This is a genomic window from Haemophilus haemolyticus (genome assembly GCF_003490595.1).
Lineage (GTDB): Bacteria > Pseudomonadota > Gammaproteobacteria > Enterobacterales > Pasteurellaceae > Haemophilus > Haemophilus haemolyticus_L.
The window spans coordinates 1-179,622 of the sequence record NZ_QQGY01000004.1 but is presented as its reverse complement, the minus strand read 5'-3'; the positions used below and the strand labels follow the sequence as shown (position 1 = coordinate 179,622).

The window sequence follows — 179,622 nt, the reverse complement described above, 5'->3', positions numbered from 1 at the left end:
ATGCGATTAAGACCTTAATTCAAGAAGGCAATTTTACTAAAGCAATGAAACAATCCTATGCGAATAGAATTGATAAGATGATTGTTGAGTATGAGAAAGCGGGTGCAGAAGGGGCTTTCAAGGCTGGCTTAGAGGCAGGTCAATTACTGCAAGAGACGGTGGGAATACTTGCCGGTGGTTTGGGTTTGGCTAAAGTTGGTACAAAATTCACAAAAGCAGTAGTAACTTTTGCGAAAGGAGAAAAAACAGCAGTAGCGGTTGTGAAAGGAAGTGCATCCAGTACAGCGTCCGATATTGCATCAAACGCTTTGGAAACGGTCAAAAATTCTAGAGTAAAAGCGTTAACTTGTTCTTTCCGTGGTGACATGGAAGTGAAAACCGAACAGGGGTATAAACCGATTCAATCCATTAAAGTGGGCGACAAAGTTTATGCGAAAAACGAACTGACAGGACAAATGACCTATCAGCGCGTACAAGCTCACTACAACAACCCGTATGATTTTACGGTATATGTAGAAGTGATTGATGAACAAGGCAAACATCAAACTATTGTTTCAAATAAAATTCATCCATTCTTTACCCAGGTAAATCAAGGTGAGCTAGTACCGAGTTCTGAGGGGCATCACTACAACGGAGAAATCCAAAATGCTCAGTGGGTAGATGCACAAAATTTGAAAGCGGGTTATAAACTGTTATCAGAAAATAATCACTGGCAAACGGTGAAAGGTGTCACTATCAAGGCTGAGAAGTTAAGTGCATATAACCTGACAGTTGAGACTGACCACACTTACTTTATCAAAGGAGCGAATTCTGACCTTGATGGCGTTTGGGTGCATAATGATTGTTTCCTTGATATGCCAAAACAAAAGGTCAACAGTGCAAGCGTAGGGGATATTGTAAGAACACCAACAACACATCCGGACGATTTCATTAAATTAAAAGGAGGTAAAAATTTTAAAAATAAATATACTGGTGAAATTTGGTCAGAAAGTCATACCTCTCACTCAGATAAAAATGGTGAGTGGAAAGTTGGATTAAAAGGGAATGCTCCAGAAGTAAGAAGAAAGATTACAATAGGTAAAAGTGATGGAAAAATCATTAAATTCGACAACAAATAGCGTTATATCTTTTAATAAAATAAATTTTAATAGTTTTAGTAGTAGCCCAGGTTGGGTTGGCTACTTTTATGCAAGAGATCTTACTATGCAATCAGTAATACAAATGTCATCTAAAATGATAGAGTCCTTTTTTAAAGACTCTATCAATGACTTTTTTCTACTAACTGCATTAGCATATGACGATAGTGCTTCTATCCCTGAGTTTTCTGATTTAGAGGTTTCTTATTATGAAAGTATTTATAATAAGGCTAAAGAGATGGGAGTGTTAATTCCATATAATGGACTTATTGAAGATTTTTATGAAGATAATAAATATCCATTTCCAGCTAATATAATGTCATTGAGTTTTGATAAAAAGGATATATTGAGTTTTTGTGAATTATCTATGGCGTATAAATATAATAAGGTGGTAGGAGATCATTGTTTTCTAATTAATCCAACATTAAAAATAGCATTATACCCGCATGAAGATATTGGGTATGGTTGTATTTCTTTAAGTGATGACTGTAGTAAGGCTATAGAATTCTTAAATTTTTGCTCAAAAGATGATAAGTTTGAGGTGGTTTTTTCTGAGAATATTAACCACTTGGCAGCTTCGAAAACTATGCTCAAAGAATGTTAAGTTCGACTAAGATACCAGCGCTGTTTGATACTTAAGATGCATACAGTTTGAATTGGGATATAAAGTGCGGTCAATTTTCAAAGAGTTTTAAAACCTCTCAAAAATTGACCGCATTTTTGTATTTTCAACGACTTATGTTAAGTAAGTTTTATAATTTCACATTCAACTTCGCGTAAGTTCGTTCTACTTTTTCCAATGCTTTTCCCACGGAAACATCACGAGCGAGTAATAGGCGGAAGCACTGGCAAGGAAGATGGTGAAAGTAAAACTTACCAAGCGAGCCACTTAGATGCGCAAACCGTGACCCTAAATAGCCAAAGTGATACCAACCTACTGGGGAGTCAAGTCAAAGGTAACACCGTTAATGCCAATGTGGGTGGCAAGCTCAACATTGAAAGTTTACAAGACGAAGAACGCTTTAAAACTAAATCAAGCGGAGGCGGTTTAGAAGTGGAATTTGGTTTTGGCAACAACTGGAGTGTGAGTGGTTATGGCAATGCTTCCAAAGGCACGACTCACCGTAAACAAGTGAATGAACAAGCTGGTATTTTTGCTGAAGAAGGGGGGTATCACATTGATGCGGAAAATGTTCATTTGAAAGGTGGCGCCATTGCAAGCAGCAATGCGAAAAACAGCATTCTCCAAACCAACACACTGACCTTTGAAGATATTCAAAATGAATCGAGCAGCAGTGCAGCGAGCGCAAGTATTAGCGGAAGTCTCAAAGAGTCAAAAGAAAAATGGGTGGATAACGAAACGGGCAGAGCGGTTAAACCGAACACAGAAAATAGTACCAAACTAGACGGTCAGCGTAGTGGGGGGATAAGCCCGGGCTTGCCGATGTTACAACAAAGCAGCGACAGCTCAACGACGAAAGCGACATTGACGGAAGGGACGGTTATCTTGAATAAAGATACGAGCCTGACACAGACCACAGCAGCCCAACTAGGCATTAACACAGACCTTGCCCAAGCTAACAATCAAGTGGCACAGACGAAGGATGTGAAAGCGCAAATTCAAGAGCAGCAACAGATTGCAACGGCAATAGGACATGTACAAAAGGCGGTGGAGACCTACACGGCGAATCAACAGGAAGCAGCTGAGCAAGAGGTGAGACGTTTAAAATCTCGCTTAGAAAAAGCTAAACAACAAGGTAATCAAGAGGCAGTTAATCAGCTTAAAAAAGATATTCTTCAAGCCGAAATACAAGCAGAAAATTGGGGAACGGGTGGCAGCACCAAGCGTGCAGTTGATGCTATTACTCACGCAGGTTTAATTGCGTTAAGTGGAGGCTCAAGTCAAAGTATCGCGACGGCAGCCGCTTCATCTTATGTGAACCAATTAATCAAGAAAGCAACGGAAGATTATCCGGCATTAAATATCCCAACGCATATTTTATGGGGGGCGGTAGAAGCGGAGCTAATGGGTGGAAAAGCATCAACCGGTGCGATTTCCACTGCAGCAGGTGAATTAGGTGCGAAATATTTAACGGAGCATCTTTATAATAAAAAAGCGAAAGACCTTACTGAAACTGAACGTAGCCAAGTGAAAGAAATAGCGAAGGCACTTGCTGGTGTGGCAGGTGGTTTAGCCGCTGCTGGTCAAGGGTCAAGTGCGGTCAAAATTTTGAGTGAATCATCGATAGGGACAACGGTGGCGAATAATGCAGTTGAGCATAATGCTATTACTCCTGAAACAGCATGGGATGTAGTTAATCTTACAATAGGAGGAGCTTCTTTAGCTTATAATATTGAAGAGGGTAATTATGGGATGGCTGCTCTTGATGGAGTAGGGCTTATTTATGATGGCTTTGCTACAGCGGTGCCATTTTTACCTGCAGGGGCATCTGCTGGGCTTAAAGCATATCGTGCTAGTAACTCAGTTAAACAGTCAGTTGCTATTGGTAGTGATGTAGCAAAAACAGCGAATGCTGCTCATCAAGCAGCGAAGAATTCACAAAATTTAGTTGGTAACGCAAGAGCTGTGGGGAGTAAAATTCATAGAGACACAGGGCGTCGTATTGGAGAAGTGTCTGGAAAACCTTCGAAACTATCTAATAATGCAAATAGTTATTTTATAAGTGCAAATAAGGCAACAGGCAAACAGCCAGATTTAAGTTGGAAAGGGACGAATACATGGGGGGATTTAACCACTTCTGGACAATGGAATGCTCACGTAAAAAAATATGAGTCCAGGTTTGGTAGTACGTCTATCCCTATTATTTATGAGAGAGGAAAAGGCGTGGTTAATTATAATCCAATTCGACCATTTGCAGGAGCTTCTATATCGGCACCAACTACAATTATAAATAGTAATAACAGTAAAAAAGAGGATAAATGATGGCTTATCATGTTTCGTTAGTTAATACGGATAAAAAAGATATTTCTTCTAAACTAATCATGAATAAAGAAAAGTTTAGAGAGTTTTTATTTAGAGAATTCAATATGAAGGAAGAGTTAAATGAAAATGGAGTTTTGGAATTCTATTATGATAAAAATGATCCTTCTTTTACTATTTTTTATACTGAAGGTATTGAAGGTGAATATTACATTAATACCACGGATGATAAGCATATAGAAAAGTTAATTTCTATTGCTGAAAAGTTAAATGATGGTACTAGAGTTAGAGGAGATGAAGGGGAGACATATAACTCTTTAGAGGATACATATATCCATTCTGATGATGAATATTTATTTAAAAATACAACAAAGGAAAAATGGTTTTATTTTTTTAGAAATCCTTCTATAAAAATAGGTATTGTTATAGGGATTATTGTTTGTCTTATACAAATTTTATTTTTTAAATAGTAGCTCTTATAACTAGTTTGATTTAAACCTGCCCCTAGATAGTGCGCGTTTCCTGACGCACTCTTGTATCTATCTAACAATAAACAAACTGAAGTTGTTAATAAAAATAGTGAAAATTTGAATCAAACGAAATTGATGTTTTGGGCACGCGTTAGGAAACGCGCGCCATCGTGGGCGAGAATGGCAGTCTCACGGTTGCGGCAGAAAACATTGCGTTAAATGCCGTCAATCTTATCAATGATGGCAAAGGGAAAATACAACTTCATGCCACGCAAAATATTGATTTAGGTACATAAAGGCAAGAGGAAATAAATATGAAATTTTCTTTATCAAAAGAAAAAGAAGAAAAATGTCTTTTTTATAAACAATCAAGAGAGCATGTAAGAACTGTTTTAGCTTCTAATTATGTAGAGTTTAGAAAAAGCCAATTTTCATCAAATACTGCAGATAATTTCAATAAGTTGGGTGTTCATTGTTTTTATGATGAATATAACCTCTTGCAAGAAATTGAAATTTTTAGACCTAGTTTTGTATCTATCCTAGATATTGATTTTTTAGGTAAGAGAAAGGATGAACTTGAAAAAATTTTATCTGATTTAAATATACAATATGATATCTGATGATATGGGTGTTATTATTGAGGAGTTAGGTGTTAGTACCGTTTCTGATAAGATGAATATAACGGAGTGTATATATTTTAATTTACTTGACTCTCAGTATATAAATTTATCTTTATAATAAGGTGGTATCTATTTAAATAATTTATTTTATTAATAATAAGTTATTAAATAATCGCAAAAATCCTTATACAGGAAATCAAAAATGAAAGAACAAGAAATTTACCAGAAAATTGGGGAGTTATTGTGGTCAATAATGCCTGACGAAGCCGTAAGGATTGATTTTATTGGTTCTATTTATCCTGAACATTATTCTGGTGGAGCTGAATGGGTTGTTGCGAATGGTGATATTCATTACTTTCCATTAGGTCAAAGACCTGATGAAATTGAAGGTGAAATTATAAATTTAATGAAGCAATTGAGAGCAACCTTATCTCAAGAATGGACTCAATATAAGTTTTCCCTATTTGATAATATGGAATTTAATATTAAATTTGCATATGTTCCAGATGAAGATAGTTGGCCAATGCTCTATCTTCGAGGCGTTAGTGATCTTGAAGAAAATGAGATAAAGGAATATGGGATTCCTAGAGAGATTTGGGAAGAGCGAATAAAAGCGAAGGAAGAAATAGCAAGATAGCTAATCTTTGCATGAAAAGTGCGGTTAATTTTGGAGAGATTTTAAAACTCCTTAAAAATTGACCGCACTTTTGTATTTTCAATGATGCTTATGTTAAGCAAACCTTATAATTTTACATTTAACTTATCGTAAGCTAGTTCTACTTTTTCCACCAAAATATCACGAGTGAGTAACACACTTAAACGGCGATGGCTATTGATTTCGCCTTTGCTGTACGCAAAATATCATTATTAAAGATGAAGCAGAGCAATTAAAACGTACAGGCAAAACGCTGCAAGAAGAGATTTCAGATATCACTACAGAGAGTGCGCCAAGTCAAAGTGGCAAATTAGAGAATCGTTTAATAGAGACGAGTTGGGTAACTATTCCGCTGGAGTGCGGTAAATTTTTAAGATGTTTTTTTATGTGAGATTTTTCGTGATCCCTATCACAATATCTTGTAAAACCACTTAAAAACGTTACCTATTTTCATTCAATCAATGATACAGTTGTATCCGTTTGACTTTTTGTCATTTTAACGATGAATAGCCGAAAGTTTATTCATTAATCTCATCAATCCAATCATCAATCAGAGGGAAACAGTATGTTAATTGGTGTACCTAGAGAGCTGCTTGAGAATGAGAGCCGTGTGGCGGCAACGCCGAAAACGGTTCAGCAAATATTGAAATTGGGCTTTGACGTGATCGTGGAACACGATGCAGGTTTTAAAGCTAGTTTTGAAGATCAAGCATTTTTAGAGGCAGGCGCGAAGATCGGTACGTCGGCTGAAATTTGGCAATCGGATATTATCTTCAAAGTAAATGCACCGACAGATGAAGAAATCGCTCAAATGAAGGATGGGGCAACGCTTGTGAGCTTTATTTGGCGTATGCAAAATCCTGAGTTAATGAAAAAACTCACCGCGAAGAAAATTAACGTGTTAGCAATGGATGCGGTGCCTCGTATTTCTCGTGCGCAAGCATTGGATGCGCTTTCTTCTATGGCGAATATTTCTGGTTATCGTGCTGTCATTGAAGCTGCGCATGAATTTGGTAGTTTCTTTACAGGGCAAATTACTGCTGCAGGTAAAGTTCCACCAGCAAAAGTGTTGGTGATTGGTGCGGGTGTGGCTGGTTTGGCGGCAATTGGTGCAGCAAATAGCCTTGGGGCGATTGTTCGTGCTTTTGACTCTCGTCCTGAAGTGAAAGAGCAAGTTCAAAGTATGGGTGCAAGCTTCTTAGAAATTGATTTTAAAGAAGAAGGCGGCAGTGGTGATGGTTATGCGAAAGTAATGTCGGAAGAATTTAACCGTCGTGCGATGGAGCTTTACGCAGAACAAGCTAAAGAAGTCGATATTATTATTACTACGGCAGCCATTCCAGGTAAACCAGCACCTCGTTTGATTACTAAAGAAATGGTGGATTCAATGAAACCAGGTTCAGTGATTGTGGATTTAGCGGCTGCAACTGGCGGTAACTGTGAATATACGCAAGCAGGGAAAGTTGTTACAACTGAAAATCAAGTGAAAGTGATTGGTTATACGGATTTCCCAAGCCGCTTACCAACGCAATCTTCCCAACTTTACGGCACAAACTTAGTCAATTTATTAAAACTTTTGTGCAAAGAGAAAGATGGCAATATCAATATTGATTTTGAAGATGTGGTTCTTCGTGGTGTAACCGTTGTTCGTGATGGGGAAGAAATTCCTCCTGCACAAATTCAAGTGTCTGCACAACCAAAACAAGAAACCAAAGCTGCACCAGTGGCAGAGAAAAAAGAAGCTAAACCAACAGATCCTCGTGTGAAATACGGTGTGATGGCAGGTGTAGGTGTGTTATTCCTTTGGTTAGCTTCTGTTGCGCCCGCTGCATTTTTATCACATTTCACCGTATTTGTTTTAGCTTGCGTGGTGGGTTATTACGTGGTTTGGAATGTTAGCCATGCACTTCACACACCATTAATGGCAGTAACAAATGCAATTTCAGGCATTATTATTGTAGGCGCGTTATTACAAATTCGTCAGCCAACAGGCAATCTATTTATCGATGCGTTAGCTTTTGTGGCGATTTTGGTGGCAAGCATCAATATTTTTGGTGGTTTCCGTGTCACACAACGTATGTTAGCAATGTTTAGAAAAGGTTAAGGAGCGCACAATGTCTGAAGGTTTAGTACAGGCTGCGTATATTTTAGCAGCATTACTTTTCATTATGAGCTTGGCAGGACTTTCTAAACATGAAACTGCTAAAGCGGGTTGTTGGTTCGGTATTGTTGGCATGACAATTGCCCTTATCGCAACCATTTTTGGACCTCATTCTGAAGGAACATTTTGGATCATTATTGCGATGATCATTGGTGGAGCAATCGGTGTTCAACGTGCATTAAAAGTAGAAATGACTGAAATGCCAGAACTTGTGGCGATTCTTCACAGTTTCGTCGGTTTAGCGGCTGTGCTCGTAGGCTTTAATAGCTATGGTTTACACCATGAGGCATTAATGCCAGAAGGATTAGATGCAGCAGCACAAGCCGCATTTGTAGCAGAGCAAGCGGTATTAACAAATATTCATAATGTCGAAGTATTTTTAGGTATCTTTATCGGTGCCGTAACTTTCACTGGTTCTGTTGTCGCATTTGGTAAATTAAGCGGAAAAATTAATTCAAAAGCATTAATGCTACCGCATCGCCATAAATTAAATTTAGCCGCACTTGTGGTATCTGCATTATTGATGGTTGCATTCTTGAATAATCCAGAAAGCATTTTTCCTGTGTTATTAATGACAGCGATTGCGCTTGCATTCGGCTGGCACTTAGTGGCTTCAATCGGTGGGGCTGATATGCCAGTTGTGGTATCAATGCTTAACTCTTATTCAGGTTGGGCAGCGGCCGCAGCAGGTTTTATGTTGAATAATGACTTGCTTATCGTAACTGGCGCACTTGTTGGTTCTTCTGGTGCAATTCTTTCTTACATCATGTGTAAAGCAATGAACCGTTCATTTGTGAGCGTAATTGCAGGTGGTTTTGGTAACGATGTTCAAGTTTCTTCAAGCGAAGAACAAGGCGAGCACCGTGAAACTACAGCGGAAGAAGTGGCTGAATTGTTGAAAAATGCAAGTTCTGTAATTATCACTCCGGGATATGGTATGGCTGTAGCACAAGCACAATATCCAGTCGCTGATATTACGGCAAAATTGCGTGAACGTGGTGTGAACGTTCGTTTTGGTATTCACCCTGTTGCAGGACGTTTACCAGGCCATATGAACGTGCTTTTAGCTGAAGCGAAAGTGCCTTACGATGTCGTACTTGAAATGGATGAAATCAACGATGATTTCGCTGATACCGATGTGGTATTGGTTATCGGTGCGAACGATACGGTAAACCCAGCTGCGATGGAGGATCCAAATAGTCCAATCGCAGGAATGCCAGTGTTAGAAGTATGGAAAGCACAAAATGTAATTGTTTTCAAACGTTCAATGGCTGTGGGATATGCAGGTGTACAAAACCCATTATTCTTCAAAGAGAATACGCAAATGCTCTTTGGTGATGCAAAAGATCGTGTTGAAGACATCTTAAAAGCATTATAAAAAATACGCATAAAAATAACCGCACTTGGGGTTGCCTAAGTGCGGTATTTTTTTATGGCGTTTAGTGACTATCTTCAGGATTTTCCAAAATTTCTGAACACAAGCCTAAGCCAGATAAAAATTCAATAAATGCCCGCACTTTTATTGGTAAATGTCTTCTGTTTGGATAGACCACATGAATTTCTAATTTTTGTTGTTTATATTCTGGCAATACTTCGATGAGTTCCCCTTTTTCGAGAGATTGACCAATAATAAATCTAGGTAAATTCACAATGCCTAGTCCTGCTTTTGCCATTTCTAATAAGGCTAAACCACTATTGCTCACAACCTTTGATTGGATTTTGAAACGTTGTGTTTGATTTATGCGTGAGCCAACCCAATTTACTTGATTCATTGCATTTTTATAAAGTAAGCCATTGTGATGCTCTAAATCATCAGGCGTTTGTGGAATACCATTTGCTTCAAGATAGCTTGGTGATGCCACAAAGTGTAGCGTATTTGTACTGATTTTGCGTGATACAAGAGAACTGTCCGCCATATGGCCGATACGTAATGCAAGATCATAGCCTTCTGCCACAAGGTCAATTTTTTTGTCATTAAACTCAATTTCAACATGTAGATTAGGATGTTCAGCAATAAATAGCGGTAAATTCGGTACGATGAAAAGCAAACCAAAATCACGAGGAACAGAAATAAGTAAATTTCCTTGTAATGAACTGGTGAGGTGAGTGATGCTAGAATCAGCCTCATCTAAATCAAGCAAAATTCCTTGACAGCGTTGGTAATACATCATTCCCGCTTCAGTAGGCATAATTTTTCTGGTGGTACGTTGTAACAATCGTGTTTTTAAATGTTCTTCTAACTGTGAAACTAATTTGCTTGCCATTGCCACAGAAATATTTTGTTGCTTTGCTGCCAATGTAAAACTTTGGGTTTCAATGACTTTGCAGAAAATAGAAATCGCGTTGAGTTTATCCATTTATAGACCTTTTTTGAAAAAATGCTTGATTTTGCCTACATAACTTTGCACTATACCCCCAATTTTACAAAATTCTAGTGATATTAGGTAATCAAATGAGTAAATCCTTGGTGATTGTGGAGTCGCCAGCAAAAGCAAAAACTATTAATAAGTATTTAGGCAGCCAATATGTGGTGAAATCAAGTGTTGGACATATTCGTGATTTGCCGACGGTTGGTTCTAGTACAGGTGAAAAAGCTAAACCAATTTCAACCAAAGGTATGGATGCCGAAGAAAAAGCAAAAATTAAGGCTGAGAAGGAACGTAACGCCTTAGTTAAACGTATGGGGATTGATCCTTATCACGATTGGAAAGCAAATTATCAGATTTTGCCTGGTAAAGAAAAAGTGGTTTCTGAATTAAAATCGCTTGCTAAAAAAGCAGATCACATTTATCTCGCAACCGACTTGGATAGAGAAGGGGAAGCGATTGCATGGCATTTACGTGAAGTGATTGGTGGCGATAATGATCGCTTTAGCCGAGTAGTGTTTAACGAAATCACTAAAAATGCAATTAAACAAGCTTTTGAAAAGCCTGAACAATTAAATATGGATCGTGTTAATGCCCAACAAACTCGTCGCTTTTTAGATAGAGTAGTGGGCTTTATGGTGTCACCATTACTTTGGAAAAAAGTCGCTCGCGGGCTTTCTGCTGGTCGAGTTCAATCGGTTGCGGTTAAATTATTAGTAGAACGCGAGCGTGAAATTAAAGCCTTCCAGCCTGAAGAATATTGGGAAGTTGCCGTCCTTACGAATAATCAAAATAAACAAGCTATACGTTTGGATGTCACGGATTATAAAGGCAAGAAATTCGATCCAAAAAATCAAAAAGAAGCGCAAAGTGCGGTAGATTTTCTGAATGTTTCCGATTACGTTGTCACAGATTTAGAAACTAAACCAACAAGTTCTCGCCCTAGAGCGCCATTTATTACATCAACGCTTCAACAAACGGCAAGTACTCGCTTGGGATTTGGCGTTAAAAAAACAATGATGCTAGCCCAACGTTTATATGAAGCGGGTTACATTACTTATATGCGTACGGATTCAACCAATTTGAGTCAAGATGCGCTGAATATGGTGCGTAGCTATATTGAAAATCATTTTGGTGCACAATATTTACCAGAAAAACCAAATTTCTATTCTAGTAAAGAAAATGCGCAAGAGGCGCATGAGGCTATTCGTCCATCGGACATTAGAGCATTGCCTGAATCCTTAGAGGGAATGGAAAAAGATGCGGTGCGCCTTTATGATTTAATTTGGCGTCAATTCTTAGCATGTCAAATGCCACCAGCGCAATATGATAGCAGTACATTGACTGTTTCAGCCGGCGATTATACCTTGAAAGCAAAAGGCCGAATTTTACGTTTTGATGGTTGGACAAAAGTATTGCCACAGATAGGCAAAAATCCTGAAGATCAAGAATTGCCTTTAGTTGCTGTTTCAGAAAAACTTGCTTTAAAAGAAGTGCAACCAACTCAACACTTTACTAAACCACCCGCTCGTTTTACTGAAGCGGCTTTGGTAAAAGAATTGGAAAAACGTGGTATTGGCCGTCCTTCCACTTATGCTGCAATTATTTCCACCATTCAAGAACGTGGTTATGTTCGTACTGAAAATCGTCGTTTCTATGCAGAAAAAATGGGCGAAATTGTGACTGATCGCCTTAATGAGTCTTTTGGTGAATTAATGAATTACGATTTCACCGCGAATATGGAAGATACCCTAGATAAAATTGCCTCTGGTTCAGTGAATTGGAAAACTGAATTGAATCAATTCTTCAAGGATTTTTCTAGCCAGCTTTCTAAAGCTGAATTGGATGAACTTGAAGGCGGTATGCGCCCAAATAGCCTTGTTGAAACCGATATTAAATGCCCAACCTGTGGCAGAAAAATGGCCATTCGTACGGCAAGTACGGGGGTATTTTTAGGATGTACAGGTTATGCATTGCCGCCAAAAGAGCGGTGCAAAACAACGATTAATTTAATTCCTGAAGCAGAATTATTGAACGTTTTAGATGAATCTTCAGAAACCAAAGCATTAATGGATCGTAAACGTTGTACAAAATGTGGAACGGCAATGGACAGCTATGTAATCGATGCCCATCGTAAAATCCATATTTGCGGTAATAATCCAAATTGTGATGGATATTTAATTGAAGAAGGCTCATTCAAAATTAAAGGTTATGATGGTCCTGTTGTTGAGTGTGATAAATGCGGTGCGGATATGCATTTAAAACTTGGTCGTTTTGGCAAGTATATGGGATGTACAAATTGCGATAACACACGCAAAATTTTGAAAAATGGCGAAGTCGCACCACCGAAAGAAGAGCCTGTACATTTCCCTGAGTTAAAATGCGAAAAATCTGATGCATATTTTGTATTGCGTGACGGTGCGAGTGGTGTATTTATGTCAGCACATAACTTCCCGAAATCACGCGAAACACGTCCAGTTAAAATCGCTGAACTTGTGCAATATCGCGAGCGTTTACCTGAAAAATTAGCTTATTTAGCCGATGCACCACAAAAAGACCCTGAAGGGAATGAAGCGATTGTTCGTTTTAGTCGTAAAGAGAAGAAACAATATGTGACTTCTGAAAAAGATGGGAAAGCGACTAAATGGATTGTTGATTTCACTAATGGAAAATGGGTTGAACGGAAAAAATAAGAAGAAAAGTGCGGTAAATCACCGCACTTTTTTTGTAATAAATCTTCTTATGTTTTGTAGGTTATCTGAGAATCAAAGGGCGGTTACAATTTCATTAATTTTATTTTTTGCAGACGCTTGGGCTTTTTCAATTGCTTCTGGTCCGAATCCAATGCCTTGCGCATAAACAAATTGCACATCTGTGATACCGATAAAACCTAAAATTGACTTCATATATTGTGTCACTAGATTTTCTTCATCATACAATCCACCAAATGCACATAACACAATCGCTTTCTTACCTTTTAATAACCCTTCTGGTCCATTTGCCGTATATTGAAAAGTGACGCGTGGGCGTGCGATAAAATCAAAATAAGTTTTTAATTGCGTTGGGATGCTAAGATTATACATTGGTGCACCAATAACCAGAATCTCTGCATTTTTTAATTCAGAGACTAATTCATCGGAAAGTGCAAGAAGTTGTTTTTCTTCATCGTTTTTAGGTTCACCACGCACAGCCGTTGCTGCTGTTGCATCAAAATATGGAAGTGGTTGTTGGGCTAGATCGCGTACGATAATGTTATTACCGTGTAATTTTTCGATAACATAATCAGCCAATTGATTGGTCTGGGCGTTATTTCCTGAAATGCTAGATTTTAATACTAATACGTTGCTCATTTTTATTCCTTAACTGGGTATTTAAAAGTGCGGTTATTCTAGCCTTTATTTTTAGGATATAAAGCCCCTAGCCAGAAAAACATTATTTCCTTTCTGTAAAATATGTGCATTTATTTAACAATGCCTTAAGAAAGTGATAGAATTTGCCACGCATTTTTTGCCTAATTTTGCTCGTTCAATGGTAGGAATGAAGCCAAGTAGGGCAAAAGTGCGGTTAATTTTTATAGAATTTTAAACGAACACGTCACCTTTCGTATGGGTGACCACTGTATAAGGAAAAAACAATGCCAATTATTACTTTACCTGACGGTTCCCAACGTCAATTCGATCATCCTGTTTCTGTTCTTGAAGTCGCACAAGATATTGGTGCAGGTCTTGCTAAAGCCACTATCGCAGGCCGTGTAAATGGTGAGCGTCGTGATGCATGCGATGTTATCGACCAAGATGCAACGTTAGAAATTATTACTGCAAAAGATGAAGACGGTTTAGAGATTATCCGCCATTCTTGCGCTCACTTGCTCGGACACGCTATTAAACAATTATTCCCAGATGTAAAAATGGCAATAGGTCCAACCATTGAAAATGGTTTCTACTATGACATTGATTTAGACCGCTCTTTAACGCAAGAAGATTTAGATGCAATCGAAAAACGTATGTTGGAATTGGCAAAAACCAATTATGACGTCGTGAAAAAACGTGTTACTTGGCAAGAAGCGCGTGATACCTTTGAAAAACGCGGCGAGCCATACAAAATGGCTATTTTAGATGAAAATATCGAACGTACTGCAACGCCCGCTTTATATCATCATTTAGAATATATTGATATGTGTCGTGGTCCACACGTGCCAAATATGCGTTTCTGTCAGCATTTCAAATTACAAAAAGTCGCTGGCGCATATTGGCGTGGTGACAGCAAAAACAAAATGTTACAACGTATCTATGGTACGGCTTGGGCGGATAAAAAACAACTTGCTGAATACTTAACGCGCTTAGAAGAAGCAGCAAAACGTGACCACCGTAAAATTGGTAAAGCATTAGATTTATATCATATGCAAGAAGAAGCACCAGGTATGGTTTTCTGGCATAACGATGGTTGGACAATTTTCCGTGAATTAGAAACGTTCGTGCGCACTAAATTAAAACAATACGATTATCAAGAAGTAAAAGGTCCATTTATGATGGATCGCGTATTGTGGGAAAAAACAGGCCACTGGCAAAATTACGCAGATTTAATGTTCACGACTCAATCTGAAAACCGTGAATATGCAATCAAACCGATGAACTGTCCAGGACACGTTCAAATTTTTAATCAAGGTTTAAAATCTTACCGTGATTTACCAATCCGTATGGCGGAATTTGGTTCTTGCCATCGTAATGAGCCATCGGGTTCTTTACACGGTTTAATGCGTGTTCGAGGCTTTACTCAAGATGATGCACACATTTTCTGTACTGAAGATCAAATTGAGAGCGAAGTAACTAGCTGTATCAAAATGGTGTACGACATTTATAGCACCTTTGGTTTCACTAATATTGCAGTAAAACTTTCTACTCGCCCTGAAAATCGTATCGGTTCAGATGAAATGTGGGATCGTGCGGAAGCAGGTCTTGCAGCTGCATTAGCACATAACGGCTTGGAATATGAAATCCAAGAAGGCGAAGGCGCATTCTATGGTCCAAAAATTGAGTTTGCACTACGAGATTGTCTAGGTCGTGAATGGCAATGTGGTACAGTGCAATTAGACTTCGCATTACCAGGTCGTTTAGATGCAACTTATGTAGCAGAAGACAATAGCCGTAAAACCCCTGTAATGATTCACCGTGCGATTTTAGGTTCTATTGAGCGCTTTATTGGTATCATTACCGAAGAATATGCAGGTTTCTTCCCTGCATGGTTAGCTCCAACCCAAGCGGTTGTTATGAATATCACTGATAGCCAAGCAGACTACGTACAAAAAGTCGCAAAACAGCTTTCCGATGTAGGTTTACGCGTGAAAACTGATTTACGTAACGAAAAAGTGGGCTTCAAAATCCGCGAACATACTTTACGTCGTGTGCCTTATATGCTTGTTTGTGGTGATAAAGAAATCGCAGAAGGCAAAGTGGCTGTACGTACCCGTAAAGGTGCTGATTTAGGTACATTTACTGTGGAAGAATTTGCGGAAATCTTGAAAAATCAAGTAAGAAGTCGAGAATTAAAGTTATTGAATGAAGAGTAATACTTTTCGAAAATAACCAATATAATTTATTGTTTCAACAGTGAGTTCAATTTAACGGTGATCGTTTAAGCGATCACCGTTATTTTTATCTGTTTCAGATCTATTGAGATTTCATTTATTTTTTAATAAGTAGTTGCTTTTAATATACTGACAAATCTGCCTGATTTTTTTAGGGCTTTTTGCGCCAACGCATCTATTGTGGCTTTTGTCGCTAACTGATCTAAATGTTGATAGGTATAAATGGCATCTGGATTATCTTGTTGCCAGTAACTTTCTTCAATAATTGAAGCAATTGAAACTAAAGAATCAAATTCACGTCGAATCTGAGTATGTTGTTCCGCTAGTTTTTTACGTAATAAATTTTCATCAATGCCATTTTTTACAATATCATCTAGTACCTGATTTGTAAGATGCGTAAGTTCCTCTACGCGCTTAGGGTCGCAACTAAATTCAATTTTTCCCTCAATTTGTGGTGCATGAACATCTTGCATAAACCAACTATTTACAGAATAAATACCAGAAACTTTTTCACGTAGAATTAAGCGTAATTTTTCTTGCACAATATCCGCAAGAATATTGAATAAATATTTTTGTTCCGCTCGCCAAGTATTATCTGCGGTAAGGTATATTTCTACATCAGCTCTCGGTTCTTTCAAGCCATTCATCATAAATGATTGAGTTGGTGTATGAATAATAGTTGGGACAAGATGGCGTATCTGAGTTTTCGATTTAACAGAAGCTAAATAATGTTCTGCCAATTTCTTTACTTGATTAGGTTCAATATCACCAATAATAAAATAGGTAAAATCTGTTTTATCTAAAATATAACGTTGATAAGCGTTACTTAATTGGTTTTTATCAAATGCTAATTGCTGTGCTTGTTTTTGAGTATAGACAGTTTCAATATTTGGAAAACGTAGTTTTGAAACGGCTTGCATAAATTGTGTTTCTAAATCAATCTGTTTGAAATAATCACGGGTTTCACGTCGATATTTTTCTAAGGCAAGATCGGATATAGGAGAAGAACGTAATTTTAAGCGGAACAATGTCAGTAAATTTTCCAAATCCTTAGGTTTAGATACACCAGTAAAACCTTGTTTATCATCATCAATCACAGTTGCAATTACCAATGGATCGCGCGAAAAAATTTGATTAACCGCAGAAAGAGAAAGTTCTCCAACACCTGTTTCATCAACTACACTAACGGCAGCACGCAATAAGTGATAGTCCTTATCTGGGATAGAACGTAAACCACCTTGAGTAACAGCACGAAAATGTACTTGATTTGGAGTTTTGTCACTATAGTGATAGATCAATTTACTTCCATTACTTAAACGAAATTCATAAATATCGCCACGATCCCAATATTTTTCTTGAGAAAGTGAGCCTGTGTTAAATGTTAAGTGCGGTAATTTTTCGATTTGTTTTTTTTCATCCCATTGGTGTTGTTGCATTTCCATTGCATTGTTCCAACGAGTTTCTATTTCTGCTACATCAAAAGGCAAGGCTTTTTGTGGCAAAGGTTGAGTGATTAATAATAATTTTGCTTTTAATGCTAAGGTTTGATTTAACGTGCGTTGTAAATCAGCTAATGTAATTTGAGATAAAAAACGTTTATTGAGTTCATAACGATCATTCACGCTCAATACCACTTGATTATTTGCCACAGACGTAATGAGATCATCGGCAATTTTTAAGCTACCAGAACGAATATTTAATTGTTTTTCATTGAGTTGAGTTAAGCGTTTAATCTCGCCGCTTAATTCATTTTGAGTAAAACCTTGTTGTTTTATACTGGCAATAAAGGCAAATAATTTATCTATCGTTTTTGAATATTGTGTATCTATAAGCTGGAGAGAAAAAATGCTTTGTAGTGTTTCTTTACCTAAATGAGTACGATAAAAATTTGCAGAATCTACGCCATTTTCTGTTTCCTTTTCCCATTGCTGTAAACGTAAGTTAAGTAATCGAGTGGTAATTTGCTGAATTAATTCTTGTTTATAACTCGCTAATGTATTGGTTTCAATTGTATTTTCAAAAAAACTTAATTCAATACTCGGAATTGTTGTGCCTTGTTCAGAAATAGAATCTAATCGCCATTTGTTGATAAGAGGAATATTAAAATCAATTTTTTCCAATGTTGTTTTAGTAATTGGGTTTTCTTGGGATAGGTTTTGTTTTAATAGTTTTACTATTTGTTTTGTATCAATATCGCCTACAATAATCACTGACATATTATCTGGTCGATACCATTTGTGATAAAAATCAGCGACGCGTTTAGCTGAAATTGTTTTAATAATATCCATATCTCCAATAGGATCACGCAACACATAACGAGAACCCGCCATTTCAATAGCACTTTTCTTATTACCAATACGTAGCATTGGGCTTAAACGTCTCCGCCATTCTTCTTGTACTACGCCACGTTCGCCATCTACATCTTTAGGTAAAAAAGTAATATTATTCATCCATTCATTGATAACATCAAAAGCCAATTCTAATTTTTGCTGATTGTTGCTATCTAAATTTAAAGTATAGACTGTATTTTCAAAATCGGTGAAAGCATTAATATCTCGTGCAAACTTCATTCCAAGTTTTTCTAACGCATTAATAATTTGATTTTCTGGATATTTCTTTGAGCCATTAAATGCCATATGCTCAACTAAATGAGCAATGCCTTTTTGATCGTCATCTTCGTGCATTGACCCAGCATTGATCACTAATCGAATATAAACGCGTTCTTTGGGTTCAGTATTTTTTAATACAAAGTATTGCAGACCATTTGATAGTTTACCGTGCTGAATATTTGGATCAAAAGGTAAATCACTATTGGGTGATAGATTCAGTGATTGACAAGCAATTAGTGAAAAGATAAGTAAAAAAAGTGCGGTTGTTTTTTTCATTATTTTTACCTAGAAAAAGAAAACTCTACGCTAAGTAAAACTAGCGTAGAGTAGGGCTGGTGGATATTTCAAAAGCCCATAAGCCCTATACATTGAAGAATATTAGAATTGATAGCCAACTTCTAGCCAAAATTCACGCCCAGGCGTATAGACACCATATTCATCGCTAGTAGAAATAGTAGCGACTTTATTTTTACGTGTTTTATTGAGTACATTTAAAATATCTACTTGCATATAAACACTATGTTTACCTCGAATGGTTGGTTGCCAACGAATGCTACTATCCCATTGCGTATGTCTGCCATAGTGATAGCTACGGAAGCGTGAAATGCCATTATTATCGCTCTCAAGTTCCTCATAGCTACGAATTGGGGCTTTCATATACACTTTATTAGACCAAGTGATATTGTAATCTGGCATCTCCATATCAATACCTAAACGAGCAATCCAATCTTCTGTACTACTATTAACTTGTTGTAGCATTTGACTACGAGTCATTAATTTTCCGTCTAAATAGACGGGTTCATTTGGATTAAATTCATTACTTACATCTGCTCGTTTTGTATTTAGCCAATCAAAACCGAGTGATGTTGTCCAATAAGTTTTACCTAATTTCCAGGGTTCAATATTGTTAAGTTGGAAAGTATAAACATCAACACCAAAGTTATGACCATTAATATAAAAACTTTTTGTCGCTTCTTTCTTCAACATAATACGATTCTTATTATCGCGATGAATATAACCGAGTTTAAGTGCTAAATTACCCATATTCTGATCAAAACTTAAGCTTAATTCATCTGCATAAGGCGTTTTAAGGGACGAAAAGTTCTGATGCTGACGTGTTGAATCATCGTTAATCTTTAAGATTCTATTGGCTAATTTTAAAGAAGCAAAAGAACGACCGTAATAACGATTTAAACCTAGTGTAAATCCTGTATCATCCCAAGGGTGATAACGTGCAACAAAGCGCGGGGCAATATTATTGTTTTTTAAATAATCATCACGTTCAATACGAATACCAGGACGCAATTCAAATTTATTCCATTTTATTAGATCTTCAGCATAAGCCACAATATTCTGATAGGTGGTTTTAACGCGACCTTTTGATGTTGTGCTATCTGACAATATCATTTCTGTTGGATTACTTCCATTTGCATCTAAAATCACTTGAACCACTTTTGAATGAACATCTTGTGGACGATAGAATTGATATTCTGTTGCCTGATAAATACTTCCAATAGAAATGGAATGCTCGGTAGAACCTAAATGAAAAGGCTCCATTGCATATTCAGTAGAAAAATGTAAATTATCCTGAATTAATTGACTATTGCCGTATCCACCTTTTTCGTAATCATAAAGTTGATCATAATTTTCATCTAATACAGATGTTATTTCTACATAATTTGTAGATGATTTACGCTTATCTTTAAAACGATCGAATGCCAAGGTATTTGTCCAAACGCCAGAGTCAAATGAATGTACCCAAGCAAGCGTTGCCCCCAATGCTTGATGATAATCGCTCACATTGTTATCTATATTTTCCTTGAAATATTTCAATTCTTTATAATTTGAATAACGTAAACCGAGTTCAATACGCTCTTTTTCTTGCGGTGTCCAATTGAAATTTAATAAAAGATTATCGGAAAGTCGTTGATGATTTTGCTTATCTAGTTGTGCTTCTGTGGTTGCTGTTTTGTAACCAATCAAACGATTTTGTTCAATAGACGATGTTCTACGACTATAGCCTAAAACCATCCCCATATTGTCACCTAGACTTTTTTCAGCTACAACACTGAACGTTTGTTTATCATATTTAGGTTGTAACTCTGCCACTCCGACATCATCTGGACGTACCAACTTCAGTATTTTTTGCGCTGCGCTATCTGCTTTCATTTTTGCCCAAGATGAACGCGTAGTGCGATATTTAAGTTTTATGCTATCAGTGCCACTATATTGTTTGGTTTTAGCGATAACGGCACCACCCATAAAGCCCCCTAAGCTCGCAGAAATATTACTATCTTGTACTTCCACTTTAGAAAGCATAGTCGCATCAAAAAAATAAGCTTGAGTGTGACTAATTCCGGGCACAACTTGCATAGCACCGTCAAAAATACTGCTATCAATAGCAAGATCATTATTTATATTGACATTATCAACAAAGTAGGCGGTTTGATTTGGATCGGCGCCGTTAATTGAAATATTTTCAGGCTTGATTTCACCACGTTGAAAACCATTTTGGTCGCTATTTTCATAACGAATATGGGGATTGGAACGAAGATAATCAGTGATGTTACCGTTTGATGTTGGTGTTTTACTTATCTCATCAGAAGAAAGGGTTTTAACAGAAGAAAGCGATTTATTATTGTCACCATACACAACAATTTCGGGCAATATATTTTTGTTGGTTGTTGGTTGTTGGTTGTTGGTTGTTTCAACAGTTTGCCCCATAATAAATGGACTGACAAATGTTGAGCAGAATAATAACATTAATGGTTTTTTTTGATGCATAGTATACTCCCTTACTAAATAAAATATAAATGATAACTATTATCATTATAGTTTTAAGTGCTATCAAATGCAAGGTGAGCTTCAAAATAGATGTGAGTGAAAGAGAAAGTATAAAAAAACCGCACTTTTAAAAGTGCGGTTATATTCAATTCTGTTTTTATGGAAGAAATTATTCTACCCCAACCATTACAGAAGTTGCTTTGATGATTGCGTATGCTTCTTTGCCAACTTCTAAGTTTAATTCTTTAACTGCTGCTAAAGATACAGTAGAAGAAAGCACGTTACCGCCACCGATATCAATGTGAACGATTGCATTTACCGAACCGTTTTCGATTGAAACAACTTTACCTTTTAATTGGTTTCTTGCACTAATTTTCATAACATTTCCTTGTTAGTTAGGGTTTAAAAGAGCCTGTATTTTATCTTACAAAAAATAAGTCGTAAATAAACCCAGCGTTTAAAACTTTCAAAAAATTGACCGCACTTTTATAGGCATTTTGCAGGTTTCGGCAATCCTGCTAATTTTGTGGCTTGTTTTGCCGGGCCTTCAGGAAATAAGCGTTGCAAATAGCGGCTGTTACCTTTATCTGCACCAAGCTTTTCCGCCATGGCTTTTACCAACATACGGATGGCAGGGGAGGTGTTATATTCTTGATAAAAGTCTCGCACAAAGTAAATTACTTCCCAATGGGCATCTGTTAATTCAATACTTTCTAACTGCGCAATAGAGCGAGCAACATCTTCGTTCCATTGTTGGCTATGGAGCAAATAACCGTCTTTGTCAGTTTCAACTTTAATTCCATTGATATTCAACATATTAATTTACTTCTTTAAAGTTAATCATTTCGTTGTTTGAAAAATCGGTTTGATCTTCGTCCTCAAATTGCATTGGCGTGATTCGTTCTTCATCAAATGCGGTATCGCCTTCAATGCCATCAATTAGTTGGCCATGTTTGATTCCTTTGAAATCAAATAATTTTGGATCACTCATATGTGACAATGTAATGTTTTGCATTGCGCTGAACATAGTTTCTAAGCGTCCCGGATATTGGCGATCCCAAGTATTGAGCATTTCTTTCACCACTTGGCGTTGAAGATTTGGTTGTGAGCCACATAGATTACAAGGAATAATCGGAAATTCCTTCGCGATGGCATATTTTTCAATGTCTTTTTCTTTGCAGTAAGCAAGCGGACGAATCACAATTTGTTTACCATCGTCAGAAATTAATTTAGGTGGCATGGATTTCATTTTGCCGCCATAAAACATATTTAAAAATAGCGTCGCTAACATATCGTCTCGGTGATGTCCTAAAGCGATTTTGGTTGCACCAAGTTCTGTGGCAGTACGGTATAAAATTCCACGGCGTAGGCGAGAGCAGAGTGAACAAGTGGTTTTTCCCTCAGGAATTTTTTCTTTCACAATTCCGTAAGTATTTTCTTGTACAATTTTATAATCGACGCCAATACTTTCCAAATATTCAGGCAATACGTGCTCAGGGAAACCTGGTTGTTTTTGATCGAGGTTTACTGCCACAATATCAAATTTAATCGGCGCGCTTTGCTGTAAATTTAACAAAATATCGAGAAGCGTGTAACTGTCTTTGCCTCCGGATAAACACACCATGACTTTATCGCCATCTTCGATCATACCAAAATCCGCAATGGCGTTGCCTACGTTACGGCGAAGACGTTTTTGTAATTTATTGAAATTATAGGTTTGTTTTTTTTCTTGTTGGGCTAATTGGGTTAATTCGCTCATTCTATTATCTTTAGTTACTCATGAAAGGCGCACATTATACGTGAAAAATAGGAAAAGTGCGGTCAATTCAAAAGAAGATTTTTAAGATCCGTAAAAAATCCTGTATAATCTTTCCAATTTTTTGTTCAATTTTAACGCTTTGCAATTCAATGATTGAAACATCCCAAACTATTCCTGAACTCGTCTCTTGGGCAAAAGATCGCGAGTTTTCTTTGAATTTACCTACTGAGCGCTTGGTTTTCCTGCTGGCGATTGCAATTTATAACAACGAACGTTTAGACGGCGAAATGTTAGAAGCCGATCTTGTGGATATTTTTCGCCACACGATGAATGCTTTTGAGCAATCCACGGATGCCATTGCAACACGAGCGAATAATGCAATTAATGAATTAGTGAAACAACGTTTGTTAAACCGTTTTAGTAGCGAATTTACTGAAGGCTTGGCGATTTATCGTTTAACGCCATTAGGTGTTGGCGTGTCTGATTATTACATTCGTCAGCGTGAATTTTCCGCATTGCGTCTTTCAGTGCAACTTTCCATTGTGGCAGATGAAATTCAACGCGCTTCTGATTCAGCAGAAGAGGGCGTGGAGAATAACGAAAGCGAACATTTTTGGCGTCGTAATGTGTTTGCACCATTAAAATATTCCGTTGCGGAGATTTTTGATAGTATCGATCTTTCACAACGCATTATGGATGAAAACCAGCAAAGCATTAAAGATGAAATTGCAGAGCTTCTCACTAAAGATTGGCAAGCTGCGATTTCAAGCTGTGAACGTTTATTAGATGAAACATCTGGGAATTTGCGCGAATTGCAAGATACGCTAAATGCGGCAGGGGATAAACTTCAGGCGCAATTATTGCGTATTCAAGATTGTGTGATCGGGCGTGATGATTTGTATTTTATCGATCAATTAATTACCGATTTACAATCTAAACTTGACCGAATTATTAGTTGGGGACAACAAGCCATCGATTTATGGATTGGTTATGACCGCCATGTGCATAAATTTATCCGTACCGCCATTGATATGGATAAAAATCGCGTGTTCTCACAACGTTTACGTAATTCTATTCATCATTATTTTGATCATCCTTGGTTCTTATGGACAGCGCAAGCCGAGCGTTTAGTCGATCTGCGCGATGAAGAAATGGTGTTGCGTGAAGATGATGCTTTAGGTGAATTGCCGGAAGAATTGCAATACGAATCCCTTTCTGATTTACACGATCAAATTGTAGAGCATATGCAAGGCTTACTGATTGCTTATCGTGAAAATAACCGTCCGATTGATTTGAGTTTAGTGTTAAAAGAACAACTGGAAAATTATCCACTTTCTCGTCATTTTGATGTGGCGCGAATCATTGTTGATCAAGCAGTGCGCCTTGGTATGGCAAATGATGATTTATCGGGTATTTATCCAGATTGGCAAGCAATTAATAAACGTGGCGCAGAAGTGCAAGCGCATGTGATTGATAAGTATTGATTTCGTGGCTTATTAAAAAACGAATTTATAAAATGAGAAATTAACCATGACAGATATTCAAGATGTAATTTCCCCAAAACTCGCTGTGGCGATTGCAAATCCAATATTTCCAGCGGTAGATAGTCTATTGCGCTCAGGTCGCCATATCAGCACGGAGCATTTAGATAATCACGCATTTTTAATGGATTTCCAAAATGAATTAGACGGATTTTATCGCCGCTATAACGTGGAACTAATTCGTGCTCCAGAAGGATTTTTCTATCTTCGTCCGAAAGCAACGACATTAATTGCGCGTTCTGTGCTTTCTGAGTTGGAAATGCTTGTTGGTAAAGTGCTTTGTTATCTTTATTTAAGCCCAGAACGTTTAGCTCAACAGGGCATTTTTAGCACGCAAGAAGTGTATGATGAATTATTAAATCTTGCCGATGAAGGAAAATTATTAAAAGCAGTTAATCAGCGTTCAAGTGGTTCTGACTTAGATAAACAAAAATTGGCAGAAAAAGTGCGAGCTGCAATTGGTCGTTTACGTCGTCTAGGTATGATTCAAACTGTTGGCGAACAAAATAGTGGGAAATTTACGATTTCTGAATCTGTATTTCGTTTTGGTGCAGAAGTGCGTAGCGGAGATGATCCATTAGAGGCGCAAGCTCGACTCATTCGTGATGGGGAAGCGGCAACACCAGAATCCTTAGCGTTAGAAAAACAAGCGCAATTAATGGAAAACGATACGGAAAGTGCGGATGAAATTGACGAAGAATTTGACGGAGAACAAGAATAATGTCTGATGTTTTTGAATTAGAAAATGAAATCGAATTAGAGAGCGATGAAGTCATTATGGAAAATGAAAACGTCGAAGAAATCGTTGACGCACCTATGCCTTTTAGCATGACGACAAATAATGGTGTAGAGCGTGGTAAATTCCGTTCTTTAACCTTAATTAACTGGAATGGTTTTTTTGCCCGTACTTTCGATTTAGATGAATTAGTTACCACGCTTTCTGGTGGTAACGGTGCAGGTAAATCAACCACAATGGCTGGATTTGTGACCGCATTAATTCCAGATTTAACCCTTTTACATTTCCGTAATACAACAGAGGCTGGCTCTACAGGCGGTTCGCGCGATAAAGGTTTACATGGTAAATTGCGTCCGGGTGTTTGTTACGCGGTATTAGATACCATTAACTCACGTCATCAACGTATTCTTGTTGGTGTGCGTCTGCAACAAATTGCGGGGCGTGATAAAAAGGTTGATTTAAAAACTTTCTCAATTCAAGGTGTCGAATTATCTCAAAATCCAACCGCACTTTTCACTGAAACAGTGGGCGAACGTCAAGCACGCGTCCTTAATTTAAACGAACTCAAAGATAAAATTGAAAATATCGGTGCGCAATTTAAACAATATCATTCCATCACCGATTATCACGGCATGATGTTCGATTTAGGTATTATTCCGAAACGTTTACGTTCAGCATCAGACCGAAGCAAATTCTATAAACTTATCGAAGCGTCTTTATACGGTGGTATTTCCAGCGCAATTACACGTTCTTTACGTGACTATTTATTGCCAGAAAATTTAGGTGTGCGCAAAGCTTTCCAAGATATGGAAAGTGCATTGCGTGAGAACCGTATGACTTTAGAAGCGATTAAGGTCACGCAATCAGATCGCGATTTATTCAAACATTTAATTACTGAAACCACCAACTATGTTGCTTCGGATTATATGCGTAATGCGAATGAACGCCGTGGCAATATTGAGGCTGCATTAGAATCTCGTCGCGAGTGGTATAAAGCAAAAGCAGAGCAGAATTTATCTCAACATCGTTTAGTTGATTTAAGTCGAGAAGCGGCTGAATTAGCAGAAAGTGAACGTACTTTAGAAGTTGATCACCAAAGTGCGGTTGATCATCTTAACTTAGTGTTAAACGCTTTGCGTCACCAAGAAAAAATTACGCGTTATCAAGAAGATATTGCGGAACTCACCGAGCGTTTAGAAGAACAAAAAATGGTGGTTGAAGATGCGAATGATGCATTAGAAGAAAGCCAAGCCCAATTTGAGCAAACCGAAATAGAAATTGATGCGGTGCGTGCCCAATTAGCTGACTATCAACAAGCATTAGATGCTCAACAAACTCGCGCACTTCAATATCAACAAGCTATTGCTGCTCTTGAAAAAGCGAAAACATTATGTGGTTTAGCGGATTTAAGTGTTAAAAATGTAGAAGATTATCATGCAGAATTTGAAGCTCATGCAGAAAGTTTGACGGAAACCGTACTTGAGCTTGAGCACAAAATGTCTATTTCTGAAGCAGCGAAATCTCAGTTCGATAAAGCGTACCAATTAGTATGTAAAATTGCGGGTGAAATGCCTCGTTCTGCGGCGTGGGAAAGTGCTAAAGAATTATTACGTGAATATCCAAGCCAAAAATTGCAGGCACAACAAACGTCACAACTTCGCACAAAATTACATGAACTTGAGCAACGTTATGCACAACAACAAAGTGCGGTCAAATTACTTAATGATTTTAATCAACGTGCTAATTTAAGTTTACAAACAGCAGAAGAATTAGAGGATTATCACGCAGAGCAAGAAGCGTTAATTGAAGATATTTCTGCTGAACTTTCAGAACAAGTTGAAAACCGCTCTACGCTTCGTCAAAAACGTGAAAATTTAACCGCACTTTATGATGAAAATGCGCGTAAAGCGCCAGCATGGCTGACAGCTCAAGCTGCATTAGAACGTTTAGAGCAGCAAAGCGGTGAAACGTTTGAACATAGCCAAGATGTGATGAACTTTATGCAATCACAACTGGTGAAAGAGCGTGAACTCACGATGCAACGTGATCAACTTGAACAAAAACGTTTGCATTTAGATGAACAAATTTCTCGTTTAAGTCAGCCAGATGGTTCAGAAGATCCTCGTTTAAATATGCTGGCAGAACGCTTTGGTGGGGTGTTGCTTTCAGAGCTTTACGATGATGTAACCATTGAAGATGCGCCTTATTTCTCCGCACTTTACGGACCTGCGCGTCATGCTATTGTTGTGCGTGATCTCAATGCTGTGCGTGAACAACTTGCACAATTAGAAGATTGCCCTGATGATTTGTATTTAATTGAAGGTGATCCTACCGCATTTGACGACAGCGTATTATCCGCACAAGAACTTGAGCTGGGTGTTGTCGTGCAAGTTTCAGATCGTGAATTACGCTATTCAAGATTCCCTGAAATCCCGTTATTTGGGCGTGCAGCACGTGAAAAACGTTTAGAAGAATTGCAAATTGAACGTGATGAAGTGGCCGAACAACATGCCCAAATTGCGTTTGATGTACAAAAATGCCAACGTTTACACGAACATTTCAGCCAATTTGTTGGGTTGCATTTGGCGCTGGCGTTCCAGCCAAATCCAGAAGAGTTAATGTCTGAAATTAATCGCGAACGCAATGAAATTGATCGTGAATTAAACCAATTTAATAGCGGCGAACAACAATTACGCATTCAATTAGATAATGCAAAAGAAAAGCTGCAATTACTCAACAAGTTGATTCCACAACTCAATGTATTAGCTGATGAAGATTTAATTGATCGTATTGAAGAATGTCGCGAGCAATTAGATATTGCAGAGCAAGATGAATATTTTATTCGTCAGCATGGCGTAACGTTGTCACAATTAGAGCCTATAGCTAATAGTTTACAAAGTGATCCGGAAAATTACGAAGGCTTAAAAAATGAATTAACTCAAGCGATTGAGCGTCAAAAACAAGTTCAACAACGTGTATTTGCGTTAGCTGATGTTGTACAACGTAAACAGCATTTTGGTTATGAAGATGCAGGGCAGGCTGAAACTTCTGAACTCAACGAAAAACTTCGCCAACGTTTAGAACAAATGCAGGCACAGCGAGATAAGCAACGTGAGCAAGTTCGTCAAAAACAAAGTCAATTTGCTGAATATAATCGCGTATTGATTCAGTTACAAAGTTCTTACGACAGTAAATATCAGCTCTTAAATGAGTTGATTGGTGAAATTAGCGATCTTGGCGTGAGAGCTGATGATGGCGCCGAAGAGCGTGCACGTATCCGTCGTGATGAATTACATCAACAACTTTCAACGAGCCGTCAGCGTCGTTCTTATGTGGAAAAACAACTGACATTAATTGAAAGCGAAGCGGACAACTTAAATCGTCTAATCCGCAAAACTGAACGTGATTACAAAACTCAACGTGAATTAGTTGTGGCTGCTAAAGTGAGTTGGTGTGTGGTTTTACGTTTATCACGAAATTCCGATATGGAAAAACGCCTCAATCGTCGAGAGCTCGCTTATTTATCTGCAGATGAGTTACGTTCAATGTCGGATAAAGCATTAGGTGCGTTGCGTACAGCAGTGGCGGATAATGAATATCTACGTGATAGTCTAAGAGTGTCGGAAGATAGTCGCAAACCTGAAAATAAAGTGCGGTTCTTTATTGCGGTGTATCAGCATCTACGTGAACGTATTCGCCAAGATATTATTAAAACGGATGATCCAATTGATGCCATTGAACAAATGGAAATTGAGCTTTCTCGTTTAACGGCTGAATTAACTGGCCGTGAGAAAAAATTGGCGATTAGTTCTGAAAGTGTGGCAAATATTATGCGTAAAACCATTCAGCGTGAACAAAACCGTATTCGTATGCTCAATCAAGGCTTACAAAACATTGCGTTTGGTCAGGTAAAATCTGTTCGTTTAGTCGTGAATATTCGTGATACTCATGCCATGTTGTTAGACGCACTTTCTGGTCAGCAAGATGAATATCAAGATTTATTCAACGATAACCGCATCACCTTCTCGGAAGCAATGGCGAAGCTCTATCAACGCATCAATCCACATATTGATATGGGGCAACGCACAGCGCAAACAATTGGTGAAGAATTGTTAGATTACCGTAATTATCTTGAGCTTGAAGTGGAAGTATTCCGTGGTGCTGATGGTTGGTTACGTGCCGAAAGTGGCGCACTTTCTACAGGTGAAGCTATCGGTACAGGTATGTCAATTCTCTTAATGGTTGTTCAAAGTTGGGAAGAAGAAAGCCGCCGAATTCGTGGTAAAGATATTGTGCCTTGTCGCTTGTTGTTCTTAGATGAAGCTGCGCGTTTAGACGGTAAATCTATTTCTACCTTATTCGAACTTTGTGAACGTTTGGATATGCAGTTACTTATCGCTGCGCCAGAAAACATTAGCCCGGAAAAAGGTACAACCTATAAACTCGTACGTAAAATCGCAGGTAATCAAGAGCACGTACACGTTGTTGGTTTACGCGGATTTGGTGCGACAGATTAAAAAATAGAAGGGAAGTGCGGTTAAAATTTTAAGATTTTTTACCGCACTTGAATTATATAAGGAATTTAAATGCACAATCTTATTTTTGCTATTCTTTGCAGCGTAGCGGTTTCAGTTTTACTTAAAATCGCACGTAAAAAAAATATTATTATTGAACAAGCTATCGCATTCAACTACATCACAGCCATCACTTTCAGTTATTTCTTACTCAAACCTGATTTTAAAGGTTTAGAATTTACTGATTACATTGCACAAAGCGAAAACTCACCCATTTTTTTAGCGCTAGGTTTATTGCTACCTAGCGTGTTTATTATTATGTCAAAATCGGTGGAGTTTGCTGGAATTGTACGTTCAGATGCAGCACAACGTCTTTCGTTGTTTCTTCCCATTTTAGCGGCATTTTTAATTTTTCATGAAACATTAAGCCAATCTAAAATCATTGGCGTTGTATTAGCCTTTATTGGTTTATTTTGTTTATTAACTAAGCCAAATCAAGGGCAAAGTGCGGTCAATTTTAAAGGTGTTTTAGGATTAATCGGCGTTTGGTTTGGGTATGGCATTATTGATATTTTATTCAAACAAGTGGCGAAAAGCGGCGGTGCATTTCCTGCAACATTGTTTATTTCCTTCTCGCTTGCAGCTTGTGTCATGTTTATCTATTTATTCTTAAAACGTGTCCAATGGACATCATCAAGTGTAATTGGCGGCATCGCTTTAGGTGTATTGAATTTCTTTAATATTTTATTCTATATAAAAGCACATCAAAGTTTTGCTGGAAATCCGACGCTTGTTTTCGCGGGAATGAATATTGGCGTAATTTGCTTAGGTATGCTAACTGGCGCATTAGTTTTTAAAGAAAAAATCAGTAAGCTAAATTGGCTAGGTATTATTTTTAGTTTATCAGCTATTTTCTGCCTATATTATTTAGATAAAATCATCGTGTAAAAGAGAGTAGTCATGGCAAAAGATTTCAGCTTTTTTATTTACGATTATGAAAGTTTTGGTGTAAATCCAGCAACAGATCGTCCTGCGCAATTTGCGGGTATTCGTACAGATGCTGATTTTAATATCATTGGTGAACCAATAATGTTTTATTGTAAACAAACCAACGATTATTTACCGGCTCCTGACGCCGTAATGGTCACAGGAATTACACCACAAGAATGTAATGAAAAGGGGCTTTCTGAGCCTGAATTTGCCACAAACATCTTAGCCGAATTTTCCCAACCAAATACTTGTGTCATGGGCTATAACAATATTCGCTACGATGATGAAATGACGCGTTATACGTTTTATCGTAATTTCATTGATCCTTATGAATACAGCTGGAAAAACGGAAATTCACGCTGGGATTTGTTAGATTTAGTACGAGCCTGTTATGCCTTGCGTCCAGAAGGGATTAATTGGGCTTATGACGATGATGGAATGCCAAGTTTCCGTTTAGAAAAACTCACTAAAGCAAATGGTATTGAGCATGAAAATGCTCACGATGCCATGGCGGATGTATATGCAACTATTGCTATGGCGAAATTAATTAAAGAAAAACAGCCTAAATTATTCCAATATTTCTTTGAAAACCGAGGTAAAAAAGAAATCGAAAAATTGGTTGATACAGGCTCAATGGCACCTTTAGTGCATGTTTCTGGGATGCTAGGAAATTATCGTGGAAATTGCACTTGGGTTGCACCTTTAGCTTGGCATCCGACAAATCAAAATGCATTAATTGTGTGTGATTTAACTGGCGATATCGATAATTTATTAGCTAAAAGTGCGGACGAATTACGGGCAGATTTATATACCAAAAAATTGGAATTAGAAGAAAGGGGAGTTTCATCCGTTCCGTTAAAGCTTGTGCATATCAATAAATGTCCTATTTTAGCGCCAGCTAAAACCTTGTTGCCAGAAAAAGCAAATCGCTTGGGTATTGATCGACAATTATGCTTGGATAATCTTGCAAAATTACGAGCATCTTTTGATATTCGAGAAAAAGTGGTGGATATTTTTAATGAAGAACGTCAATTTGAATCGAATGATAATGTAGAAACTCAGCTATACAATGGCTTTTTCAGTAATGCTGATAAAAACAATATGTCTATTTTACGTAGTTTACCTGCAGAAAAATTAGCTGAACATGGTTTAGCTTTTGAAGATAAACGTATTCCTGAATTATTATTCCATTATCGAGCGCGCCATTTTTATAAAACCCTCACACGCGCTGAACAAATTAAATGGCAGAAATATCGACAGAATAAACTTGAAAAAAGTGCGGTAGATTTTGAATCAAGTTTGCAACGTTTAGCAGAGGAACATTCAGATAACCCTGAAAAACTATCTTTATTACAACAAGTATATGAATACGGCATAAAATTACTAGGTTAGTCGATACGTTGTCACATTTTGTCAAAAGCACGTTTTAAGAAAAACGTGCTTTTTTTGAGTTTTTTTCTGGGAAGAATTATCCCCAAAATTATTCAGATTTTACGTAGCGTAATCACATAGATTTAGTTTATTTTACCTTTACATTGTCTTTACATTTAAATTCATCCATTCAATAACTCTATAAAATAACACGTTACAACGTGTTACTCAGCCTTATTTTGTCTTGTTTTTCTAGTATCCGTGACTTGTGCATAACTGTGTGATTTATTTAATTCGTAGTTTTCGATAACCTGATAACTAATTTCGCATAATGTTTTTCGGATTATGTTACAATTTGCAGTGCGGTATAATGGCGCAGCACCGCACAAAAATTTACACATAATCCGCCATTATGCGAAATTTTAAGTTATTGAATTTATGTCAAATATTACCATTCAGCATATCACGCCAAGACATTTTTATGAGGCAGTAAAACTTCTCAAACAAACCGAGCATAATATAAGATTTAGCTATGACACGGTTGAAATTCGTTTTGTTTTTGACAGATTGGAAACTGCAAAACAGACTCAAGCCAGATTTGAGAAGATGGAACACTTGGGGGAGTTTTTAAAGGAACTGACAAATTCATCAGTTCCTGTTGATTTAGAAGAATTTATAAAACAATATAGATATCAATCAGGGAAGAAATTTTTCAGATAGCTAATATTTATCTCTATTTATATAAAAATATCCTATAAAAATAAGAAATATCGCTATTCCAAAAATCCATTGCCATAAGTTTTCTCCATACCATGCATACATTCCTTCACGACAAAAATCCAATCCGCCACGGGTTGTCTTTTCTCCTTGTGCAATACATTTATAAGCTCCAGATTTCCAATTTAAAATAGGAACTATCACTCCTATATAAAAGCTAATGGTAGCAGTCAGCCTGGATAATCTTTTCCAATTTTTATCATATGATTTTAACAAGACACAGACTGAACCTATGAGTAATATCCAAAATAGAAATTTGCTAGAAATTAATTGTAGTATAAAGCTTAGTATGTTGTTGGTATTTTGTAGAATATCCATATGAATTTCCTTATATTCCAATGGTTGTTTTTTGTTCAAAAAAGTTCGGGAGTTCTGTAACACCCGAACTTTGGTATCAAATTTGATACTTTTATCGTGTTGGATCTCTTTCTAAAGAATTCATTTCAGCCTCTACTTGTGCTTCTTGTTCATACCTGATTAGAAGAACATCACAAGCGTCTTTATAAAATTCATCTATTAATGTTTCCATTATCTCAGTCCATTTGATTTGTTTTCCTAGCTTGACGCTTAAGTCTATCGCAGCTCGTTCTAATTTTAGCTTTTTTTCAGCTTTTATATTGTATGTAGATCTCATATTTCGAATTTTTGACTTCGTTATTTTTCTTGAGTTTATCAATTTTTGAGTTAAAGTTCAAGTAACTCTTGAACTCAAAAGTTATTTGTGATAAAAATAAATTATTGAGTTTTGGAGTTCAATAGTTATTTCAATGGATTACTTTATTGACTGGTTAGAAATAGAACAAGACTTTGGAATTGATATTCCTGATGAAGTCTTACTTTCTATTTTTGACTTTGGTTTAGTGGGAATTCATTTAGACACTGGTGAAATGCAAAGTGGTATTAAGACGGGAACATATCATCATAAAGGCAGTTATTGCGATGAAGTAAGTTTAAAAATTTCAGGTTCAGTTATTCGCATGGCTGGCAATCCAAGTAGATGGGGACGAGTAGAAAATGTTTTTGGGTTTGATACTGTAGATAGTTGCGTTTCCTGTTTCAATTCAATTCTTTCTTCTCTTAAATTACCAATCTTTACTCGTTGTACTGAAATTTTTTATCGTCAAAGTGAAGATGGCTCTAAAGTTTCTAAATTCTCTAATGGAGCAATTATTAAACGTCTTGATATTACTACAAATAAAGCGGTTGGTAAGGGGAATGAGCGTACTTTTCTAAAAGCCTTATCACAGATGCGTTATAGAAATTCTATTGGCAGACTTCATACAAATGGTTGCACAACTGATTGGCTTAGTGAAAAAGGAAATGCCAATTTAATTTATCCAAGTTGTTATATAAAACATGAAGAAATGCGAGTTCATTCTTATGACAAGATTAAGCGTAAATTTGGTGAAGAATCAAAAGAGTTTAGATATTACAGAAATGTTTATGACTATTGCAGGGAAAATGGCGTAGTCCGTTTTGAGCAAAAATTAAAATCAAGATATTTGCAACGTGAAAATTTATGTTATTGGGGTATTAGTGATTTTTCCAGGCTAGAAAACATACATCAAGGATTTATTGATATGTATAAAAAATTAAATGTTAGCGAAATTAAATTAGAGACCATAGCAGAGCAATTAGTATCGAATGGTGTTGTTGATTCTTTAAGAAAAGCTAACACTTCAGCTTTTTATGCTATGCGTTGGTCTTCTGGTGAAGATTTGAGTAATTTGTCTTCCGCAACATTTAAGCGGCATCGAGCAAATCTTAGAAAAATTGGAATTGATATTGCAACTCCATGTGACATTGAGAAATTCCAGGCCGTTAGAGTTATATCTTGTGAAAACATTATTGTTCGCCCATTTAAAGCACCCGATTTTTATCAGTTCCCAAGTAATGCGCCGAATTTGCGTTTTGCTGTTTAGATTTTGTTTGGTTAGTAGATTAATAAAAATCAATTAGGAGAAAATTATGCGTACTGGTTTTTATATTGTAGGCACTTTAAAAGGTTATAAATCCTTATCTTTTACGAATCGGGAAACTGGAGAAGTAAAAGAGCGCCATAATATGGGGATTCAACTTCAAGAGCCTGATGGTTATGGCGGTTATAACACATCAATTCAAGAAGTTAAGATTGATGATCGTTCTATGAATGATGCGTTAAGAAATACGATTAACCGTTTAAAAGATAAGTTAGTCATGATTCTAGTTTATCCGCGTGAATGGGCTATGGAAAATGGCCGTAAGGGGATTACATATAATTTTGATGAAAGTTCAATTATTGAAGAATTGAAACAATAAACTATTTTGGTTTCTCATTTATGGGCAATGAAATAGAGATTACAACACAATTATGCCAGTCTCAAATAGGCTTAGGTTGTAATAATGTAATTTTGAAAATACCACAGAACGAGGCTATGAAACTTCAATCTGTGGCATTTTCAAGCAATGGAAATCAAAGTTTTTCAACAAAAGATTTTATTCATCATGTTGATAGCTTTGGATTTTCATTTGGTCTAGTGCTTATTTTTTATTTGATAGCTAAATCTGTTGGGGCAGTTTTAGCTATTTTTAAATAAGCGCGTAATTTTAACTCAATATAAGGAGTTTTTTATGTCAAACCTTAAAAAATATCTTGTTTCAGCAGTTGTTTTGGGTTCTTCATTAAGTGCTTTTGCTCAAGGTGAAGCAGCTCAAAAGGTACAAATTGATGTAAATAGTATGCTTGGACAAGTGGATTTTTCTACTGTAATTGCAGGTATTCTTGCTGCCGGTGGTGTTCTTATTGGCCCTCGAATTGCCAAAATTGGTATTAGATTTGTTTTGGGTCTTTTTGGCAAATAATAATAAGGGGATTAACATCCCCTTATATATTTGAGGTGCGTATGTTATGGGATTTAATGTATTTTTTCTTGGAATCATTTGTGGGTTAGTCGTCGTTCTTGGCTTGAACAACTTATAATTATTCTGTTTTTTTCCTTCTTTTGTTGCTCTGCTTTTTCTGTAGATGAGACATTTTCTAACGAAAATAAAACTAAAATAATAGTTAAAGATTTATTAGAGAAGGCTTATAACAGAACCTATAAATTACCGGCAACTACGACACCTTCAAATGTATCAACAATTCAAGAAATCCGTAGAGCAAATGTTTTACGTAGTATCGCCCAAAAAGCTACCAGGGCATCAGGTCTTTTATATTCAAAGCATCCAATCACTGGTTTAGCTGTGACTTTTGGTTTGGGATATTTTACAGATCAGTTAATTGATACAGCTTTTCAGAAATTTACATCGTCATCTAAAGATTCTTTAGGTTTTTATGTTATGGCTAAAAATTCTAAAACAGGAGAACTACAAAAAGTTTATTTAGAAGAAGAGCCATCTTTATTTAATCCAGTATTTGTAAATATTCAAGATAATCAGGTTTTTACTTATGAAGATGCTTATGGTGCTTGTCAATCATCTTCTTATGATGAAACTCTTAATTGTGCGATTAATAAGGTTTTTGATGAAAAATCTAAGAAGGGAAATGTTAGTGAGTTTAAAGTTGTTTCCAAAGATAAATCGCCAATTTATGCTGATGGATTATTAATTAATTATAGCTATAAAGAATGTTTTAGAAATTCATCTAACTGCGTTGCACAAAGATCATTTTTTACAGTTAGGATACTAAAAAAAGGTACAACAATCGTCATCCTCTAAACCTCAAGTTATTTGGTCTGAACAAGTTGTTTCAGAAGACCAAGTTGTTTTACAAGATGATACTAAGATTGCTAATTTTGCAAAAAATGCAGTTTCATTAAATAGCGATGAGTTTACAGATGAAGAAAGAAAAGTAATTTCGAATATAAATCCTAACGATGTAAGAAGTTCTTTTTCTGATCCTTCTCTGAAAGTTAAGGATTTAAACGGTTTTAGATACTCGGAAGATATGTTTGATAATGTTGGCAGAACAAGCAATTCCTTATCGGGAAATAAGTTACAGACAGAATCTAGCGCTACATTAAACAATATTGATTTATCTTCTCCGTCGGTAGATATGCCAGATATAAACCCTCCTACAGCTTATCAGATACTTTCACCTTTCAATGATTTTTTCCCAAGTTTAAAAAATTTTGAAATTCAGGAAAGAGAGATTCAATGTCCTGTTTGGAGTGGATATATTCCATATATTGAATCTAATGTCACTTTAGATGGGCATTGTGACTACATAGAAAAAAATAAAAATATTATCTCTTCCTTAATGTTGTTGATTTGGGGAATTGTTGCTTTAAGAGTTTTATTGAGTGCCTAAGGAGAATTGTTTATGTATGGGGTTATATTTGCTGCTTTATCTTCATTAATGAAATTTTTGGTTAGGGGAGTGATTGTAAAATTCTTTATATTTTTTGCTTTATTCTATGTTACAACAGAATTTGTTCCTGTAATTATAGAACTCTTTTTGCCTAAAAATATTCCAAATATTAAAGAATTATTCAATGCATTGCCTAATTCTATTCTTTATTTTTTATACATTCTTAAAGTTCCAACTGGAATAAGCCTGTTTATTTCGGCTTTACTTTCTCGTTTCATCATACGCAGATTGCCAATTATTGGTTAAGGGGATTATATGGCTATTTCTGCTTATGTTGGATTACCTGGGCATGGTAAATCTTATGAAGTGGTGAAATCTGTGATTATTCCGTCAATTTCATCAAGTCGTAGAGTTGTATCAAATATTTATGGTTTAAATAAGAAATTAATAGAAGAATTTTGTTTATCAAAAAATAAAAAGTTATCTCCTGAAAATTTAGGGGAATTAGTTGTAGTAGATAATGATGCTTGCTTAAGTGAGAATTTTTATCCTTATAAAAATGCGATAGATAACAATATTGAAACGTTCTGTAAACCAGGTGATTTAATTATCATTGATGAGGCTTGGCGCTTTTTCCCTAAAAAAGAAAAGATTAGCGATAATCACTTTTCCTTTTTATCTGAACACCGTCATTTTACTGATGATAAGGGTATTTCTTGTGATTTTGTCATTCTTAATCAAGACTTAACCAATTTACAAAATTTACAAAAAGAACTGGTAGAGCGTATTGAAACCACGTTTAAGATGACAAAACTTGTCGCTGCTGGATTAAAAAGCCGTTATAGAGTAGATGTATTTTCAGGTAATAAATGTTGGAAAACATCAAAGACAGCAAGTTATCAGGAAAAATATGATAAAGATATTTTTCCTCTTTATAAAAGTTATGAAACCGAGAATGGTCGAGAATTAGTTACAGATAAAAGACAGAATGCATTAAACAAATCTAGCATTAAGTATTTTGCCATTCTTTCTGTGCTTATTTTTGGTTTTTCAGTATATAAATTGATTAATTTTTTTCATCCATCAGATTCGAATACCTCTCAAACGGAACAAACAATACAAGAAAATAGTGAAGTAAATTCAGTATCGCAACCTAGTAATCAGTTGCCGATTCAAATAGTACCGCCTTTATCAACACAATGGCGAATTACTAGTGAGCTGCAAAAGTCAGGAAAAAATTTTGTGGTCTTAGCTGATAACCAGGGAAATTTGCGTTTAGAGCCTCGTTCTAGCTTTAATTTTACTGGCCGAATGTTAGAAGGAATTATTGATAATCAGCGCGTTAATTATTATTCAGGAGTTAAACAATGAAATTACAACGTAACATTTTATATCTGTTTTCTTTATTTGTTTTTGGATATGCACAAGCAAAAAATGTAGATTTTAAATTGGAATCAGTGCCATTACCTAAAGCGGTAGGAATGATTTATGACGAGGTTCTAGAAAAGCCTTATATGCTTGATCCCAAATTGGCGGCTGATACACGATTAATTAGTTTTCATACCACTGAAAATCAGGATTTTAATCAGTTTATTATACGTTATTTTGAAAATATGAATGTAAAAGTATATGAGAAGAATGGAGTAGTTTATCTTGCTCATATTGAGCCAAAACCTGCAAAAATTATTAAAAAAAGTTTTGTTTATAATCCAATTCATAGAGATACAGAGTATCTTGCACAATTTCTTCAAGGTGAAGGGCAGGTGTCTGCAAGTGGAGATAAACTTGTTTATTATGGAACGGTTGAGGATATTTCAAGAATAAAATCAGTTTTGCAATCTGTTGATACACCAAGTCGGGAAGTGGCTGTGACTGGTTATGTTTTTGAAGTACAAGATGTTGCTAAGGAAGGTAGCGGCATTAATTTGTTAGCTAAATTACTTTCAGGAAAGCTTGGAATTGACATTGGATATAAACAAAATTATGAAAATTTTATTACAGTAAATGCGGGCAACCTAGATGCTATGATTGAGTTGTTTCGCACAGATGAACGTTTTCAAGTTGTGAGCTCTCCAACGTTACGAGTTAAATCAGGGTCAAAAGGTAATTTTTCAGTTGGTTCAGATGTTCCTGTATTGTCAAATGTTACTTATCAAGATGGGCGTCCAGTGCAGTCTATAGAGTATCGTTCTTCAGGTGTTATTTTTGATATTCAACCAACAATAAAAAGCAACGCAATAGATTTAAAAATTAATCAGCAGCTCTCTAATTTTGTGAAAACAGATACGGGCGTAAATCAATCTCCAACATTGATAAAACGAGATATTGTGACGGATGTAACCGTTAAAAGTGGTGATGTAATTGTTTTAGGAGGATTAGCCGAGAATAAATTGACGGAAGGAGAAACAGGTTTTTCATTTTTGCCTAAAGGTATCTTAACTGGAAAATCTAAATCGAATATAAAAACTGATATAGTTATTTTGTTACAAGTGAAGATGATTTGATGTAAAGGCCGCAAAGGGTAAAGGCGTTATACGCCTGCGCTTTGCGGCTTTTACATATACATAACAATGGGAGATTTAATATGTCTATATCTGTTGGATTAGATAGAAATTTTGTAAGGTTTTTACCATTTATAAATGGTTTATCAAAAGATGAATATAGAAACTCATTAATTGAGAATGATAGCGTCACACCTGAGATTTTAGAGAAGGAATTATCAATATATGATTATATTGATAAAAGGTATTCTAATGCCTTAAAACAAGCTAGGGAAGATGATGTATTATTTGAATTTGTTAGACCTATGCAAATTTTTTTAGGATTTGAATATTGTTTTAGGTGAAACTGATGAGGCGACTATAATACAGATATCTAAGCGTTTAGATAGAATTGAAAAAGAAGAAGAAAATCGGCTTAAAAATGAAAAACTGCGTAAGAAACAGAAAAAAATGAAAAGAAAACTTAAAGTAAAAAATAGACGAAAGTAAGTCTTTTCTGATATGGTTCATCAGCACTATAGTTTTATGTAATTTATTTTTGGCTTGCCAAAAATGCAGGGCGAAGGCTTGCAGCCCGGTAAACAATGCTCGATGTTATTCGGGCATTTTTAATTTTTGCGCGCGGTTAATTTTAAGCGAGTGATGAAAATAACTCGCCCCTGCAGAAACAATAGCGATATAAAACTACGCACAAAACGCAATGAAAAATGCGTTAATCATCTTTACATTTCCTTGACACTTCAACTAAACCATTCAATAAAACGATAAAGTGTCGCGTTACAACGTGTTATCTAGCCTTATTTTGTCTTGTTTTGCTAGTACCTGTGACTTGTGCATAACTGTGTGATTTATTTAATCAGTAGTCTTCGCTAACCTGATAACTAATTTCGCATAATGTATATTATGTTAAATTAAATGGATGAGAAAGTAACTTTCGTGGGGTGATCAAAAAGGGATACTCCGCTTCTTCTCCATTTAAAAGTTAAAGCAATAATATTTAATTCTGGATTTTGATTACGCTAGGTGAAATCTGAATAAATTGACAGAAGATTTGCTAGTAGATTTAACATCTTTAGTTTTAATTGTGACATTGTAATTATTTTATGCACCTAGATTATTCAAATGAGAATAATTGTTTTTAATTTTTCTTTTTAAAATTAATTGGTTATATGAGTTTTATTTTAATAAAAAACTTGCAATTCTCATTTGTGAGTTTAAAATGAGAATTGCAAGTCAAGTTTTATTGCACTTTATCAATCAAATGGAAAGGAATTAGTTATGCTTAATCAAATCATCACAAACAAGCTGAATGACCAAATAAATTTAGAGTTCTACTCTTCTAATGTATATTTACAAATGAGTGCATGGTGCTCAATTCATGGCTATGAAGGTGCTGCGGCATTTTTACTTCGTCATGCAGATGAAGAATTAGAACATATGCAAAAATTGTTCAATTATGTAAGTGAAACTAGCGGTATGCCGCTTCTAGGAAAAATCGATGCACCTAAACATGATTATTCTTCATTAAGAGAAGTATTTGAAACAACTTTAGAACATGAAAAATTAGTAACTTCCAAAATCAATGAATTAGTTGAAGTTACTTTTGAAAATAAAGACTACTCTACTTTTAACTTCTTACAATGGTATGTAGCAGAACAGCATGAAGAAGAAAAATTATTTAGTGGAATTATTGACAGATTTAACCTTGTTGGCGAAGACGGTAAAGCGTTGTTCTTTATTGATCGTGAGTTAGCAACTTTATAATAGATAGGAGAAATAAAATGTTATCAGCAAATGTAGTGAAACTATTAAACGACCAAATGAACTTGGAATTTTATTCTTCTAATTTATATCTACAAATGAGTGCTTGGTGCGAGCAAAAAGGTTTTGAAGGGGCTGCAAAATTTTTATCAGCTCACGCAGCTGAAGAAATGCAACATATGCGTAAATTATTCACTTATTTAAATGAGACAGGCTCAGTTGCTCTAATTTCTGCAATTGAAGCCCCATCACACGAATATAAATCATTAAAAGAAGTGATTGAAATTACCTATGAACATGAGAAATTGATTACCAGTAAAATAAATGAATTAGTAGGTAAAACTTTTGAAGAGAAAGACTACTCTGCATTTAATTTCCTACAATGGTATGTAGCAGAACAACATGAAGAAGAAAAATTATTCAGTGGTATCTTGGATAAATTAAATCTTCTTGGCGAAGATGGTAAAGGTTTATTCTTAGTTGATAAAGATTTAGGTAATCTTGCTACTGAAGCTTAGTCTAAGAGCATAAAGTATTTATAAGCCTAGTATTACACTAGGCTTATTTTTTATTTGAGATATGGATTTTATAAAGAAAAACCCTGTATAAAATTATGCGGGGTTAAAATTATTGTGGTGCCTAGAAGAGTGTTGGTTAAAGCTACGAAATCTCCTCGTAGCTTTTCTTTTTCAATACAGCAGGGATAAACAACAAATCAATTTTTAAAAAAATTAAAGATAATATTTTACTTGTACGCCACCATTTTCTTTTCTATTTCATGATTGCAACAATTGCATTTTTACCAAGTCAGCTATCAACTCACCAAAGGATATTTAACTTCTATGAAGTAAATATAATGTTTGATGCCGCTTTATTTTCCATTTTATATTCTCTTATGAGCATCATATATTTTGTGATTAACTTCCTCGCCATACAAAAACTAAATTTTGATATTGCTGAACGAATAATGAAAGAAAACAATTAGTTTAAACCGCCCTAGTGGCGGTTTTCTTTTATATCGATGAAACGAATTTCGTCGACATTCAAATAAAAATCAGAAAGTAAAAGCCATACTATACAGTACGGCTTATTTTTACTAGAAATGTTTCCACTCTAAACCTTGAGTATCAAAGGTAAATTGAGCTGATCCATAATCATAAATTGAAAACTCAACAACCATTTTGTTAGCACTTTTTAGTTTATTCATAAATTTCTTCATATTTTCCTTTCCGCTAAGAAATAATAGATCATTAGGGCCAGTTTCTGATTCGCTCACTGCATACTTCTCTATATTTCCATCATTAAATTTTACTGAAATATTACAACCTCTAATTCGGCAAGAAAACTGCCCCTTAGATAAGAAAAACATCACATCATTCCCATACTCACTATGCTTACGTAACATTAGAGTAACTATTGTTCCTCCCTCATAAGGAAATGGTAGATCAATAGTATTATTAGATTGTTTAGACGCAAAATAAGATGTTTTATCTCTCATCTCATCTTTGGTTTCTCTGTATTGCCAAGATAAAAGTTCAGCTTTTAGCTTAGCCGATTCATCATCTAATTTTTGCTGTACCTCTTTCTCGGTTTGAGAAGGCGATTTTAGAAATAATGCATCATAACATTCAAGGCGTTTAGCATTATCTTCTATCTTAGAACAGCTTTCTCCTGTTTCAGTCGCAAAAGCAAAAGTAGGCAAACAACATAAAATAAAGAGCGATTTTTTCATATAACCTCCATAGGAATTTTATCTATTCTCCCTTAAAAAGAATTTTTAATCAGTGATCAAACTCACAAATCTTAACATGAAATGATCAAAAAATAAGCAATTGAGTGAGTATCTTAAAGTTGAACTTCATTGCAAATTATATATTTGTAAAGATTTCTTTATTTCTTTATTTCTTTATTTCTTTATTTCTTTATTTCTTTATAAATTATTCTTTAAAAACACTTTACTAAATATAAAGTTTTATTTGCTATCTCCCCATTAAAACTAGATACACAAGGCTGCAAAGAATTGGGCTGACGCTAAACGCCATACCGCAGTACAAAAGAATAGGTCGATCAACAAAATTCTCGTCCGCGCTATATCGCAGGCGAAGTTGTTCGTTGGGGGCGGATCAATGCTAAACGTATTAACTAGTCAAGTAATTCAGCTACCTCCGCCATATCAGGCGGCATAATAGACATTTTGTAAAATCGAAATATCTTTTGCCCAGATATTTTGGCTAACGTCATCACATCTACTTTTTTAGATAGTCTAGTCAATGCCTCGCGCCGTGTGTCGTGAAAATGCAGATATTCTCGCTCGGCAAGTTTTTTGAGTTTTCGGAATGTTGCATCAAGCACACTAGACTTAATATCAAAACACAATCCCTCATCCCCTATCTCACCTTTTAACCGCTCTAAAATAGCGATTGCATTTTTAGTCAATGGCACGGTTCTTGATGTACCGTTTTTTGTCATAGGCAAAAATGCAGTACGCTTCTCAAAATTTACATTATCCCAACTAAGACCACAAATCTCCCCTGCTCTCATTGCGGTTTCAACAGCAAACAACATTGCCGCAGCCGTTCTCGCCTTGGCTGTTTTGAGCGTATCAGTGTATCCACTGATAGCAACAATGGCATTAATATCTTCTTCCGTTACTCGTTGAGTACGTGGCTTTCCCTTTTCTGGTAATTGTATGCCGACCATTGGGCTTTTTTGTATATACCCCCATCGCTCAAGAGCAATTTTGAATATATGACCTATCGTAGATAATTCGCGGCGCACACTTTCACTTTTTACCGACTCCAATCGCTCCGCAATCCAATCCTCAATATCCCTCCGACTCACATCAGATATATATTTATCCGTAACTGGATGGCGCAAAAAGCGATTTAGTCGATTAAATTCGTGCTTTTCGCCACGTTTTGTTGGCGTAATTTCGCTAAGATACCGCTTAATGACATCGGAAAATAATGTATCAGGTTGCAATCCTTGCGACTGCAATTCCATTTTCTTTTCTTCCTCTGCGCCCCATAATGTGGCCTCTGCTTTTGTTGCGCAGGTTTTGGATTTGCGCACACCGTTTTTATAGATTTCTACCCGCCATTTATCACCACGCTTGCGAATTGTTGCCATTTTTTTGCTCCTATTTTTGCTAGGGTACGTCAAAATTTAAAGGTTAGTTGGCGTAATTTTGGCGTAATCGATGCATAAAAATATATAAAAATACTTAAAAAATGGCAATATTTGAGGTTGGAATTGCTGAGGGGTTTATGGTGGATGTGAGCGTAAAGTATTGATTTTACTGGTTGAAATGCATAAAAGAAAAACCCCTGACCAATGGTCAAGGGTTTGTATGTGGTGCCTAGGGTCGGACTCGAACCGACACGTTTATTCAACGGCGGATTTTGAATCCGCTGCGTCTACCAATTTCGCCACCCAGGCTTAATGGTGTTGAATTATACGTATATATAAATGTGTGACAAGTAAAATTTTTTAGAAATAATCCATTTGTTTTAAAAATAATCAAAGGATTTTCTGTTTTTTAAAAATATCGCCAAACAAATGCAATAACTAAGATACATAACATGATTAAAATCTGAATCAGTCGTTTTTTTGTTAATTTTTCTGCTGCCATAATGCTTTACTCTTCTTAAAATGACTATTTAGTGGTATAATTATTGAGTTAGATCAATTTTACACTAATTTTTCGAAATATTTGAGGCTTACATGAAAAATTTCGTTGCAGAAACCAAGGCAGGACGCCGGGTTCAATCGGGAGGTTGTGCTATTCATTGCCAGGATTGCAGTATTAGTCAACTTTGTATTCCTTTTACGCTGAACGAACATGAATTAGATCAGCTTGATAATATTATCGAACGAAAGAAACCTATCCAAAAATCACAAGTTCTTTTTAAAGCAGGTGATTCCCTCAATTCAATTTATGCAATTCGCTCTGGTACGATTAAAAGCTACACCATTAGCGAATCTGGCGAAGAACAAATCACTTCATTTCATTTACCTGGTGATTTAGTTGGCTTTGATGCCATTACTCAAATGCAACATCCTAGTTTTGCTCAAGCTTTAGAAACCGCAATGGTATGTGAAATTCCCTATGATATTTTGGATGACTTAGCTGGTAAAATGCCAAAATTACGCCAACAAATTTTGCGTTTAATGAGTAATGAAATTAAAAGTGATCAAGAAATGATTTTGTTACTGTCTAAAATGAATGCTGAAGAACGTTTGGCTGCTTTTATTCATAATCTTTCGAAACGATACTCTGCTCGTGGTTTTTCAGCTAAAGAATTCCGCTTAACGATGACGCGTGGTGATATCGGTAACTATCTAGGTTTAACAGTTGAAACTATCAGTCGATTATTGGGACGCTTTCAAAAACTAGGCGTTCTTACAGTGCAAGGAAAATATATTACAATTAATGATCTCAATGCGTTAATTGAATTAACTGGCACGAATAAAACCAAAATAACATTAGTTGAATAATTTTTAAGGTGTGAATTTCACGCCTTTTTTGTATTCATTAAAAATAAATTTTGCACTAGATCACCTTTTTGAAAATCGAACCTTGCCATTCAAAAGATTCTTTCTTATTCTATGGTGAATTTTGGAGGTTGTTATGAAATTTAAAAATATCCTGGTTGTTCTCAATCCTGAAAATGAAAAACAATATGCTATTGCGCGTGCCGTGCGTTTGGTGAAAGAACAAAAAAATGAAACTAAGGTAAAAATCACCGCACTTTTGTCTGTATATGATTTATCTTATGAAATGTCGGCTTTACTTTCTTCTGAAGAACGTTCAGAAATGCATCAACAAGTAATCGAAAAACATCGACACGCGGTTCAATATTACTTAGATAAATATGCAGATCCTGAAATTGAATTGCAATCTCACATTGTTTGGAATAGCAACGAAGCTGAGGCGATTAAAGAAGAAGTCGAAGGCAATAGTTATGATCTTGTGGTGAAATATACTAAAGATGAAGAAAGTTTTACTTCACTTATTTTTACGCCAGTGGATTGGCAGCTTCTTCGTAAATGCCCAGTTCCTGTTTTGATGGTTCGCGATGGCGATTGGAAACATCAGCGCCGTATTCTTGTAGCAGTAAATGTTTCTGGTGAGCAAGACTATCAAGATGAATTTAATCAAGAACTAGTGGAAACAGGCATGTCACTCGCTGAAAATTTAAATCGTGGTAATGTTCACTTAGTTGCAGCCTACCCTTCTGCTCCAATCAATATGGCGATTGATTTACCAGAATTTAATACTTCAGGCTACGAAAACGGTATTCGTGGCCAACATCTCATTAATATGAAAGCATTGCGTCAAAAATTTGGTATTAGTGAAGACCATACTCATGTGCGTGAAGGTTTCCCTGAAGAAGTGATTCCTGAAGTCGCAAAAGAAATTGAAGCTGAGTTAGTAATTTTAGGTACAGTTGGCCGTACAGGTTTATCTGCTGCATTATTGGGCAATACAGCGGAACATGTGATCAGTAAATTAAGTTGTAATTTATTAGGCATTAAGCCATCTAAAAAAGACGATTAATAACAGCCATCTACATTTAGAAATTCCCTAAGTACTAAGTATTTAGGGAATTTTTTATGTACTTTATATAGATTTTTTGTGATCTAGATCACAAATATTAAATTTTCTCTAAATCACCATTTAAATGATAGTTATTTTCATTTAATATTCGTGCTCATTTTATAAATGCTCACTCTATTTTTTATTAAAGAAAGGTATGAAAAAAACATTAATTGCAAGTTTATTGGTTTTAGCTGGTGCAGCGCAAGCTCATGAAGTTTGGGTTCAAGCGCCTGCAAAATTGGCATCTGGTTCTGTATTAAAAGCAGAATTAGCTTATGGAGACTACCCTTACGTAGAAAAAATTCCTGAAGCGCGTTTAAAAATTTTTGCACCAATGGAAATTATTCGTCAAGATGGTGAAAAACAAACCTTAGTTCAAAAAGGGGAAAACTATCAATATCAATCAGAGAAAGCATTGTCTGATGGTTCTTATTGGGTGACAGCGACTTATAAACCAACTTTTTGGTCACAAAATGCTGAAGGTTGGAAAATGGATAATCTGAAAGGATTAGAAAATCCAACTTATTGCGAACAAACTCAAATGTTTGGTAAAAGTCTTGTTACAGTTGGTAAAAAACCATTAAATGCAGAAATGGCAATGACAAGAGTAGGTTTACCGCTTGAAATTGTTCCTTTGCGTGATCCAAGCAAAGTGAAATCAGGCGAACCTTTCCCTGTTCAAATTTTCTATCAAGATCAGCCATTAGCGGGAGAAACTGTAATTGCAACTGCTGATACTATTGTCGTGAAAGATCTTGAAGCAAGTACAAGCCATCGTGAACCACAAGGTTTTTCAGGTAAAACAGATAGTCAAGGACGCGTGAATATCATTCCATTAATTGATGGTATTTGGAAAATTAAAGTTATTCATAAAACACCATTTGCAGATCAACAAATTTGTCAGCAATCTGCAAGCTATAGCACATTAATTTTACCTGTTGGTAAAGTATTAGCTAAATTACCACCAAAACCAGAACACCATCATCATTAATGTTGAAAGTGCGGTGGAATTTCACCGCACTTTTTGCTTTTATTTTCCATTCTTTTTCTTCAAATTTCTTCATAAACTCCTATATTTTTTTGTACTAGTGTAGTAGTATAAAAATATCGTAAATAAAAAGGAGAGAATGATGTCTAAAATTGCCCTTATTACTGGTGCTACTGCAGGATTTGGTACTGCAATCTGTAGAACGCTTATTCAAGCTGGATATTTTGTAATTGGTACTGGCCGTCGTACCGAACGTTTAACTTCACTGAAAGCTGAATTGGGTGAGAAATTTCTGCCTCTTGCTTTCGATATATCTGATCGACTAGCCACTCAAGAAGCAATCAAATCTTTGCCTACACAATGGAAAAATATTGATTTACTCGTTAATAACGCAGGATTGGCTCTTGGCTTAGAATCTGCCGATAAAGCGAATCTTGATGATTGGGAACAAATGATTGATACCAATATTAAAGGATTGGTGAATATTACTCGATTTGTTTTACCTCAAATGGTTGAAAGAAATACGGGCCATATTATTAATTTAAGTTCAATTGCAGGCACCTACCCTTACCCAGGCGGTAACGTATATGGCGGTACAAAGGCTTTTGTGACACAGTTCAGCTTAAATTTACGTGCAGATTTGGCGGGTAAAAATATCCGTGTTACTAGCGTAGAACCTGGGCTTTGTGGCGGTACAGAATTTTCTAATGTGCGCTTTAAAGGTGATAATGAACGAGCAGAAAAACTCTATGAAAATGTGCAATACGTTACGCCACAAGATATTGCGAATATGGTTTTATGGCTCAATCAGCAACCAGAACACGTTAATATTAATCGCATTGAAGTGATGCCAACAGCACAAACTTTTGCACCACTGAATGTGGCAAGAAATTCAAATTAAAATAATAAGGAAACACAATGTCAGAAACTCTTTTAAATCCCTATTTTGGCGAGTTTGGTGGTATGTATGTACCAGAAATACTTGTTCCAGTGCTTAAACAGCTTGAGAAAGCCTTTGTAGAAGCGAAAGACGATCCTGAATTCCAACGTGAATTTCAAGATTTACTCAAAAATTATGCGGGAAGACCGACCGCACTTACCCTTTGTCGAAACTTAACAAAAGGTACTAAAGCGAAAATTTATCTTAAACGTGAAGATTTATTACACGGTGGCGCTCATAAAACCAATCAAGTTTTAGGACAAATTTTATTAGCTAAACGTATGGGCAAAACGCGTATTATTGCCGAAACTGGTGCGGGTCAGCATGGTGTTGCGACAGCCCTTGCTTGTGCTATGTTAGATATGCCATGCCGTATTTATATGGGCGCAAAAGATGTTGAGCGTCAATCGCCGAATGTATTTCGTATGCGTTTAATGGGTGTGGAAGTGATTCCTGTACAAAAAGGCTCTTGCTCTTTAAAAGACGCTTGTTGTGAAGCTATGCGTGATTGGTCAGCAAACTATGAAACTACCCATTATTTACTTGGAACCGCTGCAGGCCCTCACCCCTTCCCGACGATTGTGAGAGAATTTCAAAAGATGATTGGGATTGAGACGAAACGTCAAATTCTCGAACGAGAAGGTCGTTTACCTGATGCAGTTATTGCTGCTGTTGGCGGTGGTTCTAACGCAATTGGTATGTTTACTGATTTTATTGATGAACCAAATGTGCGTTTGATTGGTGTTGAACCAGCGGGTAAAGGTATTGAAAGCGGTGAACATGGCGCACCATTAGGTCATGCAAAAGTTGGTATTTATTTCGGGATGAAATCCCCTTTAATGCAGACTAAAGATGGCCAAGTAGAAGAATCCTACTCTGTTTCAGCCGGATTAGACTTCCCTTCTGTTGGGCCTCAACATGCTTATTTACAAAGTATTGGACGAGCAGAATATCCAAGTATTACCGATAATGAAGCATTGAATGCTTTCCAAGAGTTAGCTAAACATGAAGGCATTATTCCAGCATTAGAAAGCTCACACGCTCTTGCTCAAGCCTTAAAAATGATTCATCAAGAACCTAACAAAGAACAAATTTTAGTTGTGAATCTATCTGGTCGTGGCGATAAAGATATTTTCACCGTAGATAAAATTTTGACAGAAAAAGGAATGAAATAATGAGCCGTTTTGAAACTCAATTTGCTGCGCTTAAAGCAAAAAATGAAGGGGCGTTTGTTCCTTTCGTCACCTTATGTGACCCTACTTTTGACCACTCTTTTGACATTATTTGTACGCTTGTGGATAACGGTGCGGATGCTTTAGAGCTTGGTTTTCCTTTTTCCGATCCGCTACTTGATGGCCCTGTGATCCAAGCTGCGAATAATCGTGCTTTAACTGCGGGCCATAGTACTGAAGATAGCTTTAAGTTATTAGAAAAAGTGCGGTCAAAATATCCAGAGATTCCGATTAGCTTATTACTTTGTGCCAATTTAATTTTTGCCAAAGGTCTAGATGTTTTTTATCAACGTTGTGCAGAAGTCGGTGTTGATGCAGTGCTTGTAGCAGATATTCCGTTACTCGAAAAAGAAGATTATGTACAAGCGGCTAAAAAACATGGCATTCAACCGGTATTTATTTGCCCGCCAAATGCGGACGAGAAAACGATCCAAGGTGTAGCACAAAATAGCGAAGGATATACCTATTTAGTTTCACGCGCAGGCGTAACCAGTGCTGAAAATCAAGCCCACGCAGCGAATTTAGATACCCTTGTAGAACAGCTTAAGGCTCATAATGCTCCACCAATTTTACAAGGCTTCGGCATTGCTCAACCAGAGCAAGTTAAAGAAGCGTTGTCTTTGGGGGCTGCGGGTGCAATTTCAGGTTCGGCAACGGTGAAAATTATTGAGCGAAATTTAGATAATCACGAGCAATGTTTAACTGAATTAGCTGAATTTGTTCAAGCAATGAAAGCAGCAACAAAATAAGCAAAAAAGAACCCGCACTTGTGGCGGGTTTCTTTTATCGGGAAAATTAAAAATTTAATACTTTGTCAGCTTCCATAGTCCAATCTGCCAGCTCTGCTAACGTGCCGATTTCCACACCCTCCGCCAACGGTAATTCAGTGATACCACGAGCATTTGTACAGGTTTTACAAAGTTTAATTGTTGCCCCTTGTGCTGTTAAAATTTCCAACATTTGTTGTAAATGATACCCTTCTGCTGGATTTTGTTTTGCTAAACCGCCAGTTACCGCATCAGACATTAAAAATACTTTTAAATTAACCGCACTTTTATGCTGCTCTTGCAACTGTAACGCCAAACGTAATGCACTAAAAAAATGCTCATCACCATAAGGGGATGAATGGATAATAAATAGAATATTTTGCATACTCTTCTCCTTAATTTCCTGGGTATTAATAACCTTGCTGATAAATTCCTTCCAACAATTTCACTGAAAGTAAGGCGAGATTAAACCGTTGTTCATCTGCCACAGACCAAAATTCTACGCCATTTTCTACCGCACTTATTTGACTTAAATGAAGTTTTACTGATTCTTCGCCATTTTCTTGTTCTCCATTAAGCACAGGCGTAATTAATGTTTCTTCTAAAGCGACAAGCTCGCTATTTTGAGGCTGATAGTCGAAATCATAATCTGAAAGTGCGGTGACTTTTTGCGCCAATCCATAAAATACAGGCACTTGGATTGCGTGGAATGTAGCACGATCTAATTGCGGAAAAATTCCTTGTAATTGAGTCGATAAACTAGGTGTTTGATGCGGATAGACATCAAATGCTAAGCGAGTTTCTTCTTCATCCAATGGAATACCATTTAATAAACGGGCTGTTTGTCCGGCAAGTTTAGTCACGGTTTCTGCATCCGTATAAGAAGCCGGTAATAAAGAGGTGACAAACACTTGATTAAGATTCGTTTCTTGTAAAATTGGGGCAAGCGTTAAAGCTAGTTGGCTTACTTGTGGATCAGGCAAGCTAACAATGTTACGTTGTCTCAGTTCCAATAATTGTGATTCATTTACCGTTGGGACAACAACGGGCACATCCGAAAGTGCACTACAAACGCCTAACATATCAATGACAATACAACCCTGCTCTGCTGCTTGCGCAATATGGGAAACTTGCTCGAGTTTTCCTGCAAAAAAGACATAATTAAAATCAGCCCATTCAACTTCATTTGGCGAAAGTTGTTCAACGCCTTTATTACGAAAACGAATATTTTGTTCTTCTTCAAAAGGTGTTATTTCAACAATAGAAGCGTTACTAATATCAAGCGCACTTTGTTCTAAACGCTCTACAATTTTTTCACTTAATTCAAATTCTGCTGCTATCGCAATATTTAAGGTTGCGTCCATTTTTCTCTCCGCTGTAAAATAATCGACATTATTTTACACCAAAACCAGGAACGAAATAATGACACCTGCAATTGATTTACTTAAAAAACAAAAAATTCCATTTATCTTGCACACTTATGATCATGATCCGACCAATCAACATTTTGGTGATGAAGCTGCGGAGAAATTAGGTATTGATCCTAACCGCTCTTTTAAAACGTTACTTGTGGCGGAAAATGGCGATCAGAAAAAACTCGCTTGCTTTGTGCTTGCAACGGCCAATATGCTGAATTTAAAGAAAGCGGCAAAATCTATCGGTGTTAAAAAAGTAGAAATGGCGGATAAAGATGTGGCGCAAAAAAGCACAGGTTATCTTGTAGGGGGAATTAGCCCGCTCGGTCAAAAGAAACGCGTGAAAACGGTGATAAATTCCACCGCACTTGAGTTTGAAACGATTTATGTTTCAGGCGGAAAACGTGGGCTAAGCGTAGAAATTGCGCCACAAGATTTAGCAAAAGTATTAAGTGCAGAATTTACTGATATTGTTGATGAATAACTGATGGATTTATAAATTTAAAGGCGGATTCATTCCGCCTTTTGACTACTTTAACTCTTCCAATAATTTACCCAATCCACTCTGGCGTCTCACTGTTTGGCGAATTGCTGTTTTCCATATTTTTTCATCGGCAAATACAGTGAGTTCTTTTTTCGCACGAGTTACGCCCGTGAAAACTAATTCTCGCGACAATACTGGATTCACTTCTGTTGGAAGCACCATGACGGTGTGTTCAAATTCGGAACCTTGAGATTTATGAATCGTCATCATAAAAGCGAGTTCATGTGCTGGAATTCGGCTTGTCAGCACTTCTCGATTGCCAAACCATACTTTACCATTTGCCAAGCACAATCCAATATCGCCGTTATAAAGGCGAACGTTATGATCATTTTCAGTAATCATAATTGGCTTGCCGATATACCAATCTTGTTCATTACGGAACCAGAGAAATTTTTCCTCTCGCAACGCTAACGCGATTTCTTTATTGAGATTTTCAACACCTAAATCGTTATTACGAAGTGCGGTTAAAAATCTCACAGAATTAAACTGCGCTTGAATAGCCTCGGCATAGGAAATGCCTTGTTCATTTTTAGCGTTAGGATCAATTTTTTGTTTGCGTAAATCATCCAACATTTTTAAGAAAGTGCGGTAATTTTCCACCGCACTTTTCACCACTTGATTGACCGCATCGCCTTCATCATTTAAGGCATTAAAGTGCACTTCTTGCGGATAATGTTGAAATAACCCAAGGCTATCGTCTGCTCTGCCTTTTTGAATGAATTCAGCCAACTTGCCAATGCCTGAATCTTTATCAAAACGGCGGCTTTCTGTTAGATGGCATAAACAATCACGTATTGGATTTGAACAATCAGCACCTTTTACTTCGTAGCCTGTTGTTGCTTGTAAATACGCAGCTTGTTCATGACTATAAGGTTGATTAACAAATTGAGCCAATTCCCCCAACACAGCCCCTGCCTCAACAGAGGCTAATTGCGCCTGATCGCCTAATAAAATTAATCGGGTTTCAGGCTTTAAGGCATTGATCAGTTTTGCCATCATTGGCAAATCAATCATTGATGTTTCATCGACAACTAACACATCTAACTGCAAAGGATTATGACTGTTATAGCGCGTGTAATCATTAAAGGCATTCACGCCCAGTAAACTATGCAAGGTACTGGCTTTTTGTGGAATCGCATTGAAAAGTGAATCGGATAAATTCATTTTTTCTTGCATAAAACCTAACGCATTTTTAATTGATTCTTCCAAACGAGAGGCGGCCTTGCCAGTCGGCGCAACCAATTTGATATGTAATTTACAATCAAATAATTCTTGTAGAACAAGCAATAAACGCGTAACTGTGGTGGTTTTTCCTGTTCCTGGGCCGCCTGTAATAATCGAAAATGGACTTTTAATCGCTGTTGCCACAGCCACTTTTTGCCAATCTGTTTTTTCCTGTTTTTCAGGGAAATATTTATCCAATTTTTGACGAATTTCATCATAAGAAAAGGCTAAAGTGCGGTTATTTTTTAAGGTGTTTTTTATATATTGTGCGATGCGATATTCATCTTGCCAAGCGCGATAAAAATACAACGCGCCAAATTGAAATGCCATTGGCGCAATTTGATTGAGGGGATCTTGCGTAAATGCCATATGCCCGCACAACGCACATTGCCAATCTTCCACAGGTAAATAACCAATCTTTTCAAGGATTTCTGCTAAATAGTTTTCTTCTGTGGTGCGATAAGCCAAACCAAATAAATTATGTTCTAAATAGCGATCTAATTGGCTGCAAGTATTTCCCTGCGTATAACGCCAACTACAAAGTGCGGCTAATAATATAGCTAAATTTTTGACTGGTTCTGCATAATCCGTATGGCATTGTTTATCAGCTATCAACTTAGCAAAATAATAATCACCTTGAGAAAGAATGCCCTGCTCTTTAAGTTTTTGTAATACGGATAACATTAAAACACCCCATCTAATTCTGTGATTAATTCAACGCTTGGACGATCATAAAATACGCCAGATTCTGGTTCCCCATTCATTCCACGTAAGAAAAGATAAAATACCCCACCGAAATCTCGCGCATAATCATAATCAGGCACAACGCTTTGTAAATAACGATGTAATGCCAGCGTATAAATTAAATATTGCCAATCATAGTGACTGTGTAACATTTCTTTTTTCAATGCATTCTCGTTGTAATCAGCGAGACTTGAACCTAAGAAATTAGATTTATAATCGACAATATAATATTTCCCATTATGGCGGAAAACTAAGTCAATCGAACCTCGCACCATGCCTTGAATTTGCTCAAATTGAAGTGGCTCGCTTGGTAAATGATGATAGGCATTCAACGCGTGATTAAACGCTGCAACATCAAAATGTTCCCGAATAGCCAGATAAAATGGCATTTCTTTAATGCAATCTTTATTTGCCAAATCAGCTAATGCTATTCCTATTTCATTAGAAAGTGGTGTATGTGAAATCTGTTGTAGCCAATTTTGTAGAGGTTCTGTAAAGGTTTCATCTAATTGTAGGGATTGTCTTAATGTGTCAATTTCTTCGGTATTTGCTAAATCAGAAAAATAGCAATTTTCAAAATGGCGATGCAATGCCGTCCCGACTTGTTTACCTCTTGGCAAATCTAAAATGTTTGATTCATTTTCGTTTAAAAGTGCGGTCGAAATTTCAATAGCATTTTGGCTGTCATAATCTTTTGCGTCATCAAAAACAGCGTGTTTTTTACCCACACTTTCAGTGAAATAATGCTGGCGGCGATGTGCTTGTTCAATTGAAGTAAAACTGGTTATTCGCCAATCTTGCTCAATATTGCCCGTAAATTCTGCGGCTTTAAGCTCATCATTTTTTGTATTGATTGATAAAGCCGGAAAAGCCTCTAGATTTGGCTTAGTGCAGATTTCCACATTATCTTGCATTTTTTCTTTGAAGGTTTGCAACAATGTTTCTGTATCTTTAGGCGCTGATAAGGCTATTTCCTTGCCTATTTCACCTTGGCTTAGTACATAATGCAAGGCATTCCATTTTTTATCAAATTGCGCAGGCAAAGCGAATGCCATTTGATATTTGGCACGCGTTAAAGCCACATAAAGTAAACGTAACTCTTCCGCAAAAGTTTCTTCATAAAGTGCGTTTAAATTACGATTTTCCATATCCCATAAGGTTTCATCTCGTTCTTTAGAATAATAAACATTCATGTCACCAGCCGTTGGAATTTTACTTGGTACAGCTAAAAATGGTAGCCAAACTAAATCGTATTCTAAGCCTTTGGATTTATGGATACTCACGATTTTTACCAACTGGCGTTCGCTTTCTAAACGAATTTGAGCCTCTTGCCGACCTTCGCCTTGAATTTGTTTTTCAAACCAACTGAGCAATGCCGCTTCACTTTCGTGTAGCGTGGCAGCTTGTTGTAAAATTTCTGCCAAATGTAGGAAATCCGTTAAATCTCGCTCGCCCGTTGCTTGGCTTAATAAGCGTTCTGAAATGCCTTGTTCCAATAAAATTTGGTGTAGCATGGCCAATATTCCTTGGCGTTGCCAAGTTTGTTGGTATTGAGCAAAGCTATCTGCCCAACGTTGCCAGTCAGCCTCATTTTGCTGAATTTGATGAATATCCGCTGCATTTAAACCGAAAAGTGCGGTCGCAATCGCATTCAAAATTGGACGCTCAGCAACATTTAGGCAAGCTTTTAAAATTCTTAGTAATTCCACTGCCACATGGCTATCAAAAACACTACTTTGCTCTGAAAGATAAACGGAGGCAATACCAAGTTTTTGTAACTCTTGAATAACATCAGCAGCTTCGTAACGATTTTTTACAAGAACAGCAATATTTGCCGGTTGCAATGTTTTACAGGTATCTTCGTTTTGAAAAACTGCCTGATTTTCTGCCGCACTTTTTAGCCAATGTTGAATAGAAATAGCACATATTTTTGCCATTTCAGTTTTATTCACTTTGTCACTTTCGGTTAGATAAAAACGATAAGCTGGTTCGGCTTTGCCATTTAAATAAAATCGCAGATGATCATCACGAGAATCAACAGCAGTAAAGTTAATATTTTGATAAATAAATGGCGATTGAGGAAAATCAAACAACGCATTGACGCCATCAACCAAATGCTTCTCTGAACGATAATTTTTAGTGAGTTCAAAGCGAGATTGGGCTTCGTCTGAGGCTTTTAGATAAGTAAAAATATCTGCTCCACGAAAACGATAAATCGCCTGCTTCGGATCACCAATCATAATAAAACCAGTATTTTTTTCGGGATTATCACGATAAATTTTTGAAAAAATAGCGTATTGTTGTGAATCCGTATCCTGAAATTCATCAATCATCGCAAAAGGATATTGGAAACGAATCATTTCCGCTAATTCATCCCCTTGCGCGCCTTGCAAGGCTTCACAAAGCAAACGTAATAAATCATCAAAGGATTTTTCTTGATGATTAAGTTTATAGTCTAAAAGTTTTTGTTGTAGGCCTTGGCGATAATGATAAAGAGTGAGTTTGCTTAGTAAATCTGGTGTCATTAAGACATTAACGCGCTTTTCAAGCTCTGCAAAAATCGGGGAATAAAAAGGCGTTGCTGGTTTTTTATCTTTATTTTTATCTGTTGATTCTTCGCAATTTTTCTCAATAGATGATTGTAGGAAATAGTCTTTCAATGTGGTATTAATTTGATAATCTCTAGGATTATTTGACCATTGATTGATTTTATTAATCCAATCCTCTAAACGCTTTACTTGGTACTTTTTACGATTTAACGATTTCAACTGATCTTTTGGATAATCTTTCTCCAGTTCATTGGTAATAATCGCTGAAATTTCATCCGCACTTTCTAACCAAAATGCCTTTAATTCATTCAACGCCTTTAGATAACCACCAAGATATTGCGGTAAAAAGATTTGTATTGGTGCAGATAACGCCTGTTTATTTTCAATCTCCACCTGCAAATCTTTACCTAAATCCGCTTTCAACAAAGACAACACATTTGCTGGTGATACTAATTCTGTCGCGATAAAATTCGCAGATTCAAAATCCAACGGATAAAAATGTTCTCGCCAAAATTCATTAGCAAAACGAACTAATAAATCAGATTGATCTTTAATTAATTCTAAATTGAAGTGAATGCCGGAATGGAAAGCATATTGCATCAACATACGGCGACAAAAGCCATGAATGGTATAAATCGCTGTTAAATCCATATTTTGTTCAGCTAACTTTAAGCGATGAATTGCCTCAAAAATATCTAAATCATGACAAAGTGCGGTAAGAAATTCATCATTTTTAAATGCGGATTTATCTTGGGTTTCTGCAAAGGCTGTGAGTTTATCAATCGCATCTGTTATACGCTCACGAATTTTTTTCTTAAGTTCTTCTGTCGCCATTTCCGTAAAGGTTACCACCAGAATTTCTTCCACATTTAACGGACGAGAAAAGTTATTTTCTCCCGCCTCTAATAAAAGTCGTAGATATAAAGAACCAATAGTATAGGTTTTCCCCGTACCAGCAGATGCTTCGATTAAGCTAATTTGATTTAAAGGCAACGTGATAGGATTTAATGGGATTGTTTCGGCCATAGATTTTAACAGATGAGAACTAATGGCATTATTTTACAAAATTTAAAGTCATAAATGCAAAAAAGGACGCTTTTCAGCGTCCTAATTTAAAAACTATTTCTCTAATTCCCTTAAAGCATTACAAGCATCTTGACCACCGTTATCACAAGCCTTACGGAACCATTCTTTAGCTTTAGAAAGGTCTCGTTCTACAACGTTAATAAAGTATTTCCCTTCATAGAATGCACCCAAGATAGTCTGAGCCCCCACATCGCCTTGTTCAGCTGCTTTAGAAAAGAATTTTACCGCTTTTGCATTATCTTGTTTTACGCCTATTCCATCAAGATAGGCCTCCCCCATTCTAACTTGAGCTTTAGCCATTCCTTGTTCAGCCGCTTTGGTATACCATTTTGTCGCTTCAGAATGATCTTTTTTTACGCCTTTTCCAAGGCTATATATCAAACCCAAACGATATTGAGCCTCTGTATTGCCTTGTTCAGCCACTTTGCGATACCATTTAGCAGCTTTGGCATAATCTTCTTTTACGCCATCTCCACTGAAATACATAGTCCCCAAATTATATTGAGCCGATGCAGAGCCTTGTTCAGCCGCTTTGGTATACCATTTCACCGCTTTAGCATAATCTTGTTTTACGCCTTCCCCTTGAAAATACATTACCCCCAAAGCATATTGAGCCTCTGCATAGCCATTTTCAGCTAAAGGCTGCCAAAGCTTGAGGCTAGTTTGATAATCACCGTTACTGTAATATAGAGCGCCAAGTTCAAATGTCTCTTTTGGTACATCTGCCCAAGCAGTAGATTGAAAAGAAAAAATTGAAGTAGCTAATAATGTGCTAGTGAGAAGTGTTTTTGTTAATTTCATATAATAATCTCTAAATTGATTTATAAAAGAAGATAAATTTTTGTCCAGTAAGATATTTTCTTTGTACAGAGGTATTCATACCCAGTACAGATAAAAAACTCGGAGACAAAAACAAATTTTATTCAGCACGATTTTCTTGTTGATTTTCAGACAAAGTAAATCCACTAAATCCCAATCCTTTTAATAAAAAATGAGTCACGTCTTTAGACAATGACTCCTTGCGACCTTTAAACCCACGCATATCACCAAAAGGCTCAAAACTTGCAATGTTTTTTATTTCTTCATTAACTAATTTGGCATATATTAAACAATCAGTAATAGCTTGTCGTAATTGATCTTCTTTTACTTGTTTTCCGTGTACTACTTTATCACGTGTTTTTTCAGCTTCTTTTAATTGTTTTATAATCCTATCTGGTAACGATTTATTAAAAATATTCTTATAAATTTGTTTAAATCCATCACGTGTTAAATGATGATAATTCACGATATTTCTTGCAACTTCTATATCTGCAGCAAATAACTTTACAGCACCGCCATAAAGTAATCTATTTTGTCCTTGTTCGATTTTAAAAAACAAATAAGCAATAGCAATTTCGTAGTCACCTTTGATAAGTTCAGGAAGATATTCAAAATATTTTTGAATATTTTCTGGCAACGATTGGTATTCAGTCAGAATTCCTTTATAGCTTTTGATTATTTTTTTCATTTCTTCAGTTTTCATAACATAATCTCCATTATTTGCTTAATTTGTAAAAAATCTCACAACTCTTTGCTATACGACCATTAACACAAGCCTTACGGAACCATTCTTTAGCTTCAGAAAGATTACGTTTCACGCCTTGCCCATTGCCATACATCAACCCTAAATTATATTGAGCCTCTGTATAACCTTGTTCAGCCAAAGAATGAAAAAGTTTGAAGGCTTTTTGATAATCGCGTTTATTATAGGATTCAACGGCTTGTTGAAACTGCTGTTCTGGCGTATCTGCCCAAGCAGTAGATTGAAAAGAAAAAATTGAAGTAGCTAACAATGCGCTAGTGAGAAGTGTTTTTGTCAGTTTCATAACATACCTATTAATTAACCTTAATTGAAATACCAAACTTTTTTTGTTTAGCAAGATGTTTTGTTGTTATCTCTGTAAAGAGATAACAACACCCAGTATACTGGGTGCGAAAAGGTTAAAAATTAAACTTTAAATAACTAACAAAAATGCTTTTTTCTTATTTATATTTAATCATTTAAAAAATAGAAATAGGCTAAAAAACACACACTGGTTTTAGGAGGACAATTTAGCGAAATTATCAATTTAGAATGTATAGAAAAGATAGACTTATCTATCATAATAATGAAAAAAGGACGCTTTTCAGCGTCCTAATTCTTCTTTATCTAAACTTTAAATAATTAAAGTGCAGATTTTGCTTTTTCAACTAATGCAGCGAACGCTACTTTGTCGAATACAGCGATATCAGCAAGAATCTTACGGTCGATTTCAACAGATGCTTTTTTCAAGCCGTTGATGAATTTGCTGTAAGATAAACCATTTTGACGCGCTGCAGCGTTGATACGTGCAATCCATAATTGACGGAATTGACGTTTACGTTGACGACGGTCACGATATGCGTATTGACCAGCTTTGATCACCGCTTGGAAAGCAACGCGATACACGCGTGAACGTGCACCATAATAACCTTTAGCAGCCTTAAGAACTTTCTTATGGCGTGCTCTTGCAATAACACCACGTTTTACACGAGCCATTATTTAATCTCCTATGTAATATTTTTCTAAAATGAACTAATCGTACGTTTTGCTTAAATAACGGCTTATGCGTATGGTAAGCAAGCTACTACTAAAACTTGGTCTGCTTTCGCAACCATTGATTTATGACGTAAATGACGTTTACGTTTAGTTGTTTTTTTAGTCAAAATATGACGTAAGTGAGATTGTTTACGCTTGAAACCACCAGAAGCAGTTTTTTTGAAGCGCTTCGCTGCGCCGCGTACTGTTTTGATTTTAGGCATTGTTAAAATAACTCCGCATTTTTCGTTTAAAACAACATAATCAGGCGAACTTAAAAAGTTACTTGGAAGCACTGATCATTTCCATCATAAGGCAAATTAAATTGCCTTTTCAAAAGCAGTTAGGCTGCGTAGTGTGCCCAACATGCAGTTGTCTTTTCATTTAAGTCAAACTTAAACAAAAAGATTTGCTGAGAAATCTCAGCAAAATTCTTATTTTTTCTTCGGTGCTAACACCATTACAGCCTGACGGCCTTCTAATTTACCCGGTGCAGATTCAACGACAGAAATTTCAGCTAAATCATTTTTTACGCGCTCTAACACATCAAAACCAATGTCTTGGTGAGCCATTTCACGACCACGGAAACGCACGGTAATTTTCGCTTTGTCACCGTCTTCTAAGAAACGGATTAAGCTGCGTAATTTAACTTGATAGTCACCTTCGTCTGTGCCTGGGCGGAATTTAATTTCCTTAACTTGCACAACTTTTTGTTTTTTCTTTTGTTCTTTAGCGGTTTTACTTTTTTCGTAAAGGAATTTACCGTAGTTCATAATGCGGCAAACTGGCGGCTCTGCATTTGGGCTAATTTCAACAAGATCAAGCTCTGCTTGCTCTGCCATTTCTAGGGCTTGTTGAATAGAAACAATCCCTGCCTGTTCACCATCTTGGTTAATTAAACGAACTTCTTTTACACGAATCTCTTCATTGATACGGTTTGGGCGATTTACTGCCGGCACTTTTTTTACGGTTTTAATAATCGTATTCCTTCTATTGGTTAATAGTAAAAATCTTTTCGCTAAAAATAAAAGATTTCAAATTTGTTGCCCGTAAGGAACGAGCAAAATCTCGCGAATTCTATAGTATTCACGCCACTTATGCAACAAAATTTAGCCTTTAAGGGTAATTTCTACGCTTAAACTTTCGCCAAATTCAAGCAAGTGATGAATGCGAGCAGTTTCTAGGCACAACATCGTTTGATAGCCTGTTTCACTCATTCCACTCGTTTTCTTATGCCAAGGATTCCAAAGGACAAATTGGCTAGCATTATGATGATTCAGTGCAATCGTACGATTGAAACTTTTATCTACGATTTGATTCTGCATTTTTTCTGCGGAATAAATGCAATCAACATTTTCAGAAATGTGACGCGGTGACGGAATGTTTTCTTGTTGTTGGTTTAAGCTATTAAAACAAGTTTCAGGTAAACCTTGTACTTCCACTTGATTAATATCCCCAATATTGAAATAGGTATGCAATGCTGCTTGTGCAGGTTCTTCGCCATAATGCGTGAAAGTTAAATGACATTTGTCTGTAAATACCATTACAATTTTAGCTTCGATAATATTTAAATCAGAAAACAACTCAAATTCTAACCGCACTTTATGTGATGAAATATCGTAATGACTCAACTGCCATAAACGAATGCGAGCTGTACCGTGCGCAGGTTGTTTTACGCCACCAAACCAAGGATAACAAATAGGTATACCACCACGAATAGCATTGCCATTTTTGAATGGCTCTACTTCACTTAGCCATAATACATCTTGAGCCACTCCTTGTGGTTGCCAGCTAAGAAGTTGTGCGCCTTGTAAAGCGATTTTTGCTGTGCCAACAGCGTGTTTTAAATGAAGAACTGGAATATCATTATGTTGAACAAGATGAAGTTCTGGTGTCAGTGTTTTTAGTAATGTTGTTTTCATATTTATTCCTATAATTTTAAAAGTTCAGAGATAAAACAAAGGGCGTATCAGATACGCCCTTAATCTACGACTTTGGTTAAATTTCGTCAATAATTCGATAAACCCAATTTTCCAGTGGATCATTCAGACGTTTCATCTCTGCGCGCATTTCTTCCAACATCTCTTTTTTGATGCTGTTATATTGTGAATCATAGAATAAATTATGCATTTCTTCTGGATCGTTACGGATGTTGTAAAGTTCACAAACATCAGTCGCATTAAATACGAGTTTATAATCTTTACGACGCCACATACGTTGTTCAAAATACACAAAATGCCCCGCAAGTTGACCAAGTACACCTTTTCTTTGGTTATCTTGGTGTTGGCGCATAATCGGGAGAATACTCTGTCCTTCAAAACTTTCAGGTACTTTTTGATTAGCTAAATCAAACACTGTCGAAGTTAAGTCGTGAAGATAGACAAAGTTATCATCTTCTTGATTGACTCGGTCTGAATTTGGGTCTTTGATAATCATCGGAATGTTGTAGGTGGCATCAAACATAAATTCACCTTTTTCAATCATTCGATGCGCCCCCATTGCATCACCATGGTCTGCGGTTGCTACCAAGAAAGTGCGGTCATAAAGACCGTTTCTTTCTAAGTATTCGAATAATTCACCGATTGCATCATCAATTAAGGTAATATAACCCCAAAATTTTGTGATGACTTCTTTCCAATGATCTTCGCTCGCCTCCCACATTCCCCACATTTTTGAAATGGTGCGGAAATGACCTGGTTTACCCTCTAACGGTTTAAAGAAACTTTTATCAAGCACCACATCTTCTTTTCGATACATGGAATAATAAGGTTCTGGCACGATACAAGGCGTGTGTGGCCCCCAGAAGTTTATCCATGCAAAGAATGGTTTGCCTTCATCTAATGATTCTTGAATATATTTTTTCGCTTCATCAATGATGAAATAAGGGATAGTTTGATCTTTTGTGCCTGAGAGTAAACCGCAGAGTTCTTGTACTCTTAAATGTGGGTTATCACCAAAGTAGGCGCGGCTTACTTCTGGGATTTCATACCCCTTTTCTTCTAACCATTCTTTATAACGATTGGAATGTGTTGGCGGTTGGTTGAAGACTAAATTTTTATATACTCCACTGCCGGGATAGCCATAACCATCAAAGTTATGGCCTTTAATCCCGTAATCTTCGGGGACAGATTTAGTACCTACGTGCCATTTCCCTACAACATAAGTGTTATAGCCAGCCAATTTACCAATATTCGGTTTTTCTTGGCTAATTTCACCTATACCGCCTTTTTCCCCATTCTTAATAATGCCGTGAGACGACGGCATTAATCCGGTAAAAAGTGAAGTGCGTGCAGGACCGCAAACAGACGCTGGAGTAAAGGCGTTATTAAAGCGAACGCCATCTTTTGCCAAACGATCTAAATTCGGGGTTTTCACAATTTGGTGACCATAAGGCCCCAACATATCTTTACGAATTTGATCCAGTAGAATATAAATAATGTTCATTATTTAGCCTCTTTATCTCGTACAACAAATAACACGATAATTTGTAACACCGCCCATACGCCAAGCACCATTGATGGATTGCCAGATTCTGATGCCATACCAAGTGGTGAAAGGAAAGTGTAAAGCGCAAGTAAACCTAAGATTAAAGATACGCTGGTTACTTTTAAGTATTTCCAGTTAGTTAAATCTACGTTACCTAAGTTTTCTTTGTTTTCAATGTAAGGTTCGCGGCGTAAGAATTGTCCTAAGATGAGCATTAATACGACATCAAATACAAATAATCCGCCCATAACATACACAAAGTTGATTTTGACATTAAACACCCAAACGATGCAGAAGTACAAGATAACGTGAGCAAGTAAAGCGATTCGTGCCGCTTTGCCAGATACCGTTTTGTTAAACATACCTACGGCAAATAAAGCAACGATTGGAATATTCACAAATCCTGCGAAACGTTTAGTGATTAAGAAGATACCATCTGTACCAAACATGAGTAACGGAGCGAAAATCATAGTGACAATGGCCATAATGGTAGAAACTTTTTTCGCATAAGAAATTAATTCTTCTTCTGACCGCACTTTTTTGCTGATAGAAGGCAATAAGTCTTTACAGTAAATGGTTGCTGCTGAATTTAAGAATGAGTTAAAGGTACTTAAAATTGCGCCAAATAGTGCAGCAATAAAGAAACCTTGTAACCAAGTTGGTAATACTTTGTTTACTAATAATGGATAAGAGGCATCAATTGGATTTATGCCTTCCCCTAAAATATGGAAACTCAATAAACCAGGAAGGTTTAAAATGATCGGTAAAGTTAATAAAAATAATGCCGCGATCAAAATACCTTTTTGACCTGATTGTAAATCTTTCGCACCTAAGCAACGTTGTACGATAGCTTGGTTAGTTGTCCAATAGAAAAAGTGAACAACCATAATCCCCGTGAAAATAGTTGGCCAAGGTGTGGCATCGGTTTCGCTACCAATCGCATTCCATTTTTCAATATGCGTTGTTGTGATTGTGTGTAAACCTTCAGAGAAACTGCCATCGCCTAAATACATCAAGGCAAAGAATGGGACAAGCAATGCGCCAATGACTAAAATCACCGCATTGATCGTGTCTGATACCGCTACTGCTTTCAAACCACCAAAAATCGCATAAATAGCCCCAACAACACCAATGGCAATGACCGTGTAAGTTATGGCTGCCCCATAGCTTAAGCCAAATGCGGTTTCTAAGTTGAAGATTTTATTGAAGGCGATTGCACCAGTGTAAAGTGCGGTTGGAATTACGATGAAAAGATAAAAGACTAAGAAAAGCGTGGACATAATCAAACGTGTTTGACGGTCAAAACGGCTTTCAAAAAACTCTGGCACTGTTGTGTAACCATTACGCAAATATTTCGGCAACATATAAAGCGCCAAGAAACAAAGTGGAATAACCGTTGGAACGGTCCATGCGATAATGGAAAAGTTTCCTTTATAAGAGACCGCATTTACACCGATCAGTTGTTCTGTTGAGAGTGAAGTTAATACCATTGAGCACCCTATCACTAACCCACCTAAACCACGGCCAGCTAAGAAATACCCTTTGGATGTACTTAAATCATCCCCTTTTGTTTTTAACCAAGAAATATAAGCAACCACACCAGTTACAATGAGAAAGCTGAGTATCGTCATGAGCATATGTTGTCCTCCCTATATCGATCAACATAGCGTAAAGATAATATAACGCTCTCTAAAGGGTTATGATAATTGTCATATTAAGATTGTGAGATGGATCACAGAAATGATAATTGAAGATAAATTCAATGGTTTTTATTTTCTGGCTGTTGAAACTGCCGCCAAAAAGTTGGACAGGTTAGTTAACTTAAATATTGAGCTCGGTATTGCACCGGGCTCAATCCTTTTAAACCAAGTTTAATTCGGTTTTGGTTGTAATACACTAAATATTCTTCAATTTCAGCCTGTAATTCAGCAATTGAATGATAAGTCCGAGAATAAAAGCACTCTGATTTTAATATTGCAAAAAAACTTTCAATCACCGCATTATCGTAGCAATTTCCTCGGCGACTCATACTTTGCAGCGCTTTCCCCTCCAACATCTTTACCCATTCCGTCTAGCCATACAATACCGCCTTGGTCACTATGAATAATCGGGCATTCTGTCGCTTTAAGCCGACTAAGCCCTTATTCTAACATCTTTTTTACCAATGAAAACTTCGGGCGTGTCGCAAAGTTATAGGCAATAATTTCTCGGTTAGCCAAGTCCATCAACGGTGAAAAATAAAGCTTTTCTTGCCCAACCTGAAATTCTGTTACATCCGTTACCCATTTTTGATTGAGTGCCGTTGCAAGTCTGTAGTTTCTGGAATTTCAATGTCTTTCTTTTTCATCTTTGGCTTCACTATTTTCGGTGTTTGAAGGTTTGTATGAGGCGATTTTACGCCATCAAGCCCTCTTTCCCGAAATGCTTTTAGCCAATAAATGACGAGAGCGTGGGAAATTTGATGAAGTTTAGCCACCTCACGGATACCATAATCCTGTTCAGTGACGAGTTTGATAATTTTCAAACGAAATTGATAAGGGTAGGACATAATCTGCACCTCAAATTAGGTGCCCAGGTTTTGGGGTGCAGATCAAAGAGCGGTCAAAAATAAGGAGTTTTCACTTCCCCTGTGGGGAAATTATAGGGGAAGTGAATTGGGTTAAATTATTTATATTCAACCACGATATCGCTTTCGCTGACGGTATCACCATAAACTGGCAATAAAGTTTTTTCGTAAGCTTGTTTTAAACGACCATCTTTGCCTAAGGTTTGGATTTCGTTGTTTAACCAATTTAACAATTCAGGTGCATCTTTGCGAACAGCTGGCGCAATAACATCTTGATCACCAAAGTTTTTTACGCCCACGGTATAACCTGGATTTTGTTTTGCCCAAGCGAATAAGAAGGTATTGTCGTTAGATAATGCATCACCACGACCATCACGTAAAGCTTCAAAGGTTTCGGTATTTTGTTCAAATTTCAATAACTTCACATCTGGATAGTTTTTGGTGAAGAAAATATCAGCAGTAGTGCCTTTATCTACAATTAAAGTTTTGCCTTTTAATTGTGCAAGATCCGTAATCACTGAGCCATCTTTTGAAACGACACCGAGTGCTACTTTCATATATGGATTAGCAAAATCTACCACTTCTTTACGAGCTGGTGTCACAGTAAAGTTAGCTAAGATAATATCAACTTTCTTAGAAAGTAAGTATTCAGCACGGTTTGCGGCATCCACTAAAACAAACTCTACTTTGTTTTCGTCACCTAATAAGTCTTTACCGATCGCTTTACCAATTTCGACATCAAAGCCTTGGCTTTTACCTTGCGCATCCACATAACCAAATGGTGGTTTATCGCTAAATACACCAATGCGCACTTTGCCATCTTTTTGTATTTGCTCAAGGCTTGAGATTGTTTTTGCTCCGTCTTTAGCAGGTTCTTTATCATTACACGAGGTTAAGCCAAATGCTAAGGTGGCAGTGGCTAAAAGTGCGGTCAATGTTTTAAATGTTTTCTTCATAGTTTGTCCCTCTCGGTTCATAATTTAAGATATTTAAGAATGTTTTCGCACGATCCGTGGTTGGATTCGTGAAGAAATCTTCCGGTTTTGCCTGTTCAATGATTTGCCCTTTATCCATAAACACAATGCGGTTAGCTACTTGACGGGCGAAGTTCATTTCATGGGTAACGATGAGCATCGTCATACCATCTTTGGCAAGTCCTAAAATCACATCAAGTACTTCGCGTACCATTTCAGGGTCAAGGGCAGCAGTGACTTCATCGAACAGAATAATTTCAGGGTTCATGCAAAGTGAACGCACAATAGCAATTCGCTGTTTTTGCCCACCTGATAATTCACGCGGATAGGCATTTTTTCGGTCATATAGACCTACACGTTTAAGTAACTCATCGGCTTGTTTTTCAGCTTCTGCACGATCACGTTTTTGTACTTTTAAAGGGCCGAGTAAAATATTGTCAATTACTGATAAATGAGCGAAGAGTTCATAACTTTGGAATACCATCCCAATGCGTTGACGCGCTTTAACCCAAGGAATGTCTTTACCTAACTCTCCAGCATTTTGCAGCAAAATCTGACCGCGCTTTATTTCTTCTAATCCATTTAGGCAGCGTAAAAAAGTACTTTTACCACAACCCGATGGACCTAAAATAACGACAACTTCTCCTTTTTCTATGGAAAGATTGATGCCTTTGAGGGCTTCTACATCACCGTAATTCTTGACGAGGTTTTTAATTTCTAATAACGCCATGTGTTTTCCTAATTAAAATTAACTTTCCCAACGGGTTTCTAAATAACGGGAAAATAAGGATAGCGGGTAACAAATCACAAAATATAAACCGAAGATGACACCGTAAATCCAAAGCGCCGCCGATTGATTACTAAATAATGAATGCTCGATAATTTGTTGACCGACTTTTATCACTTCTACTACACCGATTAACATTGCCAAGGAACTGGTTTTTACCATGCGGGTAAAGAGGTTAATAGCACTTGGTGTTACACGTTTTAAACTTTGCGGAAGTAAAATGTACACAAAGGTTTGAAACGGCGTTAAACCTAAAGCGTAGGCTGATTCCATTTGATGTTTTTCAATGGAAGTTAATGCACCACGCACTAAATCTCCCATTTCTGCTGTTCCCCAGAAAATAAACACCAAAATACATACAGAAATGCCATCTAAGTGAATATCAAACCATTTTGCCAAACCAAAATACGCGAGAAAAAGTAAGGCTAATAATGGAATAATACGTACAAATTCTAAATAAAAGCGGCAAATGGCTTTGATAATGGGATTTTTGCTTGTCATGATTACGCCAAAAATCACACCTAAAATACAGGCGAAGAAGACGGAAACGAATGCAATTTCAGCTGTTACCCATAAACCGTTGAGCAGGCGTTCAATGTTGCTACCTTGGAATAATAACTCAAGCCCCATATTTTGCTCTCCGAGTACGGCGTTCTAAATGACTGATGAACAGAGACATCGGTAATAGAATGATCAAATAAAACACCACTAATAAAAATAAGGCTTCATTGGTTTTGTAATCGAGCCCGATGACTTCTTTCGCTACAAACATCAGTTCGGCTACGGCAACGGCACTGATCACTGAGGTTTCTTTCATTAAGAACAAGCAATTTGCGCCGATTGCAGGTGTCGCAATCGCAAAGGCTTGCGGGAAAATCACATAACGAAAAGCTTGAAAAGGGGTTAGACCAATACTTAAGGCTGATTCAATTTGTCCTTTTGATACTGCTTCCAAACCACCACGAAAGGCTTCTGCCATATAGCTTCCACCTAAAAATGCCAGGCCGATAATGCCGCAAGTAAACCCATCTAATTTCAGGCCGATTTTAGACAGCCCAAAATAGAGAAAAAATACTTGAATTAATAAAGGCGTATTACGAGAAAGTTCAATATAGCCTTTTACTAACCAAGTTAATGATTTGACTTTGTAGGTGGTAATCACCGCACAAATCACACCAATCACTAGCGACAATAAAATGCCCCAAAAGGCAAGATGAAGCGTCATCAGCGTGGCATGAATAAAACGTGGGGTGACGCTTAAAATATAATCCCAATTCATTTTTTATAATTTGATCGTTTACGTAACGATATAGTAAAAAATTTTGAATCAGTGAGAAAAGAATGGAAATGCATTATTTATAATGAAATGTAATAAGAGATACGTTTCAAATAAGATCTGCAAGAGAGAAAGAATAAAAAACGGAGCTTTATTCAGCCCCGTCTTTGTTTATTTTAATCACGTTTCGCAATAAGTGCGGTTGGTTCTTTGTCTGTTTTTGCTTCAGTTTGTGTTTCAGCGGGTTTGTCCTGAATAGACATGGCTGATTTTAAACTGTCTTGACGAATTTTTCCGCTGCTGCTTTGTCGCCAGCTTGTTCGAACACATAAGATGCCTCCGATGGCGCAAGCGTCCACGCTTGTGCCTGTAACTAAAATGAAAAAAGCACAAGCGTGGACGCTTGCGCTATCGTAGGGGAAGAGCTTGAAAGTTTATGTAGAACAGTTTGAATTCGAACAGGCGGTTCGGTTTTCGATGGCAGATTATTGGGAACAGGGGTAGGTGGTGAATGTATCATTGTATGGAATACAATTTTTCTGATGTCAACTTGAAATATATTTTTTAAATGACCATATTAACATAATTACCAACTGTTATAGGGGCATAAAATGAAACTTACTGGCGTTACTGTTCACAAATATAAATCTTATGATCAACAACAATCATTTCCCATTGATGATGACATTACAATTATTGTCGGAAAAAATGAATCTGGAAAAACAGCAATCTTAGAAGCAATCGCAAAAACAAATTACTTTTCTGATGATAGTGATTTTAAATTTAATCCAACGCATGATTATCCAAGAAAAGAAAAAAAGAAATACGACAAATCTGGTGAAATTGGAAAAGCCATTTCTTGCACTTACCTACTTGAACAAGAAGAAATCTGTGAGATTGAAAAATATTTAGGGTGTGGTGTTATTAGCAAATGGGAGTTTACTATTACTACTAAGTATAACAATAGTATAACGGTTACTCATCCAGAAGTTAATACAAATAAATTTCTAGAGTTTATTGGTAACAAATATAATTTAAGCTCTGAAAATCTAAATATTCTTAAAACATTAACAAGTAAAGAGGAAATTCTTGATGCTATTGATGGACATAAATCAGAAGAAGATGACTCTGAGAAAGAAAAACTTTCTAAAGCATTAATTCATATTAAAGATAATTATTTTACAGATTTAAATTGGGATAACTGGTTGGCGGCATACCTTTGGCAAAAATACCTTAAACCAATCATGCCTAAGTTTATGTATTTTGATGAATATTACGAATTACCATCCGAAATAAATTTGGAGACTATTAGCAAGTCCACTACTCAGGATGCTAAAACAGCTAAAGCATTATTAGAATTGGCTGATGTTGATTTAGATGATTTAAATAGTCCAGATTCTTATGAAGACTTTAAAGCAGAACTTGAAGCTACATCAAGTGAAATTACTCAACATATTTTTAAATATTGGAAAAATAATACCGGACTAAGATTTCAATTTGATATTGAAAACAAAATAAACCGTAACTATCCAAATACTAGTGAAAAATATCTTAATATTCGTATTTGGAGTGATAAACATCATATTAGCCTGCCATTGTCTAATCGCAGTAAAGGATTTAATTGGTTCTTTTCATTCATCGTTTGGTTTAGCAGAATTCAAGAGGATAAATCAAATCAATATATCTTATTATTAGATGAGCCAGGTCTGAATCTTCATGCTGCAGCACAAACTGATCTATTGAATTTTTTAGATGATTTATCTAAAGAATATCAAATTATATATACAACACACTCACCATTTATGGTTCCACATAATAGTTTAGAAAGAGTTAGGACTGTATATGAATCAAAAGATGGGACAACAATAAAAGATGCCATTGAAGAAAAAGATTCGGATACTTTATTCCCATTACAGGCTGCTCTTGGATATGATATAGCTCAAAATCTTTTTATTAATAAAAATAATCTATTGGTTGAAGGAGTGTCAGATTTAATCTATTTAACAATGATGTCTTCTATATTAGAAGAATCTGGTCTACAAGGTATAAGGGACGATATAACAATTGTTCCTGTTGGTGGGTTAGATAAAGTTACATCATTTATTTCTTTGCTAAAAGGTCAAAATTTAAATATTGTTTGTGCATTAGATACATTTACTGATCAGAAAGGGAAGGCAAGGCTCAATAGTCTTATTGAGCAGAAGATCATTAAAGACAAAAGCATACTTTTCTTCAATGAATTTTCTAGAAATGTTGGTAATATAGCTGATTTAGAGGATCTATTTAGTATTGAAGAGTATTTGAAGTTCTTTAATTCAGCTTTTGATGAATATGACGATATAGCTGCATCAGTTATAGATGCTAATAAACCAGTAATTCAACAAATAAATAAAATCATTGGAAAATCTCGATATAATCATTACAGACCGTCAATGACTGCAAGCAAACTAGGTTTATCAAAGGGTGATTTTAGTCAAGAAACGATTGAACGTTTTGAAAACCTATTTAAGAAAATAAACTCATTATTTTAGAATGCTATACGTATAGTACGCTAAATCCCCTCCGATGGCGCAAGCGTCCACGCTTGTGCTAATTTTCCTAAGGATTAATCAATGAACAAACGCCTTACAAAACCCTCTTACGTTGGAAATGTCGTCGTATCCGGTGATGGCGTAATTACATCCTAAAATTCTCTATTTTTTTATCACTTTGATCTGCCCCCCAAAAGTTGGACAGGTTAGTTAACTTAAATATTGAGCTCGGTATTGCACTGGGCTCAATCCTTTGAAAGCAAGTTTAATGCGTTTTTGGTTGTAATACACTAAATATTCTTCAATTCCAGCCTGGAATTCAGCGATTGAATGATAAGTCCGAGAGTAAAAACACTCTGATTTTAGTATCGCAAAAAAACTTTCAATCACCGCATTATCGTAGCAATTTCCTCGGCGGCTCATACTTTGAACTGCTTTACCTTCCAACATCTTTACCCATTCCGACGTGCCATACAATACGCCTTGGTCGCTATGAATAATAGGGCATTCTGTCGGTTTAAGCCGACTAAGCCCTTGTTCTAACATCTTTTTTACCAATGAAAACTTCGGGCGTTTTAGCCACACGAAGTAAATCATTTAATGCGTGGTTTGGCTTAAATCTTTCAATGAGTTTTCTTTTTTCTGTCGTTGTTTTTGACGGTCGAGCGCCTCCAACTCCTTTAGATAAGCAATCTCCGCTCGAGCCAAGGTGAGCTCTCGTTGTAACTTTTTAAACGCTTTAGGTGAAAAGTCTGTGGTTTCCGGGATTTCAATGTCTTTCTTTTTCATTTTTGACTTCACTATTTTTAGTGTTTGAAAGTTTGTATGAGGCGATTTTACGCCATCAAGCCCTCTTTCACGAAATGCTTTTAGCCAATAGATGACGGCAGAATGGGGAATGTTATGAAGTTTAGCCACCTCACGGATACCATAATCCTGTTCGGTGACGAGTTTGATAATTTTCAAACGAAATTGATAAGAGTAGGACATAATCTGGACCTCAAATTAGGTGTCCAGGTTTTGGGGTGCAGTTCAAAATGCGGTCAATTTTCAAAGCGTTTTAAAATCTCTTAAAATTTGACCGCACTTAAGACGATTATTTATCTAATTGAACGGGAAGAAATAAGCTCAATGGCCGTTTTTTCACAATTTGGCAAACTTCATGCCAAATTGGCCACCAACTCTCAATTTCCGCATTCAAAGAACGCAGTGCAATCCGAAGCGTTAATGAAAAGCTGACAATTAAATTCACTAAACCAATCAACAATACAAAACCAATGCATTGTAAAAGCAATGAATAGGTGAATTGTCCGCTCACAGCAATATAGCCTACATTCGCAGATGAAAATGCTACATGGCGAATATCTAACGGAAGGTGCGTTAAATAACCTACCACACCGGTAATACCAAGCAGCATACCAAAGCAAAGGTTACCGATAAGCGAGCCATAATTCTCATGCATATAATTAGCAAATTTAACGCGAGATTTCTCAGACATTAATTTTTTCAATAACGGATGTTGCGTTAAACGCATACGCATATTCAAATAATTGCTGCGGTTATCAAAATAACCCGAAATAATCCCGGAACAGAATAACCATACACCCGCAATGGCTGCAAACCATAAGGTTCCCGCAAAAGGATCAATGCTATGCAACTGATAAGCGATTTGATCAGCATTCATCAATGGCTCACCTGTTTTATATTGGTAACCAAACGCAATCAATGCAGCCAATCCCATCGCAATAAGTACATTGCCTAGCACAGCAATACTTTGAGAGCGAAATACATCCACTAATAATTGGGCTAATTTCATATTGACGCTTTTGCCTTGAGGCGTTTTCTCAACAGCCTCAGCAAAACGGGCTGCAGTCATGGCAGGCTGTTTTGTTGCTACCGTAAAATGCAACATAAAGATCACCATAAAACCTAAGCCGTAATTTAAGCCTTCGGCAATCCCTTTCCAAACTTTGTCATCAATAATACTACCTAGATAGATTTTGAATAGCGCCATCAGTGCAATTAATACACCACCACCTGCCGCAGAATAAAACATTGCCCAGTACTCTTTTTTATCTCGCGTAATGTAATGCTCGCCATGATCGCCCGCATTTTGGGTAATGCTGCGTGAAATTAATCTTGAACTTTGTTTCCATAATCGGGTGATGCTATGTTTTTCTGCTGCTGCGCGGGCAAAACAGCCGGTTAATAACAATATTCGGCGTGGTAAATAGCGATTTGAAACAAAAATCGCCATCAAGGTTTCTAATCGTTCTAAGGTCTGAGAAAGACGCTCCAATAAATAAGCCGTATTTAAAGAAGAGCCCACCACTGCTCCACGTTTTTGCAAACGCTCAACCAATTTTTTACATTGGCTAAACATTACCTGCAAATGACTATCATCAAAAACGGTTGATTGGCGGCGCGCCTGTAACCAATTCTGTACTTCATGGTGCAATGCCACAAAAGGTGAATCAGCATTCAACAGAGAGGGTTCCATTCGCATCAGTTCAGGATCCATATCTTCAGCCGCAATCCAAATTGAAAGCATCTCAATGGCAAATACCCCTTCACTTTCAATATGATTTTTTAAACGTTCCCGATCTTTTTGTTCTGTATAACGGGTTAAAACGCCAAATACGCCTCGCCACGTTTTTAATGGGACGGCATCAATCCAGCGCGCGTCATTTTTATCGCTAAACAATAAATAAAAAATATCGCGTAAATCATTAACATCTTTAAAAGAGGGGTTAAAACGCTCATAAATACGCGTTTTCATTTCCTGTCCAAAACCACCACGCGTAAGAATACCACTACTAATAAACAACGGGTAAAGGCGTAAACCACATAACCAACCACATAATAATTTCGAAACAGAACAGCCTAATTCTTTATCGTTCTTTAAGATAAACTTAAACAAATGTAAGGTTGGAGTAATTTTTTCTGTAGGGCTACTACGTAATAATTGACACAGCCCTTCCACAAGACCAAAGGCATCATTTTCCTCGACTTTATTACGCAAAAATTGCGGTAAAATATCTGGTTTTATCATGCTTTCCTCCTGTAATCGTTTATATTCAAAGGGTAAATATTATACAGATCTGTTAGGGAAAATAAAAATGAAAGGAAAAGTGCGGTCGGTTTTCAAGGCGTTTTTCAGCCGTTTTGAGTTTATATTGAAACACCGCCTCGCCATTAAAAAGGGCATCTTGGTTGTGTCGCTTGTTGCTGCCAATTTGTTGGCAGAAGGTAATTTCGCAAAAATTTTCCATTATTCAACCGCTTGTTGAGAAGGGTTTAGAAGGCAATCAATCGCTTTTAGTGCATCTAATGCTTTCATTTCTAGACTTTAAAAGTGCATTTTCGGCACACCTGCATCTTGCTGGTTAATACGAATAAATCCGCCTTTTTTTGCTTTCGCCGTACTTAAAACCCAACATAAATCTGCGTTGAATCATTGAGCAAGATGCGAATTTTTGTTGTTGCACATATTTTTTTACATCCTCAAAAAGTGGATCTCTTGCCATAATTACTTTCATTGCCATTATTTGCTCCTTTTATTAATTAAAGGCTTGATAGATATGTAAGAAGTAAAAAATCTTCCTTTATGGAAAAATTATATGAAAGGAAGCGACAACTTGTGCCGTTTGTGAATATTGAAAGCGGTTATTTTTAGAAGATTTTTTGCAAATAAGATAATCTGTATTACAATATGCATATTTATCTGGTTATATATACATATGACTTATTAAGGAAAAGAATATGAATAACCAAAACCCGATTGAAATTTACCAAGCTCAAGATGGCACAACGCAAGTGGAAGTGAGATTTGAAAATGACACCGTTTGGCTTTCCCAAGCGCAGATGGCTATGTTATTTGGTAAAGATATTCGCACCATTAATGAGCACATTACCAATATATTTGATGACGAAGAACTTGAGAAAGAATCAACTATCCGGAAATTCCGGATAGTTCGCCAAGAAGGTAAACGCCAAGTCAATCGTGAAATTGAGCATTATGATTTAGATATGATTATCTCTGTTGGTTATAGAGTAAAATCTAAACAAGGCATTAGTTTCCGCCGTTGGGCAACTGCACGTTTAAAAGAATATCTGACTCAAGGCTATACCATTAACCAAAAACATTTACAGCAAAATGCTCACGAATTAGAACAAGCACTTGCGCTTATTCAAAAAACAGCAAATTCATCAGAATTAACGCTAGAAAGTGGCCGTGGATTAGTGGATATTATCAGCCGTTATACACATACGTTTTTATGGCTACAACAATATGATGAAGGTTTACTTGCCGAACCACAAACACAGCAAGGCGGTACATTACCGACTTATGCTGAGGCTTGTTCTGCACTAGCAGAGTTAAAATCACAGCTGATGGCAAAAGGTGAAGCAAGTGATCTCTTTGGACGTGAACGAGATAACGGCTTATCTGCGATTCTAGGCAATTTAGATCAAAGCGTATTTGGTGAACCTGCTTATCCAAGCATTGAAGCAAAAGCAGCGCATTTACTTTATTTTGTCGTCAAGAACCATCCTTTTTCAGATGGTAATAAACGTAGCGGTGCATTTTTATTTGTAGATTTCTTACATAGAAATGGGCATTTGTTTGATCATAATGGACATCTAGTTATCAATGATACTGGCCTTGCAGCACTTACTTTGTTAGTTGCAGAATCTGATCCGAAACAAAAAGAAACACTTATTAGGCTTATTATGCATATGCTTAAGCAAGAGAAAAAATGATAAATAGCGACCGAAGTCGCTATTTGTTTAAAAAGTGCGGTTGTTTTTCTATGATTTTTTAATTTTCTCCAATAACTCAGCGACCACTTTCGGAACGCCCTCACCCGCTTTTTCTTTTATTGCAATCACTTTCTTACGAACAAATCCTGTATTGGGATTAGGATCGATCAAATAGATAAGTGAACCATATGGAGCGAGATTTACCAATCCATTAGCTGGATAAACTTGTAATGAAGTGCCAATAACAATCACAATATCTGCCTTTTTCACTAACTTTTCTGCTTTAGGAAACATGGGTACATTTTCCCCAAAAAAGACTATATGTGGACGCATTGGATGACCGTGATTATCCTTGTCCTCTAATAGTTGATCACCCAAACATGGAACAATGTAATCGGTATTAAAACTGCTGCGAGCTTTATTCAATTCACCATGTAAATGGAGTACGTTAGTACTTCCCGCTCGCTCATGTAAATCATCCACGTTTTGAGTGATTATATGAACTTCATAAAACTCTTCCAATTCAACCAAAGCTAAGTGTGCAGCATTTGGCTCTGCAGTTTGTGCATTACGACGTCGTTCATTATAAAACGCCAATACTTTTGCACGGTTTTTCTTTAAGGCTTCAGGCGTGCAAACTTCTTCTACTTTATGCCCAGCCCACAATCCATCTTCCGCTCTAAAAGTAGGAATACCACTTTCAGCACTAATTCCTGCTCCCGTTAATACCACGCAAATTGGTTTCTTTTCCAAAGTCATTTTTCAGGCTCCTTTTGTTCTAAAATTTCATCAATCTGTCTATCTCTAGCCATCATGCCAAATATATTCCCTGCTTTATAAAGAGGTTGATAAGCATAGCTTTCAATATGTAAGAATGGCTTATCTGAAAGGCGTTGGAAATATTGTTTTAGCTGTGATTTTGAGCGTAATAACACGTCATATTCGGCTTGAATATGGGCACTCATTGCTTCAATACGCATTTTAAATTCATCACTGAGATAAGGACTGATAATTAAATAGACCGTTTTCTGTTCGGTTGCTGTTTCATCCGCATAAACACATGCCAAATTAAACACTTGCCATTTATAACGATCTGCAAAAGCACCAATGACTCGGCTTTGCTCCTCACTTTCAACTTGCACAAGTGCGGCTGATTTTTTTAAACAATCTTGTAAAATATCACTTGGTGTAAAAGGCCCACAGCCTAAGTAAGATAAGACACAATTCCAATTAGCAAACTGTTCTGTACCAAAATGAACATGTTCGCCTTGAAATTTGCCAGCACCATTTTTAGTACGATCATCAATTAAATAATCACCTTGGTTGAGATTTTTATGATGGGATAAAATCAATCGTTTGTATAAGGCTGAACCTTTTTCTTCGCCGAAATAATGTTGAATCCATTTTACTTTATCACTCCAAGCGGAAGGATTATGCCAAGGCGCAGTAGAAAGCACATAAATATGATATTTTTTCATCAATTTATGCACCGCAGAAATCGCGTTCGGCATGGGTTCCATTAAGCTAAAAATACCCTCTACTTCATCATATCGACCTTCATATTCTTGCTTGGTTTTATCATCTAGTTTTGCAATACCCGATGGAAAATCTACCATCACATTATCCATATCAATGTACACAATTTGTTTCATTTGAATGTCCTCTCTTCAGATAGATTTATCATAAAGCGCAAAGCGACAATTTATGTCGTTATACTGTTTCTTCTAAATATACACGCTCAATTTCTTGATAATTTTCACCAAAGTGAGCTATCCACCACTCCAGCATTTGACTTTCGATCACTGTTGCTGAAATTTCATAATCATCCCCAGAATCTTTTACTGTTTGATCTGTTGATAATGGTGTTTCTGTTAAAAATCCACCAATATCTTTATTAATGCGGAAAGTTAATCGAATTTTTCGACCATAGGTAAAACCAAACTTTTGGCTTTCTACATAAGATTTCAAATTAAAATCAGGGCGTTCAAATATCATTGTACTCACTGTTACCTTAAGCAAGCGATGCAAAGCAAGGTGTAAAATATCACCATTCTCATATTGTGCGACTAAATAGCTACTTGGTCCTTGTTGTACCAAAGCCAATGGCTTGACCTGTGCCTTATGTTCTTTACCGTGAATACTCCGATAATGCACCTGTAAAAATCTATTTTGATAAAGTGCGGTACTAATTTGAGAAAAAATTTCTGGATTGATTTTGGCAGGTAATAACGGCTGACTAGTTGGCGCAATAGCAACTTTATTAAGCCATTCAGCCCCTGATTTTTTATGGCTGTCATAAACCAAATTATATTCGGCCTGTTGAAAGAACGCTTCCATTGAGCTCATAATGCTAGAAGGCAAAATGCCATTGAGATATTGTTTAGCAAGCATAAGCACAAGTGATTGCTGTTCATTTAGAATCGGTAAATCTAATCCTTTAGCATTTGATTTCCATCGGTAGCCATAAGGTTTATCACGCATATCACGTTCAATTTCAAACTGTTGAGATAAGCTTTCTAGCTGGCGTTGGATTGAACGAATATCACGTTGAACGCCAATATCAGCAAGTTTTTGTAAGATTTCTTCTGCAGTGATAAAACGTGTTTTCGGAATAAGGCGTAAAATTTCAAGTTGAATTTGAAGTGCGGTTAAGTTTGAGGACATTTTATCTCCCAAATTTGAAAAAAATCATGATAAAAAAATGCTGGAAAATTCCAGCATTATACTTTCTAAATTCGTCTGACTTGCCAGAAGGCTTTCGACCAATAAGGGTTATTCATTGAAGAATAAACAACGCCCCCTCTGGTGGAAGCATGAAGGAATTTGTCTTCTTTTACATAAATTCCTACATGATAACCATTAGGACCTCGGCCAGTTTTAAAGAAAATTAAATCACCCGTTTGAATATCTTCTTTGCGGACATGTTTACCATAATTAGCTTGTTCAGTTGTACTTCTTGGCAAACGAAGATTAAAACGATCGAAGAAAGTTTTCTGCACAAAACCGGAACAATCTACGCCACGACGTGAAACACCGCCGAGCACATAAGGTGTACCCGCCCATTCATGTTGTTGTTCGCTCAACATGGCTATGGCCATAATAGGATCGCCGATTTGGCCTTTATAGTTCATCGCATAATCATCGTTTTGAAAACTAGAACAAGCGAATAAAAACAACGAGGTAGTAGCGATTAAAAATGATTTATATACTTTCATACCTTTTCATATGAAAAGTGCGGTAGAAATTCACCGCACTTTTTGTTACTTACTATTTAGTTTTTTCTACACGAGCACGTAACTTTTGCCCAGGTTTAAATGTCACCACTCGGCGAGCAGAAACCGGCACAATATCACCAGTTTTCGGGTTACGCCCCGGGCGAGATGACTTATCACGTAGTTCAAAATTACCAAATCCTGATAATTTCACATCATGACCAGATTCTAGCGATGAACGAATCTCTTCTAAAAAGTTCTCCACCACATTTTTCGTATCGTGTTTAGATAACTGATATTTATTACTTAAATATTCAATAATATCAATTTTGGTTATCGTAGCCATATTAATCCCTTAATTCAGCATTAAAGCGTTGTTTTACCTCCGCCAATACTGCTGAAATCACTGCATTAATTTCTTCATCTTCAAGTGTTTTTTCATTATCTTGGACAGTCAAGCTAATCGCTAAACTCTTACAGCCTTCAGCGACGCCGACACCTTGATATACATCGAACAAGTTCACTTGCACCAATTTTTCGCCGCCTGCTTGTTTACAGGCTGCGATTAATTCCCCTGCTGGTACGTTATCTGCTACGACTAAAGCTAAATCACGACGGTTTGCTGGGAATTTAGAAATTTCTTTTGCTTGGACCACATTACGTGCCGCAATTGCATTCCAAAGAATTTCAAATACAAAAGTTTTGCCATTTAAACCAAGTTTTTGGCTAATAGATGGATGAATTGCACCAATAAAACCAATTTCTTGACCATCTAATTCAATAGCAGCAGATTGGCCAGGATGTAATGCATCAAATTGTTTTGCAACAAAACGAACTCTATTACCACCTTCTGTTAAAGAAAGTACTGATTCTAAATCGCCTTTAAGATCAAAGAAATCAACAGACTCTGCTTTACCAGCCCAATGTTCAGATTTTGCCGTTCCAGTAATTACCGCACTTAAAACAAATTCTTGACGCACACCAAATTCAGCATTTGCATCTGGTACAAAACGTAATCCTGTTTCAAATAAACGAACGCGTGATTGTTGGCGATTTTGGTTATAAAGCACAGCACCTAATAAACCACTCATTAAAGACACACGCATTGCGGACATTTCCACAGAAATAGGATTTGGCAATACAAGTGCTTCTTGATGTGGATGTAATAAACTTTGAATTTTTGGATCCACAAAGCTATAAGTAATGGCTTCTTGATAATCTGCATCCACAAGTGCAGTCTTAATTCGAGCTAAATCTAAATCAGATTCTTTGTGCTCACGCATGCGGAGATGCGCTAATGGTGCATTGTTTGGAATGCTGTTATAACCATAAATACGCGCCACTTCCTCAATTAAATCTTCTTCAATTTCAATATCAAAACGCCAGCTTGCAGAAGTTACCGTCCAAATATCATTTGCATAAGTAACATCGAAACCAAGACGATGGAAAATTTCTGTTACGCTTTCTGTTTCAATATGATGACCTAAAAGTGCATCTAATTTACTACGGCGAAGTTGAACTGTATTGACTTTAGGAAGATGAGCTTCACTGCTTGCTTCACAAATCTCACCCGCTTCACCACCACAGATTTCAAGCAATAATGTGGTTGCTCGTTCCATAGCTTTACGGGCTAATTCAAAATCCACACCACGTTCAAAACGGTGCGATGCATCAGTATGTAAACCATATTGTCTCGCTCGCCCTGCAATCGCTAATGGAGCGAAAAATGCGGATTCTAAAATCACATCTTTCGTTTCACTATTCACGCCACTTGCAGCACCACCAAAAATCCCAGCCATTGCTAAAGGCCCATTTTGGTCGGCGATTAATAAAGTATTAGATTGAAGTTTTGCCGTTGAACCATCTAATAATACTAATTCTTCACCCTCTTTCGCTAAGCGAACTTGAACCGGTTGTGCAACTTTAGCCGCATCAAACGCATGCATTGGCTGACCAAGCTCAAGCAAAATATAGTTAGTAATATCAACAATAGGATCAATAGAACGAATGCCACAACGACGCAATTTTTCTTGCATCCACATTGGCGATTGCGCCTTCACATTAACGTTTTTCACCACACGTAATAAATAACGTGGGCACGCTTCTGGCGCTTGTAAATCAATTTGAACTTTATCAGAAATTGTTGCTGGCACCGCTTCAAAGTGCGGTTGATTTACCGGCTGTTTATTTACCACGCCAATTTCACGCGCAATACCCGCAATGCTCAAACAATCCGCACGGTTTGGCGTTAAGCTAATTTCGATGGCATTATCATTTAAACCTAAATATTCACGTAAATCAGTACCGATTGGTGCATCAAGTGGCAATTCAATAATACCATCCGTTTCAACATCAATACCTAATTCAGAAAATGAACAAAGCATCCCTTCTGATGGTTGACCACGTAATTTCGTTTTCTTAATTTTGAAATCGCCAGGTAATACAGCACCTTCTGTTGCGCAAGCCACTTTTAAGCCTTGACGACAATTTGGTGCGCCACACACGATATCCAATAAACGATCACCGCCTACGTTCACTTTAGTTACACGTAATTTATCTGCATCTGGATGTTGTGCACATTCCACCACTTCACCAACAACGACTCCATTAAATGTACCCGCAACGGCTTCTACACCATCCACTTCTAAGCCAAGCATGGTAATTTGCTCGCATAATTGCTCGGTTGAAACGGATGGATTCACCCATTCTCTTACCCACTGTTCACTAAATTTCATTTGTTGTTATCCTTTTAATTCAAATCCGAGAAATTACTTAAATTGTTTTAAGAAACGTAAGTCATTTTCAAAGAACGAACGTAAATCTGTTACGTTATAACGTAACATTGTTAAACGCTCAACGCCCATTCCCACTGCAAAACCAGAATATTCATTTGGATCAATACCAACGTTACGCAACACATTTGGGTGCACCATACCGCAGCCCAACACTTCTAACCATTTACCGTTTTTACCCATCACATCCACTTCGGCTGAAGGTTCGGTGAATGGGAAATAAGATGGACGAAAACGAACTTGTAAATCTTCTTCAAAGAAAGCGCGTAAGAAATCGTGTAATAAGCCTTTCAATTCTGTAAAATTTGCTTTTTTATCCACATAAAGCAATTCAATTTGGTGGAACATTGGCGTGTGCGTTTGATCGTAGTCATTACGATATACACGTCCTGGAGCCATAATGCGAATTGGTGGCTGCATTTTTTCCATAGTACGAATTTGCACGCCAGAAGTTTGAGTGCGAAGTAATAATTCTGGATTAAACCAAAAAGTATCGTGATCGGCACGCGCGGGGTGATGTTTAGGAATATTTAAAGCATCGAAGTTGTAATAATCACTTTCAATTTCAGGACCATTTTCAACTGAAAAGCCAAGTTCTGAGAAAAATTTTGTTACACGATTAATCGTCATGGTAACTGGGTGTAAGCCACCTGTTTCAACTTTGCGACCAGGTAAACTGACATCTACACGTTCTTTTTCTAATTTTGCGTTAAGTTCAGCCTGTTCCCACTCCGCTTTTTTTGCATTTAAAAATTCTAACGCAGCTTGTTTTGCTTCGTTAATTTTTGCACCCATAGCCGGACGTTCTTCTGCTGACACATTACGCAATTCTTGCATTAATTGAGTAAAATGCCCTTTCTTACCAAAATATTCGACACGGATTTCATCCAAAGCCGTTAAACTTTTATCCTGAATGGATTCAATCGCTAATTTCGCTTTCTCAACAAGCTCGTTCAGATGTTGCATAGTTTCCCCTGCTTCTCTTTTCTCTATAAAATAAAAAACCGAGTAATGATAATACCAAGTACTTAAAAAGTAAAAGAATAATATGAAAAATCATTGGTTTATCGCAGTAACCGAGCAAATGTTGCCCTGAGGAAATTTTGCTTTTGATTATACCTTCTAGGATCTGCTAAGTCATTGAAAAAAGCAAAAGCTATTCATACTTCCTCAAAATACAGTATTAGGTGGAATTAATGGGAGCTTGCCCTAGATTTCTGATAAGGAGGAATGGAAAAAAGCGGTGAATTTCACCGCTTAGATTACAAGATTGTGACGATTTACTCGGGTTTTTAGCTCGAATGATTAAAACTCAAATTTCAAGCCCATTTGACCTTGTTTATTTTTGTCACGATGTTTGCCTGATTGCGTAGCGAATGAAGCCCAGAGTTTAACCTTATCTTCCAGTTTAACATCGGCACCCATTTCAAACTCAAACGCTTTCTTATTATTATCAATCAATCGTTTTTCGCCGTCCATTGATACGCCAAAACCTTTGTTTTGGTAGAGGCTATTTATCGCCACAAAAGGCGCAACTTCGATATGATTCATAAATTTAGCGTCTAAATACGCTTTAATCCCAGCCCGACTTTGTAAATTATCTTGTCCGAGTGGTTTTATTTGCGTACCGTTTTGCTCGACATGCTGACCTTTTACTGCCATATAGCGCGTTTGCAATTGAGGCTGAATATAAACGCGATATTGGTTACCGTTTGTCGCACTTTTATCTAACACTAAGAAATTATAGCCTGCTTCAATAGAGGCAGTAAGACCGCGGCTACCATATTCTTCGCGGAATTTATTGCCCGAAACACGGTTTTTAAACCAATTGTAGTTTAACCAGCTATCGACATAAGCGCCCGTGTGGTTTTCGTTATTCTGATACCAAGTGCCATATACACCAAGACTATAACCTTTCACTTGACCGTTTGCCACGATATCGGTTTCATGATTAACTGCCGTTGATTGATATTTGGCATAGCCTGCCATTAATCCCGCTAACACATTGCCGTGAGGCGTTTGTTTGTGGTAGAGATTGCCACCAAGTTGCACGCCATTGCGCGTGCCTTGAAGCGTACTTTCTCCACCGATGAGTTGTTGGTTATGGGTTGAGCGAATTGTACGAAGCCAGACTGCTTGGGTTTTATTAGGTTGCATAAACACATTGCCGAGACGGTCATGTAAACGCAGAGTAAACATGTTATTTGCTGCCTCTGAATTTGCCGCATAAACCACACTTTCTGTACGTGGTTTTACGTAAGTACACCACCCTGTTGTACATTTACGCAATACTAATTCCTCAACGCCTTTTAAGTGGCGACGATAGAAAGTGGCATGGGCATCATTGTTTTGAGGGATATTGATAAGTTGTTTGCCATGTGCTTTTTTAAAGGAGCCATCGCCCACATCATAGATTTCAACTTCAAAATTCCCCTCCCAGCCCTCTTGAAATGTAAGGGTGTTTTTGGCTAGATTAATATCATCCGTGCTTAAATCTGCATAAAGCCCAAATATTCCATTGCCACTGACTTTCTCCCGAACTTTTAATACTGTGTCTTTTTCTGCAAAGTAAACTTTACCCTCATCTAGGGTTAATTTTCTCAAAGTATTACTCCAATCATATATCCCTTTGACTTTCCATTCCGAATGAGATTTTAAGGTCAAGCGATTAATATAATCCATATAGTTGCTGAAAGCACCCGATAATTTACTGTTATTTTTAGCAATAATATCTACTGGAATATTATCATGTTGAGACACAGCTCCGATATCACCGTCAATAAGATATTCTACTCGATTAGTCATTATGGTATTGTTCAGTTCAACCGTCCTAGGAGTATTCTCATCGTAAAAAGGAACATATATACCAAATCCAAATGCTGATCCAGTATCAATAATAGAATCATTAATAAAGACTTTTGTTGGCTTATTTTGTCCATTTTTATCTTGACCTGCAGTAACGATACCAACAGCTACAATTTTATTCCCCCCTATTATTGTAGAACGATTAATGGTTAATGTCGTATTATGCTCAAGCAATCGTATAGCTGAGTATGCATCATCCTCTCTTTCTCCATCTTCTTCTGATAGCTTTATTATCGAATCATTAATTGTTAGCTTACCTCCTACCGTATAATTTCTTGCATAATCATTATCATATTTGTCGTACATGCCAATAGAAGAAAGAGAAGAACGCAGCTCTGCATTATTAATAGTAAAATCTATATTTTTCTCAGCTTGAATTACTACCTTATCACCTATATAAGTCCCACCATTAATTTCACCTTTATTGGCGTAAATTAATCCAAATCCTTTCGTTTCAACTTCATGCGCTTTATCGTTTTTAATAAACACTTTCGCATTTGGATTATAACGATAGTCAATTAAACGGTTTTTTAGCTTAGTGGAAACGTTATTTAAGTGTAGTTCATGAGATTCATGACCATTTGTTGCTGAAAAAATGGTTTTGGTTGGAGTCCTACCTTCGCTTTGTTCTTCACTGCTCAAGTGATAGTTTTCAATTTTAACGATGGATTTATTATCACCGAAACTCACTTGGTTTGAACCATCAGCAAAGTTGATACGACCGGGTGCTGTTTTTTCTGCCTTTAATTCCAGCGTACCCCCATTTAAGCGGGCTAAATGCTCATTTGCGCCTAAATCTATATCAGACGCGCCATGAACAACCGCTGATTTTCCACTTTCTATCTTGAAAAGAGGATCATCTGCAACGTTATCTTGTTTTGATTTATGAATTGCCGCATGCTCACCTTCAGTAATTTGAGGGATTTGCGATGCGCAAGAATAATTGTGGGATATTGCAAGAAAAGCCATTGCAACAGGTGAAAGTTTAGTTAAAATTTGCTTGCTTGCTTGCTTGCTTGCTTGCTTGCTTGCTTGCTTGCTTGCTTGCTTGCTTGCTTGCTTGCTTGCTTGCTGTCAAATTGTCTCATTTTTTCTTCTTTTGTCTAGTGTTAAAAGGGACTTAATTCTAATCCTATTTTACACGGAATGCAAATACTTATGACTGCCGGTAAAGGGGTAATCTGTACATAAGCATTTCTTTTTTGTTTAGATTAATTTTGACATGCCTATTCTAAGTGAGAATCTCTCACTTTTTATTATAATTTGTCAGATTAGATCTGATCTTCTACATAAGCTCTATAACCAACAAAATCGTTCATTCACAAAATTTTCCGACCGCTCTTTTTGCCATTTTTCTTTATTTTTTGGATTAGCAAAAAAACGTGCTTGTTCCTGTAAACGTTGAACTAATTTTTCTTCTGCTTCTTTTAACGCTTTTTGACGATCTGCAAATTTTGCGGGTAATGCTGGTAAGAAAATGACTTCATAAGGATGTGTAATTGTCCATTTCACCGCATTTTCGGCTGCAAGACTCTGTTTATCAAAATTGCAAAACGCATAAGCATTAACAAACTGCTCTACAACATGACTGAACCCTGTATTATCCTGCACCGTTTGTTTTGGTAGATCCAACACATAAAGTGCGGTGATCAAGCGATTTTGCCCACGATAAAACCAAGTAACAGCTTCATCTCTTAAGCCAAAATCGTAAGCCCGAGCGGCTAACGTGAACATCGTAATTGGTGAAATACGAGCCGGATTTTCTTCTACAAATTTCACCGCACTTTCATAACCTTTTATCGTATTTTCACGTAGCATAGGATCAATTTCTTTATGTACAAATACATTTCCTGCTTTTCCATTTTCCGCAGAATAATAAGGTTTGATATAAACATCCACCGTCTTCACTGGTTCTTTGCTAATAGAACTACAAGCCGTAATAAAAAGTGCGATTATAAAACACAGTATTTTTAACATATGGATTTTCCTTATATAATGCCCAGCAAATTTCACTGCATTGTTATTATGAAAATTCATCTAATCTACAGTAAAACCACATTAGAATTCAATAATGAAACAAGTTTACTTGATCATCTCGAGAAAAATAATATTCACCATGAATATCAATGCCGTAGTGGCTATTGTGGTTCTTGTCGTGTGAAAATCAAAAAAGGCAAGGTATCCTATAAAGATACGCCCCTTGCCTTTATTCAACCTGATGAAATTTTATTATGCTGTTGTCACGTAGAAAGTGACATTGAAATTGATTTATAAATTATTTAAATCTAATACATCGGTCATATCAAATAAGCCATTCGCCTTATTTTCTAACCATTTACCAGCACGCACTGCACCATTAGCGAAAGTCATACGACTTGATGCTTTATGGGAAATTTCTACACGTTCGCCAATATCTGCAAACCAAACCGTGTGTTCCCCTACTACATCCGAAGCACGAATAGTTGAAAAACCAATTTCATCGCGTTTACGTTCGCCTGTGATTCCTTCACGGCAGAAGACCCCATGAGTTTTTAAATCGCGACCTAAGGTTTTCGCGATATGTTCCCCCATAGAAAGTGCGGTGCCAGATGGCGCATCGACTTTATGACGGTGATGTGCTTCGATCACTTCAATGTCGCAATAATCCCCCATCACTTTTGCCGCTTTTTCTAAAAGCTTGAAGACTAAATTCACGCCAACACTGAAATTTGATGCAAACACAATAGAAATTTTATCTGAAGCTGCTTTAATCGCTGCTTTACCATTTTCATCAAAACCTGTTGTACCGATCACCATTTTTTTATTATTCGCTACGCAAAATGCAATATGTTCAAGAGTGCCTTCTGGTCGAGTGAAATCGATTAATAAATCGAATTTATCTTTTTGGCTTTCAAGATCGCCCGAAACTGTTACACCAATTTGTCCAATTCCTGCCAATTCTCCCGCATCCGTCCCGACCAAAGATGATCCTTTGCGTTCAAACGCCGCACCTAGCTCTATGTCTTCCGCTGAATGAACCGCTTGAATTAATTGCCGCCCCATTCTTCCGCCAGCACCCGCGATTGCAATTTTTAATGTCATGTTACTTCCTTTTTTATTAATGAATTATTTCGTTGATGCCGTTATAAACAAGCACACAACCAAAAAATAAAAATACAATGCCTGCCATATTATCAATATAGCGGCTGTATTGACTGTATAAACGCTTGGCAATATTACGTGAAAAAATCAATGAAATCACATAAAAATAACAAAATGTTTCTACCACAATCACCATAAAAGCCAATATAATTTGCCACATTTCAGTGATATTTACCAAGACAAGCGACATCACGCTACTAAAATACACCACGACTTTTGCATTGGATAAATTCACTAAAAGCCCTTTCATAATTTCTTTTTTAATCGTGGTTTGTTGATTAAATTCAGTATCAGCGTGCGGTTCAAATTGAGCGTGTTTTTTGCTGCGGGCCATTAAAAAACCGATATATGCTAGGTAACTACCGCCTAGCAACATAATAACGCCATGTAATGCTGGGATAGTGACAAATAACACCGCTAATCCCAACATAGAAAGCATTCCCCAAAAGGCGATGCCAAGCGTTATACCTAAAATGCCACAAACTGTATTACGACGAGAGTTACTTGCCGCCATTCGGCTTACATAGAAGAAATCAGGCCCAGGCGTCATTAAGCCAAATAAATGCACAATGATTAAATTCAGCATCACAACATCCAATACTGAATAGCAAATATGACAATCACTGCATAAATTGCCGCTAATACATCATCGACCATAATGCCAAAACCACTTTCTAGTTTTTCGTCAAAATAACGAATTGGGAACGGTTTTAAAATATCGAAAAAGCGAAATAACGCAAAAGCAGCCAAAATCCATTGCCAAGATAATGACGGTATCGCCGATAATACAATAAATACACCGACAAATTCATCCCAGACGATAGAACCATGATCGTGCACGCCCATATCTGCTGTGGTTTTTTGACAAAGATAGCAACCGAGTAAAAAACAAAGTGCGGTAAAAATCAAAAAGGTTTTTACACCTAACAAAGAAAGCAAAATCACGCCTAACATTGTTCCAGCCAAACTCCCCCAAGTACCGGGAGCAGGATGAATTAAGCCCGATCCAAAACCAACGGCAAGCAAATGAATAGGATTTAAAAGAGAGATTTTTTTAAGAGGATTATTTTCTGTCATTTTGATTCCTTAAAATGATCGAAACCGCTTGAAAATGTAATATTCACAGGTTTTCCATCCCGTAAAAAACGAGGAGAAAAGTCGCCGCACTTTTCATTAATTTTACCAATACAAGTGCAAGGCACGTTCAGTTTTTTTAAGCGTAATTCTAATTCATCTTTATATTCGGGCGGTATGGTAAAACAAAGTTCATAGTCTTCGCCACCACTTAAGGCAAATTGTTCCGCTTGAGTGCGATCATATTTATTTAAAATCGATGATGAAAGAGGTAATGCAGTCAGTTCAACTTCAGCACTACATTGACTTCGTTCAAGAATATGGCCTAAATCAGAGATTAACCCATCGGAAAGATCAATGGCAGCATGAGCAATATCAATTAACGCCCGCCCAAGTTCAATTCTAGGTGTGGGTCGAAGATGTCGTTGTTGCAAAAAAACATCATCAGAATCAACCGCACTTTTGCCCGATAAAATTTGCGTAAAACCTGCCGCACTATCGCCTAAAGTGCCTGAAACATAAATTAAATCGCCGATTTGTGCTTTATGCCGACAAATTCCTTTGTCTTTTTCGACAAAGCCTTGTGCTGTAATGGTAATAGATAAATTGCCTTTTGTAGTATCGCCACCAATTAACGTGACGTTGTATTGTTTTAACGTGTGTAATAAACTTTGGCTAAATGTTGAAATCCAATTTTCATCTATCTTTGGCAAAGTTAATGCCAGAGAAACCCATTTTGGCTGTGCCCCCATTGCAGCAATATCACTTAAATTTGTTGCAACGGCCTTATAAGCTAAATCTTCAGGTGAAATGGTTGGCAAAAAATGTGTATTTTCCACCATTGTATCGGTCGTAATGGCAAGCTGATAATTCTTTGGCACGGAAACCAGCGCACAATCGTCGCCAATAGATAATTGAACGGAATCATCAACTAATATTTGTTGCTGAAAATATCGTTTAATTAAATCAAATTCACCCATTGCCATTTTTCACCTATCTTATAAAAGAAAAGGCACGCGTTAAAAACGCGCGCCATTTTCAATTTAAAAGGATTATTTACGCCCTAATGCTGGTGCGATTTTATCAAGTACGCCATTGATATATTTATGGCTTTCATCTGCACCAAATACTTTTGCCACTTCAATCGCTTCATTGATAACCACTTTATATGGCACATCTAATTCAAAGCGCAATTCATAAACGGCCAAACGCAAAATTGCAGTTTCAATAGGATCAAGCTCATCAAAAGCGCGGTCAATATAAGGCGAAATTGAAAAATCAACGGTTTCAATATTTTCTACTGTTTGACGAAATAATTTACGGAAGTAAGGTTTATCTACCCCATCCATATCTTGATCTAACACAAAAGCTAATTCCACTTGCTCTGCAGTGTTGCCAGATACCGCCCAAGAATATAAGGCTTGAACAGTACATTCACGCGCACGACGACGAGCAGAAGGCTTTTTCACTTGTTTTTGTTCTGTCATGATTTATGCCGCATCAATTTGTTGAATAAGATTAACCATTTCAAGTGCGGTTAAGGCTGCTTCTGCACCTTTATTACCCGCTTTAGTACCAGCACGTTCAATCGCCTGTTCAATATTTTCTGTGGTTAATACACCAAAAGCGACAGGGATTTCAGCATCCATTGCAACCTTTCCTAAACCGCTGCTTGCTTCCCCTGCTACATATTCAAAATGCGCAGTACCACCACGGATAACTGTACCTAATGCCACAATCGCATCAAATTTTTTACTTTCTGCTAAACGACGAGCAACTAATGGCAACTCATACGCACCAGGAGCACGCACGATAGTGATATTTTCATCTTTCACTTGGCCGATACGTTTTAATGCATCAATTGCACCTTCTAATAAACTTTCATTAATAAAACTGTTAAAACGAGCAATTGCTACTGCAACTTTTGCATTAGGTGCTGCGACTGAGCCTTCTAAAACTTTCATATTTTTTCCTATTATTAGCCATAATGATTTTGGCCCGAGATTTTAGCATAAAATCGCGTATATTCAATATTAATAAGGCTTTACCCTATTTTATTTAGGGCTCATTTTTAAGGCGATTTTATTGTTCATAGCCCGCACCAACACTATATTTTTATGGAAAATTTCCTTCATTAAGGTAAACTATCGGCAATTTTATGTGAATTACATTCAGTTACAGAGGTTTAATATGTCTAAAGTGGCATCAATTGTTGATGTATTACAAGGGAAAGTGGCGATTGGTGAAACCGTCACTGTACGTGGTTGGGTGCGTACCCGTCGCGATTCTAAAGCAGGATTATCTTTCTTAGCGGTTTATGACGGTTCTTGCTTTGATCCAATTCAAGCGATTATTAATAACGATATTGAAAATTACGAAAGCGAAATTTTACGTTTAACAACAGGCTGTTCTGTGATTGTAACTGGTAAAGTCGTTGAATCACCTGCAGAAGGACAAGCGGTTGAATTACAAGCAGAAAAAGTGGAAGTGACAGGGTTTGTTGAAGATCCTGATACTTACCCAATGGCAGCAAAACGCCACTCTATTGAATATTTACGCGAAGTGGCTCACTTACGCCCTCGAACCAATATTATTGGTGCTGTCGCACGTGTTCGCCATTGCTTATCTCAAGCAATTCACCGTTTCTTCCATGAGCAAGGTTTCTACTGGGTGGCAACCCCATTAATTACTGCATCAGACACTGAAGGCGCGGGTGAAATGTTCCGTGTTTCTACACTTGATTTAGAAAATCTTCCACGTGGTGAAAATGGAAAAGTGGATTTCAGCCAAGATTTCTTCGGTAAAGAATCATTTTTAACGGTTTCAGGTCAGTTAAACGGCGAAACCTATGCTTGTGCATTAAGCAAAATTTATACTTTCGGCCCAACATTCCGTGCAGAAAACTCGAATACTACCCGTCACTTAGCTGAATTCTGGATGGTTGAACCCGAAGTTGCATTTGCAACCTTAGCGGATAATGCAAAACTTGCAGAAGATATGTTGAAATACGTATTCCGCGCAGTATTAGCAGAGCGCAAAGACGACTTACAATTCTTTGAAAAACATGTAGATAAAGATGTTATTACGCGTTTAGAAAACTTTGTAAACTCAGATTTTGCGCAAATTGATTATACTGATGCCATTGATGTGTTATTAAAATCTGGTAAGAAATTTGAATTCCCTGTTTCTTGGGGTATCGATCTTTCTTCTGAACACGAACGTTTCTTAGCGGAAGAATATTTCAAATCACCTGTTGTTGTGAAAAACTATCCAAAAGACATTAAAGCATTCTATATGCGTTTAAATGATGATGGAAAAACTGTGGCGGCAATGGACGTGTTAGCACCGGGAATTGGTGAAATCATCGGTGGTTCACAACGTGAAGAACGTTTAGACGTGCTTGATAAACGTATGGAAGAAATGGGATTAAATCCAGATGATTATTGGTGGTATCGTGATCTTCGTAAATACGGTAGCGTTCCACATTCTGGTTTTGGTCTTGGTTTTGAACGCTTAATTGTCTATGTAACTGGCGTGCAAAATATTCGTGATGTAATTCCATTCCCACGCGCGCCAAGAAATGCGAATTTCTAATTCAATTTAACTTTAATATTGACCGCACTTACGCTAAAGTGCGGTTAATTTTTTAAGAATTTTAAGGAAAGCAAAATGGATAAAATTAAGCAACTCTTTGCCAACAATTACAGTTGGGCACAAAGAATGAAGGAAGAAAATTCTACTTACTTCAAAGAGCTTGCGGATCATCAAACGCCGCATTATCTTTGGATTGGTTGCTCTGATAGCCGTGTACCCGCTGAGAAATTGACAAATCTTGAACCAGGTGAATTATTTGTTCACCGTAATGTTGCTAACCAAGTGATTCACACTGATTTTAATTGTCTTTCTGTTGTGCAATATGCCGTCGATGTGCTTAAAATTGAACATATTATTATCTGTGGCCACACCAACTGCGGGGGTATTCATGCGGCGATGGCAGATAAAGATTTAGGGCTTATCAACAACTGGCTTCTTCATATTCGTGATATTTGGTTTAAACACGGTCATCTTCTCGGAAAACTTTCCCCAGAAAAACGCGCGGATATGTTGACTAAAATTAACGTAGCGGAACAGGTTTACAATCTTGGGCGCACTTCAATTGTAAAAAGTGCTTGGGAACGCGGACAAAAACTCTCATTGCACGGCTGGGTATATGATGTAAATGATGGATTTTTAGTGGATCAAGGCGTAATGGCAACCAGTAGAGAAACCCTTGAAATTTCCTATCGAAACGCTATCGCTCGTTTATCAATACTTGATGAAGAAAATATTTTGAAAAAAGATCATCTTGAAAATACATAAAAAAACGCCCTTTTGGGCGTTGTTTTTTAAGCTTTACCTTCAGCCAAATTTTTCTTTTCTTCCAATTCTTCCCAGCGTAAAAATGCTGTTTCTAATTCGGCTTCAGTATCCGCCAATGCTTTTAATTTAGCGTCGGTAATATCATGAGCCTGTTGAAAAAATGCTGGATCGGCTATTTCAGCTTGCAGTGCGGTGATTTTAGTTTCTAATTCTTCCAATAGTTGTGGAAGTTGTTCTAGCTCTCGTTGTTCTTTATAAGAAAGTTTCACGGATTTCGGCTTAGAAGTGCGGTCATTTTTCACCGCACTTTCTTCTTTTAGTGGTTCAGTTTTCTTCGCTTTAGCCTGTTCTTCCACTGCTTTGCTTGCCCAGAAATTGGCTTGTTGCTGTTTCGCATCAAAGAATCCACCCACATACTTATTCAAACGCCCTTCACCTTCGAATAAATAACATTCTGTCGCAGTATTATCGATAAATTGACGGTCGTGGCTCACAATTAACAATGTGCCTTGATAATCAGTCAAAATTTCTTCTAAAAGCTCCAATGTTTCTACATCGAGGTCATTAGTCGGTTCGTCAAGAATCAATAAATTATTTGGTTTAAGCAGTAATTTGGCGAGCAATAAACGATTTCGTTCTCCCCCCGATAAGGCTTTAACTGGCGTCATTGCTCGTTTTGGCGGGAACAAGAAATCTTGCAAATACCCTAACACGTGGCGTTTTACACCATTGACTTCAATATCTTGTTTACCATCTGCCACATTATCCATTACAGTTTTTTCAGGATCTAAATCAGCACGGTATTGGTCAAAATAAGCAATGTCTAATTTGGTACCACAACGAATTTTTCCTGATGTTGGCTGAATTTCACCCAACAATAATTTAATGAAAGTAGTTTTCCCACAGCCATTTGGTCCAACAAACGCAATTTTGTCGCCACGTAAAATCGTTGTTGAAAAATCTTTTAGCAAGGTTTTTCCTGCGATTTCATAGCTCACATCTTCCATTTCAAAGACAATTTTGCCTGAACGACTTGAAGTATCTAACTGTAATTTAGCTGTTCCCATTACGTCACGGCGTTGGCGACGTTCCTCACGCATCGCTTTTAATGCACGCACTCGCCCTTCATTTCTTGTACGGCGAGCCTTGATACCTTGGCGAATCCACACTTCTTCCTGTGCAAGACGTTTATCAAATAATTCATTTTGCAAGGCTTCAACGCGTAGATTTTCTTCTTTCGTGGTTAAATATAAATCGTAATTGCCCGGATAAGACACTAACTGACCGCGATCTAAATCCACAATCCGTGTTGCCATTTTGCGAATAAAAGAACGGTCATGGGAAATAAATACAATACTACCTTGGAAATCCAGTAAGAAATTTTCCAACCATTCAATGGCTTCCACATCCAAGTGGTTAGTCGGTTCATCAAGTAATAACACATCAGGATCGCACACTAATGCGCGTGCTAGTGCTGCTTTGCGTAACCAACCGCCCGAAAGTGCGGATAATTTTGTGTTTGGATTCAAGCCCAGTTTTAACAGCACTTCATTGATTTTATTTTCAAATCGCCAGCCATCAGCGTGTTCTAATTTAGCCTGAACTTGCTCTAATTGACTTAAAATTTGATCACTGTAATTTTCTTCCAATTGAACAGAAATATGATGATATTCTTTCAATAAATCCGTTAAATGCCCTACACCTTCCGCGACATAATCAAAAATATTGCCTTGCGCATTACGAGGTGGGTCTTGCTCTAAACGAGAAACCACAAGATCTTTTTCGTATTGGATTTTGCCATCATCCATAAGCACATCGCCTGCGATGATTTTCAATAAAGTTGATTTACCTGCGCCGTTACGCCCAACTAAACAAACACGTTCATTCGGTTCAATATGTAGTTCTGCGTGATCTAACAAAGGTGCATCACTAAAGGAAAGGTATCCATTGGTTAAACTAATTAATGCCACAACTGCCCCATAAAACTCAGTGAAAATTAACCGCACTATTCTATACGGTTTGCATAAAAAATCCCATCAATTCGATGGGATTCGCTCTTAAATCAAAGTTGTTGATATACCCGCAATGCATGTGCATCCGACATGCCTGCAATATAATCGCAAATAATTCGCTTCTTCCTTTCTTCTGATGCATTACGCCAGCGATTTGCAGTATTTCGCGGTAATAAACGCTCTGGATCAGATTCAAAAATCTGGAACATTTCTGTCAGCATTCTCTGCCCTTTATATTCGATTCGTTGGGTATCCACATTGCGAATAACATAATCCCAAACGAATTTTTTAAATACACCAAGTGCAGCAATCACTTCAGGTGGCAACTCTGCGTTATAACGTAACAAAGGTTCATCAAAATTTGTCGTTAATTTCCACCGCACATTAGTAATAAAAAAGTTCACCAATGCGCCAATCGCTTGTTTGCGCTCAAAATGTTTATCAGAGAAAAGTCGTTGGCTAATTGAATCAATCTTTTCATGCAACCAAGCTGACGGAATTTGTTTTAATTCGGAATGTGCCACTTGCCATTGATGAGGATTTACCACGCCAGTTACAATGGCATCCTCTAAATCATGTACGCCATAGGCAATATCATCCGCCAATTCCATAATGCTGCAATCCAGAGATTTAAAACGAGTATGTAAAGATTCAGCTGGATTTTCCCGCACTTTTTTAAATTGACAGAATAAAGAGCGGTCATTTTCAGAAAGATTCTCCAGCAACCAATTAAACATTTTTAAATCATCGCGGAAAATGCCTTTTCCTGGAATCCAATCATGAATACGCACAAAACGCGGATCAATATTGCGAGAAAAATTAAGTTCTGAATACTGAGGCGAGGCCACATCTAACAACGCAGGATATTTCACTATACCCAATAGTGTTCGGCGCGTTAGATTCATCCCTGCATTTTCAGTGTAAGGCTCAAGTTTCGTTAAAATTCTAAAGGTTTGTGCATTGCCTTCAAAACCGCCCTGCTCTGCCATCATATAATTTAATGCCGTTTCGCCACCATGCCCAAAAGGTGGATGCCCAATATCATGCGCAAAACACAAACTTTCGATAAGATCGTTGCTCGGCAATAAAGGTTTCAACTGCTTTTGTAACTCATTTTTATCAATATTTAATGTTTGCGAAAGGCTTTCAAAGGTTTCTAAAAATTTAAGCTGTGCAACGAGACTACTACCAATCTGTGCGACTTCTAAAGAATGAGTTAAGCGAGTGCGATAAAAGTCATTTTCGCCAATCGCGTGAATTTGAGTTTTTGCTTGTAAGCAACGAAAGGCGGCAGAATGTAAAATTCGCCCCCGATCGCGACGAAATGGAGGACGATTATCTTTTTCGCGTGGAGGATCTGGTAGAAAACGTTCTGTCCAAGAAGAATCAATGATAAGTGGTTTCATATCGCTTTGTTTTATTTAGTTTTTCTGCATTATCTAATCATTTAGCACAAAAAACAACCGCACTTTATCTGGAACAAACACAATCTAGAATGAATAAAGTGCGGTTGAATTTTTATTGATATTTAAACAAAGAAATAAATGAGCTTAAATACAAATGGCGCGAGAATAGAACTAATAATCCCACAAAGCACAAGAGAAATAGAACTGTAACTGCCTGCAGTTGGATTAGTTTCCATACAGCTTACTGTACCAAGTGCGTGAGAAACCGAACCAACAGAAAGCCCAATGGCTTCTTGATGTTTAACGTTTAATTTTTTCAACACTAAATAACCAAATACAGAGCCTTGCAAACCTGCAACAACGACCCCAACGGCGGTTACGGCTGGAATCCCGCCTAGATTATGCGAAACTTCCATCGCGATTGGTGTGGTGATTGATTTTGGTAATACCGTGGCCACCATTTCAGGCGATGCACCAAGTATGAGCGCTAACACCGCTCCGCTTAACATCGAGAAAAAAGACGCGATCACCACAATAGATAAAATAATCTTCCATTGTTTGGCAATTTGGCGAAGTTGTTCATAAAGAGGTAATGCAAGAGCAACGATACTCAAACCAAGTAGATTATTAATAGGCGCATTTCCTGCCATATAATCATCATAAGGAATCTTGCCTATCACTAAAATCACAACCAAAATTAATACCGTTAAAATAAAAGTATTAAAAATCATTGATTTCCAACGTTTGCTAATTTGTAGTGCAAGCCAAAATCCGAAAATTGTCAAAAATGTATAAAGATAAATAATGTACTGCTGCATATAAAACTTTCCCACTATATTAAGCTGATTCATTCATTTGTTTGGCTTGATTCTCACGGCGCTTAACCACTTTTTTACGCTTGTGTGTAAAAGATTGTAAATGGAATAAATGATTCCCTAACAAGCCCATAACGACCAAAGTTACGCAAGTGCTGACAACATTAGGAATCAGTAAAATATTCACTTGTTCTATTAATAAATCTGAATATTTAATGATTCCAACACTTACTGGCACAAAAAGCACTGCCATAAAACGAATCAATAAACTCGCGCCTAAATAAATCCAATCTAAATGAATTAATCGTGTCGTTAAACCTAAAAAGAGCAATAGCAATCCCCAAATACTCCCAGGTACACCGGCAGGCACATAATGAGCGATAAGATTTCCGAGATATAACATAATGTACAAAATGACCAACGAACGGGCCAATAAAAATGATTTTTGAATCATATACAACCTTTTTTCAACTTTTCTCATAATGTTTCAAAATTATTTTACGCTTTTTTTTTCTGAATTGACCAGTTTTTTTCGGTAAAATAACCAGACTTAGATCAAGAACCTTGCAAAATGATAAATCGAAAATCGCTATTGGCTATTTTATTACTAATTTTTACCGCACTTTCTGCGTGCTCTAGTGAAGAAAATACTTGTCGTGTCGTTGGCATTAGTGACGGCGATACGCTTACCTGCCTTGCTAAAAATAATCGACAAATCAAAGTGCGACTAGCTGAAATTGATGCGCCAGAGAAAAAACAAGCTTTTGGGCAAAAATCTAAAAAAGCGTTGTCTGATATGGTTTATCTCCGTGATGTACGCCTTTCTTTAAAAGGCCAAGATCGCTATCAACGCACATTGGCGATTGTTTATTATCAAGATAAAAATATTAATTTAGAAATGGTTAAACAAGGTATGGCATGGGCTTATAAGCAATATTCCCATGATCCGATTTATCTTCAAGCGCAAGAAAATGCACAAGCCAAACGAATTGGTCTTTGGGCGGACAATAATCCGATGGAACCAAGTCAATGGCGCAGACAAGAGAAAAATTAATATGGCTTTTGATTATCAAACGTTCCGTCAAGAATTTCCCTATTTCCAACGTGAAGATGCGGTTGTTTATTTAGATAACGCCGCCACCGCGTTGAAACCTCAAGTGTTAATTGATCGCACCGCTGAATTTTATGCTTCTGCAGGTTCGGTGCATCGTAGCCAATATGATGCGGCCCAAACAGCGCAATATGAACAGGCTCGCACACAAGTTAAAGAATGGGTTAATGCTGAAGATAAACGCGCTGTTATTTGGACTTCGGGTACAACTCACGCGATTAACTTAGTGGCAAATGGATTACTACCACAATTAAACACAGAAGATGAAATTCTGATTAGCCAAGCAGATCATCATGCTAATTTTGTCACTTGGCACGAAACGGCGAAAAAGTGCGGTGCAAAAATTCGAGTTTTACCGATTTTAGATAATTGGCTAATTGATGAAAATACGCTGATTTCAGCCCTTTCTGAAAAAACAAAACTGGTTGCACTAAATTTTGTTTCAAATGTCACTGGCACAGAACAGCCGATTAAACGCCTGATTCAACTTATTAGAAAACATAGTCATGCGTTGGTTTTAGTGGATGCTGCGCAAGCGATTAGTCATATTAAAATTGATTTACAAGATTTAGATGCAGACTTTCTCGCATTTTCTGCCCATAAAATTTATGGCCCAAATGGGCTTGGCGTTTTAACAGGAAAATTGACCGCACTTTCTCAACTTCAACCGCTCTTTTTCGGTGGAAAAATGGTTGATCGTGTATCAAATGATCGAATTACTTTTGCCGAATTGCCTTATCGTTTAGAAGCGGGTACACCCAATATTGCTGGGGTTATTGGCTTTAATGCCATACTGGATTGGTTACAAAAATGGGATTTTACCGCAGCAGAACAGCACGCTATATCCTTGGCTGAATCCGTCAAAGTGCGGTTAAAATCTTACGAGAATTGCCGATTATTCAATTCCCCTCAACCAAGCACCGTTGTTTGCTTTATATTTGACAGCATTGACTGTTCCGATCTTTCTACACTTCTAAGCGAACAAAATATTGCGCTCCGTGTGGGCGAACATTGTGCCCAGCCTTATTTAGCACGCTTAGGCGAACGCACCACATTACGCCTTTCTTTTGCGCCTTATAATACGCAGGAAGATGTAGAGGCATTTTTTACCGCCTTAGATAAAGCACTGGATTTATTACAATGAGAGAACAATTAAAACAAGCTAAAAATTGGGAAGATCGCTATCGCCTGATTATTCAAGCTGGCAAAAATTTATCTCGCCCAAGCGATGATGAACTTGCTCAAATGCAACCCATTACTGGCTGCGAAGCACAAATGTGGTTTCAAATTATTCCTAAAAATAACCGCACTTTTCAATTCAACGGATTTAGCGAAGCCAGAATTATGAATGGCTTGCTTTGGATTTTACTCAATCAAATCAATGGTAAAACAGCGGATGAATTGAATACATTTGATATTACTGTATTTTTTAGCGAACTCGGCATTTCACAACGTTTAAGCGAAACACGTTTAAACGGCTTAAACCAAATCGGACAGCAATTAAAAAATTTATGTATTTAATCGAAACCTATTTTCGCCTGACTGCCCTTGAAAATAATATTGAATCACAAAGTCGTTTACTTAATGCAGTAATCGATCAATGGCGGTATAACGGGCAAATTATCGGACGTGAAATTCCTTTATATTTAGCGGAGGAAGATAGTGCACAAGGCTTTGCTATGCGTGTCATTTGTCCTGAGCAAGATAGTCTTTTCCCGCAAAATAATAACGTAGAAGTGAATCGAGCATTACAAGAAGCCGAAAAGTGCGGTGTAATTTTTGATGGTTTTCAACTTGTGGGCGATGATTTCAATTCAGATCAAACTGCAGAAAATGCATCGCCAGCTTGGCAAGTGCTTTACACAACTCATTTACAAAGCTGCTCGCCGATTCATAGCGGAGAAAATTTCGCACCAATTCCGTTGTATAAACAGTTGAAAAATCAACCGCACTTAAGCCAAGATCTGATTAAATGGCAAGAAAATTGGCAAGCCTGTGATCAACTACAAATGAATGGTTCTGTATTAGAACAACAATCTTTGGCAGAAATTTCTGAGCATCAAAGCACGCTTTCAAAACACGGACGATATTTAGCTCAAGAAATAGAAAAAGAAACGGGCATACCGACTTACTATTATTTATATCGTGTAGGTGGACAATCTTTAGAATCTGAAAAATCCCGTTGCTGCCCTTCTTGTGGTGCAAATTGGGCGTTAAAATACGCGATTTTTGATACCTTTCATTTTAAATGCGATACCTGTCGATTAGTTTCGAATCTATCGTGGAATTTTTTGTAATTTAAGTCTATGGCTCAACTCTCTGTTGGAATGATAAAGTCTTAGCCCCCTTCCGACGCTTCGCGCCACCTTCCCCCGCAAGCAGGGGAAGGCAAATTATTGTTTAACATATAAAGGAAAAATAAATGAATTACCAAGACAACAGCTTAAAATCCTTAAAACTCGGTCAAAAAACAGAATACGCTTCTCAATATGACCGCACTTTACTACAGCCTGTGCCACGCGCGTTAAATCGCGATGGATTGGGCATTACCCAAAACCAGCCTTTTACTATCGGCGCGGATATTTGGACGGCTTATGAAATTTCTTGGCTCAATGAAAAAGGCTTACCGCAAGTAGCTATCGCAGACATTTATCTGGATTATCAAAGCCAAAATTTAATTGAATCAAAAAGTTTTAAACTTTATTTAAATAGCTTCAACCAAAGCAAATTTGCCGACTTCAATGCCGTTCAACAAATAATGCAACGCGATTTAAGCGAATGTGCGCAAGGCGATGTAACAGTGCGGTTAAATCCAGTGGCAGTTTATGATTCTCAAATAATTGATCATTTACAAGGCGATTGCATTGATGAACAAAATATTGAAATTACCAGCTACGAATTTAACGCTGATTGGCTGAAAGATTGCGTATCGGATGAAATTGTCGAAGAAAAATTAGTCAGTCATTTGTTGAAATCTAACTGCCTCATCACAAATCAGCCAGACTGGGGCACCTTGCATATTCACTATGTTGGTAAAAAAATCGATCACGAAAAATTATTGCGTTACGTTGTATCATTCCGTCAACACAATGAATTCCACGAACAATGTGTCGAACGTATTTTTTGCGATTTAATGCACTACGCAAAACCAGAAAAACTCACTGTTTACGCACGCTATACTCGTCGTGGTGGATTAGACATCAACCCATTCCGTTCTAATTTTGAGAATTTACCTGAAAATTTAAGATTGGCGAGACAGTAAAAGAAAAATGCGGTGAAATTTCACCGCACTTTTCCCTACCCTTGTTTCAAATCATTTGCCTGTTGCAATAGCTGACGGCTTTCTTTTAAGAATTGTTCAGAATAATCGCCAAACCAGTCTCGTACCTTATGGAAAGCATCTATAAAACCTTGACGATCATTATTTTCAAAGAAAGTTAAAGCTTCTTCGTAAGTTTGTTTTAGTGTTTCAATTACTGCTAAATTTTCTGGCTTATCCATAATAATATCTGCGTAAAGCTCTGCATCTTGCGCAAATAAACGACCGATCATCGCAAGTTCTAAGCGATAAATAGGAGAAGAAAGCGCCAATAAATTAGCAAGATTAACGGGCTGTTTGGAAAGATGTAAACCATTTGCGAAAGTTGAAAAATGGCGCAAGGCTTGTATATAAGTCATATTGTGATCGTGTTCTGTGGCATCGGTTTGATAAACCTTTGCGCCCCAAATTTGAATTTGCTCAAGTAACCATTCGTAACGTTCAGGAAAACGCCCATCACAACGCACAACCACTTGTTTTGCCATACTTGCAATATCTGGCCCAAACATTGGATGTAAACCTAAAACAGCACCAGAATGGATTTCAAGCATTTTCTCTAGCGGTTCACGCTTAACAGAGGTTAAATCTGCAAGCAACATATTTTCTGTTAAATAAGGTTTTAAGCGTTCAATTGTTTCTAAGGTGAGATTAATAGGGACGGAAATGAGCACGACATCAGCATTCGTTAAAATACTTTCAGCTACCGTCCAATCTTCACGATCTAAAATAGAAATTGGATAACCAGATGCACGTAAATATCGAGCAAATAAACCACCTAATTTACCATAGCCACCCACGATAACAATTTTGTGAATATCAGGATTGATGGTTTTAAAGCCAAATTGGTTTTCATTGGCATAGGATTCGCGCATAAAACGGCGTAGAACATCTTCAATCAGATCTGCTGAAATGCCTGCTTTTTCAGCTTCTAAACGACGCGCTTGGAGCATTGCAATTTCACGCTCTGGCGCATAAATAGGTAATCCATGTTGATGTTTAACTTTACCGACTTGAGAAACCAACTCAAGACGTTTAGCAAAAAGTTGGATAAGTTCGCGATCAAGCGAATCAATTTCAGAACGTAAATCCTTAAGGGCTTCCATAAAACTCACCTGCAAAATTTAGTTTACACAATTTGTAAAAAATTAATTACAGATGAGATTACTAGAATTTTATAAGAAAGGCAATTAGGTTATGCGGATTGCGTAATTAACCGTTGTGGGCGAATAACATTTCCGTCGATCAATGCCACGCCTAAGAATAAATTCTCCGCTGAAAATAACCGCACTTGGCCGCTTAATTGCTGTTCGTTAGCAAATTTCACTCGCTGACCAAAACTAATGGCTTTACTCTGCTCTGCATTCAAATGAAAAGCAGGCAATTTACTTACTGCAGTATCGGTTGGTAGTAATAGACGATCTAACTCACTTAATGGAAAACTTTCAGCGAGCAGTTGTAACTCATCGATTGGCATCATTTCTGCTACGGGGTAATCCGCTACGGCTGTACGGCGTAACATTGTCACATGTGCGCCACAACCTAGCACCTCACCCAAATCATCTACTAAGGTGCGAATATAAGTGCCTTTTGAACAATGTACTTCTAAGGTTAAATAAGGTGCGTGATATTCAATAAAATTGAGTTCAAAAATCGTAATTGGGCGTGCCTCACGCTCAACCGTAATACCTTGGCGCGCATATTCATAAAGCGGTTTGCCGTTATGTTTTAGTGCAGAAAACATTGTCGGCACTTGTAAAATATCACCACGAAATTGTTCAAGTGCGGTCAAAATTTGCTGAGTTTCAACATGAACTTCACGAGTTTCCACGACTTGCCCTTCCGCATCGGAAGTATCAGTACGTTCGCCTAATTTTGCTGTAACAAGATAACGCTTATCTGCATCAAGCAAAAATTGTGAAAACTTAGTTGCTTCGCCCAAGCAAATCGGCAACATCCCCGTAGCCAACGGATCGAGCGCGCCAGTGTGCCCCGCTTTGTTCGCTTGAAATAAACGCTTCACGTTTTGCATGATGTCATTTGATGACATGCCTTGTGGCTTATCCAACAAAAACACACCATCAACATCACGCCAGCGTTTACGAGGTCTAGACATTAGTTGCTTTCCTCAACGTGTTTTTTCTCATCTTCACGCACAACATTTGTCACAAGATTTGACATACGCATCCCTTCCACTAAGGATTGATCGTAAATAAAGCGAATCTCTGGCACGATACGTAAACGCATCGCTTTGCCTAGTAATGAGCGAATATAAGGCGATGCTTTTTCTAAGCCTTTCATGCCTTGCTCAATTGCCGTTTCATCGTGATCAAATAAAAAAGTCACAAAGATTTTTGCGTAAGATAAATCACTCGACACTTCCACATCAGAAACCGTCACCATCCCAATACGGGGATCTTTCACTTCGCGTTGTAAAATGACTGCTATTTCTTTTTGTATTTCTTGAGCGACGCGATCGCTACGTTTAAATTCTCTTGCCATAGTTATTCCTTATTTATAAAAGTGCCTCATTCTACTGGAAATCATTGGATTTAGCACGCAAAAATCCCTTTCAACCCGATACTGTTTTTCGATAAAATGACATCTGATAATTTGTTTGAATATTCAAACTTCCGATAAAAATCACTTTACAGAGGGCATAATTTATGCAAGCGAGACGAGACGAGACGACCAAGATTGTCGATGAAAATCACACATTACAACAAGCATTTTTAAATGAATTAGATGAAAAACTTTGGGCATCTGCCGATAAGCTCCGCCAACAACTTGATGCCGCTAACTATAAACATATCGTTCTTGGTCTCATCTTCTTAAAATACATTTCTGATAGTTTCACCCATCAACAGGAAAAAATTCAGGCGGAACTCTCTACACCTGAAAATCCACTCTATCTTGACCGCACTTTTTTTGATACTGAAGAAGAATATCAAGAAGCTTTAACCGCAGAACTAGAAAACCGTGATTATTACACTGCGGATAACGTATTTTGGGTGCCAGCTTCTGCACGTTGGCAAGCCTTACAAGAAGTCTCTATTCTCAACACTGGGGCAGAATTGCCTTGGGGTGGGAAATTCTCAGGCGTGGCAAAACTGATTGATGATGCCTTTGATGCTATTGAAAAAGACAACGAAAAACTCAAAGGCGTACTCCAACGCATCAGCGGCTATGCCGTAAACGAAGACACTCTACGCGGACTGATTATCCTGTTCTCCGATACCCACTTTACCCGTCCGACTTACAACGGCGAGCCCGTACATTTAGGCGCAAAAGATATTCTCGGCCACGTTTACGAATACTTCCTCGGTCGCTTTGCCCAAGCCGAAGGCAAACGCGGCGGACAATATTTCACGCCCAAATCCATCGTTTCCCTGATTGTCGAAATGCTCGAGCCATACTCCGGCCGCGTGTATGACCCGGCCATGGGCAGCGGCGGCTTTTTCGTGCAAACCGAACGCTTTATCACCGCCCATCAAGGCAACATCAACAACGTGTCCATTTACGGGCAAGAATTCAACCCGACCACTTGGAAACTTGCCGCCATGAATATGGCGATTCGTGGCATTGACTACGACTTCGGCAAACACAACGCCGACAGCTTCACCCAGCCGCAACACATCGACAAAAAGATGGATTTCATCATGGCAAACCCGCCATTCAACATCAGTGATTGGTGGAGCGAATCCCTGGCCGATGATCCGCGTTGGGCATACGGCACACCACCGAAAGGCAACGCCAACTTCGCTTGGCTGCAACACATGATTTACCACCTCTCGCCCAACGGCAAAATGGCATTATTGCTTGCCAACGGCTCCATGAGCAGCCAAACCAACAACGAAGGCGAAATCCGCAAATCCATCATCAATGCCGACCTAGTCGAATGTATGGTTGCCCTGCCCGGCCAGCTCTTCACCAACACCCAAATCCCTGCCTGTATTTGGTTTTTAAACTGCAACAAAAAGCGCAAAGGCGAAGTGTTGTTTATCGATGCCCGCCAAATCGGCTATATGAAAGACCGTGTATTGCGTGATTTCACCGCTGACGACATCACCAAAATTGCCAACACCCTCCATGCTTGGCAAACATCAGATGGCTATGAAGACCAAGCCGCTTTCTGCAAATCCGCGACTTTAGAAGACATTGCGGGCTACGAGTTCGTCCTCACACCGGGACGCTATGTCGGCACCGCAGAACAAGAAGACGACGGCGTGCCATTTGCAGAAAAAATGCAAAATCTGACCGCCCTTTTGAAGGAACAATTTGCGAAAAGTGCAGAGTTGGAAGCGGAAATTAAGAAGAATTTAGGGGGATTGGGGTATGACTGCTAAATATACAGTTCAAGAATTAGTAGATCTTCAAATTATAGAAAAGCCTCTAGATGGAAATCATGGTTCTATTCATCCTACATCTAAAGATTACGTTGAAGATGGGATTCCATTCATTATGGCATCTGATTTATCTAATGGACTAGTTAACTTCTCTAGTTGTAAATTTATTACAGAAAAGCAGGCTAATACTTTGCGAAAAGGTTTTTCAATAGCAGGGGATATTTTACTTTCACATAAAGCTACTATTGGAAGAACAGCTACTGTTCAAGAAAATAAATATCCTTTTCTTGTATTAACTCCTCAGGTTACATACTATCGAGTTAAAGACAAACAAAAATTAAATAACTTATATTTAAAATATTATTTTGATTCTCAATATTTTCAATCAATCTTACAACAATGGGCTGGTAGTGGTTCAACTAGAGCATATATAGGAATAACAGAACAATTAAAATTACCCATTATTTTGCCAGATATAGATATTCAAAATGAAATTGTAGACATTATTGATAGATTGGATCAAAAAATCTACCTCAACACCCAAATCAACCAAACCTTAGAACAAATCGCCCAAGCCCTATTTAAAAGTTGGTTTGTCGATTTCGATCCCGTGCGTGCCAAAGCCCAAGCCCTTTCAGACGGCCTTAGCCTTGAACAAGCAGAGCTTGCAGCCATGCAGACAATCAGTGGAAAAACACCCGAAGAACTGACAGCACTTTCACAAACACAGCCTGACCGCTACGCCGAATTAGCCGAAACCGCCAAAGCGTTTCCGTGTGAGATGGTGGCGATTGATGGGGTTGAAGTGCCGAAGGGGTGGGAAAAAACAACACTTTCAGAAATTTGTGAAATGCAAAATGGTTATGCATTTAAAAGTTCAGAATGGACTGATAGTGGAATTCCAGTAATAAAAATTGGCTCTATACAATCCAAAATTCTGACAGTTGAAGGAAATGGTTTCGTTTCAGAAGATAACTTATCTTTGCGTTCTAATTTTGTTTTAAATGATGGAGATATTGCCATTGGACTAACAGGTGCTTATGTTGGAAAAGTAGGGAGAATGCCAGCAAATAAAAAGGCTATGTTGAATCAACGTGTGGCTAAATTTCTAGCTAAACGAATAAATAAATCTGAAACATTTTATAGTTTTATATATATGAATGTAATTCAAGAGGAATTCAAAAACTTTGTTGACTTTACTGCACAAGGTTCTGCACAACCAAACATTAGCACTAAAGATATTTTAAAATATCCACTACTGCTAGCAAATAATGATGTACATTTAGCCTTTGAAAAGTTATTAAAGAAAATTCTAGATAAATCCATATTTAATAGCTACCAAAATGAGATCTTATCTAATTCTAGAGATCTATTGTTACCTAAATTATTGAACGGGGAAATTTAAAATGGAAGATTTTAAATTTATAGGAAAAGATAAAGTCCCAGTTGTTGGTGAAATCAATACATTAGACGAACTAAAAATGCTTTTCTCTTCCCATTTCAATAAATTTGGTGAAGAAACACCTTATGTATATAAAACAATACCATTAGTAAGTGAGAGTTATACGACTTATGCTCGATACTATCGTGGGCATAGCCATGTAGATTATTGCTTACAATCAACCTTAGAACGATATTTAGAAAAGTTTGGTAACCAAATTGACATTCGAAAAGATTATGAAAAGCTGCAAGAAAAATATCTTAAGCATTGTAAACGTATTCTTCTCAATCAAAGTATTGATGGTTATATTTTATTACCAAGCAATCTTAAAGATGATGATATTTGGGCATTTGCACAACATTATCAGTTAAAAACACCTTTATTAGATTGGACAAAATCTTTCTTTGTTGCACTTTATTTTGCTTTTGAAAGTCAGGAAGAAAACAAGAAAGAAAACGAATATCGTGTTATTTATGAATTAAATGAATTTTTTAATTTTGGTAAAAAACTCATTATTGAGCCAGAAATTAAAATTGGAAATCGGATTAATGCACAAAAAGGTGTTTTTACGAAATTATCATCGATTGAATTTGAAGATATCGCCAAACTGAACACAAATTTTGGCAATGAACATGTTTTTCACAGATTAAGTAAAATGTTAATTTCCAGTAAGTTAAGAAAAGATGTTTTAGCTTATCTTGCCTCAATTAATATTGATGCTTCAACAATTTATCCTGATTTATTAGGAAAAATAAAACTTTGTGAAATTGGCATTGATAATGCGATTGCAGAGATTAATTTAGAATATCAGGATTAATCAATAGAAAATACCTTAAAACATAGGAGGAAATTAATGATTGCACTAATAGGCCCTTGGATTATATCTTTCGGTATTTTAGTACTTATTATGGCCATGGTTAGTAACCCTTGGCACCCATTGTTCGTGTTTTTATATACATTTTTGATTATGTCATTTATCATTATGCCAATTTATCTTATTTATTCTGTTTTTTTTTCAAAAAACAGTCTTTCATCAAAGGAATGTGAAATTAACATAAAAATAGATGAAATATCAAAAAAAACAGAATCACAAGAGGTAATTGAAAAAAAAGAATCATTAGAAAAACAACAAGCTATTTGGGATGCAGAAATTCAACAACTCACAAATGAAAATAATGAAAGGCAAGAAAATCTTGTCTATATAAATCAAGAAATTGCGATGCTAACATCAAGCATGATTCCGTTTCTACCTAAGAATATCAAGAATAAATAGGAGTATATCAATGGTGGGTACAGTTTTTTGTTATTTTATTGCGATCTCATTTGGGATTGCTATACCTATTATTCTAGTCAAAATATCACTGCTTGAAGATGAAGCTAAGGTTATAGAATTAGAGCAAAAACTACAACGTCTTGAAAATAAATATAAGGCTGAGCAAGAACTTAAATTAGCGACATTAGAAAAAAAACTTGTTATAGGAAGAATACGTTACGAGCGAACAATGCGTTCCCTGAATTCCATTAAAGATAAGCAAATAAAACTTATCCAAAAATCAGAAAATTATAAAAATAAGCTTGAACAAGATGTTGAACTAAATTATCAACACTAGAAAATAAACCTGTGGAGATGATACTCAACAACATTTCCAGCTTTCATAAAAAAAATGGGATGATTTTAGTAATGCCGATCCTCTTATAAAATCAAGTAAGGAACACCTATGCTCAACGAAAACGACATCGAACAACTCACCCTTCAACGCCTACAATCCCTCGGTTGGGAATATCGCTACGGTAAAGACTTGCCTGTTCATGAAGGCGAGTTTGCCCGTGGCGATTTGAGTGGCGTAGTTTTTATTGAGCAACTGCGTGAGGCGGTGCGTAAACTTAATCCGCAGCTGCCTGAAAGTGCGGTGGATTCTGTGGTCAAATCGGCGACGAAAAGCGATATTGGCGACTTGGTGGTGCGTAATCAGGCGTTTTATAAACTGTTGCGTGATGGCGTGCGGGTGGAATATCAGGCTCCCAATAGCAACGGACAAAATGAGCAAAAAATCGAGATGGCACGCTTGGTGGATTTTGAGCAGGTAAAGAACAACCGTTTTGTTGCCGTCAATCAGCTGGAAATCCGTAGCCGTAAAGGGGGAAAGCGGATTCCTGATATTATCGGTTTTGTGAATGGACTGCCTTTGGTGGTATTTGAGCTGAAAAATCCGCTGCGTGAATCGGCGGATTTGTTGCAAGCGTTTAATCAGTTTGAAACCTATAAAGATGAAATTGCCGAGCTGTTTGTTTACAACCAAACCCTCATTATTTCAGACGGTATTGCCGCACGTTTAGGCTCGCTTTCGGCAGATTTCCAACGCTTTACGCCGTGGAAAGTAGTCGATGAAAAAAATAAAAGCACGCGGTTATATTTTGATGATGAATTGCAAAGCCTGCTCAATGGCTTAATGAAGCCTGAGGATTTATTGGACTATATCCGCTATTTCGTTTTATTTGAGCGAGACTCCACCGGTAAAACCATTAAAAAAATCGCGGCGTACCATCAATATTACGGCGTAAATGAAGCGGTAGATTCCACCATTTGGGCAACTTCCGAAAAAGGCGACCGCCGCATTGGCGTGATGTGGCATACACAGGGTTCGGGGAAATCGATTTCCATGTTGTTTTATGCCGGCAAACTGCTTGCGCAGCCTGAATTGAAAAATCCCACTATTGTGATGGTCACCGACCGCAACGATTTGGACGGTCAGCTCTTCCAAACCTTTTCTTCAGGCAAAGACTTAATCAAACAGACACCACAACAAGTAGAAGACCGCGATCAACTACGCCAACTGCTTGCGCAAAATGAAGTCGGCGGCGTGTTTTTTACTACGATTCAAAAATTCGCCCTAAATGAGGAAGAAAGCCGCTTCCCTGTTTTAAATGAGCGTAGCAATATTATTGTAATCAGCGATGAGGCACACCGCAGTCAATATGGCTTTACGCAAAAATTGCATAACGGCAAATTCCAAGCAGGTTATGCTCGCCATTTGCGCGATGCGCTGCCCAATGCTTCGTTTATCGGTTTTACCGGTACGCCGATTAGCCTAGAAGATAAGGACACGCAAGATGTGTTCGGGCGGTATGTGTCGATTTATGACTTGCAAGATGCGGTGGAAGATGGTGCAACCGTGCCGATTGTGTATGAAGCACGCCAAATCCGCTTAAACGAAAAAGAACACGATGAGCTATTCAAAGAAATTGATGAGCTTCTGGAAGAGGAGCGATCCCCTGCCCTGCGGTTGCAGGAAAAATTGCTAGGGTCGCAAGCCCGCCTGGCTGATTTAGCCGCGGATTTTGTGCAGCATTTCGCCAAACGCAATGAAGTCGTCGACAGCAAAGCGATGATGGTGGTTTCCAGCCGTCAAATTTGCGTGGACTTATACAATGAAATCATCAAACTGCGCCCTGAATGGCATTCGGACAATATTAACGAAGGGGCAATTAAAATTGTGATGACGGGTTCTGCTTCCGATGCGCCGGAAATGCAGAAACACGTTTACAGTAAACAGGAAAAACAAACGCTAGAACGCCGCTTTAAAGACCCGAACGATCCGCTGAAAGTGGTGATTGTGCGCGATATGTGGCTGACGGGTTTTGATGCGCCTTGCTGTAATACGATGTATATCGACAAGCCGATGCAAGGGCACAACCTGATGCAGGCGATTGCGCGGGTTAACCGCGTATTCCGCAATAAAAGTCGAGAAAATGGCGGCTTGATTGTGGATTATGTCGGTATTGCCGAAAAACTCAAAGAAGCGACCCAGCAATACACGAATTCACAAGGCAAGGGCAAACTGGCTGATAGCGTGATTGATGTGTTCTTTAAAATGAAAGAGCATTTAGAAGTTATCCGCAGCCTGTTTGCAACGCCAGTTAAAGGAAAAACTTTTGATGTTCAGATTGCCTTAGAAAAAGATAATCCGAATGATCTTTTGATGGCGATTCGGCTTGCCGCCAACCATATTTTAAGCCTCGATCAATTACCGTTTGATGGTAAAGCGCACGAGCAGCATTGGTTTAATAAAAAAGAAATCGAACCACGCAAAAAAGCTTTTTTGAAAGCGGCGGGTTTGGTAAAAAAAGGCTATATGCTATGCGGTGCATTGGCTGAAGTTGAGCCGTATAACCAAGAAATCGCCTTTTATGATGCCGTACGGGCAATTTTAACTAAACGCGAACAAAAAGGCACAGGCACAAATGAAAGACAGATTTTATTGAAAAAATTGGTTAATCAAACTGTGTATTCTGAAGGCGTGATTGATTTATTTGATCTGCTAGAAAAACCACAACCACAAATCAGCCTGCTTTCCGAGGAATTTTTACAAACTGTTAAAAATAGCCCAACTAAAAATTTATGGGTTACGGCAATGGAACGTTATTTAGCAAGTGAAATTAAAGTTAAATCAGGCACAAACTTAACCTTGCAAAAAGATTTTGAACAGCGTTTGAAGGAAGCATTGAATCAATACCACAATCACAATTTGACTGTGGTAGAGATTTTGGAGGAACTCTTTAAAATGAGCCAAGATTTCCAAGAACGTTTAGCATTAGGCAAAAAACTAGGATTAACCAAGGAAGAACTTGCCTTCTATGAAGCTCTATCTCAAAATCAAAGTGCAAAAGATTTGATGGGTGATGAAGTGCTTTCTAAACTGGCGAAAGAAATCACGGAAACACTTAGAAAATCGGTCACAATCGACTGGCAATACAAAGAAGCGGTACGAGCCAAAATGCGTATTCTCGTTAAACGCGCCCTACAACGCTACAAATATCCACCCGATAAACAGGAAGAAGCAGTAACTTATGTGATTAAACAAGCTGAAGAAATTGCAGAGGATTTAACTGGTTTATAATTTTGATGCGGTTTATTTAATAACAAAAGGGCGGTTAAAAACCAGATGATTTTTAACCGCCCTTTATTTTGTTAAAAGTTAGATTGAACGTTTAACTTCAACCACTTCAAACACCTCGATTTGATCGCCGACTTTTACATCGTTGTAGTTTTTCACGCCGATACCACATTCCATACCGTTACGAACTTCAGATACATCGTCTTTGAAACGGCGAAGAGATTCTAATTCCCCTTCAAAGATAACGACGTTGTCACGTAATACACGGATTGGGTTGTTACGTTTCACTACACCTTCGGTTACCATACAACCTGCGATTGCACCAAATTTCGGATGACGGAATACATCACGAACTTCAGCTAAGCCAATAATTTCTTGTTTAAATTCAGGCTCTAACATACCGCTCATTGCTGCTTTAATTTCATTCAACAATTCATAGATGATTGAGTAGTAACGTAAATCAATGTTTTCCGCTTCAATGACACGACGCGCAGATGCATCAGCACGAACGTTAAAGCCAACAATAATGGCATTAGATGCTGCAGCTAAAGTTGCATCAGTTTCAGTTATACCACCTACGCCAGAACCAACAACTTTAACTTTTACTTCATTGGTAGAAAGCTCATTTAACGCTTGAACAATCGCTTCCACAGAGCCTTGTACGTCCGCTTTCACAATAACGTTCAATTCAGCCACGTCGCCTTCAGACATATTGCTAAACATATTTTCAAGTTTCGCTTTTTGCTGACGAGCTAATTTCACTTCACGGAATTTACCTTGACGATATAACGCCACTTCACGTGCTTTTTTCTCATCACGTACAACGGTTGCTTCATCACCCGCTGCAGGCACGCCTGAAAGACCTAATAATTCAACTGGAATTGAAGGACCTGCTTCATCAACTTCTTTCCCGTTTTCATCACGCATTGCACGTACACGGCCGTATTCAAAACCACAAAGTACGATGTCACCTTTACGTAATGTACCTGATTGAACCAAGATAGTTGCCACAGGGCCACGACCTTTATCCAAGTAAGATTCAATGACTACACCACTTGCCATGCCGTCTTTTACAGCGGTTAATTCAAGCACTTCTGATTGAAGTAAGATTGCATCTAATAAATCATCAACCCCTGTACCTTTCTTCGCAGATACTGGAACGAATTGCACATCACCACCAAATTTTTCAGAAATGACATCATGTTGTAATAATTCTTGCTCAACACGATCTGGATTTGCTTCTGGTTTATCGATTTTATTTACTGCAACCACTAAAGGCGCACCCGCTGCTTTGGCGTGTTGAATCGCTTCGATAGTTTGAGGCATCACACCATCATCGGCAGCAACAACAAGAACAACGATATCTGTTGCTTTTGCACCACGTGCACGCATAGAAGTAAACGCAGCGTGTCCCGGAGTATCTAAGAAGGTGATCATTTTGCCATCATCCATTTCTACGTGATACGCACCGATATGTTGGGTAATACCACCCGCTTCACCGGCTGCAACTTTCGCTTTACGAATATAGTCAAGTAAAGAGGTTTTACCGTGGTCAACGTGACCCATGATGGTTACAACTGGTGCACGCGTTACTTTTTCTGCATTTACATCGCGATCGCCTAATACCGCTTCTTCAAGCTCATTTTCATTGCGAAGAATCACTTTATGACCAAGTTCTTCTGCTACTAATTGAGCGGTTTCTTGGTCGATAACTTGGTTAATAGTAACCATTTCGCCCATCTTCATCATCGTTTTGATGATTTCAGTCGCTTTTACAGCCATCTTGTTCGCTAATTCAGCAACGGTGATGGTTTCACCAATGACAACATCTGCTTTTACAGCTTGCACAGGTTTAGTAAAGGCTTGTTGAAGTGCGGCACCTTTTTTGCCATTTTTACCTTTACCAAACTTAGCGTCTTTTTGATTTTTACGATTAGATTCGCGCTCGTTTTTCGAGTTTTTGCTATTTTCATCGTCGCGACCGCCTTTTTTCGCTTTCGCTACTTTATTTTTACCACGGCCACGATTTTCGTTACGACGATCTTCTTCATCTTCAGCTTCAAGTGCATATCTTGAACTTAAGTTGTAATCAGAATAGTCTTCTGAAGAAGATTCATTGTCTGAATCATCTGCTTCAGCATAACGTTTCGCTTCTTCTGCTGCACGGCGAGCTTGTTCTTCTGCTTTTTGACGAGCTAATTCTTCAGCTTTACGACGAAGTTCTGCTTCTTCTGCTTTACGTTTCTCTTTTTCAGGATCAACAGATTTAGCTTTAGAATCTACCGCACTTTTTGCTTGCTTAGCTGTTTCTGCTTTCGCTTTTTCAGCTTTTGCTTTTTCATCAGCTTCTTTCTTAGCTGCTGCTTTTTCAGCTTCTAAACGAGCTTTTTCTTCTGCAGCTTTTTGTTCAGCAATTTTTTTCGCTTCAGCTTCCTGCTGTGCTTTTAATTTTGCTTCTTCTTGTTGAGCAATATCAGTTTTTACTGTGCGTTTTTTACGTACTTCTACTTGTACTTCTTTGCTTTTACCGCCAGTTGTGGTGCTGCTCACTGTTGTTTTTGTTCTGCGTTGAATGCTTAATTTTTTTGGCGCATCAGCCTTAACATCTTCAGTCATTACTGCTCTCCTTATTCTTCGCCAAACCAACAGATATTACGTGCAGCCATAATTAAATCTGCTGCCTGTTCTGCTGTTAATTCTTCAATATCTGCTAAATCATCTACACCCTGTTCGGCGAGTTCTTCGAGAGTAGTAATTTGTTTTTCAGCTAATTTGAATGCCACATGGCGATTCATGCCATCTAAATTCAATAAACGATCTTCAATATTTGCTTTTTTCAATGCTTCTTCTTCAGCAACCGCTGCTGCTGTAATCGCATTTTTAGCACGAGTTTGAAGTTCTTCGACAAGATCTTCATCTTCTAAACCATCAATTGCTGTCAATTCATTCATTGGCACATAAGCAATTTCTTCTAAACTTGTGAAGCCTTCTTCTACAAGGATTTGTGCAAATTCTTCATCAAGTTCTAATGCATTCATAAATAAGTTTAAAACTTTGTTATCTTCTGCTTGATGTTTTGCATTTAAGTCATCAGTAGTCATTACGTTTAGTGTCCAACCTGTTAATTGTGTTGCTAAACGCACGTTTTGACCATTACGACCAATTGCTTGCGCAAGATTAGCTGCTTCAACGGCAATATCCATAGAATGATTATCTTCATCAACGATGATAGAAGACACATCAGCTGGTGCCATTGCATTGATCACGAATTGTGCTGGATTATCATCCCAAAGCACGATATCTACGCGCTCACCACCAAGTTCATTGGTAATGGCTTGAACACGCGCACCACGCATCCCCACACAAGCACCAACTGGATCAATTCTCTTATCGTTTGATTTCACTGCAATTTTAGCGCGAGAGCCGGGATCACGAGCCGCACCACGAATTTCAATCATTTCCTCGCCAATTTCAGGCACTTCAATACGGAATAATTCGATCAACATTTCTGGTTTAGAACGTGTCACAAATAATTGTGCAGTTTTGCCTTCAGGATTTACTTTATAAAGCACACCACGCACACGGTCACCTGGACGGAAATTTTCACGTGGCAACATGTCTTCACGAGCAATCATCGCTTCTGCTTTATTGCCAAGATCTAAGATGATGCTGTCACGACTTACTTTTTTCACAGTACCCGTTACAATTTTGCCTTCTTCAGCGCGGAACTGTTCTACAACTTTTGCACGCTCAGCCTCACGGATTTTGGTGCTGATTACTTGGCGTACAGTTTGCATTGCAATACGGTCAAATGCGATAGATTCGATTTGATCTTCTACATAATCGCCTAGTTGAAGATTTGGATCTTCAAATTGTGCCGCTTCTAAAGTGATTTCTTTCGTTGGCACTTTGACTTCATCAACAATTAACCAACGACGGAAAGTATCAAAATCCCCTGTTTTTGGGTTGATTGATACACGAATATCAGTTTCGTATTCGTATTTTTTCTTGGTAGAAAGCGCAATTGCACTTTCTAATGCTTCAAAAATTTTCTCACGTGGTAATAACTTTTCATTGGATACGGCTTCTGCCGCCAGTAAAATCTCTTTACTCATTTTTTCTTTTACTCCTTTTAAAATTTTGCAACAACATTCGCTTTTTGAATGTTACCAAAGACTAAAACTTGTTCCTGTCCATCAACGATTAAAGTCACCATATCGTTTTCAATACGCTCTAACTTACCTTGCCATTTACGGCGTTCTATTACAGGAATCCGCAAATGCACGGCGATATCTTGCCCAATATAGCGTTCAAATTGCGGCAAGGTAAATAGTGGACGATCTAAACCTGGTGACGACACCTCTAGATTGTATTTATCCGCAATCGGATCTTCTACGTCTAAAATTGCGCTCACTTGGCGACTTACATCTGCACAATCATCGACAGTTACGCCACCTTCTTTATCTATAAATAAACGCACTGTCATAAAACGACCCGCGCGCTGACATTCAATGCCCCACAGTTCACAGCCTAAATCTTCTACTGCGCCTTGTAGCATTTCTTGTAAATTTTGTTCTAATGTAGCCAATTTCTACTCCTATATTGTAGTGTCAGTTTTTAGCCAAAATAACTTCTTTTGATTAATTTAAAAACTTCTACAAAAAATTTTAGGCATAAAAAAAGGGTTAGGTTCACAGGAACCTAAGCCCAGTTTTTATTAAATTTCTTATAGAAAAAAACCCCAAAACTGGGGTTCTTTTACTGAACTTATTATTGGTTGCGGGGGCCGGATTTGAACCGACGGCCTTCGGGTTATGAGCCCGACGAGCTACCAAGCTGCTCCACCCCGCGTCCGAAATATGGGGTGCATTATAGTGATAAAAATTTAAAATGCAAGAAGTTTTACTAAGTTACTTAAAAACTTTGCTAAAACTTACCGCACTTTTCATCATCACTAGAATTGAATACCAGAGCCAATCCCTAGTCCTAATCCAACGCCGTTACTTCCGCCACCGGCGCTGACGCCACCACCTACAGTACAAGCCGCTAATATGCTTGATAATACAATAATAAAAAGTGTTTTCTTCATCATTTTTTCTTTATTAATAAAATCTCAAATAAGCGATAAACTGCAATTAGATCTGTCTTTGCAATAGGTTTAAAAGGTAACAAAAGATAGTAAATCCAGCGAAAACGCTGCAAATATATAATCATATTATGCCAATTTTTCGCTTCACAATGTGCTTGATAATACAAGATCACTTTTTGAATAAAATCGTCTGAAATATCTTCTTCTCTACATAAACTATCAAAGAAAAACAACATATCTCGAACGATTAACCAATTTTGATTTTGACTACTTGAACGAGATTCAAAATCAAGAAAAGTAACCTTTCCCTTATCCCAAGTGATATCTCTAATAGCAGGACGACCATGCACCAGATTTTTAGTATGTAAATCAATCAAAGCGAGACAAGCGTCATAAATAATCGAAAATTTTTGCTGATCATCTATCTTCTTATCACATAGCCATTGTGATACAGTGGCTCCCGCATCTTCCAAAACAAAAAAATCCTCATCGTGATAAAAGAGCGTTGGAACTGACGCATTTTTTTCAGAAAGATTTAATAAAGTTTGTAATTCATTTTTAAAAGATTGCTTAGGTCTAGGTTTTAATAATAGCCAAATCCCTTTCAATTTTTCAGGTTGCTTCAACCAAAATTTCTTGCCTTCATATTGAAAAGGATAAATTCTTTCATCACGATGTGCTATGACTAATTGATTAACATATTCTTTAAATTCAGGGCTCATTACGACATCACTCCATGGCTATTTGTGGTATATTTGTCCACCATTTTTCTTTTGCTTTTAATTTAACTAAAAATTAGATATGAAAAAAATTAAACTATTATTTCTTACGTTAACATCTATTTTAGCAGTATCCCCTAATATATCGGCCTCACCTTTTTCAATAACTGAATCTCAAATTAATCAATATCTACAAGAGAAAGGAGCTATTGCGGATAAATTTGGCTTACCAGGATTATTTTTTCTTGATTATCAAGTAAAAAATTTGAGTACCAAAATTGGACAAACTAATGATAAACGCGTAGAAATGAGCGGTACTTTAGAGGGTTTATTTCAATTTGGCAATAAAAAATTGCCTGGAAAATTAAATCTGACCTTCGATACAATTCCTTATTATAATCCCGAAAAAGGCGCAGTTTATTTAAAGAAAATGCGTATTTTACGTTGGTCAGGAGAACCACAGCAATATATGCAACAAATGCAAACAATCATGCCTTTTTTAAATGAAAATGTCGCTAAATTACTGGAACATATTCCGGTTTATACATTAGATAAAAACAATATGCGTGATGTGCTTATAAAAAAATTTGCTAAAGAAATCCGTATAGAAAAAGGGCAACTTTCCTTAGAGACTAGCATGTTCTAATAACATTTATATGATGTAATTGAACATTGCTTATTGATAGAAGGATAAAAAGTTCGGTGAAAATCTAAGAAAAATTTTCACCGCTCTTTTGTATGAATTAATAAAGAAAAATTAAAATGCTGAGGTATCTTGGAATAATCCAACTTTTAAATCTGTTGCTGTATAAATAACGCGACCATCTACTTCAACTTCACCATCAGCCATTCCCATAACCAGTTTACGATTAATAACTCGTTTCATATGGATTCGGTACACCACTTTTTTAGCCGTCGGCAAAATTTGCCCCGTGAATTTTACTTCGCCAACCCCTAATGCTCGCCCTTTTCCTTTGCCACCAATCCAGCCTAAATAAAACCCAACAAGCTGCCACATAGCATCCAATCCTAAACAACCTGGCATTACTGGATCGCCAATGAAATGACACCCAAAAAATGGCAATTCAGGTTTAATATCAAGTTCAGCTTCAATATACCCTTTGCTAAAAGCACCTGTTTCCTCATTCATTTCAATAATGCGATCCATCATCAACATGGTCGGAGCGGGTAATTGTGGCCCTTCTTTACCGAATAATTCGCCGCGACCTGACGCGAGCAAATCATCATAAGAATAGCTACTTTTTTTATTAGGTGTACAAGTGTTTTGCATCTTAGATTCCTTTTTATATGATAAACCCAGTTTAAAACTGATTTGACACATTCTAAAGAGAACACAATAAACTGTAAACAGCTAACACTTGTTCGCAAAACTTGTCGGAGCAGTCACTTTGACAGATTATAGAAGAAATAAAAGCGAACAAATGTTCGCTTTTTATCTATTAAGGACGGAAGAAATTCCACAAACCTTTTCTTTCTGAATCAGCTCTCCCCTCAATTCGACGTTGAATGAGACGAGATAAAGGCTCAGTTTTTTCTGTATAATCTTTGTTTTCATCTAGCAAATCACGATTAAATAATAATTCACAAGCTTGATAAATATCTTCTACAGGATAAATAAAAAATTCACCATTTTTTACCGCACTTTTCACTTCATCAGACAAACTCAGTTGCTGAATGGTCGTCATAGGGATGATAACACCTTGTTTTCCAGTTAAACCACGACGTTGGCAAATAGTAAAAAAGCCTTCAATCTTATAATTCACCCCACCAACAGAATGAACAAGTCCAAATTGATCAATCGATCCTGTAATTGCGATATTTTGAGGCAAAGGCAAATCGGCCAAAGCACTTGCTAGCACACAGAAAATCGCCAAAGATGCACTATCACCATCAATTTCACCATAAGACTGTTCAAACACTAATGAGGCAGAAAATGGTAATTGCGATGGCAAATCTAATATATTGGAAAGGCAAGCTTGCGCAATCATCATGCCTTTACCATGAATATTTCCAGCGAGTTCATTTTTTCTTTCAACGTCGATCACTTCCCCTTCACCGAATTGCACAATACAACTAATACGCGAAGGCTCGCCGAAACATACAGGGGTGCCTGGATATTCAATTACTGAAAGGCCATTAATTTGGCCAACAATTTCCCCTTGAGTTTCGACATAAACTTGCTCATTTAAAATATCGGCATAAGTTTGTTCTTTTAGAAAACCATATTGCGCCAATTTTTGTTGAAAAATATCCTCAAAATCCTCCGCACTTAATGCTGTTTTTTCAGCAAAAGTTGAAGCATCCTGTAATATTTCTTTTAATTTAAGAGGTGATGCGTTAATTAAAAAGCGATCTTCACTTTCACGAACTAATAATTGATAGAGTTTATTTAACGCCGAAAAATCTAGCTCAATATTTTGCTCTTGAGCCATTTGTTGAACATAACCCGCCCAAGTTTTTTGTTCCTCCACTTCAGCCACAGAAACATAACTTTCAATTTCAGCATAATCGGCGAAAGAATAAAGGTTTTCTTCTAACTCAGCCAAAGTGGCTAATTCAGTACGATTACCAAGTACAATCACTTTTAAGTTCAGCCCATAGCCTGGTATATCACAAGGTAAATTTTTAAATGGATGGGCTGAATACCAATCAAAAGTTTGGGTTTGCAGAATTTGTTTTAATCGCCCCCATAAATCAAATTGAGATAACAATGTTGCCGCACTTAAAATCAAAACTCCGCCATTAGCTTTATGCACTAATCCTGGCACTAATTGAATATCTTGTGAACTTGGATGAATCCGAAAACTACCAAAAAGCTGGAATTGATCGCAATACAACGCGCTTAACGCCTCACCTTGACTGGCAAAATTATCATCTAAAGATTTTGCTGGCTCAGTATAAACATGAGGAAAAGAAAAAGAGTCGCCCTGCTCTATCACATAATTCACACCGAAAATTGACCGCTCTTTGTGATGGTTTTGCGATATAAAATCTTGTAATAATTCCGCATATTCAACTGGCTCACCGACTTTCATCATCAATAAGGAACGCGTTGGATGGCGTAAAAATAAATCGATAGCCTGTGTGGCATTCGGTTGTAATGCCCAAAAATCCACTGGTTCTAAAGGAAAATCTTGAATTGCCAAATCAGGTTGTAATGCCTGCCAATTTAAAGATTGCTCAATAGCTTGTTGTTGAGAAAATAATGAACTCACGGCTGGTCTCTTTCTAGAAAAATTGACCACATTATCGCATATTTAATAGCCTTGTGAAAATCCACTAGAAAATCGGCATAAAAACACGTATATTAATGCAGTTACCACGTCACTCAATGATAAAAAATGAAATACCAAAAACTCGAAAATCAAGAAGCAAATTGGAAATGGATTTACCTAATTCGTAAACATCGCGAAGGGGAAAATATCACGCGTTATGAAGAACGCAGTTTGCAAGAAGCCAAAGCCCAAGAATTATTAGAATCCCAAAATTATCCAGAAAAAATTGAAGAATGGATTAAAAATCATCTTTCTCCAGCCTTACCAATTAAGCTTGATCAAGCTATTCGTGCCCGCCGTAAACGCTTTTTTAATGGAGAAAAACAACATACCAAGAAAAAATCTATTGATTTGGAATATGCGGTTTGGCTACGTCTTTCTAAATATTCTCGAAAAATGAAAATGACACTTTCGGAAACAATTACCTATATGATTGACGAAAGAGAAAGCAAAGCACAATTTGAAAATCAAATGGCAGCAATGAAAACCAGTTTAAAGAATTTATTGAAATAAAAAAGACAAGCTGCAATTCTTGTCTTTTTGAGTTAGGACTAATAGAGAAAAAATTTAGAGTATTCGCATTATTACTCTTGATTATCCACAAGTGGAATTATTTTCGTGGCATGAGATCCTTTGTCTCCGTGGATAACTTCAAATTGCACCTTTTGACCAGCTTTTAATGAACGATAACCGTCCATTTCAATCACTGAATAATGTGCAAAAATATCGGCATCCACGCCTTCTGCGGAAATGAAACCAAATCCTTTTGCATTATTGAACCATTTCACAACACCAATTTCCATAAAAGACCTCTCTAGGCTTCGCCTACTAAAACAATAAATCAATAAGACTCTCGCCTTATCACCTCGAATGGACGTTATATTCAAATATTTTGATCGGTTATGCAATGAGCAATATTCAAAAATGATAAGTAGATCACAAAAAATTTAATTTTCTGGAGTTTTTTTATCATTTTTATGAATTTCTCGTAGTGCTTTCGCCACTATTTGAATCGCTTCTCCGCTACTAATCCCTTTTGCCATAAGTTCTTGAATTTGCTCAACTGCTTTTTGCTGCTGTTCGTGTGTTAAGTTAATATCAAACATTTTTCCATCCAAATTGATTCATTAATTGATTCCATTGTTCATCTAAACCTGCTGTAATTGTTATTTGCTCTTTCGTTATTGGATGAATAAAAGACAACATATTAGAATGTAAAAATAACCGAGAACAGCCAAGATGCAAGGTTAACGCACGATTTTGATGCAAATCACCATATTGCGTATCACCTAAAATTGGGTGAAAAATATGTTTCATATGGCGACGTAATTGGTGTTTTCTGCCTGTATGAGGGATTAATTTAACTAAAGAATAACGCGCCGTTTGATAACGCCCAGCAGGATAAGGCATTTCGACTATTTTTAATCCTTCATAATCAGTAATCGCTTCTTGAGGCCCTTTATCTTCTTGAGAAAATTTATCTGCGATTTTATCTAATTGAATTTTTAGTGGATAATCTATCCGCTCTTTTCCCTGTAGATACCCTCGTACTACAGCCAAATAAGATTTCTGAACGCACTTTTGTTCAAACTGTTCACACATTAGGTTCGCAATTTCACTGCTCAATGCAAATAACAACACGCCAGATGTCGGTCGATCTAAACGATGAATAGGAAATACATGCTGGCCAATTTGATCTCGCAAAGTTTGCATCACAAATTGAGTTTCGTAAGGATCTAACCAACTGCGATGAACCAACATGCCTGCAGGCTTATTCACTGCAACGAGAAACTCATCTTGATATAAAATTTCTAACATTCTTTCTTGTTCAGAAGTTCTTCTAAAGCAACTAAAGGAGTTAATAGTTGTTGTAACTCATCAAATTCCTTCATTGCTTCTTCAATATAAGGAGAAATAGCAATTTTATTTGGTAAAGCAGAACCACTTTCTAATAATGCCTGCATGCGTGGAATAAATACCCACTGTAGCCACTCTTCGGCAGACATCGTATCAATTGAAAAAGGTTCTTCACTTAAAAATGCCTCTGCAGCAGGGGGCATCGTTTGCCATAAATTAAGCTGCTGCATGGTAATTTGAAGCTGTTCAAGATGCTGTTTAGTTTGATTACGCATATTTTATGTCCTAATTAATGAATGTCTTTTGCAAATACGCGCACATTTGAAAAACCATTTTCTTTCAAATATAAGGCTTGTAATTTGCTCATCACACCACGTTCACAATACAACACGTAATTTTTACTTTGATCAAGGCTACCAAATTGAGAAGAAAGTTTGTAGAACGGCATTTGAATGACTTCATGTGTATCCGATTCAAATGGATTTTCATCCGTTTCTTCTGGGCTACGAATATCCAAAATCACTTCATTTTCACCTAATACAGAAATTGCCTCGACTTCTACGACTTCTTTTTCTGTTTCTTCTGCGATCTGGCGAATATCTAAATATTTCGCATTTTGCACCGCACTTTCAAGAATCTCAAAATTAAAATGCCCTTCTTCTTCTAGAATCTTTTCACAAACCGCTTTGATTGTAGGATTTTTTGAAATCACACCACAAAATTCAGGCATAGATTTTGCAATATCGTCAGTACCAATTTCTTTCGCCATCGCGATAATTTGTTCTTTATCATGCGTAATTAACGGACGTAATACTAAGGCATCAGCGGCTTCATCAATCAATCGCAAATTGGTTAAAGTTTGGCTAGAAACTTGCCCTAATGCCTCCCCTGTCACAATCGCTTCAATATTAAAACGTTGAGCGACTTTACTTGCGGCTCGCACCATCATCCGCTTTAATACAACGCCCATTTGGCCGTTATCGACTTTCTCTAAAATCTCACCGACAACCCCCTCAAAGTTAATCGCAATAAAGCGTACTTTATGTGAAGAGCTATAGCGTTGCCAAATATGATAAGCCATTTGTTTTACGCCAATTTCGTGGGCGGCACCGCCAAGATTAAAGAAACAATAATGAACTCGGGAACCACGACGAATCAGCATGTAACTCGATACCCCTGAATCAAATCCCCCAGAAATTAAAGAAAGCACATCCTCTTGCGTCCCAATCGGATAACCGCCAATCCCTGCGTGACGTGCTTTAACTAACATCATTTTGTCATCTTCAATATCAATACGAACAGTCACATCTGGATTTTTCAACCGCACTTTTGCACTTTCAATATGTTGATTTAATCCACCGCCAATATAACGTTCTGCTTCAATCGAACTAAATTTATGTTTACCCTTACGTTTTACTCGAACGCAAAAGGTTTTGCCTTGAAGTTGTTGTGCTACATCAGCAAGCGTCAATTCAAAAATATGATGTAAATCGGTAAACGGTTTTTCTTCAACTTCTAAAAAATGATGAATACCTGGAATACGTTGTAACAAGGCGATTAATTCTTCACGATTTTCTTCATTTTTTGACCGCACTTCAATGTAATCCCAGTGACGTACAACTGCAGTTTCTTCATCATATTTCTGTAATATATTGCGGATATTAGAGGTCAAAATTTTTGCAAAACGTTTACGCACAGTTTCGCTTTTAATCATAATTTCAGGGAAAAGTTTAACGATAAATTTCATATAAATAGCTTAGGTATTTCTTGGGTATTTAAAGTGGCGAGTATTTTACGCAAAGATAGTCAAAAGTCCACTGGTCCTAGCTTGAAATAATTTTTTAACAACTCAAGTAAAATACAGTACAATGGCAAGCAATTTTTACCGTGAAAAAGGATAATTCCATGGCGCGTAAACCCGCATCTTCACAAGATTTTGAAACAACGTTAGCGCAGTTAGAAAATATTGTTACACATTTGGAAAATGGCGATCTACCGTTAGAAGAAGCATTAAAAGAATTTGAACAAGGTGTGCAATTAGCTAAGCTAGGACAAGAACGTTTACAACAAGCAGAACAACGTATTCAGATCTTATTGCAAAAAACAGAAGATGCCCCACTGAATGATTATGAAGGGAATGCTTAATGGGTAACTTTTCTGAAGAATTACAACAGATTCAAACTCGTATTAACCACTTTTTAGAAGCTCAATTTGAGGGCATTGAAAGTCATAATGCACCTTTGCTTGACGCGATGAAATACGCATTATTACTTGGTGGTAAACGAGTTAGACCTTTTTTAGTTTACGCAACAGGACAAATGCTTGGCGCAGAGAAACAAACCTTAGATTACGCCGCTGCTGCTATTGAAGCCATTCATGCCTATTCTTTAATTCACGATGATTTACCTGCAATGGATGATGACAATCTACGTCGTGGACACCCTACTTGTCATATCCAATTTGATGAAGCTACGGCTATTCTTGCGGGCGATGCCCTTCAAAGTTTTGCTTTTGAAATGTTAACTAAAACGCCAAATATTTCTTCTGAACAAAAACTGGCTTTAGTTCAAATTTTAGCGCAAGGCTCTGGCGTACAAGGAATGTGCTTAGGGCAAAGTTTAGATCTTATCTCTGAGCACAAACAAATTAGTTTAAGTGAATTAGAATTAATCCATCGTAACAAAACGGGCGCATTGCTGATTGCTGCATTAAAATTAGGTTTTATTTGTTCTCCACATTTTGCCAACAAAACATTAGAACAATCCTTAACACAATATGCGGAAGCCATTGGGTTAGCCTTTCAAGTTCAAGATGATATTTTAGATATTGAGGGTGATAGCGCAGAAATTGGCAAACAAGTCGGCGCCGATCTTGATTTAGATAAAAGTACATATCCAAAATTACTTGGGTTAAGCGGCGCAAAACAAAAAGCGCAAGATCTATATCAAAGTGCTTTGTCTGAATTAGAAAAAATTCCTTTTGATACAACCGCACTTCGTGCATTAGCTGAATTCATTATTACTAGAAAAAGTTAATACCGACCGCATCAATGCTCACAAAGTGCGGTCAAAAATTATAACGTTTTTAAAATGACTAACAATATGAACAATTACCCCTTATTATCTTTGATTAATTCACCAGAAGATTTGCGTCTTTTAAATAAAGATCAGCTACCACAACTCTGCCAAGAATTACGCGGTTATCTTTTAGAATCTGTTAGTCAAACTAGCGGGCATTTAGCATCAGGTTTAGGCACTGTAGAGCTAACCGTTGCACTACATTACGTATATAAAACACCATTTGATCAGTTAATTTGGGATGTTGGACATCAAGCTTATCCCCACAAAATTTTAACCGGTCGTCGAGATCAAATGTCCACAATTCGCCAAAAAGACGGCATTCATCCTTTCCCTTGGCGTGAAGAAAGTGAATTTGACGTGTTAAGCGTTGGCCACTCATCTACTTCTATTAGTGCTGGATTAGGTATTGCAGTTGCCGCAGAACGAGAAAATGCAGGTAGAAAAACGGTATGCGTCATCGGTGATGGCGCAATTACTGCAGGAATGGCTTTTGAAGCGCTGAATCACGCAGGTTCTGTTCACACTGATATGTTGGTCATTTTAAATGATAATGAAATGTCTATTTCAGAGAATGTCGGTGCACTAAACAATCACCTTGCTCGAATTTTCTCAGGTTCTATCTACTCCACATTACGAGATGGAAGTAAAAAAATTCTCGATAAAGTTCCACCTGTAAAAAACTTTATGAAAAAAACCGAAGAACACATGAAAGGGGTGATGTTCTCACCAGAAAGTACATTATTTGAAGAACTCGGTTTTAATTATATTGGTCCAGTGGATGGGCATAATATTGACGAATTAGTGGCAACACTTACGAATATGCGTAATCTGAAAGGCCCACAATTTTTACATATAAAAACGAAAAAAGGTAAAGGATACGCGCCCGCAGAAAAAGATCCTATTGGTTTCCACGGCGTACCAAAATTTGACCCAATCAGTGGTGAATTGCCTAAACACAATACTAAGCCAACTTATTCGAAAATTTTTGGTGATTGGCTATGCGAAATGGCAGAAAAAGATTCCAAAATTATTGGTATCACACCTGCAATGCGTGAAGGCTCTGGCATGGTGGAGTTTTCTCAACGTTTTCCAGAACAATATTTTGATGTGGCAATTGCAGAGCAACACGCCGTCACGTTTGCTACTGGACTCGCTATTGGCGGATATAAACCTATCGTCGCAATTTACTCGACATTTTTACAACGTGCTTACGATCAATTAATTCACGATGTTGCCATTCAAAATCTTCCTGTGCTATTTGCGATTGATCGAGCAGGGATAGTTGGCGCTGATGGCCCAACACACCAAGGGGCATTTGATCTCAGCTTTATGCGTTGTATTCCAAATATGATTATCATGACACCAAGTGATGAAAATGAATGCCGTCAAATGCTCTATACAGGTTATCAATGTGGAAAACCTGCGGCTGTGCGTTATCCTCGCGGAAATGCCATTGGTGTTGAACTAACACCTTTAGAAATGCTTCCTATCGGTAAATCACGTTTAATTCGAGAAGGTCAAAAAATTGCGATTTTAAACTTTGGTACCCTTTTACCATCCTCGTTAGAGGCAGCAGAAAAACTTAATGCCACTGTTGTCGATATGCGTTTTGTGAAACCAATTGATATTGAGATGATTAATGTGCTTGCACAAACTCACGATTATTTAGTCACATTAGAAGAAAATGCCATTCAAGGTGGAGCGGGATCTGCAGTTGCGGAAGTGCTAAATTCATCAGGAAAATCAACCGCACTTTTACAGCTTGGTTTGCCAGATTATTTTATTCCACAAGCAACACAGCAAGAGGCCTTGAAAGATTTGGGATTAGATTCAAAAGGAATTGAAGAAAAAATTCTTTCTTTTATTCAGAAAACTCCAAATTAAAAAGGGCGGAATAATTCCGCCCATTCCTTAAATTTTAAAGTGCCGTCAAGATTAGATGTGTTTTCTAGTTTCTAAAGTAGAATAAAATCGTTTCTCAATATCATCTAATATCTGAACAGGATCAAGCTCTAATCCTTTACAATATTGAATAAATTCAAGAATATCTAGTCTTCGGTCACCTGTTTCTACTTTTCCAATAAATGACGCAAGCACGCCCATTTTTTTACCTAATGCACGCTGTGATAATCCTAAATCATTACGTCGTTGAATAAATAACTTTCTCAACCAAGTATGTTCAGCCGAATGAACTGATAATCTTAAATTTCCCATTGCACCTATTTTAGGTGCAATATATAATAAACCTGTTTTGGGGTTAAAATCTTAAAACATAACATTATTAACAATTTCAACAATGGAGAAATAAATATGGGATTCTGGGATGTTGTTGGTAGCGTAGCCAAAAGCGCGGCAAATTCTATTCAAGAAAGTGCAAATGAAATTAGAGAATTAAAAGAAGAAATGTCTAGAAAATCAGATAGGGAATTAGCTAACATTGCCATAAATAAAGATGGTAAAGCGAGAACTGTTGCTTATTCAGAACTAAAAAACCGTGGCTACACAGATATTTCAGAAATTAAACGAATACTGTAATTATTAAAAAAGAGGCTGCAGCCTCTTTTTTATTTTTAGATCATTAATCCACAATTCTTAAATGGGAAACTGATTTTGTTTTCTTTTTTTCTTCTCGCTTTTTAGGGGTATCTACTACTTCATGAAAACTAGTTGGTTGCTCTGTATCTGGCTCAGAATTAAGTTCATCGTAAACCTCTTCTGGCTCAAACATCACGCCATCACCATTTTCACGAGCATAGATCGCAAGCGCTGCGCCCATTGGGATATACAGCTCACGAGAAACACCTTTAAATCGGGCATTAAACTGGATGAAATCATTTGTAAGTTGTAAATTGCCCGTAGCATTAGCAGACAAGTTCAATACAATCTGCCCATCTTTTACATATTCGACAGGAACATTCACACCTAAGTAAGTCGCATCAACAACTAAATAAGGCGTGAAACTATTATCTACTAGCCAATCATAATAGGCGCGTAATAAATAAGGGCGCTTAGGGGAAGCTTTATATTCCATTACTTATCATCCATTAAATTTTTCGGTGCAGCCTCACCTACAGACTGCAAGAATGAATCCCGACTAAATACACGATCCATATATCCCTTAATAGGTTTACTACCTGGGCCTGTAAATTCCACGCCTAAATGTTTTAATTTCCATAACAATGGAGCAACATAACAATCCACTAAACCAAACTCTTCATTCATGAAATAAGGTGTTTGCTGGAAAACTGGTGTAATCGCTAAAAGTTCTTCTTTTAATTGTTTAAGCGCTTCAGCTTTTTCACTTTCTGTACCATTTTCTGCTTTCTTGAGAGTTGGATACCAATCTTGTTCAATTCGTAACATCAAAAGACGATCTTTTGCTCGAGAGACTGGATACACTTGCATTAATGGTGGATGCGGAAAACGCTCGTCAAGATATTCCATAATAATTCGCGAACTAAACAAAACAAGATCACGATCAACTAACGTAGGCACCGTAGCATATGGATTTAATTCCATTAAATCTTCTGGTAATGCTTGCAAATCAACTTCTTCGTTCTCATAAAGTACACCTTTTTCAGCTAAAACAATTTTTACCTGATGACAGTAAATATCATCTTTATTTGAAAAAAGAGTCATTACTGAACGTTTACTTGATGCGCTGGACATTTATTCCTCCGAAGATCCAAAAATATTCTATATTTTACAAGGGGTGTGTATTCTACCACAAAGCGTAAGTCATTTGCCAAACAATTCTTTTTTATTGTTTTATAATCAATAAGTTAGATAACAAAAAAGCAGAGATTTCTCTCTGCTTTTCTTTTTCGAAACGAAAATAAAAATTAACGTTTTGAGTATTGTGGACGACGACGTGCTTTGTGTAACCCCACTTTTTTACGTTCAACGCGACGTGCGTCACGAGTAACGAAACCAGCTGCACGAAGTGCTGGGCGTAATGTTTCATCGTATTCCATCAATGCACGAGTGATACCGTGACGGATTGCACCCGCTTGACCAGAAATACCACCACCTTTAACAGTGATGTATAGGTCTAATTTATCAGTTAACTCAACCAATTCTAATGGCTGACGTACTACCATGCGCGCAGTTTCACGGCCGAAGTAAACGTCTAATTCACGTTGGTTGATAGTGATTTTACCACTGCCCGGTTTGATAAATACACGAGCTGAAGAGCTTTTGCGGCGACCTGTGCCGTAGTTTTGATTCTCTGCCATTTTCTAAACCTCGTGATTAAATATCTAATACTTGTGGTTGTTGTGCAGCGTGTTGGTGTTCAGCACCCGCGTACACTTTTAATTTACGGAACATTGCACGGCCTAATGGACCTTTTGGCAACATACCTTTAACCGCAATTTCAATCACTGCTTCAGGACGGCGAGCGATCATTTCTTTGAAAGTCGCTTGTTTAATACCACCTACATAGCCAGTGTGCCAGTAGTAAAGTTTATCTGTTTCTTTACGACCAGTTACTGCCACTTTGTCTGCGTTGATAACGATGATGTAATCACCAGTATCTACGTGTGGAGTGTACTCAGCCTTGTGTTTACCACGAAGACGACGTGCTAATTCAGTCGCTAAACGACCTAAAGTTTTACCTGTCGCATCTACTACGTACCAGTCGCGTTTAACCGTTTCTGGTTTTGCTACAAAAGTTTTCATTAATTAATTACCAAAAATTAGTTTGATACCCAGTGTTCTTACGAACACAACCATTGATCTTAATCGCCACCCCTTCGAGTGAGATCTAGATAAAATAATGTACGATGGGAATTCGCACATTTACAGGGTCGGTGTATTATACATATTTATTTCATTAATGCTAATTTTTTATGCAATATTTTAGTATTTTTGATGAAACCTATTTACATTAACTAAATTAATGTTTTTAATGAATTTATTAAAATTGACTCATACATAAAGTTATTTTATTGTTAACTCAAATATCATCATACTAGCTATAGGAATTTTTATGAGCTACGCTAAAGAAATTGACACGCTTAATCAGCACATCGCTGACTTCAATAAAAAAATTAATGTTTCTTTTGAATTTTTCCCACCTAAAAATGAAAAAATGGAAACGCTTTTATGGGATTCGATTCATCGTTTAAAAGTGTTAAAACCTAAATTCGTTTCTGTTACTTATGGCGCAAACTCTGGAGAACGTGACCGCACTCATAGCATTGTAAAAGCAATCAAACAAGAAACTGGATTAGAAGCGGCTCCGCATTTAACTGGTATTGATGCCACACCTGAAGAATTAAAACAAATTGCTAAAGATTACTGGAATAGTGGTATTCGTCGCATCGTTGCATTACGCGGTGACGAACCAAAAGGATATGCTAAAAAATCATTTTATGCGTCAGATCTTGTAGAATTACTCCGTTCTGTCGCTGATTTTGATATTTCTGTAGCAGCTTATCCAGAAGTTCATCCAGAAGCAAAATCAGCACAAGCAGACTTGATTAATTTAAAACGTAAAATTGATGCAGGTGCAAATCATGTTATCACTCAATTTTTCTTTGATATTGAAAGCTACCTACGTTTCCGTGATCGTTGTGCATCAATTGGTATTGATACTGAAATCGTGCCCGGCATTTTACCTGTAACTAACTTTAACCAATTACAAAAAATGGCTTCTTTCACTAATGTGAAAATTCCTGCATGGCTTGTTAACGCTTATGAAGGGTTAGACGATGATCAAACTACTCGTAATCTTGTAGCAGCTAGTGTTGCAATGGATATGGTGAAAATTTTATCTCGCGAAGGAGTGAATGACTTCCATTTCTATACGCTAAATCGTAGTGAACTAACTTATGCAATTTGTCATATGTTAGGTGTAAGACCAGAATAACTCAAAGATAAGATATCTTTCTTCCATGAAATAAGGGCGTTATTTACGCCCTTATTTAAATATAAAAAACTTTAACCGCACTTTATTATTTGACTAACTCTGTTTGCATATACATTAATCGATCAATATCCGTCAAATAATGTCCCAATTCTTGCTCTTCTGGTTTATGCAAATAAGGAATTTTACCTAAAAGCGGAGCATCAATATGCTCAACAAGCAAATCAACAATTTCTGCATAATGGCTTAATAATGGATTAACACGGTTAGCTATCCAGCCCAATAACGGCACGCCTAGCTGTTGAATCGCTTGCACAGTTAACAACGCGTGATTCACACAACCGTCTTTAATGCCAACCACAAGAACCACAGGCATTTTTCGTTGAGCAACCCAATCAGCAAAACTTTTTCCTTCCGCCATTGGAGTCATTAAACCAAACGAGCCCTCAACCACTACAGACTGATAATTTTGATTTAATCGAGTTAAATCATGATTAATTTTATCTAACTTAATACGCGTCCTATCTTGTGTCAGCATCGGTGCGCTATGGCTAAAGGTATAACTATTAATATCCTTGTAGGACACATTTTCTTTGGTTGAATCCATTAATGTTAATACATCTGAATTTGATAAATTATCATAATCTGATGTATTTTCTTCTTGCATCGCAGGGTAAATACTTTCCTCACCGCAACAAGCAATGGGTTTATAGCCAACCACTTGCACACCTTGTTTTTGCAAGGCTTGAATAATCGCACGGGTTGCCGTGGTTTTTCCCACATTTGTATCTGTCCCCGCAACAAAAAAGCCACTCATTTTTCTCTCCTTTAAAAAGTGCGGTGGATTTTAAAAGAATTTTTCCTTTAAAAATTTGAGATAACGCAAATTTTCTCTTTTTCGTATCAAAAATAAACAATTTATTTGATCTTACTCAAGCTATTAAATAAACCATCATCTTGTTTTGGTATTTGCAAATAAAATCCTTGTTGTTTAATTTTTTCTAATACCTCATTACAATCTACATTATGTAGAGGCTTGCTTCCCAGTAAATTAAACATCATCACTAATTCTGGTTTTCCAAAGTGACTCAGTAACACTTCTGGCACTTGAGAAAAATCCTCTCTTTTCGCAATATACAGATAGCTCCCTGGTTTCTTTTTACTTTTATAAATTGCACATAACATATTTTGTTTTCCTAAATAAAAAATCCCTATTAAATTTCTTTAACAGGGATTTTATCATTTAAATTGATTAAAGCATTATTTTGCTGCTTCTTTTACTGCATCAGCTGCTTGAGTTGCTTTTTCAGAAACTGCATCTTTAACTTCAGTCATTTTAGAAGTAGCAGCATCTTTCATCGCATCCATTTTTGATGATGCAGCGTCTTTCATTGCATCAATTTTAGAGGTTGCTGCATCTTTCATTTCGCTTACTTTAGCTGCTGCAGCATCTTTTACTTGTTCAACTTGTGCCATTGCTGCATCTTTAACTTCAGCAGCTTTCTCTACTGCAGTGTTTTTCACTTCAGTTGAAGCTTGTTTAGCTGCATCTTTAACATCAGCAACAGCATTAGTTGCTGCGTCTTTTGCTTCAGAAACCATTGATGTTGCTGCTTGTTTAGCTGCGTCAACTTTTTGTGCAGCTTCTTCTTTATCGAAACAACCAGTTACCGCTAAAGCTGAACCTAAAACTAATGCTAGTGTTAATTTTTTCATAATTTTCTCCATAGAATAAATCTTGATTACGGCAAAGCCCTATTGCTTTGATGTGGCGTAGTTTACGGAAATTTTATTAAAAGAAAATAGCTAATACAAAAATTTACATTTCTGATAAATATATAAGTGTAAAAAATAGCATTAACACATTGATATTAAATATATTTAAAAAAGTTCCATAGAAAAATTTTATTTTTTGTAAAGAAATGTATATGAATATATGTTTTAGATTTAATCAATCTTATAAATTTCTCTAGATGCTTGATGTATCAATATTTCTGATTTATTACCATCCCATAATAATTGAGCAATCGTTGCAGGATAAAATGGTATTGGATTTCGTTTTCCATACAGTTCAGCAACAATTTCTCCAACTAAAGGTAAATGAGAAATAATCAATACAGACTTAACCCCACCATGTTTCAGCACTTCTAAATAATCAATGACTAAATTAGCATTGCCATAAGGGGTTATTCCCTCCCAAGTTTCAAGTTTATTTTCTAACTCCAAATCAAACGCTTGATTAACTTGATGAAAGGTTTCTTGAGCTCTGACATAAGGGCTCACTAAAATACGGTCTAGTGAATTAATTAATAGCGTACTTAAATGCTGTTTTAACCATTCTCCTTGAGAAAAAGCTTGTTTAATACCATAAGCAGTTAAGCGACGAGCTTTATCACTATTAGCCATTACTTCAGCCTCGCCATGACGCATAATAAAAATATTCATTTTGCTTTCCTAAGTATTTGATAAAAATAAACCGCACTAAATAAAGTGCGGTTAAAAAATTAATGAGACTTAACTGCTTCTGCAATTTCTTCTGCACATTGTTGTGCAAGTGCTGCATCTTGGCATTCCACCATAACGCGAATAAGTGGCTCCGTACCCGATTTACGTAATAAAATACGACCTTTGCCTTCTAAACGTTTTTCAACGTCTGCGGCAACAGATTTTACAGCGTCACTTTCAAGTGGATTATCCCCACCTGCAAAACGTACATTAATTAACACTTGTGGGAATAATTTAACTGCACTTGCTAATTCATTTAAGGATAATTTATGCTGTGCCATCGCCGCCAATACAGCTAATGATGCAACAATGCCATCACCCGTTGTATTCTTATCCGCAATGATAATATGTCCAGAATTCTCACCACCAAGCGTCCAATCATTTTCAACCATTTTTTCTAATACGTAACGGTCACCTACATTTGCACGTAAGAAAGGAACACCAAGCATTTTCAACTCAATCTCTAAGCTCATATTACTCATTAATGTGCCAACGACACCGCCTTTTAATTGACCTGAGCGCAATGCTTCACGTGCAATAATAAAGAGAATTTGGTCGCCATCGACTTTATTTCCTAAATGATCGACCATCATAATGCGGTCACCATCGCCATCATAAGCTAAGCCAACATCAGCTTTCGTTTCAACTACTTTGGCTTGCAATGCTGTCACATCAGTTGCGCCACATTTTTCATTAATGTTCAAACCATTTGGATCTGTACCAATTTCAATGACTTCCGCACCAAGCTCTCTCAATACATTAGGAGCAATATGGTAGGTTGCACCATTTGCACAATCTACCACAATCTTATAACCTTCCAAGCCTAAATGAGCGGGGAATGTACCTTTACAAAACTCAATGTAGCGTCCTGCTGCATCATTAATACGACTTGCTTTACCTAATTCGGCAGATTCCACACAATCCATCGGTTGCTCTAACATCACTTCAATGGCTTCTTCAATTTCATCAGGTAATTTAGTTCCTTTTGCTGAAAAGAATTTAATGCCATTATCATAATAAGGATTATGAGAGGCTGAGATCACGATACCCGCTTCAGCACGAAAAGTTCTGGTCAAATAAGCAATAGCAGGTGTAGGCATAGGGCCAGTAAATGCAGCAGATAAACCCGCAGCAGCCAAACCTGCTTCAAGGGCTGATTCCAACATATATCCAGAAATTCGGGTGTCTTTACCGATTAAAACCATTTTAGAACCTTGAGAAGCCAATACTTTTCCCGCAGCCCAGCCTAATTTTAATGCGAAATCTGGTGTAATTGGATAACTACCTACTTTTCCACGTACACCATCTGTTCCAAAATATTTACGATTTGCCATAATACAATTCCTTTAATTTTTTTATAAAACCATCAGGCATTTTCTGTTGCCTGCCAAACTTTGAGCATATCTGATGTTGCAGCAACATCATGTACGCGTAAAATTTTTGCACCTTTTTGCGCTGCAATAAGCGCACCTGCCGCACTACCTATCACTCTCTGATCGACGGGTTTATCAAGCACCGCACCAATCATTGATTTGCGAGATAATCCCGCTAACACAGGATATCCACTATGACAAAATTCATTCAGATTTTGTAATAATTGATAATTATGCTGTACAGACTTACCAAAACAAAATCCCATGTCCCAAATTAAGTTTTCTTTTTTAACACCAGCAGAAAGACATTCATTAGTACGTTTCTGTAAAAAAGCGAATACATCTTGTACGACATTCTCATAATGAGGATTTGCCTGCATCGTTCTAGGTTGCCCTTGCATATGCATGATACAAACAGGTAAAGCTAGTTTTACTGCGGTTTCTAACGCATTTGGCTCTTGCAAAGCACGAATATCATTAATCAAATCCATTCCAACACTTGCTGCTTCACGCATCACAACTGCTTTTGAAGAATCGACAGAAATCCAGCAATCAAAACGGCTTCGCACCGCCTCCACTACTGGCACAACACGATGCAATTCTTCTTGTTCAGAGACTTCATCCGCATCATTATAAAGGAATGACGGACGCGTAGATTCACCACCAATATCAATAATTGTCGCCCCTTCTTCCAACATTTTTTCAACTTGAAAAAGCGCTTTATCTAGACTAAAAAACTGTCCTCTATCAGAAAAAGAATCAGGCGTAAAATTAAGGATCCCCATAATTTGAGGAACGCTTAAATCAAGACATTTATTATTTGCGTAAAGTTTCATAAAGTGCGGTTAATTTTTAGAGTGATTTTGGTGAGCAATTATAGCAAAATACATCCAAGAAAAAAATCATTAAGAAAAAATAAAGCCTTTCCGAAGAAAGGCTATTAACATAGAACGTAGAATGATTTATCTCAACTAGTTAAATTAGAAGCTGTATCTTAATCCTAAATTAACTTGCCAATCTTGTCTAATTAGATGTTTATTAGAACGCTGAACATCCAAGTAAATCTGTCTTCCTTTTTTCTTATTTTCATGGCTGATACCTACTCCGTAATTAAACCAATCATCCTTATTATTCATTTCTATTTTAGCTGTATTTAGATCATTAAGGACTGAGCCTAAAAATTCCTTATTATACATAAGCTTAATATAAGGGCTTAACACACTATCGCCATAAAAATCTAATCCAGCTCTAAATCCAATACGTCCAATTAAACTATTTGAATTTTTAGTCATTGATTTCAAACCATTTGAAGAGCGAAGTGTATAATCATCTACAAATTGATAAATCAATTGCATTTCAGGTTGAATATAAAATGCTTTTTCTTTTTTCTGTAAAAGATAAGATCTTTTTCCAGTCTCAATAGATAATAAGTAAGAATTAATATTTGCATTATTTGATTTAATATTTTCATTAGAATAATTCACAATGTCGTATTTTCCTTTATACCGCATCATCTTACCGACTAAATCGATGTAAATATCATTATTTTTATTTAACCAGGTAGAATAAATACCAATGCCTTTACCTGATATTTTTGTTTTACCTTCAAAACGTTTAGGGTATGTGGAAGCATTTAGATTCTCGACTGAAATTCCGTTGTAATTAATCCAATTATTTCTTAAATTCAACCAATCAAAACCGGCTTTAATTCCCCAATAATGAGTATTAAAACTACCGATGGTGTCATTGGCAAAACTTGTATATTTTCCATTAACATGTTTAATCCAAGCATTATGAGGTTTTAAATCTGTTTTATCAAAATGGATTTCCCCAAGTCGCTGAACTAATGTTTCTGTATTTAATAAGTTAATTTGATAGATTGTGTTACTAAAACTTAGGCTACTTTCTGCCCCTGGCGTCAATTTGCCCTTACCATCGTCCTCATAAGGGAATAGATACCAGTTATTTACATTCGCATCATTAATAGAAACAATTTTAGAGTCAGTGGCTCTACCTAATGTATATAGGTATGCACCTTTTTCTATGACAGCTTTAGGATGGCTAGGCTTTTTATCATCTGTAAGAACCGATACATGATTATCTTCATTAAGTAATGAAAATACCGCCTTGTGATCCTCTGGTTTTCCTAGACTTTCCACTAGTTGCAACACTTCTGTACCCGTAGATTTGGAATCTGCCATATTTTGGAAATGAATGCCATGTTCCCCTTCACTGCTAGAATTGATGGTGAGTTTATCGGTATCGCCTGACCCCACATTGCCAGCCATATGGAGTACACCACCCGTTCCCGTTAGGGTATCCACAGTTAAGGAAAGAGGTACCTCAGTATCGCCAAATCGAACTTCTCCCGCATTGGATAGATCCAATCGATTGATGTTAGAATTACCAGTCATTTCCCAATAATTGCCACCATCTACTTTCACATGGATATTACCAGTACCTGTGTTGTCCGCTTTACCAATGAGATAGGAGTCCTTCGTCAATAGGTTAACATCAACTGTACCTCCATTCGCAGCAAATACATTACCCACTATGGTTGTCGTATCCTTGCCCGACACAGTAATACTCGTATTCTTGCCACCTGCTACCAAGGCAGGGTCCGTTGGATTCCCATCGATGTTTAACTTTTTATTGAAAGTTATAGTATTCGCATTCGTATCACTATCTGCATCAGTTCTCGCCAGTACACCTATTTTCGAACTTCCACTACCACGCATGACAATTGACACATCACCATTAAACGTAGTATTCGTTATATTATTCGCATTACTATGTATTTGTGAGATGCCAGTGCCTGAACCCTCTGTATCCACCTTAATCGCTAACGATGAATCTGCATCAGAGTTTATGGTTGTACCTGCTCCAGTATTCGCTTTATCTTTTTCAATACGTATGCCATATCCATTCGCCATCGCCTCAGTGACAATACTGTTGTTGCCTTTCCAATGAATGGAGTTGCTACCAGTCCCCGCTTTTCTTGCACTCACCAAGTTCAAGCCATAAGCGTAGGCTCCTTTTGTAGTGATATTCGTAGTATCTAAGGTGACTGTATTTGTGCCTTGATTCTCAGATCCTATATCAATACTTCTAGCCACGTAGTTGGAGGCTGTTTTCATATCACTATGGGTGAGCTTCACTATATTCTCGCCATTGACAGCGCTCATTTTCACGCCATAGACCCACGGTTTACCAGTAGATGTAGAGTCTGTGGTAACAGTTGTATTCTGTAGATCTACCAAGTTTTTACTACGTTCTTCATTGGAATTGGCGGTATTTGTTGTATCACTCAAACTAGCGTTTACTTCAATGCCATATACTTCATCTTTACCGGTTGTGGAAATGTTATTCTTATCACCGGAAAGGGTGATTCGATTTTCTCCGTGAGAATCAGCATTGATATACATACCCCACACAGTACCACCTGCGCTCTTTGTAACTAAATCCGTATTCGCCTTCAAATTAAACTCGGAGAAACCATAATTTTCCGTATCCGCATTGACATGTAATGTATCCTTTGTGTTATTCGTCGATTCATTAGTTATAGTAGATACAAAGTTCTTTCCTTCTTTTGATGCCACGTGAACACCACCATGATAGTTCACATTAGATAAAAAGCGCATCTCAGTATCTGTATTGCCTGAGATATGACTCGTCACATTTCCATCAAAGGTAAGGCTAGATCCGCCGGTTTCTGCATCAATCGTATCCTTAGTAGAAACAGTGCGGTATCGGTTTTCTCCATTGTTTTCTAGACGGAACGCTGCCACCTCCAAATTATTTGTAGTGGACTCCATATGCATGGTCAAATCATCATGAAAATGCACATGAGATTCTCCCCCTTGATTCGTTTGTTGAAAGAATCCATTCACACGCTTTTCATAGGACTTTAAATTTCCTGGATTAATCGTTTGCGCGTGGGTATCCATAGTCACTTTCTTTAAAAAGTTCACCGTAGACACTGGCTTCGTCACGTCCCCCGAACCTTGTCCGACCACTTTTACCACATTGAACATAGGATAAAATTTTCCATGATATGTTTTATGGGTTGTAATATTGAAATTTGTATTCGCATCAAAATTAAGAATCGTTTCTGACCGATCAACCAGCTTACTGTTGGAGTTATACACATGTACCCCATCTTGCCAATCAATGGAGGTGCCATCATCTACATGAATGAAATGAATCGTCCCTTCCGATGCTATTGTCGTTTCCGTAGTTGGTTTCGTCCGAATGTCATTCGGAGCAGTCATATTTCGATTTGTGATAATTTCATTAACTGTATCACTACCACTTATATACTTAGTTTTAGTCCCCAAGATAGTGCCATCAGCATAATTATAATCATACTTAATTTTTGTAGCGCTATTTTCAGTAATGGTGCCCCCATTCTTAGCTAATTTCTCACCGAGGGAAATCGTATCTACCGTTTTCCAATCATTCTTTGTAGTTGTATTAGGCGTGTATTCCTCAGCACGGGTCACCAATGATGTGAACATAAATGAATACAGTAATATATTTGTATTTTTCATAATATGATTCTCTCTTGAATAAATTGACTAAACTTGGCTGCAAACAACCACCTCTCAAAAATTGCATTCAAGTAAACCGCCAATATAATACCTCCAAATAATTATCATTGAAATAAATTTCGAATATAACAAAGCCTTTCCGAAGAAAGGCTTTGTTGATTAGAGAATTATTAGGAATTAGAATCTGAAGAATTTTCACCCGCACTTTGAGCATTATTGCTATTTGCATAAGCAGCTTGTCCTGTGTGCTCTTCCCATCCAGATGGCGGAGTGACTGGTTCACGATTCATCAATTGTTTAATTTGTTCTTCTTCAATGGTTTCATATTTGACTAATGCATCTTTCATCGCATGAAGAATATCCATATTGTCGATCAAAATCTGTCTTGCTCTCGCATAGTTACGATTTACAATTGCACGAACTTCTTCATCAATTGCATGAGCGGTTTCATCTGACATATGTTTTGCTTTCGCCATTGAACGACCTAAGAAAACCTCGCCCTCATCTTCCGTATAAAGAATCGGACCTAATTTGTCAGAGAATCCCCATTGCGTCACCATATTACGCGCGATATTAGTCGCTACTTTAATATCATTTGATGCACCCGTTGAGATATTTTCTTCACCGTAAATCAAATCTTCTGCTAAACGCCCTGCATACAAGGTAGAAAGCTTACTTTCTAATTGTTTTTGGCTAATGCTAATTTGATCACCTTCAGGCAAGAAGAATGTCACACCCAACGCACGACCACGAGGAATAATAGTCACTTTATGTACAGGATCATGTTCAGGGACTAAATAACCCACAATCGCATGACCTGCTTCGTGATAAGCGGTTGATTCCTTTTGCTTATCCGTCATAATCATTGTGCGACGTTCTGGCCCCATATTGATTTTGTCTTTTGCTTTTTCAAACTCAAGCATAGTTACCGCACGTTTATTGACTCGAGCAGCAAATAAGGCAGCTTCATTGACTAAATTTGCTAAATCTGCACCAGAATAACCTGGTGTACCACGCGCTAGTGTCATTGCATCAACATCTTGCGCAACAGGCACTTTGCGCATATGCACTTTTAAGATTTGCTCACGACCTTTTACATCAGGCAAACCAACAACCACTTGTCGGTCAAAACGACCTGGACGAGTTAAAGCTGGGTCAAGCACATCTGGACGGTTAGTTGCGGCAATAACAATTACGCCGTCATTACCGCTAAAGCCATCCATTTCAACCAGCATTTGGTTTAAGGTTTGTTCACGTTCATCGTGTCCGCCGCCTAAACCCGCACCACGTTGGCGACCCACAGCATCGATTTCATCAATGAAGATTAAGCAAGGTGCATTTTTCTTAGCCTGTTCAAACATATCTCGTACACGTGATGCTCCAACGCCCACAAACATTTCTACGAAATCAGAACCAGAAATAGTGAAAAATGGTACTTTTGCCTCCCCTGCGATAGCACGAGCCAGTAAGGTTTTACCAGTACCTGGAGGCCCTACCATAAGGATACCTTTTGGAATTTTACCACCCAAGTTTTGGAATTTATTCGGATCACGCAAGAAATCAACGATTTCGCCCACTTCTTCTTTTGCTTCATCGCAACCAGCGACATCCGCAAAAGTAACCTTAATCTGATCTTGGTTCAGCATTTTTGCGCGGCTTTTACCAAAGCTCATCGCTTTGCCACCACCGCCTTGCATTTGGCGCATAAAGAATACCCATACGCCCACAAGGAATAACATTGGGAACCAAGAAATTAAAATTTGGGATAAGAAACCACGTTTTTCAAATGGCGTACCTTCCACCTTGACTTTTTTGCTTAACAAATCATCAAGCAATTTTTTGTCTTCAAGTGGGGGCATTACGGTTGAATATTTAGAACCATCCGTTTTCGTTACCGTAATTTCATTAGTATCAAAACGTGCTTCCGTCACTTGTCCGTTGCTTACATCGTAAACAAAGGTTGTATAATCAGTAGAATTATCTACCGAAGAGGAATTAAAACTCTGGTATGCAGTCATCATAATGACTGCGACTACCACCCAAAGCACCAGATTTTTGACCATATCGTTCAAAGTCTAACCTACCTTTCCTAAGTTAAAAAATTTTTTACAAGATACTATACATCATTAGCAATGAAAAGCTATCAAAGCAATTAGCCTTTATAGCCTGTTGCCACAATATATACTTCGCGAGAACGTCCGCGTGATGCTTCAGGCTTACGCACTTTCACCACATTAAATAAAGAACGAATTTCTCTTAAATATTCATCAAAGCCTTCACCTTGGAAAACTTTAACAACAAAGCTTCCTTTGGTTGCCAAGACCTGTTTACACATATCTAAAGCAAGCTCGACCAAATACATTGCGCGTGGAATATCCACTGATGGCATTCCACTAAAATTGGGTGCCATATCAGACATCACAACATCAACTTTATCTTCGCCTACGCGCGCTAATAAAGCATTCAAAACATTTTCATCACGGAAATCGCCTTGTAGAAAATCAACACCTACAATGGGATCCATTTCCAAAATATCACAAGCAATTACACGACCTTTGCCACCAATTTGCCCCACCACATATTGCGACCAACCGCCAGGTGCAGCACCGAGATCGACCACGGTCATTCCTTGTTTAAATAATTTATCCGTTTGCTGAATTTCATCAATCTTAAAATAAGCGCGTGAACGTAACTTTTGCTTATGCGCTTTTTGCACAAATTGATCACTAAAATGTTCATTTAGCCAGCGAGAAGAACTCGCTGAACGTTTTTTCTTTCCCATAATCTTCTATTTTTGGTAGTAGTTTTGCTTATATTTGGTTACAATCTGCCGAATTCAAGCCGAGGCTGATTGAAATCAGTGAAAAACATTGAGAAAATCAACCGCTCTTTTTAATTAGGAATCCTTATGACAACCTTATCAACCAAACAAAAACAATTTTTAAAAGGTCTTGCGCACCATCTTAACCCTGTCGTTATGCTTGGTGGAAATGGCTTAACCGAAGGCGTACTGGCTGAAATTGAAAATGCACTTAATCATCACGAACTCATTAAAGTAAAAGTTGCTGGTGCAGATCGCGAAACAAAACAACTTATTATCGATGCGATTGTGCGTGAAACTAAAGCTGCACAAGTACAAACCATCGGGCATATTTTGGTGCTTTATCGCCCAAGCGAAGAAGCAAAAATTCAGCTTCCATGCAAATAACAACAAAAGTGCGGTCATTTTTAACCGCACTTTTTTTATTTAAATATAATTCACTTCAATAATATCAAACTCAACGACACCGCCAGGCGTTGTAATATTAACGGTATCATCTAACTCTTTACCAATTAAACCTCGCGCAATTGGTGAATTAACCGAAATCAAACCAGATTTAATGTCCGCTTCATCATCGCCTACAATGCGATAAGTGACTTCTTCATCTGTATCTGTATTTACAAGCACAACTGTTGCACCAAAAATGACTTTACCGTTATTTGGCATTTTTGTTACATCAATAATTTGAGCATTACCAAGTTTACCTTCAATCTCTTGAATACGACCTTCACAAAAACCTTGTTGCTCACGAGCTGCATGATATTCTGCATTTTCTTTTAAATCACCGTGCTCGCGTGCTTCTGCTATCGCTTTAATAATTTCTGGACGACGTACATTTTTTAAGAAATCCAATTCTTCACGTAATTGTTCTGCGCCACGCACAGTCATTGGAATTTGTTGCATTGTTTTTCCTTTTACTAAATAAAACAAAAACCACGGCAAAATCCTAAAATCTTGCCGCAGTATTATTAAAAATAAACTTGAAATGAGAAAATGATTTACTCAATTTCATTCGGGGCTTATTATTGTTCGTCTAAAAAAAAATAGCAACCATAACAAACCCAATATGAAAAAATTATCTTCAATTTCAACCGCACTTGGATCCTTTTTACTTTCCGTAAGCTTTAGCCTTCCAACCTTCGCAAACATTAATGTTTCAGACTTAACACAAAAACTGCCTGAAGGCTCTAGCGTAGGTTTCATCGCAAAAAATATAAATCAAAACCAAATTATTGCGGATTATAATGGCTCAACCTTTATGCTTCCTGCGAGCACACAAAAAGTTTTTACAGCTGTTGCCGCTAAACTTGCATTAGGTGATCAATTCCAATTTGAGACCGCTCTTTTGAGTAATGGGAAAATTCAAAATGGGAATTTAGATGGCCACTTAATCGTGCGTTTCACTGGTGATCCAGATCTAACAAGTGGCCAACTTTATACCTTACTTGCAGAATTAAAAAAACAAGGCATCAAAAAAATTAATGGCGATTTAGTATTAGATACCTCTGTTTTTTCGAGTCACGACCGAGGATTAGGTTGGATTTGGAACGATCTGACCATGTGTTTCAACTCTCCCCCATCCGCTGCGAATATTGATAACAACTGTTTTTATGCGGAACTAGATGCCAATCAAAATCCAGGTGAAACAGTAAAAATCAATGTGCCTGCACAATTTCCAATTCAAGTATTTGGACAAGTCTATGTAGCGGATAGCAATGAAGCGCCTTATTGTCAGCTCGATGTTGTTGTACACGACAATAATCGCTATCAAGTAAAAGGATGTTTAGCCCGTCAATCTAAACCTTTTGGCTTAAGCTTTGCCGTGCAAGATACGGATGCTTATGCTGCCGCGATTATTCAACGACAATTAAGACAATTAGGTATTGAGTTTAATGGCAAAGTCATGCTGCCACAAAAACCACAACAAGGTCAGCTATTAGCGAAACATTTATCCAAACCATTACCCGATTTATTGAAAAAAATGATGAAAAAATCGGATAACCAGATTGCTGATTCATTGTTCCGAGCTGTGGCATTCAATTACTATAAACGCCCAGCATCCTTTCAATTAGGCACATTAGCGATTAAGTCGATATTACAAAAACAAGGAATTCGTTTTGGCAACAGTATTTTAGCCGATGGTTCGGGTCTGTCTCGTCATAATCTTGTGGCACCTAAAACGATGCTATCTGTTTTAGAATACATCGCCAAAAACGAAGATAAATTACATTTAATGGAAACTTTCCCCATCGCCGGTGTAGATGGCACGATCAGTGGGCGAGGTGGATTAATTAGCCCGCCATTAGTAAAAAATGTTATCGCTAAAACCGGTTCTTTGAAAGGGGTTTATAACTTAGCCGGCTTTATGACAAATGCTCGAGGGGAAAAAGTGGCCTTTGTTCAATTTATTAATGGCTACTCAACTGGTGATTTAGAAAGCAAAACAAAACGAGCACCATTAGTACAATTTGAGAGTGGCTTATATAACGAAATCTATAAATACTAATAAAGCCTTCTAAAAAACACCGCACTTTACCATCAAAGTGCGGTGTTTTTTTATAGTCGTTTTAATACCATTGATTAATACAATAGATATCAAATGATAATAATTTTCATTGCTTAATTTGTTGTATTTTTTTATACTCGTCACTCTTTTTTAACCTAGATTTAACTTTTTGGAAGCAATTTATGAATTTTAGATTAAGCTTAGTTTACACCGCACTTTTTGCTGGGATTTCTGTTTCTGCGTTAGCAGAAACGCAACATAAAGCTAATACTGAAACGATTGAACAAATTAATGTTCAAGATACAGGTATTAAACAAAATGGTTATCAAACAACAGGGACATCTGTCGTATCAAAAGCCGAAGTGCCTACATTCGACACGCCAAACACAGTCAATATTCTTTCGACCAAACTACTAGAAGATCGCAAACCTGAATCACTCATTGATGCACTTTATAACGTCAGTGGTGTGAGTCAAGCGAATACGTTAGGTGGTATGTTTGATGCTATCCAAAAACGTGGTTTCGGTGGAAACCGTGATAATTCAATTATGCGTAACGGTTTACAAGCTGGCCCAGCTAAAAACTTTAGCGCAACAACTGAAACCGTTGAAGTTTTAAAAGGACCTGCATCTGTACTTTATGGTATTCAAGATCCAGGTGGTGTAGTTAATATCATTACTAAAAAACCACAACAAACACCACGTTATGTAGTTGGTGGAACCTTAGGTAATCATAGCCTGTGGGGAACGCAATTAGATTTTACTGGTGGTTTAGGAAATGGTTTTGCTTACCGCTTTATCTATGACAAACAAGAAAAAGACTACTGGCGTAATTTTGGCAAAGTGAAAAATACGACTTACGCACCCTCTATTTCTTGGGAAAATGATAAAACTAAATTAGTTCTTTCTTATGAACATAAAGATATTCTTGAGCCATTTGATCGTGGTACAAATCTTTTAACGGCAACTAATGCATTACCAGATATTCCTGTATCGCGTCGTTTAGATGAACCAAATAATGAAACAACCGCAAAAACCGATAACATTGATTTTAAAATTGAACACAAATTAAGTGATGGTTGGAAATTAAACGCAGGTTATAGCTACGCTCGTTACAAATATTTCTACGATCAAGCTCGTATTACAAATGTTAACGTTAAAACACGTACAGCCCGCCGTGCAATTGAACAGCAACAAGGTGATCAACGCGTTCATAGCGGTACATTAAATATCGTTGGTGAATTTGGTATTGGTGATATTGCTAACCGCTTTGTAGCCGGTATTGATGCAATGCGTAATATTCGTGATCTTGGTCCAATTTATAACCAAGGCATCATGAATTCTGATATCAATATTAATAATCCAAACTATACCAGCCCTGTTGCGGCACATAAAAATGGTAACGGCAACGCCTACCAATATAACTATCTCAAAACCGTTGGTGTTTATATTCAAGATACCGCCTACTTTACAGATAACTTTATTATGACAGGCGGTTTACGTTATGAGTACTTTGATCAATTTGCAGGACGTCATTGCTTAAATGCAGTAAACTGTAAAAAAGGTCAAAATCTAACAAAAACTGGAAATACCGATCAGCACGATGGTAAATTATTGTATCAATTGGGTGCCGTATATAAATTTTCGCCACATATTGCGACCTTTGCAAACTACTCGGAATCTTTCCGTCCACAAATGAGTGTGGCAACACCTGTTAGCGGAGATTTAAAACCAGAACAAGGTAAATCTTTTGAAATTGGTGCAAAATACGAAAACTCAGGTTTCAATGCGACACTTGCATTATTTAATATCAGCAAACGTAATGTAGCTGAGGCTGTTGGTTCAGGTTCAAATGCACAATTAAATATCGTCGGTAAACAACGTTCTCGTGGTGTGGAATTTGATCTTAATGGTCAAATTACTGATAGTCTAAGCATAGCGGCTAACTATACATACACCAAAGTAAAATCACTTGAAAATGAGCTTTATCCTGATGCAGTAAATCAACAACTTTCTGGTGTACCAAAACATCAAGCTTCTTTATTCCTAGCTTATAACGTAGGTGAATTTGATTTTGGTAACATCCGTGTTGGTGGTGGAGCTCGTTATTTAGGTTCCTGGTATGCCTACAATAATACTTATACAAAAGCATACAAATTACCTCATGCCGTGGTATATGATGCCTTTATTGCTTACGATACTAAAATCTCTGGCAAGAAAGTGTCTTTCCAACTTAACGGTAAAAACTTAACAGATAAAACTTACTATCCATCCACCTCTGGTAATGCAACAAACACGTTAATCCCTGTTGCATTAGGTTATGGACGTGAATTTATCTTCAACACTAAAGTTGAGTTTTAATTGAGCGCACAATAAGGGCGAATATTTCGCCCTTTTTCGTTTTTTACTTTATGGATAATCAATGAACTGGCAAACCGAACTTAATAATAGTTTAAACTGGATTTTAACCGCACTTTTTTGGGTGATATTGTGCTTTAGCGCAACAATGTTAGCCTTAAAACAAACTACTTTCGGCAAAAAATTCTGGTGTATCGTGTCACCATCGATTAATAAAAAAACCAGCATTAAACTAATTTTAATGTTGTTAGTGCTATTTATAATGATATTGTTGGAAGTACGATTTAGTGTACTTAATTCATTTTTTTACAATGGATTGTATAGCTCAATGCAAGAATTAAATATTGAGAAATTTTGGTTCTTTGCAAAACTAAATGCTCTTCTTGTGGTAGCACAAGTTATACATGCTATTGCTGATTACTTCTTTCAACAAGTTTTTGAAATTCGTTGGTTGGAAAATCTTAATGCAACACTTGTTAAACGCTGGCTAAATAAGAAAAAATACTACCGCCTAAAATACGAACGAAATTTACCAGATAATATCGATCAACGTATTGAACAAGATGCGAGAGAATTTATTACCAGTACGGTACAAATTGTGCGAGGCGTGATTAACTCGGTACTCACAACCATTGAATTTACGATTATTTTATGGTCACTTTCTGGTGTGTTAACTTTATTTGGATTTAATATCGAAAAAGGCGTCGTTTTCTTCATTTATGCCTTTATTATTTTTGCAACACTTATGTCTGTTTGGATTGGTCGCCCACTAATTAAGCTAAATTTTACAAAAGAGAAACTCAATGGCGATTATCGTTATTCCTTAATCCGTGTACGAGACAATGCAGAAAGTATTGCTTTTTATAATGGCGAGCCAAAAGAACAAACATTCTTACAACATCAATTCCGTCAAATTATCCATAACCGTTGGTCCATTGTATTAAAAATGTTGGGCTTGAATAGTTTCAACTCAGGGGTAACTCGCGTGGCCAAATTATTGCCTTTAATGTTACAAGCCCCACGTTTCTTTTCTGGCCAAATAAAGCTGGGAGACATGCATCAAACAGTCCAAGCATTTAACCGATTAATGACCGCACTTTCATTTTTCCGCTTGTTCTATGAGCAATTCACACTCTATCAAGCACGCTTAAATCGTCTTTATGGTTTTATAACAAAAATGGATGAATTAGATAAACAAAACGTTCATCATCCTTTTCATTGTTCTCATCGTGTCGCCTTAAAAAACTTTGGTATTAAAGATGAACAAGGTAATGTTCTACTCAATAATTTAAATATTAATTTAGAAAATGGAGATGCCCTATTGATTCAAGGTGCATCTGGAACAGGAAAAACATCGCTACTAAAAGCAATTGCAGGTATCTATCCTTTTGATACCATAGGCATTGCAGAACACCCATGTATGGGAAGTTTATTCCTACCACAACGACCTTATATGCCACAAGGCACTTTACGAGAAGCAATTTGTTATCCAAATATCAATCCAAGTCACACCGAATTAGAACAAACCATGAAGGATTGTGCGCTAGGAAAATATATACAAGCACTTAATGTAAAAAATGACTGGCAAGCAATTTTATCGCCTGGTGAACTTCAAAGAGTGGCGTTTATTCGTATTTTACTCACAAAACCAGATGTCGTATTTCTCGATGAAACGACTTCAGCATTGGATGAAACAACCGAGCATTTACTCTACCAAACAATTAAAGAGCGTTTGCCCGAAATGATCATTCTCAGCGTAGGTCATCGTAGTACATTGCAACAATTTCATAACAAACAACTAAAATTAGATGTATGTTTATTATGTGAAAATTAGAAGAGGACAAGTTACGAATATATAAATCAAATATTTCGTTTATTTTAATGTTGGTCTAAAGAACGCCTATAAAATTAAAATAAAACCATAAAAAAAGCCCTCGATATTCGAGGGCTTAATTTTTTTACTATCGTAATAAAAATTAGCGACGTAAACCTAAACGAGCGATAGTGCTTTGGTATAAAGCAAGATCTGTACGTTTTAAGTAGTCTAAAAGTTTACGACGACGAGAAACCATACGTAATAAACCACGACGACCATGGTGGTCTTTTTTGTGCTCAGCAAAGTGAGCTTGTAAGTGGTTGATTTGTGCAGTTAATAATGCGATTTGAACTTCAGAAGAACCAGTATCTTTCGCATCACGACCAAATTCAGCAACGATTGCTGCTTTTTTTTCAGTACTTAGAGACATTTTTTACTCCTAAAAGGTAGTGTTGTTAATACATCATTCGCCGATCTCTAACTCAGCGATGACAAGGAGCCTGAATTTTAACGATTGAGCAGGATAAAGGCAAGCTTTATTCTACTCATGCCTTAATAAATTAATCTTTCAGCGCTTTAATTTTCTCAATCACGTTTGTAGTTGAACAGCCATTTTCGAAATTCAATACACGAACATCACCGCCGTTCGCCTGCGGCACCTCCCTGCCTTTAAGAAAAACGCCTTCGTCGGGCGTGAAACCAGCGTTTTCGATGCCGATAAAATCCAGTTCCTACCGGCTTAAGCTTGGGCAAAGCTGCTGAATTTGTTGGAGGTAATGTTCAATCATCGCTGTCGCTCGTTTGGGAATTTGGAGTTTATTGTATAAAAGCGGCGGAGCATTGCAAGGGAAAAACTTTTGAAAAACCCACCGCACTTTGACACAATGGGTCAAACAAAATCACTCGCAGGACAACCCATGAACTACACCTTTTCCAGCCCTCGCCTTGAGGAACTCGACCGCTTAATCGAAATCGAAAACGCTGGTTTCACGCCCGACGAAGCCACCACGCCCGAAGCCTTCCGCACCCGTATCGCCACCATCGCCGACAGCTTTATCTCCGCCCGCAACGAGGCGGGCGAAATCGTCGGCTATATCGTCGGCCCGGTGGTAGGCAGCCGCTATATTACCGACGATTTATTCAAAACCACCGTGCCGACCCCCACTACGGGCGGTTTCCAAACCGTATTGAGCCTGGCGGTGCACCCTGATTATCGCGGCAAAGGTATTTCTACCTTGCTGCTCAACGAATTGGCACGGGTCAGCCGCGCCGCTAAACACCAAGCCATTACGCTCACCTGCTTGGCGGAACTGGTGCCCTATTACGAGAAAAACGGTTATGTCAACGAAGGCGTGTCCGAAAGCCAACATGCGGGCGAAGTTTGGTATAGCTTGGTGTTGGCGCTGGCGGAAAAATAATGCCAAAAACGACCGCACTTTTGCCTTACAAGCCGGCTTTAGTAGAAACAGTATCCTTTGGCAGGATTGCGACCGTATCGGCCAAGCCCCCCCCCCACGCGCAGGGCGGCGATTAGGGCTGTCATGGCGGCGGTTTCAAAGGCCTTGAGGGCTTTTAAGTAGGGCGTGAGGTTTTTCATTGTAAAGTTTTTCTTAAGGGTGGAATAAGTTTGTCTTGCTTGGTGGTTGCGAAAAATGCTTTATAATCATCACATTAACAACTTTTGCCGACTACGGTCTGATTTATTTTAACTTTAGTTTGAGGAAAATCATAATGGACATTCAAAAAATCACTGAAGCCCGCTATTCCACCAAAAAATTCGACCCCGCGAAAAAAATCAGCGCGGCGGATTTCGACCAGCTCAAAGCCGCACTGCGCAACGCGCCGTCCAGCGTGAACATCCAGCCGTGGCACTTTGTCATCGCCGACGACGAAGCCGGCAAAGCGCGGGTGGCGAAAGCTATTGTGCCGAACTTCCCGTTTAACGCCGAAAAAGTAAGCGACGCATCGCACGTGGTTGTGTTCGCCGCCCGCACCCACGCCGACGACGCATTTTTAACCGAAATTTTGGAAAAAGAAGACCAGGACGGCCGCTACGCCAACGCCGAATTTAAGGCAGGCGGCGACGGCGCACGCCGCACCTTCTTAGGCATCCACCGCAACCAGTTCAAAGACGAAGCCGAGTGGCTCGCCAAACAAGTGCACATCAATATGGGCTTTGCCATGTTCGCCGCCGTCGCGTTGGGCATCGACGCGGTGCCGATGGAAGGCGCGGATATGGCGGTGCTGAACCAAGAGTTCGGCCTGACCGAAAAAGGCTACACTGCGGTCGCCGTGGTGTCCTTCGGCTACCGCGCGAGCGATGATTTTAATGCGGAACTGCCGAAATCGCGGTTGGCGGAGGAAGTGGTGTTTAGTAAGGCGTGAGTTGGGGTAGGAAAGGTCGTCTGAAAGCTGATTTCGGACGACGTTGATTTGCTGATTACTAAGGATTATGTGCTCAATGTCTGCGCCGTACGGCTGAAACTTCCGAGCTTAATGACTTGGGTAAAGTTGTAGAGGTCGTTGAAATTGCAGTTAGTAGTCATTTTATTCTATAAAACACAATGTATTACTATAAATTTTCAGCTGTGAAATATTCTATCCGCTCCCCAATGAATGTCTTAAAATCATCTAAATAATTTGGATTATTTTGAATCATCGCATCCCAGCATTGATTGAATGCTCCATCTTTATTCTGAGAAAGATTTAACTCAATCATTTTGTCAAATAAAGCATGATTATTAGTGTTATTTAAATGATACTGTAAATTGGTATTTGGATTTTTGGAAAGATATTGTTCAACTAGAAATTTTTCTGGATTATGATCTGTCATTCTTCCAAAAAGAAAGTGGACATTAGCATCATCAGAAAATTTCTGCTCCGAATATGAGGATTTTTGTCCTTTCATATCTGCATCTAGTATGCAGGCATACCCTGTTTTTATTTTTCGTTGTTGATAGGTATCCTTATACAGTTTATAACTATCATATGTTTTATTTGCCGAACCGCAAATAATTACATTTATAGGCTTAGTAAATACATCTTGCTCCATTAGCTCCATAAACATTTTTTCAATTATTTTCTTTGCAATATCATCTTCACAGTAAATATCAAATAGGGTATGTAACTCACTATCCATCTTACATAGCATGGCATTTAAACTTGAATTTTGAATACAAGAAAATTTCCCGTTTTTATTTTCAATGAAAATTCTAGATTTAATTGGTACAGAAGAAAGTATTGTCTGTGAGTGTGATGTGATAATGAATTGTTTACCCTCATACCGTGAAATGTGGTATAGAACATCAAGTAGCCTTCTTTGTATTTTAGGATGAAGACCCGCATCAATTTCATCAATAAGTATCAATCCTTTCTCATCTACTTCAAGTATTTCTGACAAAAGGCGCATTATAGCCTCTTCGCCAGAAGCTGCATTAAAGCTAGAATAATTACCTGAGTTTGAATAGGTAAATATGAGCTTATCTAAATAGTCGCAGTGCTGTTGATTTTGAATAATTTCTTCAAAAATATATGACAAATATTTATTTAATTTATCAATTATAATATCAGATAGACTTAAATTTTGTTGCTGATTCTCATTGGCAATTTTAAAAGCAGCATCTCCAAAATTCCTAGTTGGTAGTAACCTTGATAAATCAATGTATCTAACTTCATGAATTACTCTTTTCTTTTTATCATTAAAGAATTGGGACTCTTTTTTCCCTATACCACTCCACTTTTTAGTTTGATAATTTCTTTTTCCTTGTCTTTCCTCTGTTCTTTTTCCCGTTTTATATGTTAAATAATAAGTCCAATCAAATATTTGTTGATCATACTTAGTCATCCTCATGAATGAGCTCCAAGTATGGCGCTCTAATATTCCATTCTTAATATTTTTCTTATTGAAATCTAAATGGCTACATGCTATTGTCATCAAAATAGTGGTTTTTCCTGTTTTATTTATTCCGGATATAACAGATATAGGATGATTAAAATTTATTTCTAAATTATCTATTTGTTTAAAATGATCAAATCTAATTTTTTTAAGGAAAATGGGAAAGTTCTTTTCATTGCTTAAATCTATATTATCTATATAGTCTCTATCCGAATTTGGAGATATGTTATGTGTATTCATTGATTGCTTCTCTTTAAAGTAAATATAATTTTCTAATTCTATCAAAAATTTTGGTAGTTGATAATCCCATACAACGGCACATTCACCACCCAATCCTCTGCCCGATAATCCGACATGGAAGCCCGCACCGCCAAGTTCGGCTGATATTGTTCCACATAAGATTTCAAACTTTTTGCCCGCAGGTTTTCTTCGGCTTTCACTTCAATCGGGATCACGTCCTGCCCGCGCTGCAATACAAAATCCACTTCCGCCGTACCTTTTTCCGTTGCCCAGTAAAAAATCGGGTTGGGCTGGCCGGCTTGCAGTTGTTGCAGCACATATTGCTCGGTCAATGCGCCTTTAAATTCGGTAAATAAGCGGGTCGGCTCAAGCAACGTAGTCGGGTCTAGCTGGCTTTTTGCGCCGAGCAAGCCCACGTCTAGGCAATAGAGTTTGAAAATGTTTTCTTGATAGCCCGACAGCAGCAGATGCGGTTTTTTGATGCGGTAAACGGGGTAAACCAGCCCGCTGTCTTTGAGCCATTGCAGGGCGAGTTCGTAATCTTTGAAGCGCGCGCCTTTTTGCATATCGGCGAGCACAAATTTTTTGTTTTCCTTGGCAAGCTGCTGCGGCAGGGTGTTCCACAGCGCACGCACACGTATCACAAGACGCGGATCGTCAATGTGTTTGGAAAAATCATATTCATACGCCAGCAGCAGATTTTGCTGCACCGAGCGCACCGCCTGTACGTCTTGCGTATCGGCAAAAGTCTGCACCGCCTCGGGCATACCGCCGACAAAATAATATTGACGCAGGCGGTCGATGTATTTGGTTTTCATCGCCGCAATCAACGCCCAATCTTGCGAGCGCAACAGGTCGTACAGCGGCTTCTCGTCCAGCGCCAGCAGAAATTCGCCGAAATCCATCGGATACATCGGCAAAAATTCCACCTTGCCCACAGGGAACGACACGCCCTGATGCAACGCCACGCCGAGCAGCGAACCGGCGGCGATAATCGGCAAGTGCGGTGCTTTTTCGTAAAAATATTTCAGCGCGGTCAGGGCTTGCGGCACTGCCTGAATTTCGTCAAAAATCAACAGGGTATTGTCGGCGTTAATGCTCACACCCGCCTCGATGGACAAGCCGAGCAGCAGGCGGTTGATGTCAAAATCGCCGCCAAACAGGGCTTGCATCTGCGGATTGTTGTCAAAATTGATATAGGCGACTTGTTCAAATTCCGCCGCGCCAAAGGTTTTCATCACCCAAGTTTTGCCCACTTGGCGCGCGCCTTGAATAATCAGCGGCTTGCGATTGGGTTTGCGTTTCCATTGGGAAAGGGATTGAAGAATATGGCGTTGCATAGGCTACTCCTTTTCAGTTTTTGGTTGGAATTATAGTGGGGAAAAATACATTTTTCCAACGAAAAAATGCTAGATGCCACATTTTTACAAAGGAAGTTTGGATTTGAAGTGCGGTTGGTTTGGGAAAAGTTTTTCCGCTGTATCGTGCCGTTGCGCAGGTAGCCTGAAAAGCGGGACGACAAAAACGCCCGCAAATCCCACCGCACTTTTTCCCGTTTAGCGCTCTTTTCTACTCTGAAGTAAAAGATGCCATTGAAGAAGTCGCAATTAGCAAAAAACTTAACCAATATCAAAACGTAGGTAAAGAAGCGTTTAAAGGAGTTGAACTCTCCGTTAATCTTTTTGCAACGGATAATTTAACGTTAGGGGCAAACTACACCTATACCCATGCAAAAAATAAAACCCAAGATCTCATTGTGAAGAACGTGCCAAAACATAAATTCTTTGCATTTATTGATTGGAAAATGTTACCAAATCTTTCACTTTATGTGAGCCAAGAAGCGGATGTATCAAACCTCTTTGATAAAAACGACTACTATCAAGCTGGCTACCCAGAAGAAGGACGCATTTATTTCGGCAATATCCGATATAAATTCTAAAATAAAAAACGGGCAACTTGTAAAACAGGTTGCCCGTATTGTTTTTATAAAGTCATTAATCTTTCAGCGCTTTGATTTTCTCAATCACGTTTGTAGTTGAACAGCCATTTTCGAAATTCAATACGCGAACATCGCCGCCATTCGCCCACACTTCTTTACTGCCTGCAATCTCTTCGGGTTTGTAATCTCCGCCTTTGACTAAAAGGTCTGGTAGAATTTCGCCGATTAAACGTTGTGGTGTATCTTCAGTGAATGGCACCAACCAGTCCACTGATGCCAAACCAGCCAATACCGCCATACGAGTTTCAAGATTATTAATTGGGCGACTATCACCTTTTAAGCGTTTAACAGAATCATCGCTGTTTACCGCGACAATTAAACGATCACCCAATTTACGTGCATTTTCTAAATAAGAAACATGCCCTGGATGCAAAATATCGAAACAGCCATTAGTCATCACAATTTTTTCACCGCGCGCTTTAGCTTGTGCGACAGCATCTTTTAATTCAGCTTCACTCATAATGCCAAATCCAGTTTCAGGACGAGCATGAATCGCATTTTCAAGTTCCACAGTCGAAACCGTTGAAGTCCCCAATTTCCCCACCACAATTCCAGCAGCAACATTGGCTAGGTAACAAGATTCTTCGAAAGAACGTCCATCTGCTAATGCGGTTGCTAATACGCTAATGACAGTGTCACCAGCTCCCGTCACATCAAACACTTCTTTTGCAACGGTTGGCAAATGATAAGGCTCTTGATTTGGGCGTAATAATGTCATGCCTTTTTCAGAACGCGTCACCAAAAGTGCGGTTAATTCAATATCAGAAATTAATTTTAAACCTTTCTCAATAATCTCTTCTTCTGTATTACATTTACCCACAACAGCTTCAAACTCAGACATATTGGGCGTCAATAATGTCGCACCACGATAACGTTCAAAATCAGTTCCCTTTGGATCAATTAACACAGGCACATTCGCTTTGCGTGCAATTTGAATCATTTTCTGAACATCTTTAAGCGTGCCTTTACCATAATCAGAAAGAATCAAAGCACCGTAATTTTTCACCGCACTTTCTAACTTCGCTAATAAATCCTTGCAATCTACATTATTGAAATCTTCTTCAAAATCAAGGCGAAGTAACTGTTGGTGACGAGATAAAATACGTAATTTAGTGATGGTTGGATGGGTCTCTAATGCAACAAAATTACAATCGATTTTTTGTTTTTCTAATAAGTGGGAAAGTGCCGAACCAGTTTCATCTTGTCCAATCAATCCCATTAACTGAACGAGTACATTAAGTGAAGCAATATTCATCGCCACATTTGCTGCACCACCCGCACGCTCTTCATTTTCTTGTACACGAACTACTGGTACAGGTGCTTCTGGTGAAATACGATTGGTTGCGCCGAACCAATAACGATCAAGCATCACATCGCCTAATACGAGTACTTTTGCTTGCTTAAATTCTGCTGAATATTGAGCCATTTTAAAATCTCTCTATTTGAATAACCAAAATTGTGGCGATTTTACCACAACTCAAATTTACGATAAACTACGCCCCTAACTTACGTGGAAAGAACAATGAAAAACGAAAAACTCCCTCAATTTCAACCGCACTTTTTAGCCCCAAAATACTGGCTGTTTTGGTTAGGCGTGGCAATTTGGCGAAGTATTTTATGTCTTCCCTACCCTATTTTGCGCCATATTGGTCATGGTCTCGGGTGGCTGTTTTCACATTTAAAAGTGGGTAAACGTCGAGCTGCCATTGCACGCCGTAATCTTGAACTTTGTTTCCCTGATATGCCTGAAAACGAGCGTGAGGCGATTTTGCAAGAAAATCTCCGCTCAGTAGGCATGGCAATTATCGAAACAGGTATGGCTTGGTTTTGGTCGGATTCACGTATCAAAAAATGGTCAAAAGTTGAAGGCTTACATTATCTAAAAGAAAATCAAAAAGATGGAATTATTCTCGTCGGTGTTCATTTCTTAACGCTAGAACTTGGCGCACGCATTCTTGGTTTGCATCATCCCGGCATTGGTGTTTATCGTCCAAATGATAATCCTTTGCTTGATTGGCTACAAACGCAAGGTCGTTTACGCTCCAATAAAGATATGCTTGATCGTAAAGATTTGCGTGGGATGATCAAAGCCCTACGCAATGAAGAAACCATTTGGTATGCGCCTGATCATGATTACGGCAGGAAAAATGCCGTTTTTGTACCCTTTTTTGCGGTGTCCGATGCTTGCACAACCACTGGTAGTTATTATTTATTGAAATCCTCACCAAACAGCAAAGTGATTCCATTTGCCCCATTACGCAATAAAGATGGTTCAGGCTATACCGTGAGCATTTCAGCGCCTGTTGATTTTACGGATTTACAAGATGAAACGGCGATTGCTACGCGAATGAATCAAATCGTTGAAAAGGAAATAATGAAGGACATAACGATATACATGTGGCTACATCGTCGTTTCAAAACGCGTCCAGATGAAAATACGCCTAGTTTATACGATTAAAAGTGCGGTCGAATATCACCGCACTTTTTGATAGAATTTTCTCAAATTTAAAAAATTAACGACTCATCTAACCATGACAACCAATTATTCAGCTCAAGAAATTACCGTTCTTAAAGATCTCGAGCCGGTGCAAATTCGCCCCGGTATGTATACAGACACCACTCGTCCGAATCACCTCGCACAAGAAGTTATTGATAACAGCGTGGATGAAGCCCTCGCGGGTTTTGCCACAAAAATTGAAGTAATTTTACACCCAGATCAATCCATTGAAGTTACAGATAATGGTCGCGGTATGCCTGTGGATATTCACCCAACCGAGGGGGTTTCTGGCGTAGAAGTGATTCTGACTAAACTACATGCAGGAGGTAAATTCTCCAATAAAAATTATGAATTTGCGGGTGGTTTACACGGTGTGGGGATTTCTGTGGTGAACGCCCTTTCTGAACGCGTGGATATTCAAGTCAAACGTAATGGTGAAGTGTATAAAATTGCCTTTGAAAACGGCAATAAAGTAGAAGAATTGGAAGTTATTGGGACTTGTGGCCGACGCACAACAGGAACAACTGTTCACTTCAAACCGAATCCAAAATATTTTGACAGCGCAAAATTTTCCGTTAGCCGCCTACGCCATTTATTAAGAGCGAAAGCAGTACTCTGCTCAGGGCTTGAAATCAAATTCATTGATAAAGTAAACAATACTCAAGACATTTGGTTATATGAAGATGGTCTTTCCGATTACCTTATCGAAGCAGTAAATGGCTTTGAAACCCTTCCGGAAAAACCATTCGTTGGTGAATTTAAAGGAACAAATGAAGCGGTTAGCTGGGCATTACTTTGGTTGCCAGAAGGTGGTGAACTGATTGGCGAAAGCTACGTAAACTTAATTCCAACAATTCAAGGCGGAACACATGTTAATGGACTACGTCAAGGATTATTAGATGCCATTCGTGAATTTTGCGAATTTAGAAATCTATTACCACGCGGGGTAAAACTTACCGCTGATGATATTTGGGATCGTTGTTCTTACATTCTTTCCCTTAAAATGCAGGATGCGCAATTCGCGGGGCAAACTAAGGAACGCTTATCATCACGCCAAAGTGCAGTGTTTGTCAGCGGTGTTTTAAAAGATGCGTTCAGTCTATGGCTCAACCAAAACGTACAAGACGCTGAAAAATTAGCAGAAATTGCCATTAGTTCTGCACAACGCCGATTACGCGCAGCAAAAAAAGTCGTACGAAAAAAACTTGTTAGTGGCCCTGCATTACCAGGGAAATTAGCAGATTGTGGCTCACAGGATTTAGAAAAAACGGAATTATTTTTAGTGGAGGGCGACTCTGCGGGCGGTTCAGCAAAACAAGCCCGTGATCGCGAATATCAAGCGATTTTGCCGTTACGTGGGAAAATCTTAAACACATGGGAAGTTTCCCCTGATCAAGTATTAGGTTCAACAGAAATTCACGATATCGCCGTGGCTCTAGGGATCGATCCTGACAGCAATGATTTATCACAACTTCGCTATGGTAAAGTCTGTATTCTCGCGGATGCTGACTCCGATGGTCTGCATATTGCCACCCTACTCTGTGCCCTGTTCTTACGTCATTTTCCGAAATTGGTACAAGATGGTCACGTTTACGTCGCAATGCCACCACTTTATCGCATTGACTTAAATAAAGAAGTCTTCTACGCATTAGATGAAAATGAAAAAGAGGCGATTTTAGATCGATTGAAAAATAAAAAAGGCAAACCGAATGTTCAACGTTTTAAAGGTTTAGGTGAAATGAATCCATCGCAATTACGTGAAACAACAATGGATCCTAATACTCGTCGCCTTGTTCAATTAACTTATGATTTAGAGGAAAACCAAGGCGCGGATACATTAGAACTCATGGATATGTTATTAGCGAAAAAACGTTCCGAAGACCGTAAAAATTGGTTACAAGCGAAAGGCGATCAGGTTGATTTATCTGTTTAGACTAAATTAATCTCAGTAAATCCGAATTTTAATAAATTAAGAATCTATTCAATTAACAGAAACCAAAATGACAAATATCAATTATGAAGGCATTGAGCAAATGCCTCTACGTACCTTCACCGAAAGGGCTTATCTCAACTATTCCATGTATGTCATCATGGATCGTGCGTTGCCTTTTATCGGTGACGGTTTAAAACCCGTTCAACGCCGTATTGTATATGCGATGTCTGAACTTGGCTTGAATGCTACGGCAAAATACAAAAAATCTGCCCGTACCGTCGGTGATGTACTCGGTAAATTCCACCCACATGGTGACAGCGCTTGTTATGAAGCAATGGTGTTAATGGCACAACCCTTCTCTTATCGTTATCCGCTTGTAGATGGTCAAGGTAACTGGGGGGCGCCAGATGATCCCAAATCCTTCGCTGCCATGCGTTATACAGAATCGCGCCTTTCTAAAATCTCTGAAATCTTGTTGAGTGAACTCGGACAAGGAACAGTTGATTATCAACCAAACTTTGATGGAACCTTGGCCGAACCACAGTATTTACCTGCTCGTTTGCCTCATATTTTATTGAACGGCACAACAGGTATTGCTGTGGGTATGGCGACAGATATTCCACCACACAATATTAACGAAATTGCTGATGCGGCAGTAATGTTGCTAGATAATCCCAATGCGGGATTAGATGATGTACTTGAAATTGTTCAAGGCCCAGATTTTCCAACAGAAGCGGAAATTATTTCGCCAAAATCAGAAATTCGTAAAATTTATGAGCAAGGTCGTGGCTCAATAAAAATGCGTGCAACTTGGAAAAAAGAAGACGGCGAGATTATTATCTCGGCACTTCCGCATCAATCTTCGCCATCCAAAGTTATTGCACAAATAGCCGAACAAATGACGGCAAAAAAACTGCCAATGCTAGAAGATATTCGTGATGAAGCCGATCACGAAAATCCAATTCGCATTGTGCTAGTTCCTCGCTCAAATCGCGTCGATACTGATGCGTTAATGGCACATTTATTTGCTACCACAGATCTTGAAAAAAGCTACCGTGTAAATATGAATATGATCGGGCTTGATCATAAACCTGCGGTAAAAGGCTTATTAGAAATCTTAAATGAATGGCTTACTTTCCGCCGAACAACCGTGACTCGTCGCCTTCAATATCGCTTAGATAAAGTACTCTCTCGCTTGCATATTTTAGAAGGCTTGATGATAGCCTTTTTAAATATTGATGAGGTTATCGAAATTATACGCCACGAAGATGATCCAAAAGCAGAGCTTATGGCACGCTTTAATTTAAGCGATGAACAAGCCGATGCAATTTTAAATTTACGCTTACGTCATTTAGCGAAATTAGAAGAAAACCAACTCAAAGCTGAACAAGATGAACTTGAAAAAGAGCGGTTAAATTTAGAAGCAATTTTAGGATCAGAACGCCGTTTGAATACGCTTATCAAAAAAGAAATTCAAGAAGATGCGAAAAAATATGCCAGTCCACGGATGTCTCAACTGGTCGAACGTGAAGAAGCCAAAATGATCTCTGAAAGTGACATGACGCCAGCAGAGCCTGTCACTGTCATCTTATCCGAAATGGGCTGGGTACGTTGCGCCAAAGGACACGATATCGATCCTAAATCATTAAGCTACAAAGCGGGTGATAATTATCGAGCTCACGCTTGTGGCAAGAGTAATCAAGCCGTTGTATTCATTGATAGTACAGGGCGGAGTTATGCACTCGACCCGCTTTCATTACCTTCCGCACGTTCGCAAGGTGAACCACTCACGGGTAAGCTAAATTTACCAGCTGGAGCGATCATTGAATATGTCGTAATGGCGAGTGAACAGCAAGAATTATTGATGGCTTCTGATGCAGGTTATGGTTTTATTTGTAAATTTGAAGATTTAATTGCTCGCAATAAAGCAGGAAAAGCCTTGATTTCTTTGCCAGAAAATGCCAAAGTGTTAGAACCTAAAATTCTGCCGAATGCAACCGCACTTCTCATTGCGCTAACATCAGCAGGCAGAATGTTGATTTTTCCGGCAAAAGATTTACCGGTATTATCAAAAGGTAAAGGCAATAAAATTGTCACTATTCCCGCTGCGAATGCAAAAGATCGTAGCGAATTATTGATAAAATTATTGCTCATTTCAGGTCAAGCAAGTCTTGAATTTCATTCTGGCAAACGAAAACTCACATTAAAACCGGAAGATCTGCAGAAGTTCCGAGCAGAACGAGGCAGAAAAGGTTCGACATTACCACGCGGATTACATACCAATGTTGAAATACTGGTAATCGAACCGCAACACAACACATAATTTAAACACAACATAGGGAGATCCAATTTATGAGTCATACATTTAGCACGTATGAAACCCTTGCACTAGCAAGCTTAGTCTTGCTCTTGGGTTATTTTCTCGTTAAACGAATCAGCATCTTAAAAACCTTCAACATTCCTGAGCCAGTTGTTGGTGGTTTTATTGTTGCCATTGGTCTTTTAATTTGGCATAAAGTCGATGGAACATCCTTTAACTTTGATAAAAATTTGCAAACTACCATGATGTTAGTGTTCTTCACTTCCATTGGTTTAAGCGCAAACTTTTCCCGTTTAATTAAAGGCGGAAAACCACTTATCGTATTTTTATTTGTCGCTGGTTTACTGATTATTTGTCAAAATATTATTGGTATCGCGGGTTCATTAGCATTAGGTATCCACCCAGCATACGGTTTATTAGCGGGTTCTGTCACATTAACTGGCGGTCATGGTACGGGTGCAGCTTGGGCTGATACATTCGTTCATCAATTTAATCTACAAGGTGCAACTGAAATAGCGATGGCTTGTGCAACCTTTGGTTTAGTCTTTGGTGGTATCATTGGTGGTCCTGTTGCACGTTTCTTATTAAATCGTCAAAAACAAGGCGAAAACCCTGAAAATGATGAAGTTGATGATGTTCAAGAAGCCTTTGAACATCCAACTTACAAACGTAAAATTACTTCACGTTCTTTAATTGAAACTATTGCAATGATGTCTATCTGTTTGCTTATCGGACAATATTTAGATGCACAAACAAAAGGTACAGCACTTCAATTACCAACTTTCGTATGGTGTTTATTTACTGGTGTAATTATCCGCAATATTTTAACCAATATCTTTCGTTTCCAAGTGGCTGAATCCGCTATTGATGTATTAGGTAGCGTGGGTTTATCAATCTTCTTAGCGATCGCTTTAATGTCGTTAAAACTTTGGGAACTTGCAGGTTTAGCTGTCGATGTATTAGTCGTTCTTGCTATTCAAGTTGCATTTATGGCTGCCTTTGCAATCTTCATCACTTATCGTGCAATGGGTAAAGATTATGATGCTGTCGTATTAAGCGCAGGTCACTGTGGTTTCGGTTTGGGGGCAACTCCGACTGCAGTCGCAAATATGCAAGCGGTCACCAGCCGTTTTGGGCCATCACACAAAGCATTTTTAATCGTTCCAATGGTCGGTGCATTCTTTATCGACTTAATCAACGCTGCGCTATTAAAAGTCTCATTTGCAGTTGTAAATATGCTCGCGTAAAGTGCGGTTGAAATTGATAATATTTTAGAGAAATGCCTTTATCTTGAATTGATAAAGGCATTTATTTTAAGGAAGAAAAACAAAAGGAAAAATTATGCACGAATTATCTCTTTGTCAAAATATGCTGGAAATAGTAGAACAACAATGTAAAAGTCACGATATAAAAAAAGTCACGGATCTTTGGTTGGAAATTGGCGCACTCTCTTGTGTAGAACCAGACGCATTAGAATTTTGTTTTGACATAACTTTTCAAGGCACGGCTGCTGAAGGCTGTAAACTACATCTCATTCCTATAGCAGCGCAAGCCTGGTGTTGGCAGTGTCAAAAATTGGTTGAGATACAAGCGCATCATGATTCTTGTCCAAATTGTGGCAGCATACACTTGCAACGACAAAGTGGTGATGAATTACGTATTAAAGAAATTGCCTTTGAATAAACCACTCTTTTTTAGCATTTCCAATATTCTTACCCATATCATATTTCATTAAGCATAAAAAAGGACAGGCATAAAGCCTGTCCTAATCATGATAAATATTATAATTAAGCCACAAGTGCGGTTTCTTTTAAACGAGATTTGAGCTTAGTATATTCAGTTACAACATAGTGCTCAGCCCAACGTTGATCTTCAATTTTTTCGATACGCACCGCGCTGTATTTATATTCCGGAGTACGAGATCCCGGATTTAAATGTTCAGCAGTGAGTTCGTTACATTTTCCGATCCACCATTGGTAAGTCATATAACACGCACCTTTGTTAGTACGAGAACTTACATCAGCACGAGATATAACTTTACCACGAGATGAAGAAATCCAAACAAGCTCATTATTCTTTATGCCTAAAGCTTTTGCATCTTGGTCATTCATTTGAACAAATCCTGGTTCGTCTGCCAACGCAGCAAGTGCACGACAGTTACCCGTCATTGAACGGCAAGAATAGTGACCAACTTCACGCACGGTAGAAAGCACTAATGGATATTCTTCAGAAACTTCTTCCATTGGTGGTTCCCAATCGCAAGCAAAGAATTCAGCTTTACCATTTGGACGGTCGAAGATTTGACCTTCATACAAGTATGTAGTGCCTTGATCTTCAGGGCCTTCATCTGTACATGGCCATTGAATATAACCCAAGCCTTCCATTTTTTCGTAAGTTGCACCTTTATAAATTGGGCAAAGCTCACGCAACTCATCCCAAATTTCTTTGGTGTTGTTGTAATGCATTGGATAACCCAAAGCTTGTGCCATAAGACTAATGATTTCCCAGTCGTCTTTCACATCACCAACAGGATCCACTGCTTTATAGAAACGTTGGAAACCACGGTCAGCCGCACTATAAACACCTTCGTGTTCTGCACAAGATGTTGCTGGTAAAATCACATCCGCTTCCGCTGCAGTTTGAGTCATAAAGATATCTTGAACAATAATAAACTCAAGATCTTTAAAGGTTTGCTTCATTGCATTCAAATCAGGTTCAGTTTGTAAAGTATCTTCACCCATAATATAGAATGCTTTGAGTTTACCTTCTGCCACAGCATGTGGCACTTCACTCAATGGTACACCTGGTTTGGTTGGAATAGATGGCACGCCCCATGCTTTCGCAAATTTAGCGTTGATTTCTGGATCCGCATAGCTTTGATAACCAGGTAAAGTATTATATAAAGCCCCCATGTCACATGCGCCTTGTACGTTGTTTTGACCACGCACAGGGTTTACACCAACATTTGGTTTACCTAAGTTACCGGTAAGCATTGCTAAACTTGCCAACGCACGTACAGTTTCCACACCTTGACGGAACTGACATACCCCCATACCCCAGAGAATTGTCGCAGTTTCTGCTTTCGCATAAGTGCGGGCAATTTCTCTCAACATTTCAGGCTCAATGCCAGTGATATGTTGAGTTGATTCAGGTGTATAAGCTTTTACAGTTTCATAGAACGCATCGAAATTTTCGGTATGTTCATCAATGAATTTTTGATCTTGTAATCCTTCTTCAAGAATCACGTTCATCATTGCATTCAAAAATGCGACGTTACTGCCGTTAGCAAGTGGCGCATAAATGTCAGCAATACGAGCGGTTTCAATTTTACGAGGGTCACAAACAATAACCTTCGCCCCTTTTGCTTTAGCGTGGTTAATACGACGCGCTACAATAGGGTGAGATGTTGAGGCATTATAGCCAAAGATAAACACGCATTTAGTGTCTTCAATCTCAACGATTGAGTTGGACATCGCGCCATTACCCACTGATTTGAGCAGACCTGCTACAGATGGGCCATGTCAGACACGTGCACAACAGTCAATGTTGTTATTGCCTAATACCGCACGAGCAAATTTTTGCATAACGAAATTCACTTCGTTACCTGGTCCACGAGAAGAACCCGTTACCATAATTGACTCGTTGCCATATTTTTCTCTAATTTCTTGTAAACGTTTTGCTGAATAGGAAATTGCTTCTTCCCAGCTCACTGGCGTGAACGGCTCGCCACGTTTGTAGCGAATCATCGGTTGAGTTAGGCGAGGAGTGAGGATTTTTGTGTCATGCACGAAATCCCAGCCATAATATCCTTTCAGGCAAAGCTCCCGTTCGTTTGTTTTACCGTTTGCACCTTCAGCACCCACAATTTTGTTGTTCTCAACCAATAGATTGATCTTACAACCTGAAGCGCAATACGGACAGACAGTAATCACTTTTTTAATTGTCATAGTAATGTCCTTATTTTAGATAACCAGAATGAATTACTCATTCCGAGTAATATAATACGCCTAAATAAAGAACATAGGCTTATAAATTCTGTGGATTTTTTGATATAAAACAGGTTTTTATTTAATTTTTATACATCATAATTTTTTTATGAGACAATAAAAAAGCACAGTCGTGCAAAAAATGAATTACCACTCAAATATAGGATATTAATATGAGTAAAAAAGTGAAACAGTGCGCCTTGGCATTGGGTGCAGTATTAAGTTTAATCAGTGTTAACCTTTTTGCCCATCCTAGCAATAAAACAATCATCGTTGCTAGCGAATCAACAACTCCAGGTTGGATGAGTTTAAATGAACAGGGTAAATTAGAAGGCTATGATCATGATGTATGGCAAGAAATTGGTAAACGTACTGGTTATAAAATTGAATACAAAACCAGTGATTGGGACGGATTATGGCCTATGTTAGATCAAGATCGTATTGATACCGTTGCCGAACAAGTATCAATAACTGATGAACGTAAAGCTAGATATAATTTTTCTATTCCCTATGCCTATAATCTTTATGTACTTATTTCAGCAAAAGATAATGAAAAATTACATTCATTAAATGATTTAAAATCAGGTATGACAATTAGTTCAGAAACTAACAGTAGTGATGAACGCATTGTTGAAGCTGTAAATAAACAATATGGCATAGAACTCAAACCTATGTATTATGATGGTATGAGCGTGCAAGATGTTGCTTTAGGACGTTGTGATCTCTGGCCTAGAGCAAAAACATCTGCAATTTTAACTGTAAAAAATGTCTCTAACTTAAAAATCTTAGGTGATACTAATGTAGTAGAAGTGAATGCATATCCTTTTTCAAAATCTGAAAGAGGAAAAATGTTATCTCAATTAGTTTCTAAAACATTACAATCCATGAAAGATGATGGTACATTAACTAAACTTTCTAAAAAATGGTTTGAAATAGACGTATCAAAAGAAATTAAATAATAATTTAAAGCCAATATTATGAATGCTGACTATTATCTTAAGGTAATTATACCAATGCTAGAAGCGTTACCAACAACGCTTAGCATTACTTTTTTTTCATTTATTTTAGGATTATTACTGGCAGTAATATTGGTTTTAATAGATCATTTTAAAACACCTATTCTTAGCCAAATTGCTACTGTATTTGTTTCTTTTTTCAGAAATACACCTCAAATTCCTCAATTATTTTTGCTTTATTTTGGACTACCTACACTTTTTCCTATATTAAAAACAGCTTCTCCCTATTTTATATGCATTATTGCCTTAAGCTTTAATGCCGCAGCATATATGAAAGAAGTAATTCGTGGTTCTATATTATCTGTTCCTCAAGGCCAAATTGAAGCGGCATTAGCGCATGGAGTTCCACATTTAAAAATTATGCAATCAATTGTTTTACCTCAAGCAATTAGAGTTGCGCTCCCCTCACTTTTTAATAATTTAGTTGATGTTCTCAAAGGAAGCAGTATTGCATTTACCATTGGAGTGGTTGAAATTACAGCTGTAGCAAAATTAAGAGCAGCAGTTACCTTCAATTATTTTGAAACTTTCATGCTTTTAATGCTAGTTTATTGGGGGCTAATTATATTACTTGAACGAATATCAATTAGATTAGAACGTTATTTAGGTAAAAAATATCAAAAATAATATTGCTATGATTAAAGTTAATAACCTTAAAAAATCATTTAACAATAAAATAATTTTAAAAGATATCTCATTTGAAATAAAACAAGGTGAAGTTGTTTGTATTATAGGAGAATCTGGTTCTGGAAAATCAACTCTGTTGCGTTGTTTAAATTTTTTAGAAATACCCGATGAAGGAGTAATTGAAATAGATAATTTCGTTATCAACGCTAGAAACTATAACAAAACTCAAATACTATCACTAAGAGAAAAATCAGCTATGATTTTTCAAGAATTTAATTTATTTTTAAATAAAAATGTTATAGAAAATATTACTTTTCCTTTGATAGCAGCAAAAAATAAAAATAAAAAAGAGGCTGAAGATATCGCTAAATCATGCTTAGAAAAAGTAGGTATGCTTGATTTTTTAATGCAGTATCCAACTACATTATCAGGAGGGCAAAAACAACGAGTTGCAATAGCAAGATCTATAGCAGTCTCGCCAAAAGTTTTACTCTTTGATGAACCAACATCAGCACTAGATCCTAAATGGGTTAAGGAAATTCTAACTATAATTAAAAAATTAACAGAACTTAATTTTACAATGGTTATTGTCACTCATGATATTAAATTTGCTAATCAAATTGCTGACAACATTATCTTTATGTCTGATGGAGAAATTATTGAACAAGGTAAGATGTTAATCCGCTCCCCTAAAGAAGAAAAAACAAAAATATTTTTACACAATTATTATGAATAAAGAAAATGAAATTATCTAAATTAGCTGAAAATATAAAATTTTCAGCCATACCAAAAATAAATCAAATAGCCAGAAAATTTGACCATGTAGAATATTATACAATGGGAGAACCTAGCCTCCCTTCTCCAACTAATGTCAAAAATTCAGTTATTCAAGCCATATTAAACGATGATACATTTTACTCAGAAAATCAAGGAAATATAGAGTTAAGAAATCTCATTAGTAAAAATTATAATGAACAATATTATACTCAATTCACAAATAAAAATGTCATGATTACTTATGGTTCAACAGGGGCTCTTTATTTAACTTTACTCACACTAATTTCACCCAATGATGAAGTAATTTTACTAACACCACATTACTCAAATTATATTGGTCAAATTAAAAACATTAACGCAAAGCCAATTTTAGCTAACTTAAATAACGACTTTTCAGTCAATATCGACAACATTGAGAAATCAATCACACCAAAATCAAAAGCATTATTACTAAATTCTCCTAGCAATCCAATAGGAAAAGTATTTAATAAAGAAGATATTATTAAAATAGGTAAACTAGCTAAAAAATATAATCTGTTCATTATCTCAGATGAAATTTACAGTGAATTAGTATTTGAAAAAAACCATCATAGTTTTATAACGCCAGAACAAGAAAATTTTGATAATACATTTGTCATTAATGGATTTTCAAAGTCTTATAGCATGACTGGTTATCGAATTGGATTTATTAGTTCACCAAATACATATGCTCTTCAAATAATGAGTGAATTAGACGATCAAATTTATGGCGGGATTCCCAATTTTATTCAAAAAGGTGCCATTACAGCACTTAAAGAACCTCAATATAGCAGCTTAATAAAACAAACTTATTTACAAAGAAGAAATCAACTTTATCAAGGAATTAAAAAAATAAAAAATTTGGATTGTATACTTCCTGAAGCGGCATTTTACGCTTTTGTAAATATTAAAAAAACGGGATTAACATCAGAAGAATTTGTCTATAAACTAATGGAAGAAAAACAAATTGCAGTAGTTCCTGGAACAAATTATGGTGAAGCAGGAGAAGGATTCATTAGAATATCTTATGTAACAACAGAAGAAAAAATTAACTATCTTTTAGAATCACTTAATGATTTCATACAAAAATTATAATAAAAATAACCGCACTTTGAATGGGGCGGTCATTAAGAAAAGTTAGTCAAATCAGTGCAAATAATAAAGTAGTACTAATATCAAATTTTATTTATTTCTAAAACTAAGATTAACCTGCTTTTCAACATAATTTATCATCTGTAACGCAATATCAACCCCGCTTGTTTTTTCAATCATTTCCAAGCCTGGGCTTGCATTCACTTCTAAAACCAATAATCCATTTTTCGAACGAATTAAATCCACGCCAGCTACATCTAAACCGATAGCTTTTGTTGCTTGAATGGCTATCTGCTTTTCTTCATCGCTTAGGGTAATTTTTTCGGTTTTTCCGCCACGATGACAATTCGCCCGAAACTCACCATCTTGCCCAATTCTCTGCATCGTTGCTATAACTTGATCACCAATCACAAAACAACGAATATCCGCATTGCCCGCTTCTTCGATAAAATCTTGCTGCAACATAGATATATTGGTTTGTTTAAAAGCTTCCATAATGCTTACCGCACTTTGTGGCTTTTCAGCTAAAATTACCCCAATTCCTTGTGAACCATTTAGCGTTTTTAAAATTGTCGGCGAACTGATATGAGGTATCGTCGCCTGAGCTTGCACTTCACCGCCACTTAAAAGTGAATTGGGAACAGGAACACCAGCCTTCAGCAAAAGTTGCAAACTTTTCCACTTATCACGCGCATTTAAAAATGCCTGAGATGAATTTAAACAAAAAGTCCCTTTGCCTTCAAAATGGTGTAAGACTGAGCATCCCATTTGTGTACTTGTTGTGCCAAATCGAGGCAAAACAGTATCATAATCAGGCAATAAATAAGGATCCGATTCTGAATTTTCTTGATAAAAAATCTGAAAGTGCGGTGGATTTTGTGAGAGTTTTAAGAGACAGCGATTCGGATCTAAAATATCCATCTCATGCCCTTGGTGTTTAGCGGCTTCCTTTAAGCGTTGGCAACTATAAAGACGAGGTTCGCGGCAAAGCATTAGTAATTTCATAATATTTAACTCATTGTCTAGGATGTTCCGTATATTACACAAATAAAAACACTTTATGTAGACGATAAAAATCAGGTAGAATTGCCTAGAATTTTTAACTCAAAAAAGGAAATCTTATGTTCGTTGTTATTTTTGGTCGTCCTGGCTGCCCTTACTGTGTGCGTGCAAAAAACCTTGCTGAAAAATTAAAAGGCGAAGTTGCTGATTTTGACTATCGTTATGTAGATATTCACGCAGAAGGCATTACCAAAGAAGATTTATCAAAATCAGTTGGTAAACCAGTAGAAACCGTACCACAAATCTTTATTGATGAAAAACCAATCGGTGGTTGCACTGACTTTGAAGCATTAATGAAAGAACAATTTGGTATCGTTGCTTAATTTTTCTTTTTAATTTATACAAAAAAGCCACTTTCAATTGAAAGTGGCTTTTTTCATAAAAGAGTTTTAACCGTTATAACGTTTAAAAATTAATGTTGCATTTGTACCACCAAAACCAAAGCTATTTGACATGACAGTTTGTAATCCTGCATTTTCTTTCGTCTCAGTAACGATATTGCAACCTTCAGCGGCTTCATCTAAGGTTTCGATATTAATACTTGGCGCAATAAAATCATTATCCAGCATTAATAACGTGTAAATTGCTTCGTGTGCACCCGCAGCCCCTAAAGAGTGACCTGTCATGGATTTAGTTGAAGAAATCGCTGGGATTTTGTCACCAAATACATTTTTGATTGCACCTAATTCTTTTACGTCACCTACTGGTGTTGATGTGCCATGTACGTTGATGTAATCAATTGGGGTATCCACCGTTTCCATTGCTTGTTTCATACAACGCTCTGCACCTTCACCACTTGGCGCAACCATATCGTAACCATCAGAAGTTGCGCCATAACCTACAATTTCAGCGTAGATTTTTGCACCACGGGCAAGTGCGTGCTCTAATTCTTCCACAACCACAACAGCACCACCACCTGCAATAACGAAACCGTCACGGTTTGCATCATAAGCACGAGATGCTTTTTCTGGAGTTTCATTATATTTAGTTGAAACTGCACCCATTGCATCAAACTCAGTAGCACATTCCCAAGATAATTCTTCTGCACCACCAGCAAAAACGACATCTTGTTTACCTAATTGGATTAATTCAACTGCGTGACCGATACAATGTGCAGAGGTTGCACAAGCAGAACTGATCGAATAGTTCACACCACGGATTTTATAAGGGGTGGCTAAACAAGCAGAAACACTTGATGCCATAGTTTTCGTTACTGCATAAGGGCCAATTGCTTTTACACCGCGAGGGCCACGTACCGCATCACACGCCACTAATTGATTATGTGCAGAACCCGTACCAGCACCAATCACTAAACCAGTACGATCATTAGAAACCTGATCTTCTGTTAAGCCTGCATCTTCAATCGCTTCACGCATAGAAAGATAAGCATAAGCCGCTGCATCACCCATAAAACGGAACACTTTACGATCAATGTGCTCGCTTGGGTTTAATTTGATTGTTCCGGCAACATGGCTACGCATATTCATTTCAACAAACTCAGGCACAACTTCAATACCTGATTTACCTGCTTTTAATGAAGCCAATACTTCTTCTTTGTTGTTACCGATACTTGAAATAATCCCAAAGCCTGTAATTACAGCTCTTCTCATTGCTTCTTCCTTATTGTTTTATATGTAAAAATAACGGCTCAAAATTACTACGAAATAAAAATATTTCAAGCAATAATTCATTTGTTCGACCAGTTTAGAAAATCGCGTTATTATACGCAAATTTCATTAGGCAAGGAAGGAATAAAAAATGACCTTTAGCGTGCAACATGCTGAGATTCACTTCAATCAAAACCATATTCCCGTCTCCGATCAATTCGATGATGTCTATTTTTCTAACGAAAATGGATTGGCAGAAACAGATTATGTTTTTCTACAAGGTAATCAACTTTTGGAACGTTGGATAAGCCACAACGAGGCTAATTTTGTCATCGCTGAAACAGGATTTGGTATAGGATTAAATTTCTTTGCAGTAACTCAATTGTTCCGTGAATTTCGCCAGCAACACGAGAATCATCCTTTAAAACGCCTAAATTTTATTTCCTTTGAAAAATATCCGCTAAAAATCACCGCACTTTCGCAAGCGCATCTTGCCTATCCGCAGTTTGAAAATTTAAGTGCTCATTTGCAACGTTATTGGCCTTCATTGATTCTAGGTTGTCATCGTATTCATTTTGAAGAGACCACGTTAGATTTATGGCTGGGTGATGTATCAGAAAACTTGCCACAACTTGGCGATTATATGAATGAACGTATTGATGCTTGGTTTTTAGATGGCTTTGCTCCAAGCAAAAATCCCGAAATGTGGAATGATGATCTCTATAATCTGATGTTTCGTTTCACTAAACCCAATGGTTCTTTTGCCACCTTCACCGCAGCAAGTTCGGTCAGAAAAGGACTTGAATCCGCAGGCTTTAACGTAACAAAACGTAAAGGCTTCGGCAAAAAACGAGAATGTTTAAGTGGGCTAAAAATACAATCAAAATCTACCGCACTTTCCACACCTTGGTATCTTGCTCAGCCTTCGAAAATGGAAAAACAAGATGTCGCTATTATCGGCGGTGGTATTGCTTCTCTTTGTGCAGCTATTTCCTTAGTAAAACGTGGGGCAAAAGTTACCATTTATTGTGAAGATGAAGCGCTCGCACTCAATGCCTCAGGCAATAAACAAGGGGCATTTTATCCGCAACTTAGCGATGATAATGCGCTCACCGTTGATTTTTACCTGCACGCTTTCAGTTACGGTCGCCAATTACTTGATTGGGCAATCGAACAAAACATAGCGTTTGAGCACGAATTTTGTGGCGTGGCACTATGTGCTTACAACGAAAAAAGTGCGGTTAAATTAACAAAGATTTCTCAGATTGGTTTGCCGAACGAAATCTTCCAAATGCTGAATGCTGAACAACTTAGTGAAAAAGTGGGATTACCGCTTAATTGCGAAGGCGGTTGGGTTGCACAAGGGGCTTGGCTTGCACCAAGACAATTTGTTCAAAATACCTTTTCATTTCTTAAAAAGCAGGGTGTCGTCATTAAAACCTCACAAAAAATTACCGCACTTTCTCAACAAGAAAAAGGTTGGGAACTAGAAAATACGCAAAGTCAAAAATACCGCCATGAAGTCGTCATTCTTGCGAACGGATATAAAATTACTGATTTTGTTCAAACAGAAAAGCTACCGCTCTACCCTATCCGCGGGCAAGTCAGCCAAATTCCAACATCAGAAAACTTACTCAAACTGAAATCTGTGCTTTGTTATGATGGCTATCTCACCCCAGCCGATCAATTAAAAACCTCACATTGCATCGGTGCAAGCCATGTTCGTGATAACGTTGATCGCCATTTTAGCGAACAAGAACAACAAGAAAATCAACAAAAACTCCAACAAAATATCGCCCAACCTTGGACTCAAGATGTGGATACATCAGGTAATCTAGCGCGTGTAGGCATCCGCTGCTCCGTAAGAGATCTTGCCCCAATGATTGGAAACGTACCCCATTTTGAACAGCAACAAGCCGACTATTACAATCTATTTAACCTCCGCCGCCGTAAACAACCTATTCAAAGTGCGGTCAATTTTCAGAATATTTTCTTAATCGCAGCCTTAGGTTCTCGTGGGCTTACCTCCGCCCCACTCTTAGGTGAAACCTTAGCTTCAATCATTTATGGCGAACCATTACCTATAAGCGAAGCTATATTACATAATCTTTCAGCTAACCGAGCCTGGGTGAGAAAGTGGTTGAAAGGAAGCGTCGTGGAATAATTTTACTTCAAAAAAATAACAGCACTGGTATTAAACTTGTGCTGTTAACATAATAAACGTAAATTTTACTTCACTTTTCCACAATTCAAACAATACAAATATTGACCATTAGGATCATTAAATTTAGTTAATACATTCAATTCTTTTTGTAATTTTTGAATTGGAGCAGGCAAACCAAGCCATTTAACTAACTGCTCTTGTGTACCTTTTTTAGTATCGCGCAATAAAGTGCTAATTAAACTAACGTTATCATCTGTAAACCATTCTACGCTAAAATCTTGTAAAGCAGTATCTTGACGTTGATTCACTAATTGCTCTGCTTTATTGACCGCTTCATTAAAAGAACCAATCTCATCCACTAAACCATTTTGGAATGCATCACTGCCCAACCAAACCTGACCTTGAGCCAGTTTATCTACTTGTGTTTTAGAAAGCTGGCGACCTTTGCTGACAATTTCTAAAAATCTATCATAACCATGCTCAATTTCTGTTTGATAAATATCTTGCACTGGTTTTGCTAATGGAGAAAACGCTGATGTATTAGCTAATTCAGTGGTTGAAACGCCATCTGCATTCACTCCGATTTTCTTAATACTATTTTCGAAAGTCGGAAACATCGCGAAAATACCGATAGAGCCTGTAATGGTGTTTGCATCGGCAATAATATAATCCGCAGTGGATGAAATCCAATAACCACCAGATGCCGCCATTGCCCCCATAGAAACAATCACAGGCTTCCCAATTTTCTGTAAATTTTCAGTCTCTTGTCGGATAATTTCTGAAGCAAAAGCACTACCGCCAGGTGAATTAACGCGTAGAATCACGGCTTTCACAGAATTGTCATCGTGGGCTTTACGAAGAATACGTGCAATGGTGTCGCCACCTGCATTTTCTTCATCACTTTCACCATCTATGATCGTTCCCTCAACATTCACGACTGCAATTTTATTCGGTACATCGTAATGTTCTAAACGATCAGGCAGTTGAGTCAAATAATCATCAAGTTCAATGAGATTCGCTTTCCCGTCACTCCCTTTACCAAAAAGTACGGTAAATTTTTTATCTAAATCTAAACGAGTTACAACATCAGTTACTAATCCACGTTGTTGGGCATAAGCGGTACTATTACCTTTTAACGCTTTAAGATCCGATAAATATTGTTTCGCATTCGGCAAAATGTTCTCTTTCTTAATCTTGCGATTTTCACTGACGGATAAAACATAATTATTCCACATTTCGCCTAACCAACGTTGCATATTTGCTTTTGCCTCAGCCGACATATCGTTGCGTAAAAATGGTTCAACTGCTGATTTATACGTCCCCACGCGGAAAATATGTGGTGTAACGGCTAATTTGTCGAGCATCTCTTTGAAATATAAATTCTCTTGCGATAAACCGTGAATATCCACACTCCCAATTGAATTTAGATAAATTTCATCAGCAAAGCTCGCTAAATAATATTGTCCTTGAGAATAATTATCCGCATAAGCAATCACCGGTTTTCCTGCATTTTTAAACTGGATGATAGCGCCACCAATAAAATCTAATGCAGGTAAATCCGCCCCTTCAAAATAATTAAGATCGAGTACTAATCCTTTAATTTTAGGATCATCTTCCGCTTGTTTAATGGCAAATACCACATCAAACGTCGAAATTTTTCGAGGGACGTGCTCGCCATTCAATTCGCTTAACGCATCTTGCCAACGAAGTGTTTCATCTCGGTTGTCCGCTAGATAGCCATCTAAATTGAGCAATAATGCGCCTTCGCTCGTTAATGCAGTGGATTTTTTTCCACCGCTTGAAAAGCTAATAATCGCCACTAGCAATAGTACAAAGCCTAAAAACACAATATTCATCACAAGATCACGAATGAAACATAGCGCTTTCCAACATAATTTTAATACTCGAAACATACAAATTACCTTTAAAAAATTTGCACTAGCGTATCACAAAGCCTTGTCAAAAACTATGCTATAATCCACCGCACTTTTATTCATAGGGAATAATAAAATGATCTGCACCCCAAAAGTTGGACTCAACAAACCAACAATTGAGGTGCAGATTTTTTTATGGGTAAACACTACACAATCGAATTTAAATTACAGGTTCTCCAACCTATTCTGAATCGGAAAAT

The 179,622-nt window shown here is 37.5% G+C and carries 166 protein-coding genes, 2 tRNA genes and 6 pseudogenes; 77 read left to right on the top strand and 97 right to left on the bottom strand.

Translation table 11 applies throughout. From position 1 onward, the window contains the following. From DV415_RS10355 to pntB, 9 genes are all read left to right on the top strand, one after another. A partial coding sequence (locus DV415_RS10355) for a polymorphic toxin-type HINT domain-containing protein (protein ID WP_239990907.1) occupies nucleotides 1–1,118 on the top strand: 1,118 nt, incomplete at its 5' end. Continuing rightward, nucleotides 1,087–1,740 (top strand): hypothetical protein, encoded by a 654-nt coding sequence (locus DV415_RS04590; protein ID WP_118788336.1) that lies wholly within the window; start codon nucleotides 1,087–1,089, stop codon nucleotides 1,738–1,740. The genes DV415_RS10355 and DV415_RS04590, both read left to right, overlap by 32 nt. Nucleotides 1,741–1,935: 195 nt before the next feature. Further along, nucleotides 1,936–4,080: a hemagglutinin repeat-containing protein gene (locus DV415_RS04580; RefSeq protein ID WP_239990906.1), complete on the top strand. Its 2,145-nt coding sequence runs from the start codon at nucleotides 1,936–1,938 to the stop codon at nucleotides 4,078–4,080. Beyond that, entirely contained in the window at nucleotides 4,077–4,547 is a 471-nt protein-coding gene (locus tag DV415_RS04575) for a hypothetical protein (RefSeq protein ID WP_118790162.1), read from the top strand. The genes DV415_RS04580 and DV415_RS04575 overlap by 4 nt, the downstream gene beginning before the upstream one ends. A gap of 170 nt (nucleotides 4,548–4,717) precedes the next feature. After that, nucleotides 4,718–4,843, top strand: a complete 126-nt coding sequence (locus DV415_RS10425; protein ID WP_275045266.1) for a hypothetical protein — start codon at nucleotides 4,718–4,720, stop codon at nucleotides 4,841–4,843. 18 nt (nucleotides 4,844–4,861) lie between these two features. After that, nucleotides 4,862–5,167, top strand: coding sequence for a hypothetical protein (locus tag DV415_RS04570; protein WP_118790161.1), 306 nt, complete (start codon nucleotides 4,862–4,864; stop codon nucleotides 5,165–5,167). Between the two features lie 202 nt (nucleotides 5,168–5,369). Then, a complete protein-coding gene (locus DV415_RS04565) occupies nucleotides 5,370–5,804 on the top strand; it encodes a hypothetical protein (RefSeq protein WP_118790160.1) in 435 nt (144 codons plus the stop codon). Between the two features lie 583 nt (nucleotides 5,805–6,387). Further along, a complete protein-coding gene (gene pntA, locus DV415_RS04555) occupies nucleotides 6,388–7,926 on the top strand; it encodes a Re/Si-specific NAD(P)(+) transhydrogenase subunit alpha (protein ID WP_118790159.1) in 1,539 nt (512 codons plus the stop codon). 10 nt (nucleotides 7,927–7,936) lie between these two features. Then, nucleotides 7,937–9,361: a Re/Si-specific NAD(P)(+) transhydrogenase subunit beta gene (gene pntB / locus DV415_RS04550; protein ID WP_005637794.1), complete on the top strand. Its 1,425-nt coding sequence runs from the start codon at nucleotides 7,937–7,939 to the stop codon at nucleotides 9,359–9,361. Nucleotides 9,362–9,422: 61 nt separating this feature from the next. Here pntB and DV415_RS04545 read toward each other — a convergent pair whose 3' ends face one another. Beyond that, a complete protein-coding gene (locus tag DV415_RS04545) occupies nucleotides 9,423–10,340 on the bottom strand; it encodes a LysR family transcriptional regulator (RefSeq protein WP_118790158.1) in 918 nt (305 codons plus the stop codon). A 95-nt stretch (nucleotides 10,341–10,435) separates the two neighbouring features. On the opposite strand from DV415_RS04545, the gene topA reads away from it, so the two are divergent. Then, a complete protein-coding gene (topA, locus tag DV415_RS04540) occupies nucleotides 10,436–13,042 on the top strand; it encodes a type I DNA topoisomerase (protein WP_118790157.1) in 2,607 nt (868 codons plus the stop codon). 72 nt (nucleotides 13,043–13,114) lie between these two features. Here topA and DV415_RS04535 read toward each other — a convergent pair whose 3' ends face one another. Continuing rightward, complete coding sequence (locus DV415_RS04535; RefSeq protein WP_118790156.1) at nucleotides 13,115–13,699, bottom strand: FMN-dependent NADH-azoreductase; 585 nt, start codon at nucleotides 13,697–13,699, stop codon at nucleotides 13,115–13,117. A 284-nt stretch (nucleotides 13,700–13,983) separates the two neighbouring features. Here DV415_RS04535 and thrS point away from each other — a divergent pair, with 284 nt between their 5' ends. Further along, nucleotides 13,984–15,915 (top strand): threonine--tRNA ligase, encoded by a 1,932-nt coding sequence (gene thrS / locus DV415_RS04530; protein WP_118790155.1) that lies wholly within the window; start codon nucleotides 13,984–13,986, stop codon nucleotides 15,913–15,915. Nucleotides 15,916–16,037: 122 nt separating this feature from the next. On the opposite strand, the gene DV415_RS04525 is transcribed toward thrS, so the two are convergent. From DV415_RS04525 to ttcA, 5 genes are all read right to left on the bottom strand, one after another. Beyond that, entirely contained in the window at nucleotides 16,038–18,818 is a 2,781-nt protein-coding gene (locus DV415_RS04525; protein WP_118790154.1) for a M16 family metallopeptidase, read from the bottom strand. Between the two features lie 102 nt (nucleotides 18,819–18,920). Continuing rightward, entirely contained in the window at nucleotides 18,921–21,326 is a 2,406-nt protein-coding gene (locus DV415_RS04520; protein WP_118790153.1) for a TonB-dependent receptor plug domain-containing protein, read from the bottom strand. A 169-nt stretch (nucleotides 21,327–21,495) separates the two neighbouring features. Then, the gene (locus DV415_RS04515) at nucleotides 21,496–21,705 is read right to left on the bottom strand and encodes a TOBE domain-containing protein (RefSeq protein ID WP_005631673.1); all 210 of its coding nucleotides are present in this window, start codon (nucleotides 21,703–21,705) and stop codon (nucleotides 21,496–21,498) included. A 107-nt stretch (nucleotides 21,706–21,812) separates the two neighbouring features. Further along, the gene (locus DV415_RS04510) at nucleotides 21,813–22,142 is read right to left on the bottom strand and encodes a TusE/DsrC/DsvC family sulfur relay protein (protein WP_118775949.1); all 330 of its coding nucleotides are present in this window, start codon (nucleotides 22,140–22,142) and stop codon (nucleotides 21,813–21,815) included. A 1-nt stretch (nucleotide 22,143) separates the two neighbouring features. Beyond that, nucleotides 22,144–23,085 carry a tRNA 2-thiocytidine(32) synthetase TtcA gene (ttcA, locus tag DV415_RS04505; protein WP_118790152.1) on the bottom strand — a complete coding sequence of 314 codons (942 nt, stop codon included), beginning with the start codon at nucleotides 23,083–23,085 and terminating at the stop codon, nucleotides 22,144–22,146. Nucleotides 23,086–23,234: 149 nt separating this feature from the next. Here ttcA and mukF point away from each other — a divergent pair, with 149 nt between their 5' ends. The 6 genes from mukF to DV415_RS04475 all read left to right on the top strand — a co-directional run bounded on the left by mukF (nucleotide 23,235) and on the right by DV415_RS04475 (nucleotide 32,957). Then, a complete protein-coding gene (mukF, locus tag DV415_RS04500; RefSeq protein ID WP_005666957.1) occupies nucleotides 23,235–24,569 on the top strand; it encodes a chromosome partition protein MukF in 1,335 nt (444 codons plus the stop codon). Between the two features lie 46 nt (nucleotides 24,570–24,615). Beyond that, nucleotides 24,616–25,347: a chromosome partition protein MukE gene (gene mukE / locus DV415_RS04495; protein ID WP_005666955.1), complete on the top strand. Its 732-nt coding sequence runs from the start codon at nucleotides 24,616–24,618 to the stop codon at nucleotides 25,345–25,347. After that, nucleotides 25,347–29,879 (top strand): chromosome partition protein MukB, encoded by a 4,533-nt coding sequence (mukB, locus tag DV415_RS04490; RefSeq protein ID WP_118790151.1) that lies wholly within the window; start codon nucleotides 25,347–25,349, stop codon nucleotides 29,877–29,879. Before mukE ends, mukB begins: the two co-directional genes overlap by 1 nt. A gap of 69 nt (nucleotides 29,880–29,948) precedes the next feature. After that, entirely contained in the window at nucleotides 29,949–30,824 is an 876-nt protein-coding gene (locus DV415_RS04485) for an EamA/RhaT family transporter (RefSeq protein ID WP_118781367.1), read from the top strand. A 12-nt stretch (nucleotides 30,825–30,836) separates the two neighbouring features. Further along, entirely contained in the window at nucleotides 30,837–32,258 is a 1,422-nt protein-coding gene (gene sbcB / locus DV415_RS04480) for an exodeoxyribonuclease I (protein WP_118790150.1), read from the top strand. Nucleotides 32,259–32,675: 417 nt separating this feature from the next. Then, nucleotides 32,676–32,957, top strand: a complete 282-nt coding sequence (locus DV415_RS04475) for a hypothetical protein (protein WP_118781369.1) — start codon at nucleotides 32,676–32,678, stop codon at nucleotides 32,955–32,957. On the opposite strand, the gene DV415_RS04470 is transcribed toward DV415_RS04475, so the two are convergent. Both DV415_RS04470 and DV415_RS04465 read right to left on the bottom strand, forming a co-directional pair. Next, nucleotides 32,958–33,332, bottom strand: coding sequence for a hypothetical protein (locus tag DV415_RS04470; RefSeq protein WP_118781370.1), 375 nt, complete (start codon nucleotides 33,330–33,332; stop codon nucleotides 32,958–32,960). A 91-nt stretch (nucleotides 33,333–33,423) separates the two neighbouring features. Further along, the gene (locus DV415_RS04465; protein ID WP_118781371.1) at nucleotides 33,424–33,648 is read right to left on the bottom strand and encodes a hypothetical protein; all 225 of its coding nucleotides are present in this window, start codon (nucleotides 33,646–33,648) and stop codon (nucleotides 33,424–33,426) included. A gap of 133 nt (nucleotides 33,649–33,781) precedes the next feature. Between DV415_RS04465 and DV415_RS04460 the strand changes: the two genes are divergently transcribed. From DV415_RS04460 to ftnA (DV415_RS04405), 12 genes are all read left to right on the top strand, one after another. Further along, the gene (locus DV415_RS04460; RefSeq protein WP_118781372.1) at nucleotides 33,782–34,936 is read left to right on the top strand and encodes a phage/plasmid replication protein, II/X family; all 1,155 of its coding nucleotides are present in this window, start codon (nucleotides 33,782–33,784) and stop codon (nucleotides 34,934–34,936) included. A 46-nt stretch (nucleotides 34,937–34,982) separates the two neighbouring features. Continuing rightward, the gene (locus DV415_RS04455; protein ID WP_118781373.1) at nucleotides 34,983–35,312 is read left to right on the top strand and encodes a DNA-binding protein; all 330 of its coding nucleotides are present in this window, start codon (nucleotides 34,983–34,985) and stop codon (nucleotides 35,310–35,312) included. A 20-nt stretch (nucleotides 35,313–35,332) separates the two neighbouring features. Next, nucleotides 35,333–35,590 carry a hypothetical protein gene (locus DV415_RS04450; protein ID WP_118781374.1) on the top strand — a complete coding sequence of 86 codons (258 nt, stop codon included), beginning with the start codon at nucleotides 35,333–35,335 and terminating at the stop codon, nucleotides 35,588–35,590. Between the two features lie 34 nt (nucleotides 35,591–35,624). After that, nucleotides 35,625–35,855 (top strand): hypothetical protein, encoded by a 231-nt coding sequence (locus DV415_RS04445; protein WP_118781375.1) that lies wholly within the window; start codon nucleotides 35,625–35,627, stop codon nucleotides 35,853–35,855. A gap of 78 nt (nucleotides 35,856–35,933) precedes the next feature. Then, nucleotides 35,934–36,710: a hypothetical protein gene (locus tag DV415_RS04440; protein WP_118781376.1), complete on the top strand. Its 777-nt coding sequence runs from the start codon at nucleotides 35,934–35,936 to the stop codon at nucleotides 36,708–36,710. A 229-nt stretch (nucleotides 36,711–36,939) separates the two neighbouring features. Continuing rightward, nucleotides 36,940–37,302, top strand: coding sequence for a hypothetical protein (locus DV415_RS04435; RefSeq protein WP_118781377.1), 363 nt, complete (start codon nucleotides 36,940–36,942; stop codon nucleotides 37,300–37,302). A gap of 12 nt (nucleotides 37,303–37,314) precedes the next feature. After that, nucleotides 37,315–37,608, top strand: coding sequence for a DUF2523 family protein (locus DV415_RS04430; protein WP_118781378.1), 294 nt, complete (start codon nucleotides 37,315–37,317; stop codon nucleotides 37,606–37,608). Between the two features lie 9 nt (nucleotides 37,609–37,617). Beyond that, nucleotides 37,618–38,673, top strand: a complete 1,056-nt coding sequence (locus DV415_RS04425) for a zonular occludens toxin domain-containing protein (RefSeq protein WP_118781379.1) — start codon at nucleotides 37,618–37,620, stop codon at nucleotides 38,671–38,673. Next, nucleotides 38,670–39,806, top strand: a complete 1,137-nt coding sequence (locus tag DV415_RS04420) for a type II secretion system protein GspD (RefSeq protein ID WP_118781380.1) — start codon at nucleotides 38,670–38,672, stop codon at nucleotides 39,804–39,806. Before DV415_RS04425 ends, DV415_RS04420 begins: the two co-directional genes overlap by 4 nt. Nucleotides 39,807–39,886: 80 nt before the next feature. Next, nucleotides 39,887–40,147, top strand: coding sequence for a hypothetical protein (locus DV415_RS04415; RefSeq protein ID WP_118781381.1), 261 nt, complete (start codon nucleotides 39,887–39,889; stop codon nucleotides 40,145–40,147). A gap of 934 nt (nucleotides 40,148–41,081) precedes the next feature. Continuing rightward, nucleotides 41,082–41,567 (top strand): non-heme ferritin, encoded by a 486-nt coding sequence (gene ftnA, locus DV415_RS04410; RefSeq protein ID WP_005634630.1) that lies wholly within the window; start codon nucleotides 41,082–41,084, stop codon nucleotides 41,565–41,567. Between the two features lie 17 nt (nucleotides 41,568–41,584). Next, on the top strand, nucleotides 41,585–42,082 hold the full coding sequence (gene ftnA, locus DV415_RS04405; protein WP_005637808.1) for a non-heme ferritin: 498 nt from the start codon (nucleotides 41,585–41,587) through the stop codon (nucleotides 42,080–42,082). A 578-nt stretch (nucleotides 42,083–42,660) separates the two neighbouring features. Here ftnA (DV415_RS04405) and DV415_RS04400 read toward each other — a convergent pair. The 3 genes from DV415_RS04400 to DV415_RS04390 form a co-directional block, all read right to left on the bottom strand. Then, nucleotides 42,661–43,296: a hypothetical protein gene (locus DV415_RS04400; protein WP_118781382.1), complete on the bottom strand. Its 636-nt coding sequence runs from the start codon at nucleotides 43,294–43,296 to the stop codon at nucleotides 42,661–42,663. A gap of 410 nt (nucleotides 43,297–43,706) precedes the next feature. Continuing rightward, nucleotides 43,707–44,693 (bottom strand): site-specific integrase, encoded by a 987-nt coding sequence (locus DV415_RS04395; RefSeq protein ID WP_118790124.1) that lies wholly within the window; start codon nucleotides 44,691–44,693, stop codon nucleotides 43,707–43,709. A gap of 223 nt (nucleotides 44,694–44,916) precedes the next feature. Then, nucleotides 44,917–45,002: transfer RNA gene (locus DV415_RS04390), tRNA-Leu, on the bottom strand. Between the two features lie 285 nt (nucleotides 45,003–45,287). Here DV415_RS04390 and fnr point away from each other — a divergent pair. From fnr to trpA, 6 genes are all read left to right on the top strand, one after another. Then, nucleotides 45,288–46,061: a fumarate/nitrate reduction transcriptional regulator Fnr gene (fnr, locus tag DV415_RS04385; RefSeq protein WP_005634634.1), complete on the top strand. Its 774-nt coding sequence runs from the start codon at nucleotides 45,288–45,290 to the stop codon at nucleotides 46,059–46,061. A 133-nt stretch (nucleotides 46,062–46,194) separates the two neighbouring features. After that, nucleotides 46,195–47,124, top strand: coding sequence for a universal stress protein UspE (gene uspE, locus DV415_RS04380; RefSeq protein ID WP_118791553.1), 930 nt, complete (start codon nucleotides 46,195–46,197; stop codon nucleotides 47,122–47,124). A gap of 196 nt (nucleotides 47,125–47,320) precedes the next feature. Next, a complete protein-coding gene (locus DV415_RS04375) occupies nucleotides 47,321–48,157 on the top strand; it encodes a DUF4198 domain-containing protein (RefSeq protein WP_118791554.1) in 837 nt (278 codons plus the stop codon). A gap of 139 nt (nucleotides 48,158–48,296) precedes the next feature. Continuing rightward, nucleotides 48,297–49,055, top strand: coding sequence for an SDR family oxidoreductase (locus DV415_RS04370; RefSeq protein ID WP_118791555.1), 759 nt, complete (start codon nucleotides 48,297–48,299; stop codon nucleotides 49,053–49,055). A 17-nt stretch (nucleotides 49,056–49,072) separates the two neighbouring features. Further along, nucleotides 49,073–50,269 (top strand): tryptophan synthase subunit beta, encoded by a 1,197-nt coding sequence (gene trpB / locus DV415_RS04365; RefSeq protein ID WP_118791556.1) that lies wholly within the window; start codon nucleotides 49,073–49,075, stop codon nucleotides 50,267–50,269. Beyond that, nucleotides 50,269–51,075, top strand: a complete 807-nt coding sequence (trpA, locus tag DV415_RS04360; protein ID WP_118791557.1) for a tryptophan synthase subunit alpha — start codon at nucleotides 50,269–50,271, stop codon at nucleotides 51,073–51,075. The genes trpB and trpA overlap by 1 nt, the downstream gene beginning before the upstream one ends. Before the next feature lie 46 nt (nucleotides 51,076–51,121). Here trpA and DV415_RS04355 read toward each other — a convergent pair whose 3' ends face one another. Together DV415_RS04355 and DV415_RS04350 are read right to left on the bottom strand one after the other, a co-directional pair. Further along, nucleotides 51,122–51,478: a DsrE/DsrF/TusD sulfur relay family protein gene (locus DV415_RS04355; RefSeq protein WP_065246195.1), complete on the bottom strand. Its 357-nt coding sequence runs from the start codon at nucleotides 51,476–51,478 to the stop codon at nucleotides 51,122–51,124. 25 nt (nucleotides 51,479–51,503) lie between these two features. Then, nucleotides 51,504–52,457, bottom strand: a complete 954-nt coding sequence (locus DV415_RS04350; protein ID WP_118791558.1) for an oxidoreductase — start codon at nucleotides 52,455–52,457, stop codon at nucleotides 51,504–51,506. 58 nt (nucleotides 52,458–52,515) lie between these two features. On the opposite strand from DV415_RS04350, the gene ybaK reads away from it, so the two are divergent. Further along, entirely contained in the window at nucleotides 52,516–52,992 is a 477-nt protein-coding gene (gene ybaK / locus DV415_RS04345) for a Cys-tRNA(Pro) deacylase (RefSeq protein WP_118791559.1), read from the top strand. 45 nt (nucleotides 52,993–53,037) lie between these two features. Here the strand turns inward: ybaK and recD are convergent, their stop codons facing one another. From recD to DV415_RS04250, 19 genes and pseudogenes are all read right to left on the bottom strand, one after another. Then, a complete protein-coding gene (recD, locus tag DV415_RS04340; RefSeq protein ID WP_118791560.1) occupies nucleotides 53,038–54,960 on the bottom strand; it encodes an exodeoxyribonuclease V subunit alpha in 1,923 nt (640 codons plus the stop codon). Then, a complete protein-coding gene (gene recB / locus DV415_RS04335; RefSeq protein WP_118791561.1) occupies nucleotides 54,960–58,595 on the bottom strand; it encodes an exodeoxyribonuclease V subunit beta in 3,636 nt (1,211 codons plus the stop codon). Before recB ends, recD begins: the two co-directional genes overlap by 1 nt. A gap of 93 nt (nucleotides 58,596–58,688) precedes the next feature. Continuing rightward, a complete protein-coding gene (locus DV415_RS04330) occupies nucleotides 58,689–59,456 on the bottom strand; it encodes a tetratricopeptide repeat protein (RefSeq protein ID WP_118790114.1) in 768 nt (255 codons plus the stop codon). A gap of 118 nt (nucleotides 59,457–59,574) precedes the next feature. Next, nucleotides 59,575–60,177 carry a hypothetical protein gene (locus DV415_RS04325; protein WP_118790113.1) on the bottom strand — a complete coding sequence of 201 codons (603 nt, stop codon included), beginning with the start codon at nucleotides 60,175–60,177 and terminating at the stop codon, nucleotides 59,575–59,577. Between the two features lie 13 nt (nucleotides 60,178–60,190). Then, nucleotides 60,191–60,520, bottom strand: coding sequence for a tetratricopeptide repeat protein (locus DV415_RS04320; protein WP_118790112.1), 330 nt, complete (start codon nucleotides 60,518–60,520; stop codon nucleotides 60,191–60,193). 338 nt (nucleotides 60,521–60,858) lie between these two features. Further along, nucleotides 60,859–61,212 carry a 50S ribosomal protein L20 gene (gene rplT, locus DV415_RS04315; RefSeq protein ID WP_005596075.1) on the bottom strand — a complete coding sequence of 118 codons (354 nt, stop codon included), beginning with the start codon at nucleotides 61,210–61,212 and terminating at the stop codon, nucleotides 60,859–60,861. A gap of 65 nt (nucleotides 61,213–61,277) precedes the next feature. After that, on the bottom strand, nucleotides 61,278–61,475 hold the full coding sequence (rpmI, locus tag DV415_RS04310; RefSeq protein ID WP_005596065.1) for a 50S ribosomal protein L35: 198 nt from the start codon (nucleotides 61,473–61,475) through the stop codon (nucleotides 61,278–61,280). 210 nt (nucleotides 61,476–61,685) lie between these two features. Next, nucleotides 61,686–62,210 carry a translation initiation factor IF-3 gene (gene infC, locus DV415_RS04305; protein ID WP_192879092.1) on the bottom strand — a complete coding sequence of 175 codons (525 nt, stop codon included), beginning with the start codon at nucleotides 62,208–62,210 and terminating at the stop codon, nucleotides 61,686–61,688. Between the two features lie 150 nt (nucleotides 62,211–62,360). Continuing rightward, nucleotides 62,361–63,173 carry a D-hexose-6-phosphate mutarotase gene (locus DV415_RS04300; protein ID WP_118790110.1) on the bottom strand — a complete coding sequence of 271 codons (813 nt, stop codon included), beginning with the start codon at nucleotides 63,171–63,173 and terminating at the stop codon, nucleotides 62,361–62,363. A 76-nt stretch (nucleotides 63,174–63,249) separates the two neighbouring features. After that, nucleotides 63,250–64,695 (bottom strand): sulfatase family protein, encoded by a 1,446-nt coding sequence (locus DV415_RS04295; RefSeq protein ID WP_118790109.1) that lies wholly within the window; start codon nucleotides 64,693–64,695, stop codon nucleotides 63,250–63,252. Next, complete coding sequence (locus DV415_RS04290) at nucleotides 64,695–66,374, bottom strand: solute:sodium symporter family transporter (protein ID WP_118790108.1); 1,680 nt, start codon at nucleotides 66,372–66,374, stop codon at nucleotides 64,695–64,697. The genes DV415_RS04295 and DV415_RS04290 overlap by 1 nt, the downstream gene beginning before the upstream one ends. A gap of 179 nt (nucleotides 66,375–66,553) precedes the next feature. Next, complete coding sequence (locus tag DV415_RS04285) at nucleotides 66,554–66,793, bottom strand: IS3 family transposase (RefSeq protein WP_118790107.1); 240 nt, start codon at nucleotides 66,791–66,793, stop codon at nucleotides 66,554–66,556. A gap of 85 nt (nucleotides 66,794–66,878) precedes the next feature. Next, nucleotides 66,879–66,977 (bottom strand): annotated as a pseudogene (locus tag DV415_RS10430) (hypothetical protein); the annotation flags it as partial. Between the two features lie 47 nt (nucleotides 66,978–67,024). Beyond that, a pseudogene (locus DV415_RS04275) lies at nucleotides 67,025–67,285 on the bottom strand (transposase); the annotation flags it as partial. A gap of 116 nt (nucleotides 67,286–67,401) precedes the next feature. Continuing rightward, nucleotides 67,402–68,259: a cysteine ABC transporter substrate-binding protein gene (locus tag DV415_RS04270; RefSeq protein ID WP_118790105.1), complete on the bottom strand. Its 858-nt coding sequence runs from the start codon at nucleotides 68,257–68,259 to the stop codon at nucleotides 67,402–67,404. After that, entirely contained in the window at nucleotides 68,243–69,007 is a 765-nt protein-coding gene (locus DV415_RS04265) for an amino acid ABC transporter ATP-binding protein (protein ID WP_049356852.1), read from the bottom strand. The genes DV415_RS04270 and DV415_RS04265 overlap by 17 nt, the downstream gene beginning before the upstream one ends. 18 nt (nucleotides 69,008–69,025) lie before the next feature. Continuing rightward, nucleotides 69,026–69,694, bottom strand: coding sequence for an amino acid ABC transporter permease (locus DV415_RS04260; RefSeq protein WP_118790104.1), 669 nt, complete (start codon nucleotides 69,692–69,694; stop codon nucleotides 69,026–69,028). After that, nucleotides 69,684–70,343 (bottom strand): amino acid ABC transporter permease, encoded by a 660-nt coding sequence (locus tag DV415_RS04255; protein ID WP_118790103.1) that lies wholly within the window; start codon nucleotides 70,341–70,343, stop codon nucleotides 69,684–69,686. The genes DV415_RS04260 and DV415_RS04255 overlap by 11 nt, the downstream gene beginning before the upstream one ends. Nucleotides 70,344–70,516: 173 nt before the next feature. Continuing rightward, the gene (locus tag DV415_RS04250) at nucleotides 70,517–70,699 is read right to left on the bottom strand and encodes a hypothetical protein (RefSeq protein ID WP_239990905.1); all 183 of its coding nucleotides are present in this window, start codon (nucleotides 70,697–70,699) and stop codon (nucleotides 70,517–70,519) included. A gap of 252 nt (nucleotides 70,700–70,951) precedes the next feature. Between DV415_RS04250 and DV415_RS04240 the strand changes: the two genes are divergently transcribed. Further along, entirely contained in the window at nucleotides 70,952–72,871 is a 1,920-nt protein-coding gene (locus DV415_RS04240; RefSeq protein WP_118790102.1) for an AAA family ATPase, read from the top strand. A 210-nt stretch (nucleotides 72,872–73,081) separates the two neighbouring features. Here the strand turns inward: DV415_RS04240 and DV415_RS04235 are convergent, their stop codons facing one another. The 6 genes and pseudogenes from DV415_RS04235 to DV415_RS04210 form a co-directional block, all read right to left on the bottom strand. Then, entirely contained in the window at nucleotides 73,082–73,417 is a 336-nt protein-coding gene (locus DV415_RS04235) for an IS3 family transposase (RefSeq protein ID WP_192879091.1), read from the bottom strand. A 51-nt stretch (nucleotides 73,418–73,468) separates the two neighbouring features. Beyond that, nucleotides 73,469–73,861 carry a helix-turn-helix domain-containing protein gene (locus tag DV415_RS04230; RefSeq protein WP_118790100.1) on the bottom strand — a complete coding sequence of 131 codons (393 nt, stop codon included), beginning with the start codon at nucleotides 73,859–73,861 and terminating at the stop codon, nucleotides 73,469–73,471. 106 nt (nucleotides 73,862–73,967) lie between these two features. Next, nucleotides 73,968–75,923, bottom strand: coding sequence for a site-specific recombinase (locus DV415_RS04225; RefSeq protein WP_118775928.1), 1,956 nt, complete (start codon nucleotides 75,921–75,923; stop codon nucleotides 73,968–73,970). Between the two features lie 76 nt (nucleotides 75,924–75,999). Further along, a pseudogene (locus DV415_RS04220) lies at nucleotides 76,000–76,143 on the bottom strand (PP2C family protein-serine/threonine phosphatase); the annotation flags it as partial. Continuing rightward, nucleotides 76,143–76,295 (bottom strand): annotated as a pseudogene (locus DV415_RS04215) (NAD-dependent deacetylase); the annotation flags it as partial. The pseudogenes DV415_RS04220 and DV415_RS04215, both read right to left, overlap by 1 nt. A gap of 4 nt (nucleotides 76,296–76,299) precedes the next feature. Next, a pseudogene (locus DV415_RS04210) lies at nucleotides 76,300–76,416 on the bottom strand (DNA translocase FtsK); the annotation flags it as partial. A gap of 217 nt (nucleotides 76,417–76,633) precedes the next feature. On the opposite strand from DV415_RS04210, the gene DV415_RS04205 reads away from it, so the two are divergent. Continuing rightward, on the top strand, nucleotides 76,634–77,632 hold the full coding sequence (locus tag DV415_RS04205) for a virulence RhuM family protein/type II toxin-antitoxin system death-on-curing family toxin (protein WP_118790098.1): 999 nt from the start codon (nucleotides 76,634–76,636) through the stop codon (nucleotides 77,630–77,632). A gap of 48 nt (nucleotides 77,633–77,680) precedes the next feature. On the opposite strand, the gene DV415_RS04200 is transcribed toward DV415_RS04205, so the two are convergent. The 9 genes from DV415_RS04200 to DV415_RS04160 all read right to left on the bottom strand — a co-directional run bounded on the left by DV415_RS04200 (nucleotide 77,681) and on the right by DV415_RS04160 (nucleotide 88,478). Continuing rightward, nucleotides 77,681–78,391 (bottom strand): SIR2 family NAD-dependent protein deacylase, encoded by a 711-nt coding sequence (locus DV415_RS04200; protein ID WP_118775926.1) that lies wholly within the window; start codon nucleotides 78,389–78,391, stop codon nucleotides 77,681–77,683. Continuing rightward, nucleotides 78,388–79,284, bottom strand: a complete 897-nt coding sequence (locus DV415_RS04195; RefSeq protein ID WP_118790097.1) for a 5' nucleotidase, NT5C type — start codon at nucleotides 79,282–79,284, stop codon at nucleotides 78,388–78,390. Before DV415_RS04195 ends, DV415_RS04200 begins: the two co-directional genes overlap by 4 nt. Before the next feature lie 58 nt (nucleotides 79,285–79,342). Continuing rightward, nucleotides 79,343–80,296, bottom strand: coding sequence for a helix-turn-helix transcriptional regulator (locus DV415_RS04190; RefSeq protein WP_046942674.1), 954 nt, complete (start codon nucleotides 80,294–80,296; stop codon nucleotides 79,343–79,345). 65 nt (nucleotides 80,297–80,361) lie between these two features. After that, nucleotides 80,362–80,847 (bottom strand): C40 family peptidase, encoded by a 486-nt coding sequence (locus DV415_RS04185; protein ID WP_118790096.1) that lies wholly within the window; start codon nucleotides 80,845–80,847, stop codon nucleotides 80,362–80,364. Between the two features lie 52 nt (nucleotides 80,848–80,899). Further along, a complete protein-coding gene (locus DV415_RS04180) occupies nucleotides 80,900–81,190 on the bottom strand; it encodes an integration host factor subunit alpha (RefSeq protein WP_118788376.1) in 291 nt (96 codons plus the stop codon). A 1-nt stretch (nucleotide 81,191) separates the two neighbouring features. Continuing rightward, the gene (gene pheT / locus DV415_RS04175; RefSeq protein ID WP_118790095.1) at nucleotides 81,192–83,579 is read right to left on the bottom strand and encodes a phenylalanine--tRNA ligase subunit beta; all 2,388 of its coding nucleotides are present in this window, start codon (nucleotides 83,577–83,579) and stop codon (nucleotides 81,192–81,194) included. Between the two features lie 33 nt (nucleotides 83,580–83,612). Beyond that, nucleotides 83,613–84,602 (bottom strand): phenylalanine--tRNA ligase subunit alpha, encoded by a 990-nt coding sequence (gene pheS, locus DV415_RS04170; protein ID WP_005640625.1) that lies wholly within the window; start codon nucleotides 84,600–84,602, stop codon nucleotides 83,613–83,615. A gap of 339 nt (nucleotides 84,603–84,941) precedes the next feature. Continuing rightward, nucleotides 84,942–87,470, bottom strand: coding sequence for an autotransporter outer membrane beta-barrel domain-containing protein (locus DV415_RS04165; RefSeq protein ID WP_118794421.1), 2,529 nt, complete (start codon nucleotides 87,468–87,470; stop codon nucleotides 84,942–84,944). A gap of 327 nt (nucleotides 87,471–87,797) precedes the next feature. Continuing rightward, a complete protein-coding gene (locus DV415_RS04160; RefSeq protein ID WP_239989695.1) occupies nucleotides 87,798–88,478 on the bottom strand; it encodes a hypothetical protein in 681 nt (226 codons plus the stop codon). Nucleotides 88,479–88,526: 48 nt separating this feature from the next. On the opposite strand from DV415_RS04160, the gene yfaE reads away from it, so the two are divergent. Continuing rightward, nucleotides 88,527–88,775 (top strand): class I ribonucleotide reductase maintenance protein YfaE, encoded by a 249-nt coding sequence (yfaE, locus tag DV415_RS04155; protein ID WP_044232385.1) that lies wholly within the window; start codon nucleotides 88,527–88,529, stop codon nucleotides 88,773–88,775. Here yfaE and dapB read toward each other — a convergent pair. The 6 genes from dapB to ribH form a co-directional block, all read right to left on the bottom strand. Further along, a complete protein-coding gene (gene dapB, locus DV415_RS04150; RefSeq protein ID WP_114909082.1) occupies nucleotides 88,770–89,582 on the bottom strand; it encodes a 4-hydroxy-tetrahydrodipicolinate reductase in 813 nt (270 codons plus the stop codon). The two genes, yfaE and dapB, sit on opposite strands and share 6 nt — an antisense overlap. A 16-nt stretch (nucleotides 89,583–89,598) precedes the next feature. Beyond that, nucleotides 89,599–90,228, bottom strand: coding sequence for a LysE family transporter (locus DV415_RS04145; protein ID WP_162790789.1), 630 nt, complete (start codon nucleotides 90,226–90,228; stop codon nucleotides 89,599–89,601). Beyond that, nucleotides 90,228–90,719 (bottom strand): phosphatidylglycerophosphatase A family protein, encoded by a 492-nt coding sequence (locus DV415_RS04140; protein ID WP_118790093.1) that lies wholly within the window; start codon nucleotides 90,717–90,719, stop codon nucleotides 90,228–90,230. The genes DV415_RS04145 and DV415_RS04140 overlap by 1 nt, the downstream gene beginning before the upstream one ends. Then, on the bottom strand, nucleotides 90,716–91,702 hold the full coding sequence (gene thiL, locus DV415_RS04135) for a thiamine-phosphate kinase (protein ID WP_118790092.1): 987 nt from the start codon (nucleotides 91,700–91,702) through the stop codon (nucleotides 90,716–90,718). The genes DV415_RS04140 and thiL overlap by 4 nt, the downstream gene beginning before the upstream one ends. A 66-nt stretch (nucleotides 91,703–91,768) precedes the next feature. After that, nucleotides 91,769–92,203: a transcription antitermination factor NusB gene (nusB, locus tag DV415_RS04130; protein WP_005628659.1), complete on the bottom strand. Its 435-nt coding sequence runs from the start codon at nucleotides 92,201–92,203 to the stop codon at nucleotides 91,769–91,771. Nucleotides 92,204–92,206: 3 nt separating this feature from the next. Further along, nucleotides 92,207–92,680, bottom strand: coding sequence for a 6,7-dimethyl-8-ribityllumazine synthase (gene ribH, locus DV415_RS04125; RefSeq protein ID WP_005628657.1), 474 nt, complete (start codon nucleotides 92,678–92,680; stop codon nucleotides 92,207–92,209). A 226-nt stretch (nucleotides 92,681–92,906) separates the two neighbouring features. On the opposite strand from ribH, the gene asnS reads away from it, so the two are divergent. Both asnS and can read left to right on the top strand, forming a co-directional pair. Then, on the top strand, nucleotides 92,907–94,310 hold the full coding sequence (gene asnS, locus DV415_RS04120; RefSeq protein ID WP_005628655.1) for an asparagine--tRNA ligase: 1,404 nt from the start codon (nucleotides 92,907–92,909) through the stop codon (nucleotides 94,308–94,310). A gap of 75 nt (nucleotides 94,311–94,385) precedes the next feature. Then, complete coding sequence (can, locus tag DV415_RS04115; RefSeq protein WP_005631770.1) at nucleotides 94,386–95,075, top strand: carbonate dehydratase; 690 nt, start codon at nucleotides 94,386–94,388, stop codon at nucleotides 95,073–95,075. A 26-nt stretch (nucleotides 95,076–95,101) separates the two neighbouring features. On the opposite strand, the gene DV415_RS04110 is transcribed toward can, so the two are convergent. The 4 genes from DV415_RS04110 to DV415_RS04095 all read right to left on the bottom strand — a co-directional run bounded on the left by DV415_RS04110 (nucleotide 95,102) and on the right by DV415_RS04095 (nucleotide 99,762). Beyond that, complete coding sequence (locus tag DV415_RS04110; protein ID WP_118790091.1) at nucleotides 95,102–97,045, bottom strand: ABC transporter ATP-binding protein; 1,944 nt, start codon at nucleotides 97,043–97,045, stop codon at nucleotides 95,102–95,104. Nucleotides 97,046–97,137: 92 nt separating this feature from the next. Next, nucleotides 97,138–98,493: an anti-phage deoxyguanosine triphosphatase gene (locus tag DV415_RS04105; RefSeq protein WP_118790090.1), complete on the bottom strand. Its 1,356-nt coding sequence runs from the start codon at nucleotides 98,491–98,493 to the stop codon at nucleotides 97,138–97,140. Nucleotides 98,494–98,615: 122 nt separating this feature from the next. After that, entirely contained in the window at nucleotides 98,616–99,311 is a 696-nt protein-coding gene (locus tag DV415_RS04100) for a CidB/LrgB family autolysis modulator (RefSeq protein ID WP_118790089.1), read from the bottom strand. Between the two features lie 19 nt (nucleotides 99,312–99,330). Then, on the bottom strand, nucleotides 99,331–99,762 hold the full coding sequence (locus DV415_RS04095; RefSeq protein WP_046953294.1) for a CidA/LrgA family protein: 432 nt from the start codon (nucleotides 99,760–99,762) through the stop codon (nucleotides 99,331–99,333). Nucleotides 99,763–99,879: 117 nt separating this feature from the next. On the opposite strand from DV415_RS04095, the gene DV415_RS04090 reads away from it, so the two are divergent. From DV415_RS04090 to queF, 5 genes are all read left to right on the top strand, one after another. Next, entirely contained in the window at nucleotides 99,880–100,362 is a 483-nt protein-coding gene (locus DV415_RS04090; RefSeq protein ID WP_192879090.1) for a thermonuclease family protein, read from the top strand. A 1-nt stretch (nucleotide 100,363) separates the two neighbouring features. Then, nucleotides 100,364–101,563, top strand: coding sequence for a cysteine desulfurase (locus DV415_RS04085; protein ID WP_118790088.1), 1,200 nt, complete (start codon nucleotides 100,364–100,366; stop codon nucleotides 101,561–101,563). Continuing rightward, on the top strand, nucleotides 101,560–101,940 hold the full coding sequence (locus tag DV415_RS04080; RefSeq protein WP_114909070.1) for a SufE family protein: 381 nt from the start codon (nucleotides 101,560–101,562) through the stop codon (nucleotides 101,938–101,940). Before DV415_RS04085 ends, DV415_RS04080 begins: the two co-directional genes overlap by 4 nt. After that, nucleotides 101,931–102,716, top strand: coding sequence for a Zn-ribbon-containing protein (locus DV415_RS04075; RefSeq protein WP_114909069.1), 786 nt, complete (start codon nucleotides 101,931–101,933; stop codon nucleotides 102,714–102,716). Before DV415_RS04080 ends, DV415_RS04075 begins: the two co-directional genes overlap by 10 nt. 125 nt (nucleotides 102,717–102,841) lie before the next feature. Then, nucleotides 102,842–103,681, top strand: a complete 840-nt coding sequence (gene queF, locus DV415_RS04070) for an NADPH-dependent 7-cyano-7-deazaguanine reductase QueF (protein WP_118790087.1) — start codon at nucleotides 102,842–102,844, stop codon at nucleotides 103,679–103,681. A 35-nt stretch (nucleotides 103,682–103,716) separates the two neighbouring features. Here the strand turns inward: queF and tyrA are convergent, their stop codons facing one another. The 3 genes from tyrA to rbfA all read right to left on the bottom strand — a co-directional run bounded on the left by tyrA (nucleotide 103,717) and on the right by rbfA (nucleotide 106,237). Further along, a complete protein-coding gene (gene tyrA / locus DV415_RS04065; protein WP_192879089.1) occupies nucleotides 103,717–104,841 on the bottom strand; it encodes a bifunctional chorismate mutase/prephenate dehydrogenase in 1,125 nt (374 codons plus the stop codon). Nucleotides 104,842–104,930: 89 nt separating this feature from the next. Beyond that, on the bottom strand, nucleotides 104,931–105,851 hold the full coding sequence (gene truB, locus DV415_RS04060) for a tRNA pseudouridine(55) synthase TruB (protein WP_118790085.1): 921 nt from the start codon (nucleotides 105,849–105,851) through the stop codon (nucleotides 104,931–104,933). Beyond that, nucleotides 105,851–106,237, bottom strand: coding sequence for a 30S ribosome-binding factor RbfA (rbfA, locus tag DV415_RS04055; protein ID WP_005628626.1), 387 nt, complete (start codon nucleotides 106,235–106,237; stop codon nucleotides 105,851–105,853). The genes truB and rbfA overlap by 1 nt, the downstream gene beginning before the upstream one ends. A gap of 164 nt (nucleotides 106,238–106,401) precedes the next feature. On the opposite strand from rbfA, the gene DV415_RS04050 reads away from it, so the two are divergent. The 6 genes from DV415_RS04050 (at nucleotide 106,402) to DV415_RS04025 (ending at nucleotide 114,420) form a co-directional block, all read left to right on the top strand. Further along, nucleotides 106,402–108,081 carry a class I SAM-dependent DNA methyltransferase gene (locus tag DV415_RS04050; protein WP_118794420.1) on the top strand — a complete coding sequence of 560 codons (1,680 nt, stop codon included), beginning with the start codon at nucleotides 106,402–106,404 and terminating at the stop codon, nucleotides 108,079–108,081. Beyond that, entirely contained in the window at nucleotides 108,071–109,486 is a 1,416-nt protein-coding gene (locus tag DV415_RS04045) for a restriction endonuclease subunit S (protein WP_118790083.1), read from the top strand. Before DV415_RS04050 ends, DV415_RS04045 begins: the two co-directional genes overlap by 11 nt. 1 nt (nucleotide 109,487) lies before the next feature. After that, nucleotides 109,488–110,339, top strand: coding sequence for an FRG domain-containing protein (locus DV415_RS04040; RefSeq protein ID WP_118790082.1), 852 nt, complete (start codon nucleotides 109,488–109,490; stop codon nucleotides 110,337–110,339). 36 nt (nucleotides 110,340–110,375) lie between these two features. Next, complete coding sequence (locus DV415_RS10345) at nucleotides 110,376–110,795, top strand: hypothetical protein (RefSeq protein ID WP_239990904.1); 420 nt, start codon at nucleotides 110,376–110,378, stop codon at nucleotides 110,793–110,795. Nucleotides 110,796–110,805: 10 nt separating this feature from the next. After that, nucleotides 110,806–111,132, top strand: coding sequence for a hypothetical protein (locus DV415_RS10190; RefSeq protein ID WP_192879088.1), 327 nt, complete (start codon nucleotides 110,806–110,808; stop codon nucleotides 111,130–111,132). 108 nt (nucleotides 111,133–111,240) lie between these two features. Beyond that, nucleotides 111,241–114,420 carry a type I restriction endonuclease subunit R gene (locus DV415_RS04025; protein ID WP_118790081.1) on the top strand — a complete coding sequence of 1,060 codons (3,180 nt, stop codon included), beginning with the start codon at nucleotides 111,241–111,243 and terminating at the stop codon, nucleotides 114,418–114,420. A 78-nt stretch (nucleotides 114,421–114,498) separates the two neighbouring features. Here the strand turns inward: DV415_RS04025 and infB are convergent, their stop codons facing one another. The 6 genes from infB to DV415_RS03995 all read right to left on the bottom strand — a co-directional run bounded on the left by infB (nucleotide 114,499) and on the right by DV415_RS03995 (nucleotide 120,228). Next, nucleotides 114,499–117,033, bottom strand: a complete 2,535-nt coding sequence (gene infB / locus DV415_RS04020; RefSeq protein ID WP_118781424.1) for a translation initiation factor IF-2 — start codon at nucleotides 117,031–117,033, stop codon at nucleotides 114,499–114,501. Nucleotides 117,034–117,044: 11 nt separating this feature from the next. Beyond that, entirely contained in the window at nucleotides 117,045–118,532 is a 1,488-nt protein-coding gene (gene nusA / locus DV415_RS04015) for a transcription termination factor NusA (RefSeq protein WP_005645077.1), read from the bottom strand. 17 nt (nucleotides 118,533–118,549) lie between these two features. Continuing rightward, nucleotides 118,550–119,005 carry a ribosome maturation factor RimP gene (gene rimP / locus DV415_RS04010; RefSeq protein ID WP_118790080.1) on the bottom strand — a complete coding sequence of 152 codons (456 nt, stop codon included), beginning with the start codon at nucleotides 119,003–119,005 and terminating at the stop codon, nucleotides 118,550–118,552. A gap of 186 nt (nucleotides 119,006–119,191) precedes the next feature. Then, nucleotides 119,192–119,268, bottom strand: a tRNA-Met gene (locus DV415_RS04005). A 103-nt stretch (nucleotides 119,269–119,371) separates the two neighbouring features. Continuing rightward, entirely contained in the window at nucleotides 119,372–119,506 is a 135-nt protein-coding gene (locus DV415_RS10420) for a hypothetical protein (RefSeq protein WP_275045267.1), read from the bottom strand. Further along, the gene (locus DV415_RS03995) at nucleotides 119,506–120,228 is read right to left on the bottom strand and encodes a BUD32 family EKC/KEOPS complex subunit (RefSeq protein ID WP_118790078.1); all 723 of its coding nucleotides are present in this window, start codon (nucleotides 120,226–120,228) and stop codon (nucleotides 119,506–119,508) included. The genes DV415_RS10420 and DV415_RS03995 overlap by 1 nt, the downstream gene beginning before the upstream one ends. A gap of 79 nt (nucleotides 120,229–120,307) precedes the next feature. On the opposite strand from DV415_RS03995, the gene DV415_RS03990 reads away from it, so the two are divergent. Continuing rightward, entirely contained in the window at nucleotides 120,308–120,871 is a 564-nt protein-coding gene (locus DV415_RS03990; RefSeq protein ID WP_118790077.1) for a YceB family lipoprotein, read from the top strand. A 111-nt stretch (nucleotides 120,872–120,982) separates the two neighbouring features. On the opposite strand, the gene fabA is transcribed toward DV415_RS03990, so the two are convergent. Together fabA and DV415_RS03980 are read right to left on the bottom strand one after the other, a co-directional pair. Continuing rightward, nucleotides 120,983–121,516 carry a bifunctional 3-hydroxydecanoyl-ACP dehydratase/trans-2-decenoyl-ACP isomerase gene (gene fabA / locus DV415_RS03985; protein ID WP_005631615.1) on the bottom strand — a complete coding sequence of 178 codons (534 nt, stop codon included), beginning with the start codon at nucleotides 121,514–121,516 and terminating at the stop codon, nucleotides 120,983–120,985. 169 nt (nucleotides 121,517–121,685) lie between these two features. Then, a complete protein-coding gene (locus tag DV415_RS03980; RefSeq protein ID WP_192879087.1) occupies nucleotides 121,686–123,461 on the bottom strand; it encodes an AAA family ATPase in 1,776 nt (591 codons plus the stop codon). A 126-nt stretch (nucleotides 123,462–123,587) separates the two neighbouring features. Here DV415_RS03980 and matP point away from each other — a divergent pair, with 126 nt between their 5' ends. Further along, nucleotides 123,588–124,034, top strand: a complete 447-nt coding sequence (matP, locus tag DV415_RS03975) for a macrodomain Ter protein MatP (RefSeq protein ID WP_005628871.1) — start codon at nucleotides 123,588–123,590, stop codon at nucleotides 124,032–124,034. A gap of 71 nt (nucleotides 124,035–124,105) precedes the next feature. Here the strand turns inward: matP and cspD are convergent, their stop codons facing one another. From cspD to thiI, 5 genes are all read right to left on the bottom strand, one after another. Next, nucleotides 124,106–124,324 carry a cold shock domain-containing protein CspD gene (gene cspD / locus DV415_RS03970; protein ID WP_005628872.1) on the bottom strand — a complete coding sequence of 73 codons (219 nt, stop codon included), beginning with the start codon at nucleotides 124,322–124,324 and terminating at the stop codon, nucleotides 124,106–124,108. Nucleotides 124,325–124,468: 144 nt separating this feature from the next. Then, entirely contained in the window at nucleotides 124,469–124,627 is a 159-nt protein-coding gene (locus tag DV415_RS03965; protein ID WP_005628875.1) for a YoaH family protein, read from the bottom strand. Continuing rightward, a complete protein-coding gene (gene truC / locus DV415_RS03960) occupies nucleotides 124,620–125,339 on the bottom strand; it encodes a tRNA pseudouridine(65) synthase TruC (protein WP_118790075.1) in 720 nt (239 codons plus the stop codon). The genes DV415_RS03965 and truC overlap by 8 nt, the downstream gene beginning before the upstream one ends. Further along, the gene (locus tag DV415_RS03955; RefSeq protein WP_046942853.1) at nucleotides 125,333–125,653 is read right to left on the bottom strand and encodes a YqcC family protein; all 321 of its coding nucleotides are present in this window, start codon (nucleotides 125,651–125,653) and stop codon (nucleotides 125,333–125,335) included. The genes truC and DV415_RS03955 overlap by 7 nt, the downstream gene beginning before the upstream one ends. 14 nt (nucleotides 125,654–125,667) lie before the next feature. Further along, nucleotides 125,668–127,125 carry a tRNA uracil 4-sulfurtransferase ThiI gene (thiI, locus tag DV415_RS03950; protein ID WP_118790074.1) on the bottom strand — a complete coding sequence of 486 codons (1,458 nt, stop codon included), beginning with the start codon at nucleotides 127,123–127,125 and terminating at the stop codon, nucleotides 125,668–125,670. A gap of 158 nt (nucleotides 127,126–127,283) precedes the next feature. Between thiI and xseB the strand changes: the two genes are divergently transcribed. The 3 genes from xseB to dxs are packed head-to-tail and all read left to right on the top strand — an operon-like array spanning nucleotide 127,284 to nucleotide 130,342. Beyond that, nucleotides 127,284–127,523 carry an exodeoxyribonuclease VII small subunit gene (gene xseB, locus DV415_RS03945; RefSeq protein WP_005628882.1) on the top strand — a complete coding sequence of 80 codons (240 nt, stop codon included), beginning with the start codon at nucleotides 127,284–127,286 and terminating at the stop codon, nucleotides 127,521–127,523. Next, nucleotides 127,523–128,413, top strand: a complete 891-nt coding sequence (gene ispA, locus DV415_RS03940) for a (2E,6E)-farnesyl diphosphate synthase (RefSeq protein WP_118790073.1) — start codon at nucleotides 127,523–127,525, stop codon at nucleotides 128,411–128,413. Before xseB ends, ispA begins: the two co-directional genes overlap by 1 nt. 54 nt (nucleotides 128,414–128,467) lie before the next feature. Continuing rightward, complete coding sequence (gene dxs, locus DV415_RS03935) at nucleotides 128,468–130,342, top strand: 1-deoxy-D-xylulose-5-phosphate synthase (RefSeq protein ID WP_118790072.1); 1,875 nt, start codon at nucleotides 128,468–128,470, stop codon at nucleotides 130,340–130,342. Nucleotides 130,343–130,393: 51 nt separating this feature from the next. Here dxs and DV415_RS03930 read toward each other — a convergent pair whose 3' ends face one another. Further along, nucleotides 130,394–130,672: a helix-turn-helix domain-containing protein gene (locus DV415_RS03930; protein ID WP_105880628.1), complete on the bottom strand. Its 279-nt coding sequence runs from the start codon at nucleotides 130,670–130,672 to the stop codon at nucleotides 130,394–130,396. Between the two features lie 96 nt (nucleotides 130,673–130,768). Between DV415_RS03930 and DV415_RS03925 the strand changes: the two genes are divergently transcribed. Further along, nucleotides 130,769–130,993, top strand: coding sequence for a hypothetical protein (locus tag DV415_RS03925; protein WP_118775893.1), 225 nt, complete (start codon nucleotides 130,769–130,771; stop codon nucleotides 130,991–130,993). 43 nt (nucleotides 130,994–131,036) lie between these two features. Here the strand turns inward: DV415_RS03925 and DV415_RS03920 are convergent, their stop codons facing one another. The 4 genes from DV415_RS03920 to rplM all read right to left on the bottom strand — a co-directional run bounded on the left by DV415_RS03920 (nucleotide 131,037) and on the right by rplM (nucleotide 133,138). Then, nucleotides 131,037–131,489 (bottom strand): ClpXP protease specificity-enhancing factor, encoded by a 453-nt coding sequence (locus DV415_RS03920; RefSeq protein WP_118790071.1) that lies wholly within the window; start codon nucleotides 131,487–131,489, stop codon nucleotides 131,037–131,039. Further along, entirely contained in the window at nucleotides 131,489–132,127 is a 639-nt protein-coding gene (gene sspA / locus DV415_RS03915) for a stringent starvation protein SspA (protein WP_005633569.1), read from the bottom strand. The genes DV415_RS03920 and sspA overlap by 1 nt, the downstream gene beginning before the upstream one ends. 173 nt (nucleotides 132,128–132,300) lie before the next feature. Next, entirely contained in the window at nucleotides 132,301–132,693 is a 393-nt protein-coding gene (gene rpsI / locus DV415_RS03910; protein ID WP_005631594.1) for a 30S ribosomal protein S9, read from the bottom strand. Nucleotides 132,694–132,709: 16 nt separating this feature from the next. Further along, nucleotides 132,710–133,138 carry a 50S ribosomal protein L13 gene (gene rplM, locus DV415_RS03905; protein ID WP_005628896.1) on the bottom strand — a complete coding sequence of 143 codons (429 nt, stop codon included), beginning with the start codon at nucleotides 133,136–133,138 and terminating at the stop codon, nucleotides 132,710–132,712. A gap of 310 nt (nucleotides 133,139–133,448) precedes the next feature. Between rplM and metF the strand changes: the two genes are divergently transcribed. Continuing rightward, nucleotides 133,449–134,330 carry a methylenetetrahydrofolate reductase gene (gene metF, locus DV415_RS03900; protein WP_118790070.1) on the top strand — a complete coding sequence of 294 codons (882 nt, stop codon included), beginning with the start codon at nucleotides 133,449–133,451 and terminating at the stop codon, nucleotides 134,328–134,330. A gap of 85 nt (nucleotides 134,331–134,415) precedes the next feature. On the opposite strand, the gene bioD is transcribed toward metF, so the two are convergent. The 9 genes from bioD to rlmE all read right to left on the bottom strand — a co-directional run bounded on the left by bioD (nucleotide 134,416) and on the right by rlmE (nucleotide 145,537). Continuing rightward, on the bottom strand, nucleotides 134,416–135,144 hold the full coding sequence (gene bioD, locus DV415_RS03895) for a dethiobiotin synthase (protein WP_118790069.1): 729 nt from the start codon (nucleotides 135,142–135,144) through the stop codon (nucleotides 134,416–134,418). Between the two features lie 101 nt (nucleotides 135,145–135,245). Beyond that, nucleotides 135,246–135,512, bottom strand: a complete 267-nt coding sequence (locus DV415_RS03890; protein ID WP_118790068.1) for a YcgL domain-containing protein — start codon at nucleotides 135,510–135,512, stop codon at nucleotides 135,246–135,248. Nucleotides 135,513–135,587: 75 nt separating this feature from the next. Next, nucleotides 135,588–136,055 carry a hypothetical protein gene (locus tag DV415_RS03885; RefSeq protein ID WP_118790067.1) on the bottom strand — a complete coding sequence of 156 codons (468 nt, stop codon included), beginning with the start codon at nucleotides 136,053–136,055 and terminating at the stop codon, nucleotides 135,588–135,590. Nucleotides 136,056–136,274: 219 nt separating this feature from the next. After that, nucleotides 136,275–136,772, bottom strand: coding sequence for a phosphohistidine phosphatase SixA (gene sixA / locus DV415_RS03880; protein WP_118790066.1), 498 nt, complete (start codon nucleotides 136,770–136,772; stop codon nucleotides 136,275–136,277). A gap of 59 nt (nucleotides 136,773–136,831) precedes the next feature. Further along, nucleotides 136,832–138,166 (bottom strand): phosphoglucosamine mutase, encoded by a 1,335-nt coding sequence (gene glmM / locus DV415_RS03875; protein WP_118790065.1) that lies wholly within the window; start codon nucleotides 138,164–138,166, stop codon nucleotides 136,832–136,834. 32 nt (nucleotides 138,167–138,198) lie between these two features. Further along, nucleotides 138,199–139,041, bottom strand: coding sequence for a dihydropteroate synthase (gene folP, locus DV415_RS03870; protein WP_048951942.1), 843 nt, complete (start codon nucleotides 139,039–139,041; stop codon nucleotides 138,199–138,201). Nucleotides 139,042–139,185: 144 nt separating this feature from the next. Next, nucleotides 139,186–142,755, bottom strand: coding sequence for an autotransporter outer membrane beta-barrel domain-containing protein (locus DV415_RS03865; RefSeq protein ID WP_118791569.1), 3,570 nt, complete (start codon nucleotides 142,753–142,755; stop codon nucleotides 139,186–139,188). A gap of 170 nt (nucleotides 142,756–142,925) precedes the next feature. Beyond that, on the bottom strand, nucleotides 142,926–144,818 hold the full coding sequence (gene ftsH / locus DV415_RS03860) for an ATP-dependent zinc metalloprotease FtsH (protein ID WP_118790063.1): 1,893 nt from the start codon (nucleotides 144,816–144,818) through the stop codon (nucleotides 142,926–142,928). Nucleotides 144,819–144,907: 89 nt separating this feature from the next. Beyond that, on the bottom strand, nucleotides 144,908–145,537 hold the full coding sequence (gene rlmE / locus DV415_RS03855) for a 23S rRNA (uridine(2552)-2'-O)-methyltransferase RlmE (RefSeq protein WP_005637911.1): 630 nt from the start codon (nucleotides 145,535–145,537) through the stop codon (nucleotides 144,908–144,910). Between the two features lie 126 nt (nucleotides 145,538–145,663). Between rlmE and yhbY the strand changes: the two genes are divergently transcribed. Further along, nucleotides 145,664–145,963, top strand: a complete 300-nt coding sequence (yhbY, locus tag DV415_RS03850; protein WP_118790062.1) for a ribosome assembly RNA-binding protein YhbY — start codon at nucleotides 145,664–145,666, stop codon at nucleotides 145,961–145,963. A 39-nt stretch (nucleotides 145,964–146,002) separates the two neighbouring features. On the opposite strand, the gene greA is transcribed toward yhbY, so the two are convergent. After that, nucleotides 146,003–146,479 (bottom strand): transcription elongation factor GreA, encoded by a 477-nt coding sequence (greA, locus tag DV415_RS03845; RefSeq protein ID WP_005637913.1) that lies wholly within the window; start codon nucleotides 146,477–146,479, stop codon nucleotides 146,003–146,005. 163 nt (nucleotides 146,480–146,642) lie between these two features. Here greA and dacB point away from each other — a divergent pair, with 163 nt between their 5' ends. From dacB to DV415_RS03830, 3 genes are all read left to right on the top strand, one after another. After that, on the top strand, nucleotides 146,643–148,082 hold the full coding sequence (gene dacB / locus DV415_RS03840) for a serine-type D-Ala-D-Ala carboxypeptidase (RefSeq protein WP_118790061.1): 1,440 nt from the start codon (nucleotides 146,643–146,645) through the stop codon (nucleotides 148,080–148,082). A gap of 182 nt (nucleotides 148,083–148,264) precedes the next feature. After that, complete coding sequence (locus tag DV415_RS03835) at nucleotides 148,265–150,442, top strand: TonB-dependent siderophore receptor (RefSeq protein WP_118790060.1); 2,178 nt, start codon at nucleotides 148,265–148,267, stop codon at nucleotides 150,440–150,442. Between the two features lie 61 nt (nucleotides 150,443–150,503). Then, entirely contained in the window at nucleotides 150,504–152,273 is a 1,770-nt protein-coding gene (locus tag DV415_RS03830) for an ABC transporter ATP-binding protein/permease (RefSeq protein ID WP_118790059.1), read from the top strand. 142 nt (nucleotides 152,274–152,415) lie between these two features. Here DV415_RS03830 and rpsO read toward each other — a convergent pair whose 3' ends face one another. Continuing rightward, nucleotides 152,416–152,685 (bottom strand): 30S ribosomal protein S15, encoded by a 270-nt coding sequence (rpsO, locus tag DV415_RS03825; RefSeq protein ID WP_005628925.1) that lies wholly within the window; start codon nucleotides 152,683–152,685, stop codon nucleotides 152,416–152,418. A 487-nt stretch (nucleotides 152,686–153,172) separates the two neighbouring features. Here rpsO and DV415_RS03820 point away from each other — a divergent pair, with 487 nt between their 5' ends. Then, on the top strand, nucleotides 153,173–153,673 hold the full coding sequence (locus DV415_RS03820; protein ID WP_118790169.1) for a GNAT family N-acetyltransferase: 501 nt from the start codon (nucleotides 153,173–153,175) through the stop codon (nucleotides 153,671–153,673). A gap of 313 nt (nucleotides 153,674–153,986) precedes the next feature. Then, nucleotides 153,987–154,640, top strand: coding sequence for an oxygen-insensitive NAD(P)H nitroreductase (gene nfsB, locus DV415_RS03815; protein WP_118790058.1), 654 nt, complete (start codon nucleotides 153,987–153,989; stop codon nucleotides 154,638–154,640). A gap of 187 nt (nucleotides 154,641–154,827) precedes the next feature. Here nfsB and DV415_RS03810 read toward each other — a convergent pair whose 3' ends face one another. Further along, complete coding sequence (locus tag DV415_RS03810) at nucleotides 154,828–156,390, bottom strand: AAA family ATPase (protein WP_118790057.1); 1,563 nt, start codon at nucleotides 156,388–156,390, stop codon at nucleotides 154,828–154,830. A 41-nt stretch (nucleotides 156,391–156,431) separates the two neighbouring features. Continuing rightward, the gene (locus DV415_RS03805; protein WP_118790056.1) at nucleotides 156,432–157,730 is read right to left on the bottom strand and encodes an ATP-binding protein; all 1,299 of its coding nucleotides are present in this window, start codon (nucleotides 157,728–157,730) and stop codon (nucleotides 156,432–156,434) included. Nucleotides 157,731–157,951: 221 nt separating this feature from the next. On the opposite strand from DV415_RS03805, the pseudogene DV415_RS10415 reads away from it, so the two are divergent. Continuing rightward, nucleotides 157,952–158,329: pseudogene (locus tag DV415_RS10415) on the top strand (TonB-dependent receptor domain-containing protein); the annotation flags it as partial. 55 nt (nucleotides 158,330–158,384) lie between these two features. Here the strand turns inward: DV415_RS10415 and hldE are convergent. Next, entirely contained in the window at nucleotides 158,385–159,815 is a 1,431-nt protein-coding gene (gene hldE / locus DV415_RS03795; protein ID WP_118794419.1) for a bifunctional D-glycero-beta-D-manno-heptose-7-phosphate kinase/D-glycero-beta-D-manno-heptose 1-phosphate adenylyltransferase HldE, read from the bottom strand. A 96-nt stretch (nucleotides 159,816–159,911) separates the two neighbouring features. Between hldE and htrB the strand changes: the two genes are divergently transcribed. The 5 genes from htrB to hypA all read left to right on the top strand — a co-directional run bounded on the left by htrB (nucleotide 159,912) and on the right by hypA (nucleotide 166,822). Beyond that, nucleotides 159,912–160,847 carry a lipid A biosynthesis lauroyl acyltransferase HtrB gene (htrB, locus tag DV415_RS03790; RefSeq protein ID WP_118790053.1) on the top strand — a complete coding sequence of 312 codons (936 nt, stop codon included), beginning with the start codon at nucleotides 159,912–159,914 and terminating at the stop codon, nucleotides 160,845–160,847. A 73-nt stretch (nucleotides 160,848–160,920) separates the two neighbouring features. Beyond that, a complete protein-coding gene (gene parE, locus DV415_RS03785) occupies nucleotides 160,921–162,819 on the top strand; it encodes a DNA topoisomerase IV subunit B (RefSeq protein WP_118788423.1) in 1,899 nt (632 codons plus the stop codon). A gap of 67 nt (nucleotides 162,820–162,886) precedes the next feature. Continuing rightward, nucleotides 162,887–165,142 (top strand): DNA topoisomerase IV subunit A, encoded by a 2,256-nt coding sequence (parC, locus tag DV415_RS03780; protein ID WP_118788424.1) that lies wholly within the window; start codon nucleotides 162,887–162,889, stop codon nucleotides 165,140–165,142. A gap of 29 nt (nucleotides 165,143–165,171) precedes the next feature. Further along, nucleotides 165,172–166,386: a sodium/glutamate symporter gene (gene gltS / locus DV415_RS03775; RefSeq protein ID WP_118788425.1), complete on the top strand. Its 1,215-nt coding sequence runs from the start codon at nucleotides 165,172–165,174 to the stop codon at nucleotides 166,384–166,386. A gap of 94 nt (nucleotides 166,387–166,480) precedes the next feature. Then, complete coding sequence (gene hypA, locus DV415_RS03770) at nucleotides 166,481–166,822, top strand: hydrogenase maturation nickel metallochaperone HypA (RefSeq protein ID WP_005633520.1); 342 nt, start codon at nucleotides 166,481–166,483, stop codon at nucleotides 166,820–166,822. A gap of 104 nt (nucleotides 166,823–166,926) precedes the next feature. Here the strand turns inward: hypA and fdhF are convergent, their stop codons facing one another. Next, nucleotides 166,927–169,086: a formate dehydrogenase subunit alpha gene (gene fdhF / locus DV415_RS03765; protein ID WP_239990908.1), complete on the bottom strand. Its 2,160-nt coding sequence runs from the start codon at nucleotides 169,084–169,086 to the stop codon at nucleotides 166,927–166,929. Nucleotides 169,087–169,310: 224 nt separating this feature from the next. Here fdhF and DV415_RS03760 point away from each other — a divergent pair, with 224 nt between their 5' ends. Genes DV415_RS03760 through DV415_RS03745 form a run of 4 tightly spaced genes read left to right on the top strand, consistent with a single transcriptional unit; the run spans nucleotide 169,311 to nucleotide 172,658 of the window. Further along, nucleotides 169,311–170,084 carry a transporter substrate-binding domain-containing protein gene (locus DV415_RS03760; RefSeq protein WP_204626718.1) on the top strand — a complete coding sequence of 258 codons (774 nt, stop codon included), beginning with the start codon at nucleotides 169,311–169,313 and terminating at the stop codon, nucleotides 170,082–170,084. A gap of 54 nt (nucleotides 170,085–170,138) precedes the next feature. Then, entirely contained in the window at nucleotides 170,139–170,768 is a 630-nt protein-coding gene (locus DV415_RS03755; protein WP_204626717.1) for an amino acid ABC transporter permease, read from the top strand. Between the two features lie 7 nt (nucleotides 170,769–170,775). Beyond that, the gene (locus DV415_RS03750) at nucleotides 170,776–171,504 is read left to right on the top strand and encodes an amino acid ABC transporter ATP-binding protein (RefSeq protein ID WP_118790050.1); all 729 of its coding nucleotides are present in this window, start codon (nucleotides 170,776–170,778) and stop codon (nucleotides 171,502–171,504) included. A 5-nt stretch (nucleotides 171,505–171,509) separates the two neighbouring features. Continuing rightward, complete coding sequence (locus DV415_RS03745) at nucleotides 171,510–172,658, top strand: pyridoxal phosphate-dependent aminotransferase (RefSeq protein WP_118790049.1); 1,149 nt, start codon at nucleotides 171,510–171,512, stop codon at nucleotides 172,656–172,658. An 87-nt stretch (nucleotides 172,659–172,745) separates the two neighbouring features. Here the strand turns inward: DV415_RS03745 and DV415_RS03740 are convergent, their stop codons facing one another. Further along, nucleotides 172,746–173,660, bottom strand: a complete 915-nt coding sequence (locus tag DV415_RS03740) for a RimK family alpha-L-glutamate ligase (RefSeq protein WP_118790048.1) — start codon at nucleotides 173,658–173,660, stop codon at nucleotides 172,746–172,748. A gap of 116 nt (nucleotides 173,661–173,776) precedes the next feature. Here DV415_RS03740 and DV415_RS03735 point away from each other — a divergent pair, with 116 nt between their 5' ends. Then, a complete protein-coding gene (locus DV415_RS03735; protein ID WP_005628952.1) occupies nucleotides 173,777–174,040 on the top strand; it encodes a GrxA family glutaredoxin in 264 nt (87 codons plus the stop codon). A 66-nt stretch (nucleotides 174,041–174,106) separates the two neighbouring features. On the opposite strand, the gene fabB is transcribed toward DV415_RS03735, so the two are convergent. Beyond that, entirely contained in the window at nucleotides 174,107–175,327 is a 1,221-nt protein-coding gene (gene fabB, locus DV415_RS03730) for a beta-ketoacyl-ACP synthase I (protein WP_118790047.1), read from the bottom strand. 148 nt (nucleotides 175,328–175,475) lie between these two features. On the opposite strand from fabB, the gene mnmC reads away from it, so the two are divergent. Then, nucleotides 175,476–177,488, top strand: a complete 2,013-nt coding sequence (gene mnmC, locus DV415_RS03725; protein ID WP_118790046.1) for a bifunctional tRNA (5-methylaminomethyl-2-thiouridine)(34)-methyltransferase MnmC2/FAD-dependent 5-carboxymethylaminomethyl-2-thiouridine(34) oxidoreductase MnmC1 — start codon at nucleotides 175,476–175,478, stop codon at nucleotides 177,486–177,488. 65 nt (nucleotides 177,489–177,553) lie between these two features. On the opposite strand, the gene sppA is transcribed toward mnmC, so the two are convergent. Then, nucleotides 177,554–179,401, bottom strand: coding sequence for a signal peptide peptidase SppA (sppA, locus tag DV415_RS03720; RefSeq protein WP_118790045.1), 1,848 nt, complete (start codon nucleotides 179,399–179,401; stop codon nucleotides 177,554–177,556). Nucleotides 179,402–179,622: the final 221 nt, after the last annotated feature.

Coding starts and splice junctions, on each gene's coding strand:
- ttcA (WP_118790152.1), bottom strand. CDS start 23,085: ATGAGCGAATTAACCCAATTAGCCCAACAAGAAAAAAAACAAACCTAT.
- DV415_RS04465 (WP_118781371.1), bottom strand. CDS start 33,648: ATGAGATCTACATACAATATAAAAGCTGAAAAAAAGCTAAAATTAGAA.
- DV415_RS04350 (WP_118791558.1), bottom strand. CDS start 52,457: ATGGACGCAACCTTAAATATTGCGATAGCAGCAGAATTTGAATTAAGT.
- parE (WP_118788423.1), top strand. CDS start 160,921: ATGACAACCAATTATTCAGCTCAAGAAATTACCGTTCTTAAAGATCTC.
- DV415_RS04075 (WP_114909069.1), top strand. CDS start 101,931: ATGTATTTAATCGAAACCTATTTTCGCCTGACTGCCCTTGAAAATAAT.
- sixA (WP_118790066.1), bottom strand. CDS start 136,772: ATGAATATTTTTATTATGCGTCATGGCGAGGCTGAAGTAATGGCTAAT.
- DV415_RS04160 (WP_239989695.1), bottom strand. CDS start 88,478: ATGTTAAAAATACTGTGTTTTATAATCGCACTTTTTATTACGGCTTGT.
- DV415_RS04575 (WP_118790162.1), top strand. CDS start 4,077: ATGATGGCTTATCATGTTTCGTTAGTTAATACGGATAAAAAAGATATT.
- xseB (WP_005628882.1), top strand. CDS start 127,284: ATGGCGCGTAAACCCGCATCTTCACAAGATTTTGAAACAACGTTAGCG.
- truC (WP_118790075.1), bottom strand. CDS start 125,339: ATGTTAGAAATTTTATATCAAGATGAGTTTCTCGTTGCAGTGAATAAG.
- thiL (WP_118790092.1), bottom strand. CDS start 91,702: ATGGCAATGGGTGAATTTGATTTAATTAAACGATATTTTCAGCAACAA.
- rpmI (WP_005596065.1), bottom strand. CDS start 61,475: ATGCCTAAAATCAAAACAGTACGCGGCGCAGCGAAGCGCTTCAAAAAA.
- mukE (WP_005666955.1), top strand. CDS start 24,616: ATGACAGATATTCAAGATGTAATTTCCCCAAAACTCGCTGTGGCGATT.
- DV415_RS04080 (WP_114909070.1), top strand. CDS start 101,560: ATGAGAGAACAATTAAAACAAGCTAAAAATTGGGAAGATCGCTATCGC.
- cspD (WP_005628872.1), bottom strand. CDS start 124,324: ATGGAAATTGGTGTTGTGAAATGGTTCAATAATGCAAAAGGATTTGGT.
- DV415_RS04590 (WP_118788336.1), top strand. CDS start 1,087: ATGGAAAAATCATTAAATTCGACAACAAATAGCGTTATATCTTTTAAT.
- DV415_RS04475 (WP_118781369.1), top strand. CDS start 32,676: ATGTCAAATATTACCATTCAGCATATCACGCCAAGACATTTTTATGAG.
- recD (WP_118791560.1), bottom strand. CDS start 54,960: ATGTTATCCGTATTACAAAAACTTAAAGAGCAGGGCATTCTTTCTCAA.
- DV415_RS03810 (WP_118790057.1), bottom strand. CDS start 156,390: ATGAATACACATAACATATCTCCAAATTCGGATAGAGACTATATAGAT.
- DV415_RS04455 (WP_118781373.1), top strand. CDS start 34,983: ATGCGTACTGGTTTTTATATTGTAGGCACTTTAAAAGGTTATAAATCC.
- DV415_RS04205 (WP_118790098.1), top strand. CDS start 76,634: ATGAATAACCAAAACCCGATTGAAATTTACCAAGCTCAAGATGGCACA.
- DV415_RS04525 (WP_118790154.1), bottom strand. CDS start 18,818: ATGAAAAAAACAACCGCACTTTTTTTACTTATCTTTTCACTAATTGCT.
- DV415_RS04225 (WP_118775928.1), bottom strand. CDS start 75,923: ATGATAAAACCAGATATTTTACCGCAATTTTTGCGTAATAAAGTCGAG.
- thrS (WP_118790155.1), top strand. CDS start 13,984: ATGCCAATTATTACTTTACCTGACGGTTCCCAACGTCAATTCGATCAT.
- dacB (WP_118790061.1), top strand. CDS start 146,643: ATGAAAAAATTATCTTCAATTTCAACCGCACTTGGATCCTTTTTACTT.
- rplM (WP_005628896.1), bottom strand. CDS start 133,138: ATGAAAACTTTTGTAGCAAAACCAGAAACGGTTAAACGCGACTGGTAC.
- DV415_RS04285 (WP_118790107.1), bottom strand. CDS start 66,793: ATGTTGGAGGGGAAAGCGCTGCAAAGTATGAGTCGCCGAGGAAATTGC.
- DV415_RS03805 (WP_118790056.1), bottom strand. CDS start 157,730: ATGCAACGCCATATTCTTCAATCCCTTTCCCAATGGAAACGCAAACCC.
- DV415_RS04565 (WP_118790160.1), top strand. CDS start 5,370: ATGAAAGAACAAGAAATTTACCAGAAAATTGGGGAGTTATTGTGGTCA.
- DV415_RS04045 (WP_118790083.1), top strand. CDS start 108,071: ATGACTGCTAAATATACAGTTCAAGAATTAGTAGATCTTCAAATTATA.
- parC (WP_118788424.1), top strand. CDS start 162,887: ATGACAAATATCAATTATGAAGGCATTGAGCAAATGCCTCTACGTACC.
- trpA (WP_118791557.1), top strand. CDS start 50,269: ATGAGCCGTTTTGAAACTCAATTTGCTGCGCTTAAAGCAAAAAATGAA.
- dxs (WP_118790072.1), top strand. CDS start 128,468: ATGACTAACAATATGAACAATTACCCCTTATTATCTTTGATTAATTCA.
- DV415_RS04190 (WP_046942674.1), bottom strand. CDS start 80,296: ATGTCCTCAAACTTAACCGCACTTCAAATTCAACTTGAAATTTTACGC.
- DV415_RS04330 (WP_118790114.1), bottom strand. CDS start 59,456: ATGAAATTAACAAAAACACTTCTCACTAGCACATTATTAGCTACTTCA.
- DV415_RS04260 (WP_118790104.1), bottom strand. CDS start 69,694: ATGGGGCTTGAGTTATTATTCCAAGGTAGCAACATTGAACGCCTGCTC.
- DV415_RS04325 (WP_118790113.1), bottom strand. CDS start 60,177: ATGAAAACTGAAGAAATGAAAAAAATAATCAAAAGCTATAAAGGAATT.
- can (WP_005631770.1), top strand. CDS start 94,386: ATGGATAAAATTAAGCAACTCTTTGCCAACAATTACAGTTGGGCACAA.
- fabA (WP_005631615.1), bottom strand. CDS start 121,516: ATGCAAAACACTTGTACACCTAATAAAAAAAGTAGCTATTCTTATGAT.
- fnr (WP_005634634.1), top strand. CDS start 45,288: ATGAAAAATTTCGTTGCAGAAACCAAGGCAGGACGCCGGGTTCAATCG.
- DV415_RS03890 (WP_118790068.1), bottom strand. CDS start 135,512: ATGTTATGTGCAATTTATAAAAGTAAAAAGAAACCAGGGAGCTATCTG.
- DV415_RS04085 (WP_118790088.1), top strand. CDS start 100,364: ATGGCTTTTGATTATCAAACGTTCCGTCAAGAATTTCCCTATTTCCAA.
- DV415_RS04040 (WP_118790082.1), top strand. CDS start 109,488: ATGGAAGATTTTAAATTTATAGGAAAAGATAAAGTCCCAGTTGTTGGT.
- DV415_RS04470 (WP_118781370.1), bottom strand. CDS start 33,332: ATGGATATTCTACAAAATACCAACAACATACTAAGCTTTATACTACAA.
- DV415_RS04050 (WP_118794420.1), top strand. CDS start 106,402: ATGCAAGCGAGACGAGACGAGACGACCAAGATTGTCGATGAAAATCAC.
- DV415_RS04090 (WP_192879090.1), top strand. CDS start 99,880: ATGATAAATCGAAAATCGCTATTGGCTATTTTATTACTAATTTTTACC.
- DV415_RS04100 (WP_118790089.1), bottom strand. CDS start 99,311: ATGCAGCAGTACATTATTTATCTTTATACATTTTTGACAATTTTCGGA.
- DV415_RS04545 (WP_118790158.1), bottom strand. CDS start 10,340: ATGGATAAACTCAACGCGATTTCTATTTTCTGCAAAGTCATTGAAACC.
- DV415_RS03755 (WP_204626717.1), top strand. CDS start 170,139: ATGCTAGAAGCGTTACCAACAACGCTTAGCATTACTTTTTTTTCATTT.
- DV415_RS04200 (WP_118775926.1), bottom strand. CDS start 78,391: ATGACTTTGGAAAAGAAACCAATTTGCGTGGTATTAACGGGAGCAGGA.
- DV415_RS03820 (WP_118790169.1), top strand. CDS start 153,173: ATGAACTACACCTTTTCCAGCCCTCGCCTTGAGGAACTCGACCGCTTA.
- DV415_RS03990 (WP_118790077.1), top strand. CDS start 120,308: ATGAAAAAAATTAAACTATTATTTCTTACGTTAACATCTATTTTAGCA.
- DV415_RS04370 (WP_118791555.1), top strand. CDS start 48,297: ATGTCTAAAATTGCCCTTATTACTGGTGCTACTGCAGGATTTGGTACT.
- infB (WP_118781424.1), bottom strand. CDS start 117,033: ATGACTGAAGATGTTAAGGCTGATGCGCCAAAAAAATTAAGCATTCAA.
- DV415_RS04300 (WP_118790110.1), bottom strand. CDS start 63,173: ATGAAAACAACATTACTAAAAACACTGACACCAGAACTTCATCTTGTT.
- metF (WP_118790070.1), top strand. CDS start 133,449: ATGAGCTACGCTAAAGAAATTGACACGCTTAATCAGCACATCGCTGAC.
- DV415_RS03740 (WP_118790048.1), bottom strand. CDS start 173,660: ATGAAATTACTAATGCTTTGCCGCGAACCTCGTCTTTATAGTTGCCAA.
- mukF (WP_005666957.1), top strand. CDS start 23,235: ATGATTGAAACATCCCAAACTATTCCTGAACTCGTCTCTTGGGCAAAA.
- DV415_RS03930 (WP_105880628.1), bottom strand. CDS start 130,672: ATGGGAAATTTAAGATTATCAGTTCATTCGGCTGAACATACTTGGTTG.
- thiI (WP_118790074.1), bottom strand. CDS start 127,125: ATGAAATTTATCGTTAAACTTTTCCCTGAAATTATGATTAAAAGCGAA.
- topA (WP_118790157.1), top strand. CDS start 10,436: ATGAGTAAATCCTTGGTGATTGTGGAGTCGCCAGCAAAAGCAAAAACT.
- DV415_RS04420 (WP_118781380.1), top strand. CDS start 38,670: ATGAAATTACAACGTAACATTTTATATCTGTTTTCTTTATTTGTTTTT.
- rplT (WP_005596075.1), bottom strand. CDS start 61,212: ATGGCTCGTGTAAAACGTGGTGTTATTGCAAGAGCACGCCATAAGAAA.
- greA (WP_005637913.1), bottom strand. CDS start 146,479: ATGCAACAAATTCCAATGACTGTGCGTGGCGCAGAACAATTACGTGAA.
- DV415_RS04450 (WP_118781374.1), top strand. CDS start 35,333: ATGGGCAATGAAATAGAGATTACAACACAATTATGCCAGTCTCAAATA.
- DV415_RS04415 (WP_118781381.1), top strand. CDS start 39,887: ATGTCTATATCTGTTGGATTAGATAGAAATTTTGTAAGGTTTTTACCA.
- DV415_RS04535 (WP_118790156.1), bottom strand. CDS start 13,699: ATGAGCAACGTATTAGTATTAAAATCTAGCATTTCAGGAAATAACGCC.
- DV415_RS04485 (WP_118781367.1), top strand. CDS start 29,949: ATGCACAATCTTATTTTTGCTATTCTTTGCAGCGTAGCGGTTTCAGTT.
- DV415_RS03965 (WP_005628875.1), bottom strand. CDS start 124,627: ATGTTTGATATTAACTTAACACACGAACAGCAGCAAAAAGCAGTTGAG.
- ispA (WP_118790073.1), top strand. CDS start 127,523: ATGGGTAACTTTTCTGAAGAATTACAACAGATTCAAACTCGTATTAAC.
- DV415_RS10190 (WP_192879088.1), top strand. CDS start 110,806: ATGGTGGGTACAGTTTTTTGTTATTTTATTGCGATCTCATTTGGGATT.
- pntA (WP_118790159.1), top strand. CDS start 6,388: ATGTTAATTGGTGTACCTAGAGAGCTGCTTGAGAATGAGAGCCGTGTG.
- DV415_RS04445 (WP_118781375.1), top strand. CDS start 35,625: ATGTCAAACCTTAAAAAATATCTTGTTTCAGCAGTTGTTTTGGGTTCT.
- DV415_RS03835 (WP_118790060.1), top strand. CDS start 148,265: ATGAATTTTAGATTAAGCTTAGTTTACACCGCACTTTTTGCTGGGATT.
- DV415_RS03920 (WP_118790071.1), bottom strand. CDS start 131,489: ATGGAATATAAAGCTTCCCCTAAGCGCCCTTATTTATTACGCGCCTAT.
- ybaK (WP_118791559.1), top strand. CDS start 52,516: ATGACACCTGCAATTGATTTACTTAAAAAACAAAAAATTCCATTTATC.
- dapB (WP_114909082.1), bottom strand. CDS start 89,582: ATGACATTAAAAATTGCAATCGCGGGTGCTGGCGGAAGAATGGGGCGG.
- DV415_RS04255 (WP_118790103.1), bottom strand. CDS start 70,343: ATGAATTGGGATTATATTTTAAGCGTCACCCCACGTTTTATTCATGCC.
- recB (WP_118791561.1), bottom strand. CDS start 58,595: ATGGCCGAAACAATCCCATTAAATCCTATCACGTTGCCTTTAAATCAA.
- DV415_RS10420 (WP_275045267.1), bottom strand. CDS start 119,506: ATGAAGAAAACACTTTTTATTATTGTATTATCAAGCATATTAGCGGCT.
- nusB (WP_005628659.1), bottom strand. CDS start 92,203: ATGACAGAACAAAAACAAGTGAAAAAGCCTTCTGCTCGTCGTCGTGCG.
- asnS (WP_005628655.1), top strand. CDS start 92,907: ATGTCTAAAGTGGCATCAATTGTTGATGTATTACAAGGGAAAGTGGCG.
- DV415_RS04240 (WP_118790102.1), top strand. CDS start 70,952: ATGAAACTTACTGGCGTTACTGTTCACAAATATAAATCTTATGATCAA.
- DV415_RS03885 (WP_118790067.1), bottom strand. CDS start 136,055: ATGGAGAAAATTATGAAAAAATTAACACTAGCATTAGTTTTAGGTTCA.
- DV415_RS04145 (WP_162790789.1), bottom strand. CDS start 90,228: ATGCTGAATTTAATCATTGTGCATTTATTTGGCTTAATGACGCCTGGG.
- DV415_RS03735 (WP_005628952.1), top strand. CDS start 173,777: ATGTTCGTTGTTATTTTTGGTCGTCCTGGCTGCCCTTACTGTGTGCGT.
- mukB (WP_118790151.1), top strand. CDS start 25,347: ATGTCTGATGTTTTTGAATTAGAAAATGAAATCGAATTAGAGAGCGAT.
- DV415_RS04570 (WP_118790161.1), top strand. CDS start 4,862: ATGAAATTTTCTTTATCAAAAGAAAAAGAAGAAAAATGTCTTTTTTAT.
- DV415_RS03830 (WP_118790059.1), top strand. CDS start 150,504: ATGAACTGGCAAACCGAACTTAATAATAGTTTAAACTGGATTTTAACC.
- pheS (WP_005640625.1), bottom strand. CDS start 84,602: ATGCAACATCTGAACGAGCTTGTTGAGAAAGCGAAATTAGCGATTGAA.
- DV415_RS04400 (WP_118781382.1), bottom strand. CDS start 43,296: ATGAAAAAATCGCTCTTTATTTTATGTTGTTTGCCTACTTTTGCTTTT.
- rlmE (WP_005637911.1), bottom strand. CDS start 145,537: ATGGGAAAGAAAAAACGTTCAGCGAGTTCTTCTCGCTGGCTAAATGAA.
- folP (WP_048951942.1), bottom strand. CDS start 139,041: ATGAAACTTTACGCAAATAATAAATGTCTTGATTTAAGCGTTCCTCAA.
- matP (WP_005628871.1), top strand. CDS start 123,588: ATGAAATACCAAAAACTCGAAAATCAAGAAGCAAATTGGAAATGGATT.
- DV415_RS04355 (WP_065246195.1), bottom strand. CDS start 51,478: ATGCAAAATATTCTATTTATTATCCATTCATCCCCTTATGGTGATGAG.
- queF (WP_118790087.1), top strand. CDS start 102,842: ATGAATTACCAAGACAACAGCTTAAAATCCTTAAAACTCGGTCAAAAA.
- rpsO (WP_005628925.1), bottom strand. CDS start 152,685: ATGTCTCTAAGTACTGAAAAAAAAGCAGCAATCGTTGCTGAATTTGGT.
- mnmC (WP_118790046.1), top strand. CDS start 175,476: ATGACCTTTAGCGTGCAACATGCTGAGATTCACTTCAATCAAAACCAT.
- DV415_RS04515 (WP_005631673.1), bottom strand. CDS start 21,705: ATGAAAATTAGTGCAAGAAACCAATTAAAAGGTAAAGTTGTTTCAATC.
- DV415_RS04375 (WP_118791554.1), top strand. CDS start 47,321: ATGAAAAAAACATTAATTGCAAGTTTATTGGTTTTAGCTGGTGCAGCG.
- uspE (WP_118791553.1), top strand. CDS start 46,195: ATGAAATTTAAAAATATCCTGGTTGTTCTCAATCCTGAAAATGAAAAA.
- nfsB (WP_118790058.1), top strand. CDS start 153,987: ATGGACATTCAAAAAATCACTGAAGCCCGCTATTCCACCAAAAAATTC.
- ftnA (WP_005637808.1), top strand. CDS start 41,585: ATGTTATCAGCAAATGTAGTGAAACTATTAAACGACCAAATGAACTTG.
- fabB (WP_118790047.1), bottom strand. CDS start 175,327: ATGAGAAGAGCTGTAATTACAGGCTTTGGGATTATTTCAAGTATCGGT.
- DV415_RS04140 (WP_118790093.1), bottom strand. CDS start 90,719: ATGACAGAAAATAATCCTCTTAAAAAAATCTCTCTTTTAAATCCTATT.
- DV415_RS04230 (WP_118790100.1), bottom strand. CDS start 73,861: ATGTCCTACTCTTATCAATTTCGTTTGAAAATTATCAAACTCGTCACC.
- nusA (WP_005645077.1), bottom strand. CDS start 118,532: ATGAGTAAAGAGATTTTACTGGCGGCAGAAGCCGTATCCAATGAAAAG.
- DV415_RS03865 (WP_118791569.1), bottom strand. CDS start 142,755: ATGAAAAATACAAATATATTACTGTATTCATTTATGTTCACATCATTG.
- DV415_RS04430 (WP_118781378.1), top strand. CDS start 37,315: ATGTATGGGGTTATATTTGCTGCTTTATCTTCATTAATGAAATTTTTG.
- DV415_RS04180 (WP_118788376.1), bottom strand. CDS start 81,190: ATGGCTACGATAACCAAAATTGATATTATTGAATATTTAAGTAATAAA.
- DV415_RS04435 (WP_118781377.1), top strand. CDS start 36,940: ATGTTTGATAATGTTGGCAGAACAAGCAATTCCTTATCGGGAAATAAG.
- DV415_RS04025 (WP_118790081.1), top strand. CDS start 111,241: ATGCTCAACGAAAACGACATCGAACAACTCACCCTTCAACGCCTACAA.
- tyrA (WP_192879089.1), bottom strand. CDS start 104,841: ATGGAAGCCCTTAAGGATTTACGTTCTGAAATTGATTCGCTTGATCGC.
- DV415_RS04320 (WP_118790112.1), bottom strand. CDS start 60,520: ATGAAACTGACAAAAACACTTCTCACTAGCGCATTGTTAGCTACTTCA.
- DV415_RS03745 (WP_118790049.1), top strand. CDS start 171,510: ATGAAATTATCTAAATTAGCTGAAAATATAAAATTTTCAGCCATACCA.
- DV415_RS04270 (WP_118790105.1), bottom strand. CDS start 68,259: ATGAAGAAAACATTTAAAACATTGACCGCACTTTTAGCCACTGCCACC.
- DV415_RS04580 (WP_239990906.1), top strand. CDS start 1,936: ATGCTTTTCCCACGGAAACATCACGAGCGAGTAATAGGCGGAAGCACT.
- yhbY (WP_118790062.1), top strand. CDS start 145,664: ATGACAACCTTATCAACCAAACAAAAACAATTTTTAAAAGGTCTTGCG.
- DV415_RS04425 (WP_118781379.1), top strand. CDS start 37,618: ATGGCTATTTCTGCTTATGTTGGATTACCTGGGCATGGTAAATCTTAT.
- ftsH (WP_118790063.1), bottom strand. CDS start 144,818: ATGGTCAAAAATCTGGTGCTTTGGGTGGTAGTCGCAGTCATTATGATG.
- sppA (WP_118790045.1), bottom strand. CDS start 179,401: ATGTTTCGAGTATTAAAATTATGTTGGAAAGCGCTATGTTTCATTCGT.
- DV415_RS10345 (WP_239990904.1), top strand. CDS start 110,376: ATGATTGCACTAATAGGCCCTTGGATTATATCTTTCGGTATTTTAGTA.
- hldE (WP_118794419.1), bottom strand. CDS start 159,815: ATGGCTCAATATTCAGCAGAATTTAAGCAAGCAAAAGTACTCGTATTA.
- DV415_RS04520 (WP_118790153.1), bottom strand. CDS start 21,326: ATGCATCAAAAAAAACCATTAATGTTATTATTCTGCTCAACATTTGTC.
- pheT (WP_118790095.1), bottom strand. CDS start 83,579: ATGAAATTTAGTGAACAGTGGGTAAGAGAATGGGTGAATCCATCCGTT.
- sspA (WP_005633569.1), bottom strand. CDS start 132,127: ATGTCCAGCGCATCAAGTAAACGTTCAGTAATGACTCTTTTTTCAAAT.
- DV415_RS04185 (WP_118790096.1), bottom strand. CDS start 80,847: ATGAAAGTATATAAATCATTTTTAATCGCTACTACCTCGTTGTTTTTA.
- rbfA (WP_005628626.1), bottom strand. CDS start 106,237: ATGGCAAGAGAATTTAAACGTAGCGATCGCGTCGCTCAAGAAATACAA.
- trpB (WP_118791556.1), top strand. CDS start 49,073: ATGTCAGAAACTCTTTTAAATCCCTATTTTGGCGAGTTTGGTGGTATG.
- truB (WP_118790085.1), bottom strand. CDS start 105,851: ATGTCTAGACCTCGTAAACGCTGGCGTGATGTTGATGGTGTGTTTTTG.
- DV415_RS04105 (WP_118790090.1), bottom strand. CDS start 98,493: ATGAAACCACTTATCATTGATTCTTCTTGGACAGAACGTTTTCTACCA.
- DV415_RS04195 (WP_118790097.1), bottom strand. CDS start 79,284: ATGAAACAAATTGTGTACATTGATATGGATAATGTGATGGTAGATTTT.
- rpsI (WP_005631594.1), bottom strand. CDS start 132,693: ATGGCAGAGAATCAAAACTACGGCACAGGTCGCCGCAAAAGCTCTTCA.
- glmM (WP_118790065.1), bottom strand. CDS start 138,166: ATGGCAAATCGTAAATATTTTGGAACAGATGGTGTACGTGGAAAAGTA.
- DV415_RS04290 (WP_118790108.1), bottom strand. CDS start 66,374: ATGCTCATGACGATACTCAGCTTTCTCATTGTAACTGGTGTGGTTGCT.
- DV415_RS04095 (WP_046953294.1), bottom strand. CDS start 99,762: ATGATTCAAAAATCATTTTTATTGGCCCGTTCGTTGGTCATTTTGTAC.
- bioD (WP_118790069.1), bottom strand. CDS start 135,144: ATGAGTGGCTTTTTTGTTGCGGGGACAGATACAAATGTGGGAAAAACC.
- DV415_RS04235 (WP_192879091.1), bottom strand. CDS start 73,417: ATGTTAGAACAAGGGCTTAGTCGGCTTAAACCGACAGAATGCCCTATT.
- hypA (WP_005633520.1), top strand. CDS start 166,481: ATGCACGAATTATCTCTTTGTCAAAATATGCTGGAAATAGTAGAACAA.
- sbcB (WP_118790150.1), top strand. CDS start 30,837: ATGGCAAAAGATTTCAGCTTTTTTATTTACGATTATGAAAGTTTTGGT.
- DV415_RS04460 (WP_118781372.1), top strand. CDS start 33,782: ATGGATTACTTTATTGACTGGTTAGAAATAGAACAAGACTTTGGAATT.
- gltS (WP_118788425.1), top strand. CDS start 165,172: ATGAGTCATACATTTAGCACGTATGAAACCCTTGCACTAGCAAGCTTA.
- DV415_RS04265 (WP_049356852.1), bottom strand. CDS start 69,007: ATGGCGTTATTAGAAATTAAAAACCTCGTCAAGAATTACGGTGATGTA.
- htrB (WP_118790053.1), top strand. CDS start 159,912: ATGAAAAACGAAAAACTCCCTCAATTTCAACCGCACTTTTTAGCCCCA.
- DV415_RS04510 (WP_118775949.1), bottom strand. CDS start 22,142: ATGTTGAATATCAATGGAATTAAAGTTGAAACTGACAAAGACGGTTAT.
- DV415_RS03925 (WP_118775893.1), top strand. CDS start 130,769: ATGGGATTCTGGGATGTTGTTGGTAGCGTAGCCAAAAGCGCGGCAAAT.
- pntB (WP_005637794.1), top strand. CDS start 7,937: ATGTCTGAAGGTTTAGTACAGGCTGCGTATATTTTAGCAGCATTACTT.
- DV415_RS04165 (WP_118794421.1), bottom strand. CDS start 87,470: ATGGCTTTTCTTGCAATATCCCACAATTATTCTTGCGCATCGCAAATC.
- DV415_RS04295 (WP_118790109.1), bottom strand. CDS start 64,695: ATGAACATTATTTATATTCTACTGGATCAAATTCGTAAAGATATGTTG.
- yfaE (WP_044232385.1), top strand. CDS start 88,527: ATGAAAATTCATCTAATCTACAGTAAAACCACATTAGAATTCAATAAT.
- DV415_RS03955 (WP_046942853.1), bottom strand. CDS start 125,653: ATGCGTAATCAAACTAAACAGCATCTTGAACAGCTTCAAATTACCATG.
- DV415_RS03750 (WP_118790050.1), top strand. CDS start 170,776: ATGATTAAAGTTAATAACCTTAAAAAATCATTTAACAATAAAATAATT.
- ribH (WP_005628657.1), bottom strand. CDS start 92,680: ATGAAAGTTTTAGAAGGCTCAGTCGCAGCACCTAATGCAAAAGTTGCA.
- DV415_RS04395 (WP_118790124.1), bottom strand. CDS start 44,693: ATGGCAACAATTCGCAAGCGTGGTGATAAATGGCGGGTAGAAATCTAT.
- ftnA (WP_005634630.1), top strand. CDS start 41,082: ATGCTTAATCAAATCATCACAAACAAGCTGAATGACCAAATAAATTTA.
- DV415_RS03995 (WP_118790078.1), bottom strand. CDS start 120,228: ATGAGCCCTGAATTTAAAGAATATGTTAATCAATTAGTCATAGCACAT.